This is a genomic window from Paraflavitalea devenefica (assembly GCF_011759375.1).
GTDB classification, from domain to species: domain Bacteria; phylum Bacteroidota; class Bacteroidia; order Chitinophagales; family Chitinophagaceae; genus Paraflavitalea; species Paraflavitalea devenefica.
The window spans coordinates 1-176,014 of the sequence record NZ_JAARML010000010.1; the positions used below are offsets into that span (position 1 = coordinate 1).

Annotated in this window: 106 protein-coding genes and 1 tRNA gene; 34 read left to right on the forward strand and 73 right to left on the reverse strand. The window is 47.2% G+C overall.

Annotated elements, in window-relative coordinates:
• Window positions 1–42 precede the first annotated feature (42 nt).
• Window positions 43–183, forward strand: coding sequence for a hypothetical protein (locus HB364_RS31880; protein WP_167292509.1), 141 nt, complete (start codon window positions 43–45; stop codon window positions 181–183).
• A 117-nt stretch (window positions 184–300) separates the two neighbouring features.
• Here HB364_RS31880 and HB364_RS31885 read toward each other — a convergent pair whose 3' ends face one another.
• From HB364_RS31885 to fucP, 27 genes are all read right to left on the reverse strand, one after another.
• Window positions 301–1,818, reverse strand: coding sequence for a family 43 glycosylhydrolase (locus tag HB364_RS31885; RefSeq protein ID WP_167292510.1), 1,518 nt, complete (start codon window positions 1,816–1,818; stop codon window positions 301–303).
• A 99-nt stretch (window positions 1,819–1,917) separates the two neighbouring features.
• Window positions 1,918–4,014 (reverse strand): beta-galactosidase, encoded by a 2,097-nt coding sequence (locus HB364_RS31890; RefSeq protein WP_208420170.1) that lies wholly within the window; start codon window positions 4,012–4,014, stop codon window positions 1,918–1,920.
• Window positions 4,015–4,082: 68 nt separating this feature from the next.
• Complete coding sequence (locus tag HB364_RS31895) at window positions 4,083–5,690, reverse strand: GH39 family glycosyl hydrolase (RefSeq protein ID WP_167292511.1); 1,608 nt, start codon at window positions 5,688–5,690, stop codon at window positions 4,083–4,085.
• Window positions 5,691–5,707: 17 nt separating this feature from the next.
• Window positions 5,708–7,654 carry a glycoside hydrolase family 97 protein gene (locus tag HB364_RS31900; protein ID WP_167292512.1) on the reverse strand — a complete coding sequence of 649 codons (1,947 nt, stop codon included), beginning with the start codon at window positions 7,652–7,654 and terminating at the stop codon, window positions 5,708–5,710.
• Between the two features lie 102 nt (window positions 7,655–7,756).
• Window positions 7,757–10,147 (reverse strand): glycoside hydrolase family 31 protein, encoded by a 2,391-nt coding sequence (locus tag HB364_RS31905; RefSeq protein WP_167292513.1) that lies wholly within the window; start codon window positions 10,145–10,147, stop codon window positions 7,757–7,759.
• A 218-nt stretch (window positions 10,148–10,365) separates the two neighbouring features.
• Window positions 10,366–13,515 carry a T9SS type A sorting domain-containing protein gene (locus HB364_RS31910; protein ID WP_167292514.1) on the reverse strand — a complete coding sequence of 1,050 codons (3,150 nt, stop codon included), beginning with the start codon at window positions 13,513–13,515 and terminating at the stop codon, window positions 10,366–10,368.
• Window positions 13,516–13,615: 100 nt separating this feature from the next.
• Window positions 13,616–15,082, reverse strand: a complete 1,467-nt coding sequence (locus tag HB364_RS31915; RefSeq protein ID WP_208420171.1) for a cellulase family glycosylhydrolase — start codon at window positions 15,080–15,082, stop codon at window positions 13,616–13,618.
• A gap of 22 nt (window positions 15,083–15,104) precedes the next feature.
• The gene (locus tag HB364_RS31920; RefSeq protein WP_167292515.1) at window positions 15,105–16,289 is read right to left on the reverse strand and encodes a glycan-binding surface protein; all 1,185 of its coding nucleotides are present in this window, start codon (window positions 16,287–16,289) and stop codon (window positions 15,105–15,107) included.
• A gap of 22 nt (window positions 16,290–16,311) precedes the next feature.
• Window positions 16,312–17,883, reverse strand: coding sequence for a RagB/SusD family nutrient uptake outer membrane protein (locus HB364_RS31925; protein WP_167292516.1), 1,572 nt, complete (start codon window positions 17,881–17,883; stop codon window positions 16,312–16,314).
• An 11-nt stretch (window positions 17,884–17,894) separates the two neighbouring features.
• Entirely contained in the window at window positions 17,895–21,083 is a 3,189-nt protein-coding gene (locus HB364_RS31930; protein ID WP_167292517.1) for a SusC/RagA family TonB-linked outer membrane protein, read from the reverse strand.
• 19 nt (window positions 21,084–21,102) lie between these two features.
• Window positions 21,103–23,958: a glycoside hydrolase family 31 protein gene (locus HB364_RS31935; protein ID WP_167292518.1), complete on the reverse strand. Its 2,856-nt coding sequence runs from the start codon at window positions 23,956–23,958 to the stop codon at window positions 21,103–21,105.
• 244 nt (window positions 23,959–24,202) lie between these two features.
• Window positions 24,203–25,855 carry an alpha-L-fucosidase gene (locus HB364_RS31940; RefSeq protein ID WP_167292519.1) on the reverse strand — a complete coding sequence of 551 codons (1,653 nt, stop codon included), beginning with the start codon at window positions 25,853–25,855 and terminating at the stop codon, window positions 24,203–24,205.
• Window positions 25,856–25,987: 132 nt separating this feature from the next.
• Entirely contained in the window at window positions 25,988–28,372 is a 2,385-nt protein-coding gene (locus tag HB364_RS31945; RefSeq protein WP_167292520.1) for a glycoside hydrolase family 2 TIM barrel-domain containing protein, read from the reverse strand.
• Between the two features lie 80 nt (window positions 28,373–28,452).
• The gene (locus HB364_RS31950) at window positions 28,453–29,415 is read right to left on the reverse strand and encodes an alpha/beta hydrolase (RefSeq protein ID WP_208420172.1); all 963 of its coding nucleotides are present in this window, start codon (window positions 29,413–29,415) and stop codon (window positions 28,453–28,455) included.
• A gap of 130 nt (window positions 29,416–29,545) precedes the next feature.
• Window positions 29,546–31,180: an alpha-L-fucosidase gene (locus tag HB364_RS31955; RefSeq protein ID WP_167292521.1), complete on the reverse strand. Its 1,635-nt coding sequence runs from the start codon at window positions 31,178–31,180 to the stop codon at window positions 29,546–29,548.
• Between the two features lie 22 nt (window positions 31,181–31,202).
• Complete coding sequence (locus HB364_RS31960) at window positions 31,203–33,056, reverse strand: sialate O-acetylesterase (protein ID WP_246228676.1); 1,854 nt, start codon at window positions 33,054–33,056, stop codon at window positions 31,203–31,205.
• A gap of 121 nt (window positions 33,057–33,177) precedes the next feature.
• The gene (locus tag HB364_RS31965) at window positions 33,178–35,397 is read right to left on the reverse strand and encodes a glycoside hydrolase family 3 C-terminal domain-containing protein (RefSeq protein ID WP_208420174.1); all 2,220 of its coding nucleotides are present in this window, start codon (window positions 35,395–35,397) and stop codon (window positions 33,178–33,180) included.
• 281 nt (window positions 35,398–35,678) lie between these two features.
• Window positions 35,679–36,527: a hypothetical protein gene (locus HB364_RS31970; RefSeq protein ID WP_167292522.1), complete on the reverse strand. Its 849-nt coding sequence runs from the start codon at window positions 36,525–36,527 to the stop codon at window positions 35,679–35,681.
• A gap of 54 nt (window positions 36,528–36,581) precedes the next feature.
• The gene (locus tag HB364_RS31975; RefSeq protein ID WP_167292523.1) at window positions 36,582–38,174 is read right to left on the reverse strand and encodes a RagB/SusD family nutrient uptake outer membrane protein; all 1,593 of its coding nucleotides are present in this window, start codon (window positions 38,172–38,174) and stop codon (window positions 36,582–36,584) included.
• Between the two features lie 20 nt (window positions 38,175–38,194).
• Window positions 38,195–41,320 carry a SusC/RagA family TonB-linked outer membrane protein gene (locus tag HB364_RS31980; RefSeq protein WP_167292524.1) on the reverse strand — a complete coding sequence of 1,042 codons (3,126 nt, stop codon included), beginning with the start codon at window positions 41,318–41,320 and terminating at the stop codon, window positions 38,195–38,197.
• 254 nt (window positions 41,321–41,574) lie between these two features.
• Window positions 41,575–45,684 (reverse strand): hybrid sensor histidine kinase/response regulator transcription factor, encoded by a 4,110-nt coding sequence (locus HB364_RS31985; RefSeq protein ID WP_167292525.1) that lies wholly within the window; start codon window positions 45,682–45,684, stop codon window positions 41,575–41,577.
• 120 nt (window positions 45,685–45,804) lie between these two features.
• A complete protein-coding gene (locus HB364_RS31990) occupies window positions 45,805–47,883 on the reverse strand; it encodes an alpha-L-fucosidase (protein ID WP_167292526.1) in 2,079 nt (692 codons plus the stop codon).
• Between the two features lie 31 nt (window positions 47,884–47,914).
• Window positions 47,915–49,579, reverse strand: coding sequence for an alpha-L-fucosidase (locus HB364_RS31995; RefSeq protein ID WP_246228677.1), 1,665 nt, complete (start codon window positions 49,577–49,579; stop codon window positions 47,915–47,917).
• Window positions 49,580–49,743: 164 nt separating this feature from the next.
• Window positions 49,744–50,763 (reverse strand): zinc-binding alcohol dehydrogenase family protein, encoded by a 1,020-nt coding sequence (locus HB364_RS32000; RefSeq protein WP_167292527.1) that lies wholly within the window; start codon window positions 50,761–50,763, stop codon window positions 49,744–49,746.
• Between the two features lie 10 nt (window positions 50,764–50,773).
• The gene (locus HB364_RS32005; protein WP_167292528.1) at window positions 50,774–51,769 is read right to left on the reverse strand and encodes an aldo/keto reductase; all 996 of its coding nucleotides are present in this window, start codon (window positions 51,767–51,769) and stop codon (window positions 50,774–50,776) included.
• A gap of 24 nt (window positions 51,770–51,793) precedes the next feature.
• The gene (locus tag HB364_RS32010) at window positions 51,794–52,156 is read right to left on the reverse strand and encodes an L-rhamnose mutarotase (protein ID WP_167292529.1); all 363 of its coding nucleotides are present in this window, start codon (window positions 52,154–52,156) and stop codon (window positions 51,794–51,796) included.
• A 3-nt stretch (window positions 52,157–52,159) separates the two neighbouring features.
• Entirely contained in the window at window positions 52,160–53,431 is a 1,272-nt protein-coding gene (fucP, locus tag HB364_RS32015; RefSeq protein WP_167292530.1) for an L-fucose:H+ symporter permease, read from the reverse strand.
• Between the two features lie 363 nt (window positions 53,432–53,794).
• Here fucP and HB364_RS32020 point away from each other — a divergent pair, with 363 nt between their 5' ends.
• Window positions 53,795–54,451, forward strand: a complete 657-nt coding sequence (locus tag HB364_RS32020; RefSeq protein ID WP_246228678.1) for a helix-turn-helix domain-containing protein — start codon at window positions 53,795–53,797, stop codon at window positions 54,449–54,451.
• A gap of 138 nt (window positions 54,452–54,589) precedes the next feature.
• Here HB364_RS32020 and HB364_RS32025 read toward each other — a convergent pair whose 3' ends face one another.
• A complete protein-coding gene (locus HB364_RS32025; protein WP_167292532.1) occupies window positions 54,590–55,402 on the reverse strand; it encodes an SDR family NAD(P)-dependent oxidoreductase in 813 nt (270 codons plus the stop codon).
• 121 nt (window positions 55,403–55,523) lie between these two features.
• Between HB364_RS32025 and HB364_RS32030 the strand changes: the two genes are divergently transcribed.
• On the forward strand, window positions 55,524–56,090 hold the full coding sequence (locus HB364_RS32030; protein WP_167292533.1) for a hypothetical protein: 567 nt from the start codon (window positions 55,524–55,526) through the stop codon (window positions 56,088–56,090).
• Between the two features lie 68 nt (window positions 56,091–56,158).
• Here HB364_RS32030 and HB364_RS32035 read toward each other — a convergent pair whose 3' ends face one another.
• Window positions 56,159–58,165, reverse strand: coding sequence for an ATP-binding protein (locus HB364_RS32035; RefSeq protein ID WP_167292534.1), 2,007 nt, complete (start codon window positions 58,163–58,165; stop codon window positions 56,159–56,161).
• A gap of 324 nt (window positions 58,166–58,489) precedes the next feature.
• Between HB364_RS32035 and HB364_RS32040 the strand changes: the two genes are divergently transcribed.
• From HB364_RS32040 to HB364_RS32055, 4 genes are all read left to right on the forward strand, one after another.
• On the forward strand, window positions 58,490–60,277 hold the full coding sequence (locus tag HB364_RS32040) for a sensor histidine kinase (RefSeq protein WP_167292535.1): 1,788 nt from the start codon (window positions 58,490–58,492) through the stop codon (window positions 60,275–60,277).
• Complete coding sequence (locus HB364_RS32045; protein WP_167292536.1) at window positions 60,258–60,878, forward strand: response regulator transcription factor; 621 nt, start codon at window positions 60,258–60,260, stop codon at window positions 60,876–60,878. The genes HB364_RS32040 and HB364_RS32045 overlap by 20 nt, the downstream gene beginning before the upstream one ends.
• 170 nt (window positions 60,879–61,048) lie before the next feature.
• Window positions 61,049–61,444 carry a response regulator transcription factor gene (locus tag HB364_RS32050; RefSeq protein ID WP_167292537.1) on the forward strand — a complete coding sequence of 132 codons (396 nt, stop codon included), beginning with the start codon at window positions 61,049–61,051 and terminating at the stop codon, window positions 61,442–61,444.
• Window positions 61,445–61,763: 319 nt separating this feature from the next.
• The gene (locus HB364_RS32055) at window positions 61,764–62,474 is read left to right on the forward strand and encodes a sensor histidine kinase (protein ID WP_167292538.1); all 711 of its coding nucleotides are present in this window, start codon (window positions 61,764–61,766) and stop codon (window positions 62,472–62,474) included.
• Between the two features lies 1 nt (window position 62,475).
• On the opposite strand, the gene HB364_RS32060 is transcribed toward HB364_RS32055, so the two are convergent.
• A complete protein-coding gene (locus HB364_RS32060) occupies window positions 62,476–63,102 on the reverse strand; it encodes a DUF4159 domain-containing protein (RefSeq protein ID WP_167292539.1) in 627 nt (208 codons plus the stop codon).
• A 177-nt stretch (window positions 63,103–63,279) separates the two neighbouring features.
• Between HB364_RS32060 and HB364_RS32065 the strand changes: the two genes are divergently transcribed.
• The 8 genes from HB364_RS32065 to HB364_RS32100 all read left to right on the forward strand — a co-directional run bounded on the left by HB364_RS32065 (window position 63,280) and on the right by HB364_RS32100 (window position 75,420).
• Window positions 63,280–64,281 carry an AAA family ATPase gene (locus tag HB364_RS32065; RefSeq protein WP_208420175.1) on the forward strand — a complete coding sequence of 334 codons (1,002 nt, stop codon included), beginning with the start codon at window positions 63,280–63,282 and terminating at the stop codon, window positions 64,279–64,281.
• 42 nt (window positions 64,282–64,323) lie between these two features.
• Window positions 64,324–65,175 carry a DUF58 domain-containing protein gene (locus HB364_RS32070; RefSeq protein WP_167292540.1) on the forward strand — a complete coding sequence of 284 codons (852 nt, stop codon included), beginning with the start codon at window positions 64,324–64,326 and terminating at the stop codon, window positions 65,173–65,175.
• A gap of 93 nt (window positions 65,176–65,268) precedes the next feature.
• Entirely contained in the window at window positions 65,269–66,726 is a 1,458-nt protein-coding gene (locus HB364_RS32075; protein WP_167292541.1) for a BatA domain-containing protein, read from the forward strand.
• Entirely contained in the window at window positions 66,719–68,863 is a 2,145-nt protein-coding gene (locus tag HB364_RS32080; protein WP_167292542.1) for a DUF4175 domain-containing protein, read from the forward strand. The genes HB364_RS32075 and HB364_RS32080 overlap by 8 nt, the downstream gene beginning before the upstream one ends.
• 3 nt (window positions 68,864–68,866) lie before the next feature.
• Window positions 68,867–70,651 carry a hypothetical protein gene (locus tag HB364_RS32085; protein WP_167292543.1) on the forward strand — a complete coding sequence of 595 codons (1,785 nt, stop codon included), beginning with the start codon at window positions 68,867–68,869 and terminating at the stop codon, window positions 70,649–70,651.
• Window positions 70,652–70,713: 62 nt separating this feature from the next.
• Window positions 70,714–72,351: a TldD/PmbA family protein gene (locus HB364_RS32090; RefSeq protein WP_167292544.1), complete on the forward strand. Its 1,638-nt coding sequence runs from the start codon at window positions 70,714–70,716 to the stop codon at window positions 72,349–72,351.
• 86 nt (window positions 72,352–72,437) lie between these two features.
• Window positions 72,438–73,775, forward strand: a complete 1,338-nt coding sequence (locus HB364_RS32095; RefSeq protein WP_167292545.1) for a TldD/PmbA family protein — start codon at window positions 72,438–72,440, stop codon at window positions 73,773–73,775.
• Window position 73,776: 1 nt separating this feature from the next.
• Window positions 73,777–75,420 (forward strand): TldD/PmbA family protein, encoded by a 1,644-nt coding sequence (locus HB364_RS32100; protein ID WP_167292546.1) that lies wholly within the window; start codon window positions 73,777–73,779, stop codon window positions 75,418–75,420.
• A gap of 118 nt (window positions 75,421–75,538) precedes the next feature.
• Here HB364_RS32100 and HB364_RS32105 read toward each other — a convergent pair whose 3' ends face one another.
• From HB364_RS32105 to HB364_RS32140, 8 genes are all read right to left on the reverse strand, one after another.
• A complete protein-coding gene (locus HB364_RS32105; protein WP_167292547.1) occupies window positions 75,539–76,327 on the reverse strand; it encodes an alpha/beta hydrolase in 789 nt (262 codons plus the stop codon).
• Between the two features lie 153 nt (window positions 76,328–76,480).
• Window positions 76,481–77,695 (reverse strand): endo-beta-N-acetylglucosaminidase H, encoded by a 1,215-nt coding sequence (locus HB364_RS32110; protein WP_167292548.1) that lies wholly within the window; start codon window positions 77,693–77,695, stop codon window positions 76,481–76,483.
• Window positions 77,696–77,899: 204 nt separating this feature from the next.
• Complete coding sequence (locus HB364_RS32115) at window positions 77,900–79,540, reverse strand: SusD/RagB family nutrient-binding outer membrane lipoprotein (RefSeq protein ID WP_167292549.1); 1,641 nt, start codon at window positions 79,538–79,540, stop codon at window positions 77,900–77,902.
• Between the two features lie 83 nt (window positions 79,541–79,623).
• Entirely contained in the window at window positions 79,624–82,734 is a 3,111-nt protein-coding gene (locus HB364_RS32120) for a SusC/RagA family TonB-linked outer membrane protein (protein ID WP_167292550.1), read from the reverse strand.
• A gap of 98 nt (window positions 82,735–82,832) precedes the next feature.
• Entirely contained in the window at window positions 82,833–86,231 is a 3,399-nt protein-coding gene (locus tag HB364_RS32125; protein ID WP_167292551.1) for a SusC/RagA family TonB-linked outer membrane protein, read from the reverse strand.
• Between the two features lie 100 nt (window positions 86,232–86,331).
• On the reverse strand, window positions 86,332–87,621 hold the full coding sequence (locus HB364_RS32130; RefSeq protein ID WP_167292552.1) for a FecR family protein: 1,290 nt from the start codon (window positions 87,619–87,621) through the stop codon (window positions 86,332–86,334).
• A gap of 44 nt (window positions 87,622–87,665) precedes the next feature.
• A complete protein-coding gene (locus HB364_RS32135) occupies window positions 87,666–88,259 on the reverse strand; it encodes a sigma-70 family RNA polymerase sigma factor (protein WP_167292553.1) in 594 nt (197 codons plus the stop codon).
• 73 nt (window positions 88,260–88,332) lie between these two features.
• Window positions 88,333–89,634: a hypothetical protein gene (locus HB364_RS32140; protein WP_167292554.1), complete on the reverse strand. Its 1,302-nt coding sequence runs from the start codon at window positions 89,632–89,634 to the stop codon at window positions 88,333–88,335.
• Window positions 89,635–89,655: 21 nt separating this feature from the next.
• Between HB364_RS32140 and HB364_RS32145 the strand changes: the two genes are divergently transcribed.
• From HB364_RS32145 to HB364_RS32155, 3 genes are all read left to right on the forward strand, one after another.
• Window positions 89,656–90,672 (forward strand): PD40 domain-containing protein, encoded by a 1,017-nt coding sequence (locus HB364_RS32145; protein ID WP_167292555.1) that lies wholly within the window; start codon window positions 89,656–89,658, stop codon window positions 90,670–90,672.
• 137 nt (window positions 90,673–90,809) lie between these two features.
• Window positions 90,810–91,169 (forward strand): DUF4345 domain-containing protein, encoded by a 360-nt coding sequence (locus HB364_RS32150; RefSeq protein ID WP_167292556.1) that lies wholly within the window; start codon window positions 90,810–90,812, stop codon window positions 91,167–91,169.
• Window positions 91,170–91,345: 176 nt separating this feature from the next.
• Window positions 91,346–92,206, forward strand: coding sequence for a class I SAM-dependent methyltransferase (locus HB364_RS32155; RefSeq protein WP_167292557.1), 861 nt, complete (start codon window positions 91,346–91,348; stop codon window positions 92,204–92,206).
• A 116-nt stretch (window positions 92,207–92,322) separates the two neighbouring features.
• On the opposite strand, the gene HB364_RS32160 is transcribed toward HB364_RS32155, so the two are convergent.
• Window positions 92,323–94,737: an ABC transporter permease gene (locus HB364_RS32160; protein ID WP_167292558.1), complete on the reverse strand. Its 2,415-nt coding sequence runs from the start codon at window positions 94,735–94,737 to the stop codon at window positions 92,323–92,325.
• A gap of 239 nt (window positions 94,738–94,976) precedes the next feature.
• On the opposite strand from HB364_RS32160, the gene HB364_RS32165 reads away from it, so the two are divergent.
• Window positions 94,977–95,342, forward strand: coding sequence for a DUF2200 domain-containing protein (locus HB364_RS32165; protein ID WP_167292559.1), 366 nt, complete (start codon window positions 94,977–94,979; stop codon window positions 95,340–95,342).
• 79 nt (window positions 95,343–95,421) lie between these two features.
• Here HB364_RS32165 and HB364_RS32170 read toward each other — a convergent pair whose 3' ends face one another.
• From HB364_RS32170 to HB364_RS32180, 3 genes are all read right to left on the reverse strand, one after another.
• Window positions 95,422–98,472: a beta-L-arabinofuranosidase domain-containing protein gene (locus tag HB364_RS32170; protein WP_167292560.1), complete on the reverse strand. Its 3,051-nt coding sequence runs from the start codon at window positions 98,470–98,472 to the stop codon at window positions 95,422–95,424.
• 221 nt (window positions 98,473–98,693) lie between these two features.
• Entirely contained in the window at window positions 98,694–100,907 is a 2,214-nt protein-coding gene (locus HB364_RS32175) for an RCC1 domain-containing protein (RefSeq protein WP_167292561.1), read from the reverse strand.
• 82 nt (window positions 100,908–100,989) lie between these two features.
• Entirely contained in the window at window positions 100,990–101,127 is a 138-nt protein-coding gene (locus HB364_RS32180; protein ID WP_167292562.1) for a hypothetical protein, read from the reverse strand.
• A gap of 475 nt (window positions 101,128–101,602) precedes the next feature.
• On the opposite strand from HB364_RS32180, the gene HB364_RS32185 reads away from it, so the two are divergent.
• Both HB364_RS32185 and HB364_RS32190 read left to right on the forward strand, forming a co-directional pair.
• Entirely contained in the window at window positions 101,603–105,802 is a 4,200-nt protein-coding gene (locus tag HB364_RS32185; protein ID WP_167292563.1) for a gliding motility-associated C-terminal domain-containing protein, read from the forward strand.
• A gap of 121 nt (window positions 105,803–105,923) precedes the next feature.
• Window positions 105,924–106,997, forward strand: a complete 1,074-nt coding sequence (locus HB364_RS32190; RefSeq protein ID WP_167292564.1) for a serine hydrolase domain-containing protein — start codon at window positions 105,924–105,926, stop codon at window positions 106,995–106,997.
• A 40-nt stretch (window positions 106,998–107,037) separates the two neighbouring features.
• Here the strand turns inward: HB364_RS32190 and HB364_RS32195 are convergent, their stop codons facing one another.
• The 9 genes from HB364_RS32195 to HB364_RS32235 all read right to left on the reverse strand — a co-directional run bounded on the left by HB364_RS32195 (window position 107,038) and on the right by HB364_RS32235 (window position 119,073).
• Entirely contained in the window at window positions 107,038–108,213 is a 1,176-nt protein-coding gene (locus HB364_RS32195; protein ID WP_167292565.1) for a TlpA disulfide reductase family protein, read from the reverse strand.
• 259 nt (window positions 108,214–108,472) lie between these two features.
• A complete protein-coding gene (locus HB364_RS32200; RefSeq protein WP_167292566.1) occupies window positions 108,473–109,138 on the reverse strand; it encodes a Type 1 glutamine amidotransferase-like domain-containing protein in 666 nt (221 codons plus the stop codon).
• A 226-nt stretch (window positions 109,139–109,364) separates the two neighbouring features.
• Window positions 109,365–109,438, reverse strand: a tRNA-Pro gene (locus HB364_RS32205).
• A 240-nt stretch (window positions 109,439–109,678) separates the two neighbouring features.
• The gene (locus HB364_RS32210) at window positions 109,679–110,158 is read right to left on the reverse strand and encodes a hypothetical protein (RefSeq protein WP_167292567.1); all 480 of its coding nucleotides are present in this window, start codon (window positions 110,156–110,158) and stop codon (window positions 109,679–109,681) included.
• Between the two features lie 114 nt (window positions 110,159–110,272).
• Complete coding sequence (locus tag HB364_RS32215; protein WP_246228679.1) at window positions 110,273–111,778, reverse strand: alpha-L-fucosidase; 1,506 nt, start codon at window positions 111,776–111,778, stop codon at window positions 110,273–110,275.
• A 110-nt stretch (window positions 111,779–111,888) separates the two neighbouring features.
• The gene (locus HB364_RS32220) at window positions 111,889–113,568 is read right to left on the reverse strand and encodes a RagB/SusD family nutrient uptake outer membrane protein (RefSeq protein WP_167292569.1); all 1,680 of its coding nucleotides are present in this window, start codon (window positions 113,566–113,568) and stop codon (window positions 111,889–111,891) included.
• Window positions 113,569–113,600: 32 nt separating this feature from the next.
• Window positions 113,601–117,008 carry a SusC/RagA family TonB-linked outer membrane protein gene (locus HB364_RS32225; RefSeq protein WP_167292570.1) on the reverse strand — a complete coding sequence of 1,136 codons (3,408 nt, stop codon included), beginning with the start codon at window positions 117,006–117,008 and terminating at the stop codon, window positions 113,601–113,603.
• Between the two features lie 161 nt (window positions 117,009–117,169).
• Window positions 117,170–118,372: a FecR family protein gene (locus HB364_RS33595; protein WP_167292571.1), complete on the reverse strand. Its 1,203-nt coding sequence runs from the start codon at window positions 118,370–118,372 to the stop codon at window positions 117,170–117,172.
• Window positions 118,373–118,473: 101 nt separating this feature from the next.
• On the reverse strand, window positions 118,474–119,073 hold the full coding sequence (locus HB364_RS32235; protein WP_167292572.1) for an RNA polymerase sigma factor: 600 nt from the start codon (window positions 119,071–119,073) through the stop codon (window positions 118,474–118,476).
• Between the two features lie 505 nt (window positions 119,074–119,578).
• On the opposite strand from HB364_RS32235, the gene HB364_RS32240 reads away from it, so the two are divergent.
• Entirely contained in the window at window positions 119,579–120,223 is a 645-nt protein-coding gene (locus HB364_RS32240; protein WP_167292573.1) for an NAD(P)H-dependent oxidoreductase, read from the forward strand.
• Between the two features lie 14 nt (window positions 120,224–120,237).
• Here the strand turns inward: HB364_RS32240 and HB364_RS32245 are convergent, their stop codons facing one another.
• Window positions 120,238–120,882 carry a hypothetical protein gene (locus HB364_RS32245; protein WP_167292574.1) on the reverse strand — a complete coding sequence of 215 codons (645 nt, stop codon included), beginning with the start codon at window positions 120,880–120,882 and terminating at the stop codon, window positions 120,238–120,240.
• A gap of 7 nt (window positions 120,883–120,889) precedes the next feature.
• On the reverse strand, window positions 120,890–121,390 hold the full coding sequence (locus HB364_RS32250; protein ID WP_208420176.1) for an RNA polymerase sigma factor: 501 nt from the start codon (window positions 121,388–121,390) through the stop codon (window positions 120,890–120,892).
• Window positions 121,391–121,838: 448 nt separating this feature from the next.
• Here HB364_RS32250 and HB364_RS32255 point away from each other — a divergent pair, with 448 nt between their 5' ends.
• From HB364_RS32255 to HB364_RS32270, 4 genes are all read left to right on the forward strand, one after another.
• Entirely contained in the window at window positions 121,839–123,758 is a 1,920-nt protein-coding gene (locus HB364_RS32255) for a PAS domain-containing sensor histidine kinase (RefSeq protein ID WP_167292575.1), read from the forward strand.
• A 13-nt stretch (window positions 123,759–123,771) separates the two neighbouring features.
• Window positions 123,772–124,215: a response regulator gene (locus HB364_RS32260; RefSeq protein ID WP_167292576.1), complete on the forward strand. Its 444-nt coding sequence runs from the start codon at window positions 123,772–123,774 to the stop codon at window positions 124,213–124,215.
• A gap of 9 nt (window positions 124,216–124,224) precedes the next feature.
• Complete coding sequence (locus HB364_RS32265) at window positions 124,225–125,676, forward strand: hybrid sensor histidine kinase/response regulator (protein WP_167292577.1); 1,452 nt, start codon at window positions 124,225–124,227, stop codon at window positions 125,674–125,676.
• Window positions 125,677–125,747: 71 nt separating this feature from the next.
• Entirely contained in the window at window positions 125,748–126,974 is a 1,227-nt protein-coding gene (locus tag HB364_RS32270) for a pYEATS domain-containing protein (RefSeq protein ID WP_167292578.1), read from the forward strand.
• Window positions 126,975–126,984: 10 nt separating this feature from the next.
• Here HB364_RS32270 and HB364_RS32275 read toward each other — a convergent pair whose 3' ends face one another.
• Complete coding sequence (locus tag HB364_RS32275; protein ID WP_167292579.1) at window positions 126,985–128,184, reverse strand: serine hydrolase domain-containing protein; 1,200 nt, start codon at window positions 128,182–128,184, stop codon at window positions 126,985–126,987.
• 246 nt (window positions 128,185–128,430) lie between these two features.
• Between HB364_RS32275 and HB364_RS32280 the strand changes: the two genes are divergently transcribed.
• Together HB364_RS32280 and HB364_RS32285 are read left to right on the forward strand one after the other, a co-directional pair.
• Window positions 128,431–128,694 (forward strand): type II toxin-antitoxin system HicA family toxin, encoded by a 264-nt coding sequence (locus HB364_RS32280; protein WP_167292580.1) that lies wholly within the window; start codon window positions 128,431–128,433, stop codon window positions 128,692–128,694.
• Complete coding sequence (locus HB364_RS32285) at window positions 128,687–129,061, forward strand: type II toxin-antitoxin system HicB family antitoxin (protein WP_167292581.1); 375 nt, start codon at window positions 128,687–128,689, stop codon at window positions 129,059–129,061. The genes HB364_RS32280 and HB364_RS32285 overlap by 8 nt, the downstream gene beginning before the upstream one ends.
• Window positions 129,062–129,180: 119 nt before the next feature.
• Here the strand turns inward: HB364_RS32285 and HB364_RS32290 are convergent, their stop codons facing one another.
• The 19 genes from HB364_RS32290 to HB364_RS32380 form a co-directional block, all read right to left on the reverse strand.
• A complete protein-coding gene (locus HB364_RS32290) occupies window positions 129,181–131,115 on the reverse strand; it encodes an RICIN domain-containing protein (protein WP_167292582.1) in 1,935 nt (644 codons plus the stop codon).
• Between the two features lie 94 nt (window positions 131,116–131,209).
• A complete protein-coding gene (locus tag HB364_RS32295; RefSeq protein WP_167292583.1) occupies window positions 131,210–131,443 on the reverse strand; it encodes a T9SS type A sorting domain-containing protein in 234 nt (77 codons plus the stop codon).
• A gap of 114 nt (window positions 131,444–131,557) precedes the next feature.
• The gene (locus HB364_RS32300) at window positions 131,558–134,167 is read right to left on the reverse strand and encodes an alpha-L-arabinofuranosidase C-terminal domain-containing protein (RefSeq protein ID WP_167292584.1); all 2,610 of its coding nucleotides are present in this window, start codon (window positions 134,165–134,167) and stop codon (window positions 131,558–131,560) included.
• 101 nt (window positions 134,168–134,268) lie between these two features.
• Window positions 134,269–135,678, reverse strand: a complete 1,410-nt coding sequence (locus HB364_RS32305) for a glycosyl hydrolase family 28 protein (RefSeq protein WP_167292585.1) — start codon at window positions 135,676–135,678, stop codon at window positions 134,269–134,271.
• A 73-nt stretch (window positions 135,679–135,751) separates the two neighbouring features.
• Window positions 135,752–139,906: a hybrid sensor histidine kinase/response regulator transcription factor gene (locus tag HB364_RS32310; protein ID WP_167292586.1), complete on the reverse strand. Its 4,155-nt coding sequence runs from the start codon at window positions 139,904–139,906 to the stop codon at window positions 135,752–135,754.
• Between the two features lie 96 nt (window positions 139,907–140,002).
• Entirely contained in the window at window positions 140,003–142,489 is a 2,487-nt protein-coding gene (locus HB364_RS32315) for a glycoside hydrolase family 95 protein (protein ID WP_208420177.1), read from the reverse strand.
• Window positions 142,490–142,492: 3 nt separating this feature from the next.
• On the reverse strand, window positions 142,493–143,788 hold the full coding sequence (locus HB364_RS32320; RefSeq protein ID WP_167292587.1) for a DUF4861 domain-containing protein: 1,296 nt from the start codon (window positions 143,786–143,788) through the stop codon (window positions 142,493–142,495).
• A 26-nt stretch (window positions 143,789–143,814) separates the two neighbouring features.
• Window positions 143,815–145,515: a hypothetical protein gene (locus HB364_RS32325; RefSeq protein WP_167292588.1), complete on the reverse strand. Its 1,701-nt coding sequence runs from the start codon at window positions 145,513–145,515 to the stop codon at window positions 143,815–143,817.
• 13 nt (window positions 145,516–145,528) lie between these two features.
• Window positions 145,529–147,478: a glycoside hydrolase family 127 protein gene (locus HB364_RS32330; RefSeq protein WP_317170736.1), complete on the reverse strand. Its 1,950-nt coding sequence runs from the start codon at window positions 147,476–147,478 to the stop codon at window positions 145,529–145,531.
• Between the two features lie 8 nt (window positions 147,479–147,486).
• Window positions 147,487–148,554: a serine hydrolase domain-containing protein gene (locus tag HB364_RS32335; RefSeq protein ID WP_167292590.1), complete on the reverse strand. Its 1,068-nt coding sequence runs from the start codon at window positions 148,552–148,554 to the stop codon at window positions 147,487–147,489.
• Window positions 148,555–148,618: 64 nt separating this feature from the next.
• Window positions 148,619–150,025, reverse strand: coding sequence for a sugar porter family MFS transporter (locus HB364_RS32340; RefSeq protein WP_167292591.1), 1,407 nt, complete (start codon window positions 150,023–150,025; stop codon window positions 148,619–148,621).
• Window positions 150,026–150,039: 14 nt separating this feature from the next.
• Window positions 150,040–150,930 carry an ROK family protein gene (locus tag HB364_RS32345; protein ID WP_167292592.1) on the reverse strand — a complete coding sequence of 297 codons (891 nt, stop codon included), beginning with the start codon at window positions 150,928–150,930 and terminating at the stop codon, window positions 150,040–150,042.
• A gap of 12 nt (window positions 150,931–150,942) precedes the next feature.
• Window positions 150,943–152,853: a glycoside hydrolase family 97 protein gene (locus tag HB364_RS32350; RefSeq protein ID WP_246228680.1), complete on the reverse strand. Its 1,911-nt coding sequence runs from the start codon at window positions 152,851–152,853 to the stop codon at window positions 150,943–150,945.
• The gene (locus HB364_RS32355) at window positions 152,850–154,046 is read right to left on the reverse strand and encodes a glycoside hydrolase family 88 protein (protein WP_167292593.1); all 1,197 of its coding nucleotides are present in this window, start codon (window positions 154,044–154,046) and stop codon (window positions 152,850–152,852) included. Before HB364_RS32355 ends, HB364_RS32350 begins: the two co-directional genes overlap by 4 nt.
• A gap of 25 nt (window positions 154,047–154,071) precedes the next feature.
• Window positions 154,072–157,443 carry a DUF4979 domain-containing protein gene (locus HB364_RS32360; RefSeq protein ID WP_167292594.1) on the reverse strand — a complete coding sequence of 1,124 codons (3,372 nt, stop codon included), beginning with the start codon at window positions 157,441–157,443 and terminating at the stop codon, window positions 154,072–154,074.
• A gap of 21 nt (window positions 157,444–157,464) precedes the next feature.
• Entirely contained in the window at window positions 157,465–160,296 is a 2,832-nt protein-coding gene (locus tag HB364_RS32365) for a heparinase II/III domain-containing protein (protein WP_167292595.1), read from the reverse strand.
• A 143-nt stretch (window positions 160,297–160,439) separates the two neighbouring features.
• A complete protein-coding gene (locus tag HB364_RS32370) occupies window positions 160,440–162,224 on the reverse strand; it encodes a RagB/SusD family nutrient uptake outer membrane protein (RefSeq protein WP_167292596.1) in 1,785 nt (594 codons plus the stop codon).
• Between the two features lie 20 nt (window positions 162,225–162,244).
• Window positions 162,245–165,517 (reverse strand): SusC/RagA family TonB-linked outer membrane protein, encoded by a 3,273-nt coding sequence (locus HB364_RS32375; protein ID WP_167292597.1) that lies wholly within the window; start codon window positions 165,515–165,517, stop codon window positions 162,245–162,247.
• Window positions 165,518–165,619: 102 nt separating this feature from the next.
• On the reverse strand, window positions 165,620–166,666 hold the full coding sequence (locus tag HB364_RS32380; protein ID WP_167292598.1) for a LacI family DNA-binding transcriptional regulator: 1,047 nt from the start codon (window positions 166,664–166,666) through the stop codon (window positions 165,620–165,622).
• Between the two features lie 879 nt (window positions 166,667–167,545).
• Between HB364_RS32380 and HB364_RS32385 the strand changes: the two genes are divergently transcribed.
• The 6 genes from HB364_RS32385 to HB364_RS32410 all read left to right on the forward strand — a co-directional run bounded on the left by HB364_RS32385 (window position 167,546) and on the right by HB364_RS32410 (window position 175,878).
• Window positions 167,546–168,145: a hypothetical protein gene (locus HB364_RS32385; RefSeq protein WP_167292599.1), complete on the forward strand. Its 600-nt coding sequence runs from the start codon at window positions 167,546–167,548 to the stop codon at window positions 168,143–168,145.
• An 11-nt stretch (window positions 168,146–168,156) separates the two neighbouring features.
• Window positions 168,157–168,975 carry a hypothetical protein gene (locus HB364_RS32390; RefSeq protein ID WP_167292600.1) on the forward strand — a complete coding sequence of 273 codons (819 nt, stop codon included), beginning with the start codon at window positions 168,157–168,159 and terminating at the stop codon, window positions 168,973–168,975.
• A complete protein-coding gene (locus HB364_RS32395) occupies window positions 168,972–169,919 on the forward strand; it encodes a hypothetical protein (protein WP_167292601.1) in 948 nt (315 codons plus the stop codon). The genes HB364_RS32390 and HB364_RS32395 overlap by 4 nt, the downstream gene beginning before the upstream one ends.
• Window positions 169,894–172,248, forward strand: a complete 2,355-nt coding sequence (locus tag HB364_RS32400; RefSeq protein WP_167292602.1) for a hypothetical protein — start codon at window positions 169,894–169,896, stop codon at window positions 172,246–172,248. Before HB364_RS32395 ends, HB364_RS32400 begins: the two co-directional genes overlap by 26 nt.
• Window positions 172,249–172,403: 155 nt before the next feature.
• Window positions 172,404–173,735 (forward strand): hypothetical protein, encoded by a 1,332-nt coding sequence (locus HB364_RS32405; RefSeq protein ID WP_167292603.1) that lies wholly within the window; start codon window positions 172,404–172,406, stop codon window positions 173,733–173,735.
• Window positions 173,736–173,754: 19 nt separating this feature from the next.
• The gene (locus tag HB364_RS32410; protein ID WP_167292604.1) at window positions 173,755–175,878 is read left to right on the forward strand and encodes a right-handed parallel beta-helix repeat-containing protein; all 2,124 of its coding nucleotides are present in this window, start codon (window positions 173,755–173,757) and stop codon (window positions 175,876–175,878) included.
• The last annotated feature ends 136 nt before the right edge of the window (window positions 175,879–176,014 follow it).

Consider the following 176,014-nt stretch of genomic DNA (forward strand, 5'->3'; position numbering starts at 1 on the left):
TACTGGGGAATAGACTGAAGGTAATAATGGAGAGCCGTATACATGGAGACGTGTAAGTACGGTTCGGGGGCGAGCACAGGTAAACCTGTCATAGAAATATGGAAAGGCGACAGGTGCTTAGCCTACGGAACGGTGGCCGGTGCTGTGAGCCAGGCCGTGACCGATGGCAAACAGGAAAAGTAATCATTCTTATCAATCTGGTATTCCTATGAAGTGGAGGCCGTCTCAAAAGAAAGAGACGGCCTTCTTTGTGCCCAGGACAAGATTCTTTAGTCCTTGGTTTAATATTCGTACACGCTTTTAGTTTATTGCCATATAGGTGAAGTTCTTAAACGTCACTTTCCCTTCCCCCATAGCACAAAGTCCTATCCGTAAACTTAAAAATCCACCCAGCACATTATGGTGTAATGCAGACACCTCCAGTGAACTTTCTATTTTATTCCAGTTTTTGCCATCTACACTATAATACATATCAACTGTATTGTTCCTGTTTATCAGGCGCAGGAATACATGCCTTTGTATTACTTTTTTTTCGGCTTCGAATTGCCAGCCACGAAGGTTGGCCAGGATGTTTTCTTTATTGGCCAATATACCTGAATACGCGCTGTTATTGTAGAAGAGTACCAGGCCACCTGTAGCCTCTCCTTCCATAAACATCTCAACTTCCGCCTGGTAGGAATGATGCGAGGGAATACAAAGCAATGGAGCACAATCTCCCACAGAACGTCCTTTCGACGCCATCTCCAGGCTGTTATCGATCAGCTGAAATCTGCTGGTGTCATAGTCTCCAAAGAATTTCCAATGTGGTTTTAATGTGTTGCCTTCAAAGTGATCACTTAATGTAAATACAGGACCGGAAGGCATACCGGCAGGTGTTTTAACCGGTTGAGCGGTGGTTATTCCCTGTGGCATTTTAAACCATCCGTCTTTTGTCCATTCTACGGGTTGCAGGAGGGTTTGACGGCCCATGTTATAATGCCCGTTTTCGTAGGCATGAAAAACCATCCACCATTGCCCTTTTGGGCCTTCGAATAAAGTGCCATGCCCTTTAGAACACCATCTTTCGGTGGTGGTACTGGTTCGCAAAAGAGGATTGTAAGGCGAATTTTCCCATGGGCCTAAAGGCGATTTGGAACGTGCAGATATTATCATATGGCTTGTGGCCGGTCCGGCTGTGCCGCCTTCCGCCACTGTCAGGTAATAATAATCCCCCCGCTTAACCAGTTTTGGCCCTTCCATACAAAAACATTCAATTGTCCACTCGCGGGGAATTGGCCAGCCGCTGTATACGTGTTTGAATTCACCTGTCACTGATAGCCCATCGTCTGACAGCGGTACATAACCACCGCTGCTAAAGTACAAATACCGTTTACCTGCAGCGTCTGCAATATGTCCCGGGTCAATATTACCCACTTTCAGGTCTACCGGGTCGCTCCAGGGTCCCTTCATTGAATTGGCTGTAATTACATAGTTTGTATTGTTGGCCGGGAAATAGATGTAGTATTTATTGTTGTATTTCACCAGGTCGGGCGCCCATACGGAACCCACGTATTTGTGTAATGCATTGGTAACCGGCCTCCAGTTGATCAAATCTTTCGAATGCCAGATCAACAAGCCCGGGTAGTACTCAAAAGAGGAATGCACTATGTAATAATCATCACCATCGCGCAGTAAACTCGGATCGGGGTAATCGCCTGCAAAAATTGGATTGGTATAAAAACCGGCACCTTTGCTATGGGATGTGGTTTGATACTGTGCATTTACCAATAGTCCTGTTTGAATGCAGATCAAAGTCAATAAACATTTTATTTTGTTCATAAGGTATTTCAGAGTATGTTTTTGTTATAGAACTAACACTTGTTTATAGGGGAACGATTTTTTTAGCTACGATAGCCTCACAATTGCTTGTAGTATGGATTATTCACTCCATACCAATACTCCGGCAGGTTTCAATACCTGTTCACCAACCAGTATCTTAGCTTTGGCAGGTAAGTTCATTGCATAATTTTCAGAAGAATAGTTGACGGCAATATTGAACCCGTCACGCCAGTATACATACACTCCCACCGGATAATCTTCCGTAGTTGCGCCAGCTTCCTGGTAGGAGCTTCTCAATACTTCCTTTTCAAGGTCCGAATCATCGGTATCCACGCCAATATAGGTTACGGTACCTTTCCCTGCTTTGCGTTTTATCACGGCAGCCTTGCCTTTATAGAATTGGTTATCATAGGAAGCCAATACTTCGGTGTTTTTTACAGGTTCCAGCAGATCAGCCCAGTTGTTCCACTTGTAATGCGACGAATTCATAAGCACATCACCGTTATTTCCTGGAGGAAGCATATCCACTGCTTTCACCCGGGCTCCGATCAGGCCTGAAACAGGGGCTGCGATTGGTCCCTCCCAGAAATGCCCATTGCGATCTTTGGTAGCGGTGCGGCAGGTAATGATCAGATGACCGCCTTTCATCACAAAATTTTCCCATTTTTTCACTAATGCTGAATCAGCCAGTTCGTAGGCGGGTACAACCAGGAGTTTGTACCTGGAAAGATCCGCTGATTCAGCAATAATGTCTGTGGGTGCTCCTAATGCCTTTGTTATTTCCAGGAACTTAACAGGATAGTTCCAGGCATTCCATTGCCAGGTTTGTTTTTGCCTGTCGATGGTCCAGTAATTTTCAAGGTTCCAAAGAATAGCCGTGGACCTGGAAGTAAGCTTTTCCGGCATTTTAGCACCTGGCTTATATTGCTGGCGAAGTCCTTTTATTTCTTTTATAAACTGCATGTAGTCCTCACCTCCCGGTGAAGCAGTTACACCATCAGTAAGCATAATACCGGCATGATACTGCTCGGAGCTGTACAAAATCTGGCGGAAACGGTAAGAACATGCCAGTTTGCCGCCTGCAGCAAAGCTGTGATACAGCCACATTCGAACGGTACCCGGCAGCAGAAGCGGGTTATAGCTTCCCCAGTTAACCGGACCCGGTTGAATTTCCATAACCCCCGATACACCGCCCACTGATTTGTAAAACTCCGAGGCAAAAAGGATTGTTTTACTGTCTCCCAGCCTGAACCCAAGTTTGCCTATGTTATCACTGCCGCCATTAGGATAGGCAGTATAGGTTGCAAAGTCAAGCTTTTGGGTTCGTCTTGCGTCTGCGCCAGTTGAGATGGCTGTGTAGTTGGTGGTAATGTATTGGTCTTTAGAAATATAATATCGCAATATACCAGCCTGAAAGTCCAGGAATTCGGCCTGGCTGTCTGCCAGGTACCTTTTAAAGTCGAGTAAAGCATGCGGGTTGTTTCCCCACCATCCCACAAGGCTGGTATTGGGAATGATCACTTCATCGAAACTATTGAACCACTGGCTCCAGAAAGCTGCTCCCCAGGCAACATTCAAAGCGTGAATGGTTTTATACCTGTTTTTTAACCATTTCCTGAATGTTTCCTGTGATGAAGGACTGTAATCGGGAATTGCAGGAGGTTCATTATCAATCTGCCATCCTGTAACATGCTTATTCTTTCCATAGCGTTTAGCCAGTTCTGTCACAATCTTTTCAACAAATAGCCGGTATGACGGATTGGTGATGGAAGCTAACCCGCGAGTACCATTTTCACCGCGGATATAATGACCGTCCATTATAAATGTTTCCGGGTACTTTATGCGCATCCATACCGGTGTGGTGGCCGAAGGAGTGCACATTACTACCTTCAAATTATATTTAGCGCAAAGGTCAACTACTTTGTCCAACCAGGCGAAATCATAGGCTCCTTCTGCTGGCTCCATTTTAAACCAGGCAAACTCGGCCAGGTGTACAAATTCGAAATCCATTTCGGAAATTTTCCTGATATCCCGTTCCCACTGGCTTTCATTCCAGTGCTCGGGGTAGTAATAAATACCTGTAGTGACAAGTTCTTTGTCAGGAAAAAAACGGTTGGGTGTCTGTGATGTTGCTGTAAATACAGCCATCCCCAGCATTACAGAAAATACCGATATACTCTTCTTTAAATAGTACATAGTTTGACCAGGTGATTAGAATGGAATTATAGTCAATGATAACAGGTGTTTTAATAGCTGATATCATTTTACAATTTAATCAAATTCAAAAAGAAAACATCGTTCTCCCGGATGTCCAGCTCTTTTGAAAAGGGAATGCCATTTTTTACGGTAACGACCTCCTTCGAAACCGGAGAACCATCGTTTTGTTTCTTTATTTGCTCTACCTGTTGCCTGGTGAGTTGCGCAGGCTTTCCCATGGAGAGATACGTGGACCAGGCATCATTGTCGCGATACCCTATTTTATACACTTCAACAGCATACATACCCTCAGGCACTTTCGCCATATTGATCTTTAACTTTCCTTTTGATTTTGACGGCAGGTCCTGGATGTAATATTTCTGATTATGCACTGAATCGCCGGGATGCGTGTGGGTGAAATCCCAGGCCAGTACCTGAATATTTCCTTCTGCATCTTTGCAAGCCCATGAAGCAGAATCCTTATTCACCAATTCAATATTGCCCAGCCGGTTCAGGAACTGGTAGGCATAGAATACCGGCTTGTTAATGCCTTGTGTGTTCAACATCCCAAAGCCTCCATGAAAAGGTTCAAAACGAGGGCCTGCTTCTTCGAAAATGTCGGTAAACACCCAATACGACATGGAGTTCGCAGCGTTACCGACCTGCTTCAGTTTTTGCAGCACATACGCAGCTTCGTGGTAACTATCATGAATTGGATCTGCCGGCGTATAGGATGCGCTCCATTCGGTATAATGCAATTCTAAATTTGGCATGAGCGATGTTTCAATCTCCTTTCTTGATTGAAGTACATCGCCGCTCACACTCATCGGATTTTTATCGAGCACCGTTCCTCCTTGTCCGTATTCATCTAAAAATCCTTGCTTAACACCATAAGCGTGTGTGCTGATAAAATCAATGGGAACATTATTATTATGGCAATACGCTATCATTTCCGGTTCCCAGGCCGCGCCTGCCGTCCCCGGTCCGCCAACACGGTAATTTTTGTTTACACTTTTAACTGCCAGTGCAGCGTATTTGTATAGTTTGAAATAATCTTCCTGTGTTCCTGTCCAGAACCCGGGTGAGAGATTGGGCTCATTCCATACTTCAAAGTACCAGGTCTTTACTTCCTCCTCACCGTACCGCTCTGTAAAATGTTGGGTAAGGGTGCGGACCAATGCTGCCCATTTTTCGTAATCTTTCGGGGGCGTTACGTTGCCCCGCCACCAGAAGATGGTTTGAGGACCGCTGGCAAGCGCCCCGGGCATGAATCCCAACTCAACAAAGGGTTTCATTCCAATACTGTGCAGGAAGTCAAACAGCACATCGACATACATGAAGTTGTATTCCGGATTTCCATTTTTATCCTCTTTGTAAACGGCCATGTCATCTGTTAAAAGCCCGTGCATGCGGATGTACCTGAAACCACATTCTTTTTTTACATACGCCAGTTGCTGCTGCCAATCGGCCCGCAATCCTTCATTCGCCCTGCCTGCACCTACGCATTCTTTAAAGAAGGCATCCAAAGTACCTGATGCTTTACTAAAATCAACATTGATTACCCTTTCCTGAACCGAAGGCTTATTTTGTTTTGAAGTTTTAGCACTTTGAGCAGTTAGTTTTATTGAAATGGAAAAAATATAGATTGCTAATAACAAGAACTTTCTTTTACTCATGATATTTTGTTTTAAAATCATTCAAGTACCATTACAAATCCACTATTTGCATTCAGCGTAATATCACATTTTTTTTGCTTTGCTGCATTCAGCATGGCTTTTGAAAACAATTCACTGTTGTTACCGTCTGTGAACAGCATTGCCTTGCTTTTCTTAAATGAGGCAATGTCAAGATTTAATTTCTTCTCATTTATATCTCCATTGATACCTGCGATGTACCACCGATTGCCGCTTCGCCTGGCAATGACAGCATATTTTCCCGGATAGCCTTCTAAAAATTTTACATCGTCCCAGTTGCCAGGAAGCTTTCTTAAAAACGCTTTCACCTCATCGGGCACCTGCACCATTCCTTCCGGCGCCTGGGCGTAATGTTGTATGCCGGATAAAAATAATACCGAAAGGGCCAGTTCGAAGGCAGGAGTGGTTTTCCTGATACAATTAGACGAGGTAAGCCCCGTAAGATTCATAGGTGTAAAATCCATCGGGTCGAATGCGTTCCTGGTGAACGGCAACATGGCGCAATGGTTGGCTTGCTTATCGGCTGCAGCCTGGTCAAATGTTACCATCTCCATTCCATAAATGGCTTCTGCTGTCATAAGATGCGGATATGTTTTTTGCCATCCTCTTGGCAATGTAGCGCCATGAAAGTTTACAAGGAGCTTATATTTTGCCGCATCATTCAAAATGTCAATGTAGTATTGGATCATGCTCTGGCCATCTCCACCGAAGAAATCGATCTTTACACCTTTAATGCCCATTGCCTGCAGCCGGCTGAATTCCTTTTCCCTTCCTTCCTTCGTAAGCAATACATCTTTAGGATGATACTTAACGGTGTTCCAGTCACCTGCAGAATTGTACCACAATAACAATGCAACATTCTTTTGATTTGCATACGCTGACAGCTCAGCAATCTTATCATAGCCGATCTTTGTATCCCAGTCTGCATCTATGAGGCAATATTGCCAGCGCATGTCATACGCATAGTCAATATATTTTTTTTGTTCATTGAAAGTGATGTTGTCATCCTTGCTATTGATCCAACTCCAACTGGCTTTTCCCGGTTTTACAAAAGAGACATCCTTCAACACTGCCGCCGGCGCCAGATCGGTACCCAAAGTTGATTCTGCAATTGTTTTTAAACTTCCCATTGTTATAATACGCCAGGGTGTAAGCCACGGCTTATTGTTTTGCGGTAAATAGCCACCGCCTGTAAACACTTCTCTCGGATCGGCAAAGCCGATTGAATAAACAGCCGAGGCAGAATCATTGATCAATCTTGTGCCGCAATAAGTGCCATCAAGTGCTGCTTCGGTGATCAATACCCATGTATTATTTGTTTTAAATAAAGCAGGGTATACCCAACCTGACTTTAACGGCGATACCGTGCCAGCAGGAATGTCCTGCAAATAATGTTCTTCATAAGAGGGATGACAATGCTGCCAACCTGTTTTTGCTTCACTCATGGGTTGCAACCAGGCCCTTGTTTTATTGTCAAATGCAAAGGAGGAATGTTCTTTAACTATCGTTTCATTATTGTTTATCCAGGAAAAAGAATAGCGGAAAGCCGCCCCGTCGTTGGATAACCGGAAAATGATATCCATTTTTTTCCCTTCTTCATTAGCAAAAGACATTACCAATTGATTGGTCTGGTAACGAATGCTGCTTTTTTTTGCATTCTTCGTTTGGTAGCTGTTTGTTATACGTTCCGGCTTTGATATCATGACCGGTTTCATGCCTTGTGTAAAATCATGCCCCTTCATCATCACTCCTAAAGCCGAAGGGTGAATGACGTTAACACCAGACTTTTGTATCGTGTATTGAATTTCACCTGAAGTTGGTAAGAATACAGTTAATACGATAGATTTGTCAGGACTTTCCAGTTTAGCAACCTGTTGCGCCGGAAGATAGGCCGGAAGTGAAAGACAAAACAGGACACAAGCAGTTACGATTATTTTCGTTTTCATCTTATTCTTTAAGAATTATTATAGTGCTGGTAGCACTTTGATTTTATTTTTGAGTTGTTCGGGTGGATAATAGCTGGCCAGGGCATCGGGTTCATTTGCTGCTTAAAATTTTATGACCGCTTTTTTTCCTGTATAGGTGACTACCTTGTTTGTTTGGTTGGTTGCGATCACAATGTTGAATTTTCTTTCGTTAAGCATTCCCGGAAACGAACCACTTCTATCGCCGATGATTAAAGTCTTCTTCGCATCATCCCAGGTGAAAGTGATCGTTGAATAAACCCCTCTCTCGTAATTGTAATTATCATTCTCGTCTTCGTACAAAACGAATTTTCCGTTTGCGCCGGGGTAAACTCTTATTTCCAGGTTGTCCCACTTTTTTTCTGCTGCATACTGAACGGAAGGTCCGACGGGAATGATGGAACCTGCTTTCACATAAAGCGGAATGATGTCGAGCGGCGTTTGCCTGCTTACTTTATTACCGCCGGAAAATTTTTCAGCAGTCCAGAAATCATACCATTCGGCGCCTGCAGGCAAATAGGTTTCTTTTGACCTGATTGTGCTGAAGTCTTCTACCTGTATTGTTTCTTTTTCGCTCACACCGGGCTTCACATACATCGCGTTGGTAACAGGGCTTACCAACAGGGATTTGCCAAACATATATTCATCGTTAATATCCAAAGCATTTTTGTCTTTTGGAAAATCCATCATTAGAGCGCGCATCATGCTCGACTGGTTGACTGTTACATCCCATGATGTGGAATAGATATAAGGCAATAAATGATAGCGCAGGTTGATGTATTTTTCAATGGCATCGTAATATTTGGTTCCCTTCTGTCCGAATTGATAAATTTCTCTTGGTGCATCTGCGCCATGCGAACGCATCATGGGAGTGAAAGCGCCAAACTGCATCCAGCGAACATATAATTCGCGATACTCGGGGTCTTCTAATTTTCTTTTGAACCCCGATAAAAAGAATCCTCCGATATCGGTATTCCAATAAGGTATACCGGTAAGTGAAAAATTCAAGCCGGCAGAAATCTGGCTCCTTAATGCATTCCACGATGAAGTTACATCGCCCGACCATGTATTGGCTCCATACCGTTGCTGACCGGCAAAAACCGACCGCGTGAGAATAAACACTCGCTTGCCGGAATCAACGGCACGTTGATGCGTTGATACGCCTCCCACAGTCATCAACGGAAAGGCATTGCGAACTTTCCTGAATGTTCCCAGATAAGTTTTATTATCAAAATCCGACTGTTTGGGATCAAGATGATCCGGTTCCGATGAATCCATCCACCAGCCATCCAACCCGAGTGCAAACATTTGTTTCAAATAATTCCAGTAAATATCACGGGCAGCAGGATTGTAGGGATCATATACACGAACACCCGAAGGATAATCACGTCTTACCGGCCATTTTTCAGAACCTGATTCCGGCCATGTTTTAAAATTCATCAACGCCCCTATCTTATCCAGGTCTTTGTATTGCTTTGTATGAGGACCAAACGAATTCCAGATAGAAATGATCATGTGTGCATTCATATTGTGAACATCGTTCACCATCTTTTGCGGGTCGGGAAATTCAGGATTTAAAAAGTCCATTGCATTCCACAAATAGTTACTTCCCCAATATTGCCAGTCCTGTATAATACCATCGAGCGGAACACCAAGCTTGCGGTATTGCTTTACTACATCCACTAATTCATCCTGGCTTTTATACCTTTCTTTACTTTGCCAAAAGCCATAGGTCCACAATGGGAACATGGGCGCCTGCCCGGTCAATTCGCGCATGCGTGCAATCACACCATCGGCATTACCACCGTACACGAAATAATAATCAACCCCATCTCCAACATCCGATTTAAATGATGTGCCTTCTGAATTATCAGTAAACACCGTGGGAGAATAATTGTCCCAAAAAATGCCATAGCCTTTTACCGATTGAAAAAAAGGAATGTAATCATCAAGGTTTCCCTGCACCATGTTCAGCGTTACGTTGCGCTGACTCATCCTGCCTTCCTGCTGTTGACCAAGGCCATAAATGGGTTCATCGCTGTCTAACACAAATGATTGCTGAACGGTTAATGTATTATTGCCTGCATCATTGAATGGTGTAAACTTTACGCCGTTTTGTTTTTCCTTCAGCAGTGATTCACCATTTACCGTTGCATAAATTATGTCACCGGTTTTCAGGTTAAGCGTAACGTTGAGTGTTGTGGTTCTTAAGTTTACCAAATCACCCTGCTGTTTAACATTGAATGCTGTTCTTTGCGGCTTCCTGATAACGGAAAGACTTTCTTTAGTGAAAGGGCGACCATCGGGAGATTTCAGTACTCTTACAGTTGAAGGGCTATAATATTGAACTTCGATCGCAGTCGAATTGATTATTGCTTTAATTCCAAGATCTGTTTTTTGAAAGGATTGTGCATTACTACTGTTACTAATGGAGAAAGCAGTTAACAACAACAAAAAGGTGCTCCATTTAATCATTACCGAGGTTTTAGTTTTGCTTAAATAAATTATTTCTTACCTCATATCGAGTTTCACAGCAATCTTCGTGAAACTAAAAATCATTGCAGAATGCAAAGAAGAGAGTTGATGGAGATCATTCTCTCTGTCAACTCTCTTCTCTGCGTGAAATAAATCCTGTCAATAGTTCAATTCCGATACTGTTTATTTACTCTTGCCTATAGCTGGTGCAGGAGTTCTTAATTAACAATGAGCTTCTTAATGAAACTAACTCCTTTCGACTTTATCTTCACAATGTAAAACCCTGCCTTAAGCCTTGAATTGATCTGTATCTTATTACCGCCCTGCGCATTCTTTACGTAAAGCTTTCTGCCGAGGTTATCATAAACTGTTATGACCGCATTTTCTGACATTTGGGGAAGAAGGATCGTAAACCTTCCTCCGTTTGACGGATTCGGATATAGGCTAATAGCATCCTCATTGATAGTGTTCGTGTTCACCTGCGTTGATAGTCTGGCGCCCGAAGATCCGGGAATGAACGGTGAGAGATAGTTTCCGGCGATTACCTGTTGTGTAATGCCGGGACCCTGCCAGGCTACCGCTATATTGTCTCCACCGGTAGCTTCCTTGTGAAGCACTTCGATGTAGTATTTCTGTCCGGCAACCAGGTTAATGGTAGCAGACTGCTGTGTGCTGTACTTATTCCATTCTCTCGAATTCGTCCATCCGTTCACGTAGGCTATCCTTGATGCATTGGCCGGGTTGTCGCTGGTGCTCAGGTATAGCTCCGTGTTATCATCTCCCGCGAGCCAGAAAGTGTAGCTTCCACTTGCAGTTGGATGGATATATCCGCGGATCCTGGTCCCATAGTTATCCGCCCAGTTTGTGGGGGCTTCGAGGCTGGTGAGCTGCCCGCTACCCGTAGGATTGTTTGGATAATTGGAATTGGAGGTCAGGCTACTAATTGCAGTTCCGCTGATCCCTGTCCACCATTGTCTCAGTATAGAGCCGGTCACGGTTAAGTTAAAGGTCTGCGTGCTTTGGCATCCTCCGCTATTGGTGTACGTGGCCACATAGTTCCCTGCCTGGTTCACCTGGATATTTGAAATGCCTGCTTCACGCGTAGTAGCAGTAAAATTATTCGGACCGCTCCAGCTCCACGATCCTCCCTGCACAGGCTGAGGGCCAAACAGCACGCTGCCACCTGCAGCTAAAGTACCACTGGCTGTCTGCTGCCAGCTTCCGCCATTAAGCTGTACGTACGGGGTAATGGTAGAAGGCGTACAGGCGGCAGGCTCCCAGTAAATTAAACCTCTTCCTCCGCCGGCGCTCATATATACCCTTCCCGCAACGTTCATGTCTCCGGCGAGCAATGGCGCGCCTGCGAACTGATGGGCGTCATCATTTAATTTGAGCCAGGTAGCACCCTGATCTGTTGATCTGAATAGGCCTGTTACGCCTGACACTGTTCCCCAAATGAAAACAGTAGGATAGCTGGCTCCGGGCATCGCTATTCCTATACCCACCGCTTTGCAATAAGTTACATTGGCAACAGTCGTATAAGCTACTCCGGCGTTGGTTGAATATTTTAATCCATTGTTGAAAAGCGGTACCCACACATGACCTTCAAAGCCCGACACTGTCCTCATCTGGGCTGGTTCCCATGGATAATTCGCGGTTGATGCGCCCGGCGTGCCTGCTAGGGAGAAACTGACTCCCTTATTGGTGCTTCTGAATAGCTCCCCGGTTCTCGGCGAGAATATGTAGAAATAATTTGAATTTACCTGGTCAGCCACCGGAGCAGCGTATTGTACGGATACACCCGAACAGGCCGTCCAACTGGCTCCGTTGTTGGTGGTATAGTAGGTAGTTGTTGACTCCCAGGGGCAGTGCAGGATAGTGCCTCCATCGGCGCTGATGGAAACCTTTCCATCTGTACCCATATTAGTGGCGCATCCCGTCCATGTAGCGCCCTTATCGTTGGAATAGTAAACAACGTTTCCACCGTTAGAAGCTCTTACGACCCTGTTTGTGTTGCCGGCCGCATAAGCAATGCTCTGATTATTCCCATCTGTAGGAGAAAGTCTTGCCTGCGGAATAGCAGTCAGCGGCTCATGCACAAAGCCTGTTACGTCGCCAAAAGAGGAGATAACCGAACCTCCGGGAATGCTTGTTATGTCGAGCAATGCTGTTTCTTCAATGCCGGTCACATCATATTTCCAGGTAGTATTCGTGGCGGTAATATCAGGACAGGTATATATGCCGCCTCCGCCTATTACGCGCACCCTGTTAACATTAGCCTGGTCAAACTCGATACAGTCCATCCAGTTAATCGCGCCCCCGGTAGACCATCCCATGCCGTTAGGATCATAGGTAGCGGTCGCACCATCATTCTTAAGGGTCCAGGTCGATCCGCCATCGGTAGTGAGGAAAACGAAGTCGCCCCAGCCGGTACCAAACTGGTTGTTCCAGTACATGCCATTGGTGGAAACGATCACCCGGTTAACATTCGTAGGGTCGATACTTACGCCTCCGTAGGAATAATCCTTCGAATGAACAGGTGTAACGTTGGTCCACACACCTGTAGAAGTGTTGAGCTTATATACCTTTCCGGATCCTTCGCCTAAATTTGGACCTTCACCATTCGCATAGGTAACATACATCGTGGTTCCCTGCAGGGCGGCCCGGTGCGGCATAAAACTGTTGGTTGGAGAAATGTCGGTAAAGCTGGCGCCCCCGTTTGTACTCCTGTAGAGAGTCGCCCCTCCGGTGCGGGAAACACCGATGTAAATGGTTTGACTTGCTCCATTCACTACGCTGCTTGAAGGGTCAAAAAGCACGAAACAAATCCCATTGCCGTTGGTTGTGGTAGTTACACCGCTCCAGGTCTGGCTCCAGGTTACGCCTGCATCTGTACTCTTCCACAATCCGTTCGCCCTTGTGCCACAGAATAATATATTACTATTTTTGGGGTCAACTGCCAATCGTTCACCGTTACCGCGCCCACTTCCATTTCCATGCACTTTAAACGTATTGGTAAGGTCTGTATAAGTAAAAGTATTTCCTTTATCGGTGGACTTTAATATAGCCGACTTCCCTGTGCCAACGTAATTGGTTCCGCAGAGCATATACACATTATTGGCATTCTGCGGATCAAGCGCCAGGGCCTCAACTCCATAAAGGTCACCTTGTGAATCGTCAAGCCAATCGAGCAGCTGAACCCATTTGTTGTTGGCGGCATCCCAGCGGTAAGCGCCGCCCACATCGGTGCGGCAATATCGGTCGCCGGTTGTTTTGTGGGTAACGATGCCGGTCACAAATCCGCCACCGCCAATAGGTGCATGCTTATAGACATAGCCGGAGGTTTGAGCGAACATTTTAAAGGACATAAAAAGTCCGGTAACAAAAAGTAGTATAACCTTTTGTTTACAGGGTACCAGTAATTTTGTTTTCATAAAGTTTAGATCATTTAAGTTTATCAAAATATCTCTATTTGGCCCCTGCCAAAAGAGCGTCAATCGTACGCTGATCTTTTACTGTATTATTCCGCCTGTCAAGAGCACCACCCGTATCCCACCAGAAAGGTTTTATTCCGCGTGCCAATGCTTCTTTCGTTGTAAAGTTTATCCAATAGTCCACGGAGGCGTTATGGAGGGCCAGCTCTTTGGGAACATTGGCGGAACCATCACGCCTGTAAGCGCCATACTCGCCCATGATAACCGGGATCCCTTTATCCACAAATTTTGTTTTCATCTTATTGTAGTCAGCAATTTGGTCGTTCTCTTCTCCGTAGGTAGCGTTACGATCAGGTTCAATGGTTGAATGATACCCATTGCCCCAGTAGTAAGCCATTTTACCCCAGCTCACGTCCTGGTTAAGGAAACAAAACTGTGATGGCAAATAATTATGCACTTCCACCATGAGGCGGTTGGCTGTAGGATCTATGGGAAGTGTGTTCATCAGATCAAATGTCAATCCCGGGTTTGTGTTTGGGCCCTGAACAATAAGAACGCGGTGGCTGTTCCTTCCACCTGTAGCACGAACGGCAGTAACGAAGGTCTGGTGGTATGATGCCAGAACAGCCACCTTCTCCGCATTATCAGCAGCCGGTTCATTAGCGCTGGCCAGCATGAGATGCTCATCAAAGTCGCGCATGCCGGTTGCGATTTGCTCCCATAATGCTTTTTGTTTGGCATTGACAGAATCCTGCTTCAGTTTAGTGATGTTATTTTCCAGCCAGCCGCCATCCCAATGAATATTCAGCATAACATACATGCCATTATTTACACAATAACCAACAACCTCTTTTACCCTGTTAAGCCAATTTTGATCTATGTGTGCAGTGCCTTTGTTGTCAATATGAATATCCCATGCACAGGGTAAGCGAATAGCAGTAAAACCTAATTGCTTTACAGATTTTACATACGACTCGGTGATCAGGGGGTTGCCCCAGCTTGTTTCTCCGCCGGTAGCTTCCAATGTATTCCCAATGTTCCATCCTAATTTGAATTTGGCAGCCAGTTGCACAGCGGTACTCATCCCTGTGGAATCAGGCGCTTTGGGCGAGGTATTATACGAGGGATAAATGTAGCTGGACTGCGAGACGGTAACTCTCCGGGCCTGGCCGTTCGTAGCACTTACCGTCAATATGGTGGAGCGGGATGCACCGGTGCTATTAGCCAACGCTGTTAACCGGATAGTGCTACTGCCGCTGCTTCCCGTTGTTTTACTGAATTGTAACCAAGAGGTAGCAGCGTCGCCGATGGTCCATTGTGCATTTCCGTTGATCGTCAGATCTGTAATACCGCCATCCGGAGTAAATGAAACCTCAGTTGGAGATACGGATAGCTGCGGTGCAGCAACAGCCGCCTTTTTATTACAAGATGCGTACAACAGCACCGTCATTAACAAACCCCAATATGCGCATTTACTAATGTTCATTTTTTCAGTCTTCATAGATGTACATTTAGCTATTATGTCATTGAATTTTTACCACCCTGATGTTATCGAAAGCAGCATTGAACCCGGTTGCGGTGGGCGACGGGGAATTATTGATCAGCCAGATGTGCACACTGCCGGAACCTGAATTACCTAACAGATCTTTTAATGAAGCCGCAGGTGTACCGGTTCCATTATTGGTGAGAAATAAGGATAACGGGATTGTTACCGTTGTCCAACCTGCTGTGGAAAAATTGGAGGTATTTCCATTGGCATCTTTCCAGGGCTCATAGCGACCCACATAAGCAGTACTATAATCTTTTACAACAAAGATTGACCCGCCATTCCAGGCAGCAGGCACATTCACTTCAAACTTGAACGCATAGCTTCCTACAGGCGCATTCAGGCTATCGACCGGCACCCATTGCACGCCATTGGTATTGATACTCCGGCCGCCATTCCACCAGCTCCATTCATTGGCATTCAAAACAGGATCGGTCATAATGGCATAATAACCCCTGTTACCCGTAAAAAGACTGCTGCTGTTACTGGTGCTGGTGGCTCCCCAGCTATATGGGTTCAGGTCATCAAAATTGCACAGCACGCCGGTAGTTACATCATTCACATTGTATACAGTGGTGTCTGCACCCGACTGGGTGGTGATGATCACCGGGCCGCTTTGGGTCAATGCCGGCAATTTAAAACCTACCGAAGTTCCGTCTGTAGTTCCTGCATAGGCGGTAACTGCTGTGCCCGCAAAGCTGATGCTTTTAATAAAAAAGAAGTTAAGGCCGTATATACGAACCGAATCTCCTTCATTGGCGTTTTCGTTGGAAACGGAAGTGATGGTAGGCGCCGGGGCTGCTATTTTAAATGTAAAGGTAGTGGCGCCCTCCGGCGTCACATAGCGGATGGTATTGAGCTGTTCGGCTGGTACTGAAGGGAAGGGTATTACCGAGGGCACCTGCACCGCTGCGCTGGTATCGGAAAACAAAGCGCTGTTAAAAGAGGCAGGCACTCCATTGAAAGCTATTTGGGTAGCTCCTTTTAAGCTATGGCCCAGCAGCACTACCCACTGACCCGGCTCCAGACTATTGAGTACAGAATCGCCAGGCGCCGGTGAAAAATTGCGTACACCTGTAATAACAGGGCTGTTCGATGTATCTTTTTTACAAGCGCACAGCAATATATAGGCAACAGCTAAGCTGTATAATATCTTTTTCATTTTTGATCGTTTAATAGTTACATCAATAATAGGCTACCGGTGGTTCAGATAGTTTCGGATCGGCCGTGAGCTCAGTAGCTGGTATGGGCAGCGTAAACGTATAGATGGTTGGCGGCGTAATCGCTACGTTGTAAGGCGTTGGCGTAGCAATACCATTGCTGTAGGTAAACAATTGCCGCTTTTGATTTTTGAGGGCATCAATAGCTTTTTGCGGGTTGTAGTAGGAAAGTCTTACCAGGTCGAACCAGAACTGGCTTTCGTATACCAGTTCAATTCTTCTTTCCCTGAAAAGGGTGTCGGCATCGAGCAACGGCGCCGGATCAACCCCTGCCCTGGTACGCACTTTATTAAAATATTTCAGTGCCTCTGCATCGGTGGTAGAAGCGTTATTACCAAGAATAGCTTCGGCATATACAAGATATACATCAGCCAGGCGCAGCAGGGCATTGTGCTCAATAGACGACCAAAGATCCATCGTGGGTGAGTTGTTATCCGCAGCAGTGCCAACTACATGCTTTTTAAGGTTACATGAGGTTGCCCTGTATCCGCCACCGGCAGCATTCAGTTCAGGGTAAAAGTCCCCTGTAAGCATAAAAGATGCTTTACGCCGGACGGAATCCTGTTGTGTATATAAAGTATACAGGTCGTAAGTGGGGCCTATGGCGCCCCCCCAGCCACCACCGCCGGTTACCAGGTCGCCGCTGGGTGCAAACTGCGCCTGCAGTGCATTGCCTAACCCATAACCTACACCAGGCGCCCATTGCAATGCAAAAAGCGATTCCTGGCTATTGTTATACTGCGTTCTGAAAAGATTATAATAGCTGGACAGCAGTGATAAACCGCTTTTGTTGCAAACATTACCGGCGTATAATTTAGCACTGTCTAATAAAGCCTGGTTTCGGGTCATGTTCTGGTTAAGGCCGGCCCAGGTGAGGTATATTTTGCTGAGCATGCCCTGCGCCGACCAGGTGGTTACCCTGCCTGCTGCATCTGAAGCCGGCAGGTTTTTCGCCGCAAAGGTTAGATCGGAAGCAATGAATTTATATACGTCCGACACAATATTCCGGCGCAGCAACGGCGAGTCTATCAGCTTGGTGTTGTCTTCTATAATAGGTACTGCCCCCCATAACTGTACGAGGTGAAAGTAAACAGTAGCCCTGACGAACCTGGCTTCGGCCAGTGCGGCATTTATGTCTTTCGCCGGTATAGTGGCCGGCGCTTTATCCCTGATGGCCTTGATGGTAACATTGCATTGACCTACGATCTTGTAAAAACTGCGCCAGGTACCGGCCAATTGGCCATTATCACCCGTAATGGAGAAGGTGGTGAATTGCACCAGGTCGGGATTGTATGGCTGCAGCAGATTGCCGCTTAATACGTCGCCTACCCCGAGGTATGGAAAAGAATTATAGTCGAACCAGGTAGCGCCACCATATAATGCTGCGGTGGCCAGCCTCAGATCGGAAGTGGATTGGTAAAAGTTATCCGAAGTGATCTGTGATAAAGACGGACGATCGAGAAAACTTTTTTGGCAACCGGATGTACACACCAGTACAAACAGCAGCGGTATAATGATTCTATATATTAATTTCATATAATTTTCTTTTACTTCGTTAAAGCCAGGTTTGCGCCTATTGTAAACACGCGGGGTTGCGGATAAAAACCAGCGTCTACACCCGCCAGCAAGGGGTTCCACGACCCAATTTCAGGATCTACCCCGCTGTATTTCTTAATGATGAAGGCATTGGTTACATTCACATATACCCGTAACGAACTCATGCGTACTTTCGTCAGCAGCTGCTGCGGCAGGGTATAACCGAGTGAAATGTTCTTACACCTGATAAACGAACCGTCTTCGATAAACCGGTCGGACAGGCGATTGTTATCATTACCGCTGCTCTGGCTTATCCTTTCTATGCTGGTACCTGGATTGGTCACATATACGTTGTTTACATCGGTGGCCGATCCGTTCGGGTCTCTCATGCCGAGTTTGGCATAATTGAGCACCGATCTGAAATACCCAAAGTTCTGGTTGGGATTATCGCCATTGATCCGCATGCTGTTCATTACTTTGTTGCCCACATTGGCGCTAAGAAAAATATTGAGGTCAAAGTTTTTATAAGAAAAAGTATTGTTAAAGCCTATCTGGAATTTGGGGATCGGCGTTCCCAAAAAGGTTTGATCACGTTGGTCGATCACTGAATCGCCGTTCAGGTCACGAAATTTCACATCGCCCAGCCAAACACCGCCTGTAGTGGGTGTGATGGGAATTTTTACCCCTGTTGTAGGGTTCACCGGTATAGCCGGGTGAGTTTTAAAATCACCGGCATCAGTAAATAATCCATCGGTTTGGTAACCCCAAAACTCGCCAATCGAACGGCCAACCATCGACTTGGCGGCAATAGCCGTTCCATAGTAACCATACAAGGCTGCACCCTCGGCATTCAGCGTCAGTATTTTGTTGGTATTATGCGATACAGTTATATCCGATTTCCAGGTAAAGTTTTTGCTTTTTATATTCACCGAGCTGATCCTGAAATCGAACCCTTTGTTGCTCACAGCCCCGATGTTTTTATAGGGGGCAGCGAGTGCTCCGGGATTCCAGCCGGTAGAAGGAACTGTTCCAGAATACAGCGGCAGCGGCAGGCTAAGCAAAAGGCCGTCGGTCCTGCGATCGTAAAAATCTACTGAGAAATTGATCCGCTGGTTAAATAATGTACCATCCAACCCTATGTTGGCATATTTTGTTTTTTCCCATCGTACCAACGGGTTGGGCAAATTGGCCGTAAGCTGCGCCACACCCGATAAACCATTTGCACTTGTGATGAGTGTAGAGGCGTAGGCGTAATCGCTGATACTCTGGTTATTGGTAAGCCCATACCCTATCCTGAGCTTCAGTTCATTAAAAAAGGTCAACTGTTTAAAAAAGTCTTCATTGTTTATTTTCCAGGCAAAGGCCCCTGAATAAGTGGTAACCCAGCGATTACCGGCCGCAAATTTTGAAGAACCATCTGCCCGCACATTGGCGGTAAACAGGTACCTGTCGTTATAACCAAAATTAAGGCGCCCGAAATACGACTCCTGTGCGCTGTGCCCCTTATTGCCCGAATTGGTAGCGGTTGTGGCATCGCCACTGTTAATAGCCTGCACATTGTTCGAAGGGAAATTTTTACGGGTAGCCGATACTTCTTCAAAAGTGCTTACCTGCGCTTCATGCCCCAGCAAAGCATTTACATTGTATTTGTTGCTGAAAAAGCGGTTATAGGTTAAATAGTTCCTGAGTGTTGTATAATAGTTTTGGCCGTACGAATAGGTTGAACTATTTACTTTGTTCACGATGCTGCCGATGGTATAGGTAGGCGTAAATTGATCCTGGGTTCCAAAATCAAAACTGCCGGATACTTCATTCCGGAGCGAGAGGTCGCGGGTAAAAGCTATTTCGGCATAGGCATTGCCGAATAGCTGGTTTCTTTTTTTATCATTTTTGGTGATCAGGGCTATGGCAAAAGGATTGAGTGCATAAGCACCGTAAATGTTCGGATCATTACCGCCCCAGCTGCCGTCGGCATTCTGCACATTTACATCAGGGGTTTGATTCAGCGCCATTGAAATAACGCCCGAACTTGAAGTCGTTACTTTTTCAGTAATGTGCGCGAGTTGCAAACTGGTACCGATCTTCAGCCAGCTGGTGGTTTTATTATCAAGGTTCAACCTTACGGAGGTCCTGCCAAAATCTGATCCCAGTGCAATACCTTCCTGGCGGAAATAAGAACCGGACAGCAGGTACTGGGTACGGTTGTCGCCGCCACTCACGGTGAGGGTATGATTTTGCATGGGCGCATTCCTGAATAATGCTTTTTGCCAGTTGGTGCCTTCACCGAGGTATTGCGGATTGGCAAACTGTGGCCGCAGGTCGTACCCGATAACAGCGCTTTTTTCGTTCATGAAGCCGGCATACTCACGCAGGTTCATGGTTGGATAATAATCCGGCAATTGCTGTCTTCCTGCATAAAAGTCGTAGGTAATCCTGGGGACACCGGCCTGCCCCCTTTTAGTGGTTATAATAATAACCCCATTGGTAGCCTGCGAGCCATAGATAGCTGTGGCCGATGCATCTTTTAATACATCTATGCTTTCTATTTCGGAAGGATTGATACTTGCCAGCGGGTTAGAGCCGCCGCTCGTATTGGCAGCGCCGCCAACGATCACTCCGTCGATCACATATAAAGGTGGGTTATTATTGAAGGAAGATAAACCGCGGATCTGTATTGACACAGCGCCTCCCGGTTGCCCGGAAACCTGCTGTACTACCACTCCCGGCACTTTACCCTGCAGGGCCTGGTCGAAAGTTACCGGTTGTGTTTTTCGCAATTCTTCACCGGTTACAGAAGAGATAGACCCGGTGAGGTCTTTACGTTTTGATTTACCGTAACCTATTACGACCACATCTTCCATTTTTATGTCATTTTCTTCCAATCTCACTTCGAGCGTATTGCTCTTACCTACCTTCACCTCTTTCTGGAGGTAGCCAATCATGCTTATTATCAGCACATCACCTTCTTTAGCTTCAATGGCAAAGCGGCCATTGACGTCGGAAGTGGTGCTGGTAGTGGTACCAGTAATAAAAATGAGGGCATCCTGCAAAGGCTTGTTTTGCGGGGAAGCCGTTATTTTACCGGTGATCTTTTTCGTGCCGGCCCTTTCCTGTGCACTGCTATTCAAAGTAATGAGCAGGCAACAGCAAAAAGACCATAGCAGCAATAGTCGCAAACGAATCGTTTTGGTTGATTTCATATGTGTGTGTTTAGCTTGACTACATTCTTATCGTCAGTTTCTTTCCTTCATACATCACTTCTTTATTGTACCCCGCTTCAAAGTCCAACTGCTTCGCCTGACCGGGTGTAATGAAGTTGATACGCAACGTTCTTTTCAGCAGCATTCCAGTAAACGACCCTTTGCGATCGCCAACGGTCACTGACTTTGTGGCTTCACTGTATTTTACAGGAATGATCGAGAAAGCACCTTTTTCGTAGTTGTAATTGGTCCCTTCATCTTCATACAGGTTGAAAGATGCATCGGCGCCGGTGTAAACGTTCAATGTAATGGTGTCAGCCGGTTTTTCTGCCGTGTATTGTAGCGCCGGCCCGAAAGGAATGATAGAACCTGCTTTTACAAAGACAGGCATACGTTCATACGGTGCATCAGCCATGATTTTTTGACCGGCCGCATACCATTTTCCCGAATAGAGGTCGTACCAGCCTGCAGATGCCGGCAAATACAACGCCCGTTTGGTTTGCCTGTATTCATACACAGGATTTACTAGCAAAGAAGGACCGAACAGGTATTGATCGCCTATGTTCAATACGGCTGTATCTTTTGCAAAGTCCATCGCCAACCCACGCATGATGGTGTAGTTTTCATGATAAGCTGCGCCGGCCAATGAATAGATGTAAGGCATTAAACGGTAACGCAGTTGATCGTAATAGAGAAAGCTCTGGTAAGCGTGATGTGTTTCAGGAGCCATGTTGAATATCTCCCGGTAAGGGAACTGTCCATGCGAACGGAATAAAGGCACAAATGCGCCAAACTGGTACCAGCGTGTATTCAGCTCCCGCCACTCTTCCAGGTTTGCGGCATCCGGTCTTTCAAATTTTTCCGGCACTACAAAACCACCGATATCCATGGTCCAGTAAGGCAATCCTGACAGGGAGAAATTAACACCCGCTGCTATCTGGTTTTTCATATCACGCCAGGTGGACCCGATATCACCGCTCCATATAGCTGCCGCATAGCGCTGAGAACCTGCAAAACCGGAACGGGTCAATAAGAACACCCGCCTGTTGGGGTCTGTTGAACGCTGTCCTTCGTAGATCCCTTTTGCATTTTGTAAAGGATAAGCATTCAGGTATTCGGCTGCGCTGCCTAATGCAGTAGGCGTCATTTGCGACTTTCTTTTTCCAGGATCAACGTTGGAAAGAATATCGGGTTCGCTTGCATCCATCCACCAGGCATCAATTCCTTTACTGTATATCTTTTTGTTGATCAGGTCCCAGAAACCTTTCCGTGCATTTTCATTAAAGGCATCATAGAATGTGGAAACATAGCCCTTGCCGATCCAGTCTCTTTGCCTGTCAGCAATGTTCCTTTTATACAGCCAGCCGTTCCTGTCAAATTCGTTGTAAGTGGAAATGCCTTCATAGAATTTCGGCCATACCGAGATCATGATCTGCGTGTTGTACTTTTTGTGCAGCACATTGATCATGCTATCGGGGTTGGGGAAACGGGTTTCATCAAATTCCTGGCTGCCCCACCCGGCTTCTTTCCAGTAGCTCCAGTCTAATACAATATTGTCAATGGGAATTTTTCTTTTCCGAAATTCATCAACAGTCGACAAGATCTCATCCTGCGTTTTGTATCGTTCCCTGCTTTGCCAGAAACCGAGGGCCCATTTTGGCACAATAGGCGCTTTACCGGTAAGGGTTCTGTAACCGCCGATCACCTCATCCATGTTATTGCCATAGATGAAATAATAATCAATCTGCTGACCGGCTTCAGAGCAAAAACCAAAGCTGTTTTGCTCTGCCACAGTCAAGGGCTCCTGCCATTTCAGGGAAAGATAGGATTCGCCGCCTTCGGGTGTCCATTCAATTCTAACAGGTATTTTTTCTCCTTTTTTGAATTGGAAGGGGATCAATGCAGGCGCCGGGTTCCATGCTTTGCGCCAATGGTCCAGCACAAGTTTACCATCGAGCCAAACTTTCAGCGAACCGCCAAATGTGAAACGGAACTGATGAAGGCCTGAAAGATAACTGGCCAGGCTGCCTTCCCAGGTTACCACCCCGGTGGCGGGTGTAAACTCGCCGGGAAGCTGGTTCTTTGAGTCGCCCAGGAACTCCATATTGATCGCTGCTTCCGCTCTTTCAGTAATTATTTCCTGCGGTTTGCGCTTATCATTGGCATACGATGTTGTAAGCCAACCAGCCACTCCTTTTTTTGAAAAGAGCTGCAGGTCGGCCAGCGGATGAAGCGGCCTCACATCCCCTGCCCTGGTCAGGGAATAATTATCCCACAGAATACCATAGTTTTTATTGGAGATCAGAAAAGGAACGGCCACTTCTGTATTGTTCTGGAAGAAAGTAACCTGCTGCCCCCTGTAGTTGATGATGCCGTCCTGGTGCTGTCCCAGGCCATACCATGCATCACTGGCTGTGGTTTGAAATGCCTGGGTAAGTGTGTAATGCCGTTTGCCATCAAACACTGCAGGCTGAAAATGTCGCCCCAACGGTTGTTTTTCATTCAGTATTTTTTCACCTTTCTGGTCCCTGAAAGAAACGGCGCCTGTTTTAAGGTCTACAACAGCGGTAAGGTTTTTTGTTTTTAGTGTTACGCTTTCTTTGGAGGGAATGACATTCCAGGAAAGACCAGGTCTTTTACTGTAAACAGTGACAAGGCTTTGCGTGGAGGCCATTTCTTTCCCTGGGGCCGCCATCACCCTGATGATGTTGTCGGCAATCACTTCCAGCTTAACTGCATTTGATGTACCTGTAACGAGGGGATCGGTGAAAACAATTACACCGTTGGGAGTAGTAATATAGGACGGCGGTGCTGCCAACAAAACATTCAACAGCGCAGAACTCAGCAAACTAAACAATAGTAGTCGTAATTTCATACAGCAATACAATGATTATTGAATGCTGTAAAACTATTGTTATGCCCTTTGAAACAGGGGAGTTGAATGTTTCATAGTAGGGTAATGAATGTTGCAAAGAACTGATTTTCAGTGAAGATTATTGAACAACCCGACATCATCGGCCATTAACGGATTGTTGGGAAAAGTCCGATAAGGCTTTAATGCCAATAGCCTCCGGTGGAAACCGGAGGTCTTGTACCTAAACGATGAACCTGACAAGGCCCTATGAAAGGATCCTTATCACATTTGCATGCGTCAGTTCATCAGCATTTTTTGCCGGCAGCGTAACGACCAACCCCTTCTCAGTCCTTTCGAAGGTTAATGATTGCCTTGTTGGTACCCATTCCACTTTTTGAATTTCTTTCGGAAAATGCGTGCTGTTGATTGCCAGGTTTTTTATAGCAAGTTTCCCATCCTGCGGCCAACCCATTGCAGTTGCATAAAGCACATCGCCTTTCACATTAAAGCGAATATCTTCATGCGTAAATGGCTTTCCTTTCCCTTCATTAAAACCTTTATCACTAAGTTTTGCCTCCTGTGCAGGTCCTTCACCAAATATTTTCCATGGTCGTGTGCCATAAATGCTTTCGCTGTTTACTTTCATCCATGCACCTATTTCTTCAACGATCTTTCTTTCTTTTTCATCGATGGAGCCATCACCACGCACAGGTATATTCAACATTAAGTTGCCATTTTTGCTCACAATATCAACCAGGGATTGAATCACTGTTTTTGCTGTTTTGTAGCCATTGTGTTCATAAATTCCACGGGCATAGTGCCAGCCGCCAATGCAGGTATCCGTTTGCCAGGGCAGCGGTTGAATATCGTTGGCCTGCCCTCTTTCAATATCCCATACCATGGCCTTGCGTTGGTCCTCATTTAACATTTTTCCGTTGAGTACTGCCCGAAGCTCTCCCTGTTCTTTAATGCTTTTATTGTACAAATGAGCAGCAATGCGCAAGCCTGCATCACTAACAGGCCAGAACGGAAGCTGGTCATCGTCGAAATAAACTACGTCGGGATCATATTTGTTGATGAGGTCTATAGTGCGGTTATAAAACTTTTCAATGTAGGCTTTGCCGGGTGGATATACACCATTGCCCCAATCCCATTGCTCGGTGAAATTACCCTTTAACTGGCCGGGGCTCAACGGATGATTTTGTGCATATAGCTCTTGCGGGTCCAATCCTTCCCACCACTTTCCTTTGCCATCTGCTTTTGTAAGTTTTCCATCATAAGGGATACCTGCAAACTGTCCGGTTTTATCTGCACCTTGCGCCAACTCATACCAGATCCATGCGTGTGATGCATGAACACTCACGCCGAACGGAAGTCCATTGTTTCTTGCCGCTTTTGCCCAACCGCCAATCAAATCTTTTTTAGGGCCAATTTTGGTAGCGTTCCAATGCTTTTGATACTTGCTATCATACAAATCAAAATTGTCGTGGTGATTGGCCATTGCCATAAAATACTGTGCACCCGCATTTTTATACAAACTCACTAATTCTTCAGGATCCCAATTTTCCGCCTTCCATTCGTTGATCACGTCTTTAAATCCAAACTTTGAAGGATGCCCGTATTTTTCAAGATGGATTTTATATTGCCCTGATCCTTCCCCGTACATGTTTCTCGCATACCAGTCGCCAGCTTCGGGTTCACATTGCGGTCCCCAGTGTGCCCACATGCCAAACTTGGCATCACGAAACCACTCAGGTGTTTTATAATGCTGTAACGATTCCCATGTGGGTTTGAATGGCCCTTTTGCAATTGGCTCACCTGTAAAAGGCTCCTCAAAGAAATTATTACCCAATGCCCGTGATAACCACAACGATGGCAAAGTGGCGGCCATTCCTTTGATCAATGTTCTTCGCTTCATTTTTAGCAGTTAATGGAGTTGAATTACCTAATACAAATTTATCCTGCGGGCTTTCGTTGTCAATACACTAAAAAGACTTTGTTTTGTACAAATCCGACTTTCCCGGAACCAGAGCTCCAAACATGGACCGGGTTATTCCGCTTTCAAAGTGGTTGTTGCTACCGGAAGCGATCCGCTCCTGGCAGTGATGGTTATTTCGCCTTTCCTGCCTGTCGATTGTATGATAGCGATACATTTTCCCTGCCAGGCTTCCATCTGGTTCCCCTTTAAGGGCGTATGGCTTTGCTGATCACCATTGCCTACTGCAGCGAGTTTACCGGCCCCGGTGACTTCAAAAGTGATCCTATTGTTAGCAAAAGGAACCGGCAGGCCATTGACATCAAGCACCTGCACAGCAACATAACTCAGGTCCTGCCGGTTTGCCTTCAGCACTTTTTTATCAGGCGACAGCATTATTGTAGCCGGTTCACCGGCCGTTTGAACAGAAAAGGAAACCCTTTTTCCGTCTGCTGTTTTTCCTATGGCTTCCAGTTTACCTGGTTCATAGGGTACTTCCCAGAACAGGAAGGCTTCTTTGTTGAGCTCCCATTTGCGGGTGCCCAATGATCTTCCATTCAGTTTCAGTTCCACTTCCGGTACATTGGTATACACATGCACCGCCAGCGTATCGCCTTTCCGGTCATGGTTCCAATGGGTTTCGACCTTTGGCCAGCTCCAGAAAGAGCACAGCTCTCTATTCCTTGCCGATGTATCGGTTTGCACAGCAATATGTACCACGGGTTCCTTATTCCAAAGGGCTTTCCTGAACCAAAACCCGGGTTTTGGAAAGCCGCACATGTCGATCACACCGCAGGAAGCGCCACGCCAAGGCCAGGTTGGCCATTTTTCCCAGAATTTACAACCGGTACCTACATCGCCAATGCCTGCTTCACCGATATAATCAAACCCCGTCCACAGAAATTCACCTGCCACATAATCTTTCACCTGCCCCTCCAGCCATTGGTCATAGGAACGCAATTGCCAGCAATCGCCGGTGTGGTAGGGATATATCACCGTCTCGGACCCAAAGATGACCCGGTTGGGGTATTTTTCATGGTCTGTTTTATAAAAAGCCTCCTGGTAGTTGTAACCGACTATATCCAATAAACCGGCCATGCCAAAGGAATTGGCATTAACGATCTCGTTGCAGGCTGCAGTAAAGGGACGCGTATTATCGTATTTGCGCGAAGCTTCTATGAGCATTGGGGTGATCTTTAATGCATTTTCTTTATTATACTGCTCCCTTACTTCGTTGCCGATACTCCAGGCAATAACACAAGGATGGTTCCGGTCGCGCCTGATCCAGTTTTCAACATCCTTTTCGTACCATTTCGTAAAATGAGCTGCATATCCAGCTGGCGTTTTCCCGTCCATCCATTCATCAAATAGCTCGTCAATGACCACAAATCCCAAAGTATCCGCATACGCCAACAACTCCGGCGATGGCGGGTTGTGGCTCATCCTGAGCGCATTGCAGCCCATGCTTTTTAAGATCTCCAACTGGCGTTTATGTGTGCCATCCACCACGACGGCGCCCAATGGCCCGCCATCGTGGTGATTGTTTACCCCTTTCAATTTGACCTGTTTCTCATTTAACAAAAAACCTTTGTTGGGATCAAATTGAGCTATCCTTATGCCAAATGATGAAGCATAATGATCTACCACCTTTCCGCCCGATTGCACTTCTACCTGTAACTGATATAACCTGGGTTGTTCAACAGACCATAATGCCGGTTTGTTGATCCTGATGTTTTGTTCGATCTTCAGCTCCAGTCCGGCCCCCGCTTCCACTTTCGATGTAGCCCTCCCCGCTTCTTTACCGGCTGCATTTATCAATTTTGTAATTACTGTACAGGGCCGATCACCCCTCGTTTCGTTGCTCAATGCTATGGAAATATCAATACTGGCCTTGTCATTGTTGGCCTCTACGGTGCGGGCAAAAACTCCCCATTGATCAATATGCAGTTTGTTTTTAGCTACCAGCCATACATGCCGGTAAATTCCGGAACCGGTATACCACCTGGAATTGGGCTGTTCAGTGGTATTCACTTTTACAGCGATAACGTTTTCCTGGCCCGCAGGTTTCAAATACTGTGTGAGGTCATAATAGAAAGAAGAATACCCATAAGGGCGAATGCCCAGGTAATGTCCATTGATCCATACTTCGCTGTTGCGATAAACACCATCGAACAATACTTCCACCTTCCTGCCGGAAAAACCCGGTTCAGACCTGAAGTGTTTTCTGTACCAACCAATGCCGCTATAGGTATAGCCTCCACCTGCGCCAGTACGATTGGCCGAATCGAAAGGATGTTCGATACTGAAATCGTGCAGCACATCCACCAGGCGCCAGTTGGCATCATCAAATTCAGGCCGCTCAGCGCCGGGATGATCGTTCAGCGCAAACCTCCAGCCAAAGTCGAAAGGGATTTTCGTCTTATTAATTTTCTGCGCTGTTGAATACGATACTATTGACATAAAAACCATCAACAGCGAAACGCCAGAAGCTTTAATCGTTTTTCTACACTTTATCATTTGGTCCCTGAAACACGCGTTGTTTACCGACGTTTTTTGAAAATATGCTGTACAAAAAGATACAGATTGTTGGCCCACTCGGTATCGTCATGAGCATTGTCATCCACATGCCATACATGCGGCACCCCTTGTTTTTTGAGGTACTGGTGCACACGCTGGCTGACACTGATCAGTCCATCCTTATTGCCACAGCCAAGCCACAGCACTTTAAGTTGCTTCTTTGCTGCCACCAAATCCGGCAACAGTTTGGTGTCAGAAAGTCCCCCGAATTCATTAGTATTCGGGGCTGAAGAAAATCCACCGACGTAAGCAAAAGTATTGATGTGCGAAAGGCCGATATTCAGAGACTGGCCACCGCCCATGGACAACCCTGCGAGTGCACGATGTTTGCGGTCGGTGTAAACCGAATAGTGGGATTCGATGTAAGGAATGATGTCGTTGAGCAAATCGTTTTCGAAGGGCTTGCCATAACCTTTAAATCCGCCATTTCGCTCTTCCTGTTCATCAGGCTTGGGATTGGACACAGTTATGTTTGTATTACAATTAGGGAAAACCATAATTGCAGGTCCGATTTTACCGTCGGCCAGCAGGTTGTCGATGACATAATCAGCATGGACCCAGTAAGGCCATTGACCGGCGCCGGAGTTGAGACCGTGCAGTAAATAAATCACCGGATACTTTCGGTCGGGTGAATATCCGGGAGGTGTATAAACCAGCATCTCCCGACGTGTGGAAAGCGTTTTGGAGTCATACTGAACAGTAGCCATAGTACCGTGAGCTATATTTTCACGCTTGTCTCTGAACCCGGCAGGTGGATTGTCAAAGGCGGGCTTATCATCGGGTCCCAGCTTAGTTGGTCCCCCAAAGCGACCTTTGCTGGTGGACGCTGGTGTGGAATCTTTGACCACCACTGATGGTTTTTCCTGTGCATAACCTGAAATACCATCAGCTAAAAGCAAAAACAATACTATTAATACGTTATTCATATTATAGTTTTACCGGATTTATAAATAACAACCCCTCAGCCTCATCGGTGTGTAAAGAACACAAATAAAAATGCACAAAGGCGAAGCAAGTCTAACTCGGGTTTGTAATATCTTATTGGTGTCATACTTTTTAAAGGTAAATTTTAAACACCATTGCCAAGTCATTCGGAACCAGTTTTGGTTTTTGAATTGATAACGAACCAGCATTTTGTTTCCATGATATCTTTTCCTTGCTACCCAGTACTTCAATTCGCTTTACTACGCCATTACCTTTTGTTTTACCCAACGCTTTCAGCATCACTTTTTCCTCCGGTGTACCCAATACAGTAGCATATAAATTTTTCCCTTTCTGATTGTAGCGAATATCTTTTGCCGAAAATTTTATTTTTTCTTCGTTAAACCCAGGACCATTCATCGGATTAGCTGCTTCAGCAACCGGTCCTTCTCCATAGATTTTCCAGGGACGAGTATCAAAAATGCTTTCCTTGTTAATATCCATCCAGCCAGCGATGCCTTCGAGTATTGCCATTTCTTTTTCATCAATTGTCCCGTCTCCACGAATAGGAATATTCAGCAGCAGATTCCCATTTTTGCTGACAATATCAACCAACGTATGGATAACAGTCTTTGCTGATTTATAACCATTATTCTCATAGGTGGACCTTTTATAATGCCAGTCACCAATACACGTACAGGTTTGCCAGGCTTTGTTTTGCATCTTATCAGGAGCTCCTCTTTCCACATCCCAGACCATGCATTTTTTTTGGTCTTCGGTGAGTACTTTACCAAACAAAACAGCGTTGAGTTTGCCGTTGTGCGTGGCCATGTTATGATTATAGTAGTGTGCGGCAATTTTTAACCCCGCATCGCTTACAGGATAGAGAGGAAGTCCTGTATCATCGAAGTAGAGTAGATCGGGATTGTATTGGTTGATCAGATCAATCGTGCGGTTATAAAATTTGTCGCAATAATCCTGTGTTGGCACAGAAGCCCCATTTTTCCAATCCCATTGCTTCCACAAGCTGGTAATATTTTCGCTTCCCTCACTGAGCGTGTGATCCTGTGCATACAGCGCTTGCGGGTCAAGCCCCTCCCACCAGGTTCCCTTGCCATCCGTCCTGGTGAGTTTCCCGTCGTAGGGAACGCCGGCCAAAGGACCATTTTTATCTGAACGTTGAGCCGTTTCAAACCAGGTCCATGCATGAGAAGCGTGCACACTTAATCCGAAGGGAAGATTATATTTCTTTGCTGCATTGGCCCAACCCTTAATAATATCCTTCTTTGGACCAACCCGAAGGGAGTTCCATTCCTGGTATTTGCTGTTCCACAAATCGAGATTATCGTGGTGGTTGGCCATCGCAAAGAAATATTGTGCCCCCGTACGTTTGTAAAGGGCTACCAGGTTTTCCGGATCCCAACGCTGCGCTTTCCAGTCGTTGATCACTTCTTTAAACCCCGCTTTGGAAGGATGTCCGTAATGGGCTACATGCCATTTATATTGTTCACCGCCTTCATCGTACATGAACCGTCCATACCAGTCGCCCTGTTCAGGCTGACATTGCGGGCCCCAATGCGCCCAAATACCAAACTTGGCATTACGGAACCATTCGGGTACTTTATATTGTTGAAGTGATTGCCAGGTGGGTTCGAACTTGCCTGGTGCAACCGGTTCGTTGCCTGGCCTGACTGGCGATTGATAATTTTCCTGCGCGATAAGCGAATGAGCAAGAAGAGCACCAGTAATCAGTGAAATAATATGTTTCATTAGCTTCATTAATCTACAGATTTTATTTTTGAATAATCTCTTTCCAGTTATCTGTTCTGAAAGGGATAGCTGGCAGCCTTGCTGAATTTACCAGGTTACAGAGGGGATTGTCTGCCCAGGCATATCGCACGGCTTCAGGCTCCGCGACTTTATCGGAAGAAAGGATCACATGGTCTCCTTCAATAATGGCTTTTGCCCAATAAAACTTTTTGTCTTTGCCTGCAATGGCAAAACCCGTCACTTCTTTTCCGTCCCTCGTTGAAAGACCTGAACCCGTATTGGTGAAATTGATGCGGATACGGTTCCCCTCTTTCCGGAAATTTGTATACACCGGCCCAGATGCGATACCGGCTTGTTTGTACACCTGTTTATTTGCAATTAATGCCAGCCGGCGGCCCACTTCCTGTTTATTTTTCGGATGAATATCATTCGCTTCCCCAATATCTATGATGCATGCCATACCTGTGTTGGGCAGAGATAATGTCAACGTTTGCGCTTCGCGCAATTCGGCCCATTCACTTTCAGTGGGCAGCGGTTTTGTTTTCATGTAATTCGCCAGCTGAACAAACAAAAATGGACAATCGCCCTGCTGCCAGCGTTGCCGCCAATCGGTGATGAGCATCGGAAACAATTTTCTGTAATTGTAAGCAGCCCAGGCATTCGATTCGCCCTGATACCAGATAAATCCTTTGATACTATAAGGAATAAGCGGGTTGATCATGGCATTGAAGAGCACGGTGGGGTAATACTGATAGTTGAGTATTTTCGGAAAAGCGGTTTCAAGGTCTTTTTGATACAACCATTTCCCGGCTAAAGAAATTGTAGAAGCACCATCAGTAATATACAGGTCCTCTGCCGGAGGATTCAAACCGCCGCCGCCCCATAGCATGGCCATCCTGATAGCAATGATATTATCACCCTGTTTCACAAGGTTGGCTGGAATAGTATAATGATGCGTGGGATTCGCATTCCAGATATTCTTACAGATCTCCTGTCCATTGAAATAAAGGGAATAGTTCATTTCCGGATGGCCCAGATGCACTGTTAGCTCTTTCCCGGCAAAGGACCCAGGCAATGATACCTTTTTCCGTAACCAAACCATTCCTTCATAATTTCCAATTCCAAAATCTTTTATAACATTGGGCATTTCAATATTTGTCCAACCGGCATCATTATATTCCAGGGCAGGAATTATTTTATCCGTATTGTTTTGTGGATTAAAAACAATATCCCAAGTGCGTATCCAGTTCAAACTATCGGTTATAAAATCTTCCCGATCAAAACTAAGCGTATCATTACTGAGTGTTTTTGCTCTGGTAATGGGCGATGTAAGCAACATGTCGCGGCTCGTCCAGGCTTCCACCGGCGTTCCGCCCCAGGTGCTTTGAATAATGCCAACCGGAATATGCTGATCCCGATGAATTTTACGGGCAAAATAGTAAGCAACCGCCGAGAATTCCTTCACATTTGCCGTATCACAAACTTTCCATTTGCCAGATAAGATATCTGACTGTGGGGTCAATTGCTTGTCATGCTCAACAACAAGAAAACGTATTTGAGGAAAGTTGGCACTTTCAATTTCCTTACGCGCATCCCCGGACTGCTGCACCTGCCATTCCATATTCGACTGACCCGAAGCCAGCCATACATCTCCGATCAGGATGCCTTTCAGCTCGATTGCGGCATTGGGCTTTCCTGATTCAGCTATCTTGAGCACATAAGGACCACCTGCTTTAAACTTTGGAAATCGAAGCATCCATTTTCCGTCTTTACCGGCTTTGGTAGTGGCACGCACCGTCCCAAGTTCCGCTATTACCAACTTTCCCGGACTCGCCTTTCCCCAAACAGGAATGGAAATCCCTCGTTGCAAGACCATATTGTCGCCAAATACTTTCGGCAAACTGATCTGAGCATTAGAAAGCAAGCTGAATAAAAATAATGATGCTATAAAAAAAGATATGCGGATCGCTTTATTCATGGTCATCTTAATAATAATCTTACTTAACTGAAATTTTCTCCTTCTGAAAGATGTTATGGGATGAATTACCTATCTGCAGGATGTATTCACCGGCTTCAGCGTTCCATGCCTTTTTTAGTTCGTCGTAAAATGCCAGATCGGCCACTTTCACCTGCAGTTCAACGGTCTTCGTTTCACCAGGTTTCAGGAATATTTTCTCAAAAGCCTTTAGCTCTTTCTCGGGGCGCAATACAGAACAAACCGGATCGCTTACATATAGCTGCACCACTTCCGCTCCGTGCAAGCTGCCTGTATTTTTGATGGTAAATTTAGCATGAATGATCTCGTTTTTTCCATAGCTTACTTTATCCGTTGAAAAATGACTGATGGAAAAATCAGTATAAGAAAGCCCATAACCAAAGGGAAATTGCGGTTGAATTCTCTTCGTATCGAACCAGCGGTATCCTACCAGGATATCTTCTTCATAATTGACTTTCAGATCTCTGCCGGGAAAGTTGCCCAGGGCATGAGCAGGTGACTGCGACAGGGATACCGGCAGCGTGAACGGGAGCTTGCCCGAAGGGTTTATTTTACCACTCAGCAGATCGGCCACTACATTCCCGGCTTCCATACCTCCAAACCACGACCATAAGATGGCGGGTACCCGGTGAACGATACCGGCCAGTTTAACCGGCGACCCGGCAATAATAACCACTATTGTATTAGGATTTGCTTTGGCCACTTCCTGGATCAGGATCTCCTGCCCGTAGGGCAAATCCATATTTTGCTTGTCAGAGGATTCGGTATCAAAATCATGATTCAATCCACCGAAAATAATAGCAACATCCGATTCCCTGGCGGCTGCCACCGCTTCATCGATGAGTTTCCAATCCACTTTGTCGGCACTGGACTGGCCAGTGTTATTGCCTTCCCGGAAGGTAGATTGCTTTTCATACCCCTGTGCATAATTTATTTTTACCCTGGCGCCCAGCTTTTGCTGCAGGGCCTGCAGGGGTGTTATTTCATACAGGGTCTTTATTTCAGAACTGAGCCCGCCGCTGCAATGTTTACGGGTAGCATTATCACCAATGACGGCGATTGATTTTAGTTTATCGACCTGCAGCGGCAGCAGTTTACCCTTATTTTGTAATAATACCGCCGCTTCGGCAGCAGCATGATAGGCAGCCTGCTGATGTGCGGGGGTATTCATTGTACCTTTCTCCCGGTTCTTTTCATCGAAGACTTTGGTATTAAACATTACCCGTAATACGTTCCCCACTTTTTCATCCACCACCGATACCGGTACTTTTCCTTCTTCCACTGCCTTGACCAGGGGACTGGCAAAGTACCATTCATTGTAATCTTTTTTATCGGTACCCATTTCCAGGTCGAGCCCGGTTAAAGCCGCTTTCACGGTTGAATGTGCGGCCGACCAGTCGGTCATTAACACGCCCTTGAAACCAAATTCATTTCTAAGCAGTTGCCGGTTGAGGTAGTCATTTTCCGAACACCACTCCCCTCTGAACCTGTTGTAGGCAGCCATCACGGTATAAGCGCCGCCTTCCGTTACCGAGGCTTTAAATGCCGGCAAATAAATTTCACGCAAAGCCCTTTCGCTCATGGTCACGTCAATAGAGTCGCGGTGTTCTTCCTGGTTATTGGCCAGCCAGTGTTTTACGCTGGCGGCCACATCCTTCGACTGCAACGCTTTGATATAAGCAACGGCCATCTTTGAAACCAGCAAAGGGTCTTCACTCATGTATTCAAAGTTTCTGCCGCAAAGTGGAGAGCGGATAATGTTGACGCCGGGGCCCAGTAGAACATCTTTTTTCCGGTAGCGGGCTTCTTCCGCCAACACCAACCCCTGTTGGTAAGCCAACGCGGGATTCCAGGTAGCGGCCAGCGCTGTTCCCGGCGGAAAACAAGTCGCAGAATCATTGGTCCACCCTGCATAGGCCCAGTCGTGCCTGTTAATCTCAGCACGTACGCCATGTGGCCCGTCACTCAACGCCCATTCAGGAATGCCCAGTCTTTTTATACCTGCTACATAAAATTTTGAATTCCCATGCAGGAGGCTCACCTTTTCCTGTAAGGTCATTTGGCTGATCAAGGTGCGGATCTTTTGTTCAGTAGCCATATCGCCCGCTGCCGTTTGTTGGGCATCGGTTGCGAGCACCATCGACAATAAAACTGCGGGAAGCAATAAAATATTCAACAGGGAAGAACGCAGCAAACCAGGCTGTAACAGTTGTAGTTTCATATAACAATGCAATGATTAATTGAATGCTGTAAAAGTATTACGGTACTGTTTGAAACCAGGGACCGGAATGTTTCACAGTAGGGTATCAAATGTTACCAAAGCCTTACTTTCACCAGGTTTACTCAAGCCCCACCCGCTGCATAGGCATACAACAAATAGCTGCAAAAAAAGGAAGGAGTAGAAACTCCCTCCGCCTTGCAAAATTGCTATGCTAATAAAAAGATTTTTCTGAAGATTTCTTCCTGAGGATGCCCTCAACGGCATGCCGGTACCTGGACGAATTATTCTTTAGCGATATAATTATAAATTCCCACCTCGGCTTTTGAAGGAGTTTTAAATGCCATCTGCATGGACTTATCCGTTAAAGATATAAGTGTGGCTTTGGCGTAAACCTGGTCCTTCCCAAGATTCAGCGGAATCACACCAGAAAAACTCACTGTTTTGGCATCTTTGTCCAGGTAATAGGTTCCGGAAGTAATGCCACTGGTACTTATCATTTTCTGGTCTACTTTTACAAAGGGGCCGCCCTTAAGGCTGAATGTCATAGTACCATAGTCGCCTTTAGGACATAACCATGTATTGTCGGACCATTTAGGGGCCCATGTCCAGCAATTGCCATTTGGCTTGGAGCATTGAGAACCCCAGATGAGCTCATCCCCTCCAAAATACATCGGCCCGTCAAATACTTTGGAAACGCCATTGGCATCAAGGTCGAGCAGCCAGGTTTTTTCATTGCCCGGGCCTCCGCTTAAAAGGATCCATAAAGGATTGTTCACATAATTAAGGTTGTCTTTGGTAACATGAATGGTAATGGTATCCAAATACACGATCCCGCCATCGGTAATGGCGGAACGGGCTATCTTATAATCCCCTTTAAAAGCGTATCGCACAGTATCCGCGCGGCGCATAGATTTGCCGGTAGCGTAATCCCAAACCGGTTCCACCTTATCGGTATGGTTGATAAGGTAAACCGTATTGCCTCCGGGATCGACTGTAAGGTCTTGTTTCACTTCCATATTGATCGCCGACTTATCGGGCAATCCAGGCAAGCTGTAGTCTTTCTTTTTGCAAGACAGTACCAACACTGCAACTATAAAAACCAACGGTATTATTAGTTTAATGAGTTTCATTATACAATCTTTTAAATGTTAATATTGATATCTTTAAGAACGCAACCAACTTCATTACCATCCTGCATTTTGCTTCAACACTTCATTTGACAAAGTGATCTGGGAATAAGGAATTTGCGACAACCCTTTTGTTTCAGTGATCTTTGCTGCTGTAATGGTTTTTAGGGTATTCACGCCGCCATTTTGAAGCGTTACCGATTCGGCAATGGCAGTGGCAGCTGCATTTACTCCCTGGCGAAGCAGATCCCAGTAACGGATCCCCTCCCCTGCAAACTCCAGCTTTCTTTCATTCATAATATTTCCCTGGCTTACCGGTATTTGAACAAAGTTGGAACCGAATGCTCTCTGGCGTACCGCATCAAAATGTTGTTGCGCTTTGGGAGAGCCCAATTCAGCAGCCATCAATAACACGTCTGCATAACGAATAGAAACATAATCTTCAAACTGGCTGATCATGAAGCTTACGCCACCCATTTTTTCGGCAAGGCTTTTACCTGCAGCATCAGCCATCGGCGTGTATTTCTTCATGTAATACCCCGTGTATTCCCGCTGGTCTTTTAAGTTCTTGAAGTCAAGGTTTTCATCGCTAATGGAAATAATAGTAGCAACGCGGCGGCTGTCGTTCGCTCCATAAGCATTCCAAAGTTTGGGATTCACAGTTCCGCCTCCCCATCCCAGGCCATAAGGATAAATATTCTGAACCCGGATGCCAAACATCACCAGCCAGTTATTGCCATCCACATTGCCATTCCAGTCGCTCGTATACGTGTATTTGATAGCAAAAACTGTTTCCTTATTATCTTCACCCACATAATTATTCAGCGAAGCTGCAGGCCAGAGATTGGCAAAATTGTCTACCAATCCAAATCCCCCATTCGCAATTACATCTTCCACGTAAGCCAGTGCCTGCGATTTGGAAACGACACCTGCCAGATCCGGTTTATTGTAATAACCAGTATAGTAAAGAAATACACGGCCAAGCAAGGACGCTGCAGCCCATTTGGTCACCCTTCCATAAGTAGCAGGCGCCTGGGCGGTATATTTTACTGCCGGAAGATTCGCCACAGCAAATTTCAGGTCATCAGCAATAAGCCGGTAAACACTATCGGGTTCCGCCTGCGCAACATTTTCCGTGGAAGGCTTGGTAAGCAACGGAACATGTCCCCACAACCTTACCATATCAAAATAACAATTAGCGCGGATGAACCTGGCTTCAGACTCATAAACATTGCGCAAAGCCCCCTGCCCTTTCCAATCCACCTGGTCAAGATGCGTTAACAACATATTGGCACGGTAGATAGCCTTATAATAATCTTTCCAGTCACCCTCAAACATATTTTGATCACTGGGCGAACGCTGTTTATCAAACTCGTCCACCATTTGAATGCCAAAACCGTCTGCATTACCGGCGCCGCCAAATGCATTGTCCGACATGATTTCTGCCGCCAGTGGCACCGCCATTCCGCCTGACCATACACGTTGCAATCCATCATACACCCCCACCAGCGCCTTATAGGCATCGTTGGGAGTTTTATAAAAATTCTGATCCGAAATACTTGTTACATCTTCCGTGTCCAGAAAGCTTTTATTACAAGCAGCCAGCGACAACAAGGTAATTACCGCGATATATAGATTTATTTTTTTCATGATTTTCATTTTCAGTTTGATTAAAAACGGATGCTTGCACCAGCCATTATGGTTCTAGGTCTTGGATAGTAACCTACATCCACTCCTGAAGAAAAGCCTTCATTGTGACCGACTTCAGGGTCCATTCCGTTGTATTTGGTGAATGTAAAGGCATTCAATACAGACGCATACAGTCTTACTTTACTCAGGAAACTCTTCTTGGCGATCCTCGCAAAATCATAGCCAAGTGTGATGGTATTGATGCGCAGATAACTGCCATCATAAACGTACAGGTCGGAGAATTGCGCCCAGTTGGTACCTTCTTCCGTTACTCTTGGAATTCTATTCGATGATCCGGGACCAGTCCAGCGTTCCAGTATCTCCGCAGAATAATTTGCACGGCCACCCGGACTTCTCCATGATTGTACCAATTGGTTGCCGGCTACGCCCGATGCCTGCACCAGGAAATCAAAACCTTTATACTCTAGTGATACATTAAATCCGAAAATGAAATCAGGATTAGGATCACCGATCTTTGTTCTGTCGTTATTATCGATAACGCCATCTCCATTCAAATCAACATAGCGAAGATCACCTGGCTTTACACCAGGCTGAATGGGATTGCCTGTCTTACCTCTGTAAGCATTTACCTCTTCTTCGGTTTGGAATACGCCTGCCGTTTTTAAACCCCAGAAATATCCAACGGGAAAGCCGTTTTGTGCCCTGTAAAACTCCAGTGCATTGGCAAACAACACATTGGTATTACCATGAATGATGTGATCTTTGGTAGGAATGTTCCCAATCGTATTTTTATTATACGAACCGTTAGCGGCAATGGAATAATTAAAATTTTTGCCTATGCTGTTACGGTAATTAAGCGCCAGCTCAACGCCGGTATTCTTTACATCGCCACCATTGATGGTTATATTTTCAACGCCTGAGGTAGCAAGAACAGGTACGTTAATCAACCAATCCCTTGTTTTTTTAATGTAATAATCGAAACTAACATTCAGCCCTTTCAACAGCGTTGCATCAAATCCAATATTGAATTGCTCTGATGTTTCCCATTTTATCCCTGGATTTCCGAGACTGCTTGGCCAGGCGCCTTGTACGTTGCTACCTTCAACAGGCCCAAAACTATAACCAGCCTGGTTAAAGCTTATCAGTGACAAATATTGATATCCCGCAATATTTTGATTGCCTACCTGGCCCCAGCTTGCCCTGAGTTTAAAGAAATCCAGTCCGCGAATGGTTTGCATAAAAGCTTCCCTCGATGCAATCCATCCTGCTGACACGGAAGGGAAATAGCCCCAGCGATGACCGGGTGCAAAATTGGAGGAGGCATCGGCACGGAAAGTAGCATTGAACAAGTATTTCTCCTGGAAGTTGTATTGCAATCTTCCGAAGTAAGACATCAATGCCGATTCAAAAGGCGCACCGGTTGCAGAAAGGTGATTGGATTGCGCCGACCGATCCTGGGCAACGTCCAGATAGGCATGCTGCAAGTCAAGTACACGCAAGTCCCAGTTGGTACCATACAGACCGGAACCTTTTGTTTTCAATGCTGAACTTCCAGCCATCACACCGAAGCTGTGCTCTTTTGCTACCTTAAAATCGTAGCTCACGGTATTATCAAATTGAAGGGTTTGACCAGTGCCCATTGACTGATACACGGTGGAGGTATCAACGCGCGCAAAAACAGAAAGGTGGTAGGGAGGTGTAAATCCATGGCTTTGGTTACTCCAATAATTCAGGCCCACGCTTGTGCGAATCCTCAACCCTTTAATGGGTTCAATTTGCAAATACGCATCACCAAACAATCCCTGGTTCTTGTTCCTGCCATTGGAGCCGTAATACATCGCTGCATACGGATTGGATACACCATTGTCCCACTGCGGGTCACCTACAGTTCCGGGGTTCCATCGAAGGCTATCTGACCTGAAGAAGTCGCCTGATGCATCGTACATCGGCAGGAAAGGAGAGGTAGAAAAGGCAGCCCGTAAAGTATTATTGTACTGCCCACCGGTTTGAATACCATGGTTGTTTACGTTGTTGAACGTAAGATGCTCGCCTAACTTGATAATATTCTGATACAAATTATGCTCAGAGTTAATTTTGAAAGTATAGCGTTCGTAATACGAGATATTTTTACCGCCAACAATCCCGCCCTGGCTCGTATAACCCAGGGATGTCGAATATGTAGATCCTGCATTTCCGCCCTGGGCGCCCAATACATAATTTTGTGTGGGAACATTCTTCACGAACATTTGATCGAGCCAGTTCGTATTCACCGGCAGCTTGCTGATTTCATCATTCGTGAAGTAGGGGATCTTGCCGGAATTAACGGCCTGCTCATTCATGATCGTGGCATACCCTTTTGCATCTAATAACTGTGCTTTCTTGGGTACATTTTGAAGACCATAGTAAACATCCAACGTGATCTGTGCTTTTTGATTTTGTTTTCCTGATCTTGTGGTAACCAGGATGACACCATTAGCAGCCTGCGAACCATAGATGGCCGCAGAAGCAGCATCCTTTAAAACATCAATGGATTCAATATCGGCAGGGTTGATTGAATTCAGGTTCACTCCCTGAACACCATCAACCACCACCAGTGGCCCAAAATTGCCAATGGTACCTTTACCTCTGATGATCACGTTGAATCCGTCACCTGGTTGCCCGGAAGAAGAAGTGATCTGTACACCCGTGGCCTGGCCCTGTAAGGCCTGCAACGCATTGGTGGTATTTTGCTTTTGAAGATCCTCCCCTTTCACCTGCAGGTTGGCGCCGGTCACTAATTTTTTCTTTTGCGTGCCGTAGCCGATCACCACTACTCCTTCGAGTTGGTTTTCAGCTTCCTGCAACTGAATATTCAGATCGCCGGAGCCCACCCTTACCTCCCGGGCAGTAAAACCGATGGAAGAAATTACCAGCACCTCACCGGTTGAGGCATTGATGGTAAACTTCCCGTCCTGGTCAGTCATGGTAGTGCGACTGGTGTTTTTTACAGTAACCGTTGCAGCCGACACCGGCGTTGCTATACGTTGGCTAATGACCCTACCGGTCACTTTTTCCGTTTGGGCAACGGCATTTGTGTTTGCCAGGAATATTGAGAAAATGCCCCATAGCAGCAATGTTCGCAAGCGAACCGTTTTGATTGATTTCATATGTAATTGTTTATCGGAATGATCGTAAAAGCGCCCGGGAGTTATTCTGCAAACAAGGAGTGCTGCCAGTATGGCATTAAAAAGGGAAGAATTCGGAGAATCCAATAGTTTCATATACGCAGCATTCAATCGTTCAAGAATGCTGTAAAACTATTACTGTGCTGTTTGAAACAGGGGCCTTAAATGTTGCAGATTAGGGTTACAATTGTTGCAAAAGACTGATTTTCAAAATATTTTGTTCACTAAGAAAAGGCTTAAGCGCTTTGATCTTTTTGATTGACTGCATATTGCGAAGGCGTAACCTTAAATTCTTCTTTAAAAAATTTAGTGAAGATCTTGGGGTTGTTGAACCCTACTTCGTAGGCAATTTCGGCAACAGACATTCCGCTTTTATCTAATAACCGGGCAGCTCTTTTCAAACGGATGGAACGGATAAACTCCAGGGGCGACTTGCCGGTAAGCGAATGGATCTTTCTGTACAGGGTGACCCGGTTCATAAACATATCCCGGCTAAAATCCTCTACAGAAAATTCAGGGTTATCCATGTGTTTTTCAACAAGTTCCAGCGCCTGTTGCAAAAACTTTTCGTCAACAGATGTTACTGTTACTTCCGACGGATTAACCTCGATCTGCGTCCGGAACCTTTTTTGCAATAACATTTGCTGGGCCAACAGGTTCCTGATCCGGGAAGCCAATATTTCAAAAGTGAAAGGCTTGGTAATGTAATCATTGACCCCCACTTTCAAACCCTCCAGTTGTTTCTCCTCACTTCCCATGGCCGTCAGCAGGATGACCGGGATGTGGGCAGTAAGCGTTTCGGTTTTAATTTTCCTGGCCAGTTCAACGCCATCCATTAAAGGCATCATAATGTCGCTGACTACCAGGTCCGGGTTCAGCAGTTTTATTTTTCCCCAACCCTCCTTTCCGTTCACGGCTTCTTCAACATGATATTGTGCTTTCAGGTTGTCTTTTAAATAAAAACGAAGGTCTTCATTGTCTTCTACTATTAGTATCGTTTTTTTCTTACCGCTCTTTTGGCTTTCTTCCAATATTACCTGTTCTGTTTCTGCTGCCGGTATGGGGTGGGTGGTGGTGCGGGGTAAAGGCTCCCCTATCTTTTTTGCAGGCAGTAAAACGGTAAAACAAGTGCCTTTCCCCGGTTCGCTTTGTACCCTTATGATCCCCTGGTGCAGTTTTACAAACTCTTTTGTAATGGCCAAACCAATACCTGTTCCCTGGTTCACCATATCTGCCGGCATATCAGTTTGAAAGAACCTTTCGAATATCTTATCGTGTTTATCGGCAGGAATTCCGATGCCTGTATCTTTTACTTCTATGGCCAACGTGCCATCACCTTCCTCTTTTGCAGGCGGATTGTACACAAGATTGATGCTCACCATGCCGTTATCGTGTGTATATTTAAAGGCATTGGAAAGCAGGTTGAATAAGATCTTCTCCATTTTATCCTTGTCGAAGTAAATTTCCAGGCTATCAATATTAGCAGAGAAAGAAAATTGAATGCGCTTCTTTTCCGCAATATCCATAAAAGAGTGGCTGATGTCTTTGCAAAACCTGACAATATCGCCTATGGAAGGATGCAATTTTATTTCCTGTACTTCCATCTTCCTGAAATCGAGCAGTTGATTTACCAGGTTTAATAATCGTTTTGCATTCCGCTGAACAAGATTCAGTTGCTTTCTTTGCTCTTCATCGGCCGTATGGTCAATGATCTTGTTCAACGGTGCTATGATGAGGCTTAACGGTGTACGGAATTCGTGGCTCACATTGGTAAAGAATTTTGTTTTTAACTGATCCAGCGCATGGGCCCTTTCCGCTTCCCTGCGTTGTTGTTTCAGTTCAAAGCGCATGTGTATCCTGTCCAGGGTAATACGCCGGGCCAGCGTGAACAATCCTGCAGCTATTAACGCGTAAATAAGATAGGCAAGCGGCGTTCGCCAGAATGGCGGCTCAATATTGACCTGTAAGGTTTTCACCTCACTCCACAAACCATCCGTTGTTAAAGCCTTTACTTTAAAGGTATAATGACCGGGGCCAAGGTTTGTGTAGGTGGCCCTCCTCTGGCTGCCATCAGCATACAACCAATCTGTATTAAACCCTTCCATCATGTATGCATATTTATTGCGGGCACTATGCCCAAAATCCAGAGAGGCAAATTCAATAGAGAAAACATTTTCTTTGTACTTCAGGCCAATACTTTGAAGTTGCGACAAAGATTGCTGCAACAGCACACGGTTATTGATCAATTCCCCGGGCTCAACAGTATTATTTAATATTTGCAAACCCGTGAAAACAATTTTAGGGCGATAAACAGGTTGCCGAATTGTAGAAGGATCAATAATATTAAAACCGGAAGGACCTCCGAAGATCAGTTCCCCCGCCCGTGTTCTGAGTGCTGCATTGTCATTGAATTCACGGTTCTGCAGGTTGTTCGTCTCGTCATAATTAATGGCAGAAAAAACAAGACCGGATTTGTTTTGTTTTGGAATGACATTACACAGTCCGTTGGGAGTAGAAAGCCAAAGCGTCTGATGATCATCCTCAAGAATGTTCAATATCATATTATCGGGCAGGCCATCTGATGTAGTGAATGTCTGAAATTGTTTTGCCTGCTCATTGAACAAATTCAATCCCTCCCGGGTGCCTACCCAAATTCGTCCCTTACTGTCTTCCAAAAGACAAATAATACTATTGTTGCTTAAATCATTTTTATCTTTTGAGCTCTGATAAAAAACCGGGATAGTTTTATCCTTTTCAAAGATGACGATCCCACCGGAGGTACCCACCCACAAATCCCCTTTCTTATCCTGCAGCATAGTGGAAATATAGTCGAAAGGAAATGGATTCTGTAGCCCTTTATTGTATTGCTTATGCTTAAACCGGTTTGTTGCTCTGTCAAAAAGGTCCAAACCGCTACCCAGGGTACCTATCCACAAATTCTGTTCCCGGTCTTCAAATATTTCCCACACATTATCATTGGCCAAACTCGAAGTATCACTATCGCTATGCCTGTAGTGTGTGAACTTTCTCCCATCGAAGCTGTTGAGGCCGCCAAAGTAAGTTCCTATCCAAAGAACATTCTCATGATCGATGCACAAGCTTACAATTACGTTATTGCTCAGGCTATTTTTATTGTAGGGATCGTGCAGGTATTGTTTGAATGTTTTTAACTTTCTGTCGAAAAAAATCAGCCCCCCTCCATTGGTCCCAATCCAGATATTACCGGATTTATCCTCGACAAACCTGTTGACATCGTCGTATGGAAGGCTCTTTACATTCGATTCCTGGTGACGATAAAGCGGAAACAGTACAACATTACTATTTAGATAACTAACGCCCTGTTTATAAGTTCCCAGCCAGATAATTCCATTATCGTCTTTATACATGGAGGTTATACTGTTTTGACCGAGACTCCGCAGATCTTTGGGGTCGTTGAGAAGATAACTGGTTCGGAACTTATCTTTTTTATCGATCAGCGTTACACCGCCATGGTCCGTTGCCACCCAAATCAAGCCTTTGTTATCCTGAACGATTTGACTCACCAGGTTTGCGTTCAGCCTGGAAGGAAATGAATTTTCATTAAACTGTTTGATCGAATTATCCTGTGGTTGAAAAAGAAAAACTCCATTATTGAGACCCCACAGCCAGATATCGCCATCATTATCGATAAAAAGGCCATAAGGACCAGTGCCTTTGTTCAGGTTTTGAAACGTGGTACTGGAGAAAACGATCTCATTTGAATTGATATCATATTTTTGCAACAATCCATTCTGATACACCAGCCACAATTTCCCGTCTTTTGTTTCTTTTAGGGAAGTAATTTTTTCGGGATCATTAAAGTCCTGCTTTTTCCTGAAAGGTCTTATTTTTTTTTCTGTACCCAAATAGAGGTACAGGTCCAGGTTGTCATAAAGGAACCAATACCTCCCGTTGTTCCCTTTTACAATATTGGCTATTGTACCGGAAGGCAAACCGAGCGACTGCAAATAGCCATTATAATTAACATCGAATTTCTCAGTAGACGAATTATAAATACAGGCTCCCCCCATTGTTAATACCCATATTTTCCTGTTGGGAAGTTCATAAAGTGAACGAATATTGTTATCCAACAGCGAAGAGCTGTCATTGTATTTTTTACGGAATACCTTGCAGGAATATCCATCATAGCGGTTGAGGCCAGACATAGTGCCAAACCATACAAAACCGTCCTGGTCTTTTAATATGGTATTGACCTGATTATGTGAAAGACCGGTATACGTGTCGAGTTTGTAAAAATTATAGTGCTCACTTTGAGCAAAAAGGGAAAGCGATTGTAACAGCAAAACAACACAAATAAAAAAACGCATCACATCAAGTTTAACTGAAAAAAGATCTTATACAAAATTCGGTGTGTATTTGCACAAAATCATTGATCAAGTTAACAAAAATGAGCCGGGATTATGTTTTTTTTGGCTCCGTGACTCATTCTAATACGTCATGACATCCAATTCTGCATATCCGGCGGCATCGTTGTTCTGGGTGTTACGCAAGGCACGTAGCTTAATGTAACGCGCCCTTACCGGTTCAAACTTTTTGATTTGCCATAAGGGATTATTCTTAATATTTGAAAACTCGCCTTCATCTACCAGTTTCCATTGCGCATTGTCCTGAGAAACAAAGAACTGGTAGTTGGTAATAATACCGTTATTCTGTTCCTGGTCAGGCAGGTACCTGAACCCTGACAGATTCTCCACCTTTCCTAAATCAATGACAATATCTATGGGCATTTTCTTATCCCTGCCCTGGTGCCAGGTAGAATTTTGATTGCCGTCAATAATATTATCCACTTGCTTATCATCAATATTCACCACCTTCCAGGCTTTCCGGGCTATATCGAATTTTTCATGGCTTACCAGGCTGCTTTTTCCTGATGCAGGGTCATAAGCGATGGCCTTCACCTCTATCATCCCATCGGTCTGAACCGGGCCGGTATATTTTATAGACGCCTTTGTTGGCGCGCTGCCGTCCAGTGTGTAATAAATTACCGATTCCTTATCAGCCGACCCGATGTTTATATCACCTGTTTTATTCCTGGTGATCGTAGGGGCGGTCAATACCGGGGGAGCATTGTAAATTGCCAGGTTCGAAATGACCGGACTGCTCTTTGAACCGGTAATGTTAAAACGTACCTGTGTCGCCTTTACAGTGGGAAAAAGCAGGATGCGCTTATAACCGATGGTAGTGGCTTTGGCCAGTTCTTTCCATGTCCCGTTCACCAAAGCCTCTACGGAAAAGGCTTTCACGCGTTGCCCCAGACGAATATACTCCTGTACAAGAAAGCGGTTGAAACTCGTGGGTTTGCCCAGGTCTATGGTCAGTGAGGCGGTTGTCACGCCATCGTCGGTTGCCCAATAAGTATTTTTATCTCCATCTGTTACCTTACCGGCATCAAATTTTTTATCGTTTCCCCGAACGTTGGAAGCTTTTACTTTCGATTTCGCCGCCAGGTTCACTGCAAACGTCTCTCTAACTGATTTAGCCAATTGCAGTGCTGCTCTTTCGTCATTTTCATGTATCAACCCATGCCTGTCTATGGGAAAATTAAGCAGCAATGTTCCGTTCCGGCCGAAAGAACTGTACCAGGTATTCAGTAATTGCGGCAATGTTTTCACCCTGCTGTCTTCGTATTCGTGGTAAAACCACCCGGGTCGGATAGAAGTATTCACTTCGCCGGGAACCCATGAGTCGCCATTTTCTACGCCATGATGCAACATATCCCACGGCACATCGCCTGTAGCGTTCAACAGGCTCCAGTTTGTTTCGCCGACCCATCCACCTTCAGTTCCTACCCAGCGCAGATCTGCTCTATCACCGCCATCATTCCATATCACGATCCTGGGCTGTAGTTCGCGGATGAGTTTATAGGTGTTTGGCCAATCGTAATAGGTTGTGCGATCTATCTTGCGGGTTTCCCGGACGCCGCCGTAATAACCTGAACCGCCATTGGCCCCGTCGAACCAAATTTCGAAAATATCTCCATAATTGGTAAGCAGTTCCCTGAGCTGGTTCCTGAAATAAGTAATGTATTCAGGACGGCCATAGCCGGGATGATTTCTGTCCCAGGGCGACAGGTATATGCCCAACTTCAAGCTATATTCTTTACAGGCGTTGGCCAGATCACGAACGATATCACCCTTACCGCCGCGCCAGGGAGAATTTTTAACAGAGTACTCGGTGTATTTGGAAGGCCATAAACAAAACCCGGAATGGTGTTTGGCTGTCAGGATAATCCCTTTCATGCCTGCTTCCTTGCAAACACGCACCCATTGGCGGCAATCCAGTTTATCGGGATTAAAAATTTTTGGATCATCCTCACCATACCCCCATTCCTGGTCTGTATAAGTATTTGTAGAATAATGAAGAAACGCATAATATTCCATTTCCTGCCATCGCATCTGATTTGCATTGGGAACAGGGCCAAAAGGTTGAGGCGCCTTTGTTTGGGCATACGAGAAGCTGAACATACAGATGTTGAGTAGCAATCCGAAGACACAAAACCTTGTCATAATGTTTTTGACGTTTAATGCACAACATTGTTTAACTGATCTTCAATACAACTGCATAGCTGAGCGCCGGCCTGTTATCCGGCAAGGTCACTTCCAACGCATCCCTGTTTCTTTGAAAACGAAGTTCTGGTCCGCCTACCAGTTCTGCCTTGTTAATAGCAGCGGTCCTCAGCGCATTTCCTTCGGAAAGACTTTTGATCGTTACTTTTCCGTTGTCGGGCCATCCAAACACTATTGCGTACAAGGTATCGCCCTTAACGGTAAAACGCATGTCGGCCGGGCCAAAGCGCTTCCCTTTTCCTTCATTGAAACCCTGTGCCGAAAGCGGGGCCGCTTCACTTATAGCAGGCCCTTCGCCATAGATTTTCCAGGGCCTTGTATCATATATACATTCAGCATTGATGTTCATCCAGGCTGCTATTTCTTCCAGAATGGCCGTTTCCTGGTCATCAATGGTACCATTTCCTTTTACAGGAATGTTCAACAGCAGGTTGCCGTTTTTACTCACTATATCTGCCAGCGTATGGATCACGATTTTGGCCGACTTATACCATTTGTTCTCATACGCCCTTTTATCATAATGCCAGCCGCCAATGCAGGTATCTGTCTGCCAGGTGAAAGGTTCTATTACGTTGCTTTGGCCCCGTTCAATATCCCACACCATGCATTTGCGCTGCATTTCATCCAATATCTTTCCATTGAGCACGGCTTGTAATTTCCCCTTGTTGCGCTTAATACTTTGGTTATAATGATGGGCAGCTATCTGCAGACCTACATCACTGACCGGATACAAAGGCAATACTGTATCATCAAAGTAGATGAGCTCCGGCTCATATTTATCTATCAGTTCCAGGGTCCGTTTCAGGAATTTATCGCAATATTCTTTTGTTGGTACCGCCGCTCCGTTGCCCCAATGCCATTGACGATGTAGTGCACTACCATTCCGGCTGTTTTCGCTTAACGGATGGTTTTGTGCGTATAATGCCTGCGGGTCCAGACCTTCCCACCAGGCACCCTTTCCATCTGCCTTTGTTAATTTCCCATCATAAGGTATCCCTGCCATGGCGCCGCTTTTATCACTTCTTTGTGCGGTTTCAAACCAGGTCCAGGCATGTGCAGCATGTACGCTTACACCGAATGGCAACCCGTGCTTTCTGGCAGCTTTTGCCCAGCCTCCAATGATATCTTTTTTAGGCCCCACATTGACCGAATTCCAGGGCTGGTGCCGGGAGTTCCAGAGATCGAGATTATCGTGGTGGTTGGCCATGGCAAAAAAGTACTTCGCCCCCACCCTTTTGTATAATGCAACGAGCTGCTCAGGGTCCCACTGTTCAGCTTTCCACTGATGGATCACATCTTTAAAACCAAACTTTGAGGGATGACCATATTTTTGAAGATGGTACTTATAATGATCGCTTCCTTCTTCATACATGCCACGGGCGTACCAGTCGCCATGTTCCGGTTCGCATTGCGGCCCCCAATGCGCCCAAATACCAAATTTGGCATTGCGGTACCAATCCGGCACCTTATAGCCCTGTAATGAATCCCAGGTAGCCTTAAAAGGGCCTTTGGCAAATTGTTCTCCCAGTGATTCCAGGAAAGCCGCTCCGGCCTGTTTCGATAAGAGATAAACCGGCAGCGATAAGGCCAGCTGTTGGATCAATGCCCTTCTGTGCATGGTTGATTTTTTATTCATATGGCGCAATTATGGCAACACAGTACCCCTGTAATAATGATTTACCCTAACAAAATTAAACCGTGGCAATTTTTTACGGCATCATGAATAAGACTTTGTTTTATATAAATCCGACCATATAGCTTCCGGCAGATCCATTTCACTACCGGCTTTGCAGGTTATTTTTATTCATCCAGGCTGATCATTGCTTTTATTACCCCCGTATCAGGCTTTAGCCAGCTTTCAAATTCCTGTACCACATTGCCAAACGAAGTCCGATGGGTGATATATGTTTTCGGATCGACCGCTCCACTTTTCATAGCTGTTATCACGTGCTCAAAATCCTGCCGGGTGGCATTGCGGCTGCTCATAAGGGTAGATTCACGCTTGTGGAATTCGGGATGGCTGCAACTGAATGCCTCTTTTTGCAATCCAATGAGCACATAGCGGCCACCATGGGCCAGGTAGTTGATACCATCATTAATGGCCTTCAGGTTGCCGGTGGCGTCAATTACTACAGAGTCCATGTCGCTATTGGTATAAGTACTTAACCATTCCACAGCACTGCCATGCAAGGGGTTGATGGTATGCTCAATGCCTATCTGACGGCTGCAAAAGGCCAGCCGGTCATCGCTTACATCCATTGCTATTACTTTGCCTCCCGCAATCCGGGCAAACTCCATGGTGCCTATGCCGATGGGTCCTGCACCGATCACCAACACAGCATCCCCTTTTTCTATCCCTGCCCTTCGTACGCCGTGGGCACCAATAGCCAGGGGTTCTACCAGTGCCAGTTCATCATAGCTAAGCCCTTCTCCATGCACCAATGCATAAGCCGGCACCTGCAGGTATTCCACCATTCCGCCATCCACATGCACGCCACATACTTTGATCGCTGCACAACAATTGGGTTTCCCGGTACGGCAGGCAATGCAGCGGCCACAATTGAAATAAGGGATAAAAGTGACGGCCTCACCTGGCGAAAAGCCTGGTGCATTATCAGCCTCCACGAGCGTTCCGGACAGTTCATGTCCCAATATGCGGGGATAAGTAAAATAGGGTTGTGTGCCACGCCAGGCGTGCAGGTCGGTGCCACAGATACCGATGCGCCTGATCTGAATGATAGCATGATCTTTTTTCAATACCGGCTTTTCCGCATTCACCCAGGCAAAGCTGCCCGGGGTAGTACATATCAATGTTTTCATTGTTTCCTTTTTAAATCAACTGTTCTTCCGCTAATGCCTGCCAAAAGCGGTGATCAATACCTTTTGTTGCCAGCTCAATATTGCCTTTTACCTTGGCCGCTTTGGAAGTGCTCAGGGCTATGCTGGTAACACCGGGTGCATTCAATCCATACTGCACACAGGCATGTGCCGGTTGTATGCCATGCCGGGCGCACACTGCAAAAAAACGTTCCCGCCATTGCAGCAGGTCCTGCTGTGCCTGATTGTTGCCCACTACCGGCTTGTAATTGTAGTAATCGCCACCGGTAAGAAAACCGCCGTTAAAGACGGCAGAGTTGATGATATGCGTATTGCTGTTCTTCAATTCCTGCATATACTGCAGCAGGTCTTTGGGGTGCGCATGCAGGGTCATGCTATTGGCGATCATTACCCAATCCAGTTGTATGTGACAGGTGATCTGCTGTATAGTGACCCAGTTCTTGGCTCCCACCCCTACGGCTATTACTTTCCCTTGTGCTTTGAGGTCAAACAAAGCGCGGTATGCTTCTTTGATGTGCTCAAATCTATTTTGACGGTCCTTTTCATCAACAGCCGCATCAAGGTATTCATCCGGATCGTGCACAGAAACCAGTTGTGCCCGGTAACCGTTGAGCAATTGATTGCCCTGTTCAAAACATTGCAGAATACCTTCATAACTGATCCTTTGCGCTGCATCGTACTGCAAATCCTTCCATACGCCCGGTTCAAAAGTGGGCTCTGCAGTGGTAAGCGGCACGCGGTACCAGCCCAGCTTATTGCTGATGAGTACGTTTTCCGGTGGTATATTTAACTGCTGTAAACACCTGCCTAAAGATTCAAGGGCCAATCCCGCCCCATATTTACCAGCCGTATCAAATACCACCGGCTTTGCCGAATGCTGCACGCACTCCTTCACGATCGCATATTTATCGGCATCGCTCAAAGCTACATAGAGGTTACCCAAACCACTGGTCCCAAATATCACTTTGGGTAAATTGATCCCATTCATCGCAGGTTATTTATTAGCATTTTCCTATTTATGACCATTCTTTTTAGGAGTATTTAACTGGAAAATCTTATCCATAATGACCCATTTCTCGCCTTCCCTGGCCCAGGGCAGCGGTTGCTGGAATTTCCACATCAATTGTTCCCACTCCTGCACTGTAGGATTAGCAGCATCCATATCCGATTTACGTTCAAAAGAGAAGTCCTCATGCACCTCCATGATCATAAACAGGCGGTTGCCTGTGCGGTAAATTTCCATCTGGGTGATCCCGGCTTCTTCTATGCTCTTCTTTATTTCGGGCCACCCGTTCTCCGCCTGGTGATAACGTTCGTATTCTTCGATGAGGGCCGGATCATCTTTGAGATCAAGCGCCAATGTGTACCTTTTCATAGTTTAAATAACAGGTGAAGGATTGGTTGATATTTTTTCTATCGATACCCGGTGTCCCTTATAGCCAAAGATGGCAATGACCACAAAGCAGACAAAGGGTACTATATAGCCATATTGTATATTGCCGGTAGCATCACTGATGTACCCAAAGAGGCGGGGTAAAATAGCGCCACCCACAATGGACATTATCAGCAGGCTGCTGCCATATTCGGTATCTGCGCCCAGGCTTTTAATCCCCAGGGCAAAGATGGTCGGGAACATGATGGACATAAAGAAGCAAATGCCAATGACTGCATACACAGTGACCATGCCGCTTCCAAAGATGGCTACGAGGCACAACAGCAGGCTGGCGATCGCATACCATGCCAGCAATATTGGCGGCTTTATCTTTTGCATAAGGGCTGTTCCTGCAAATCGCCCGATGAGAAAGGCGATCCCACAGGCGCCGAGGTAATCAGCAGCCTTTATTTCAGTAATACCTGCCGATTGGGGGGCATAGAGGAGGAAAAGACTGAACACAGAAACCTGGGCCCCTACGTAAAAAAACTGTGCTGCTACTCCCCAGGAAAGATGCCTGTGCCTTAATGCATGAAATACATGTTTACTTCCTGAAACATGACCTGAAGAGGCAATAGCGGGCAATTTTATACAGGCAAACAGGAAGGCAATCAACAACAATACCACGCCAAGCAGGATGTAAGGCATTTTAACGGTGGATGCTTCAGCAGCCAATGCTATGCTACGGGCAGTTTCCGTCATCGTCTTCAATTCTTGATCTGTATGGCCTTTGGTCAATATGATGCGGGAACCAATCACCGGCGCCAATGCTGCTGCGAGCCCGTTGAATGATTGTGCAAAATTGAGTCGCTGGGCACCGGTTTCGGGGTTGCCCAATACGGTAGCATAAGGATTGGCAGCCGTTTCCAGGATGGTGAGACCGCATGCTATTACAAACAATGCTACGAGAAAGAAGTTATAGAACTGCGTATTGGCTGCAGGTACAAAAAGAAAACAACCCATTGCGAAAAGAATCAGCCCTGTAATGATGCCCACTTTGTATCCCAGTTTTTTCATCAGTAGTCCGGCAGGTAATGCCATAACGAAATAGGCTACAAATACGGCAGAATCCACCAGTGTTGCCTGTGTGGTGGTTAATGTAAAAGACCTTTTCAGGCGAGGGATCAGTATAGGATCAAGATTATGTGCAAAGCCCCATAGAAAAAACAAGGAGGTAATGAGGCAAAACGCCAACAGTGTACGCTGCTTTGTATTCATATATTTCTTTATGGCAAGAAAATCATTAACTCAAAACAAAGTTAACCGAGGGAATTCTCCTGCCATAGAACGAATAAGACTTTGTTTTATACAAATCCGACCATTTCTTTGTACTTTTAGCCTGCTTGCGAAGCTATGAACAGAAGATTGTTAAAACACTCTTTTTCGTTATTGCATGTTGACCATGTGCATCTCAACCAGCAATGGAATTACAAACATGTGATCAGCCCGTATTATCGTTTGTATTATATCGATGTGGGAGAAGGCTTCATTTCAAATGCACAACAGAAGATAACGTTAGAACCTGGCTTCATTTATATGATTCCGAGTTTTACCCTGTGCAACTTAAAGTGTCCTTCCTATTTGAGCCAGTATTTTATCCAGTTTTTTGAAGAATCGCCGGATGGCCTGTCATTGTTCCAGCACAACAGGATACTGATGAAACTGCCTGCTTCTGAGCTTGATATTGCCAATTTTAAGCGGATACTGGACATTAATCCGGGAAGGGGCATCAATCGTTCTGACAACCCCAAGGTATATGAGAAGAATGTATATTACCGGGAATACCAGGAGTTGAACAACCGGCAAAACGATGGCGCTTATATGGAAACGCTGGGTATCTTGTTGCAATTGTTATCCCGCTTTTTAGGCAGCCGGGCCCCCTCTCTAAACAGCCCACACAATATTCCCTCCAAGGTATTGGACACCATGAGTTATATCCAACTTCACCTGAAGGAGCCGTTAACGATCGCGCACCTTGCCCAAAGGGTAAACCAACACCCCGATTATTTCTCACGGCAGTTCCTTCAATATACCGGGGAGCGACCGCTTCATTATATTCATGAAAAGCGAATTGAACGGGCACAATACCTGATCACCACTACCAGTATGCCCTACATTGATATTGCCCTTGAAACGGGTTTTGACAGCCTGCCACATTTCTCTAAGATTTTTAAAAAAGTGACTGGCATCACCCCCAACAGCTACCGTAAGCAGCACCAATCGGTGAATACGGTTTAGGGCAACGAGGCATAGAGGCAACGAGAGACAAGTTAAACCTTAATAATAACAAGAGGCTAAGCAGCATGCTTGCGCCAGGGTCAGGGTCTACTTCTTTTTGTTGACGATGTAGGTAAGCATGCTCTTTACCTTACCGTTTTATTGAGGATTACTAAATGGGATGTAAGGTGTTTTGTAATTGAGGCCATTGGTGGTGCCGGCTGTTACATCTACTGTTACACCGGTTATTTTACCCGCCATATCCGATGCAAGAAAGGTGGCCGTATTGGCAATGTCTTCCAGCATAGGCAGTTTTTTAAGCATGGTATCATCTTCCAGTTTGCGGATGAAGGTGGCGGCAAATTCCGGCATATTGGCCAGCGCTTCCCGGAAAGGCTTTGAATCCGGCGATCCGGCACTCCGGATGTTCACTACCCGGATGTTGTAAGGCCCCAGCTCCGTAGCCAGGTCGCGGGAGAACCCTTCAATAGCACAGCAGGCAGGACCAAAGCCGCCTACCAGCGGATAACCCAAAGCGCCAGGCGTGGCCGTTATGGACAGTATGACGCCCGATCGTTGCTTCATCATTACCCTGCCGGCCGCGGAGGCGGTTATAAACTGGGTTTCCATAGACACATTGATGGGGCGTATAAAATCGGCCAGGGCCATGTCTGTCAGGGGAACGTTCTGTGTGTCCTGCACATCAATCGCATTGAAAGAGACATCAACACTTCCGGCCTGGCTGATGCTGTTGATGTGCGCATTGACCGCCCGCTCGTCCAATGCATCTACCGGTGCTATGATGGCTGTGCCTCCCAACTCTCTGATATCATCCGCTACTTTTTGCAGGGACTCCATTTTATGGCCGGTCAGGTGCACGGTAGCTCCCTGCCGGGCAAAGGCGCGGGCAACGGCTCCCCCGACAGAACCACCGGCCCCATAAATGACGGCATTTTTGTTTTGTAACATCATACGCTATACTTTTTGCTTTACACAAACTTATTGCCTAAAAAAAGCCCGGAGGGTATGCCAGACTGACATTTTACGGGGGGTATTGCGACAATTGGTTAAATTGTTTAAAACTGCATGACCAATGGACCAGTTCTTCCACATCCGGATGCTGATGAGCATTATTGTGAGCTTAAGCGTCGCTACTTTGCTAAAAGGGGTCGCTAAACTGATAGAACATCCCACACGGGTACGCCTGTACTGGGTACACCTCGCCTGGGTGTTTTTTATGTTCCTGTCTTTACTGGATTTCTGGTGGTGGGAGATCTTATTAAAGAAGGTAGCCGCCTGGAATTTTCAGTCGTATGTGTTCATTATCTGCTTCATTATTATTTATTATATCTCCTGCTCCCTGCTCTTCCCCGACGATATGAAGGAGTATAACGGGTACAAGGATTATTTTTATTCCAGGAGGAAGTGGTTCTTTTCGTTCCTGGGCATTTCGTTTTTCTTTGATGTGATAGATACGCTTTTAAAAGGCATAGAACATTACCGTTCGTTGGGCACAGAATATATTATCCGCATAGCCATTCATGTGCTGTTGTGTATACTCGCCATCCGTTCCAGGAATGAGCGGTTCCATGCAGGGCTGGTGATTTTCTTTATTTTGTATAACCTGATTTGGGTGATCAGGAAATATTGGGTACTTTGAGCGGGTAGCCCCTAAAGGGGCAGGAAGACGTTTAACGTACCAAATCTACAAAGCGTAACCCCGATGGGCTAAACGATCTTACGCTGAATAGCGGCCGTATTGGAGGTGGCTGATTTCAGCGCCTGGGCGGCGGTATCAGGCGCTTCGTTGAGTGATTTTCTTTCCAGTTGCAGTTTGTCGTTCAGGAATTTGTGTTTCATTTCAAAGTCATTGATGACCTCACTCCATTTCTTTACGAATATTTTATACTGGCCGGTTTTGAAGGCCAGTGATTTTTCACCATGGGGCCGGGCATTGTCCAGCGCCGCAGCTATTTCTCCCTTGTTGTTAAAATCGGCACCAATGAGGTAAAACTCCCAGCCCATGTTGTTGCCGTTGAACTGCGGCTCATTCATGATGACATTCATGTATTTCTTTACCTGGGTCAGCTCCTGTTCGCCCAGCTTCAGGGCCGGGTGCTTGAGCTCCACCACAATGTTCCTTATTTCATTGGTGAGAATATCCTGCCGGCACAGGAATATGTCCATTTCCCGGTATTTGTCTTCATGATCAATAGACCGCACCTGCGCATCCCCGCGCAACAGGTAAACATGCCGCCTGAGCGCCTCTTCAAATTTGGGTTCTGCGGCAGTTACCAGGTGGTATTGTTCGCCAAAGATCCAGTAATGCGCCTCTACCAGTTTTTGCAAATGGTCCCTTTCGTTGGCCTTTAGTTCTTTGCGTATGATGAGGTCGCGCAGGGTATCAATGGTTTTATAGCGGTCTTCTATCAAACGGATGGTGTGGTTTACCCGGGCCAACCTCGTTACTTTGATGATCTCCGCCATCTGCTTCCTTTCTGCATGGGATAGCTCTACCACGCCATCGAGTATATCGAACAGCTTATCCCTTTCCAGGCTATCGAGCAGCAGGTTCAGCAGGCGCACAAAGGTCTTTTTCTGTTCGGTATTAAGGTTCAGGAATATTTTGGGCTGTACCTCGTAGAGGCCCCGCACCAGGTTTTCCAGTTCTATTTTACGGTGCACATCCCAGGGATTATCGCTGAATACCGGGAATATGTCATCCTGCTCATATTGGCTGATCAATATATCGGTATACTGCTTCAAATAAGGCTTGCGCTTATCCAGCAGGAAGGCGCTCAGCCGCTTGTGCAGGAACCTGAATACGGGATCAATGCGGGTACTCCCTATGAAAGCAAGCTGGGGATCGGTATTGCTGCCCTTGAATTTAAACTGGTTAAAGTAGGTACTTTTAATGTACACACTATGGTAGAAATGATCGCCTTTGTTATTGAGGGAAGTAAATTCTTTATACCGCTCCCTGTTGTCTGCACCGATGTAATAGTATTTGGAAAACTCTTTGTTGATCTTTGCATTCCACCGTATGTATTTTACTTCAAATTGATTGTTGCTGTCTTCATGGTTCAGCATAAAGTGGTGCGTATCCCCTATGATGGCGGCGTAATCGAGCGGCACGCCATTGATCAATAAAGCATAGCCATTCTCCTTGTTTAGTTCCAGGTACCAGCCAAATTCCAGGCAAAGGAATTCCCCTAATTCTTCCTGCAGCTTGCTGTCAACAATGTCCGGCAGGATGTTGTAAAAGGTAACAGTAGTACCGGTTTTCTTTTTTACCTCCCATACGCCGGAATCAGGGCTGTCGTATTTGTTGATCGTCTCAAATTTGATGTTGATGAAGTACTCATATTTCTTTTTCTTCTCTTCATATACGGTATTCCAGATGGCCTCTGCTGCAAATTTGAAAAAGGTAAGCCGCCCTACCCCATTCTTGCCATGTACGGCAGAGGTATTCTTGGGCGAGTCTATTTCGATGGCCTTTTGCGAATCGAAGAAAGGGGAGAATTTTTCAGCCAGTTGGGAACGGTGAATGCCATAGCCATTGTCTATGATCTCCATTTTAGCTATAAAGCCCAGGTTATTGGCCTCATAGTTCAGTTGAACAGTGGTTGCCTTTGCATCAAACCCATTCCAGATGTATTCGGCAATGGCCTGCCTGTAATCAAACCTGCTGAGTACTTTCTGAATACCTTTTCCTGTAATCTCAATGTTTGCCATAATACGCGCTTAACCTGTTAATATATTTAGCTAAAGTAGCGCTTTTAAACTAAATATATTAGTAGCACAAGAGGCATTTTTGCACATCCCCAGCCCTTTTTCACAAGGCCGGTTTCTGCGATATATTGACCAGTGTAAATCAGTGAAGTCGATGCGCCAATTGTTAAGCGAAATGAGGCTTTATCCTGTTTAAAAAGTATCAGTAGTTACAAATAAATAATTCTATCATAAAATACTGATAATCCGGGATAAAAATATTAATTTGTACGGCGTAACTCTTTCCTGTGGAATAAAACTTTTTTAGCAAGTTCTAATTCCCGCAGCGTGCCAACCAAACAAACTGATAAGGTTAAGTACCATGACCTCCTTTTGCATCATATAAGTGATGCTGTCATATTTATAAATATCCAATCTGAAATTACCGGCTGGAATACTGCTGCAGGAAAACTGTACGGATTCGATGGACACATAACGCCGGGGCATTTACTGACCAGCATTCCGGGTATTGCCGGCACTTCCCTCCAGCAAATTATTGAAGAAGCGGTCGCTACCGGTGAGCATACCAACCTGGAAGAATATTTCGACAACTTTACGGGCCGGTGGCTGCAGGTAGACATACATCCCCTACCCGATGGTTATTTTATACTCACCAAGGATATCAGCACGAAAAAAGAAACCGAGCTGGCTTTAAAAAGAAGCGAGGAAAATTACCGGTTGCTGATAGAGCAGGCCCCTGATGCCATTACTATTTTTTCGGCTGAATGGAAGATGATACATGCCAATTCCAGTGCCTGTACGTTGTTCGGGTATAGCCTGCCCGAGTTCCTGCATATAGGTGCGCTTGAGATGGTTAGCCCGGACGACCTGGCCAAAACGCCCCCCCGGCTGACAGAGCTGCAAGCCGGAAAAATAGTAAAGGCGGAAAGAATATTACAGCGAAAAGACGGCAGTACTTTCTATGGCGAGTCGGTTACCCAAAAGATGCCCGATGGCAGGATCGTTTCTTTCGTACGGGACGTTACTGAAAGAAAAAAAGCAGAACTGGCCTTACAGGAAAGTGAAGCAAAATACCGCTTGTTGTTCTGCAATAGTCCGCTCCCCATGTTTGTGATGGAAATGGAAACCTACCGTTTCCTGGATGTAAACGAAGCGGTGGTCAACCATTATGGCTATACCCGGGAAGAGCTGCTGACGATGAGCGCCCTGGATATACGGCCGCCAGAAGACCTGGAGAAGTTTCATTGCAAGGTGGACCTGCCTTCCGATAAGCACAGCCGCGGGTATTACAGGCATTACAAGAAAAACAGGGAGCTTATTGATGTAGAAATTTTTGTTCATGACTTTGTGTACAAGGGCAGGCCGTCCCGCCTGGTGCTGGCTATTGATATCAGCATGAAGCTGGAAACACAGCGGAAGCTGCTGAAGACGACCGAACAGTTGCGGGCCTTATCAGCCCATTTGCAGGACATCAGGGAAGAAGAGCGCACGAATATAGCGCGCGAGATCCACGATGAATTGGGACAACAGCTTACGATATTAAAAATGGATATCAGTTGGCTTAACCGGAAACTGGCTGAGTATGAAGACAGTTCGCTGGTACAACGCTCGAAGGAATCCTTAAAGATGCTGAATGACACGATCAAGATGGTGCGCAGGATTGCTACTGAGCTACGGCCCAGTATGCTGGATGACCTGGGATTGATATCGGCCATCCAGTGGCAAAGCCGGGAATTTGAGAGCAGGGCCGACATAAAGGTCAGTTTTGAATCGGATGTATCGGGCGTAAGCCTCCCCCCTCCTGTAGCCACTTCCCTTTTCAGGATTTACCAGGAAGCCCTTACGAATGTAGCCCGCCATGCACAAGCTCAACACATAACCTCCAGGCTGCAGGTAACCAATAACCACCTGCTGCTCCTGGTGAGCGATGATGGCTGTGGGTTTGATGTGAAGATACTGGGCGCCCAAAAAACGCTAGGCTTGCTGGGCATGAAGGAAAGGACCCTGATCATGGGAGGAGTTTTTGAAATAAGCAGTGTGCCGGGCAAAGGCACTACGATCCAGATAACCGTACCAATACCATCAAGTGACGCCCATGAAGATATTGATTGCTGATGACCATGCCATCGTGCGAAAAGGACTGAAACAGATATTGCTGGAAGGGTATCCTTTTGCCAGCGTGGAAGAATGTTCCAGCGCAGAAGAACTGATCAATAAAGCCATCACCGGTAAGTGGGACGTGGTGATCACCGATATCTCGATGCCGGGGCGCAGCGGCCTCGATGCCCTGCAGCAGATACACTCCGCCCTTCCCAAGCTACCCATCCTGATACTTAGTATGCACCCGGAAGAACAATATGCTATCCGCGCATTGAAAGCAGGTGCATCGGGTTATTGCAGTAAAGATTTTGCAGAAGAAGAACTGGTTACCGCCATTCAAAAGATACTGGCAGGCAAAAAATATATTACGCCCACCCTGGCAGAAACCTTACTTACACAATCAGAATTAAACCCTGTTTTGCACGAACGTCTTTCCGACAGGGAGTTTGATGTATTCCAACTCCTGGCTTCCGGGAAGTCAGTATCTGAAATTGCAGACTTGCTTTCCTTAGGTTCCACCACGATCAGTACATACCGGGCACGTATTTTAGAAAAAATGAACCTGAAAAATAATACCGATATTATCCGGTATGCGCTCGACAATAAGCTGATCTAACTTGTCCTCCTATTATTGTCGCTTTGACAATCATCAACTTAATTAACCGACTAAGTGTTTTGTAGTATAAACTCTACAAACTTGTCGTTCACCTTATTAGCTAAAATTCATAAGCTCCTCTATTGACTCGGTGTCATTTTCACACTTAAATTTGTAGTAACGAATTACAAATGAGTGTCGAAAAATTAACGGTATTGATCGTTGACGATTCAGCTCAACTCAGGACCCGGCTTAACGCTATCCTGCATGAAATTTCCTGTATTGCGCCGGTTTTAAATGCCGGCAATTACCAGGAAGCCTGCAGCGTACTTGAGAACACAGGCATCCATCTTGCGGTGCTTGATATCGGGTTGCCAGACAGAAGTGGCATTGAACTGCTGAAGTTTATTAATCAACAATACCCGGCCACCAAAGTGATCATCGTAAGCAATTATGCCAATTATGATTACCGGAAAGTTTGTTTGCTGGCGGGCGCTGTCCGGTTCTTTGATAAGTCGCATGAGTTTGACCAACTGGCCGGCGCCATAGAACAACTTTGTAAAGAGCTATTAACAACCAATGACTAAAGAACAACGCTAAGTATCTGATATAACCCGGCAACCTGAAACATGAAAAACCAGTATATAACAAAGTAAGCTTATCAAGGATCAGTACCCATGAAAGCGCCCCCTACACTACCGTAGGCTTTCGAATCCAATCCCCAAACCTTATCCGCGGGAAGCAACACAAAGACACGGGTGTTATTTCCCGGTTAGCAGCGGCCCCTAAACCTTTGCCTGATCAACAACTCCTACCCCTCTCACCAGGAAGGAGGATCCGTACCCTATTTATGAAACCTTGACAGGCATTATTTGGAAAATTGCAAACTATTGAACAATGGTTAGCATGGTACCCTCGAACAAGCACATAGAATGCCTCATCAACGCAATGCATGAAATTGGTATTTCGCATAAAAAGAACCTGCTGAACCTTGTTTCCCGGGCTATCGTCCAGGCCCGGGAACAGGAGCGGGAAGAAATAGCCAGGGAATTGCATGACAACATTAATCAACTCATCATGGCCTCCAAACTGATGATTGATACGGCCAGGAAAGAAGAGCATCAACGCCAGGCCCTCCTGAAAAAAAGCGCCGCCACACTGGAGGAAGTAATCCATGAGATACGCAAGCTTTCGGGCTCCATGGCCACTCCCCACATCAAGGATTTTTGTTTACTGGAAGCTATTGATCAACTCGTCTGCACTATTTCCTCGTGTAAAAACATGCGCATTGTTTTAAAGTACGACAGAATGATTGAAAGCCTGCTGGACCTGGAGCAAAAGAAGCAAGTATACAGGATCATACAGGAGCAATTCAACAATATCATCAAACACGCGGCAGCCTCCAAAGCTGTATTGTTAATAGAATACAGAAAAGACACCATCAGAATAAAGATAAAAGACAATGGCGTTGGCTTCGACCTGACCCAAAAAAGAAATGGCATTGGTCTTGCCAATATTGGAAAACGGGTAGCCCTGTTAAAAGGAGACCTCAATATTCTCTCTGCTATCAACCAGGGCTCCACGCTGGATGTGTGGTTCAGGGTACATGCTGCCTGACTTATGCCTGCATGGCATAGAGAATGATATTCAGGCCAAACTTCGTATTGTCTTCCGCCATGAACCGCTTGTTGCGGAAATCGTAGTCCCACTCACAGCCATAATCCTTGTTACTGTACAGCACTCCCATACGGCCGTTGACCTCAATGGCCTTGAGGTAATCATGCACCAGGTCATCGCCCCATCCGTTCAGTTCAAAAGAAGTAGGCGGAGGCCCTTTTTCAAAGGTGAAAAAAGACCGGTATAGCTCATGCGTATTGGGTATTTTTTTAAGCGCCTGCGGACCAAAGGTAGCGGTCATCTGCGCTTCGAAGGATTTGGCAAATAAGCCATCAATGTCATGGTTACAGTCATCCACAAACACAAAACCGCCATTCTGCACATATTTTTTAAAGTTGGCCTGCTCCCGGGCATCAAACTGCACCAGCTTGTGGCCGCTGAGGTAACAGAAGGGGGCGGAAAAGATATCCTCACTGCCCAGCTCTATGATCCGCTCCTGCGGATTTACAGGAATGGTAGTGTACTCCACCAGTGAGTTCAATAAATTTGAAGGCATGCGTTGGTCGGTATCCCAGTCGCCGGAACGGTATTTTAAACGGGAGAAAGTAAACTTGTTGCCTGGATACATAGCAGATTAAACTACATTAAAATGTTGATTTTTTGATGGCAGGCAAAAGAAAATGAACGGTTATGACGTCAAAAAGCCCGAACTTCCGTCGCTGCACGGGAGTTTTACTTCCCTGTCATCAACCTGCGGCCACCGCCATTGCTTTCCATTGAAACAAATGTTAATCAAAACTACTATTTGACCTTGGTATTAACAGCAACAAAGATCAGCGACCTGCTGCAAAAGTTATCTTTACTCAAGCAAGAGATCCAAAAAGTTATTGTTGGACAGGATGAAGTGCTGGAAGAGCTACTGGTAGCCTTACTGGCCGGCGGCCATTGCCTGCTGGAAGGGGTGCCGGGCCTGGCCAAAACATTGATGGTACGCACCCTCTCGCAGGCATTGCACCTTAGTTTCCGCCGCATCCAGTTTACCCCCGACCTGATGCCTACCGATATTATTGGCACGGAAATACTGGAAGAAGACCCTGTTACAGGCAAGCGGCTCTTTATTTTCACCAAGGGCCCGCTGTTTGCCAATATCCTGCTGGCAGATGAGATCAACCGCACACCACCCAAGACCCAGTCGGCCCTGCTGGAAGCCATGCAGGAGTTTGAGGTTACTTATGCGGGCAAAACGTATCACCTGGACCGTCCCTTTTTTATACTGGCTACCCAGAACCCCATTGAGCAGGCCGGCACTTATCCCCTGCCCGAAGCGCAACTGGACCGGTTCTTATTGTATGTAAAGATCGGTTACCCTTCAGAAAAGGAAGAGATAGAGATACTGAGCAATACCACGGGTATAAAGAAACCTGCTGTAAACGCTATTGTAAGCGGCGAAGAGATCCTGCAACTGCAAGGCCTGGTGCGGGAGGTAACGATCAATGATGACCTCACCGCCTATGCGGGTCAGCTCGTACGGGCTACGAGGCCCGATACCACTACAGCTAATTATGTGAAGGAGTGGGTACGCTGGGGCGCGGGCCCGCGTGCCGGACAGGCGCTGATACTGACCGCCAAGGCAAGGGCCTTGCTGCATGGCCGTTATGCCGTAACGGAGGCTGATATTCACACGATGGCTTACCCGGTATTGCGTCACCGTATATTGATGAATTTTAAAGCAGATGCAGAAAGAATAACGCCCGATATGGTCACTGCCACTTTATTGAAGGTTATTGAACGGCCGAAGGCGTTGTAGTGTAATTTGTTTTAATTCGTGTTATTAGATCCAACCATATTATTGTCACTGAGAAATTTATCGCTGGCGGCCAAAACCACCATTGATGGTTTTATGACGGGCGCCAATAAAAGCGCCATCAAAGGTACCGGCATGGAGTTTAGCCAATACCGCAGTTATATGCCGGGCGATGACCTGCGCTGGATGGACTGGAAGTTATATGCCCGCAGCGACCGTTATTATATCCGGGAATCTGAATCAGAAACGAATATCAGTATACGGCTGCTGGTAGATGCCAGCGCCTCGATGGACCATCGTGATGGCGACCATACAAAGATGGAGTATGCCCGTTACCTCGCCGCCTGCCTCGCCTGGCTGGCCAATATGCAAGGGGATGCGGTAGGTTTATATATGCTGCGGGAAGATGGGATTTTCTCCCTGGCGGCCCGCCAGGGATTTCAGCACCTCAACAGGCTTTTTTACCAGCTTGAACAAGCCGGCCCCAAAGGCCATTTCACACAACCTATTTATTACAAAGACATTTATGCCGGCGGACAAAGCAGGGAATTGCTGGTATTCATTACGGATATGTACCAGCAGCAGGATGAGCTATATAAACTGCTGGACTTGCTGGGCGCCCTGCGCCATGAGATCATTGTGCTGCACCTGATGGGGCGTAATGAGCTGGAACTGGATTATACCGGCTATACCACACTCGAAGACCTGGAAACAGGCGCTACGATACCGATCAATGCCGGTGAGCTGAAAGAAGCGTACAGCCAACGGCTGGCGCAATACCTGGATGATACCCGGAAAGCATTACTGGGCCGTAATGTATGGTACCGGCTGATGATCACCGATGAACCGGTGGACCAGGCGTTGCGTGATTTTTTACAGGCGAGAGTTAGGAGTTAGCTTTTAGGAGTTAGCTTTTAGGTATTAGCTGTTAGCCTGTGGCTGTTAACGTTTAGGTGTATTGGGTAACCAACTAAATATTTTGATAAAGCGTTGCTGCAATTATTATATCCGATAGCATTGTTGGCCGGGGCAGCGGTAATGATACCGGTGCTGGTGCACCTGTGGCATGTACGCAAGGGAAAAACGCGGCGGGTGGGCAGTATTGCTTTGCTCACTACCCCTTCACGCCAGCGTGCCAGGAACCTGCGCATTACCAACTGGCCTTTGTTCCTGTTGCGTTGCTTATTGTTGTTGTTACTGGCATTGCTGCTGGCCAAACCTGTATGGATCACTGAACGCAGCCAATCGAAGCAAGCGGGCTGGATACTGATACCCCAGGCGCAATTGAAGACGGCCTATGCACAGTATCGACCACAAATAGATTCTTTACTGGCTGCAGGGCTGGAGCTACATAATTTTTCTACCGGGTTTAAGCAACTACAATTAAAGGATAGTATTCAGCCCATCGGCATTATGGATGGCTGCTTACCCGGCGATACTTATGAAGCCGTAGTATCGCGCTGGTCACTGTTAAAAGTGCTGGATGCCAACCTGCCTCCCTCCTTTCCCCTGCATGTGTTTATCAATAACCGGTTGTCGCCCTATCACGGCGACAGGCCCGTTACCCACCTCAACTTATATTGGCATAGTTTTTCACAAGGCGATAGCATTATAGAATCCCCCGTTCTTTCTTATGTGACGACGGATGGAAAGATAAAAAATATAGCAAGGGTGACCACACCACAAGGGAATTATTACCAGGAAGAAAAGGCAGGCGCCCTTTTCACCACAACGCCTGATACTTCTATCATCCGCGTGGCTATTTATGCAGGGAAAAATACCGCCGATGCCCGGTATGTAAAAGCAGCCATACAGGCTATTGGAACGTTCACCGGCAAAAGAATAGACATCACTACACCCGCTAACGGACAATTTCCATCAGCTCCGCAAAACCTTATTGTCCGGTTGGAGGAATACCCCGACACAACCCTGTTGTCTTATACTACCCCGGAAGGCATATTATTTCAATATGATACAGGTGCTGTTGTGTCTACCACTTCCTGGCTACAGCAGGGCGCCTCCATAGCCGGTGAAGGCAGGCGCCCTACCATATACCGGTATGTAACCGGCCCTGTACAGGGCACACCGGTGTGGACATTGGCCAACGGTATCCCTATACTGACAGTAGAGGAACAGGAAGGGAAACGGATGTATCATTATAAAAGCCGTTTTAATCCTGCCTGGGGCGACCTGGTATGGGAAGATGGTTTTGTAAAAACATGGCTGCCTCTGGTGATTCAGCTACCTGCTAATGATGTACAGGGCGACCTGCGGAAGATTGATGACCGGATGGTGGTGCCTGTGGACACGGCAATCGGCAGTCGGCAATCGGCAATCAGCAATCCGCAGTCGTCAATAGCTTCCCTGGTATGGATGATGGCATTTATAGTATTAAGCATTGAACGGCTATTGACCTACCGGCAAGCACAACGTATGCAAGATGCCTGAACAAGATCATGCACATATCATTCATGCACTTACCAGCAAGTGGAGCAGGAATAACCTGGCCGCATCGCTGTTGAAAGCATTAGCCCCTGCCTGGCTGATGGCTGTAGCCGCTTATTATATTTTCCAGTGGCCTGCATGGGCTGTTGTTGTCCTCTTCATCGCCATTGCCGTCCTGAGCTTCTGGCTGCAGCCTTCCCGCCGCCTCACACCTGCCGATATTTCCAGCTATTTAAACCGCACTTACCCGGAACTGGAAGAAAGCGCGCAATTATTGCTGCTACCAACGCAATCACTGAGCCTCCTGCAACAAATGCAGGTGCAAAAGATAGCGCCCGTACTGGCCAATATACCAGAACCGCCCGGGATGTGGGAACCGTTGAACAAAGCATGGCTCCTGTTAACAGGCGCCGTGGTTGCGAGTATATTGGTTTTTATATTGTCTCTTTTCCTGACGGCCAATCGGCAAGATGCTGATAAGGTCCTCTCTTCTGCTACAGCCAACCATCACGAAACGGTGTTAGCCGGTATTGCCTCCTTTCACATACAGGTTACGCCACCTGCTTATACCCGTAATAAAAGCAGGCAGCAGCAACAGTTTGCCCTGAAAGTGGAAGCAGGCAGTGAGGTACGCTGGGAGATACATACCAATCAAAAGGTACCCACCTTGCAACTGGTGCTGAACAATAAGGATTCTATCCGCTTTGCACCGCTTGACAAGGATAGTACCACCTGGACCCTACAAAGACCTATCAGTGAGCCAGGCTTTTACCAGGTAAGCCTGGCAGGCCAGGCCTCCCAGCTTTATACACTGGAAGTAATTCCTGACCTGCCGGTCCATATCAGTATTGTTACACCACAACAATACACCACTATTGATCCCGGCCGTGCGCCACTGGCCCGGCTTGCCGTACAACTTACCGATGATTATGGCATTAAAAGCGCCGGCATTATAGCTACGAAGGCCAGTGGTAAAGGAGAAAGCGTCAGCTTTAAAGAGCAGCAACTCTCCTTTCCGGTAAGCTTTGATGGCCGCCGGCAGATGAGCCTGCAACAAGTGCTGGACCTGCGGGCACTTGGCCTTCAGGCAGGTGATGAACTGTATTTTTATGTGAAAGCGCTGGACAATCATGGACAGGAAAGCCGGTCGGATATGTATTTCATTTCCTTGCCCGATACAGCGGAACTACTGAGTATGTCGGGCATGGAATCGGGCATCAACCAGATGCCGGAATATTTCAGGAGCCAGCGGCAGATTATTATAGATATAGAAAAGTTGTTACAGCAGCAGGCTACCCTGCCCAAAGACAGTTTTAACCTGCGCAGTAATGTGCTGGGCGATGACCAGAAGTTGTTGCGCCTGCGCTATGGTAAGTTCCTGGGTGAAGAATGGGAAAGCGGCGGCCATCATCCCGGCGACGGACATGATCATGGACAGGAGGAGCAGGAGGAGGAAAAAGACATTGCTCCCGGTGATGCTGCAGCACTCATGGACCAATATGCACACAAGCACGATAATGCAGAAGATGCCACTTATTTTGAACCGGAACAGAAAGCCCGGTTGAAAGCAATACTGACGGAGATGTGGAGCAGTGAACTGCAATTAAGGACTTATTATCCACGCGAAGCGCTCCCCTATGCTTATAAGGCATTGCGCTTATTGAAAGAGATGCAACAAAGATCGAGGGCTTATGTAGGCAAAACCTCGATCAGGATGCCGCCCCTGAAGCCGGAAAAAAGATTGACGGGAGAGCTGGACAAGATAACCGCTCCCCACAACCAGAAAGATAAAGCAGCCCGTGACGAAACGGAGCCAATATTGCAGCAGGCGCTGTTGGTACTGGAAGCCTATAAACGCAATAAAACAATAGCGCCTGAAGACTGGCCCCTGTTGATGAGTGCTGAAAAGAAGATCAGTGAAAAAGCGGTGCGGGCGCCGGCGGATTACCTGCCTGCCCTGAACGCCCTGCGCAAGATCACCCAGGAGCCGGGCAAGGTAGATAAAGCAACGATTGCCAAAGTGCAGGGAGCGCTGCAAAAGATGATCAAAGCAGGCGCCTTGTTGCCGCAAAAAACCGGCCATACCGCCGATGGTGAATTGCCGGCGTATTATTTTAAGCAGTTAAACAGTAGTAAGTAATTGATGAAAGTGGAAACAGGTATTATCCTTGCATCGGGGTTACTGGTCATCTTCCTTATATGGAAAGAAATAAAAAGACCAGTGAAAGCACACCTGCTGCTGCGCCTCACCGCCAGTGTGCTGGGCGTAGCGGCGCTGGTATGCCTGGCCATACCGGTTACGTATACCGCCTCCCAACCTGTTCCTGCTGCCGGCGCCCTTGTTATCCTTACACCGGGTTATGATAAAGACAGCCTGCCGGCTTATAAAGGCCTGCCCCGCTACACCACGCATGCGGCACTGGTTTCAGGCGGCATTACTTTCATTCCTGATCTACGCTGGTTCCTGGCCCAACATCCGCGCATTCATGAGTTGCAGGTATTGGGTCATGGACTTGCCGATGATGAACTGGCAGCATTGGTAGCAACAGGCACCAACCTGCAATACCATACACCGGCTTTGCCGGCGGGATTCACAGCCGCCGCCTGGCCGCGGCAATTAAGACTGGGTGAGGTACTGGAAGTACAGGGTTCATTTCACCATCCGGGAAAAGAGCGGGTGAAGATCGTGTTGTCCGGCATTGGCGCCCGTTTTGATTCCGTCATTGTCAATCCATCCACTACATCCTCCTTCAGGCTGCAATACAAACCTGCCCACCTGGGCAACACCCTGTATGAACTGGAGGCCATCAGTGGCGGTAAAACCATCGCGCGGGAAAAAGTACCGGTACGCCTGCTACCCGCCAGCCAGGTGCAGGTATTGCTGCTGTCTTCCTCTCCCGACTTCGACAACAAGTTTTTAAGTACCTGGCTATATGAGCACCAATACCCTGTAGCTGCCCGGTATACGATCAGTAAGCATACATACAAACAACAATTCCTGAACAGGGCAGCCCTGCCTTTACAAACGATCTCCGCCACCCTGCTGGAAAAGATGGATGTGGTGATCGCAGACGATCAGGCACTAGCCGCCCTGCCTGCCACAGAAAGATCGGCCCTGACAGCACAGGTACAGCAAGGACTGGGTCTTATTCTGCAAACCGACAGCGCCATATCTTTTAACAACCTGGCGGCCGACTGGCGAATAAAAAAGCAATCCGGCTCACCTGTCAGCGCCCGTTCACTGGCCATACCGGCTGTTTATACCACTACTGCGCCCTTGCTGCCCACACAATGGTGTTCTATTGAAAACAACCGGTGGGCGCAGCCGCTGGTGATGGATGACCAGGGCGCTGTGGTAGTATCGGCAGCCCTTGCCGGAGCCGGCAAGCTGGTATTGAATACCGTTAATAGTACTTATAGTTGGATACTGAGCGGCCATCAGCAGGATTATGCGCAGTTCTGGTCGCTGCTGCTGAACAAAGCGGCCCGGCCTGCCGCATCCGCCAGCAGGTGGCAGCAGGTAACTGCTTTTCCAAGGGTGGGTAGTAAGGCGCAACTGGTATTGGAAACCACCACTGCCGGTATACCGGTCATTGAAACACCGGATGGCGCCGCGCCTGTAGCACAGCAGGCCTGGTTGCCGCATACATGGACGGGGAGTTGGTGGCCGGTTCAGCCAGGTTGGCAAACTGTACGCGGGCAGCAGGACAGTCTGCCGTTGTATGTTTATGAGCAGGGCGACTGGGCAGCCGTAAAAGCTACAGCCTGCATTACTGCCAATACCCGGCATGCCGCCCTTTCCGGTCATACCAGGACGTCTAAAGATCTGACAAGCGAACCGGCAACGAAGCAAGTACCACCAGTCATTTTCTTTGTGCTATTCTTATTGTGTTGTAGTTACTTGTGGCTTGAAGCAAAGAAAGTATAGGTGAAATATAAATTTGCGTACAACCTTTTTTGTTAACCATAAAAACTGCGGAGGAATCTACTTTGAAACGGAAAGATTTTATTTACTACACGGGAATGGGCCTGGGCTCGCTCCTGCTTCCCAAGATGCCGGCCTTCGGGCGGGAGATTGACCCGGCAGCAGCGCTGCAGGGTATTGATGCATCTGTTAAAAAAGAACTGGCCGATGTGGCCCTGAATGCTGCCCGGGCCAAAGGCGCCAGCTATGCCGATGTGCGCATCGGCCGTTACCTGCGGCAGTTTGTGTCTACCCGCGACAAACGCGTACAGGGTGTAGCCAATACCGAAAATTATGGCGTTGGCATCCGCGTACTGGTGAACGGCGCCTGGGGTTTTGCCGCTACGCACACCGTAACGAAAGACGCTATTGCCAAAGCGGCAGAGCAGGCGGTAGGTGTTGCCAAAGCCAATGCAAGAATACAGGGTGAACCGGTTCAACTGTCGCCGCAGAAAGGTTATGGTGAAGTAAGCTGGAAGGCCCCTATTGAGATCAATGCCTTTGAAGTGCCCATCAAAGAAAAAGTAGACCTGTTGCTGCAGGTAAATGATATTGCCCTGCAAAATGGTGCCAGCTTTGTAACCGCCGTAATCTCGGCAGTGAATGAGCAAAAGTATTTTGCATCTACCGATGGCTCGTATATTGACCAGGATATACACCGCATTTATCCCACTTTCAATGTTACGAAGATAGACCGCGCTGCCGGCAAGTTCATGCAACGCAATGCCCTGAGTGCCCCCATGGGTATGGGTTATGAATATATGCATGCCCGCCCGCAGGATAAGCTCTCCGGCATTGTAACCCGGTATAAGGACCGGTATGATATACTGGAAGATGTAAGGAATGCCACGAAGGATGTAGACGAGAAGCTGAAAGCAAAATCAGTGGAGCCCGGAAAGTACGACCTGGTACTTGACCCTTCGCACCTTTGGTTAACGATCCATGAATCGGTAGGCCATCCCACAGAACTGGACCGTGTATTGGGCTATGAGGCCAATTATGCCGGCACCAGCTTCCTCACCCTCGATAAATGGCAATCCAAAAAATTCAATTTCGGCAATAAGCTGGTCAATATTGTAGCTGATAAGATGCAGCAGGGATCACTCGGCGCTGTGGGCTGGGATGATGAAGGCGTGAAATGTAAAGAGTGGGACCTGATCAAAGACGGCGTTCTTGTGAACTACCAGGCCATCCGCGACCAGGCCCATATTATTGGCCTGAAAGAATCGCAGGGCTGCTGTTACTCACAAGGCTGGGATGATATACAATTCCAGCGGATGCCGAACGTGTCCCTGCGTCCCGGCAAACAAAAGCTGAGCGTCGATGACCTGATCAAGGATGTAGAGAAAGGCATTTATATTATTGGGGATGGCTCCTACTCTATTGATCAGCAGCGTTACAATTTCCAGTTTGGCGGGCAAACATTTTATGAGATTTCGAAAGGAAAGATCGTGGGCATGTTGAATGATGTGGCTTACCAGTCTAACACCCAGGAGTTCTGGAATTCCTGTGCCGCCATTTGCGATGCCAATGATTACCGCCTGGGCGGATCTTTCAATGACGGTAAGGGGCAGCCCAGTCAAAGCAGCGCCGTATCGCATGGCAGTTCCACTACCCGCTTCAATGGCGTTAATGTGATCAATACCGCCAGGAAGATTGGGTAAGCTGTCAGGCTGAGCCTGTCGAAGCCCTTCGACAAGCTCAGGGTGACATTCAACTTTAATTTTTAAACTTATTATACTCATATATTATGGCAATATTAAATAAAGATGAAGCGCAGGCTATCCTGAAGAAGGTGCTGAGCTTCTCCAAAGCCGATGAAACCGAGGTAAGCCTCAACGGACAACAAAGCGGTAATATCCGCTATGCACGCAACGCGGTATCCACTGCCGGCGAAGTAAGCAACCTGAACCTGAGCGTTAGTTCCTCCTTTGGCAAACGCACCGGCAATGCCACGATCAATGAATTTGACGACGCTTCCCTGGCCAAGGTGGTAGCCCGCGCCGAAGAGCTGGCCCGCCTGGCGCCGGAAAACCCGGAATATATGCCCCTGCTGGGGCCCTCCGATTTTGCGGAATCTATCGGCTTCATCCCTTCTACCGCAGCCATGACACCCGATACAAGGGCCGATATGGTAGCGCAAAGTTTAAAGGTGGCCAAGGACAGCAAGCTGGAGGCCGCCGGCTTTCTGCAAAACAGCGCCGGCTTCCGCTCTATGATGAATTCCAAAGGACTTTTTGCCTATGGGAAAAATACCGATGTATCTTTCTCTGTAACCGTGCGTAACCAGGAAGGCACCGGCTCGGGTTATGTAGACCACAGCTTTAATGATGTAGGTAAATTAGATACACTGGCCCTTACGAAGACCGCAGCTACCAAGGCCACCAGTTCTGCCGGCGCCAAAGCCATTGAGCCGGGCCGTTATACAGTGATCCTGGAACCACTGGCCGCCAGTGATATGCTGGGTGGCATTATCCGCGGCTTTGAGCAACGCACCGCCGATGAAGGCCGCAGCTTTATGAGCAAGAAAGGTGGCGGCACACGCCTGGGCGAACAATTGTTTGATGAAAAAGTAAATATCTACAGTGATCCCTTGCACCCCGAATTACCCGGCTCTACCTGGAATAACGACGGGATGCCGGTTGAAAAAACAATCTGGGTGGAAAACGGCGTGGTGAAAAACCTGGCCTGTAGCCGCTTCTGGGCGCAGAAAAAAGGCATTAAACCATTGGCTGGTCCGGGCGGCGGCCGCTTTGGCGGTGGTGGCATGATCATGACCGGCGGCACGGCATCTGTTGAAGACCTGATCAAAAATACAGAGAAAGGCATCCTTGTTACCCGCTTCTGGTATATCCGTATGGTAGACCAGCAAACACTGGTGCAAACGGGCCTCACCCGCGACGGGACTTTCTATATTGAGAATGGCCAAATCAAGTTCCCGGTAAAGAATTTCCGCTTCAATGAAAGTCCCATTATTATGCTGAATAATGTGGAAGAGCTGGGCAAGCCGGTGCGTAGCGGCTCCTCTATTCTGCCACCGATGAAGATCAGGGATTTTACATTCACCTCCTTATCTGACGCTATTTAATATGAAAAGAAGAAATTTTATTGGCATGGCGGGGATGGGCGCCGCAGGCGCCTTACTGCATGGCCTGCCTGCTATTGGCAGGACCATTGCGGAAGCAGAAGCCCTGGTAATACGCGCCGATACGGCCGCCAAAAAACGGATGGCCGATATTGCGCTGCAGGCGGCCCGGAGCAAGGGCGCTACTTACGCCGATGTACGCATCGGCCGGTACCTGAGCCAGAGCGTGATCACCCGCGACAAACGCGTACAGGGCGTTTCCAATACTGAATCCTACGGCATTGGCATCCGTGTTGTTGCCAATGGCTGCTGGGGATTTGCCGCTTCGGAAAAGATGGACACGGACAGTATTGCCCAAACAGCCGCACTGGCTGTGGCCATTGCGAAAGGCAATGCCAAACTGGTTACGGAACCGGTACAACTGGCGCCTCAAAAAGGCTTTGGAGAAGTAAGCTGGCAAACACCCATTGAAAAGAATGCTTTCGCCATTCCCGTAAAAGAGAAGGTAGACCTGCTGCTCGCCGCCAATGAAACAGCCCTTACCGGTGGCGCCAATTTTGTCAATGCAGCCCTGTTCATGATCAATGAGCAGAAGTATTTTGCCAGCACTGATGGTTCTTATATTGATCAGGATGTACACCGCATATGGCCCACATTTACCGTAACCAAGGTAGATAAATCATCCGGGAAGTTCCAAACCCGCGACAGCCTGAGCGCTCCCATGGGCATGGGTTATGAATACCTTACAGCACTGCCGGAACACAAACTGACCGGTGGCCCTACTACCCTGTACAAAGGCCGGTATGATATACTGGAAGATATCAAGGCTGCTACTGCACAGGTAGCAGAAAAGATAACCGCCAAAAGCGTAGAGCCAGGCAAGTACGACCTGGTATTGGATCCTACCCATTTGGGGCTCACGATCCATGAATCTACCGGTCATCCTACAGAGCTGGACCGTGTACTGGGTTATGAAGCTAATTATGCCGGCACCAGCTTCCTGACCCTGGATAAATGGAAGACCCGGCAATTCAATTATGGCAGTAAACTGGTGAATATACAGGCCGATAAACTACAACCCGGCTCTCTCGGCGCTGTAGGCTATGATGATGAAGGTGTGAAGAGCGGACAATGGGATATTATTAAAGAGGGTATACTGGTGAATTACCAAACCATCCGCGACCAGGCCCATATTCTTGGATTACCTGCTTCACAGGGATGCTGCTATGCCGATAGCTGGGACAGTATACAATTCCAGCGCATGCCCAATGTATCGCTCCTGCCCAATAAGCAAACCCGCCCTGTAGCAGACATTATTAAGAGTGTGAAGAAAGGTATTTATATCCTGGGGCGGGGTTCCTACTCCATTGATCAGCAGCGTTACAATTTCCAGTTTGGCGGACAGTTGTTTTATGAGATCAAAGACGGGCAGATCACCGGCATGCTCAATGATGTAGCCTACCAGTCCAATACGCAGGAGTTCTGGAATTCGATGACGGATATTGCGGATAAAAGCGATTACCGCCTGTTTGGCACATTTAATGACGGCAAAGGACAACCCTCGCAGTCCAGTGCTGTATCACACGGTTCATCCACTGCTAAGTTTGAAGGCGTGAATGTGATCAATACCGCCAGGAAGATTGGATAATAGCTGTATGCAGTACATCATAAAACGATCAACGTAATAATCAGTAATTATTAATTAACAATTATTGATTATTACGTTTGAGTCGAAAACAAGTCTTTCCTACAATTTAAAGGCCTTCCTACAATTTAGCCAGCCAATCCAATATATAATCTGCATCTTCTTTCCAGGTAGATTGTCCCAATACATAGTGATTGCGCCCTTTGAATTCCTTGTATTCAAGGATGGAACCATTCTGTTTATATGCCTTATAATTCCTGTAATTCAGGTGGGGAGGGATAATATTGTCTTCACTGCCGGAAGTGATGAGTAAGGGCACGTGCGGCTTTTTCCAATCCAGTTTGGCCATGGAACTCAATCCGCCCCGGGCCACCGTTTTGGATTCGGGAATGGTATTGGCTTCCCAGGTAGCTTTTTGCTCATGCAGCGGCATGCCGTTCACAAACGCATATTGCCAGTCTTTTAAAGACATTAAATAGGTTTTCTTAAGGGAAGTAAACAGTCCCAGCGATTTCCAGCCGGCTTTCAGGAAGGAGAACTCATACGGGAATACACCCAATGGCGGTACAGGATGGATGGCTACGCCTGCGGCTGCATATCCACGGTTAACGAGTACCTGCGTCATCATGCCGCCCAGTGAATGACCGATGATGATGGGTTTTTCGGGCAGGCTTTGAGCATGTTTTGCATAGGAATCAATCACTTCTTTTAAAGTAAGGGTAGCCAGCGAAAGGTCATTAGGCTGACGGTCGCGTAATTCCTGCGCTGTATTCCCATCTTTATAAGGCCAGGGTGGCGCAATGGCTTTGTAGCCTTTGCTTTCGAAGTATTTGATCCAGTCGTCCCAGCCGCGGTGAATGACAAAGGCGCCGGTAACGAACATAACAGTTTTTGAAGTGATGGATGACATGTGGGTTTATTTTTACCCTTCAAAGCTACTTACCGTATTCTGCTGCCTCAATAGATAATCCGGGGGAAATGTTGTATAATTCATCGCACTGGTTATCCCGAATGCAATAAGCCCCGCTCAGAAGAGCAGGGCCATGATTGCATAAACTACTATTTATTGGATCCGTACTGAAGAGACTACATCATTGGCATTGGGCGACAGCGCGGTGAAGTTGGCATTGCTGGACGCGAGGGTCCAGGAAGTACCGCCGAAATTATTATTGGAGTACATGATCACCGTCCACCCCGCCGGGATAGTGACGGAAGAAGCCCAGTCGTTGACAAAGCCATAAGCCTGTAATTGCGACAGCGTGTAATTGCCCTTCGGTATACTGCTGGTGGCCGTTCCTCCATTGTTGATATGCTGGTAAAATTTCACACCGGTAGTACCGGTACCCGAATTATACACTGTAGACTGCCCATACAATACATTGCTCACATTAGTTAGGTAACCCGACACATCATTGTTGGGCAAATTGTAGCAGAGGTAAACTCCATAGTTACCATTCACCGTTTGTGTGGCTAAGGAAGTGGCTGTGGAAGCGCTGGTGGCTGTTATGTTGATCGCTGCGGGACCCAGGCTGGCAGCAGTAAGGCCCGGCACATTGGGCACGGAGAAGGAACCATAAATGGCATTCCAGCTATAGTTGATCTGCGAGCCTACGGTTACCCCGTTGTAGGACAACCGCGAAGCAGCGGGACCGTAATAATAAAACGAAATGATCTTATTGGGCATCAACTGACGCAATGCGGTTATCAGGTAAACGAATGAGCTGGCATTGGGCTGGCCCGTACCATTGACACCGTAGTCGGCATACTCATCGTCAAAATCAATGCCATCAAGACCATAGGTAGTCACCGCATTGGCCAATTGCTGGGCAAAGGCCTGGGCAGCGGCCTGGTTGGGAAAATTGCAGAAGCCGGCGCCCTGGTGATTGCCTAAAATAGACAGCAGTACCTTGATGCCTTTAGCCTGTAAAGGCTGAATGGTAGTGGCCCGGTTATTGAGCACAGTGGTTACCTGCGGGTTAAAATACAGGTAGGCCGCCTGGGTGGAAGTATTGTAATTGATGTTTGCCGCGAAGATGATCCCAATATCAAAAAGCGGCTGGCCGGTGGCGAGGGAATATTTGCCCACATTACTGAAATCATTGCTGTTCACTTCTACATACACTACACTTTTTGGACCGCTCACGCCCACTGCGTTGAGGGCTATTTCATCATCCGGGGAGTTGGGCGCTTTGGCTGGATTTTCAGGCAGGCCCTTTTTACAGGAATAAGTCAGGAGAGTAATCGTTGCAAGCAATAGTACAATAGCATTTTTTCTCATTAAATAGAATAGGTTTACCATAAAAGTGGTTTTTAGAATAATAGAATAAGGAAAGTTGCGAGCGAGATGCAGGTTCAGCGTCTTACCATAGGCAATATATTTTCAGGTGAATTAATACAGGCCGGGGTATGAATAAGTGAAGCCCAGCCCGAAACGGGTCCGGGCTTCACTTGCGCTGTATGTTCGTTGAAGAATTGTGGCTAATTAAGGCTTCTTATCCCACCATACTTTGGTGCCCGGATTATCCGGTCCACCCAGTGTGGCGATGGCCTTGTCATAACCCGCCTTATTGCTGTTCTTAAATTTGGACGGGATAGGTAAACGCTCGATAAACCCGGTAACTGTGCCATTGCTATTGTTGACCACCACCGGGAACAGTTTGGGATAGCCTGTACGGCGGAACTCTGACCATGCTTCCTGCCCATCGGGATATAATGCCAGCCATTTTTGGGTGATGATCCGTTCCAGCTTTTGTTCTGTGCTGCCGGCAGCATCCCACTTTATGGTTATCGTACTTAAATTAGCGTTACCGGCTGGTACATTATTGGCGCCCGGGGTTTGTGCTTTCGGGTCTACATAAGGCGCCGCTGTCTTTACAGCATCCGCTTTATAGGCCGTAGCGGAACCAGCGGCCCACTCTTCAAAAGAGCGGTCAATACCGGTTTCATAAGCCGTTTGCATATCGCCCGCATTGGCCCAGCCTCTCAAAGCAGCTTCTGCTTTTAAGAACCATGCTTCGGCCGAGGTAGCGATCTTGGCTTTGCCACCGGCTTTATCGAAGTAGTCGCCATTGGCCGACTTGGCCACCTGCTTTGAATAACCGGCATAACGTGCTTTCGCATCTATCGCCACACCATTCCTGATGCCAATGTATTGGCCAGCCACTGCTGCATCGGAAGCCGGTGCGAGGTAATGGGAGATCCGCGGGTCACTATAACCATTCAGGAAGCTGCTCAGGGGCGCTCCGGCACGTGTATCATCCCAGTCATTGATGATAGCACCGATCGGGCTTTCCGTACCATACGTCACCAATGCATTGTCACTGACAGCTTCCAGCAGTCCGCCGCTGGCGGCAGCCAATGCTTTTTCGCCCTGTAGTTTGGCGGTGGCTGCATCTGCATATACAATGCGCAATGCGAGGCGCAGTCTTAAGGTATTGGCCAACTTCAGCCATTTGCCAGCATCGCCACCAAAGATCATATCTGCCTTTTTAAAAGCAGTACCTACCTTCTTGGTACCATCCACATAAGGCTTCAGGCCGGCGGCCGCGGCATCCAGGTCGGCAAAGAATGCTTTGTAAGCATCCTGCTGGGAATCGTAATCCACAGAAAGGTCGGCATTGGGTTTGCCGAATTTTGAATAGATCACCGGGCCGAAAATATCTGCGGCCTTGTGCATTTCAACTACGTTCAGGATCTTCGCCATGGCGGCAGCATCCGTCAGATCGGCCGAAGTATATTGCTTGCTGAATTTTTCATAATCGGCGTTGGCCTGCATCACACCATCATAAGCAATGTTCAATACCCATTCATTCCAGCCATCCATCATGAAATAGTTACTGTTGTTATTCCCCCCGTTAAACGGCGTGGGGCTCATCATGTAGCCGCTGTAAATGTCCGCATTGAGGTTTTGCTGCAACTGGTACTGCCAGTTTATATAATGCACCAGGCTGCGTTGTGCATTCTGCAGGGGAAGAATAACAGCCTGGAAATCGGCCAGGAAAACGTCGGGCTTCACACCAGCCGGGTTGGTATTGGTTTCATCGAAATCTTTTGTACAGCCCGTTCCCAGCAAAGCTGTTACAACGCAGGCAGCGGTTAATTTATATAAAGATGTCTTTAACATGGTTTAATTCATTTAGTTTTTATGTTCTTAGACCAGGGTGAGCCGTCCCGACTGAGGTACGGGACGCCCCTCTTCAACACTTGTTAAAAGGTACATTTCAGGCTGAGGCCATAACTTCTGTAAGCTGGCAGGCCAAAGGCATCAATACCTACCCCTCCGGCATTTACACCAGCCACCTGTTCGGGATCAAAAGGTGCGTCCTTCTTAAAAAAGAAGAGGTTATTGCCGATAGCTGCTATGCGCAGGTCTTTCACTATTTTACCATCTACGGGAATACGATAGGTAATGGAGATCTCGCGCATTCTTACCGCGGTAGCACTATAGGTGTAAGCGGCTCCGGCAGGTGTTTTGCCGCCTATATATTTATAATAGGTTTGGGCATCCACGGTGCCGCTCCAGGCATGGCCGCTTTCGTCTACTGCATTGGAGATCGCTACAGTATTACCATTATCCCTGGCATCGCCGGTCGTTTTGCTGGTACCCATCTGATCAAGGTAACCCTGTGTAATGCTCAGCACTTTACCGCCAAACTTGCCATCTACCAGTACATTCAGGGAGAAACGACCATAGGTGAAGGTATTGTTCCATCCGGCAATGGCCTTCGGATTAGGATTGCCGATGAGGCTGTCTACAAATAAAGGCAGGTGTGTAGTGGCATTCACGATCACACGGCCCGCATTGTCTGTTTGGAAAGTACGGCCATACAGGTCGCCAAAAGAACCATCCTGCTTCAGCATGGTATAACCGCCGCTACTGCCCAGTGTATATCTTGTATCTTTATTTACACTTACAATAGCAGGATCAAACAATTCTACAATCTTGTTCTTGTTATGAGAGAAGTTAACAGTAGTTACCCAATTAAACTTCTTCGTATTAAATACCTTATAGGATAAAGACGCTTCAACGCCCGTATTTTCAATATTGCCTGCATTGATATCAGACTTGGTTGTAACGCCTGCCAGCAATGAAATGCCACTGAAATACTGGTTGGAGGTATTGGACTTGTACCAGGTAAAGTCGAATGTAAGCCTGTTGTGCAGGAAAGCCCATTGCGTACCGATCTCGAATGATTTATTCTTTTCCGGTTTCAGGTCCAACCCTGGTACAGTACTGACCGGATAGCTGGCCGGAGGATTCGCAATGCCGCCCATATTGAAGGTATACAACGGATTGGCAGAAAAGGCAGCCACATCATTACCTACCACTGCATAAGATATGCGCAGTTTGGCAAAATCAATCACCGCCGGTAGTTTCAACAACTCACTCAGCACACCACTGGCTCCCACAGAGAAGTAATTATATCCTTTCTTTTTAGAAGGCGTAAAGGCCATGGTTGATGACCAGTCGTTCCTGTCACTGAAATCAAGGAACAGCTTATTCTGGTAATTGAGCTGCACACTGCCAAATACAGATTGTATTTTCCTGCGCGCCGGCACATTACCATTGATATCATAATTGCGTACATCAATCGTCGCTTTGTCCAAAGCAGATTCCAGGAACACATTGGGCACCGTGGGTGAACCATTCACGATAAGCATCTTACCCTTTTGATCCTGTATGGAAGAACCGAGGGTAAAATTCACGCCCCAGTCGCTGTTAATTTCCTTATCCCCACTCAGCAAAATATCGCCATACATAGTGGTGGTATTGGTTTTGGTGGTATTCAGGTTCCCATTAAAGCGGGCCAGCGTACCTTGCGTGGTGGCGTAAATATTGCGCTGGTAATCGTTGATGAAATTATTGATATTACCCCTTAGTTGCACGTTGAGCCAGGGAGCGATCAGGTATTTCACCGAAGCGGAAGCATATACGTTCTGGTTGCGGTTATCAACGGTATTCCGGTTCATGACCCAATAAGGGTTCTGTTGATAATCCTGTCCACCCCAGCCGCCGCCATTGGCCTGGTCTTTATCATAGTTGATATTCCACCAGTTTTGCGCATAGAGGTAACGGGTTTGAGAGAAATACTCATAGTTCTTAAAACTGTTGAAATCAAGCCCCCGCGGGAACAGATACAAACCCGTAAGCGGATTATAATAGATACCCGGCGTGATACGGTTGTGCGCATTCTGGATACTGCCGGTAAAGACACCATCCAATACCAGCTTATCCTGCAGCAGTTTAGTGGTTTGCCTAAAGGTCAGGGTATGCTGTTTAAAGGTACTGGTAGGCAGGATACCTTTATTATCGGTATTGGAATAAGAGATATAGTTGGACGACCGCTCGTTGCCGGTAGTCAGGCTAAGGCTATTGATGAAAGTAATACCTGTCTGGAAAAAATCCTTTACATAATCGCCGGAGGTATTAGTGGCCCCTTTGGCACCCCAGCTGTCTTCCGTGCCCGGGCTGGTAGCATCCGGCGCGGTGGTTTGCTTATAATCATATTGCAGCTTGGGCAATACAGACACTTTGTCGATGGTGACACTGCTGGAGAAATCGACCCGGGCAGTGCCTGACTTGCCTTTTTTGGTAGTGATGAGGATAACGCCGTTGCTACCCTGACTGCCATAGAGCGCGGAGGCAGAGGCCCCTTTCAAAACGCTCATGGATTCAATGTCTTCCGGGTTCATGGTACTTAAGATATCACCGGCATCGGGTGCGCCGTTGTAAAGGCCCGGATCGGGCCCGCCGATCTGGTTGACAATTGGCAAGCCATCTATTACATAGAGGGGCTGGCTGTTGCGGGTAGATTTATCGCCCCGCAGCACCACGCGTACAGAACCGCCCACACCACCCGAAGTACGGTTTACCTGAACACCTGCTATTTTACCATTCAGGCTGTTCAGCACATTGGTATTCTTTACCGTATTCAGGTCTTCGGAGCCTATGCCCTGGGTAGAATAAGTAAGGGAGCGGGATTTGCGGGTGATGCCCAGCGCGGTAACCACTACCGTTTCGAGGTTCCGGGCATCCGTGCTGAGCACAATGGTCAGTGCATTCGTATTGGCATTTACGGCTATTACTTTTCTTGCATAGCCTGTGGAAGTGATCTCCAATGAATCACCTTCGCCGATCACAAGGGTAAACCGGCCATTATCACTGGTGGCTGTTCCGGCGCCACTGCTCTTAGCTTTAATGCTGGCCGCGGCTATCGCCTTACCTAAGGAGTCTGTTACTACACCAGAGACGGTGCGGCCCTGGGTAAAAGCCTGTAAGGAAAATAGTAGCAGGAAACCGGGGAGAAGTCGTTTCATAAGCAATCATTTTAGAGGTTTGATGTTTAATCCTCCAAAAGACGCACTGCCTGAAAAACAGTACCTATTGGTTGTAAAAAAAAATCAACCGGCTTTCTTTACAAGGTGTATTGAAAGCTGAGACCAATGCTCCTGTAAGCAGGCAGGCCAAAAACATCTACACCTACGCCACCGGGATTAACGCCTGCCACCTGCTCAGGATCGAAGGGTGCATGGCGCAACAGGAAAAGCAGGTTTTGACCAATTATACCCAGGCGCATATCGCCGATCTTCTTATTGCGCAGCGGCAGCCTGTAAGCAATGGCCAGCTCTCGCAGGCGGATGGCAGTGGCATCATACATGTACGCTTCTGCAAGCGGGGTTTTACCTCCTATGTATTTATAATAGCGCTCCGCCTCCACGCTACCTTTCCAGGGCGCGCCGGTTTCATCTACTGCATGCTGCAGGTATACCTGTCCTCCCTGGTCCCTGGCTTCACCCGTTCTCCGGCTTACGCCGAACTGGTCCATATAACTTTCAGCAATACTGAGTACCCTGCCGCCAAATTTCCCATCTATCAACCAACTGACTGTGCAGTTCTTTATGGAAAAACTATTTTGCCAGCCAACGATGAGGGTTGGATTGGGATTGCCTAAATACAGGTTATCTACCAGGTAAGGAAGCCCTGTAGCCGCGGCCACAATAATGTGGCCGGCTGCATCTCTTTGAAACCCGCTGCCATAGATATCCCCATACGATCCTCCCTGCTTCAATATGCCATCGTACCCGCCGGTACCACCCTGCAGGCGATACAATTGATTGGGCGTTGAATTGGGAACAACAGCAGGATCAAACAATTCAATGACTTTATTGCTGTTGTGCGAGATATTGAAGGTGGTTGTCCATTCAAAAGCTTTTGTTTCAATTACCTTATAGCGCAGGGTGGCTTCTATACCCCTATTGCGGATATTGCCACTGTTAATATCTGCGTAGCCGCCTGAGCCGAGGCCCGGCGGCAATGTTACACTTCTAAAGTATTGGTTTACGATATTCGATTGGTACCAGGCAACATCCAGTTGCAGCCTGTTTTGAACGGCTTTCCATTGCAGGCCCAGTTCCAGCGATCTGTTCTGCTCCGGCTTGAGGCCAAGGCCGGGCATGGATGTAATGGGAGCGCTTATCGGGGACGTGGCATTGCCCATGGTAAATGTATATAAGGGATAACTGCTGAAAGCGGCAATATCGTTACCCACCACTGCATAAGAAGCGCGCAGGCGAAGGTAATCGAAGATGAGCGGCAACCGCCATACTTCATTGAGCACAACGGCCACGCCGGCAGAGAAATAGTTATACCCGCTGTTTTCGGAAGGCGTATAGGCAAGGGTGGATGACCAGTCATTCCTGTCGGACAGGTCCAGGAATAATTTATTCTGGTAATTCACCTGTACCGTACCAAATACAGACTGCACTTGTTTCTGCGCAGGGCTACCCGTCTTTTCATCGAAGTTGCGTATATCAATGGTATTCTTATCGAGGGCCGATTCCAGGAACACATTCGGCACGGTGGGAGAACCATTTACCGACAGCATTTTGCCGGCATGTTGCTGTATGGAAGCGCCTGCTGTAAAATTCAACTCCCAGTTATGGTCCAACTTGCTGCTACCACTCAGCAATACATCTCCGTAGCCCGTAGTATTGGTGGTCCTCATTGCATGTAAGGCGCCATTAAATTTTGCCAATGTAGCCTGCGTAGTGGCAAAAATATCCCGCTCATACTCATTGATGAAATGATTGAAATAACCGCGGGCCTGCAAGGTGAAGCCATTGCATAAATAGTATTTCAGTGAAGCAGACAGGTAGGCATGCTGGTTCCGGTTTTGAACAGGATTGCGGTACATGACCCAATAAGGGTTCTGCTGATAATCCTGTCCGCCCCAGCCACCACCATTGGCCTGGTCTTTATCATAATTGATGTTCCACCAGTTTTGTGCATACAGGTAACGGGTTGGGGAGAAATACTCATAATTCTTAAAGTTGTTGAAATCAAGTCCGCGCGGAAATAAATATAACCCTGTAAGTGGATTAAAGTAGATGCCCGGCGTGAGCCTGTTGTGTGCACGCTGGATACTGCCCACGAAGCTGCCATCCACCACCAGCTTATCATTGATAAACTTCCCGGTTTGCCGGAAGCTCAGGGTATGTTGTTTAAAATTACTGGAAGGTAAAATGCCCTGGTTGCTGGTATTGGAATAAGACACATATTGGGAAGACTTTGGGGTGCCTCCGGAAATGCTGATGCCATTAATGAATGTGATGCCGGTTTGAAAAAAATCCTTCACATCCTGCCTGCCGGGCATCGCCGCCTCTTTGCTGCCCCAGCTATCTTCGCTGCCGGGACTGGTAGCGTCGGCGGCAGCCGATTGGCGGTAATTGTATTGCGTTTCCGGAAAGATCATGGGTTGCTCAACCGTAACGCTACTGGATACATTGATCCTGGTCGCGCCGGACTGGCCACTCCTGGTGGTGATGAGCACTACCCCATTGCTGCCCTGGCTGCCATACAATGCCGATGCGGCAGCGCCTTTCAGGATACTTACACTTTCAATATCGTCGGGATTGATGGTACTCACAATATCGCCGGCATCGGGCACATCATTGTACAATCCTGCCAATGGCCCTCCGACAGGGTTCACAATAGGCAAGCCATCCAGTACATACAACGGCTGGCTATTGCGGGTGGACTTATCGCCGCGCAGCACCACCCGCACAGAGCCGCCCGCACCGCCGGAAGTACGGTTTACCTGTATACCACTCACCTTGCCATTAAGGCTGTTGAGGATATTGGTATTTTTCACGGTCGTAAAATCTTCATTGGTCACCTTCTGTGTGGAGTAGGTCAATGAACGGGTTTTGCGGGTGAGACCCAGCGCTGTAACGGTGATCTCATCCAGGCGGTCGTCCAGCTTTATCAGCTTTACCTGCACAACAGGCATTTGGTCTGTAATGCTGATCGTTTTATGGACCGTCTCGTATCCAACGAAGGAGATGATCAGGGTATAGGCGCCCGGCGGCACATGTTCTACCACAAAATTGCCTGTGGTATCAGTTTGGGCGGCCCGTTTTATTTCTTTCAGCATCACCGAAGCGCCGGGAAGCGGCAGGCTATCTTTACCTGTTATCATACCTTTAATAGCATACAGTCCATTTCGATCTGCAGCCGGCGACTCTTTTTCTTTGATGACAATGATATTATCGGTAATCACATAGGTAAAAGGCAGGTCTTTCAGGCAATAATCCATGACCATTTCAACAGAAGCATCGCGCAGATCAATATCAATCCGCTTATCGTTTTTGATGAGCCGGCTGTCGTAGAAGAGCGACAGGCCACTTTGTTTTTGTACGAGGTTAAATACTTTACCGAGCGGGATGTTCTTTTGAACAATAGTAATTTTCTGGGCAAAGGAGTCCAGGCGTAGCAGCAGCAGTAAGATAGTGAGCAAAGCAATATTGACCCGCATTCCGGCAGTTTACAGAACGAAATACATACAGCCTCAGCAATTTATATCTTTTGGGCCTGTTACCATAAAAAAACATCATTTTTATCGCCCTGCATACCCGCTAAGGGTAAACCAATAAACGGTTCTGTTCTATCGTACAATTGATGCCTCCCTCCTTCAGGGCATTGACCACACCGGAAAGCCTGATGGCCCTGTTTATCCTTCCATTGAACCTTGCCCTGGTGGCAGCCTCCTTATACACAATGTCTACATCATACCAGCGGGATACCTGGTGCATGATGGCTGTTATGCTGGCATCGTTAAATTGAAAATAGCCTTCTTTCCAGGCAATCGCTTCATCTATATCGGCTGTCTGAACCAGGATTGAGGAGGATTGATTGGATGGAGAGGACAAGGAGGATATGATGGCTTGCTGTCCGGGTTCAAGTATTGCTTCTGCTTGTTGGCGGAACTCACGTCTGTTTGCAGGATCCATTGCTGGTTTTCCACTTACCACTGACCACTCACCACTCACTACCTTCACTTTCCCTTCCAGCAAAGTGGTTTTCCAATCCTCTTCCGGATAAGCGCATACATTGAAATGGGTACCCAACACCTGTACATCCGCCCGCTTTGTGCGAACCGCAAAGGGCCTGGCAGCATCTTTGGCCACCTCAAAATAACCTTCTCCTTCCAGCTCCACGATGCGTTCATTACCGGTAAAAGACACCGGGAAGCGCAGGGAAGAAGCGGCATTGAGCCAAACCTCTGTACCATCTGCCAGGATGAGTTGGTATTGTCCTCCCCGGGGTACAGCAACCGTATTGAACAATGGCCCTGCAGCATTATTAGCCGGTGCAGTTTCTATAGAAGAATAAGACAATTGCCCGTCCTTCTGCTTGGCAATGCGGGTATGGCCTTGTACAGATAATGTTCCATTGGCAATAGTGTCCAGTACAACGATGGAGCCGTCGGCCAGGATCAGCCTGGCTTTATTATTACCGGGATTGACATCGTCCTGCTTCTTTTCCGTATTGCCTGTCACTGCATCTGCGGGCCGCCGGTTTATTTGCCAGAGGTAAAAGGCGGTTACCGCTATCCCCACTATGATGGCGGCAGCAGCTATCTTTTTCCACAAAGCTACTACCGCGGCTTTGCGCCGGGCAGGCAATGGTTGTGCCGCAGGTAATTTGTCGGCCTTCAGTATTTCATCTGCCAGCTTTGTTGTCCGTTCTTCGCCGGGTAATATATGGTCAGCACTGCGTTTGCTCAGCAACGCAGTGATCTCTTCCGTTACTGCCAGGTTCTCATCATGTTGTAACGCCTCCACCAGCGTACGCAGCTCTTCGTCACTGGCCTGGCCGGCCAGTGCTTTTTCCAATAAGGCTTGTAAGTGAGCTTCGTTTAACATGATCGTACTCCATTTATAGTTATAAAAGACGCGCTGGAACCGGTTTAGTACCTATCCATTATTAAAAAAAGCAGTAACAGCGCATGTCCTGCCTTTTCCAGGTATTCCCTGATGAATCTTAATGCCCTTACGAGCGTATTTTTTACTGATTGTTCCGATAAACCCATGGTACGGGCTATCTCTTCTGTTTTATAGCCATTTTCCCGGCTGAACCTGTATACCTTTTTTTGCTGGGGAGGTAACTCTTCTACCGCTTTTTTGATCAGCGCCTCCGTATGCTTAAATGCCATCAACAGCTCTGTGTCTGCCGGGTTCGTTTCCTCAGCAGCGAGCCTGGCTACTGCTTTGTGGTGAATGGATTGATCGCGGAGGAAAGTAAAAGCCTGCAGGTAAGCGATCCGCAGGATCCAGGCCCGGGGGTTGCGGATTTCTTTCAGCTTATCCCGGTTGATCCATAGCCGCAAAAAGGTTTCCTGGATGATATCTTCTGCAACGGGGCCTGACTTCGTGACCTGGACGATCATGGCGTAAAAGGAAGGCATATAGCAATGAAACACCTTCCGGAAAGCAGCTTCATTACCTTCGGCTATCTGGGCAAATAATAAGTGCTCGTCGGGCAATTGAGCGCGTGCATCCACTGGCGGCAGTCCTTTTTTTGCAAATAAAGATAATGGTTCGTGAGGACACGAACCATCGGGAGGAAAGAAAGATTCAGGATGCCGGTTGGTGGTGATATTTGTTTTGCTTTATTTCAAGATGGCTAACCACACCTGTTCCATTGAATTTAATTTGTATACCAACAACTTTCCCCATATCATCCTTCAGATCGCCCCTATAAACTACTTTATCATCTATGGATAAAGTGATGTGTTTATCCCTGGTTGCGCAATTCAGCTTTACCTTTTTTGAAAAATCGACGCCGAAACCCGATAGATCGTGCGTTTTACCATCTATATACTGCATTCCTAACATCAACCCAACCTCTCCTACACAGCCTGGTTTGCACAAGGGAACATCTATAACACCATTTGTTCCCATGATCCGGACGTTTGTATATTGACAAATGGCATTACTTTCGTCATAAGTGTTTTGTAATTGCACCTCAAACAATAAATTGCTACTGTTCACGGTAATGCCTTTGTCCATTTTTGTAAGGGAGAAAATAGGTGCTGCTGACTGAAAATCAATCTGCAGCGCTGATAATTGCGCCTTGGTAATGCCTAATTGACGAGTAAAAAGTGCTGAAGGCAAATAAACCGGAACAGGGGCCTTTTCAATAATCCCCACCCAGCCATTTGTCTCTATATAAACATCCTGTTCTTTTACAATGGAATCGTTTAAGATCAGCTTTGCTTTATAATATCCCGGATAGTAATAGGTAGTGGTATATTCATGCAATTGTTTATCTACTTTAAAGCGTTTCCGGGGGTCCCAGCTTTGCTGAATAAAAACGCTGTCAGCATTTGAATGGGAAGCGTCGTAGTTGAAAATAACGGTGTTAGGCAGTCCGGAAGTTACCGGTTTACCCGAAAAAAGGACCTCTTTATACCAGAGGTGGTTAGTTGGTTGCTCTTTGATCTTCAGGCCGACAAAGACCAGCAAGGCCGCTGTAACAATAACGGCAAGAAGGATTTTAAAAGGCATCCTCACAGGGGCAGTACCCTTAACGCTTCTTTCTTTTGATGAGCTATCCCCTTCCTGCCCTTTGGATGGTGTGCCCGCATCCTGCTCCCCTACCGTTTCAGATACTGCGCTTTTAAATTCGCGCCAATTTTTATACCCTATAAATTGCGCCAGGGCATCCAAGGTAGCCCGGTTCGGGATACTATCATAACGCACCTTTCCCCAAATACGTTTAAGGGTGCTGCTGCTCAGCATCACCTTCGTCTCCTCAAAAATTTTCTCACTGAGGTTTTCAAAGTCCTGGCTTTGCCAGGTATCATGTTTACCCCACGCCAACTTTTGTTCGATTATTTCCTTGCATTTAGCGATATAATAAGCTTCTGGCAGCATTTATCTATACTTGAACTCAACTTGAATCACTTTGAACAGGCTGTGAATTTACCATATTTACCCCTTTGCCCACCTTCGTTTTTCATTATTTCAAACCAAAAAAGAACAAAAATGAAAAAAATGTCCCAAAGGTGCTTGGCTACCGGCCTCATTACTTCATTTCTTATGATGGGTTTTCAGCCAGTTCTTCAGGCCCAGGATCATTTCTGGAATACCGCTCAGGCCTATTTAGGACAAAATCCGCCAGGCGACAAACCTGAAATATTCGGCCAGGGCATACTGAAAGACTCGGGAATAGTGCTGGGCAGGGTAACCTTTTCTAAAGATGGTAAAGCCTTTTATTACTCTTTTGCCGCCCATTGGTTTGATGACAGCGGTTCAGGCACTAAAGAAATTAAATTCAATGGTCAAAAGTGGCAAAAACCGGTAGTTATTGCGGAAAAGATCACCAACCCGGCTTTTTCTCCTGATTATAAAAGAATATACCTGGGCGGAAGTAATGGCCGGGTGTGGGTATTGGATAAAACCGGAACCGGTTGGTCAAAACCAGCGCTATGGTTAGAAAAACCTTACGGATTATACAACTTTCAAGCCACCAACAGTGGTACTTTTTATACGGGCAGTAATGGTACCCAGGGAAGTAAGAAAGACTGGAGCACCTATGACTTTTGCCAATTGACTATTGCCGGGAAAGACACGGTTATAACAAGTTTAGGGAATGCGATTAATACACCTGGCTTTGATGGAGACTTTTTTATAGCTCCGGACGAATCTTATATTATTATTTCTGCTAAAGAAACAAAAGACTTTGAATCTGAACTTTGGATCAGTTTCCGGAAAAAAGATAAAACCTGGACCATTCCACAAAGCCTGGGTGATAAAATAAATAATGGCTTAGCCCATCGGTTCGGTCAATATGTAACGCCGGATGGGAAATACCTGTTTTACACCCAGGGTACCAATGAAGCAGACTGTACTATTTATTGGGTCCGTTTCGATAAATTATTATCACGCCTGAGGCCAGGAGACCTGAAATAGCTGCCGTCATTAATGGCCCGCAAAAAACTGTACTTTCGTTTCTTATAAAAGGATGAAAAATGGTAGCACAGCGATAAAGTTATTTTAATCATCAAAAAGAACAATCATTGATACGCCCCGCTTCAAAGAACCTGCATTTGACCGTCTCCATACTTGTTATCATACCCATCGCGCTGGCCTATGGTTTATACCCGCAAATGATTCTGCCGTTGTTGTTTGATTTTAAAGTAGACGCTATCAACCTGGCAAATATTTTCAGGGCTATGATGGGTTTATACCTGGGCATGTCCGTGATTTGGATTATGGGCATTATTAAATCCAAATTATGGGTCACCGCAACTATTACCAATATTACTTTTATGGGAGGGCTGGCGCTTGGCAGATTAGTAAGCCTGGCTTTAGACGGGGCTCCGGGCATTTATTTTTTAATTGGATTTGTGTTAGAGTCGGCTCTTGCTATATGGGGGTTAAAAAACTTAAAGAAATATGGAAACTGATTAGCAAAGTTATGCGACCCTCCCAGCCTCCAAAGCCGGAATGCGCTACCAGTCTACACCTGTTACAGAAAACAATGGACATAAGAATGTCTGAAAAATGTACTAAATTGGATCCCTATCCCTCCTTTTTTGCCCTTCGAAAGCTGTATCTATTCTTCATCTCAAAAATCAGCGACATGAGCAACTCAACTATCCAACAAGACACTGCTTCCACGCAAGCTACTCCGAATCCGAACAAAGCGCTATGGGAAAAAGGTGATTTTACCCGCATTGCCGAAACCATGCGTGAAAGCGGGACTGCTTTGGTAGCCCGACTGGGTGTTACCAAAGACCTTATGGTACTTGATCTGGGCTGTGGAGATGGCACTACAGCCATTCCCGCAGCGAAACTTGGCGCGAAGGTAACAGGTGTTGACATTGCCAGGAACCTGGTGGAGGCCGGTAATCTCCGGGCGCAAGCGGAAGGCCTCACCAATGTGACTTTCCAGGAAGGAGATGCCACGAATCTGCAGGGACTGGAGGATAAGACATTTGATCTGGTGATCAGCATCTTTGGCGCCATGTTCGCACCAAAGCCATTTGATGTTGCCAAAGAAATGGTGCGCGTCACCCGCCCGGGCGGAAGAATCGTCATGGGCAACTGGATCCCTGGCGATCCTACCCTCGTAGCCCAGATCCTGAAGATCAGTTCAGCCTATACCCCGCCGCCTCCGGAAGGGTTTGTAAGCCCGATGTTGTGGGGTGTGGAGAGCCATGTGCTTGAGCGCTTTCAAAAGGCAGGTATATCTCCTGAAAATATATCATTCGCTAAAGACACCTATATATTTAATGCCCCCTTCCCTCCTACAGAATTTGTCGCCAGGTTTAAGAATTATTATGGGCCTACCATGAATGCCTTTGAAGCCGCCGAAAAGAGTGGAAAGGCCGTAGAACTGCAGCGTGAATTGGAAGAACTGTTTAACAGTCAAAACAAAAGCACCGAACCGGATACCACTTCTATCCCGGCTACTTTCCTGAGAGTTACGGTCACGTGTTAAGGAAAAGATCTTTTAAACTAAAGAACCCTTCAAATCCAACGATCTGAAGGGTTCATTGTTTAGTATCGGGTGGAGTAGATTGCCAGCGACGATCCTTTAAGCGGGAGGCCCTCCCTCTAGTCCGCTCTCAGGCTCTTCACGGGGTTGGCTGTAGCCGCCCGGATGGTTTGAAAGGCAATCGTAAACAAGGCGATCCCGATGGCCGCGGCTCCGGCAGCGACCAGCACCCAGGCATTTAGGTTAGTCCGGTAGGAGAACCGAAGCAGGAAGTCGTTCATGAACAACCATGACAGCGGCGAGGCGATGACGATGGCGACCAGGATCAGTTGGATAAAGCTTCGGGCCAGCAAAGTAGTGATACTGGCCACACTGGCGCCCAGGACTTTTCGGATGCCGATCTCTTTAGTACGGTTCTCCGCCATATAGACCGACAACCCGAGCAGCCCCATGCAGGAAACAAAGATGGCGAGGAACGCGAAGATATTGATCAGCGAGCCGGTGTTTTTGGTCTGTTTAAATTTTGCCGCATAAGCTTCATCTGCAAAACGCACTTCAGTAAGGAAATTGGTATTGTATTTTTTGAGGATGGCCTCGGCTTGTTGTGCGGCCTGCAATGTTCCCTGGTTCGCGCTTAGCCGGATGCTTAAATAGCCCTTGCCCCTCCCCCCCTTGATGAGGACCTGTTTGCTGGCCTCACCAGGATCACCGATCAAGAAATCCTTTACCACACCCACGATCTTCCAGCGCTTGTCTTCATCTATAATCACCTGTCCCACGGGTTCTTTGAAACCCAGCACCTTTACGCTGGCTTCGTTCACCACACAGGAGAGCGTGTCGCCCGCATAGCGGTCCAGGTCGATATCCCTTCCTGCCAGGAGGGTCAGTCCGTTGGTGCGGATAAAATTGCCAGCTTCTTCCATCAGCACAAAGGCGGGATTCGACTTAGGGTCCATGCCTGCCCATTTCAGACCAGACTCTTCAGCAGAATAACTGGTGACCGTTGTATTGGAAGTGCAAACGGAGGAGGCTGCTCCTGAGTTGATCAATTCATTTTTGACAGCCGTATAGCTCTTTTGCAGGTCATCGGTCAGTGGCTGAAACACCAGGTTCTCCTTTACAAAGCCGGTGTCCCGGTTAAGCCCGTACAGTATCTGTTTTTGAAAGATGATCGTGAAATTGATGAGGAAGATCGAAAAGACGAATTGCAGTACGACCAGGATCTTCCTGGGAGTAACCGAGGGCCACCGAAAGTTACGAACCAGCAAGAAACGTGACGAAGCAGCTCCGGTGAAGTTCCGGGCGTTGGTGTTTTTCAGGACACCTTTGAGTACCCGGATCGGTTTGAAGGACGACAAATAAAACGCGGGGTAGCTGCCCGCGAGCAAACCCGTCAGCAGCACGAACCCAAGGGCCATGGCCCAGAAACCGGGCGATGTCCAGGGAATGCTCAATTTTGTATTGATCAGGGCACTAAAGGCCGGGATAGCCATTTCAACCAGTATGAATGCGATGATGCCAGCCAGCACTGCCATCAGGATGGATTCTCCGATGAATTGCAGGATGAGGGACTTCCGGCCAGCGCCAATCACCTTGCGCACGCCCACTTCCTTAGCTCTTTTCTCGCTGCGGGCGGTGCTCAGGTTCATGAAATTGATACAGGCGATGAGGAGGATGATCCCCGCGAGCGCGCCCAGCATGCGCAGGTTATCGATATGGCCGCCATCCGGCTTACCATTGACAAACCTCCCATAGAGATATTCTTTGTTGAAAGGGTAGAGAAAGATCTGTTGGCCGCTTAGCAAAGAGCTGTTGCGGGCGGCGATGCCGGCGATCTTTTTATTCATGGCATCGATGTGTGTACCCGGCAGCAATTCCACAAAAGTGTTGGAGTTCATGTGTCTCCAGTCTCCCGGGTTCCGGCCATTTGTCTGCAAGTATCCATAGGACAGTAAGTATTCAAATTTGAACCGGGTATTATCGGGCAGGTCCTTGAGTACGCCGGTAACGACGAAGTTATCGCCGGTAGGTGTGGTGATCGTTTTGTTGAGCGGGTCATCACTGCCGAATAGTTTTGTCGCCAGTTGTTGGGTGAGCACGATCCCATTGGCGTCGCCCAGGACCGTCGCCGCGTTGCCTTGTAGCAAAGAGAAACTAAACATCGACAGGAAAGCAGGATCGACGAAATTGCCCTGTGCGTTTATTTTCTTGTCGGCGTATCGTAAGAGCCGGGAAGATCCCATCAGCCTCGCAATGTTCTTTATTTCAGGGAACTCCTGTTGAAGGGCGGGGGCCAAGGGAGGGGCTGTCGCATTCCAGGAAACCAACTGCCCATTGACGGTACCCCGGTTGTAGGCCGTGTACAAATTGGCCTTGTGCTCGTGGAACTGATCAACGCTGAGTCCATGCCGGATGTTCAGGAGCAGCAGGATAGCTCCTGCCATGCCGAGGGCCAGGCCCATGATGTTGATCAGCGAATAAACCTTGTTCCTCGTGATGTTTCGCCAGGCGACTTTAAAATAGCTTGAAAACATAATTATGCTTTAACCAGGTAAAAGCTGCTACAGGCAGCGTTCCGTATGTTCAACACAAGAAATGCCATTTCCTAGCTCATTATTAATCAATTAATTAAATATACCTGTGGCAGACAGCACCGTTCGATTTTGATACATGCCGATGTCCGTTTATAACACATCTGATAACGCTAACCGGATTCTTTTTCCGGTCTTCCTGCTGTAACTTTAACTTAAAGATTAACGTTAAAATACGAGCTATGAACACTTCCGACACACACAATCAGCGTATCGCAAAAATGATCTTCGCCTCGGTCTACCCAATGTATGTCGAAAAAGTGGAGAAGAAAGGCAGAACAAAAGAAGAGTTACACCAGGTCATACAGTGGTTAACAGGTTTCGATAACAAGAAACTGCAGGAACTGATAAAAGAAAAAGTAACTTTTGAAACGTTCTTCCAACGTGCTTCGCTAAACCCCAACGCTTCCCTTATCACAGGTGTTATCTGCGGATATCGTGTGGAGGAAATCGAAAACCCTTTAACACAAAAGGCCAGGTATTTGGATAAGTTGGTGGATGAGTTGGCAAAGGGCAGGAAGATGGAGAAGATTTTGCGAGGCTCGTAGCGTGTTGAACTGCATTACGAAGATGATAAAAAGAAGGGGCTGACCAAAAGATCAGCCCCAAACATTTTGACGGCAAGGCCTATTTTAACTTAACATCCAGGTAAACAGAATGACGCCCGTATGATTCATAAAATGGTTTAAAAACCACCTCATCAATGGTGAATTGTAACTGCTGAGGATCACCTTTAATTGACTTGCTTATATCATTAGCATCCAGGGTTACTTTACGCCATTCTTTTCTTGCTTCGGGCTCCTGGGCTGCCAGCAATATCGGTCCGTAAAACAGACTGGCTATGTTTTGCTGGTCCATAACCGGGTCCAGGTGAAATTGAAAGGGCATTCTCAATTCTATAACATCGCCATCTTTCCAACTGCGGCTTATTTTCAGGTAACTGCCTGGCTTAGCTTGAAGCTTTTGTGCTTTACCGTTGATGGTCACAAAGAATCCTTTGGTAGCCCAGCCTGGCACGCGCACATGGATATCAAATTTTCCACTACCCTTGATCATCAGACGGGTGTTGTCTTCATTTGGAAAGTTGGTTGTCTGTTCCACCGTTACTTTGCGTTCTGTCCATTCCAGTGTCGAGGGCACATATAGATTGACATAGAGCGCCTGGTCATCCTTACTTTTAAAGTAAATGGAGTTTTGCAGCTTGGTACTGCTCTCTATGGCTGTACCGTTGCAACAGGTAAAGCCTGTCATATTCGGATTGCCAAATTGTTTGACAGACCCTGGCCTGAGCGGTACGTGATAGGTATTGGCAGGGCTATTCTCGGCTACAGAAGCCAGGATATGGTTGTACAACCCACGCTCGTAATAGTCCATGTACTCTCCCCGCTGATCGAAGAGAAACAGGTCGCTGGTCAATTTCAGCATATTGTACGTGGCGCAGGTTTCGTTCTGCCCGCCGGAAGAAAAGCCGTTTTCATACAATGTTCCCGGCTCACTGGTAAAACATTCCGCATTGTTGGGATTACGGGCGCCTGCAACTCCTCCAATGCTGTACATATAATCATTGACCATCTTATACCAGAAGTTATCGGCTATTTTGTAATATTCCGGGTTATTGGTGGCCCGGTACGTTTCGATACTCCCTACAACCTGAGGTATATGCTGATTGGCATGCAATCCACGGAAAAGATCTACATTTTTGGCCAGCCCATGCGAATGTTGTGTATCGCCAAAGAACACCCTGATATTATCAAATAATTGCGCAGTTTTCAGGTGATCCGGTTTACCGGTAATCCGGTACAGACGGGCCATTGCCTCATTCATACCTCCAAACTCACCGGCAATGTACGTATTCCACATTTTTATAAGCGTGTCCGTTGGCACCTTGCGCAGGCGGGCATATACCCAATCACCCATGCCACTAGCTATTTCAAGGGCTTTTTTATTACCGCTCACTTCATATACATCCAGTAAGCCGGCCAAAATTTTATGCAACGTATAATACGGCGCCCAGATCTGGTTCTTCTGTCCTCCGTACCTGGCTCCTTTTTCCAACATGATAAACTGATCCGGAGGATAAGCGCTGATGAATCCTGTTCCCCAGTTCCAATAATCGGTACGGATGCCCGCATCACTAAGATCCGAATCATAGTCTGATTTTCCGGGACCAGGCGGCACCGCCGCCGGATCTGACACATGCGTGCCACTTGCTGCTGTAGCCTTTCCGGATAATTGTGATAACTCGTAGAGGGTATTTACCATCACCTCCATTTTTTGGGAGAAATTGGCCTGAAGCGCCTTGTCATATCCTGTGCCGGCATAGGCTTGTGCAATGGCCGTAAGGTAGTGACCGGTAGCATGCCCCCTTAATTTGGTGTCCCGGCTATCCCATACACCCAAAGGCTTTGCTCCTTCAGGTTGTTGCTGGCCAAAAGCATGACGGAACATATAGAGAAAAGAGTTAGGATCGGTTTTAGCTAATGTTAGTATAAACTTATCGCGATTTTGGATGAATTTGGATTCGTGGCCATGAGCATCATTTTTCAGAGAAACCTGGTCCAAATGAAACGCCTGCAGCTTTAAAACCGGCGTAGTTGATTTGTTGGCTTCTTTTACTGTGACAAATGCCTTTGGTTGAAAACTGGTTCCTGCAACACGCCCCGTAATCGTATAATTGCCGGGTTTAAGAACAGCGGTATTGTCGATTGCTGCAGGCCACACCACACGTACTTTTGGACCTTTTTTATGCTGGTAAGTTCCGGGTACATAACTTGGTAATCGTGGCAGATCTCCTACTGCTGTTTCCACCTTCACATCGGATACATTAACTAAATATGCATTATAAAGCTGTGCCTCAGTAGGAGAAAAACGAGGAAGGGTATCTTCAGCACGCCTACCCGTAGTATTTACCGAACCTTGATTGATACCTCTCCGGGAATTGTTATAAATGCCGGCAACCTGTGTACTGCTCAGGGGCACCCGGTAAATACGGAAATCACGTACCAGGGCATTCAGATTGGGATCTCCCGGCACTAACGATTTTCCGATATAAAGCAGTTTTTCTCCTGGCTGCTGACCGAATACGTCTGATAACTCCTTGGGAATATCCTTAGCCTCGCCCACGGGCTTACTATCCACATAGGTAATGATAGATTTTGAAGGAACATCTATCACTATGGCAAGATGAACCCACTTATTCGTTTCTATAGCCGGAGAAACCGCTCCGTTTTTATTACCTGTTATCAACGCCTGGTAGCCTTTCTGGGCATTTGTGCCAACAGGGGCCGCAAAGAAATGTTTGGTGGCATCCTTCCCGAAATCAAAAAAACGTTGGCCAGGTTGCTCCGAACGCAAGTATATCCATCCTGATATACTGAGCGATTCTATATCTGTTAACGCTTCTCCCGGGATCGTCACAAAAGCATTGTTATCCCCGGAAAGCGACAAAACCTTTCCAAACCGGTTGTCATTGACAAATTGGGCTTCGCCGCCCTGAAATTTGGCGTGCAAATTATTGCGGGACCAGTCTTTCAGATCTCCGTTAAACACATAGCGTGCAATCATTCCTGTTTCACCGATCCCATCCAATATTTGGTCTTGTGCCTGAGCGATGTTAACACCCTGGGTCAAAACAGCAACAAACAGGAGGACACGCAAGAATACTTTGTACATTTTCATATTTAAATCGTTTTCATCTATAAGAGGAGATGAATTTAAAGGCGATAAAACTATGCAGAATCCGTGTGCTCCTATAAGTCTATTTTAGCTAATAATCATATGATATTAACAAGTATCCTATATTGAACTACTTTGACAACAAGAGTACAAACGCTTCCGCGGAGTTCTTCATTGCAAAGATAAAAGCATTCAGACGTCAGTTCAGGGACTCTCCCGCCCGTTTATTGTTTTACCAATTTAATAAATCCTCCATCCTGGAATTTTAATAAATACATGCCGCTTTTCAATGCACCCAGGTTAATAGTTTGAGTATTATACTGAATATTTATTTTCTGCAATAGCTTGCCATCCAGGTTTAATAAGGATGCTTGGGTATGCAATAAATGATCCCCCACAGATAAAGTAGCTATATCAGTTATTGGGTTGGGATAGATAGCTGCTAACGCATTGCCACTGATAGTGCTACGCAATGGTATAACCCTGGAATAGCTGCGTTTTCCATCTATATCTGTTTGCAAAATGCGATAGTATGCTGTGCCGCTTATTGTATTGGCATCAGTAAAAGAATAATTATTTTCGCCATCGCCTTTGCTGTTTACTGTACCCACATTATTATATGTTCTGCCATCAACAGATCTTTGAATTTGATAGGCAGCAACATGTTGTTCCTGCACTTTCCAACTGATAATAGCTTGCTGTTGGGTATTAATATTACCTGTAACAGCAAGCCATGTTAGCGGCAATGTAGTGGTGGATGTTGTTACAAAAAAACCACTAAAGCCCGTTACATCAAAGCTTACTTCCCAACGGTTATCTGTGCCGTTCCATATAATATCTGCATCGGCAGGGTCAATGGTTACGGCTGGGCCGGTATAAGTGGCGGGCAGGCCAGAGCCATCACTACTAGTACCTGCGCGTTTTTCTATACGCAGATTGGCAGTGCGGGCAGTGATAGTGGCAGCAGCATCGGTACTAACAGGCAGCAGCAATGCCGGTGCTGTAGCTTGTGTATTAAAAGCATCAAACTCAGCATCGGTAAAATATAAAGTAACTCTACCGGTTGCTGTGGCGGCATTGGTTGCCGGTGTAATTTCATAATGCCGTTTTACAAATTGGATGGGCTGGGTGCTTTCTACCCACACTGTAGCAGTAGTGCTGCCTGTAATGCGTGAAAGCGAACTAATATTGTTGCTAACCGTGGCTATTAATGCACAACTATTGCTGTACATATTGTATTGCCCCTGCTGCATAGTGGCGGTGTTACCTGTAGTTGCCAGGCCAGTAAAGACAGATGCGGAACCTAATTGGGTGGGTACGAGTTTAGTAATAGTGCTGCCATCGCCCAATTGCCCGTAGAAATTATATCCCCAGGCCCAAATTTTACCATCAGTTGTATTGCCTAATGTATGAGCAGCACCTGCGCTCACCGATACCCAATTGGTGGCGCTGCCTATTTGGGTGGGTGCTATATGATCGGTGGTGGTGCCATCGCCCAATTGACCGGTGTTATTATGTCCCCAGGCCCGTAGCTTGCCATCGGCAGTAGTAGCCAGGGAATGACTGGCCCCTCCACTCACCGATACCCAATTGGTGATGGCGGTTATTTGCCTGGGTGCCAGTCGACCGAAGAGCGTGCCATCGCCCAATTGTCCGTATTCATTACGTCCCCAGGCCCATAACTTGCCATTGTCTGAAATACCCAATGAATGGTAACCGCCTGCACTCACCGATACCCAATTGATAGTAATGCCTAATACGGTTATCAGGATGGGTACTGCTGAATTGTTATGGGAAGCATCTCCCAATTGTCCATCCGCATTATATCCCCAGGCCCATAGCTTGTTATCGGCGGTAATGCCCAAAGAATGATAAGCACCTGCACTCACCGATACCCAATTGGTGGCGCTGCCTATTTGGGTGGGTACAGTTTGATTGGAGTTGGAGCCATCGCCCAATTGCCCGTACAAATTATATCCCCAGGCCCATAAACTGCCATCACTCTTAATGCCTAAAGTATGACCCGTGCCGGCACTCACCGATACCCAATTGGTGGCGCTGCCTATTTGGACAGGAGCAGTCCGGTTGGTGGTGGTGCCATCGCCCAATTGCCCGAAATTATTTCTTCCCCAGGCCCATAATTTACCATCGCTGCTAACCCCCAACGAAAATTCCAGACCCGCACTGACCGATACCCAATGGGTGGCGCTGCCTATCTGTACAGGAACATTCCGGTTAGTGGTGGTACCGTCGCCCAATTGCCCGTACAAATTATACCCCCAGGCCCATAAACTGCCATCACTTTTAATGCCCAGGGTAAAATCGCCTAAACTGCCCGGCACCACTTTGGTGAAATAAGTGCATTGGGCTGATGCATCAAACATTGCAGTAATGCTTATTACCAGGATGGCGGTAATTTGTAATATTATTTTTCTCATTTGGTTAATTTCCTTGTATAAGCAGTTTTTGTAAAGAGGCTGTAGTACCAATGACTACATTTTGGGCGCCCCTTCATATCATTCATTTTTTCAATTCCAATGGTGTTTGTTTTAATGCATCATCTATTTTCCTGCTGCGTTGCCAGCTTTCAACAAGCAAATACAGCAACAGCAGCATACCTATTGCCAGTATCCAGTAACCGATATGATTTTTTTTCAATCGATTTCTTTGAGGATGTGAAAGTAGACTTACGAAAAAGGGTATGCCATTTTTGAGCGGGACATAGCGGGACAAGCCCCGTGACAAAACGGGACAATACATTTATCAAAGGCTATCTGTCTGGAAATCAGCTGATGCTGAGGTCACAGAAGACAACTATGATCAGTATATGGACCTGAATTTGAAAAGCGGCCTGTAATGCGCCCAACTCACCGCCTCTACGTTCAGGGAGCAGTTTTTTCGTTGCAAATGATGTCATATTGTGTTATTTTGGCATCAAAGACCTAAAAACCATCTAACTGTAATGCCCGTCGAGAACATGCGTGCTTGTGTATTAAGCCTTATACTAGCCATACTTTGCCTGACCGGTTTTTCCCAGGATCAGCATTTGCCTCCGCCTATAAGGGCGACCAAACTTCCTCCAATACCCAAAAAAGTTCCGCTTTACAAAAGCAAGCCTTCGAATGCCCGCACAATGGCCTTCGCTTTTCCCATCAACGACTGCGCCACCTATACCTTTAAAATGCTGTTGGGCAATGCAGCCTCGCAAAATCATATCAGTGATATCCTTGGCAGCACTACGGGCTACAGCTTTCAGGCCGGCTATACCACCGTCAATGGCGGTCAGCAGGATGCATTGCTGCAACAACTGGACATCAACGGGCAGGTTATCTGGTCGAAAACGCTGGGCACACCCTCAAAAAACGAACGCATACACCGCATCGCCCTTATGCCCGACGGTAATATTGTACTAACTGGCACCAGCGAAGATCCTGGCGGCACCGCTCAGCAACCGTTCATTGCCCTCAGCGATATCGACGGCAACCTGTTATGGATGAAATTGCTGCAAACGGCTACTAATTACAGAGGCGTGGCCGTATTTGTAGGGGAGGCGGAAGACATTGGGATGGTGGCAGAAGACGATGCTACCATGCTATACGGCCGGTTTGATAAAGCCGGAAACCTGAAGTGGATGAACAAAGTGCAGGCGTTGCCTCAAAGTACTACGATTGGCATTACAGTTGGGCCGAACGATTATTTTAATTGGTTCCTGGCCTATACGGGTGTAGAAGCTGGCCGGAAAGTAGGCGGTATACTTACCATCAACGCGGCAAATGGCGCTATCAAGGAATCGAGGCAATTCGGTGGTACGGCAGACAATGCCGATTTCATATTTCACGATATGCAATTGATCAACTCGCGGCCGCGGATCATTGGTGTGTACGCTGTTAACGGCGCTCCCTACCAGTTGTTCAAGATGTCGTCTGTAAATGGTTTTGTAACACTTGGTTTATTCGAAACCTATCAAATGCCTGGTATTACTTTCGATGAAACTGCCACCAGTGTGCTGACAGACCGCGCAGATGTGATTGCGTTTATGAACACAACCAGCAGCAATGACCTTTACATGCTTAAGTGCATTGGGGAAGAAGCTTATAATGCCGCCATCGAATTTACAAAGCAATTTACCGGGTTTGCCGGCTATCAGCCTTCGGCAATAGATCGTATGGCAGATGGCGGATTTTTGGTTGCCTGTAATGCTGCCGGTGCAAAACCGCTCTTTATCAAAACCGATACAGCAGGTTTGGCAGGTGGGTGCGGAGGCACTGCGTTTACCGTTACCCGCATAATCGGTTTTACTTATCCAACACAATCGGTATCGAATACTGCGGCAGCCCTGGTGCCCCCTGTAATGACGCCGGCCTATTCGTTTCAACCTGCGCTCATCGATACGCAGTTTACCTGCCGGCAGCTCACCTGTCCGCCGAAACCAATAGAAGACACCTGTGTATATACTTTTTACCGGGGTTTTAGAAGTACACATTTTGCTGATCTGGCGTCTGATCTGTCGGTCAATGCCAACAACGAAGTAATGGTTACCGGCTCCATGCGCGATGATGGCTATACACCAGGTACGCAACATGCCATCATGGTAAAATTTGATGCAAAGGGAAAATTGGTGAACCGTAAAAAAGTGTTGCTGGGCGATGGCGCGTATTTAGGAAAGCAATTTCAAATGAAAGATGGCAACCTGCTGGTAATGGGCAGCGCTGGTTATAACGGAAAAGGGTATTTCACGGTCAGCAAACTCACCGATAACCTCAATATGCTTTGGAATAAAGCCTGGCCTGTGCTGGACAACTATAATGATTTTTTTGACCTGGTAGAAGATGCCGATGGCAACATATACCTGTTATTCCAAAACGATCCCGATACCTGGAATGAACAGCTTTCCCTTATCAAACTGGATGCTACCGGGAACCTGTTGTGGAGGAAAGATTACAAACCTGGCAACGGTTTTATGACAGGCACAACGGGCAGTATGATCCAGGATGACCAATATTTATATTGTACAATGTCTATGCCCAATTCCGCCAGTACCATGCTGTTCAAAATGGAAAAGGCCAGCGGTAACCTGGTATGGGCCAGGAAGATCACCGGACCTGGACAGTCTATTGCGTTGGATAGGAACTTACAGCTGCTGCAGGATAAATTGGTATTGTCGGGTTATGTTGAGCTCACTGGCAGAAGTGTAACGGCTATCCTGTTTCTCGATAAGAACGGCAACCAGCTATCTACTACCTCTTTCTCTTATAATAATCAGTCCATTTCGGCTACTGCCCTGGTTACAAAAAACAATGAATTGGTATTGAGTGGGTTTATGTATGATAATTCTCTAAGCCCTTATAGAGGATTCAATGTTTTTCTCCGGCTGGATGCAAATGGCAAGTTACTGCACAGCAAGCGCATATTCGCTATGGACGCCGGCTCTCCTTACAATGTAGCCGAAGCTACAGATGGCGGCTTGTATGAGGTGGGTAACTTTTTCTATAACAATCCTTACACTGCTGATATGTACCTCAAAAAATACGCTTTTGACGGCACCATGGGCAATTGTATGACGGAAAGCTATGGATACCTGGAAGAGACGACTACCTTCAACAATACAATGATTGCTTTTAATACCACTACTTCGCCGCTTACATTAATAACGCTTCCGTATTCGGAAGAAGCGTATTCGTTGCAGCAAAACAGGTTGGTATGCAGCTCGCCTATCGTTTGTTTAGATCCTGAGTTGACAGGCCCCACCAGCATTTGTAGTGCAGCACCTGTTTATGAATACCGGGTAAAAAGAAATGCGGCGTGTACAGCGCCTGTAAGTTGGGAGTTTAATACCAGGATGGTGAAAGCCATATCCACCAGTGATTCTTTATTGAAAGTGCAATTCATAGGAAACGGCATTTCAAAGATCTATGCCGGTATTTTTTCAGGTTGCCGCCTGGTGAAAGACAGTGTAGAGGTGCAGGCATCTGTTGTAGCGAATAACCTTGAGTTGGGTAATGATACCGTGCTGTGCACCGGCACTTCGATAGTGCTGAAAGCCAACCCCGGTTTTGTAGATTATACCTGGCAGGACGGCTCTACCGTGACCAATTATACTGTAACTGCGCCCGGAAAATATTATGTGACTGTTTCAGATGCCTGTGGCGTGAAATTGAGTGATACACTCGTTGTGTCAGCGGCCCCACCCATTGTGTTCGATATTGGTAACGATACCAGTTTATGTGTGCAAAACAAGCTGAAGGTAGCGGCGCCAACTGGTTTCCTGCGTTATACCTGGACACCCGATTACAACATTGATAACACCAATAGTAATGCAGTAACCCTTTCTCCTGAAGTTGATACCATGTACCGGGTTGTGGTTGAGAAAACGCCGGGTTGTTTTGGCTATGACTCTATCCGTATCACGGTCAAACATCCTTTGCCTTTGCATATTGGCAACGACACCAGTTTTTGTGCAGGCTGCGCCGCAACGTTCAGCCTGGGAACCGGCTTTCAGCAGCAGCAATGGAGCACCGGTAGCATGGATGGATCTATTACCGTAAACAGTAGCGGCGCCTATTCGGTGATTGCTACCGCCACTAATAGTTGTATATCCTATGACACCGTACGTGTGACAGTGTATACCAATCCCACAGCTACTTTACCGCCGGATGCAGCATTGTGTTCGGGTGAAAGTGCCGTATTGGATGCGGGTAATGGATTTGCGCAGTATTTGTGGCAGGATGGAAGTACGGGTTCCCAACAGGTGGTGCAGGATGCGGGCGTGTACTGGGTGCAGGTAACAGATCGCAATAATTGTAAGGCCAGCGATACCACCGCCATAACCCGCATCATTCCATTGCCCACTGCGTTTTTGCCTGGCGATACCGTATTGTGCAGTTTTTCTAAATTAAATATTCAGCCCTTACATAAATTCTCCAGTTACCGGTGGAATAACAATGCTGTTTCTGCTTCCATCACTGTTCAGCAACCAGGTACTTATTGGCTGGAGGTACAGGATGCAACCGGTTGTACCGGCCGCGACAGCATCTTTGTACTGCCAAAGCAATGTTTACAGGGATTTTTTGCCCCCTCTGCCTTCTCGCCCAATAGCGACAGGAAGAATGACACCTTCAAACCCGTCTTACTGGGCAATGTGGTGAAATACCAGCTTCTCATCTTTAACAGGTGGGGACAGATAATCTTCCAAAGCTCCGATTGGAATGCCGGTTGGGATGGGAATTTGGCCGGCCAGCCACAAAATACGGGCGCTTACGTATGGAGATGCACCTACCAATTTGAAGGTGCTCCCATACAACAAGAAAAAGGAACCGTGATGTTGGTACGATAATGGTTATTTGAATCATCCATAACGGGATATGGAATTAGGGATCATTAATGGTCAATTAAGTCAATGAATTTTGTAAATTGCTGCGGTTCAATTAACAAACAACCACATCTTTGGGAAGCTTATGCTAAGACTTTTAATGTTGACAATATTTATTCCTTACCTCTCTTTTGGTCAACAAACAAAAACGACTTCTAATGACAACTATACCTACCCTGACAGTTCGTGGCAGTTAGTAACCAACATAGCAAAAAATGGTTGGAACAATGACAGTTTGAATAAATTAAGGTTATTTATTATTGACAGCACAAACTCAACGGGCGTAGTTGTAATCCAATCAGGAAAAATTCTTTTTGAGTATGGCGATACCAAAGAAACAAGCTATATAGCATCATGCAGAAAAAGCATATTATCGATGTTATATGGACCTTTTGTGGAAGATGGGACTATAGATCTTGCTGCCTCAATTGAACAGTTGCATATTGATGATGTTGGAGGTTTGTTGCCAGAAGAAAAAAAGGCTACTATAAAAAACTTGCTTACAGCCCGTTCAGGTGTTTATCATGCCGCAAGCAATGAAGGTGATGCATCAGCAATGGCGCCAAAACGAGGAAGTGTTGAACCAGGTAGCTTTTGGCTATATAACAACTGGGATTTTAATGTTGCAGGCTATATTTTGGAACAACGGACAGGCAAAACTATTTATCAACTCATAGATTCCATGTTTGCAAAACCTTTACAAATGCAGGACTGGAATATAAATGAGCAACGCAAAACCGGCGACACAACAAGATCAAAATACTTAGCTTATCATATTTGGTTTTCAACGAGAGACATGGCAAGGATCGGCTATTTGATGTTGAGAAACGGACGGTGGAAAGATGAGCAAATTATTCCGGCAGACTGGATAAAAAAGACAACGGCTGTTGTTTCAACCCGCAAGCAAGCGGTTGAAGAAAAGACAGCTTATTATCATTTTGGTTATGGTTACTTATGGTGGATTTGGGATGAACCTTATAATAAAGGGGCTTATCAAAATGCATATTCTGCTACAGGTGCATATGGACAATTTATAACTGTTTTACCAAAACTTGATATGGTAGTCGCATTCAAAACAAAATATGACTATGGCAGGCAAACTTCAACGGATGTATACCTAAAGTTTTTAGAGAAATTGGTTGCTGCAAGAAAGCAATAAACTTTTAAATATTTGGTAGCCGGCCAATCATTCAATGCTATCAGTTCCCTTTTTTAATCAGGTTGTCCAGCAAACTTCGCAATTCAGATTGTACCGGTTGAGGTGCGTCATAGTTTACAATATGGCCTGCCGGGTCGGCAACAATGTATGTTGGTGCCCACAATACCTTACAATACACAGCAAACAGGCTTGTGAAAGCAGCAGGTTCGATCAGTTTACAACCGCCGGGGTTGTGTTGCTTTACAGCTTTCTTCCAGGCATCAGCATCCTGATCTAATGACACGGAAACAAATTGAATAACGTTAGGGTCATATTGTTTTAACAGTTCATTCCAGGCAGGAATATTTTTAATACAGGGACTACACCAGCTCGCCCATACATCTATCAACACGTATTTACCCCTGAAAGTGGTGAAATCTACCATTTTCCCATTCATATCTTTCAGCTTGAATTCATGTATTGACCTGATACCGGTAAGTCGTTTACTGAACTCCTGGTCGACCAATGGGTATTTCATCCTGAATGCCTGGTCATCTGTCAAAGGATATATGTATTTCAATACCATATAGCCTAACCAACTATTTTTCACAGTATCAGCTAAAGCCGTATACAACAGCATCACCGAATCGACTGACATATTTCTGCATTGGTACCACAAAAGATATCCGCTCAAATACGATTCGGGATGCTTCGCCGCATAACCTATATCCAATTGTTTGCAAACTGCCCTGATAGAGTCAATTTGCCGGTACAGGGAATCAATTCGATTTGTAAAGAGCTGCTGGCCGGCTTGTCTTTCAAGCTTCCTTAGGGAAGCGGCGGTTTCCCTTCGTTGGTCTTGCGCTTCGATCAGCGAGGATTTGACACTATCCCATTGCTCCTTTTCGTACTGCGCGCGGGAGCCGTTGATGGTTGACTTTTTTACACCTTCAATTTTCGAGATATGAATGACGCCGGGTTCAAGTATAAACCTGATGATGCTTTGGTCATCCATATCCCGGTTCTTCGGGTTAGTCCAGATGAAAGCTTCACAGGCGCGCCTGACAGTGCCGGAAAAAGTAAATCGGCCGTGATCAAGCGTGATGGTATCGGCATGGTATTCATTGAATGCATCCCAATACCGTATAAAAACAATTCCGGTATCCTTACCGATCAGCTGGCCAAAAATCTGAAAACGGGAGTTAGCCCCATTCGCCTGGGGATAACATTTTATCATGGAGCAAACCAAACAGCAAAACAAAACAATGGGCAGGAAAGCCTTTTTTATCATTTTACAGGCAGGGAAATCAGGCAACATGAAAATTCGTGCAGCAATATGCATTGTGTGAAGTTAATATATGAATATTTGGATCTAAGGAGATGCAAATAAGGTAGCTTTCCATAACCAGGTAGTGTACGTTATTAAGTGTTGGTTTTTAATTTTTAACTCCATGCATATTGACAATGTCAATCGGGCAGGCTTTTGCTAAAGACTATTAGGGGGTAAACAGTTTCCAGTGTCCCTCAGAGACGACTTCCACGGTGCCGTCGGTCACTTTGATGGCGGTGTGATCGTCAATCAAATAGGACGGCACGGGTATCGTGGCGGCCAACTTTTCCAGGTTAGTCAGGGAGTTCTTCGGAAACCACTCATGATCCAGATGCGGATGAATTGCAAAATCAAGCAGTCCCAGCGATTTATCGCTTTCAGTTGGCAGCGTATGACTACCGTAGGTCGTTCCAAAGCGCGTCATCACCATACTCCCTGCGCTCAAGCCCACATAGACCGTCTTGTGCAGCAGCGACGGCAAGAGGTCTGCCAGTCCGGATTGCTGCATCCAGTAGGTCAGATACTGGCAATCGCCCCCACCAACCAGCAAGGCGTCAGTTTCCTGGAGCATGGGAACCCAAAGTTCTTGTTTGATGCTGGGCAGTGCGGTGAGCTCCAGCACTCCCAACGATTTCCAACCCATTTCGCAGAAGGGATCACCTATTGATCCGCGAATCATCCTTCGGGCTATGTCGGCACCACCGGGTATAGCATATATCGCGGTGGGTACGAAAAGGGCGCTCGCTTCAGCAATTGGTTTGCCCAGAAGGTCAACCAGCGCGCTGTGGATGCTCGGGTTGCTGATGCCGGCGGCAGTGAGAAGAAGCTTCATAATTTCTTTCTTTGATTGTAACGTTGCCCTGCTTGCCCCATGATACATTTTCAGCAGGTCAGTATTGCGAAAATGGAATAATAATATCTATTGAACAAGGGGCAAGTGCGACATATTATAGGGGAATTGCGCAATTGGGTAGGGTGGACTGGATTGCCTTCGGCGATCCTTAAAGGGGGAGTTAAACAACAAAGCCCTGGCTGTCGCCAGGGCTTTGTCTCTTTCGTCGGGTGGACTGGATTCGAACCAGCGACCCCTTGCACCCCATGCAAGTGCGCTACCGGGCTGCGCCACCACCCGAACTGACCTGTAAACCACAACTACCGGCTTCACCAGCAAGTAGTTAGGAATGGGGGTGCAAATGTAAAGCAAAAAATTATATTTCCCGAAATCAGACCGCTTTTAGTTCAAAAAATGTTGATTTTTAGCACCCATTCCCCCTATTTAGCCTGCCCATTCCTCCTCAACCAGTCAATTATGCCCTTTCTCCTCATGGAATCCCGCGCTTTTGGGCTCGCTGGCTCTAATCCAGCTACAGCTTCATTGTCCGATGAATACTACCGAATTTTGATTTTCAAGAGCCGTAAAATATAAAACTACAAGCGGCCTTACATAACCATTAAATAAAGAAATTTTATCGTCTGTCCCCATTTCTTCTAACTCTTTTTTTACTTCTATTGATAAGTTATCATATATTTTTGAAAAACCACCAAACGTTTCAATCTTGTTATCCTTTATCCATTTTGTTATTGCAGGAATTTCAGCACTGGAAAGAAATCCACCAATTCCTCCTACGCTAACACTTTTTTGGGCTTGTTCACCATAAAGCATTCTGTAAGGTATCGTATCTATATCGCCATAAGGATCTGTTGTATTTAAGAAAATGACGGCCAGGTCTCCTGCAATTTTATACAAGTCAACTTTGGTGTCTGCAGTCTTGGCAATTTGCGTTTCCAGGTCTTTTAAGTCGTCTAATTTTTCTGCCTTACCAACCCGGTAAAGATTAATGGATATTCCCATAGCTTTCGTTATTTGATTGTTGTTAGTTGACAAATATTCCAACAACAAAATACGAATCGTTTTACATATATGCTCACCTGCTTAATAAATGGCTATTGCTATATAGCAAATCATCTATTGCGCCAGCTTATACAACCCCAGTTCGGACAAGGCTGGATTAAGCCTGGATGACAGGATTTTCAACCGGATCTTCTTTGTTGTAATAGCATCAAAACGTAAAAGCCGCTTATACCCTACAGTAGTGCCTGCAGTGAATGGCTTCCACTGGGCGCCATCGAAGTATTCAGCACTGAATTTTTCTATACGCTGACCAACGGTAATGTTTTCCTGAAGGCTCAGGATGTTACAGGTAATTGCTGCGGGCAAAGTCAATTCAATGCTGGTAGTAGTATCATTGGACCGGGTGGTAAAATAAGTATTGTATTTACCATCGAGCAAGGCTTTTGTGTTCACTCCATTTTGCGCACTGATCGTGGCGCCTTTGGCCAGGTTGCGATCAAAAGTTTGCTGAATGAGTTGCCTGAACCCCTCGAGGCTGTTGACGTCAGGATCGGCCAGGAGGCCCCTTTTATCAGGCGGGATGTTTAACAGTAATACACTGTTGTAGCCGACAGAACTGAAATAGATGTCTACGAGCCTGCGGGGTGATTTTACTTTATCATCTTCTTTGGCATGATAAAACCAACCGGGGCGTATAGAAACATCTGTTTCGGCGGGGTACCATACGAGGCCTTTGGCCGTGCTGATCTTCTCGCGGCTGCCCAGATCCTGTGCTGTTTTATCGCCTGCGGGAGCAAAGGCCACCTCTTGTTGGGATTCATCGGCAATTTTCTGAAGCATGTTTTCATCGGCAGGCACCACGCTCCATTCCATTTCACGTCCTTTCCCCGATTCGGTGCCCACCCATCTTACATCAGGCCCCATGATGGCTATGGTAGCCGCGGGTTGTAGTTTGCGGATAACGCCGTAATACCTGTTGAAGTCGTATACCTGCTTTTTACCATTGGGGCCTTCACCGTTGGCGCCATCAAACCAGACCTCATCTACTGGTCCATATTGCGTGAGCAACTCGGTCAGTTGTTCCACAAAAAAATCATTGTAAGCATCTGTTCCATAGCTTGCAGCATTCCTGTCCCAGGGAGAAAGGTAAACACCAAAACCCACTTTGTATTTTTTGCAGGCTTCGGCTACTTCTTTCACCACATCACCCCTACCCTGTTTCCAGGGACTGCTTTTTACGGAATGGCTGGTTGTATTGGTAGGCCACAGGCAAAAGCCATCATGGTGTTTGGCTGTAATGATGACCTGCTTGAAGCCGGCGGCTTTCACTGTTTTCACCCATTGGGCAGCATCGAGCGCAGTGGGATTAAAGAGCTGAGGATCTTCTTTTCCGTTCCCCCATTCCCTATCCGTGAAGGTGTTGACCCCAAAATGAAAGAAGGTGGTCAATTCGAGTTGCTGCCAGCGCAACTGCCGGGGTGAAGGAACAATATTGGCGGCTTTGGCAATGATGTCTTTTTCTGTATCACCGGGATGGATGAGTACGTGGTTCTTTTTTTGTTGCGCTATACCTGCCTGAACCGATAGCAGGGCTACTGCTGCGAGAATCTTCGTATTCATATTCATGATAGATTTCAAGTTGCTTTATCGTGGTAAGGAATAAAAGGCCCCTGCTTAAAGGGGCCTTTGTGGGTTTCAAACCCTGTGCTAACTGCCTATGGAAAAGTAGTTTACCAGTTGGGATTTTGCGGCGCCAGCTTCGGATTTAAGGCCAGTTCCTGGGTGGGCAAAGGATATAAGTAATATTTATCATTCCATACCCTTGCGGTGATATTGGTATATACCCTGATGTAGTTGTTGGCATCGAGGGGTATCCCATTCACCTGCGCCGGCGGGTATTGGGCTTTCACATTGGGATGGAGTTTCATACCGAGAATAGTAGCGGGGTTCTCTATGAGTTTCCCGGCTTTCCAGCGCAGGAGATCATCGAAGCGGAAGCCATCACCCGCCAGTTCAATTTTCCTTTCGCGCCTGATCTCATCAATCAATACGGGCAGTGTGGGAAAGTCGGAATCGGGATCTTTTGTAAGGCCTGCAATGGTCATAGCAGGCATGCCTACCCTGCTACGCAATTTGGTGATGGTGTTGTCCAGCACTGCCTGATCGCATTCGCCCAGTTCGGCTTTTGCTTCGGCATAGTTGAGCAGCACTTCAGCGTAACGACAAAGAAAGAGGTCTAAGGTAGACTGGTTGGCATTCCATTGTGTGATGTCGGCAGAGCGGCCTTTGATGATCTGGTAGCCGGTGGTGGTCACATTGGTGCCTATCCTGGGCAGTGCAATGGTATCTCTCACGCCGGCCAGGCTTACCTGGAAGGTAAAACCACGGGTAGCGATCAACTGCGTAAAGCGCGGGTCCCGGTTTGTCCTTTCGGCATCCAATGAATCATCCCCTTTGTACAGGGGGCTTACAGCAACCGGCAGACCATCGGTGCAAAGAAAAGACTTGGCAAAGCTTTTACTCCAGCCGTTGTTGGATTCACCCACCTGCCTGGTAATGTTGTGCATCAAAACATCTTTGATATACCGCCTGGGCATGATGGCTTCTTTGTTGCTATTCAACTCTTCCACGATGAAGAGGTTGTAATAGTCTCTTGCCGGATTACCTGTGGTGTAAATATCATATTTGCCGGAAGTGATCACCGCTTCGGCGGCGTTGGCAGCTTCGCGTAAGGATTTGGTTTCATCACCGAGGACATGGTATTTTCGGAAGGTTCCTTCCCAGAGACATATCCTTGATTTAATAGCGAGGGCGGCATATTTGTGAAGGCGGTCGGCATCCACACCGGTAACCGTTTCAGGAAGATTGGCCACGGCAAAATCAAGATCGGCCAGTACAGAATCCATCACCTTTTTGTGCGGGTCTCTTGGGTTGTATAATTCGGGAGATTGGTCGTTCAGGTCTTTGCTTATCCAGGGCACATCACCGAAACGTTTTACTTTTTGCCAGTAGCTGATAGCCCTGAAGAGGCGGATTTCACCAGCATACCTGTTTTTCACGGCATCGTTTTCCGCCGCCCGTTGGTAGCGCTGCAGGAAGAAGTTCAACCCTCTTTCATTGGTCCATGTCCATCCGCCGCCCGAAGCAGGAACAATGACCTGGCCGCCGAGCAGGGGATCAATGTTCCTGGGCACCATAATATCGGAATTTTGGTCCAGGCTGAAGGATTGTGTGGTGAGCAGGCTGTAATAACGGTTGCAATAGAGCTTGAGGTCCGATTCATTTTTAAAGAAGGTGGGTTCACTGATCGCATCTTGCGGGAACCTGTCGAGGAAGTCTTCTTTTTTGCAGGAAGATACAAGGATGACTACTACCAGGAGTAGTTGTATATAGATTAGAGTAGTTCGCATGATCTTATTATTTGTAAGCATAATGGTATTGGTTAAAGGCCCAACTGCAGGCCAAAAGAGACCGCCCTGTTCAAGGGGTAATCCTGTCCGTTCAATACCTCGGGGTCAAAGGCCTTGTGCAGCTTCGTTATTTCAAACAGGTTTTGCGCCGTGAAGTATACCCGGGTAGATTTCAATTTTACTTTTTCCAGTAGTTGTCGAGGCAGGGTATATCCTACTGTGATCTGTTTCATCCGGGCATAAGCTGCATTTTGCAGGTATTTGGTTTGGGTTTGGAAATTACCACCACCACCAAATCGTAATCTCGGATAATAAGCATTGGTATTGTCAGGCCTCCAGGAGTCGGCATGGTGCTTCCAGGGAATGGACCACTCATCCGTATACCCCCAAAATGGACTGCCACTCAGCACAACGTCTCTTTTTAATAATCCTTGTATGAAAAGCGTCAGGTCAATTCCTTTCCAGGCAACGGAGAGGTTCAGGCCAAATTGGTACCGCGGGGTATTGTTGCCTATGACCCTCCTGTCGCCGGAAGAATCAACTGTTGATTTGCCAAAATCAACTTTGCCATCCTTATTCAGGTCGGTAAAGCGGATATCACCCGCCAGCCATTTACCGTTCCACAGGTTGGATTGATTGGCAGCCGCCGCTTCCGCATCGGTCTGGAAAAAGCCATCCGTCACAAAGCCCCATATCTCTCCAATGTTTTCACCCGGGTAGCGGCTACCAATTACTTTTTGTGGATTCAGGTCATATTTGGTGATCCTTGCTTTGTAATCGGACAGAACGAGGTTAACATCATAGGAAATGTCTTTATTGAGCACATCTTTCCAGCCAAGGCTCAGTTCCCATCCTTTGGTCTCCAGGTCGGCTGCATTCCTGTTGGGTGAGGTGGTACCCAATACAGCCGGAAGTGGCGTACCACCCACAATCATGTCTTTTGTGGCCCTTATGTACCAATCAAAGCCAAGCGTCAACCTGTTTTTGAAGAAGGCGGCATCGAGTCCAAAGTTTTGGGTAGTTACTTTTTCCCAGCTAAAATCGGGGCTGATCAAACCGGGCACACCTACAAATACGCCCAACTGGTTGGTAAATACATGGGCTACTGTTCCCACCGGCATGGTGGCCAGGTACGGATAATTGCCCAATACATCCCCGGCCTGGTTGCCCAGCGTGCCCCAGGAGGCCCTTAATTTCAGGTCGTCTACTATACCGAGTAAGGGATCAAAGAATTTTTCTTTTGATATTCTCCAACCGGCAGAAACAGAGGGCAGGAAGGTGTATCTTTTTCCTCTTGGGAAACGGGAGGTACCATCATACCGGCCATTCACTTCCAACAGGTATTTTCCATCATAGGCATAGTTGACCCTGAAGAAGGTGCCGTTCAAGGCCCATTCGCCGGCACTTCCGCCAACGGTGGGCAGGTTATCGCTATTGAGGTTGATAGCCGGAACGGTTTGATCGATCAGGTTTTTGGCAGAGGCAGTATAGCTTTTAAACTGCTTTAGTTCCTGGTTGTAACCTACGGTTGCTTTTACATAATGCCGTTGTGCAAAAGTGTTTTCGTAATCGGCATACGCATTCAGGGCCTGGTAGTAATCATTGTTATTGACTTCTATAACCCTGCTGGGCGTTGTCCAGGGGAAAGTACCCAGCAATACACCATTCACACCATATTCTTTGTACTCCTTGTAGTGTTGGGTATAGTTGCGGTTATACCCATTCCAGGTATAATCGGCGGTCACCCTTACATGATTAAATGGTCTTATTACAAAACCTCCGGTAAGCCAGAGATCATTGGCCACTTCTTTGATCCTCCCATTAAGATTGGCTAGCGCTACCATATTGGTATAACTTCCCTGGCCGGAGTAATGGCCATCGGGATGATAAACGGGCATGGTAGGTCGAAGGTCGCCGGATATCCAACCAGTGGATAACCCGCCATGACTGGCTACGTTGGGTTTGTTGCTTTGCGTACGGTTGAGACTCATTCTAAAGTTCAGGTCGAGCCATGTCGTTGCTTCTGTATTTAATTTTAAACCGGCATTATACCTTTCTACTTTTTCGTTACCGATCTTCAGCAGCCCCTTCTGGTTAAAATAACCCAGGGAAGCCACATAGGCGGTTTTGCCCTGGCCTCCTGAAAGTGATAGGTTATGGTCCATCATGGGCGCCCATCCGGGATATAGTTCTTTGATCCAATCGGTGTTGCCTACATACCGGTATTTGGAGGGATTGCCGGGATCAACATATACAGGCAGGTTGTTGACAGGATCGTTAAAGAATTTTGCGATGTTGGTGGAATCCTCCAAGGTAACCGCTTCACCCGCCCGGGTTCCGCCTGAAATGCTTCCTGTATAGTCGGCCTCGCGGTGCATAGCTGCATATTGCAGGGAGTTGGCATATTCCGGCATGCGGGTAGGCCTGGTGAAGGTATAGGAGGTGGAATAGCTGATGCGCAGGGGCGCATTCCTCTTAGGATTTTTGGTGGTGATGAGTATAACGCCGTAAGCTGCCCTGACACCGTAGATGGCTGCTGAAGCTGCATCTTTTAATACGGTTACATTTTCAACGTCGGCAGGATTGATGAGGTTAGGATCCATCTGTACGCCATCAACAAGCACCAGTGGGCCACCACCATTGAGGGAGGTAGTACCCCTTATGTTATAAGTAGCTCCCCTACCCGGCGAACCATTGCCCAGTGTAATATTCAGGTTGGGAAGGAAACCCTGTAACCCTTGTCCGAGGTTTACGATGGGCCTGCTTTTCAACACATCGCCATCTACAGAAGCGACAGCACCGGTGAGGTTAACTTTCTTTTGGGTACCGTATCCAACCACTACCACTTCTTCTACTTTGCCATCGTCCCTTTTAAGGGTTATCCTGAGTTCACCGGATTGGGAAGTCGGCATTTCCATACTTTGGTAGCCAACAAAGGAAATGAGGAGGACAGCTTCCTGGTCGGGTACTTCCAGTAAAAAGTTGCCATTGTCATCGGAGGAAGTTCCTTTATTGGAGCCTTTTATTTTTATGGAGGCGCCGGATAAGGGATTGCCTTGCTCATCCACTATTTTACCTTTCACAATAATAACGGGTGGTAGCGGTTTGCTGTTGGCAAAAGTCTTTGCGGCCTGTGGGAGATCGATTACAACCGGCTTTATCACGATGCGGCCATTTATCACAGCATAGGTAACCTGCTCTTTTTGAAAACAGCGCTCCAACACTTCCAATACAGGCCTGTTCTCTACCTGGAAGGTTACCCTGCCCGCTTTTTCCAGGAGGGCTTCATCTATGAGTAGATCGAGGCCGGTTGATTTTTGTATTTGTAACAGTACTTTTTTTACAGGTTCATTTCTGACGCGGAGGGTTACTGTTTGGCCTTCGGTCCTGGCGGCCACCTGTAAAACAGTGGCGAGTAAAATGATTGCAGACAATTTCATGACCCTTAGCAGTTTTTTGGTACAATGTCTTCCCCACCAGCTATGGCGGGAGACAATAGCAGTTAATTGCATACTTTTGCCTTGTTTAGGTTTGTTAATAAAAAGGTTCGACGCCTTTATTAATTTATCTGACCAGGCTCCTGTTACAGCAGGAGCTTTTTTTATCCGGCTTTTACAATGAGTTTTCTGCCCTCTATGCTGTAGATAATTTCATTATCCCTGAGCATTTCAAGCACTTGTTTTAAAGTATTGTTGCGGTTCACTACCCCGAAAAACTTCCGGTTTTTCACGGGGCCTTCATAAATGATCTCTACGTTGTACCAACGGGCAAATTGCCGCAGGATGGCTTTCAGGTCGGCACTTTCAAAATGAAAGACGCCTTCCTTCCAGGCGATGACCTCCTCTATGTTGATATGCTTATCCATTTCCAGGTGGCCGTCTCCGGTGAATAATGATTGCTGACCGGGAGCGAGAATACGTGAGCGTTGGGGCGTGGTCACTTTCACAGCGCCTTCTACCAGGGTGGTTTTAATGGCGGGCTCATCGGGGTAAGCATTTATATTGAATTCGGTACCCAATGCCCGGACATCCATGCCATTGACCGACGCAATAAATGGCCGGGCGCGGTCTTTTGCTACTTTAAAAAAGGCTTCGCCGGCAATTTCCACTCTTCTTTCCCGGCCGGTGAAGGCAACGGGAAAGCGAACGGAAGAAGCGGCATTGAGCCAAACACGGCTTCCATCTGCCAGGGTGAGTGAATAGGTTTCGCCTTTTGCGGTTGACAGGGTGTTGTATACCATATCACTTTGACCTGGCTGTTGAATGCCGTGGTAAGTAACCTGTCCGTTTTTGTAATCTACCTGTGTACTACCCTGCAGGACTAACTGCCCTTTTGTGGTACTATCCAGGAGGATCTTCCTGCCATCACTGAGGGTTAATACAGCCTTGTTTTGCCCGGGCCGCACATCCTGGGGGACAGGCACCACGGTGACCTCTTTTTTCGTCCCCTGCTGCCTGGCAATCAATATCCAGGCGGCTGCGAGGAACAACAGCAATACTGCCGCGGCAGCCGCAAAGCGCCCCGCATTGGCCATAAAGCTTCTTCGACCTTGTGCCCGTGGAGCAATCTTCTTTTCCGAAGCCAGGATGTGTTGCAGGCTACTTTCCAGCCTGGCCTTTACTGCCTCGTCTATCTGGCCGGTGGGATATTGACGGCTCAACTGCTCCAATACCTGGCGCTCCACCACCTCTTTTTGCTCCTGCTCGTTAAGCCAGGCCATTATCAGGTCCACTTCCTGTGGAGAACATTGGTTATTGATCAGCTTTTCAAACAGGCGCTGATAATCGGGTTGTTGCTTTTCCACTATGCATACGTATTATTTCCGGAAGACGTAGAACCGGGAAAAATGGGGGGATGAAGCTGACTTTTTTTCAGCTTTCTTTAAAAATAACACCGTGGAGCATATTAATGCGCCTCACTCATGGCAGCCAGGAGCAGGACCAGCAGGGCATCCGGGTGACTTTGAAAGTATGACTTGAGTGTGTGCCGGGCCTTGGTCAGGTATTCTTTCACCGTAAAGGGAGAAATGCCCAGTTCGGAGGCGGCTGCCTTGTAAGAAAACCCCTCCATTTTACATAGCTGGTAGACCTTTTTTTGCTGCGGGGGCAATGTATCGAGGGCTTTTTGCAATACAACGATTTTTTCGCTGTAGGTTAATTGCTCTTCAATGTGGGAATAATTCTCCGTGGCTATCGCTTTAAAATGGTTGAATAGCCGCCTGTCGCGCTGTAGTTTCCGGTAGAAGTCTATGACCTGGTTTTGTCCTGCCTTGTGCAGGTAGGCGGCAAAGCTGGTTTCGATGGTCAATTCATGTCTTTTATGCCAGATGCGGGTAAAAATTTCCTGGACCATTTCTTCGGCTACCTGGCTGATTTTCACCAATCGAAGGATGCCGGCGTATAAGGATTCACTGTGGTGGCGGTACAAGGCAGTGAATGCGGCGGGGTCGCCAGCTTTGAGTTGACGCAGCAAGGCATTTTCATCATAAAGCAAGTCGGGCCTCATCGCAGTTATTGAAGTGTCCCCACAAAAGGAATCAGGTAATCAAAACTGCGTTATTTTTTACAGATTATTCTATTATTCTTTTAAAGATGTGCAAACATTTGAGCAAGCGGGGATTAAAAGCTTGATCGTTTCCACAGCCAGTTTTTTCAAGCATCCGCATTCATACAACAAATCCAGACTTAGGCATTACTCCACCTAAGCCCTTAGTACACTCATCCTTAGCCGTACCTAATTTAAGATTTATTTTATATATATTAAATACTTATTATTCAAATAATACAGAGATATTCCAGATTTATAGGAGGTGGTATATCTCTGGAATATCTCTGCTTTATATGTGGAGTATCTCTGGATTATCCTACTTACTACTGGCGAGCTAATATAAGATTATCAGGCGTTTAGGATTTTGAAGGCCTGAATGGGGACAACATGGTAATACCTGAAAGGAAAGCCCAGGCTCCGGAAAACACGGCAGGGTGACCCAATCTTTTTATTTTGCAGCCCTATGGCAAGCGAACAAAAAAGCATACTCATCATTAATGGCTCCATCAGGGGCACAGAAGGCAACTGCTGGGCGCTTTCAACAATGGCCGCCAGCTACCTGCGCACCAACCTGCATACCGCAGCTTCCATTTTTACGCTCACCGATCCCAAACCTCCCATCCCGGAAGTGTATGAGATGATCAACGATCATGATGGATTGCTGGTCGTTACCGGTGCGTACTGGAATAACTGGAGCTCTTCCTTGCAGCGGTTCATTGAAGTAGTTACCGCTTTTGAAAATTCCCCGGCCTTCTTCGGCAAGCCTGTTGCCTGCGCAGTGACCATGGATTCTGTAGGCGGTATAGAAGTAGCAGCGAGGATACATGCTATATTTTCCGGACTGGGTTGCTGGAGCCCGCCCTGCTCCACCGTAGTGTTATCGAGAGTTGGTCAGGAAGCCATTACTGCTTCCAAAGGACGGGAAGACAATCCTAATGATGACGTCTGGTGCCGGGAGGACCTGCATATTGTTTTGCAGAACCTGGTAACAGCCACTTCATTCCCGCGCGAAGCGTGGATCTCCTGGCCACATATCGGGCTGAAGGTCCCGGACCAGCCATGGCCGGAACAGGGGCCATTGAACATGAACACACCAAAATTTCTGTAAAGCGGCTGTTATTTTTACCGCGCATACTCCTGCACCTGGCCCAGCAGGTCCATGGATTTCAAAACCGGGTCCCACTCCCTTCCGCTGAAGATCAGGCGAAACCACTTTTTATCCCTGTTGGCATACCGGATATTGCGGAATAACCATACCGCCAGGAAGGTGAATGCCAGGGTGATCAGTACCTGCAGGATGAGCAGGGCAATATTCCCATGTTTAAATGTGGCGACGGTCAGGTAAAAAGTAGTCCAGAAAGGCAACTGCAGGAAAAGCAGTCGCGCTACCCATAAGGTGGACGATTTTAAACGGGCGATCTTTTCCTGCGTGGCCAGGATCGGCTCATTCACATCTGCCTGGTGGATGAGAATGAGCTGATACAGGTAAATACCGATGGCCAGTTTGTTGAGCAAAGCGATGGCGGCGGCTGAAACCAGGAAGAAGGGGCTGGCTACGGAAAACAGGCCAATGATCAATACATCAATAAAGCCTACCCATATAATGCCCAGGATTACCGTAAAGATCTTCCAGGGTGTCATGGAAGATAAAAACGACTGCACCTTGAGCCGGGTGATGTCTGCGGCATTTTGCCTGTTGAGCGACAGGTTTTCTTCCAGCTTCCTGTCGTACAATTTCCAAAGATTCATCATTTCTGTGTCTTGCATGGCTATACTATTTTACGGTTGAAAATTTTTGTTGTAATTGTTGTTTTATCCTGGCCACCCTGGTAGAAACATTCGTTGCCGTTAATCCCAGTATCTTACCTATCTCCTGCTGGCTATTCCCTTCGAGGTACAGGATGATGATGGCCCGGTCAATTTCCCGGAGCTCCCTGATAAACCGGTGCAGGTGGTCCAGGTCGGCATCCCTGGCGGCGGCCACACTCCCATCATCCAGGTAAAGAATATCATCGGGTAAAGGGTGATTGATCGCATGCCTGCGGTTTTCCCTGCTGTAAAATGAGATGGACACATTCAGTGCAATCCTGTACATCCAGGTTGTCAGCTTATACGTTTCGTCATACTTATGAAAAGACAGCCATAGCTGAATAATGATCTCCTGGATAAGGTCCTTCCTGCTCTCCTCATTTTTGCAATAAGCATTGGCCACCTTATAAATAATGCCTTTGTTGGATGCTATGACCGCCAGAAAGGCTTCTGTATCTCTTTTCAATGCAACCTGTTTTAGAATTGTTGCTTAATTATTCTCCCGGACAATCAAAATATCACAGTTTCGCCCCTATTTTTTATAAAAATACTTCCCCCAAAGGATATGGGTTGCCGGTAATTGATTGATTACCAAATTGTCACTGCGGCACCCATTTTCAGTTCAAAAAGCTAACCTATGCCAGCTTTTTAATATATTTTTTATCCATAAGACTGAATTAAGCCTTATATTTAATTGCAAAATACCTTGTCATACCTGGAAAAGCATGGGTATCCGCTTTTCTGCTCCGTATGATCTTTCTGATGTATAGCAACTTTCAATTGGTTAACAGTTCTCTCCTGATAGTAGCACCAAGGCATTGATGCCCCGGCTCCCCTTTTGCAGGTTGGGTTACAACACCACCCCTTTTTACCAGCACCCATACCAGGGAGTCAGATGATTTTAATTAAACAGTATGGATCAGATACAAACCCTCTTTAATGCCGCACCTGATGCTGTTATTGTCATTGATGAAGCAGGCAATATTGTAAACTGGAATCCACGGGCAGAAGCACTCTTCGGATGGACGGCTCCGGAGGTCATGGGAAAACCCTTGAATGATACCATTATACCCCATCGTTACCGGGCAGCACACCGGGAAGGGCTGAAGCGCTTTTTGCAAACAGGAGAAGCCAAAGTACTGGGGCGCACCATCGAGATCCAGGCTATTAACAAGTCAGCAAGAGAATTTGATGTGGCCCTAAGCATTGCGCCTTCCCTTTCTAATGGCAAACATATTTTCATTGGCTTTATCCGGGATATCACCCTGCAAAAAAAAGCTGAACAGGAAGTCATGCAATTAAATACCGCCCTGGAGCAGCGGGTGGCAGAGCGCACGCATGAATTATATAAAAGCGAACAAAAATACCGCCACCTGTTTGAAAACAATCCCATGCCCATGTGGGTTATTGACATTGCCACGTTCCGCTTCCTGGATGTAAATGAAGCAGCCATTGCCCATTATGGTTACAGCCGGCAGGAATTCCTGTCTATGACAGCCATCGACATCCGCCCTCCACAGGAAGTGGAGGTCTTCAAACAGGCCCATCATCCTCCTTCTATCAATCCCGGTCAATACAACCGGGGCCTATGGAAGCACCGGAAGAAAGACGGGACCATCATTGATGTGGAAATCATTGCCCATGATATAAACTTTGAAGGTATCACCGCCCGCATGATCCTGTCGAATGACGTAACAGCCCGGATCAGGGCAGAGGAAGCTTTACGCGAAAGCCAGCAATTGCTCATGGCGATTGTTGACAATTCAGAAGCCGTCATTTATGTAAAGAAGCTGGATGGACGGTACCTGATGGTAAACCACCGTTTCCGCGAGATTTTTAAGCTCACCAATGAGGACATTATAGGCAAAACCGATTATGATCTTTTCCCCCGGGAAGTAGCCAGCGCCTTACGGCAAGTGGATGAACAGGCTGCCGTATCCGATCATCCGCTCACAGAGGAAGAAATAGTTCCCCAGGAAGATGGGATGCACACCTATATATCCGTAAAAAGCAAATTGCCCGACGCCACTGGTCAACCACATGCCACGTTTGGTATTTCTACCGACATTACAAAGCTGAAAGCAGTAGAAGCAGAATTGTACAAACTGAATGAAGAACTGGAGCTCCGGGTAGAGCAACGCACTACCCAACTGGAAGCCGTTAACAGGGAACTGGAAGCCTTTAGTTATTCTGTGTCGCACGACCTGCGGGCGCCCCTGCGCGGTATTATTGGCTTTACCACGATGCTGGAAGAAGACTATAGCTCGCAGCTCGATGAGGAAGCTAAGCGCATTACGTCCGTTATTAAGGACAATACCTTAAAGATGGGTCACCTCATTGATGGCCTGCTCACTTTTTCCCGTATGACCCGCCAGGATATTGTAAAGACCCATATTGATACCGGCAAAATGGTGCATGATATCATAGAAACCCTAAGGCCCGGCAAGGCAGTTGACTGGAATATACAGCCTTTGCCTTCTGTAAAAGGCGACTTTAATACGCTTCGCCAGGTATGGATCAATCTTCTTTCAAATGCGGTCAAATATTCCGGTAATAAAGAATATCCGCGGGTAGAAATAGGAAGCTTTACAGAAAACGGGCAAACCGTTTTCTTCGTAAAGGATAATGGCGTAGGGTTTGATAATAAATATAAGGACAAACTATTCCGGGTATTTCAGCGGTTACACAGTTATGATGAGTTTGAAGGTACCGGCGTAGGGCTTGCCCTGGTAGAAAAAATTATTTCCAAGCATGGCGGAAAAGTATGGGCTGATGCAGTGATCAATGAGGAGGCTACTTTTTACTTTTCCCTGCCCACTGATTCTATGAACTAATACCTAAATTGATATGAATCCAAATTCTGTGGACCTACTACTTGTAGAAGACAATAGCTATGATGCAGAACTGGCTATACGGGAATTAAAAAAGCACCGCATCGCCAACAATCTTATGCACCTGAAGGATGGGGAACAGGCACTGGAATTCCTCTTCGGCACTGGCCAATTTGAAGGCGTGCGGGATGCCATACACCAGCCCAAACTGGTATTGCTGGATATTCAAATGCCTAAGGTAAACGGCATCCAGGTACTGGAGATCATCCGGTCGGATGAACGTACCAAATCAACCCCCGTTGTGATACTCACCTCTTCCAAGGAAGACCCCGATATACAAAGCTGCTATGCGCTGGGCGTGAACAGTTATATTGTAAAGCCTGTTAATTTTGAAGGTTTCTCAGAAGCCATCCGCAACCTTGGTTTTTACTGGTTATTATTGAATCAACCACCTGTATAAAGAATAGTTATGACCGATCCATTGAAAATATTGATGCTTGAAGACAGCAGTACCGATGCTGAGATCGTACAATGGCAACTACGAAAAGAAAAAATGGCTTTTGAATTCAGGCTGGCGATGAACAAAGAAGACTTTCTGAAAGACCTGGACCAATATGATCCGCATGTGATCCTGGCCGACAATTCACTACCCCAGTTCAGCGCCAGCGAAGCCTTGAAGATGGTACGGAAAAAACATCCGCATACCCCCTTTATTATGGTTACCGGCAGCGTATCGGAAGAATTTGCGGCAGACATTATCAAACTTGGAGCAGATGATTATATTATAAAAGACAGGCCCGCCAGGTTACCGGCAGCCATTGAAGCAGCCATCAAACAACAATCGTCCAGGAAGGAAAAACAGGATGCGCTTGAAGAGATCAGGGTTTCCAATGAGCGGTTCCAAACCTTATCCAGGGCCACCAAGGATGCTGTGTGGGACTGGAACCTGGTGACAGACCAGGTATGGTGGAATGAAAACTTCTACCATATGGTGGGCTATGATCCGCAGCAGCCTGTTCCCAATGCTTATGAGTGGACAAAACGCATACATCCCGCCGACGCAGAACGGGTGATTGACAGGTTGAAGAGAATAAAGAACAATGACATTGACGACTGGGAAGAGGAATTCAGGTTTCAGTTGACTGATGGCACTTATGGCACCTTACTCGACAGGGCTTATGTGATGAAAGATGCTGCCGGCAAAGCAGTCAGGGCCATCGGTGCACTGGTAGACATTACGGAACAAAAGCGCCTGACACAGGAAATGTTGTCCAGCAAAATTGAACAACAAAAAGAAATTACCCGCGCCATCCTGCAAACGCAGGAAATGGAGCGTAATACACTGGGCAGGGAATTGCACGACAATATTAACCAGATCCTGGCCTCAGTGGCCCTAAAGCTGGAATATTACCTGGAAGAGAACGCCGGCAATACGAAAGACCTGGGTATTATTGTAAACTGCCGCGATAGCTTGCAGAAGGCCATACAAGAGGCCCGTAACCTCTCCCACCACATGGTCATGCCGCGTTTTTCAGAAAGGAGCTTGCAGGATGAGCTCAGGCAGCTCATAGAAAACTACAACTACCGGCAACTGGTGGAACTGGAGTTGAGTGACATGCAGGAACCTTACCTGACCTCCTCCCTGAAAGAAACCGTGTACCGCATCGTACAGGAACAGCTCAGCAATATTTATAAGCATGCCAAGGCCGATGAGATCGGCATCAACATCAGCAATGATGAGCAGCAGGTTACCTTAGTGATCAGGGACAATGGCGTTGGTTTCGATATGAAGCAAAAAAGCAAGGGCATCGGCATCAGCAATATCTTTAACCGGGTGGAATCCTGTAACGGGACCGCTGAAATTATTTCCGCGCCCGGGAAAGGCTGTATGCTGCAGGTGAAGATACCCATAGAAGGATAAAAAGGTGTTTTTCCCGTTTACCTGCCAGAACTTTGGTCGTAGCTTACAGGTCAAGAAAAAATATTCCTTATATGAACCAGGAAATTCCAATTCCAGTCACTCCTTCTACAGACAAGGATCTGGAAGATAAAAAAATAGAAGAGCTGACCGCGAAAACCTGGTTCAGGATCAAATGGGTATTATGGATAGGTGTGCTGGTTGTTTTTATCACCAGCCTGAATAACCCCGGCAGTGGCTTGACGGCCTTTCCCAATCTCCTGGCAAGGATCGGTTGCGGGATCTTATTAGGAGGCGCCAGCCTGGCAGCGGGAGGATTCCTGGGATTTATATTTGGTATACCCAGTTTATTGCAAAACCAAAATGTTAACCAGGAAAAGGCTACTACCTTTAAATACAATGACAACCTGGTCCAGATCAGCGATTGGCTCACTAAGATCATTGTGGGTGTAGGACTTACGCAATTAAATAAGATCCCGGCCAAAGTTGGGCAATTGGGTGACCATTTGAAGGAAAGTTTCGGCGGGGAAGTATGGGGCAGGAATGCCTCTTTATTTATTACTTTTTACTTCCTGCTTTTTGGATTCCTGATCATTTACTTTTGGACAAGGACCGACTTCACCACCATCATGAAAAAGACTGATGATGACATTAATGAAGTAAAAAAAGAAAACGCGCAGATCAAAGAGGAAATTAAAGATGTAAAAGAAGAAAATGAACTGGTAAAAACAGAAATCAAACAGGTAAAAGCAGAAAATGAACAGGTAAAAGACACTATTATAACCAGTAAATCAAAAGAAGAGATAGACAAGAATGAGCACGCCAGCGATGTTACGTCTTTGCCTGTGCTGGAAAATACGATGCCCGACCCGCTTAAACAGGCATTGGCTGACTTAACGATAAAAGTTAAAGAAGAGCTGGCCAAAAGACCTGTAACGGACACGGAGGATTTACAGAAAAACCGTTGGGGGGGTGTACCTATCAAAAGCAACAAAAAGATCAGTGCAGAGGTGGTACCTAATAGCTGGCAGGATTTTTATGATGTAAAAATAACGGTAGCTGATACCAATACCGGCCGGTTAGAAACACCCGTAGCCATATTTATTCATGATACGTACAAGTACCCCGACAATGTCATCTATGTTAATCCTGATGCAAGTGGCGTTGCAAGTCTCACGCTGATCGCTTATGAAGCCTTTACGATAGGCGCCTTGCTTCCTGACGGCACCGATCTTGAGCTTGATCTGAATACTCAACCTGGTTCTCCAAAGGGGTTCTATTATCCGGTAGATAAAAAATAAATCAGCCGGTTTACTTACCGGGCAAGGCTTCCAGTATTTTACCGATCATATCGCCCATGTACCTGTTCTCTATCCATCGTACAACAGCCACCAGGTCGTGCTCAGGGTCTACGTATATGAAATTGGTGCCATTACCAATGTGGATGAAGGCGGTGACCGGGGCTTTGGCGGCCATTTTATGGTCTGTATTCAGGAACCAGTTCATATAACCATAAGTTGGTTGGGCACTGGTAGGTGTGAGTGCCTGTTTTACCCACTGCTCCGACAGCAGTTGCGTCCCGTTCCAGTTGCCTTTGTGCAGTGTAAGCAATCCAAAGCGCCCCATATCCCAGGCATTGATGTACATGCCGCCACCCCAGTGGCCACCTCCACTTACCGATTGTACAGGTGCACCATCCAGCACAATCCAGGCATTGTGGTAACCCATCCAGCGCCAGGTATTGGAAGCGCCTATGGGATCCATGATATGCGTTTTAAGTACCTGTGGCAGGGGCTGCCTCCACACACTGGTAGCAGCCAAGGCCAGCGCATTCACGCGCACATCATTGTACTTCCATACGGTACCAGGTTCATGGCGGCGGCGTGTTTGCCAGGTGCGGAAGTTACTGTCCGGCCTATCGGCCCAGTCGGGCTTGCCCCATAAAGTGCCTTCCCAGTCGCTCGTTTGTCGCAGCATCACCTCCCAGGTGAGCCGGCGATTATGCGCAGAGGCGAAAGGAGTAATTACTTCCGTAGCGGCCCCTGGATGGTATATTTCAATGGGAGGAACATAAGCGGCTACCGTATCATTGACGCTTTTGATGAGGCCACGATCAACAGCGAGGCCTACTACAGATGAGAGAAAACTCTTGGTTACGCTATTGGTAATATCCACCTGTGATGGCTGTCCCCATTCCGCCACGACATAACCTTTATAAATGATCAGTCCGCAGGGATCACCACGGTCAACCAATGTGCCCACGGGATCGCTGTAAGGCTCCCGGCCAAAGGATTGCCGTTGAGCTGAATCCATGTTGCGGGATTGCCTGGATTCATGACTCCATGCGTAGGCGATGGCAGCGTCAATCATTGCCTGACTTAACCCCAATGAAGCCGGGCTGCGATGTTCCCAGGCGCCCTTCGGCGGGAAATAAGGTTTGGTCGTTTTTTGTGCAAAGCCCGCTTTTACAACCAGTAGCAGGAGAAGGTAAAAAAGGAAACGTTGTTTCATGTGCTTCAAACTAAATTTTTGTAAACCAGGCAGAAATATACTCCTTTCCTTTCAAAACAGGAGGCTATATGGATAAATGCAGAAGGCTATGAGCAGAGTCATTAAGGATTATTTTAAAGGTTGGAAAAACAATGCTATATTTGCAACTGAAATATAGTTGCAAATAAGACTCCTCATCCTTTTTTCACCCTAATTTTTTTGCTATGCGTGCAGTCAAAATTAACCGACGATTCAAAACTGTTTGTAATGTCAAAGACAGAAAAATTACTGCTTCGCCTGCTATCTGTACCCCGGGACTTTACCTGGGATGAGCTTATTAAGATCCTAAATCATTTTGGATTCTTTGAATTAAAAAAAGGAAAGACCGGTGGCTCAAGAAGGAAATTTGCAGATGCCGAACAGAATGTGATTATCCTGCACAAGCCACACCCGGGGAACATTGTTAAAACATATGCACTCATCCAGGTAATTGACCTGTTAACAGAAAAAGGATATATAAAGAATGAATGACATCTTACAATACAAGGATTACTATGCATCAGTGCACTTTAGTGCTGAAGACGAGGTGTTTTTTGGAAAGATCCTTGGCATTGATGATCTGGTGAATTTTGAAGGCGCCTCTGTGAAAGAACTTAAAAAGGCTTTTCATGTAGCTGTTGAGGATTATTTAGAGACCTGTAAGGAGATGGGTAAAGAACCCAACAAAACCTACAAAGGGTCCTTTAACGTACGGATACCAACAGCCTTACATAAGGAAGCAGCCGTGTTTGCTTCCATTCTCAATATTTCACTCAATGATTTTGTGAAAACTGCCATTAATTATGCTTTGCTGCATAAAGACGATTTAAACAAAAGGATCAATACAGATCTTGGTTAATGCATCAGCTTAGCTATCCTTAAATAAAAAGGGCGAGTAGACACTCCCCCTTTGTTTGATTTCGATTGCTAAATTATAACACCAATGTTTAGTGCATCGTAAAAACGATGGCAACGCGATCATTCTTTTATTAACTTCCGGGTGATCACCTTGTCACCCTTAATAATATTGATAAAGTACACACCTGCTGTAATACCATTCAGCTCCAGGGTATGCCGGTTGCTCTTGGCCTGCGCTTTATAAATCACTTTTCCTGTTATATCACTTAATGATACCACTGCCAACTTAAAATCGCCAGGTATCACAACAGTTACTTTCTTCTGTGCCGGATTGGGATAGGTAATGAGGTCGCTATTTACGTCATCCGTGCTTTTTTCCGGTTGTACTTCCGCCGGTGTTGTTCCGGTACGCGCTCCAGGATTGCTGACCTGCACCAACTGCCAATGCTGGTTTTTCGTGTTGTTATAGGTCCACTGATGAATATTGGCTCCATTGGTAAGAGAAGCGCCATCCACATCCACAGATTTGCCGCTGTGTACGGGCGTTATCCGGTAGAAGCCGCCGCCTGCATTGGTAAAGGTGAATTTCTGGTTATTACCACCCGTAGATTGCCAGATATGGATATTGGCCCCGTCGGCCGTGCTGTTGCCACTTACATCGAGGTTCTTACCACTGCCCACTCCTACCAACGTATATTGATTACTGCCTGTATTGGTAAGCGTCCATTGCTGGCAGGCGCAATCATTGGCCGGCCATTGCCGTACATCGGAACCATTGGCCGTGCCATTATTGGCCACTTCCATTGACTGACCACTGTGCCGGGCAAATATTTTATAGGTGCCATTAACCGGGCCTGCGACAGGCAACGGGTCACGGGTAAAGGTTAAGGAACCAAATCCCAACTGGTCAAATCCCCCGCTATTGGGGCCATAGTTACCGCCACCACCTTCGGGGCGGTGCAAGGTGGCATACGCCGCCATACCGGGTACAGAGAGGCCCATCCTGTTTGCATAATGGTTGTACAGCATTTCCCACACCGGGCGCAGATTGCCCCTGCCGGCTTCTGCTATAACCGTCTGGGACATTTGCGCACAGTTCTGCCCCGTCCCCCAGGTATAGGTGGTATAGGGAACTGTATTGCCTATGTTGTATTGGGCTACATACTCCGCTCCTTTCATGAAGCGGTTGTTATCATAACCATACATATCATCGCCCTGGTTCCAGGCCATCTCACAAAAAGCGCCCATCAATCCCATGCCGAGCGTGGCATGCCCCTGGTCGCGACCGCTTTCCTGCCACTGACCCAGGGTGGATGAATGCAGGTACCATACCGCCTTTGTTATCGCACCATTGCCTGCCCCTGTTTTAAAATAATTAATGGCACGGTTGTACAGGTCGCGCCGGTCGCACAGTACACCAATGGCCAGGATGGAAGCCATGTTGCACAGGTCCCAGTTGGCCCAGTAATTGGTAATGCAGGCATCATTGTGGTTGGTAAGAAACTGTTCATTGAGCGGATAAAATTCATTTAGCATCATGTCTTTGAAGCGGGTAAAATCGGCAGCCGCCCATCCACTGTAGGTACGCATGATCTCTGCGGCATTGGCAAACTCATAACCATAAATGCCGGCGGCCAGGAACCGGTCGGCATTACCGGTTACCTGTTGTAAGGTAGACGACCAGGCATTCATGATGGCGATGGACTTGTTGGCATAAGCTACATCGCCGGTGATCTTCCAGCGGAGCGCTGTTTGATAGGCAGCGGCGATATCATTGTAGAGGATGCCATAGTTCTGTCCGGTGCCGCCTCTAATTACTGTATCCTGTGGGTTAGGATTATAGGTAAGCTGTGAACGGCTATTGGCCACCAATAGGTCCCAACTGCCTTTCCAGGGCTGGGCATTGGCATTGACCTTAACACGCATACGGGCAAAGTCGGCTTCCGTATGCAATAAGCCGGGATGTACAAAAGGCTGGGCCGTTAATGATGTTGTGAGTGTGCAAGACAGGAGCAGCAGGATGCTGCCCATGAAATGAGTGGTAGTGAATTTCATAATGACAAGTTTAATGAGTGTATTGAATAAAGGCAACGAGGTAAGGAATGTTTTTTTACGCTATGCCTCGTTGCCTTTATGCCTGGATGCCTTCTTACTGCTTAATAATCTTTTTGGTATTGATGTGGATGCCGTTGCTGACCTTGATGAAATAAACACCATTGGGCAATCCCTGTAAGGAAATTTCCTGTACAGGTTTGGTCAGGGGCTGGGCCCTGAAAAACTGACCGTTGATGCCGGTTATTTCAAGCATGGCCTGCTTTGCCAGTTTGTCAACACTGATGAACAGGTTGGTGGAAGCAGGATTGGGATACATCATTATTTTCATAGCATTAGCATTGGATAGTGCTGTATTTTAAAAATAGCTATGGAAATGAATTTGACCGGGGGTATAAATGACCAAAAAAGGGGGGCATTTTGAATGGCGAGTGAAGAATGGTGACTATTTTGTTTTAACGCGGATGACTGTGAATGAATAAGCTGGTAATTCCAGTTTGGAAATACCCGATACAGCTATTGTTGATTCCACGGGTGTAGCATTTTTATCAGCCGGCTGTCCCTGCAATACTGTTTTTATTGCTTCCGGACCTGCCACATCAATACCCGCCAGGTCAAGGGAGGTATTGACGGTTACCGGCAACAGGTTCACCATTTTCACCACCAGGTCTTTGCTTTTTGTATCACGCACGATGGAATAAGCGATCCGTTTTTTTACACCATCCTGCTCATTGGACAAGCTGATGGCAGCCGGCAGGTATTGATCACCCGCATGCAGGCCATACAATTTTTGCACCTGGTAGCCCACGGTGGGTTTTACTTCCGTATTATTAAAATAGATGAGGTCGGGATTCCACTGGGTATGTCCTTCTTTGGCCAGCAAGGGAGCATAAGATGTCATGCTCACCACATCGCCATTACGCTCCAGTGCAGTGAGGTACAGCGCTTCACTCAGCGCTGTTTCCAGGTTATTAGGTCTGCCGGACAGGTGCGCAGCATATTCACCCAGGTATACTTTTGATTTGTGGCGGTCATACCTGTCATAATAATCCTGGTTGTGGATGAGCCAGCCGGGCGATACATAGTAATGCTCATCTACCATGGGCACTTTTAGTTTATCAGCCAGTTCCCAGCCTTCTTCGTAATCTGTTCCTTCATAGAAGGGGCCTACGGTGCCAATCACGGTGATGCCGGGATATTTTGCTTTCACAGCGTTATAGATCAAGGCAAAGCGTTCTTCAAAAACATCCGTGATCAGGTCTTCATTACCTATGCCAACGTATTTCAGGTTGAACGGCTGGGGATGGCCGGCTTCTGCCCGCTTTTTACCCCAGGTAGTTTTAACATCGCCATTGGCATATTCTATAAGATCAAGTACCTCCTGTACATATTCATCCATCTGGTCCATCGGAATGCCGCCCTGCTGACCACCGCCGGTGGGACCTACCCCGGAATTCTGGCAAGGCACGCCTGCTGCCAATACCGGCAGGGGTTCGGCGCCAATATCTTCACAATAGCGGAAGTATTCAAAATAACCCAGGCCGGCAGTCTGGTGATAGCCCCACAGGTTACGTTGGGGCTTACGGGCCTCCAACGGACCTATGGTGTTTTTCCAGCGATAAATATTTCCCAGTCCATCACCGTGCGCCACGCATCCGCCGGGAAAGCGGATAAAACGGGGATGGATATCTGCAATGGTTTGTGCCAGGTCGGCCCGCAGGCCGTTCTCCCTGCCTTTAAAAGTCTTTTGCGGGAATAGAGAGATCATGTCGAGCAGCACACGTCCTTTGACAAGTGGTTGTAATTCGAGGCGGGCATCGGTCGCATCAGCAGTGGCCGTCAATATGGCTTTGCTTTTTTTCCAGCCTGCAGCAGAAGCTGCGATGGTTGCCTGCGCCAACACCGTACCCTCTTTGCTGACAAGGCGTACCAATAATTTTCCTTTTCCTGCCACTTGTTTGGTAAACAGGGAAAGGTTGTATGGCGACCCTTTCTTTACAGGAATTCCATCAAACCCTGCATTCACCAAGGCTGCGCCGGGTGTCTCTATATTTAATACTGCGTAATGCGGGTTGTTGACATGAATAGGCGCCACACTGTCAATAGTAAAGCTGGCATTATCCCCTTTCAGTGTCCAGGAATGGGTACTGTTCCAGGCTTTGTCATGTCCTTCGCGGTCGCCCGGTGCATATTCGAAATCACGGTTCTGGATGAGTTCAGCATAAAGCCCGCCATCGGCAGCATAGTTAATGTCTTCAAAGAATACGCCCAATAACAAGTCACTAATAGGTTTTGCTTGCGCCGCCTGCACGGTAATCTTTGCTTCTACCGGTTTTAGTGCGGCAAAACGTTGTGCATCCTGTGTGCTGTTTTCGCCGTACTGAATATTCCTGTATTGTTTGATCTCCCAGGTTTTAATCAGCTTATCCACCATTGTCCAGGGTACGCGGTGCAGTTGCCCGGTGACCTTTCCTGTGGGCAGGTTAACAGTGAGACTGCCATCTGTATACTTTGCTGCGGGCACTTCCACAGCAGGGCTATATGTTTTAAAATCTTTGGTCGTTACCTGGTAGTATTTGCCACCGGCTTCGGTATAGGTGATGGCATAGTGTGCCTGTTGGGCATTGTATTGTATCACCGGCTTCAGCACATTGGCGCCCGCTGCCATCAGCGGGTAGCTCTGGCGGCCCCAGTACACCAGGTCAGGAGAAGATACCTGCGCGAATAATTTATCCCTGTCATTAAGGCCCCATACACATTGCCATACGCCATTGGGACCCTGTATGAGATACGGGTTGATCATTTTCTTTTCACTGCCCCAGCGGCTATAGTCGCTTCTTACATAGCCGTACTCATTGCCAATGAGGTGCCACTGCTGCTGGTCACGGCTCCAGGCAAAGTGCAGACCATTATGATAATTGTTTTTGGAAGTACCGTAGGAGAACAGATAAACGGAGTCGGGCTCATTGTTCCGGGCACTGTTGCCGGCAAAAGCGGCGGAGGTATGGGCAAGCCACCCACAGCATACCACAAAAGCAAAAAGGCAAGATTTCATATGCAAACGAATTACAGAATAACCTGTTTAAATGTCAATATTACAATTATTCTGTTAAATCACGAAACAGGATTTTGCCTGCTTTGAATAACTGAGGTATATCAGTTCTTAAACAGGATGCGGCTGGCAAAGGGGCCAATCTTTATATTGGCGGCCGCTGCATTGGTGATGAGTTTCCCATTGATAACGAGGCGCTCAAAGGTAACGCCTTCCACCGTATGGTCCTTATCCAGCCCTTTGATCAGCGGGTAGGTGGAGTTACTTCCCTTGTAGGTGATATTCTTAAAATAGATATCCCGTACGCCCCTGCCGGGGCCGGTGTTGTATTTACTGTTGTACACCACCCGTATGTTGAACAACTGGCCTTCCTCAAAATCATCTACCCGGATATCCTCAAACCGTATATTACGCACGAGGTTAAGATCACCGCAGGTAATGGCCATACAACCTTCATAGTCCGGGTCGTCTTCATCCTGTTCCAGGATATTGATATTTCTGAACACGATATTTTCAATCGTATCGCCTTCTGCCTGGGTATTGCCATGCAGTCCTATATTGATGGGATGGGCAATATCGGCCCAGAGCGTTGAATTGGTGACGAGGTAATTACGCGCATTGCCATAAAATTTCCAGCGGTGACCATAAATGGCAATACAATCATCGGAATTGCGCATGAATACACCGTCAATCACTACGTCGGAGCAACTCATGAGGTCGATGCCATCACTCCAGCCCTGACAACTGAATGCTTTGATGTTACGGATGGTCAGGTGCCGGGAGGCACCCCCATAAACGGTATAATGCCGGGGATTGATAAAAGTAATGCCGTCTATCTCCACACTGTCGGACTGTTTTACTTCTATCCCTTCAGGCGTCTGGTCAATAATGCCACGCCCCAGGATGCGTACATTCTTTACCTCGTCGCATACCAGCTTTCCCCGCAGGATAGCGCTGCCATCGAGGTATACGGTTTTGCCGGAAGGAATGTGAAAGGCCTTCCCGGCAGTATCTTTGGGCAAATGCAAACCCGGGCCAAAATAGATAACGTTGGTATCGGCAGGAGAAGGCTTTATTTTTTCTATGGCATTGGCAAATACATGCAGGTTATGCAGCTTATCGCCATTAAATTCTACCGACAGGTTACGCGGCTGCTGCAGGGTAAAGGTGATCACATTGCCTTTTACCTGCGGCTGCACCCCATACACCTCCGGCCTTACCTTCACCGTTCTGACGTTTTCATTATTTTTTCTTACCATCACTTCCACGGTCCCGGAGAAATCAAAATGCACCATGGAAGCTTCCTGCACCTTATCAAGGTCTACTTTCACCTTGTACTCAAAGAGGTCCTGCCATTCACCGCCGGGCTTGCGTACCCGTACGGTATAATCATCGTTGTGCATGGAATAGATGACGGCCTGGGGAGCCGGATAAGTAACCAATTGTTGGGACTGTAATGACTGGCCTGTCACCACCGCTGCCAGTAAAGCGCTTAACCATTTGCTATACTTCATAAGTGCCGCAAAAATAGAGCGGTATGGGAAAAAGGAAGCGGGTATAACAGGTACAAAAAGGGGGTGTTTTTGCTCATTCCGGCTTAATCACGTTCTTATTGATCTGTAGATTGTTATGGAACGGCTTCCTGAACTTCCGGATATATTCGGAAGGGTTCATGCCAAAAAGCTGGTGGAAATGCGTGCGGAAGTATTTAATGTCGTTGAAACCGGTCACGGTAGCTATTTCGGTCACATTGTTCTCGGTATTGATCATGAGCTCGGCCGCCTTGCGCAACCGGATGAAACGGATGAAGCCCACAATAGACTGACCCGATACAGAGTTGACTTTCCGGTACAGGCTGGAGCGGCTCATGCCCATTTCGGTGGTGAGCGTTTTAATGGAGAAGGTCTCATCATCGAGGTGGTCTTCCACGATCTTAATACATTTTTCCAGGAACTCGCGGTATTCCACCGACACCTTCTGGTCGTTTTGCTGCAGGGTGATCTCATTATAGAAATACTGCTGCAGCACGTTGCGCTTTTTCAGCAGGCTCACTACCCGCGCCTTCAGCAATTCTTTTTCGAAGGGCTTTGTCATATAGTCATCCGCCCCGGACTCAATGCCCTGCAACCTCGTTTCTGAAGCAGTGCTGGCTGTCAGTAATATAACGGGGATATGGGATAAGGAGGGATTGTCCTTCACCTGGCGGCATAGTTCCACACCGCCCAGCTCTTCCATCGTAATATCACTGATGATCAGGTCGGGCAGGTATTGCTGCGCCAGGGTGAGCCCTTCCCGTCCATTGGCAGCCTGCAGGATGCTGAAATCTTTGCTGAATACCTGCGACACATATTTACGCAGGTCCTCATCATCGTCCACAATGAGGATCGTAGGCTTTTCCGTAACCAGGGCAGCCAGGTCTTTGCTTGTCTCCGGCTCACTGCTCTCTACCACTGCCGGGGCCAGTTCTTCCAACATAGCAGGCGCCGGCTGCTCATCGCGGTAGATACCCGCCCCTTTAAAATGAGCGGCGCCCTTTTGCAGGCTCAGCAAAAAGGAAGTTCCTTCACCGGGCTTGCTTTGGTAGCTGATCTGTCCATGGTGCAGGGTGGTAAAATGCTTTACGAGGTACAGCCCGATGCCAAAACCGGTTTTGGCCGGGGCCTGACTTCCCTTCACCTGGTAAAAACGGTTGAACAGTTTATCACCCACTTCTGCCGGAATACCCTGCCCGCTATCTGTAACCTGTATTTCTACTGTATCTGTTGTTTCCCGGATGGCTAAACTGATCCTGCCATCGGGTGGTGTAAACTTGATCGCATTGGAGAGCAGGTTGAATAAAATGATCTCCAGTTTCTCGCGGTCGGCACAAAGCAGCAGCGGGTCATTGCCGCCCTCAAACCGGTAGTCAATTCTTTTGATGCGCGCCTGTTGTACAAAGCTGAAGAATACTTCCCGGCACAGGTGGGTTACGTTGAGCTCGGTCAGGTGCAGGCTATCGCTATCACTATCTGCCTTGCGAAACAGGAGCAACTGGTCTACAAGGCTTAACAGCCGCCGTGCATTCCTGTACACCATATTCAATCCCTCTTTCCGCGGTGTCTCTTTTTCTTCGTCCAGCATTTCCTTCACCGGATCAATGATGAGCGTGAGCGGTGTTCTGAACTCATGGGATACATGGGTGAAAAAAGAAAGCCGCTTTTCATTGATCTCTTTTTCCTTTTGCGCATTTAACTGCGCCTCTTTGGCCTGCAGGTGCGCCACCTTTACTTCATAGCTCAACCGGTTCTGCCGCATTTTATAGCTCACAAAAAGATAAATAGCGCCTCCTATGCAAGCTGCATAGAGGGTATAGGCCCACCAGCTCCTGTACCAGGGAGGCAATACCGTAATACGCATGGCGATCTCCTGCGGGTTCCACTCCCCTTCTCCGTTAGTGCTTTTCACCCGGAAGGTATACGTGCCTTCATCCAGGTGCGTATAGGTAGCGGTACGGATATTGCCGGTATAGTTCCAGCCCCTGTCCCACCCTTCCATGTAATAGGCATAAGCTATCTTAACCGGCGCAGTATATTCCAACGCGGTATACCGGAAACCAAAGACGGCCTTGCTGTAAGGAACAGTAACGGATTCAATAGCGCCGGCAGTGGCATAGCTGATATCATCAGCCTCTTCTTCTATGGATGCATTATTGATAAAAAGATCGGTCAGTAATAAAGGCGGCATGGTATGATCGGCCGTAATATCAGCCGGACGGAACAGGCTCAGTCCCTTAATACCTCCAAATGCCAGCTCACCCGAACGCAGGATCAATGCGCTGTTGTAATGGAACTGGTTACTCTGCAATCCATCGGCCTGGTAGTAGTTTTTGAAATGACCCTTTGCCACATCAAAAGCAGAGAGGCCATTAAACGTGCTCAGCCACAATAGTCCTCTATTGTCTTCCAGGATCGTCAGCACTACATCGCTGCACAATCCATCCTCTGTAGTATAGCGTTTAACGACTGCCTGCTTCTTCCTGTCGAACAGCAGAAGGCCTCCTCCTTCCGTACCGATCCAGCAATTGCCCATCCTGTCTTCATAGATCCTTTTTACGGAATACCCTATATTATAAAACTGGTGCTTTTTGTGTCGCGGATCGATCCTTACCAGTTGGTTCAGGTTACCACCCCACAAATTGCCTTCCCTGTCTTCGTATAAGCTAAACAGATCGGAGAGGCTGGCATCGAACAGGTCAAATTTATTAAGTGCCGGATCAAACAGGTACAGGGCACCATATTCACTGCCCTGCCGCAAAGTGGATACCCAAAGCCGGTGCTGCTTGTCTTCCTGCAATGCATACGCCACCCTATTCTCAAAATGAGTAACAGGATTGATGAGTGGATAGCGTTCAAATCGTTGAGTAGCGGGATCGAAACGGTTTACACCACTGCCAAAAGTAGTGATCCAGATATGGCCGGCATGATCGGCCCTGATCATAGAAATGGAATTATGTGCCAGTGCAGAAGGATCACCCGGCTGGTGCCGGAATAAAAGAAAGTTGTTGTTGCTGCGGTCCCATACATTCATCCCGGCGCCATCGGTGCCTATATACAATTTACCATCGGACGCTTCGTACAGGGCGGAGGCTGCATTATCCAGCAGGCTGTTGTTATTGCCAGGCTCATGGGCAATGGTTTGAAAACGTCCTTTTTGAGGGTCGATGATATTGACGCCCCGCCTTGCCGTACCCATCCATTTTCTTGACTGCGGGTCTATGTAAACGCAATAGATAGCTCCGCCGGTCAATACATTTTCATATTTGCCCAATGCCGGGAGTTCCATAGCAGGATCACCGGGTTTCCAGGTTACCAGTTTCCCGGTGCTGGTGCCAATCCAGAAAAGGTTGTCTTTGTCAATGGCAAAAGATACAATAACGCCGTCGAAGAATGGCAGGCCCTTGCCCTCTGTCGCCACGGTAAGTTGCCTGGCAGCATGGTTATAATTGAACAGCGTAGTGTTGTTGCCTATCCAGATGGTATTGCCAGCCGCTTCTATCCAGTTGGCATCGGGCACGCCCTTGTATACCAGTTCCAGTTTTTTTGTACGGGGATTGTACAACGCAAGGCCGTATCTATGCACCAACGCCCAGGTATTATTGGCGGCATCAATCCGCACCGACCTTACCGTGTATTGCGTAATGAAACCTTCCACAGCCCCCGCCAATGGAATGGGTTGAGCCTGCGAAGCGCCCTTCGGACATATCAATAAACCCGTGCCTTCTGTAGCAATAAATACATTGTTGGCACGGTCGGCCCTGATATCCTTCACCACCGTATTCGATACCTGGGTCACCTTGCCATTAGTAAGATTGCCCCGGATGGTAGTAAACCGCCCCAGTAAGGGCTCTAATTTACTGATGCCCTGCCGGGTGCCGATCCAGATATTGTGCAGACTGTCTTCTGTGATACAGGAAATGATATTATGCACCAGGGAGTTGGTATCACTTAATTTATTCCTGAATATTTTAAAGCCATAGCCATCATACCGGTTCAGGCCATCGAAAGTACCAAACCACATGAAGCCGCTATGGTCGCGGAAAATGCATCGTACCGTATTGTTGGATAAACCATGTTCAATGCCCAGGAAAGTCAGGGGAGGAAAAGGCGAAGCGCCTGCGCGGATAAACAGCAATACAGGCAACAGCAGCAGCAAAAAGCGGAAGCGTTTCCTTTTTTTCAGCATCAGCAGCCTCAGACCGGTCATATGGAATCCTGCATTCTGCAAATCGTGGGTATAGGCACTTGTAATTTAGGTTATTTCAGCGACTTCAGCCCTGACTCACAAAAGACCTGCCAGGTCTTATTTTAAGCTACTGATTAACTGGTAAGTAACACCAGGTTTGGTGGCAAACGAGACCAGGTAATCATTCCCCTCCTTCACCGTAGTTGCCTGTACACCTTTCACGCTTACCGGCGTAGCTGTTCTGATCACACATTTCCCACCTTTCCGGGCTGTCACTTTTGCATTGGTCAGCTTGCCCTGTTGCCACTGCATCGCTATTTCAAAAGCGCCTCTGGCTATTAATCCTTTTACGTTGCCTTCCTTCCAGGCGGCCGGCAGTGCAGGCAGTAAATGAATATAACCGGCATGACTTTGCAACAACATTTCAGCCATGCCCGCTGTGCCGGCAAAGTTGCCATCTATCTGGAAGGGCGGGTGCGCATCAAATAAATTGGGATAGGTGCCGCCCCCGCTTGCATATTGTTCGCCGGTGGTATTGGCATAGGTGAGCAACTGGCGGATGAGCTTGTAAGCATGATCACCATCCAGCAGGCGGGCCCACCAGTTTATCTTCCAGCCCCTGCTCCAGCCGGTACCGGCGTCACCACGTATGGCGAGGGTCTTTTTAGCAGCATTGAAGAAAGCCGGTGATCCATTGGCGGTGATCTGGCGGCCGGGATGTAAGCCAAACAAGTGAGAAACATGGCGGTGCTCCGGATCGGTATCTGCAAAGTCTTTATACCATTCCTGCAACTGGCCTTTGCTGCCAATATGCATCGGGTATAATTTCTTTCGCTTTGCGATCAGTTCATTCCTGAAGGCCGCATCAATGCCTAATATTTGCGATGCTTCTATGAGGTTGGTAAATAAGTCCCAGATAATGGCCATATCCATTGTCGTAGCAACGGATACGCCTTGCTCCTTACCGGCACTGTCCCTGAATTTATTTTCCGGTGTGGTGGAAGGCGCTGTAACCAGGTAGCCGTTTTTATCTTCTACCAGCCAGTCGAGCGTAAACAAGGCAGCCTGCTTCATGAGGGGGTATGCTTTTTCGGCCAGGAACTGTTTATCGCGGGTGAAAGCATAGTGCTCCCACAAATGCTGGCAAAGCCAGTTACCGCCCATATACCAGTTGGCCCATACAGGATCGCCCGCGCCTTTATCACCTACCGCATTGGAAGTAGCCCATATTTCTGAATTGTGGTGCGCCACCCATCCTCTTGCATGGTAAAACTCTTTGGCTGTATTAGCCCCGGCTACAGAAAGGTTCTTAATAAAATCGAACAAAGGCTGGTGCATTTCCGGCAGGTTGGTCACCTCTGCCGGCCAGTAGTTCATTTGTGTATTGATGTTGATGGTATAATTGGAGCTCCAGGGCGCCCGCAGCTCTTTATTCCACAGTCCCTGCAGGTTGGCAGGCGGGCCGCCCGGCCGGGAAGAGGAAATGAGCAGGTAACGGCCAAACTGGAAATACAGCATCTCCAGCTCCGGATCATACGCGCCGGCCGTATAAGCCTTTAAGCGCTCATCGGTAGGCAGCCTGTGTTGCGGATTCTCCTTGAGCGTATCTTTTACCAGGAAGAACACCCGGTTAAAGTATTTCGAATAGTCGTTGAAGTGTGGCGCAAATAATTCAGGGAATGATTTCCCCGCTGCTTTGGCAATGATGGCGGCAGCCAGCGCATTTTCATCTTTGCCTTGTTTGTCCGGACATTTATCAAAACCATTAAAGCTGGTGGCAGCTGCTACGTACAGGGAAATCTCGCTGGCATCCCGTATATGAATGCCTGCTGTATCGGTGGTAATATTTCCATCAGCCGACACGGCCTTGATCCTGTACTGGAAACGCATGCCATTACAACCGGCCGTATCTTTGTAAATGATGTGCTGCCTGTCCTTAGGATTGTAATAGCTGGGATCCACATGGGCAGGCGCTTTACCGCTGACGATCAGTTCATCATTGTCCTTTACCAGCAGGTTATAGCGCAACAGGCTTTTAGCCGATACATCAATATTGAGCTTCCCTTTTCCGGAACACAGGAACTTGATGAGCATAACATTGTCCGGCGCAGAAGTAAATATTTTACGCTCGTACTGCACGCCATCAACCATAAATTGTGTAGAGGCGGTGGCAGTAAGGAGGTCCAGCGACCGGCGATACGTCGTGGGCTTCGCTCCATTGAATGATTGCCGGATAATGATATCCCCCATTGGCAGATAGGATTCCGTGTACAGGCCTTGCATTTTTTTGGTGAGGGCATTGGCCCTGGTATAATCTTCCTCTTTGAGCAAGGCATCCCTTACCTGCGACAGGTAGGCAAAGGCTTCGGGATTGATGTTCTTTTTTACCGGGCCGCCACTGTACAGGGTACTTTCATTGAGCTGTATCAGCTCCTCTTCCACCCCGCCAAAGATCATGGCGCCGAGGCGGCCATTGCCCACCGGCAAGGCTTCCACCCACTGGGTAGCAGGTTTATCGTACCAAAGCATTAAAGATCCTGGTTCGTGCTGCGCCTGGCAAAACAGTCCCAGCATGCAGCAAGCAGTCGTTATAATTATCTTCATGGATTAATAAGTTATAGATACGGGGTTCTTGCGTTGAATTTCCTCCCGGAGAAATGCCACGAATGAGGATTCTCCGTCAAATTGTCCATCACTGGATTGCCAGCCTGCATAAAAACGGAAGGTGATGGGTTGCCTGGCTGTTTTCAAGGCTACAGCGTAGGTATTCTGAATGTCCGTATTGGCATTGGGCGTGGTAATGAAACCATCAAACACCTCATTGCTTACCAGCAAGGCCATACCCAGGTTGTCCTTCTTTTCGCTTTGCGCATCGTAGGTATACAATACTTTATAACCTGGCTCATCTATATTTTTTGCTTCTTTGCTATGCAGGTTTACAATGCCTGTTACCAGCCTGGCGCCGGCAGGTGCGCCGTTGATGGTTACCTTGCTTTCATAAAAGTATTGTCCGCCCCAGATGCTGATCTCTTCCGTAAGGGAAACAGGCGCTACACTGTCCAGTATTTTCCAGGCAGGATAGTGCAACCGGAAGATGGCGCGTACCGGCCCATCGGCTACCTTCTGGTAAGTTACCGGCCCCATATTCACATTGCCGAGCCTTACCAGCGTATCTTTTCCCGCGCTTGTTTTCACCGCCAGGGCCAACGCTCCCGCGCCGAGCGACTTACCCACCTTCAGGATATCCATGCCCCAATCGGCTATAGCGTGGTAATTATTTGCCGTATCCCTTCCCACTTCATCCAATACCATACGGGAAGTAATTTTGCCCCAGATATCTTTTCCATTGCGCACATCAAAGTAGAGGCGGAACCCTACCTTGTCATTTTCCCAGGCGGGACCTTCGGTGAGGAAAGGCGGATAAGGTTGTTTGGCAAAATCGGTAGCGGGCTGACCGGCCGGTATGGAATCTACCGCCAGGTCATTGCCAAAGGTATTGTCGGCATTTTTGCGCATATGTCGTACATGCGCCCTTACCACCGCTTTAACAGTAGCTGGTGCATCAGATACAGAAATGTCCAATGTCTTTTTTCTGTCTTCGAAGTTTAGCGGGAGCAGGAAAGCAATTTCGTCCCAGTTACCATCCCCATCCAGATCGTCATGCTGTACCACCACCGGCCTGCCCCCCTCCTGCAGGAGGATGTATTTGCCGGGTGTAAGACTATCCACTTTGCTTTGCAGCTCACTTCTTTTTAGTACCACCAGTTCATTGGGCCTGTCAACATCATCCTTATTTTCTATAACCAGTTGTCCTTTTTGTTGTTTGGGTTCACTGCAGGCTGTTATTGCCAGTGCAACGACCATGAGCCGGGCTGCCGCCCTTTGTAAAGAAAGTATTTGCATGTTTCCTGTTTTATAATGGATCCTGTTCAGGGTACAATATAAAAGCTTTGTTCGATTGTTGACGCAGTTTTAATTTTCGGTTCGTTGCCCCGCCCGTATTGCCAGGCTACCACTGTTACTTTCACGGGGAATTTACTACGCGGTGGTATTTTAGTAAAGTGTAACCTGTTGCCCTTCACCTGTGCCGGCCCTTCCCGCACATAAAACGAAACGGGCAGCCCGGCCGTACTAACAGCCTGCAAAGTGATAGAACGCGTTCCTTTCTTTAGGGGGCCAATAGTATTAAAGCGGATCGCCTGTTCAGCACCTTCCTTGTTGGCAACAGGCGCTGTCATTTGTCCCTGCTGTACGGCAGGTTTATATATTGCATCGCCCGGATGGGTAGCAGCCAGGGTAAATACATAGTTTTTAGGTTGCGCAGGCAATCCCTTTTGCAATTGCAACCGGAACACTGTATCACTGATCTTTTCAAAGGGGCCAATGATGCGGTCTACAACTACCGGGATATTGTTTTGTGCATGTCCTACAGCAGCGCCCACCGGCAGCCCTGTCCAGGTTTTAGGCCGTTCACTTTCTCCGGGCACTGTATCCAGGAAAGCGCCTTTCAGGTGAAAGGTAATGCCATCAGGTTGTGGTATAAAAGACATTTCCGCCTGCAGGTGGCTATTGCGTTGCTTCACCGTTTTACCTTCCTGTACATAGCCCAGCAGCTGGGCTTTTTTATTCCGCCAGGCAGCCTGGTATTGTTCGGTGATGCGCACTGTTTCCTCATCAAAGAACCAGAAAGCCTGCGTCGTATCACCGGTATATTTACCTACGGGCGCTGCGGGGACAATGGGCAACTGATCTTTCCGCCATTTATCCATGAGCCAGCCGGTGGTAGTGGGATCAACGCGTTTCAATACAGGAGCGCCGGTAGCAGGATATGGATGCGGCAACCGGTACCGGGCGGCTTTGGCAATGTAAAAAGCAATGTAACGGATCTTTTTTTCCGTAGTGGCAAAATGTCCTTCGGCCGGACAAGCCAGCATGCTCAGCGGCAGAAATGGATGTTCCTTTCTTTCTTTTAACCCTTCCGTACTCCAGGTATCGGCCGCTTCATATTCACCCATGGTTTCAAGACAGGGAATGAAATCAATGTGTTGGTCCTTTGTCCAGATATCCGGTGCAAACTGCGGATGACGCACATAGGGCCACTGCCCGCTTACAGAAATACAGGCCAGCGTACGCCCGGGATTCCAGGCAGCGAAGTAATAGGGCCAACTGGCCGCCGCTGAATGTCCCATACCAATAATGGGTGCATACTGCAATTCGGTATAGCCCGACACAGCAGCGAGTTCATTCATCATGCTATTGAAAATATCACCTGCAGGTTTCCTTACCGCAGCGTCCCCCTTGGGAGACTCTGCGGGGAAGTTTTCTTTGTGAGACACTGCAGAGAAGTTAAAGAAGAGATCGAATGCAGGAGATACCCAAATGATGGCAACAGAAAGCCGGCCCATTTGCTGCCGGAAGTGATCATTCTCCACAATGCTGAGCTCTTCCATATTGTTCTGTGTTACTACCACAGCTTTTACCTGCTTACAATTTTCCGGCACCCACAGGAAAGCATGGGCATCGGCGTTACGGGCATTGGCTACCGGTACCGACCATTGCCATACCTGCGCCGGCAGGGAAATACCGGCCAGCATGCATAGAAAGAATAAGATGTAATAGTAACGCTTCATAGCAGCAGGCTGTTTATTGTTTGATATCCCAGTACACCACATACCGTTCCCGGTGAATGTCATACAGCGGTCGCAGAATAATGCCTTCCTTCAAGGTTTTAAAAGTTAAAGGTTGATCCGCCACCGGTTCAATCGCATTATTGATCTTATGGGTATCAAGCGCCAGTACCGTACTAATGTCTTTCGGTACGTGGTAGTCATAAGTATAATAATCATTGTACAACAGCGGATCTGAATAAGGCTGACGGCCACGAAAATCACCAGTCCCCATTTCCCCTGCCAGTATAATGGGACCATAAGCAATGGCTGCTTTATGGGGATTATCATTGGCAGCTACAGTATGCAGGAACAGCGGGAAGTGGACAGTTATTTTGTCGCCCTTTTTCCATTTACGGGTCAGGACGATATAACTGCCCGGCTTTTGTTTGAGCGTGATGGCTTTGCCATTCACTTGCAGGGAGGCGCCTGCACCAGCCCAGGATGGATAACGGAGTTTGAGTGTAAGGTCAGTGACGGGAGCAGCTTCTATCGTAAAGGTAACAGCACCATTTTGCGGGAAGACAGTTTCCTGTTTCAGTTGCAGCCCTTTTTCTTTCCAGTTTACTACAGAAGGGATGAAGAGGTTTATGTAGAGATCGTTCTCCCCGTGATAATAGATCGCTTCCCCATATTTGGCCTGGTTTTCAAAACCACTGCCTACACAACACCAGAAGGAACTGTCTGGCGTGCTGTATACTTTGTACGCGCCTGGTAACATCGGCAGGAAGTAAGCGATCATGCCGGTGGCCGGGTCCTGCTGACCAAGGATATGGTTGAACAAGGCTTTTTCATAATAATCCGCATACTTGATATCACCACTGTGGCAATACAGGTGGCGGGTCAGCTTCAGCATATTGTATACATTGCAGCTCTCTCCGGTATAACCCGTAAGGTGGGCCGACTGGTTATCGGGCTTAAAGAATTTCTCCTTATCACTGTTGCTGCCGGTACAAAAGGAATGATGATCAATCACGGTATTCCAAAAGAAGGTGGCAATGGTATCACCTTCTCCACTGCCTGCTATTTCATACTGACGGGTAAGGCCCAGTAATTTGGGTATATAGGTATTGGCATGTTTTTGTTCCAGTATGTCTTTCCCTGCTTTCAGCGGATCGAGCATTTCATTATGGTAAAAGAATTCGCCCAGCCATTTGCACTGCGGATCGCCGGTAATAGCATACAGGTTGTAAAAGGTTTCGTTGATGCCGCCAAACTCATTGCGCAACATACGGGCACGTTGCTCAGGCGTTACCGGTTGTAATTTTTTATATGCCCAGGCCGCCATGCCAGCCGCAATTAGCAAAGCCTGCTTATTATCAGCATACAGGTATTGATCTATCAGGCCGGCCAACAGCTTGTGTAAGGTGTACCAGGGCGCCCATACTTTCTTACCGGCTATATTCCGGTTGATCAGCTCCTGTGGCCAGGCGCTGAGAAAACCATCCTGGTTCAATACCTGCTGTACTTCGGCCAATCCTGCTACCAGGCTATCGGCTTTGCGCTTGTACAACTCATCGCCCGTAGTGGCATACATCAAAGCGAGGCCCGACAACAGGTGACCGGTAGAATGGCCACGCAGCTCGCAATCGAGCGCCTCCCACCCTGCCAGTTTTTTCACCGTGAAGTAGCCACCTTCATTGCCACTATAGATACCTGCCTGGGTACGGAAACTGTGCAGGAGCCTGCCTGCCGGTATAGACAATAACCATTGTTCTTCCCGCTCCCTATTCTGTTTAAACCGGCTATCCAACAAGCGCACATCCTGCAGGTCGAAACTATAGACCGCCGGTTTCAGCCGGTCATTCAGGGCAAACTTTCCCGCATGCTGGCCGGGATAATGCGATTGCGCGCGGGACAATAATGGCCCACACACCAGCAACAGGATCACGGTAGCATACACAGCATTATATAAGCTCTTTGTCACGGTCATTATCATTTAGCAGTGAGCACCTTTCTTACCAGCATGGGCAATACCGGGCTGGCATAGAAAGAAGAAAACCCATTCTTCATATTGGCTACCCTGGTAAGAAAGAATCCATATACATGGTTTGTTTTATCAATCCAGGGATAAGCGCCTGCCCAGGAAGGACTGCTGATCAGGGTAGCTACTCCTTTTTTGTCTACTTCCTCCCGCCATTCACCCAATCCATAAATATCCTTGCGTTGGCTTCCCCTTGCTTTCTCCACATACTCACCGGCAGGGACAGTTGCCTTGCCCACCTGACCGGCCTGTAATTCCCGGATGGCATTGACAGACAATATTCTTTTACCACGGAACATACCCTCATTACTGATCATGGAAAGAAAGTTGGCATAGTCGTGCAGGCCTGCCCGCGCGCCGCCGCCGATCATGGGATTATGGCCCGGCGTTTCATCAACAGGTGTAAAATGAGTAAGGGTCATTTGTAAAGGGCGGGCAATCTTTTCCTGGAAAATAGTTTCCCAGTCCTTACCCGTAGCCAGTTCCGCCATCCTGCCGGCCACCTGCATGGCCAGTCCTCCGTATTTGAATACAGCGCCTGGCAGGGTGTCGGCAGGCAGGTGCAGGATCTGTGCTACGGCTTCCTGCAAAGTCTGGTAATTATCGGGCCTTGCACCGGCAGGCTGGTAATCGGGATAGCCGGCCGTATGGGAGAGTAACTGTCGCAAGGTGGCTTCTCCTTTGATATCTGTAAATTCAGGCAGCCATTGCTGAACTTTATCGTCCCAACTAAGTTTTCCCTCCTCTACTACCGCTGCGATGGTAGCTGCCGCCAGCCACTTACCGGCTGAGGCAATATAGGCTACTGTGCCGGGTGTATAATTGCCAAAGTAATGCTCATAGATAACTTTATCGTCTTTCGCTATGATGATGGAAGCCCCGGTGTAATAACCGCTGTCCACCCATTGCTGTATCTTTTTTTCTACCGGCGAGAAGTCATGCGCCCGCTTTCCTGTTTGCGCCCGTACAGCTAAACAGGTAAAAAGGCACAGCAGTGGCAATAGCAATACATTTTTCATGAGTGCTTTACTTTATTTTGTCAGCCTGACAACTTAACTAAACAACATTGAACTCAAAGGCCTTTTACTCCTTCACTAATTTCTTCTCCAGGTCTTCCAGTGATACGCCTTTTGTTTCCGGCACTTTGGTGAATACCCAGATGAGTTGCAGGGCCATCATGAAAGCAAAGAAGGCGAAGATGGGCCAGGGATTGTCTTTGAATATCCCATTGTCTGCATCCAGGAACACGGGTGTGATGAGGGTGATGAGGGCGGCAAATACCCAGTGTACACTGGCGCCGAATGACTGGCCCATGGCCCGTATTTTATTGGGAAATATTTCGGCAATGAATACCCAGATCACCGCACCCTGCCCTATGGCATGGGCTGCTATAAAGAGTAAAAGGAAGGTCATTAAGAATCCCGGACCGGCGCCTGCATAAAATGCATAGGCTACCATGGCCAGGCTAATGATGTAACCAATGGAGCCAATGATCAGCAACGTCTTTCTGCCCAGCCGGTCAATCAGGTACAATCCCACAAACGTAAAGAGCAGGTTGGTACCGCCAATGGCAATGGAATTGAGTAAGGATTCTTTGGCAGCCAGTCCGGCCCTTTCCAATATCTCCGGCGCATAGTATAAGATGAAGTTGATACCCGACCACTGGTTAAAGAAGGCCACCATAAATGCCAGCCACAAAATGGTATTGTGCCGGGAACTGAAGAAGCCAGCGCCACGTCCTGCAGCCGTTTCATGCTGAATACCTGCCCGGATAGCCGAAAGTTCCTGGTCAATATTGGTTACCCCCAGCTTCGACAATACTTTCTTCGCTGCCACTTCATCATTCTTTTTCGACATTAACCACCGCGGACTTTCGGGGATGCCCATCACCATGACTGTGTAGACCACAGAAGGCAGGGCCATTACACCCAACATCCACCGCCAGTCGTTAGCGCCACCCATTCCTTCGAGGAAGTAATTGGAAAGGAAGGCAATCAATATACCGAATACGATATTGAACTGGTACATGGCCACCAACCGTCCCCTGGTGGCTGGTGTGGAAATTTCTGAAATATAGGTAGGGGCGGCCACGGAGGAAACACCTATACCTAACCCGCCTATAAAACGGAAAAAGGAAAAAGTATAAGGGTCCTGCGCCAGGGCGGAACCCAAGGCAGACACACTAAAGAATATACCGATCCAGAGCAGCACTTTTTTTCTTCCATAGCGTTGGGTGGGAATGCCACCCAATAAAGCACCCACTACGGTTCCCCACAAGGCCATTGACATGATGAAGAAACCATGAAACCAGGGGGAGGTATTCCAGAGCTCTTTAATGGGAAGGTTAGCACCGGAAATCACCACTGTGTCGAACCCGAAAATAAAGCCGGCAAGGGCAGCTATCAAAGAAATGCCCAACAGGTTGCCGGAGGCGGATTGACCGTTTATATCCTGTGTTGCTGTGGTTTGTGATCCAATTGGAACTTGCATATTACTATGGATTGTTATAATGAAGAAATGATAGTAGCTGTTTCTCCAAAAAAGCTGGCGGCGCCGATCATGGCTGCCGGTTCGCCCAGTAACGACTGCTTAATCACCGTATCCCCCATAGTAGCGGCCAGCAATCGTTTAAGCTCGGGGTAAAAAAGATCAAACGCATTGGCAATGCCACCACCCACTACTACAATGTCCGGTTGCTCTTCTGCCATAAAATGCTGCAACACAAGAGCGAGGTTGGCGGAGAACTCCCGGAACACCTGTGCCGCCTGCTCCTCCTGCCCTGCTTTTTCGGCCAGTGCTTTCACGCCATTGGCATATTGACCAGTAAGTTCGTGATATCTTTTCATAAACCACCGGATAGAAATATAATCTTCTGCAATGCCCTCATGCAGGGGCAAAATGTTCAACGCTCCTTCTTCCGTATCTCCGTTCATGCTTCTGGCAGAGCCCAAGCCGGTACCTAAGGTGATGCCTGCAGCTTTGGCGTATCCCCTGGCGGCGCCGCCAAATACTTCTCCCTGCAGGAAAGCGGCCGCATCGTTCTTCAGTTTAATATCCGCAGCCTGGATGCCTAGGAACTGCGCCAGCAATGCTTTCACATTTAAGCCGTACAGGGATTCATATTTATTAAACCCTTTTATCAGTGATACGCCATTAGGATAATCAAAAGGCCCCGGCATAGCAATGCCTACCTGGTAAGTAGTAGCGCCTAAAGAAAAAGCGGCCTGCCGGATAGTATGGCCCCAGGCAGTAATGATCTCATCAGGTCCTGCATGCGGGTTAACCGGGTTACGCACCAGGGAATCACTGACCATTGAACGGGTGGCTATATTCACTAATCCTGCCGTAATATGCGAACCTCCGATATCTACACCGGTCACATAAGTTGTTTTCATAGATAAGCTAATTTAGAAATTCATGTTCGGTTTGAGCCAGATAGCCTGTCCGCCCGATGGCGACAGCTTTACTTCCAGTACGGTTGATGCATCTATACTTTTTTCTTCCACTTTTACTTTGGTAGGCGTATTTACCGTGGCATCATCGGAATAGAGGCGGGCTATGTATTTTTTGCCTTTGGGTAAAAAGTCAAAAGTAATCTTCATGGTCCTTGCCTGGTTATTGGTAATGGTGCCCACAAACCATTCTTCTCCTTTTCGCCTGGCGGTAGTGATGCATTCACCCGGAGCGCCTTGTAACACCTTCGTTTCATCCCAGCTCACCGGGATATGATCCCAGAATTCCAGTTCCGGTTCATTGTTGCTCATAGCAGGTTTATCATACCAGTACAGGGTTTGCAGCGGACTGTAATAAATAGCCGCCAATGCCAGTTGATGTGCATGGGTAGTCTTGATCCTTTTATCGTAATAGCAAATGGTATAATCTGCCGCACCCGCTATATAGCGCGTAAAAGGCAGTACGGTATTATGCGTGGCATCGGGCATTTCTTCATTGCCGCGAATACCTTCTGCTGTCATGAGGTTGGGCCAGGTGCGTTGCTCACCGGTAGGCCGCCAATCATCATGCACATTCACCATGATATGGTTCTCCGCCGATTTCTTAAACATCTCTTCCAGCCAGGTGGTCCAGCGATGCGAACCCACCTGTACAAAACCAAACTTCACACCTTTTACGCCCCACCTGTTGTATACGGCAAAGAGCGAATCGGATTGGGAATACAATCCCTGCAGGTTTACATAGAGCCATACGCCTATACCCCTTTCTTTTCCATACTGGATAATGCCGGGCAGGTCAAAATTGGGTATGGCTACTTTGGTAGCATCTGAAGTAAATGTAAAAGAAGGACCATACCATTTCCAGTCGAACAGAATGTATTGCAGGCCATGCTTTGCTGCGAAATCAATATTCTCTTTCGCGTCTTTGGTAGTTTGCGTCATCACCCGCATGATCTTACCGGGTTTGATCCAGCTCAGGTCTTCAATCCTGGAAGGAGCATTCAGATTGAGGATAAGATCATTGTTCGTAATCAGGTCACCCGGCTTTTCCGCCACCATGATCACCCGCCAGGGCGTAAAGAAAGGAGAAATAAGATCGGCAGGAGTATACATGCTGGTCAAAATAGTATACGGCTTCGTGCCGAGCTTGAATTTCGTGCGCGCATAGTCAACCATACCCGCTTCAGCCAGACAGGCATAGAGACCATCCGGCAGTTGCAAGGTCAGGGGTCTTTCACTTTCATCGGGCCAGTTGCTAAGCGGCAATAAGGTGTAGGCCCCCTGCGCCCAGGCAGTATGCCAGGCCTGGGTGCCTTTGGGTACACTGAACTCCGTATGCTCCTGCATAATGCGGTAATAAGTGCCTTTTTCATTTTCGGGGAAGAAGTACCGTATAGCAGCGCCTTCATTATACACCCTGATCTGCACCTGCAGGGGATAAATGGGATTGTCATCTTTCACCAGTTCAATGGTAGCGGCATTGTAATGATCCCTGATAACAGCCCGCTCACCATATACCGGTGTCCAGGTGGTATCGCAGGAACTGGTGCTGATGTTTTTTACCAGCAGGTTCTCACACCATTTCGCATGCCTGTCTACTTTGAGTGCCATGGCCTGCTCAGAAAGGTGGTTATCCAGTTGTATATCCAGGGCCGATTCATGGATCACCGGCTTCCCTTTGTATTGTAGCTGGTAATACATGCATTTTTTACCCGGGGCCCGTTGCTTCTGGTAAAACCGGACCGTAATATGCTTATCGGGCGATTGAATGGTCACTTTCGTTTCATTCAGTACAGACTGAGCAAGCGACAGATGGCCCACAGCCATCAGCATCACAAACAGCCAACCCGTTGATCTGATCATCATAGTTTACTCCCTTCTTTTAGTTTCTTTAATCTGAGCAATGCTTCTATGTAATAATAATCTCCGTAAATAATGGAGGCATCTATTTCCCCGCCTTTGGGCTTATGGCCGGTACAATGCAACAGGAAGGCGCTGTTCACCTCCCTGCTCTGGTATTGGGCAGTAGAAAGGGAAGCCAGCATCGCTTCGGCCTTGCTCCGATAGCCATCAGCTTTAGCGGTATCTGTTATGAATGTGGAAAGCTCCAATAAAGCGGAGGCTGTTACGGCTGCTGCCGATGCATCTTTAGGGGCATTCGGAATGTCAGGCGCATTAAAATCCCAGTAAGGGATCCCATCTTCCGGCAGGTTCTTCAGGTATACATCTGCTACCTGCTGCGCAAAAGCGAGGTATTCCTGGTTTCTTGTTTCCCGGAAACACATCGTAAAGCCATAGATGGCCCAGGATTGTCCTCTAGCCCACATCGAAGCATCCGCATATCCCTGGTGGGTCTGCTTCTTAATGGGTTGCCCGGTGATGGTATCGTATACCACTACGTGATAAGAAGTATGATCGGGCCGGAAGTGGTTCTTCATCGTGGTATTGGCGTGTTGTACAGCTATATCGTATAGCCTTTGTGAGCCACCATTCTTTGATGCCCAGAACAACAGTTCCAGGTTGATCATATTATCAATGATGGTATTGTGGCCGCCGAGATTTTGTACTTCCCTCGGCCAGGAAAGAATGGTGCCCACTGTAGGATTGAATAAAGTAGCCAGCGTATCGGCGGTGGCCAGCAATATCCTTTTATAGCTGGTATCGCCGGTAAGGCGTAAACCGTTCCCAAAGCTGCAATATAGCTGGAAGCCGAGGTCGTGGTCATAAGCGGGGCTAAAAGCCAATGGTTTCAGCGTTTGAGAGAAACCATTGGCCTTGGTTTTCCAGGTAGTATCTTTTGTGTATTCATATACATACCATAAAATGCCGGGCCAGAAACCGGAGGTCCAGTCTTTATAATCCACCAGTCGCCAATTGGTTTGCCCATGGGCAATGCTGCGCGGAATGCTGTCATCATTCGTGAGCACAGCAGCCGTTTTGCCGGCCTGCTCCACACAATAATCAAGTGGTTGCTTATTATCCGTGGTTGCAGGGTTACAGCCTGCAATCCATATTGCATTCAACAGGAAGACTGTGACCCATAAAGACCCTTGTTTCATACATTTCATATTATAGAATACCCGTTTATTTTGCTACTACCAGTTTTGTGGCCACGTTGTTATTCATCCTTACCAGGTAAATGCCTCCGGCAAGTGGCTTATTCAATTGCACTTCTATATTGCCACTATTTTTCTTTACCAGTTTTTTAAATACGATTCGCCCGCCCAGGTCTGTTATGTTTACAAACACTTCTTTGTTCAGCAGGTCCCTGGCAGTCCTGATATAAAACAGACTTCCCCTGACCGGGTTAGGATAAATAACCGTGTTGGCAATCATGCTTTCCTCTGTTATTGTTCCTTGTTGGGGTATCGCTTTTTCCGGAACTGCACATCCCCCCAGGTTATCGCCATGGTCCAGGTGCGCCGGTACAGCATCGGATGCCACACAGATGTTATTTCCATTGTGACAGATCTGCACCTTGTTATTGGCATTGCCACATTGTACATTTACTGTATTTATCTGTATAGAGTCAACGGTTTGGCAGCCCATGGCATCAGTAACCGTCACCCCATAAGAACCCGCTGCGTCCACCACTATTGAGGAGGCAGTTTGACTGGTAGTCCACGTATAGGCATAAGGAGCCGTGCCACCGGAAGGTTGCGCCGTAATGGTAAGCGACGAAGGACCATATCCTATGTAAATGGTATTCTTCAAATCCACCGCTGGATTCATGGCATACACATCAGGAATGGTTACTGTTATGGGTGGGTTGGCATAGTTACACAAGTCAGCCAATGTCTTTACGGTCTTTATCCAATCTACCTCATACCCTGTTTCACCCGATGTAATATCTGCTACCTTAAACTGGAAGGTGGTGAGTGCTGCAGGCTGGGTCAGTATGGTATTACCTGCTCCAAAGCCTGTTTTGGTGAGATCATAGTAATATACATCGGCGCCTACCTTACCTGTCCACTTGTTGCTGCCGTTACCATAGGAGCCGAGGTTGGTATCGAAGATGATATTGCCGACGGCGGGCTTTTTAAACTTGATAGCTACGATGGGATAGTTGCCAGGGTACAGCGTAGCGCCGGCGCTTTTGCGGATATCGCCCCGGTATTTGCCGCCCGACTGTAAAGCGAGCGTTACTTTTAATTGCGTACTGTCTGCAGTAACGGTTGATCCTGTGGTAGCAGCTACCCAACCATCCGTAGTGCCATTAAAGTTATCATTGATCAAACCGGTAGTAGGTTCCATCGCCAGCAAATCACTCACACTCTTCACGGTTTTTACCCAATCTACCCCAAAGCTGGTTTCACCGCTGGTGATGTCGGCTATCTTGAACTGAAAAGTAGTGAGGGCTGTAGGAAAGGAAGTGGACAGGAAAACAGCGCCGGCGCCGAACCCGGTTTTGGAAAGGTCATAATAATAAATATCCTCCCCTACTTTACCTGTCCATTTGTTGCTGCCGTTACCAAAGGAACCCAGGTTGGTATCGAAGGTAACATTGCAGGTAGCCGGCTTTTTCATTTTGATGGCCACAATGGGATAGTTCTTAGGATACAGGGAAGCGCCGCCGTTCCTGCGGATATCACCGCGCCGGGAACCGTTCGACTGGAGAGCCGGTGTTACAGTCAACAGTCCATTCTGCGCAACGGCCGTAGCGCCACTGGTAGCAGCCACCCAACCATCATTGCCTGTGGTAAAGTTATCGTTCACCAGGCCTTTCAGGTAGTTGCCGGTGGTATCGAAACGATGATTGGCAGAGTCGCTCAGGTAAAATAACAAGGAACCATAACCGGGATTGTCTGCCCCAAAAGGCGCGCCTTCGGGCCCCATTACCGACAATACTTCCAGTGTATATGGCAGGGCCAACCCCTTCCGGTAAGCATAATGGTTGTAGGCAATTTCAAATACGGCCCGCAAGTTGCCCCGTCCGTTGGGTGAGATAGCTTCGGGTGTATAGTCCTGGTAGTTCTTTTCACAATACTCATAACTGGTTTGGAAAGGCACTGTATACCCCAGGTTGTATTTGGAAGTATATTCAAAGCCCCGCATAATGGCATTGGTAGAGGCGTTGTACAGATCAATGCCCTGTTTCAGGGCCACTTCCGCCAGCTCAGCCAAAGAACCCAGGGCCAGCATGGTATGCGGCTGGTCGCGGTTGCTTTCCTGCAACTGGCCGGCTGCTGTCAATACATAATTATTGATACTGCCATTCCCCTCGCCATAATAGAAATAGTTGACCACTTTATTGAACATGGGCTTGTCATCGCTGAACACCGCAATGGCCATCAGGGCTTTCATACAAATGATGTCCCAGTTGCCATGGGCGCAGGGTCTGAAGTTTTGCAGGGTAGGATAAAATACAGATTGCAGCATGGACTGGCATTGGGCAATTTTATCGGCCGGCCAGCCTGCATAGGTATAGCGCATGATCTCCGCAGCATTGGCGAGGATAAATCCATACAACCCGTTCAGCTCAGCATCTGCGCCAATGATGCCCAGGGTTTTGGCCGCATAAGCGTCAATGATCTCAATAGCTTTTGCAGCATGTGCCTGGTTGCCCGTAATATTCCACATCAATGCATTGTAATAGGCAGCCAGGAAATCGCTTTCCACACGGTCTTTAACGGCGCCGCCGCCAACACCATCAATGGTGAGCGAGGCATCGCGGGTGAGGTAAGTAAACGGTCCGCCCTTGGTGTAGGAGGCAGACGCTTTACTGTTAGCCGCTAATAATTTATAGCTTTCAAAAGGGCGTGCCACCTGGTTGGTAACAAAACCTTTGATCCTGGCCAGATCTGCAGTACTGTGCAGTAAACCGGGGTGCGTAAAGGCGCCGGTAAATTCAAATGCCGGCGGGCTGACCATACCAGCGTAGGCACGCAGCGCATCCACAGAGGTAAAGGTTTTGACCCAGGCAATTTCAAAAGAGAAATCACTGGCTGCCAGTTCTGCCTGGGTGAGTACAATATCGGCTACTTTAAACTGAAAGAGGGAAACCGCAGTAGACGCTGTAGTGGATAAAGTAGTAGTACCTAATTTACCGGTAGACAAGTCCCAGTAATAAATATTGCCACTGTCTGTAACCAGCTTCACCGCATTGTTGTTGGTCCCGTTATAAGATCCGAGGTTGGTATCAAAAAAGAAATTGCAGCGCGGCGGTTTATTGAACCGGATGGCTACAATAGGATAGTTACCGGCATGAAAAACAGCGCCGCCTTCTTTGCGGAAATCTGCCCGGTATTTACCACCGCTTGCGGGAGCCATGGTCATGACCAACTGGCCGTTCGCCGGGACCAAAGAAGCGCCACTGGTAGCGCTTACCCAGTTGTAAGTATTCCCGGTAGCAAAATTATCATTCAGCCATCCCTCCTGGGCCATGCTTTTGTTATTCAGCAACAGCAATAGCATCGTGAACAGGATGCCTGTATTTAAAAGTAATTTTTTGGGCATAGCAATCGGTTATGTGTGTGTTTACAATTCTATTTTGGTATAAGGCATAGCGGGTATATCAAAGGCAATGACCTTTTTTCCGGCTATGCTCATTGGCTTTCCATGGATGGTATTCGTTTTCTTATTCAGGGTGATCTTGATCGTTGTTTTACCAGCCAGCATTTCCTGCGGAACAGTAATGGTGACCGGTTGTGAGGCCGTTACATACCATCCACTGCTTTCGTGGCACAAAGCAGCAGCAGTGCCGGCTGTTTTTGCTCTGATACTATAACCTCCTTTACTGATGGTCGTTCCATGTCCCAGGAAGAGGTATTGCAGTTCCTTGTTGTTCTCACTGATCACTCCATAGGTGCCTGTGCAGGAAAGATCATGGTGGGTGACTGTTTTTTTACCCGTTGCATCGGCAAATACCATTTGCTTATCCCTTGCCCGGCCGGTAATTTCCAGTCCTACGAAACCGGGCGGTGTACTGGCCGGATGAAAAGATTGAATGGATTGTACGGAGGCTGGCTGTGCAGTAGTAGAAGGTTCAAACACCACCACAAAAGGCTTATTCCAGGCTTCGCCGCTTTGCCTTGCCACGATGGTGGGCAGTGGTAAGGTGGCGATTTCATTGGGCAGGCCCATGCGCTCTATGGCTTTTGCTTTGGGCGCCTTCACGGCAAATAGCTCCCTCCCCTGTTCTCCCTTCATCCACATATTCATCTGTACGGCTTCTTTGCCGGGGACAGACAGGTTAAATACAGCCTGTACATCCTTATCGGTGGTAACAGCTTTTTTATCCCAGAAGTAGTCATAGGCAAACAGGTGTCCGCCACCAAAAGACAATTGCTGTGTGGGCTGCATATCCAATGGCTTGCCATCAACCTGGCTTACGGTGAGCTGCTGGCCCATATTGTGGTAGAAATAATCGTGCATCTTATCTTTTCCGTCCCTGCGCCTGGAGCGGAAAATGTCAACATAATAACCAGTGGAATCACTGGTCCTGATAATACTGGTAAGCCTGTCCTGGTCCGATTGTGTTTCAGGCTCCACAAAATACAGGTCGCCGAAGCTCACACGGGGAAAGAAACCTGTTGTTACACCGGAGGCAGGATAGCTGCTTTTCACGTCAAACCCATGATTGCTTTTCATGACGGGATAAGCGGAGATACCATCTACTGCCACGGTGTTGTGCGCCGGGAACTGTGAATAGTACTCCGCATAGTCCTGTTGAAAATAGCTGGTGCCAATGCCGCTTTCAGGTCCCAGTATCATGCCCTTGCCGAATATCTCCATCGAGATACCGCCTGCATGCATATGGTTCCCTTTCGATCCCGACATGGCTACCATTAAACCATCCTGTGGATGAAAGCCATTACGCAAAGCGAAATAGCTCACATGAGGTGCGGAAAAAACGGGCGTTACATACTCTTCTATTTTACCGGCGGCGATATCGTCTTTCAGTACCGTGTTGCCACCACGGGCAAGTAAAGCGCCCGGCCCTTCCCTTCTGCCAGCCTGTACACTATTGCCTGCCGTTGTTGGCAAGCCGGTGCGCTCATTCAGCCCGTTGATCGTTTTAATATAGCGGGTATAGATTACTTCCTGTTCAGCTTTATGGTGATGCTGTGCATTGGCCACCAGTTGCCAAGCACCGTTGGTGGAAAGACGGCCATAGTAGGAATCACCAAAAGCAGTATGGTATCCGTTGGGGAACAAGTATTGTGCAGAAGCCAGTACGGCCTTCTTCAACACCGGGATATCCGGCAGGATATCATGATTGTACTGGCGGTCGAAGAGCGTAACCAGCTCTGTAAAATCACTTAATACATTCATGGAATAACCGGGGCATTCATTCCAAAAGCCGGTGCTGTCATCATATCCTTCCTGTAATAATTTGGCAATGCTCCACTGACGTTCCGCATTTTTATTGAGTACAAAATTGATATAGTATTGCCGTCCCTTTCCATCAGGATACTGGTTATTGTCTTCCAGCACGGAACCAATATTCAATATATTGCGGGCTTCAATGAGGTCCCAGTTATTAAATGCTACACCATGTTCAATCTGCACATCGGCCCATTTGCGCAAAACATCTACATATACCTGCATTTTCGCAGCGGCCTTTTGCTGTAAATAAGCATAGAGGAAATCATAGATGCCGGTAAGATGATTGAGCAGGGCCGTTTCCTGTATTACTTCAAAAGTGGAAAGTCCTGCAATGGTTTCGTGATGACCATGGGTAAGGTCTTTGGGCGTATTGCGATAATACATGCCGGTCATATAAGTATCAAAAACAGGAAAGGCAAAGCGGGCATATTTCTCCTCACCGGTGATCCAATACAACAGGGCAGCGTTATGGGCCATGCCCATGATCATGGTATTGATGCCTTCAATAGTGCGGCCTGTTTTGGATATCTCCGCCCATTCCAGTGGTTGCCCCGGCTTCGACCTGTTGACCAGGTATACGCCACGCGGATCATCGGCATAAGGCAGCATGTCTTCCAGCTTCGGCGCGCCATAAATGGTAACATTATCCCTGGCGCCGGGAAACCGTACCGTGGGTACAGGGGCCTCTCCTTCCGCATGATCATACACACCACCCTTAATGTATACCCCGGTTGATCTTGTTTTCCAGTATAGCTGTAACCGCGATAACAGCCAGGCGCTGTCTGCCTCACAGCGGGTTACATAAGGATCAATAGCCGACTTCAGTTGACCGAAAGCACTACGGGCCGCATCCTCCGTACGAATGGCTGTATGCAGCCTGGGGTGTCCCTGCCGGAATGTTGACGGCAGTTTGATCTGTTGCGTATGCGCCGGCAAGGCACACCACACCTGCAATAACAATATGATAAAGCCAATCTTCATGCCTGGTTTATTAAACTTTATGCGGTGAGATCAATTTCATTACGGGCAGCCCCTCTGATGTGCTATGGAACGTTGGCAGTACACTTGCCGATGGAAAACAAGGCTGCCCATAATGAAATTGGATAAGTTTATAGCGACCTATGCTATTGCCAATCCTTGTTTTGTTCAAGATTGGGATTTAACTGGATCTGTTTTAGTGGCAGGGGGATCAGGTAATTCTTTTCAGCAAATTTTCTTTGCGTTACCGGATCAACGACCACATCGCCATTGGCATCTAAAGTAATAGAAGGTTTTTTCTTCAATCCAGGAGGCGGTGTTTCAGTACCGGTATAAGAGTAGATGGTTTCGTATTCCGTACCTGTCCAGTGAACGCCCAGCATTGGCTTGGTCAGTTCAGTGTGGGCAATATACCAGCGTTTCAGGTCATCAAAACGGAAACCTTCTCCCTGCAGCTCCACTGCTCTTTCCCGGCGTATTTCTTCCTGCATACTCAACCCATTGGCGGTAACCAGGGCATTGCTCAGCTTAGGCATGGAAGCATTTACCCGCTGCCGCACCAGGTTCAGGGATATGTCCAGGTCGGCATCACTGATGGCCCCATTCCGTTCATAGACTGCTTCGGCATAATTGAGGTACACTTCCGCCAGGCGTATAACGGGATAGTCGTACCCTTCCTGGAAATTGGGCACCTGTCTTTCGGCTGCCCATTGCTGGTTTTCATAGCCGGTAGTACCATTGGCCCAGGTATCATGGGCGGGGCGTGCATTCGCCAAGTCGGCCGGGCTCCAATCCCAGTTTATATGCCAGTTGGCAGCATTTTGCCAGTAACGGTAGTTGGGCATGGTCATAAAATAGCGCATGCGGTTATCCCTGTTTGCAAATTCAGACGTGAGGGTAGCGCGGCTAAAGGAGGTGGTTGTTTTATCAATAGGCAACCCATCGCTGCACAGGTACATATCAGCCATTTTACGGCTCATATCGGCGCCCAGGGCGCCAAAGGAGATCTGCCCGGGTATCGTTCTCAACAGGTTGTTCGATTCATAACGAACGGCCAGCACGTACTCTTTGTTGGCAGCTTTCGTGATATTGGCAGGATTGGATTTCTGGTTTTCCAGGATAAACAGGTACTTGAGGGCCGAATCGCCCAAAGCAGCAGGTTTAAATAAGGAATACTCATTGGTGGCAATTACAGCATTGCTGTTGGCGATGGATTTATCCAGCAACGCATTATAACGCGTAGCATTCCCTGCCCTGAATTTTTGCCAGGTGCCTTCATACAGGCATACACGGCCCAGGAAAGCCTGTGCGGCCTGCTTGCTGATGCGTCCTTTATCACCAGGCAGGATGGCGCTTTCCAGCGGCAGGTCGGCAATAGCCGCTTCAAGGTCCTGGATAATAAAATCTATGGTTTCGTCGCGCGTATTGCGTTTGGCACTCAACTCGGGCGACTCAGTGGTCAACACATCTTTTACGAGAATAACACCACCATAGGAAGTAAGGAGTTTATCAAAGTAAACGTAGGCCCGGAAGAATTTGGCCTCCGCTACATACGTTTTAATCTCCTCCGGCTTGGGATAATTGGCGGCCTTAGCCAGCAGATAGTTGCAGTTCCGGATCCAGGCATAGGCGTTATTATAATTCCCGTCGTCAGAAACTGTCGTATTCGTACCTCTTACAAAAGCGCCCCTGTCGGCGCCCAGGTCAGTGGCATTACGGGAATCATTCAAGGTATTGGTTTGACCAAAAGTGCGCAGGTATCCATAAAAGCCATTGGCGGCTAATTTGAATTCGGAAGTTGATTTCCAGAAGCTGGCATCGGATACCCTGTCTTGCGGCTCCAGTTCCAGGGATCGCTTACAACCGGCAAACACGGTAGTAAGCATATATCCTGCCAGGGCGATCGCTATATATTTGAATTGCTTTTTCATATGTTTAAAATTTTGCAGGATTAAAAAGTAACGTTTACACCAAAGGTCAGCAAGCGATAGAAGGGGTAGCGTTGCGCCCCGCCACTTATGCCGGCAGTTTGCTCGGGGTCCCACTTGTCCTGCACTTTGGTCAATTCCCAGAGATCGTTACCGGCTACATACACACGCAGCCTTTCAATCTTCGCTTTACGGCTGAGTTCCTGCGGAAGTGTATAGCCTAATACAATATTCTTTAACCGCACATAAGCGCCATTTTGCAGTGACCAGTTGGATATCTGGTAATTGTAGGCGCCATACCCGCCAAATCCGTTATTGGTAGCAGTAGTCAATATGGGCAGCTCTGCATTAGGATTATTGGGTGTCCAAGTTTTTCCTACCCACCAGTTGGCATGCCCCTGCCAGATGGTACCAAATGGTATGCTCCAGTCAGAACGCCTGTAGACCAGCCTTTTTCCTACTCCCTGGAATACAACTGAAAAATCAAAGCCATTCCAGTCAGCACCCATATTGAATGCAAACGTATACCGGGGATCGCTTCTGCCTAAGTACACTACATCGCCATCGGGTATGGCCTTGCCATTGGCATCTTTTAAACCCAACAGGTATTGGTTGGCGCCGGCATTGGTGAGCTTGCCATCTCCGTTAACATCTTTATACATGTTAATGCCCTTGATCATCTGCGTAGCGCTGGGCATATTGGAGATACTGCTGCCGGGTACCAGCAGTGCATAATCAGCCGCCTGCTTATCGGTTTGGATACGGCCATTGTATACATAGCCAAAATAAGAGCCTATCGCATATCCTTCCACAATCGGCGACCCGGCGGTTACCACATTCCTGCCTCCATAACTAACCAGCTTATTGCTGTTGTCGGTCAATGTTCCGTTAATATAATAATACACTTTACCTATCCTGTCTTTCCAGCTCAATGCCATTTCCCATCCCCATACTTTCAGGCGTCCGATGTTATTAGTAGGCGCTGTAGCTCCCAATACAGCAGGATATTCCTGGGGCAGCAGCATGTTCTTATTTTCTTTCCAGAAATATTCGAAAGTACCGCTAAGCCTGTTTTTGAGTACCGCAAAATCGACCGCGATATTGGTATTTTGTATCTTCTCCCAGGTCCTGTTGGTACTTACGAGCGTACCTGCCGGTCCGGCTGTTACTGAACGGGATGAATAACCGCCGAGGACAGGGCCTCCTGTACCAATATTGATCAATTGCAGGTAATCATACAAGCCTATGCCCGACTGGTTACCCACAGTACCTATAGAACCCCTGAGCTTTAATTCATCCAGGAACCGGACATTCTGCATGAATCCCTCCTGTGTAATGCGCCAGCCGGCAGACACCCCGGAATACAATTTCCATTGATTGTCCGGATCAAATTTGGATGAACCGTCACGACGGATATTGGCCTCTAAAAGGTATTTGTCCTTATAAGTATAATTGATACGTCCAAAGAAAGAGGCAATCGCCCAGTGAAAGCGGCTTTGATTATTGGTGCGGGTAGTATTATCGCCTAAACCTAAACTCAGTGAAGGCACATCATTGCTGGCCAGGTAAGTGGTTCGTGTGCTATAGAAATCGTACTCTTCCCGCTCATAACTTCCACCGGCTACAACATTGATACTATGATCTTCTGCCACTGTCTTTTTATACTCCAGGTAGGCATTCGTGTTGAAATAAGCGTCTTTAAAAAATCCGCGTTCATACCATGACTGATCCTGCCTGGGGTTACCCTGGTATTGATACGTTTCAGCATAATTATAGATCTCCGGGATGTATTTATACTGATTCGCCATATCTATACCAGCCCAGCTATAGCCAGCCTGTGTAATTAATTTCAGGTCTTTAGAAATACTGTAATCAGCTTTTATGTTGGCAAACACCCGGCTGTTATAAGTAATATTCTCCCCGCCCAGCTCAAGCAGCCAGTTGCGGGCCGGTTGTGTACCCCAGGCATAGGGTTTGCCGCTTTTCGTAGCCACCGGAAAGCCGGGTTGAGAGCCAAAGTTGATCTCGCCCTGCCTGGTAGGATACACCACATCATTCTTTTCCAGTGAAATAATGGTCTCTATTTTTAACTTCGGAGAAAAGGTATAATCGAGGGCCAGACGTGCATTATAGCGTTTATTGGAGTTCTTGCCCCATTTCAGCATACTGCCGTCATTCATATAGCCAAGTGACAAACGGAATCCTATTTTATCATTCCTGGCCGAAAGGCTCAGGTCATGCTGGTCCGAATAAGCCCTTCCATTGCCCCATAGCAGGTCTATAGGATTGGTATCAAAAAAAGTATAGTCCCTTACATCTGTAAAACCTATGTTATCAACATATCCTGGCGTTGTTTTATCAATATACAGGGAATCCGGCCTGTTGATCCAGGCCCTGGCATATTTGGTCCATATCCAGTTTTCATCGGCCGTGCCGTTGACAGAGGCATTGGAGATGGCCTCTAACAAATACTTGCCATATTGGTCACCATTCAGGATACCGGGCTTTAATCCCATTCTTTTTTGTGATACAGAACCATTGTACTGAATGAAGGGCTTCCCTGATTTAGCTCTTTTGGTAGTGATCAATACTACACCACCGGCAGCCCGGGCCCCGTAAATAGCAGCCGCCGCATCTTTCAGGAAAGACATATTATCAATATCGTTGGGGTTAATAGAGTTCAGGGCGCTGAGGCCAACGAGGGGAATACCATCCACCAGCACCAATGGTTGAGTACCGTTGATAGAAGTGGCACCCCTGATCTGGAAATCCCATCCTTCCTGTCCCGGTGCTGCCGAACTGCGGGTAACAATCACACCCGGTACCTGGCCCTGCAGGGCCGACATGGGATTAGGCACCACGCCACGGTCCTGGAATACTTTTGAATCCACGGAAGATACCGACCCGGTTAAGGTAGCTTTCTTCTTGGTGCCATAACCTACTACTACCACATCATTCAGTTGCTGGTTAGCGCTGGTCAGCTTTATCACTACTGTTCCATCAGCACCTGGGTTAATTTCTTTTTCTTCAAACCCAATATTGGAGACAACAAGCGCTGCATCGGCAGCAATGGTCAGTTTGAATTGTCCTTTTACATCAGTAGATGTACCGGAAGTGGAACCTTTGGCCCGTACACTGGCGCCCGGAACAGGCGCATTGGTTTGTGCATCTACAACCGTACCGGTAACCGTTTTTGTAGCCTGCGCCCAGGCTGTATTGCTGCATACGGTCATCAGCAGCAACAGAAGGGAGCACATGGCAGCCCATCTTTGTGGCAATCGCGGAGAATTGATCATAATGGCAATTTTTTGGTCTTAAAAAATTTGTTCTATTTAAGGTTAAGGCTTGTATCACAGGATTGGATTAATCGATTAAGTGTCAGGCTATAAAAAAAACCTTTACACCGTTAGCTTATTCCTGACCACCTGATGCGATGATTGCCTGATGACAAGTCGCGTAGGCAATACAATCGTTTCCTTTCCCAGCACGTTTCCTGTTCCCGACAGGCAATTCATCAAAGCTTCGATCACTGCTTTCGACATTTCTTCCACGGGTTGCGCCACGGCAGAAATGGAAGGCGAGAACAGGGAAAAATGTGTGTTATCGTCAAAGCCCACCACCGCCATATCATCTGGTATCTGTGATCCGTTTGTATGAATAGCTTCCAGTCCGCTAATGGCCAGGTAGTTGGTGGCAAACAGAATGGCATCCAGTGCAGGATTGCTTTGCAGGAAGTTGGCAATCTTTTCCACCACCAGCTTTTCCCGCTCCATCTCATAAGGTATCTTCAGCACGGCAGGAGTAAGGCCTTGTTGCGCCATGGCATTGCTGTATCCCAGCAGCCGGTCATGCATCTGTGTTTGCGTGGAATTCAGGGTCACCAGTCCAATGTTCTTATAGCCATTGGCAATAAAATGGTCTACCGCCTCCCGGGCGCCGCCCAGGTTGTCAACAATTACATTGTAAGTTTCGAGCTCCGGGAAGAAACGGTCGAACAATACGACCGGCAGGTCATCATTCATCAGTGAAGCAATATCTTTTTCAATACCGGGTGGCGGCGCTATAATATATCCATCCACCTGCGTATCGCGGAACACCCGTAAGAGATCGCGGGTAATGGCCACATCGTTCTCTGTGCTCGCATGGAATATTTTATAATCATGCCGGTGGGCATATTTTTCAATGATCCTCGAAATGCTCGAAAAGAACGGATCGGCGATATCTTCTACCAGCATGCCGATGATCTTGCTTTTGCCGGTGCGCAGTGATTTGGCCACCCGGTTGGGCCGGTAACCGCAGCTCTCCACATATTGCAATACCTTCTGTTCCATGGCGGGACTGATGCGTTTTTCAGTGGCCTTACCATTGAGTACATAAGAAATGGTGGCAGCCGAAACCTCCAGTTGCCTGGCTATATCATGTATGGAGATCTTCCTTTTTACCACAGCTTTAAGAATGTTGATACTGGTTAATCGATTAGGCCATTCAGGCAAAAAAATACCCGGCCGGGTCCATTGCTGAACCGGAAAAGACCGTACTGACTACATTAACTACAAGGCTAATTCAGGTAATGGACCTGACCTGGAAGGGATGTTCGTTTCATACTGGCAGTTTTTAATGTTAAGAAGAAGGACCGGGATATCCGGATAAACTGGTAAAGCCTGATTATACCGGCAATCGTTATTAATTGGACAGGTTTGATCCTTGCTTTACCGGCGGCGCCATTATGGCATTGCCGTGTAAAAAATGAATTCATCCTATCCTACCGGAATCCATAACAAATGTACTATCATGTGCCGCGAAGGGGGTGGGATGTATAGGCCAAAAAAGGGGGTATTTTTGTTCAAATTGCCTGATTTATAAGGATTCTTTAAAAATCACCCCTATTTTTTGTGAAGGTGATGGCGGTCATGCAGGTTAAAAAGTGATCGGGAAGGGCGCGTTGATGCACTGCGTCATTGTGGCATTGGGGAATATTATTGAGGGAATGTGCTGAGTTGGGTGTTGAATGGGTAGTTTATGGATGAGGGATGCTCAGGGAATGGCCTAAGTATTGCCTGAACCTTGCACTGGTACACTATAGAAGGGTGCAGTATTAGAGCACTCCAGTGCGCTTTTCAGGACATTCCCTGGCCATGTTTAGAGCACTAAATATATGAGATCTATCCTTTTCTGTCCGGCCTGATGAGATCACATTCCCGTTAACTAAAAATTATCATAAATCAACTGCCAGGGCCTGAATATGGGTGTTTTCACGGTGTACTAACTAAAAAGCAGGTATTAAATTTAAGTAACACTTTGTGGAGACCTAAACCTTTTCCGAGATGGCAAACATTAAATACGGGATATTTGATTTATTTGTATATACCCTGCCCGGCATTTTCTTTCTTTCCTGTATTCTGTACATTCAACGTTACGATCTGCTCCATCCTCACCTGATGTTCGATGGCTCATTTTTCACCAATAAGGTACCAGCCTTCCAGGTTATCCTGTTTATTGGTTGTTCTTACATAGCAGGATTTATATTGAGTATATGCGGTAATTATCTTCTTTTTCTTGTTCAGAAGCTCGTTGCATACCTCTCCTTAAAACCGCGAAAGGCTTCGAAAGAACCAACCACTGACCCGCCATCTGTCAAAAAATCAAAAATGTATACGGTGGTGAGGGAACAGGCCAAAGAAAACCAGAAATATATTGAGCTGTGGAATGTATTAAAAAACTTCAGCGCCACACTCGCCATCACTATTTTGATCCTGACTGTCTTTTTCTTTATAAAATTCAGCACGTTTGGCCTCTTCTCCCTGCTTACAGGAATAGGATTAGTTATCCTGTTATTATTCAAATCTATGGAATACCATTCATGGGCGCACGCAGACCTGAAAAATACCTATGAGAATGTAAAAAGTGTACAACCAAAACCTTAAACGCATTCGTCATGGAAAGAGATGATTTGAGAGATGACGTAGTGGTTACCGATTTCAAGGAATTTCTTCAGCTCCTCAAGGAAGAAAAGATCAGGAAAGACAAAGACCTTCTTCCTATAACACATATTCCAGATTCTTTTAAAATCGGCGCGATTAAAAAGGATCGTCATTTTAAGACTTTTAAAGGAAATAAGAATTATCCCGATGAAGAGCTGGCCTTTTTCACATATGGCAGAAACGTGTACATACCGGAAGAGAAAAAAAACCTTGAAAATGATGCGTATCCCCCTATGGTATTTGTAATGGACCCTCCTTCAGACATTATACCCAAAAGAATGTTACCGTTCGACTCCGGGGGCTTTGAAAGGTATGATTTGCCTAAAGGAATGCCCCTTTCACGGTTTGAAATAGACAGGCCGTGCCAGGAAGATATGATTAAGCTGGTATTTCTCCTATACCGGAATAACCAAAATTACCTGAAATACGAACATGACTTTGAACAATTGGCCAAAAGATTACAGTTTCTCTTCCCCGAGCTGGAAGTGCTTCACCAGTTTTACTCAAAAGTTAAAAACACATCTACAGAGGTCGGGCAACAGGGCAGATCTGTAGAAATCCAATACGATCAAGAGGTACCGTTAAAACCCATCCTGGTCCTTTATCCGCACATCTTCGCCACTAATGAGGGAAAAGCAGACCAGGTAGAAATGGCTTTTGAAGGAGCGACGGTACTACCCTACGCTGCTTCAGGCAACCCCAGGGTTTATATCACTGCCATCAATGAGCAAATTACCAGGTTCATTAATCCATCCACAAATACAATAGCGTGAAATTTTATGGATATGCCATACCGCCATTTGATGTAACAGACTTTGTTCCGGTAGTGTACCAGCAAGGTAATGAGTTCTATATATCACAAAACAAGAATCATATTATCGTTGACTTTTACAAACTCAAGGCAGAGGCGCCCGTTGAGGTTGTCCGGCGCGACATTTACAGATCCAAATCTGACGAAGCAGTTTACTGTTATCTCTCTCCTGTAAGAAAACCGATTATAGGCGAATTCAGCAAGATAGAGGATCAATTGTATGCGCTGTTACTGGGCAACGAACTGAACCATTTTGCCCGGTTATCACTGGCTTATTTTTTCCGGCTTAACGGGAAACAGAGAATGTTAATAGAGGCGATCAATGAAGCATATAAAAAGCGGGACCCTGCATTCAATCTATCGGAAATACCCCCTGAATGCGATCAACTCACTACAGAAACCGGGTTTGGCCGTATAGCAGACAGTATCGCTTATTGGAAAGAAAAGAAAGCCCTTTTAAAAGAGCAAATATCCTGGCCTGAAATTATATACGTTGAAAAAGCCGGCGTTTATATTGATTGCTGGAGTTGCAGTATTGATGACTTTATAAGCGAAATAGACAGCGGTGGAGCGATCATCAATGAGTACCTGGCTTCTATTCCAACAGAAAAAAGGGTCGGGCTGGAGATAGCCAGTAAAATATTGTATTCAAAATCGCTGCATCAGTCCGAACCGACGGCTGTACCATTGGAAGAAAGGCATCTCAACCAGCAACAATTAACGGATGCCTATCAAATGGAACATGATCTGTCGGGAAATTCGTTCCCCAAAAGACCTTCACAAAACGCTCCCACGAGAACAACGCCCCCGGAAGGGTCAGACCATCTTACCAAAACGGCCATGAAAAAGCTAAAAGAAATATTCGCTCCAAAATCAACCCATGACGAATACGAACCCGCTATATAATAATAATTTTATCTTCAATTTGTCAGATAAAGAGATAGATGCTATCGGGGATGACCTGAGACTACAGGCAAAGGGGTTTACTTTCCTTTATGCAGTAGACACTTACGACTTTGTCCACTTTTTCATGCCTTACCTCAATAAAATAAGCTTTACAGAAGAGCACATCAGCCAGCTTGCCCAGGAGGCCATTGCCTATGAAAGTTTTTTCACCGACACCGTCAACAGCACCATTATCCTGCTGGATGAGTATAAAAAAGAGCTATTGTTGGTAAAAGACCTGTTTTTAGAAAAAATAAGACATGCATCTGAACTGACCAAAAACAAGAATGAGCTCATCAATGAAATTTTAACGCTGATCAATTCCGGAGAAGGGTTGCACAAGGTGATCAACAAGAACTTTGAGCTGTTTATGCTATCCCTTATTTTCTCCAAGCGGCACAACAATATCAAGGAAATCAGCTTCCTCCAATTCCTGAAAAAGAAGATGCACATAGATGCTTTTGAAACAAAATCAGCCGCTTTTAATGATTGCGCCCAGGCGTCTTTTTCACAACCCCTCAATAAAAAAATCACCGAAACGCTGTATGATGCTTTTATAGATTACGGATTTAACTTTCTGAAAAACTTCAATGAAGCAAGGCTCCATAAATACCTTGAGAATACATTTACAGATATTATTGCCATTCAACGGGTACTGATAGCCAATGAAAAGATCCACCAGGACCCGCAATTCAACAAAACAATATTCTACTATTTATCCTCAGCTCCCTTTAAGTCCAAAATACTATTTGATATCGTACACAATAAATACAGGGCAGAATTTTCCTTTCACAAAAAATTCAGCACTGCTACTACAGGCATTCATAGAAATATATTCCAGGTCTTCCTGTTCTCTATCCTTTCCCGGGAATACGCCCAATCAATACCGGAAGCATTAAACATACTCGAGCTAATCAAACAGATCAGCGCCAAACACCATAATAATGCCGTAAATGGCAGAACTATTGACAGCGACAATATACCTAAAGGACTGCATGAGTTACTGGATAAATATTCCTTAAAAATAGAAAACCATTTTTACCGTGGTTTACTCGACAATTACCGGGAAACACTTCAGGATATTCTTGACGGAGTGCTTGACAATAACGACAAAAAGCTAATGGAAAACTTCAATGAATTCCTGCACATGCAGGATGACAGGCTGGTTGACCAGGACTTAAAATACAATGTGGCCAAACTTGACCAGTTGGTACAATTAAAAAGGATTGAAGCCATAAAAGTCCGTTTTGGGAAAGACATTATACGGTTTAATTTCCATCACCTGCCTTACCTGCTCTTTCTTTATGACACCCCCATTCACCAAAAATATGAACCGCTGTATCATTTCCTGACCATCATCAGCGAGGTGGAGAACGAGGAAAAAATACAGGGCAAAAAAATCACCCAGTACCTCAATCAACTGGCCATGGGTCAGGGATCGGGCAAATACATTATTGAGTTTTTAATCCTGACCTACAGTGACCTGCTTGCCATCAATACCGATGAACAGCATGAAGATGACCGGACATTGGAGCTGGAACTCATCGAGGTACTGGAAAAACAACTGTTCCTGATAGAAAAGAGCAATATCATCCACCAAAAAAAGCGACACAGCAAATCAAGGGAACCGAGCGCCGTATGGAGAGAAATTACCTATATATTACTATGGCTATACAGAAGGAATGAGCTGTATGATCCTTTATGCAAACTGGAAGAAAAGCTAAACCGGGACACCATTACAGATCCAAGAATATTACATGGGCTTGGACTGGCCATGGTATCCATGTATTATACCAAAACACAATACCCGCAGTCGCCCGGCCAGTTAAAAAAAGCGATCCATTACCTGGCGTCATCGCTACCGGAGTATAAATCTATCTATATTGACGCCAGGTTGCCGGTAGTAGCCAAACTCGTTCTTAAAAACATGATAGGCGTATGCAACTCGATCTGTGATGCCTACATTAGCTTATATGATATAGAAAAGAACACAGAACATATTGAAAAGGGACGCCAATACCTGATCGAATTAAAAGACTGTATTGATAAAATAGATATCCCCTATCACAATCTGCCCATTCCCAATACCACCGAAGCAGAACTGGAAGCCTGCGAAGCTGAAATACTGTTAGAAAAGAATGAACTGTTTTTAGCAAAAAAGAAACTGGAATACGCCAAAAAAAGATACAAGAAGTCTGCCGGCAGACCCACACTGATGGACCCTCGTTTTATAGAAACAGTTTCTTTAAAAATAAAAAACCTCGAACATAAAATGGGAGGCGGCAACTAAAAGCCTGATCACGCCAGCCTATATAAATGCTATGGGAACATTCCCGGCGTCCGGGAATGTTCCCATGCAAAAAATCTGTTCTTTTTCTTTTGACAAGTGAGCGGTAATTCAAAGATTGTGCACACAACGATTGCACAAACCAAACACTTGCCAATATGAGAATCCTGTTATTCTTTCTCCTGTTCGCGTGCGCTGCCCGTAGCAGTGCACAATCTTTCGGCAACGGTAACATTGTAGTAGTAAGGATTGGTACCGGAGCCCTCCCCATGACAGCAGGCACTGCACAGCCTGTATACCTGGATGAATATACGCCCTGCGGAGAACTGGTCAGAAGCATCGCCATGCCGGTGACCGTCAGTGGCAGTCATCGCCGGCTCACCCTGCCGCCGGCATCAGCAGATTACACTGAAGGGTTTATCAGCCTGTCGGAAGACGGCCAATACCTCGCGCTGGGTGGCTATGATGCTGCTACCGGCACCGCCGCCGTTACAGGCAGTACCAGCTCCACCGTCAACCGCGTAGTAGGTATCATAGACGCTACTGCCAATGTAAACACAACCACCGCTTTCAGCAACCGCTTCAGTACTGTATCCATCCGGTCGGCCATTACCGATGGCAGTAATGTATGGGCTGCCGGCGGTAATGGCGGTATTGTATATGCTACTGCAGGTAGTACCGGCACTTCCAATACCTTACTCACCAGCACTACCGGGCGATGCCTGGGCATTTATGACGGGCAACTGTATGCCACTTCCACCGCCACCAACCTGCGCATGACCCGTGTAGGCAGCGGCCTGCCCACTACTGCAGGACAAACGATGACCAACCTGCCCGGTTATGCCACCACAGGCGGCAGTCCGCTCCAGTTCTTTATGGCACGCCTGAACGGCAGCGATACGGTCAACGTACTCTACATTGCCGATAATAACCAGCTCAAAAAGTATTCACTGGTAGCAGGCTCGTGGACTGCCAACGGTACCCTCGGTGTAACAGGTGATAAATACCGCGGACTCACCGGCACTGTATCGGGCAGCGATGTGATACTCTATGCCCTTCGCAGGAATGATACCGGTGGTGAGATTATTCAATACACGGATAATACCGGGTATAATGCCAGCTTTGCCAACCTTAAACCCATCATCCTTGTACAGGCCGACAGCAACCGGGTATTCAGAGACCTGAGCATGGCTCCCCAGGCAGTATCTCCATTAGCTGCCCTGAAAACCAGCAACAGCACCACCGGCTTCCGGGTACTTTCCAACCGCAAAGGCCCCCTTGTACTGGCAGAGATCGCTGCAAGCGAGCCCGTGCGGGGCATGATAAATATCTATGACCAAAACGGCCGCATTGTTTATACCCGTAAAGTGACAGTAGACAAAGGCATTTATCGTTATCCGCTGGATATGCCGGCCAATGCCCATGGCCTGTACTTCGCCAGCTTCATTTCCCTCCGCGGCGATCTCATCACCCGTAAGTTCATCTACTAATTTGTCAAATCTCCTCCACATGAAAAAAACTATACTGCACGCAATCATCCTACTATGGATAGCAGGCTTCATATCCGGTGAAAGCCATGCACAGGGTCAGCCTGTTTTGTCGGCGCCCCTCCATAACAGCACTGGCTATGTACGTAATCCCTCTTTCACCTGGCAGGCCTTTACCAATGGTTACAGCTATGATATACAACTGGCCACCGATGCCAACTTTACCAATATCATCGCATCACGTACCAACCTGTACATTACCCGCTTTGTACCGGTAAGTACCTTGCCGGCCGGCAATGTGTATTGGCGGGTAAAGGCAAAAGATGAAGCTGGCGCAGACGTAAGCAACTGGTCTGACACGTTTACACATACCGTGGCCATTCCTCCCAGAACATACACCATTCCACCACATGCCACCCTGCAGGCGATCAAAGACACCATGCGCAAGGCCATCATGAATACACCTGCGATCCTTGCTTTCACGGCTGATTCTACCTATGAATTGGATGGAGGGTTCACTGGCTTATTTGCTATTGACACCGCCAATATCAATGACCTCATCATAGAAGGCAACAATGCCAATATCCTTATAAAGAACCATCCGCATATAGGGTTTATGCGCATACAGAATTCCAACCGGGTAACCGTGCGAAGACTGAAAGTAGACTGGGACCCGCTGCCCCACTCTCTGCTGGATGTGATCAGTGTGAACAACACGGATAGCACGGCACTGAATGTGAATGTGCGGTTGAGAAAAGTGAATGGTCAAACGTCGCCCTTCTATCCGGCCATCTATAACAATCCTTCCTTTACCGATCATTGGTCATGGTCATACCTGATTGACACCACCGATCCCGGTAGCCTGAAGAAGATAGACAACGGAGCTGTTGGTATCGTGCCGGCCGATGTAACGCCATTGGCGTGTAAGGATACACCGGTATATAATATCTATCATCCGGGATCCAAATCGGGTAAATACTTTGTTGTGGGCGATGTGCTTTCTATTGTAGCCAGGGACAATGTAGGCCCGCTGATGAGCACCCGCAATTGTGTTGACTTTGTTTGTGACAGCATCATCAATTATACCAGTCCTATCGGCTGTTACTACTCCTATGATGGTAGTGACATGAAAATACTCAATTGCCAGTCGGTACTCAAAGATGCCAGCCGTTTTGTATCGGCCAATGCGGATGGGGTGCATTGCCGTGCCAATGCCATCGGCCCCTGGGTAGAGAACAGCACTTTTATTGGCAATGCCGATGATGGCGTGGCCTTGTATAACAAAGGCATCTTTGTAAAATCAAAGGTCAGCAACACTACCCTGCTGGTCACCAACAATGAATTTATGAACCTGAAAAAGGGACATATCTTCCGGATCTACACGCCCAAAACTGGTAAGATCGTCGGCTCCAACTTTACGGTAGATACTGTGTTCCTGCAAAGCGGCAGTTACCGGGTACAGTTCTCCCCTGCCATTCCCGCCAATGATTATGACAGCCTCGTTGATATAGGACTTACCGACCTGCAGCAGAATGTTCAGTTGTACAATGCTTCCCTGCGTAATGAAAGGTTTATGATCAGCAACAACCGCTTCACGGTAAGGGCGCGTGGTTCTATCATACGCTCTGCCAAAGGCGTGGTGGAGGGCAACCAGTATTATAGCTGCTCATCGCCGGCCATAAGTCTGTACAATGAAGCTGCTTTGTGGTACAACGGACTGTACAGCCGGGATATATGGATCACCAACAACGACATCAGGAACAGCGGGTTTGACAACCTGGGCGCTGACGCAGGCTCCATCAATGTGCGCATCAATAAGATTGACTCCGCAGGCCCCAATAACTATTTTGTGGATAATATGTCGCCCTCCTCCCTGGACCATGCCAATATCCGCATCTTCAACAACACCATCAGAAACTTTTCGCAGCACGGCATCTCGCTCTTCAATGCCGCCAACTGCACCATTAAGAACAACGTATTCATCAGTGATATGCCTGGCTTTTACAGAACAGGAACGCATTATGGTATTTATATCAATACCACCTATGGAACATCTATTATCAGCAACAATTTTACAGGCGACACCCGAACGCCTATGACACAAATACAGCGGGTAAATGATACGGGGACAACGGTTGTACCCTAAAAAGCGAAGAGGCCGTCTCAAAAGTAATTGAGGCGGCTTCTTTATTTTAGGAGTACGGTTATTCACATATCTGTATAAAAAGACGTGATGCGTTCAAGGGTTTAGTATTGTTTTTGTGGCATGATCTGGCATGGCC

Excerpts from the sequence above, each read along its gene's own strand:
- HB364_RS32240 (WP_167292573.1), top strand. The coding sequence starts at position 119,579 with ATGGCAAGCGAACAAAAAAGCATACTCATCATTAATGGCTCCATCAGG.
- HB364_RS31885 (WP_167292510.1), bottom strand. The coding sequence starts at position 1,818 with ATGAACAAAATAAAATGTTTATTGACTTTGATCTGCATTCAAACAGGA.
- HB364_RS32405 (WP_167292603.1), top strand. The coding sequence starts at position 172,404 with ATGAGAATCCTGTTATTCTTTCTCCTGTTCGCGTGCGCTGCCCGTAGC.
- fucP (WP_167292530.1), bottom strand. The coding sequence starts at position 53,431 with ATGAATACAAAGCAGCGTACACTGTTGGCGTTTTGCCTCATTACCTCC.
- HB364_RS32055 (WP_167292538.1), top strand. The coding sequence starts at position 61,764 with ATGGTACCCTCGAACAAGCACATAGAATGCCTCATCAACGCAATGCAT.
- HB364_RS32165 (WP_167292559.1), top strand. The coding sequence starts at position 94,977 with ATGAACACTTCCGACACACACAATCAGCGTATCGCAAAAATGATCTTC.
- HB364_RS32105 (WP_167292547.1), bottom strand. The coding sequence starts at position 76,327 with ATGTCATCCATCACTTCAAAAACTGTTATGTTCGTTACCGGCGCCTTT.
- HB364_RS32210 (WP_167292567.1), bottom strand. The coding sequence starts at position 110,158 with ATGGGAATATCCATTAATCTTTACCGGGTTGGTAAGGCAGAAAAATTA.
- HB364_RS32400 (WP_167292602.1), top strand. The coding sequence starts at position 169,894 with ATGACGAATACGAACCCGCTATATAATAATAATTTTATCTTCAATTTG.
- HB364_RS32100 (WP_167292546.1), top strand. The coding sequence starts at position 73,777 with ATGAAAAGAAGAAATTTTATTGGCATGGCGGGGATGGGCGCCGCAGGC.
- HB364_RS32315 (WP_208420177.1), bottom strand. The coding sequence starts at position 142,489 with ATGAAGATAATTATAACGACTGCTTGCTGCATGCTGGGACTGTTTTGC.
- HB364_RS32335 (WP_167292590.1), bottom strand. The coding sequence starts at position 148,554 with ATGAAAAATGTATTGCTATTGCCACTGCTGTGCCTTTTTACCTGTTTA.
- HB364_RS32235 (WP_167292572.1), bottom strand. The coding sequence starts at position 119,073 with ATGAGGCCCGACTTGCTTTATGATGAAAATGCCTTGCTGCGTCAACTC.
- HB364_RS32175 (WP_167292561.1), bottom strand. The coding sequence starts at position 100,907 with ATGAGAAAAATAATATTACAAATTACCGCCATCCTGGTAATAAGCATT.
- HB364_RS32375 (WP_167292597.1), bottom strand. The coding sequence starts at position 165,517 with ATGATCAATTCTCCGCGATTGCCACAAAGATGGGCTGCCATGTGCTCC.
- HB364_RS32290 (WP_167292582.1), bottom strand. The coding sequence starts at position 131,115 with ATGAAATTCACTACCACTCATTTCATGGGCAGCATCCTGCTGCTCCTG.
- HB364_RS32005 (WP_167292528.1), bottom strand. The coding sequence starts at position 51,769 with ATGAATGGGATCAATTTACCCAAAGTGATATTTGGGACCAGTGGTTTG.
- HB364_RS31980 (WP_167292524.1), bottom strand. The coding sequence starts at position 41,320 with ATGAAATCAATCAAAACGGTTCGCTTGCGAACATTGCTGCTATGGGGC.
- HB364_RS32130 (WP_167292552.1), bottom strand. The coding sequence starts at position 87,621 with ATGTTAAACGAAGCTCACTTACAAGCCTTATTGGAAAAAGCACTGGCC.
- HB364_RS32125 (WP_167292551.1), bottom strand. The coding sequence starts at position 86,231 with ATGCGGGTCAATATTGCTTTGCTCACTATCTTACTGCTGCTGCTACGC.
- HB364_RS32410 (WP_167292604.1), top strand. The coding sequence starts at position 173,755 with ATGAAAAAAACTATACTGCACGCAATCATCCTACTATGGATAGCAGGC.
- HB364_RS32110 (WP_167292548.1), bottom strand. The coding sequence starts at position 77,695 with ATGAGAAAAAATGCTATTGTACTATTGCTTGCAACGATTACTCTCCTG.
- HB364_RS31905 (WP_167292513.1), bottom strand. The coding sequence starts at position 10,147 with ATGATTAAATGGAGCACCTTTTTGTTGTTGTTAACTGCTTTCTCCATT.
- HB364_RS31940 (WP_167292519.1), bottom strand. The coding sequence starts at position 25,855 with ATGAAGCGAAGAACATTGATCAAAGGAATGGCCGCCACTTTGCCATCG.
- HB364_RS32355 (WP_167292593.1), bottom strand. The coding sequence starts at position 154,046 with ATGAAACAAGGGTCTTTATGGGTCACAGTCTTCCTGTTGAATGCAATA.
- HB364_RS31950 (WP_208420172.1), bottom strand. The coding sequence starts at position 29,415 with ATGAATAACGTATTAATAGTATTGTTTTTGCTTTTAGCTGATGGTATT.
- HB364_RS32050 (WP_167292537.1), top strand. The coding sequence starts at position 61,049 with ATGAGTGTCGAAAAATTAACGGTATTGATCGTTGACGATTCAGCTCAA.
- HB364_RS32275 (WP_167292579.1), bottom strand. The coding sequence starts at position 128,184 with ATGAAACAACGTTTCCTTTTTTACCTTCTCCTGCTACTGGTTGTAAAA.
- HB364_RS32030 (WP_167292533.1), top strand. The coding sequence starts at position 55,524 with ATGGACCAGTTCTTCCACATCCGGATGCTGATGAGCATTATTGTGAGC.
- HB364_RS32255 (WP_167292575.1), top strand. The coding sequence starts at position 121,839 with ATGGATCAGATACAAACCCTCTTTAATGCCGCACCTGATGCTGTTATT.
- HB364_RS31920 (WP_167292515.1), bottom strand. The coding sequence starts at position 16,289 with ATGAAAAAGATATTATACAGCTTAGCTGTTGCCTATATATTGCTGTGC.
- HB364_RS32300 (WP_167292584.1), bottom strand. The coding sequence starts at position 134,167 with ATGAAATCTTGCCTTTTTGCTTTTGTGGTATGCTGTGGGTGGCTTGCC.
- HB364_RS32350 (WP_246228680.1), bottom strand. The coding sequence starts at position 152,853 with ATGATGATCAGATCAACGGGTTGGCTGTTTGTGATGCTGATGGCTGTG.
- HB364_RS32140 (WP_167292554.1), bottom strand. The coding sequence starts at position 89,634 with ATGCTGCCAGAAGCTTATTATATCGCTAAATGCAAGGAAATAATCGAA.
- HB364_RS31945 (WP_167292520.1), bottom strand. The coding sequence starts at position 28,372 with ATGTCAATAGTATCGTATTCAACAGCGCAGAAAATTAATAAGACGAAA.
- HB364_RS32010 (WP_167292529.1), bottom strand. The coding sequence starts at position 52,156 with ATGAAAAGGTACACATTGGCGCTTGATCTCAAAGATGATCCGGCCCTC.
- HB364_RS32095 (WP_167292545.1), top strand. The coding sequence starts at position 72,438 with ATGGCAATATTAAATAAAGATGAAGCGCAGGCTATCCTGAAGAAGGTG.
- HB364_RS31900 (WP_167292512.1), bottom strand. The coding sequence starts at position 7,654 with ATGAAAACGAAAATAATCGTAACTGCTTGTGTCCTGTTTTGTCTTTCA.
- HB364_RS32295 (WP_167292583.1), bottom strand. The coding sequence starts at position 131,443 with ATGAAAATAATGATGTATCCCAATCCTGCTTCCACCAACCTGTTCATC.
- HB364_RS31970 (WP_167292522.1), bottom strand. The coding sequence starts at position 36,527 with ATGAAACTCATTAAACTAATAATACCGTTGGTTTTTATAGTTGCAGTG.
- HB364_RS32325 (WP_167292588.1), bottom strand. The coding sequence starts at position 145,515 with ATGAAGCGTTACTATTACATCTTATTCTTTCTATGCATGCTGGCCGGT.
- HB364_RS32025 (WP_167292532.1), bottom strand. The coding sequence starts at position 55,402 with ATGATGTTACAAAACAAAAATGCCGTCATTTATGGGGCCGGTGGTTCT.
- HB364_RS32085 (WP_167292543.1), top strand. The coding sequence starts at position 68,867 with ATGAAAGTGGAAACAGGTATTATCCTTGCATCGGGGTTACTGGTCATC.
- HB364_RS32170 (WP_167292560.1), bottom strand. The coding sequence starts at position 98,472 with ATGAAAATGTACAAAGTATTCTTGCGTGTCCTCCTGTTTGTTGCTGTT.
- HB364_RS31965 (WP_208420174.1), bottom strand. The coding sequence starts at position 35,397 with ATGAAACTACAACTGTTACAGCCTGGTTTGCTGCGTTCTTCCCTGTTG.
- HB364_RS32280 (WP_167292580.1), top strand. The coding sequence starts at position 128,431 with ATGTCAAAGACAGAAAAATTACTGCTTCGCCTGCTATCTGTACCCCGG.
- HB364_RS32305 (WP_167292585.1), bottom strand. The coding sequence starts at position 135,678 with ATGAAGTATAGCAAATGGTTAAGCGCTTTACTGGCAGCGGTGGTGACA.
- HB364_RS32195 (WP_167292565.1), bottom strand. The coding sequence starts at position 108,213 with ATGATAAAATGTTATCCCCAGGCGAATGGGGCTAACTCCCGTTTTCAG.
- HB364_RS32185 (WP_167292563.1), top strand. The coding sequence starts at position 101,603 with ATGGCCTTCGCTTTTCCCATCAACGACTGCGCCACCTATACCTTTAAA.
- HB364_RS32310 (WP_167292586.1), bottom strand. The coding sequence starts at position 139,906 with ATGACCGGTCTGAGGCTGCTGATGCTGAAAAAAAGGAAACGCTTCCGC.
- HB364_RS31925 (WP_167292516.1), bottom strand. The coding sequence starts at position 17,883 with ATGAAATTAATATATAGAATCATTATACCGCTGCTGTTTGTACTGGTG.
- HB364_RS32345 (WP_167292592.1), bottom strand. The coding sequence starts at position 150,930 with ATGAAAACAACTTATGTGACCGGTGTAGATATCGGAGGTTCGCATATT.
- HB364_RS32370 (WP_167292596.1), bottom strand. The coding sequence starts at position 162,224 with ATGAAAAAGCAATTCAAATATATAGCGATCGCCCTGGCAGGATATATG.
- HB364_RS32365 (WP_167292595.1), bottom strand. The coding sequence starts at position 160,296 with ATGAAGATTGGCTTTATCATATTGTTATTGCAGGTGTGGTGTGCCTTG.
- HB364_RS32060 (WP_167292539.1), bottom strand. The coding sequence starts at position 63,102 with ATGTATCCAGGCAACAAGTTTACTTTCTCCCGTTTAAAATACCGTTCC.
- HB364_RS32120 (WP_167292550.1), bottom strand. The coding sequence starts at position 82,734 with ATGAAACGACTTCTCCCCGGTTTCCTGCTACTATTTTCCTTACAGGCT.
- HB364_RS32340 (WP_167292591.1), bottom strand. The coding sequence starts at position 150,025 with ATGCAAGTTCCAATTGGATCACAAACCACAGCAACACAGGATATAAAC.
- HB364_RS31880 (WP_167292509.1), top strand. The coding sequence starts at position 43 with ATGGAGACGTGTAAGTACGGTTCGGGGGCGAGCACAGGTAAACCTGTC.
- HB364_RS32385 (WP_167292599.1), top strand. The coding sequence starts at position 167,546 with ATGGCAAACATTAAATACGGGATATTTGATTTATTTGTATATACCCTG.
- HB364_RS32285 (WP_167292581.1), top strand. The coding sequence starts at position 128,687 with ATGAATGACATCTTACAATACAAGGATTACTATGCATCAGTGCACTTT.
- HB364_RS31975 (WP_167292523.1), bottom strand. The coding sequence starts at position 38,174 with ATGAAAAAAATAAATCTATATATCGCGGTAATTACCTTGTTGTCGCTG.
- HB364_RS31910 (WP_167292514.1), bottom strand. The coding sequence starts at position 13,515 with ATGTCCTTTAAAATGTTCGCTCAAACCTCCGGCTATGTCTATAAGCAT.
- HB364_RS32000 (WP_167292527.1), bottom strand. The coding sequence starts at position 50,763 with ATGAAAACATTGATATGTACTACCCCGGGCAGCTTTGCCTGGGTGAAT.
- HB364_RS32190 (WP_167292564.1), top strand. The coding sequence starts at position 105,924 with ATGCTAAGACTTTTAATGTTGACAATATTTATTCCTTACCTCTCTTTT.
- HB364_RS32390 (WP_167292600.1), top strand. The coding sequence starts at position 168,157 with ATGGAAAGAGATGATTTGAGAGATGACGTAGTGGTTACCGATTTCAAG.
- HB364_RS31895 (WP_167292511.1), bottom strand. The coding sequence starts at position 5,690 with ATGAGTAAAAGAAAGTTCTTGTTATTAGCAATCTATATTTTTTCCATT.
- HB364_RS31930 (WP_167292517.1), bottom strand. The coding sequence starts at position 21,083 with ATGAAATCAACCAAAACGATTCGTTTGCGACTATTGCTGCTATGGTCT.
- HB364_RS32200 (WP_167292566.1), bottom strand. The coding sequence starts at position 109,138 with ATGAAGCTTCTTCTCACTGCCGCCGGCATCAGCAACCCGAGCATCCAC.
- HB364_RS32225 (WP_167292570.1), bottom strand. The coding sequence starts at position 117,008 with ATGAAATTGTCTGCAATCATTTTACTCGCCACTGTTTTACAGGTGGCC.
- HB364_RS32260 (WP_167292576.1), top strand. The coding sequence starts at position 123,772 with ATGAATCCAAATTCTGTGGACCTACTACTTGTAGAAGACAATAGCTAT.
- HB364_RS32360 (WP_167292594.1), bottom strand. The coding sequence starts at position 157,443 with ATGCCCAAAAAATTACTTTTAAATACAGGCATCCTGTTCACGATGCTA.
- HB364_RS31990 (WP_167292526.1), bottom strand. The coding sequence starts at position 47,883 with ATGACAAGGTTTTGTGTCTTCGGATTGCTACTCAACATCTGTATGTTC.
- HB364_RS31890 (WP_208420170.1), bottom strand. The coding sequence starts at position 4,014 with ATGTACTATTTAAAGAAGAGTATATCGGTATTTTCTGTAATGCTGGGG.
- HB364_RS32155 (WP_167292557.1), top strand. The coding sequence starts at position 91,346 with ATGAGCAACTCAACTATCCAACAAGACACTGCTTCCACGCAAGCTACT.
- HB364_RS32245 (WP_167292574.1), bottom strand. The coding sequence starts at position 120,882 with ATGCAAGACACAGAAATGATGAATCTTTGGAAATTGTACGACAGGAAG.
- HB364_RS32080 (WP_167292542.1), top strand. The coding sequence starts at position 66,719 with ATGCCTGAACAAGATCATGCACATATCATTCATGCACTTACCAGCAAG.
- HB364_RS32035 (WP_167292534.1), bottom strand. The coding sequence starts at position 58,165 with ATGGCAAACATTGAGATTACAGGAAAAGGTATTCAGAAAGTACTCAGC.
- HB364_RS32115 (WP_167292549.1), bottom strand. The coding sequence starts at position 79,540 with ATGTTAAAGACATCTTTATATAAATTAACCGCTGCCTGCGTTGTAACA.
- HB364_RS31985 (WP_167292525.1), bottom strand. The coding sequence starts at position 45,684 with ATGCGTTTTTTTATTTGTGTTGTTTTGCTGTTACAATCGCTTTCCCTT.
- HB364_RS31935 (WP_167292518.1), bottom strand. The coding sequence starts at position 23,958 with ATGAAATTACGACTACTATTGTTTAGTTTGCTGAGTTCTGCGCTGTTG.
- HB364_RS32320 (WP_167292587.1), bottom strand. The coding sequence starts at position 143,788 with ATGCAAATACTTTCTTTACAAAGGGCGGCAGCCCGGCTCATGGTCGTT.
- HB364_RS31955 (WP_167292521.1), bottom strand. The coding sequence starts at position 31,180 with ATGAAACATATTATTTCACTGATTACTGGTGCTCTTCTTGCTCATTCG.
- HB364_RS32265 (WP_167292577.1), top strand. The coding sequence starts at position 124,225 with ATGACCGATCCATTGAAAATATTGATGCTTGAAGACAGCAGTACCGAT.
- HB364_RS31915 (WP_208420171.1), bottom strand. The coding sequence starts at position 15,082 with ATGAAGACTGAAAAAATGAACATTAGTAAATGCGCATATTGGGGTTTG.
- HB364_RS32045 (WP_167292536.1), top strand. The coding sequence starts at position 60,258 with ATGAAGATATTGATTGCTGATGACCATGCCATCGTGCGAAAAGGACTG.
- HB364_RS32220 (WP_167292569.1), bottom strand. The coding sequence starts at position 113,568 with ATGCGAACTACTCTAATCTATATACAACTACTCCTGGTAGTAGTCATC.
- HB364_RS32270 (WP_167292578.1), top strand. The coding sequence starts at position 125,748 with ATGAACCAGGAAATTCCAATTCCAGTCACTCCTTCTACAGACAAGGAT.
- HB364_RS32215 (WP_246228679.1), bottom strand. The coding sequence starts at position 111,778 with ATGAATACGAAGATTCTCGCAGCAGTAGCCCTGCTATCGGTTCAGGCA.
- HB364_RS31995 (WP_246228677.1), bottom strand. The coding sequence starts at position 49,579 with ATGAATAAAAAATCAACCATGCACAGAAGGGCATTGATCCAACAGCTG.
- HB364_RS31960 (WP_246228676.1), bottom strand. The coding sequence starts at position 33,056 with ATGGTCTTGCAACGAGGGATTTCCATTCCTGTTTGGGGAAAGGCGAGT.
- HB364_RS32160 (WP_167292558.1), bottom strand. The coding sequence starts at position 94,737 with ATGTTTTCAAGCTATTTTAAAGTCGCCTGGCGAAACATCACGAGGAAC.